Origin of the sequence: Jeotgalibacillus alimentarius, from assembly GCF_000829445.1 — a bacterium.
GTDB classification, from domain to species: Bacteria; Bacillota; Bacilli; order Bacillales; family Jeotgalibacillaceae; genus Jeotgalibacillus; species Jeotgalibacillus alimentarius.
The window spans coordinates 1-228196 of the sequence record NZ_JXRQ01000015.1 but is presented as its reverse complement, the minus strand read 5'-3'; the positions used below and the strand labels follow the sequence as shown (position 1 = coordinate 228196).

General features: G+C 43.8%; 260 protein-coding genes, 4 pseudogenes, 1 riboswitch and 1 other annotated feature (1 of these 266 cut by a window edge). Of the genes and pseudogenes, 186 read left to right on the top strand and 78 right to left on the bottom strand.

The genetic code is table 11. The annotated features are described in order from the left end of the window. On the bottom strand, positions 1 to 115 hold the 5' portion of the coding sequence (locus KP77_RS05000; RefSeq protein WP_041121598.1) for an NAD(P)H-dependent flavin oxidoreductase. It extends 971 nt beyond the left edge of the window; 115 of the gene's 1086 nt are visible here — the first part of the coding sequence; it begins with the start codon at positions 113 to 115; the stop codon falls past the left edge of the window. A 332-nt stretch (positions 116 to 447) separates the two neighbouring features. Here KP77_RS05000 and KP77_RS04995 point away from each other — a divergent pair, with 332 nt between their 5' ends. Both KP77_RS04995 and KP77_RS04990 read left to right on the top strand, forming a co-directional pair. Further along, complete coding sequence (locus KP77_RS04995) at positions 448 to 954, top strand: TVP38/TMEM64 family protein (protein WP_235420671.1); 507 nt, start codon at positions 448 to 450, stop codon at positions 952 to 954. A gap of 87 nt (positions 955 to 1041) precedes the next feature. Further along, positions 1042 to 1296 (top strand): hypothetical protein, encoded by a 255-nt coding sequence (locus KP77_RS04990; RefSeq protein ID WP_152614668.1) that lies wholly within the window; start codon positions 1042 to 1044, stop codon positions 1294 to 1296. 189 nt (positions 1297 to 1485) lie between these two features. On the opposite strand, the gene KP77_RS04985 is transcribed toward KP77_RS04990, so the two are convergent. The 5 genes from KP77_RS04985 to katG all read right to left on the bottom strand — a co-directional run bounded on the left by KP77_RS04985 (position 1486) and on the right by katG (position 7821). Further along, positions 1486 to 2175: a phosphatase PAP2 family protein gene (locus KP77_RS04985; RefSeq protein ID WP_041121595.1), complete on the bottom strand. Its 690-nt coding sequence runs from the start codon at positions 2173 to 2175 to the stop codon at positions 1486 to 1488. Between the two features lie 72 nt (positions 2176 to 2247). Further along, positions 2248 to 3738, bottom strand: coding sequence for a phytoene desaturase family protein (locus KP77_RS04980; RefSeq protein WP_041121594.1), 1491 nt, complete (start codon positions 3736 to 3738; stop codon positions 2248 to 2250). Positions 3739 to 3787: 49 nt separating this feature from the next. Further along, positions 3788 to 4504 carry a YwaF family protein gene (locus KP77_RS04975; protein WP_052473974.1) on the bottom strand — a complete coding sequence of 239 codons (717 nt, stop codon included), beginning with the start codon at positions 4502 to 4504 and terminating at the stop codon, positions 3788 to 3790. 90 nt (positions 4505 to 4594) lie between these two features. Next, on the bottom strand, positions 4595 to 5302 hold the full coding sequence (rluF, locus tag KP77_RS04970; protein ID WP_041121593.1) for a 23S rRNA pseudouridine(2604) synthase RluF: 708 nt from the start codon (positions 5300 to 5302) through the stop codon (positions 4595 to 4597). A gap of 308 nt (positions 5303 to 5610) precedes the next feature. Further along, positions 5611 to 7821 carry a catalase/peroxidase HPI gene (katG, locus tag KP77_RS04965; protein ID WP_041121592.1) on the bottom strand — a complete coding sequence of 737 codons (2211 nt, stop codon included), beginning with the start codon at positions 7819 to 7821 and terminating at the stop codon, positions 5611 to 5613. A gap of 248 nt (positions 7822 to 8069) precedes the next feature. Between katG and KP77_RS04960 the strand changes: the two genes are divergently transcribed. Next, the gene (locus tag KP77_RS04960) at positions 8070 to 8300 is read left to right on the top strand and encodes a hypothetical protein (protein WP_041121591.1); all 231 of its coding nucleotides are present in this window, start codon (positions 8070 to 8072) and stop codon (positions 8298 to 8300) included. 45 nt (positions 8301 to 8345) lie between these two features. Here KP77_RS04960 and trhO read toward each other — a convergent pair whose 3' ends face one another. Next, positions 8346 to 9308, bottom strand: a complete 963-nt coding sequence (gene trhO, locus KP77_RS04955; RefSeq protein WP_041121590.1) for an oxygen-dependent tRNA uridine(34) hydroxylase TrhO — start codon at positions 9306 to 9308, stop codon at positions 8346 to 8348. A gap of 214 nt (positions 9309 to 9522) precedes the next feature. Here trhO and KP77_RS04950 point away from each other — a divergent pair, with 214 nt between their 5' ends. Together KP77_RS04950 and tyrS are read left to right on the top strand one after the other, a co-directional pair. After that, positions 9523 to 10305 carry an MBL fold metallo-hydrolase gene (locus tag KP77_RS04950; protein WP_041121589.1) on the top strand — a complete coding sequence of 261 codons (783 nt, stop codon included), beginning with the start codon at positions 9523 to 9525 and terminating at the stop codon, positions 10303 to 10305. A 117-nt stretch (positions 10306 to 10422) separates the two neighbouring features. Further along, positions 10423 to 10672, top strand: a binding site (T-box leader). A gap of 80 nt (positions 10673 to 10752) precedes the next feature. Further along, complete coding sequence (gene tyrS, locus KP77_RS04945; RefSeq protein ID WP_041121588.1) at positions 10753 to 11967, top strand: tyrosine--tRNA ligase; 1215 nt, start codon at positions 10753 to 10755, stop codon at positions 11965 to 11967. A 44-nt stretch (positions 11968 to 12011) separates the two neighbouring features. Here tyrS and KP77_RS04940 read toward each other — a convergent pair whose 3' ends face one another. Continuing rightward, positions 12012 to 12731, bottom strand: a complete 720-nt coding sequence (locus KP77_RS04940) for a hypothetical protein (protein ID WP_041121587.1) — start codon at positions 12729 to 12731, stop codon at positions 12012 to 12014. Between the two features lie 131 nt (positions 12732 to 12862). On the opposite strand from KP77_RS04940, the gene KP77_RS04935 reads away from it, so the two are divergent. From KP77_RS04935 to KP77_RS04925, 3 genes are read left to right on the top strand one after another with little or no spacing between them, the layout of a single operon-like run. Then, entirely contained in the window at positions 12863 to 13459 is a 597-nt protein-coding gene (locus KP77_RS04935) for a class I SAM-dependent methyltransferase (protein WP_041121586.1), read from the top strand. Positions 13460 to 13490: 31 nt separating this feature from the next. After that, positions 13491 to 14150, top strand: coding sequence for an HAD family hydrolase (locus KP77_RS04930; protein ID WP_041121585.1), 660 nt, complete (start codon positions 13491 to 13493; stop codon positions 14148 to 14150). Between the two features lie 17 nt (positions 14151 to 14167). Next, a complete protein-coding gene (locus KP77_RS04925; RefSeq protein WP_041121584.1) occupies positions 14168 to 14641 on the top strand; it encodes a tetratricopeptide repeat protein in 474 nt (157 codons plus the stop codon). 60 nt (positions 14642 to 14701) lie between these two features. On the opposite strand, the gene lepB is transcribed toward KP77_RS04925, so the two are convergent. Further along, the gene (gene lepB / locus KP77_RS04920; RefSeq protein ID WP_041121583.1) at positions 14702 to 15520 is read right to left on the bottom strand and encodes a signal peptidase I; all 819 of its coding nucleotides are present in this window, start codon (positions 15518 to 15520) and stop codon (positions 14702 to 14704) included. Beyond that, a complete protein-coding gene (locus KP77_RS04915; protein WP_235420680.1) occupies positions 15521 to 16033 on the bottom strand; it encodes an RNA polymerase sigma factor in 513 nt (170 codons plus the stop codon). A 214-nt stretch (positions 16034 to 16247) separates the two neighbouring features. On the opposite strand from KP77_RS04915, the gene KP77_RS04910 reads away from it, so the two are divergent. From KP77_RS04910 to KP77_RS04900, 3 genes are read left to right on the top strand one after another with little or no spacing between them, the layout of a single operon-like run. Next, on the top strand, positions 16248 to 16700 hold the full coding sequence (locus KP77_RS04910; RefSeq protein WP_041121582.1) for a hypothetical protein: 453 nt from the start codon (positions 16248 to 16250) through the stop codon (positions 16698 to 16700). Positions 16701 to 16748: 48 nt separating this feature from the next. Continuing rightward, complete coding sequence (locus KP77_RS04905) at positions 16749 to 17267, top strand: DinB family protein (protein ID WP_041121581.1); 519 nt, start codon at positions 16749 to 16751, stop codon at positions 17265 to 17267. After that, positions 17264 to 17764: a hypothetical protein gene (locus tag KP77_RS04900; RefSeq protein WP_041121580.1), complete on the top strand. Its 501-nt coding sequence runs from the start codon at positions 17264 to 17266 to the stop codon at positions 17762 to 17764. Before KP77_RS04905 ends, KP77_RS04900 begins: the two co-directional genes overlap by 4 nt. Positions 17765 to 17771: 7 nt before the next feature. Here KP77_RS04900 and KP77_RS04895 read toward each other — a convergent pair whose 3' ends face one another. Together KP77_RS04895 and KP77_RS04890 are read right to left on the bottom strand one after the other, a co-directional pair. Continuing rightward, complete coding sequence (locus tag KP77_RS04895) at positions 17772 to 18278, bottom strand: hypothetical protein (protein WP_041121579.1); 507 nt, start codon at positions 18276 to 18278, stop codon at positions 17772 to 17774. After that, on the bottom strand, positions 18275 to 18460 hold the full coding sequence (locus KP77_RS04890) for a hypothetical protein (RefSeq protein WP_041121578.1): 186 nt from the start codon (positions 18458 to 18460) through the stop codon (positions 18275 to 18277). Before KP77_RS04890 ends, KP77_RS04895 begins: the two co-directional genes overlap by 4 nt. A gap of 133 nt (positions 18461 to 18593) precedes the next feature. Between KP77_RS04890 and KP77_RS04885 the strand changes: the two genes are divergently transcribed. From KP77_RS04885 to KP77_RS04865, 5 genes are all read left to right on the top strand, one after another. Then, positions 18594 to 19382: a putative hydro-lyase gene (locus KP77_RS04885; protein ID WP_041121577.1), complete on the top strand. Its 789-nt coding sequence runs from the start codon at positions 18594 to 18596 to the stop codon at positions 19380 to 19382. 112 nt (positions 19383 to 19494) lie between these two features. Continuing rightward, on the top strand, positions 19495 to 19959 hold the full coding sequence (locus tag KP77_RS04880; RefSeq protein ID WP_052474000.1) for a cupin domain-containing protein: 465 nt from the start codon (positions 19495 to 19497) through the stop codon (positions 19957 to 19959). A gap of 378 nt (positions 19960 to 20337) precedes the next feature. Next, positions 20338 to 20772: a MarR family winged helix-turn-helix transcriptional regulator gene (locus tag KP77_RS04875; RefSeq protein WP_041121576.1), complete on the top strand. Its 435-nt coding sequence runs from the start codon at positions 20338 to 20340 to the stop codon at positions 20770 to 20772. A 23-nt stretch (positions 20773 to 20795) separates the two neighbouring features. After that, on the top strand, positions 20796 to 21431 hold the full coding sequence (locus KP77_RS04870) for a nitroreductase family protein (RefSeq protein ID WP_041121575.1): 636 nt from the start codon (positions 20796 to 20798) through the stop codon (positions 21429 to 21431). A gap of 17 nt (positions 21432 to 21448) precedes the next feature. After that, complete coding sequence (locus KP77_RS04865; RefSeq protein WP_041121574.1) at positions 21449 to 21748, top strand: putative quinol monooxygenase; 300 nt, start codon at positions 21449 to 21451, stop codon at positions 21746 to 21748. Positions 21749 to 21764: 16 nt separating this feature from the next. Here KP77_RS04865 and KP77_RS04860 read toward each other — a convergent pair whose 3' ends face one another. Together KP77_RS04860 and KP77_RS04855 are read right to left on the bottom strand one after the other, a co-directional pair. Next, entirely contained in the window at positions 21765 to 22505 is a 741-nt protein-coding gene (locus tag KP77_RS04860) for a YqjF family protein (RefSeq protein WP_235420670.1), read from the bottom strand. Positions 22506 to 22577: 72 nt separating this feature from the next. Beyond that, positions 22578 to 23429 (bottom strand): MBL fold metallo-hydrolase, encoded by an 852-nt coding sequence (locus tag KP77_RS04855; protein WP_041121573.1) that lies wholly within the window; start codon positions 23427 to 23429, stop codon positions 22578 to 22580. A gap of 121 nt (positions 23430 to 23550) precedes the next feature. On the opposite strand from KP77_RS04855, the gene KP77_RS04850 reads away from it, so the two are divergent. From KP77_RS04850 to KP77_RS04830, 5 genes are all read left to right on the top strand, one after another. Beyond that, entirely contained in the window at positions 23551 to 24507 is a 957-nt protein-coding gene (locus tag KP77_RS04850) for an alpha/beta hydrolase (protein ID WP_041121572.1), read from the top strand. An 85-nt stretch (positions 24508 to 24592) separates the two neighbouring features. Continuing rightward, positions 24593 to 24799 carry a hypothetical protein gene (locus tag KP77_RS04845; protein ID WP_041121571.1) on the top strand — a complete coding sequence of 69 codons (207 nt, stop codon included), beginning with the start codon at positions 24593 to 24595 and terminating at the stop codon, positions 24797 to 24799. 344 nt (positions 24800 to 25143) lie between these two features. Beyond that, positions 25144 to 25650 carry a peroxiredoxin family protein gene (locus tag KP77_RS04840; protein ID WP_041121570.1) on the top strand — a complete coding sequence of 169 codons (507 nt, stop codon included), beginning with the start codon at positions 25144 to 25146 and terminating at the stop codon, positions 25648 to 25650. 81 nt (positions 25651 to 25731) lie between these two features. Beyond that, positions 25732 to 26382 (top strand): SDR family oxidoreductase, encoded by a 651-nt coding sequence (locus KP77_RS04835; protein ID WP_041121569.1) that lies wholly within the window; start codon positions 25732 to 25734, stop codon positions 26380 to 26382. A gap of 203 nt (positions 26383 to 26585) precedes the next feature. Continuing rightward, positions 26586 to 27530 carry a sensor domain-containing diguanylate cyclase gene (locus KP77_RS04830; RefSeq protein ID WP_084218589.1) on the top strand — a complete coding sequence of 315 codons (945 nt, stop codon included), beginning with the start codon at positions 26586 to 26588 and terminating at the stop codon, positions 27528 to 27530. Positions 27531 to 27581: 51 nt separating this feature from the next. Here KP77_RS04830 and KP77_RS04825 read toward each other — a convergent pair whose 3' ends face one another. Further along, positions 27582 to 27998 (bottom strand): VOC family protein, encoded by a 417-nt coding sequence (locus KP77_RS04825; protein WP_235420669.1) that lies wholly within the window; start codon positions 27996 to 27998, stop codon positions 27582 to 27584. A gap of 111 nt (positions 27999 to 28109) precedes the next feature. Here KP77_RS04825 and KP77_RS04820 point away from each other — a divergent pair, with 111 nt between their 5' ends. Then, positions 28110 to 29069, top strand: a complete 960-nt coding sequence (locus tag KP77_RS04820; RefSeq protein ID WP_235420668.1) for an NAD(P)/FAD-dependent oxidoreductase — start codon at positions 28110 to 28112, stop codon at positions 29067 to 29069. Here the strand turns inward: KP77_RS04820 and KP77_RS04815 are convergent. After that, a complete protein-coding gene (locus tag KP77_RS04815; RefSeq protein ID WP_052473973.1) occupies positions 29047 to 29640 on the bottom strand; it encodes an MEDS domain-containing protein in 594 nt (197 codons plus the stop codon). The genes KP77_RS04820 and KP77_RS04815 overlap by 23 nt on opposite strands. Before the next feature lie 216 nt (positions 29641 to 29856). Between KP77_RS04815 and KP77_RS04810 the strand changes: the two genes are divergently transcribed. The 5 genes from KP77_RS04810 to modB all read left to right on the top strand — a co-directional run bounded on the left by KP77_RS04810 (position 29857) and on the right by modB (position 32842). Continuing rightward, complete coding sequence (locus tag KP77_RS04810) at positions 29857 to 30063, top strand: hypothetical protein (RefSeq protein ID WP_041121565.1); 207 nt, start codon at positions 29857 to 29859, stop codon at positions 30061 to 30063. A 51-nt stretch (positions 30064 to 30114) separates the two neighbouring features. Further along, positions 30115 to 30636: a GrpB family protein gene (locus KP77_RS04805; RefSeq protein ID WP_041121564.1), complete on the top strand. Its 522-nt coding sequence runs from the start codon at positions 30115 to 30117 to the stop codon at positions 30634 to 30636. A 108-nt stretch (positions 30637 to 30744) separates the two neighbouring features. Further along, positions 30745 to 31215 (top strand): hypothetical protein, encoded by a 471-nt coding sequence (locus KP77_RS04800; RefSeq protein WP_041121563.1) that lies wholly within the window; start codon positions 30745 to 30747, stop codon positions 31213 to 31215. 211 nt (positions 31216 to 31426) lie between these two features. Continuing rightward, the gene (modA, locus tag KP77_RS04795; RefSeq protein WP_041121562.1) at positions 31427 to 32182 is read left to right on the top strand and encodes a molybdate ABC transporter substrate-binding protein; all 756 of its coding nucleotides are present in this window, start codon (positions 31427 to 31429) and stop codon (positions 32180 to 32182) included. Positions 32183 to 32185: 3 nt separating this feature from the next. After that, positions 32186 to 32842 (top strand): molybdate ABC transporter permease subunit, encoded by a 657-nt coding sequence (gene modB, locus KP77_RS04790; protein ID WP_041121561.1) that lies wholly within the window; start codon positions 32186 to 32188, stop codon positions 32840 to 32842. Between the two features lie 34 nt (positions 32843 to 32876). On the opposite strand, the gene KP77_RS04785 is transcribed toward modB, so the two are convergent. Beyond that, on the bottom strand, positions 32877 to 33341 hold the full coding sequence (locus KP77_RS04785) for a hypothetical protein (protein WP_041121560.1): 465 nt from the start codon (positions 33339 to 33341) through the stop codon (positions 32877 to 32879). A gap of 164 nt (positions 33342 to 33505) precedes the next feature. Between KP77_RS04785 and KP77_RS04780 the strand changes: the two genes are divergently transcribed. From KP77_RS04780 to KP77_RS04765, 5 genes are read left to right on the top strand one after another with little or no spacing between them, the layout of a single operon-like run. Next, positions 33506 to 33946: an NUDIX domain-containing protein gene (locus KP77_RS04780; protein WP_041121559.1), complete on the top strand. Its 441-nt coding sequence runs from the start codon at positions 33506 to 33508 to the stop codon at positions 33944 to 33946. 21 nt (positions 33947 to 33967) lie between these two features. Further along, positions 33968 to 34687, top strand: a complete 720-nt coding sequence (locus tag KP77_RS04775; protein WP_041121558.1) for an MOSC domain-containing protein — start codon at positions 33968 to 33970, stop codon at positions 34685 to 34687. Positions 34688 to 34694: 7 nt separating this feature from the next. Further along, positions 34695 to 34850, top strand: a complete 156-nt coding sequence (locus tag KP77_RS18085; RefSeq protein ID WP_160289501.1) for a hypothetical protein — start codon at positions 34695 to 34697, stop codon at positions 34848 to 34850. A gap of 14 nt (positions 34851 to 34864) precedes the next feature. Further along, the gene (locus KP77_RS04770) at positions 34865 to 35062 is read left to right on the top strand and encodes a DUF4083 domain-containing protein (RefSeq protein WP_041121557.1); all 198 of its coding nucleotides are present in this window, start codon (positions 34865 to 34867) and stop codon (positions 35060 to 35062) included. Beyond that, the gene (locus KP77_RS04765) at positions 35059 to 35925 is read left to right on the top strand and encodes an aminoglycoside 6-adenylyltransferase (protein WP_041121556.1); all 867 of its coding nucleotides are present in this window, start codon (positions 35059 to 35061) and stop codon (positions 35923 to 35925) included. Before KP77_RS04770 ends, KP77_RS04765 begins: the two co-directional genes overlap by 4 nt. Positions 35926 to 36032: 107 nt before the next feature. On the opposite strand, the gene KP77_RS04760 is transcribed toward KP77_RS04765, so the two are convergent. Beyond that, positions 36033 to 36995, bottom strand: coding sequence for a DMT family transporter (locus tag KP77_RS04760; RefSeq protein ID WP_041121555.1), 963 nt, complete (start codon positions 36993 to 36995; stop codon positions 36033 to 36035). Positions 36996 to 37095: 100 nt separating this feature from the next. On the opposite strand from KP77_RS04760, the gene KP77_RS04755 reads away from it, so the two are divergent. The 7 genes from KP77_RS04755 to KP77_RS04725 all read left to right on the top strand — a co-directional run bounded on the left by KP77_RS04755 (position 37096) and on the right by KP77_RS04725 (position 41410). Beyond that, positions 37096 to 37659: a helix-turn-helix domain-containing protein gene (locus tag KP77_RS04755; RefSeq protein ID WP_041121554.1), complete on the top strand. Its 564-nt coding sequence runs from the start codon at positions 37096 to 37098 to the stop codon at positions 37657 to 37659. Positions 37660 to 37741: 82 nt separating this feature from the next. Then, positions 37742 to 38116, top strand: coding sequence for a DnaJ family domain-containing protein (locus KP77_RS04750; protein ID WP_041121553.1), 375 nt, complete (start codon positions 37742 to 37744; stop codon positions 38114 to 38116). Between the two features lie 6 nt (positions 38117 to 38122). Beyond that, on the top strand, positions 38123 to 38698 hold the full coding sequence (locus KP77_RS04745; protein ID WP_041121552.1) for a hypothetical protein: 576 nt from the start codon (positions 38123 to 38125) through the stop codon (positions 38696 to 38698). Then, positions 38692 to 39171 (top strand): GNAT family N-acetyltransferase, encoded by a 480-nt coding sequence (locus KP77_RS04740; protein ID WP_052473972.1) that lies wholly within the window; start codon positions 38692 to 38694, stop codon positions 39169 to 39171. The genes KP77_RS04745 and KP77_RS04740 overlap by 7 nt, the downstream gene beginning before the upstream one ends. An 81-nt stretch (positions 39172 to 39252) precedes the next feature. Continuing rightward, positions 39253 to 40239 carry a glutathione S-transferase family protein gene (locus KP77_RS04735; RefSeq protein ID WP_200889049.1) on the top strand — a complete coding sequence of 329 codons (987 nt, stop codon included), beginning with the start codon at positions 39253 to 39255 and terminating at the stop codon, positions 40237 to 40239. A gap of 4 nt (positions 40240 to 40243) precedes the next feature. Next, on the top strand, positions 40244 to 40747 hold the full coding sequence (locus KP77_RS04730; RefSeq protein ID WP_041121550.1) for a GNAT family N-acetyltransferase: 504 nt from the start codon (positions 40244 to 40246) through the stop codon (positions 40745 to 40747). Positions 40748 to 40960: 213 nt separating this feature from the next. Further along, complete coding sequence (locus KP77_RS04725; RefSeq protein WP_041121549.1) at positions 40961 to 41410, top strand: effector binding domain-containing protein; 450 nt, start codon at positions 40961 to 40963, stop codon at positions 41408 to 41410. Positions 41411 to 41567: 157 nt separating this feature from the next. Here KP77_RS04725 and KP77_RS04720 read toward each other — a convergent pair whose 3' ends face one another. From KP77_RS04720 to KP77_RS04710, 3 genes are read right to left on the bottom strand one after another with little or no spacing between them, the layout of a single operon-like run. Then, positions 41568 to 42068: a DMT family transporter gene (locus KP77_RS04720; protein WP_041121548.1), complete on the bottom strand. Its 501-nt coding sequence runs from the start codon at positions 42066 to 42068 to the stop codon at positions 41568 to 41570. Further along, complete coding sequence (locus KP77_RS04715) at positions 42068 to 42745, bottom strand: Crp/Fnr family transcriptional regulator (protein ID WP_235420667.1); 678 nt, start codon at positions 42743 to 42745, stop codon at positions 42068 to 42070. The genes KP77_RS04720 and KP77_RS04715 overlap by 1 nt, the downstream gene beginning before the upstream one ends. 11 nt (positions 42746 to 42756) lie before the next feature. Continuing rightward, positions 42757 to 43182 (bottom strand): DMT family transporter, encoded by a 426-nt coding sequence (locus tag KP77_RS04710; protein WP_041121547.1) that lies wholly within the window; start codon positions 43180 to 43182, stop codon positions 42757 to 42759. 169 nt (positions 43183 to 43351) lie between these two features. On the opposite strand from KP77_RS04710, the gene KP77_RS04705 reads away from it, so the two are divergent. The 6 genes and pseudogenes from KP77_RS04705 to KP77_RS04680 all read left to right on the top strand — a co-directional run bounded on the left by KP77_RS04705 (position 43352) and on the right by KP77_RS04680 (position 47553). Beyond that, positions 43352 to 43885 carry a histidine phosphatase family protein gene (locus KP77_RS04705; protein ID WP_041121546.1) on the top strand — a complete coding sequence of 178 codons (534 nt, stop codon included), beginning with the start codon at positions 43352 to 43354 and terminating at the stop codon, positions 43883 to 43885. Next, positions 43878 to 44392 (top strand): annotated as a pseudogene (locus tag KP77_RS04700) (NUDIX hydrolase). The gene KP77_RS04705 and the pseudogene KP77_RS04700 overlap by 8 nt, the downstream one beginning before the upstream one ends. Next, on the top strand, positions 44374 to 44979 hold the full coding sequence (locus KP77_RS04695; RefSeq protein ID WP_041121545.1) for an NUDIX hydrolase: 606 nt from the start codon (positions 44374 to 44376) through the stop codon (positions 44977 to 44979). Before KP77_RS04700 ends, KP77_RS04695 begins: the two are co-directional and overlap by 19 nt. Before the next feature lie 138 nt (positions 44980 to 45117). Continuing rightward, on the top strand, positions 45118 to 46782 hold the full coding sequence (locus KP77_RS04690; protein WP_041121544.1) for a DUF2207 domain-containing protein: 1665 nt from the start codon (positions 45118 to 45120) through the stop codon (positions 46780 to 46782). A gap of 21 nt (positions 46783 to 46803) precedes the next feature. Beyond that, positions 46804 to 47094 (top strand): DUF5316 family protein, encoded by a 291-nt coding sequence (locus KP77_RS04685; protein ID WP_041121543.1) that lies wholly within the window; start codon positions 46804 to 46806, stop codon positions 47092 to 47094. Between the two features lie 111 nt (positions 47095 to 47205). Further along, entirely contained in the window at positions 47206 to 47553 is a 348-nt protein-coding gene (locus KP77_RS04680; RefSeq protein WP_041121542.1) for a carboxymuconolactone decarboxylase family protein, read from the top strand. A 41-nt stretch (positions 47554 to 47594) separates the two neighbouring features. On the opposite strand, the gene KP77_RS04675 is transcribed toward KP77_RS04680, so the two are convergent. The 4 genes from KP77_RS04675 to KP77_RS04660 are packed head-to-tail and all read right to left on the bottom strand — an operon-like array spanning position 47595 to position 51198. Then, on the bottom strand, positions 47595 to 48671 hold the full coding sequence (locus KP77_RS04675; protein ID WP_041121541.1) for an iron-containing alcohol dehydrogenase family protein: 1077 nt from the start codon (positions 48669 to 48671) through the stop codon (positions 47595 to 47597). A gap of 12 nt (positions 48672 to 48683) precedes the next feature. Next, positions 48684 to 49508, bottom strand: coding sequence for a MetQ/NlpA family ABC transporter substrate-binding protein (locus KP77_RS04670; protein ID WP_041121540.1), 825 nt, complete (start codon positions 49506 to 49508; stop codon positions 48684 to 48686). Between the two features lie 15 nt (positions 49509 to 49523). Next, positions 49524 to 50195, bottom strand: a complete 672-nt coding sequence (locus tag KP77_RS04665; RefSeq protein ID WP_041121539.1) for a methionine ABC transporter permease — start codon at positions 50193 to 50195, stop codon at positions 49524 to 49526. Further along, on the bottom strand, positions 50185 to 51198 hold the full coding sequence (locus KP77_RS04660) for a methionine ABC transporter ATP-binding protein (RefSeq protein WP_041121873.1): 1014 nt from the start codon (positions 51196 to 51198) through the stop codon (positions 50185 to 50187). Before KP77_RS04660 ends, KP77_RS04665 begins: the two co-directional genes overlap by 11 nt. A 70-nt stretch (positions 51199 to 51268) precedes the next feature. Beyond that, positions 51269 to 51376: riboswitch (SAM riboswitch) on the bottom strand. A gap of 262 nt (positions 51377 to 51638) precedes the next feature. Here KP77_RS04660 and KP77_RS04655 point away from each other — a divergent pair. Next, the gene (locus tag KP77_RS04655; RefSeq protein ID WP_041121538.1) at positions 51639 to 52256 is read left to right on the top strand and encodes an HAD family hydrolase; all 618 of its coding nucleotides are present in this window, start codon (positions 51639 to 51641) and stop codon (positions 52254 to 52256) included. Between the two features lie 81 nt (positions 52257 to 52337). Continuing rightward, on the top strand, positions 52338 to 53786 hold the full coding sequence (locus KP77_RS04650; RefSeq protein ID WP_041121537.1) for a protein adenylyltransferase SelO: 1449 nt from the start codon (positions 52338 to 52340) through the stop codon (positions 53784 to 53786). 196 nt (positions 53787 to 53982) lie between these two features. On the opposite strand, the gene KP77_RS17510 is transcribed toward KP77_RS04650, so the two are convergent. Beyond that, positions 53983 to 54522 carry a TetR/AcrR family transcriptional regulator gene (locus KP77_RS17510; RefSeq protein WP_052473971.1) on the bottom strand — a complete coding sequence of 180 codons (540 nt, stop codon included), beginning with the start codon at positions 54520 to 54522 and terminating at the stop codon, positions 53983 to 53985. 119 nt (positions 54523 to 54641) lie between these two features. Between KP77_RS17510 and KP77_RS04640 the strand changes: the two genes are divergently transcribed. Beyond that, complete coding sequence (locus KP77_RS04640) at positions 54642 to 56120, top strand: DHA2 family efflux MFS transporter permease subunit (RefSeq protein ID WP_041121536.1); 1479 nt, start codon at positions 54642 to 54644, stop codon at positions 56118 to 56120. Between the two features lie 242 nt (positions 56121 to 56362). Here KP77_RS04640 and ltaE read toward each other — a convergent pair whose 3' ends face one another. Further along, positions 56363 to 57388 carry a low-specificity L-threonine aldolase gene (gene ltaE / locus KP77_RS04635; protein ID WP_041121535.1) on the bottom strand — a complete coding sequence of 342 codons (1026 nt, stop codon included), beginning with the start codon at positions 57386 to 57388 and terminating at the stop codon, positions 56363 to 56365. A 152-nt stretch (positions 57389 to 57540) separates the two neighbouring features. On the opposite strand from ltaE, the gene KP77_RS04630 reads away from it, so the two are divergent. The 6 genes from KP77_RS04630 to KP77_RS04610 all read left to right on the top strand — a co-directional run bounded on the left by KP77_RS04630 (position 57541) and on the right by KP77_RS04610 (position 60696). Further along, a complete protein-coding gene (locus KP77_RS04630; protein ID WP_041121534.1) occupies positions 57541 to 58575 on the top strand; it encodes a DUF2332 domain-containing protein in 1035 nt (344 codons plus the stop codon). 47 nt (positions 58576 to 58622) lie between these two features. Continuing rightward, positions 58623 to 58790 (top strand): DUF4177 domain-containing protein, encoded by a 168-nt coding sequence (locus KP77_RS17940; RefSeq protein ID WP_152614665.1) that lies wholly within the window; start codon positions 58623 to 58625, stop codon positions 58788 to 58790. Next, positions 58790 to 59227: a DUF1801 domain-containing protein gene (locus KP77_RS04625; RefSeq protein ID WP_041121533.1), complete on the top strand. Its 438-nt coding sequence runs from the start codon at positions 58790 to 58792 to the stop codon at positions 59225 to 59227. Before KP77_RS17940 ends, KP77_RS04625 begins: the two co-directional genes overlap by 1 nt. Beyond that, entirely contained in the window at positions 59227 to 59616 is a 390-nt protein-coding gene (locus KP77_RS04620; protein ID WP_041121532.1) for an RDD family protein, read from the top strand. The genes KP77_RS04625 and KP77_RS04620 overlap by 1 nt, the downstream gene beginning before the upstream one ends. Positions 59617 to 59625: 9 nt before the next feature. After that, complete coding sequence (locus KP77_RS04615) at positions 59626 to 59904, top strand: hypothetical protein (RefSeq protein WP_041121531.1); 279 nt, start codon at positions 59626 to 59628, stop codon at positions 59902 to 59904. Between the two features lie 90 nt (positions 59905 to 59994). After that, the gene (locus KP77_RS04610) at positions 59995 to 60696 is read left to right on the top strand and encodes a GDSL-type esterase/lipase family protein (protein ID WP_041121530.1); all 702 of its coding nucleotides are present in this window, start codon (positions 59995 to 59997) and stop codon (positions 60694 to 60696) included. 18 nt (positions 60697 to 60714) lie between these two features. Here the strand turns inward: KP77_RS04610 and KP77_RS04605 are convergent, their stop codons facing one another. Beyond that, complete coding sequence (locus tag KP77_RS04605; RefSeq protein WP_041121529.1) at positions 60715 to 61272, bottom strand: hypothetical protein; 558 nt, start codon at positions 61270 to 61272, stop codon at positions 60715 to 60717. 39 nt (positions 61273 to 61311) lie between these two features. Between KP77_RS04605 and KP77_RS04600 the strand changes: the two genes are divergently transcribed. Further along, positions 61312 to 62265 (top strand): phosphatidate cytidylyltransferase, encoded by a 954-nt coding sequence (locus tag KP77_RS04600; protein WP_084218588.1) that lies wholly within the window; start codon positions 61312 to 61314, stop codon positions 62263 to 62265. 17 nt (positions 62266 to 62282) lie between these two features. Beyond that, a complete protein-coding gene (locus KP77_RS04595) occupies positions 62283 to 63056 on the top strand; it encodes an arylamine N-acetyltransferase (RefSeq protein WP_041121528.1) in 774 nt (257 codons plus the stop codon). A 32-nt stretch (positions 63057 to 63088) separates the two neighbouring features. Here the strand turns inward: KP77_RS04595 and KP77_RS04590 are convergent, their stop codons facing one another. Genes KP77_RS04590 through KP77_RS04580 form a run of 3 tightly spaced genes read right to left on the bottom strand, consistent with a single transcriptional unit; the run spans position 63089 to position 64207 of the window. Continuing rightward, entirely contained in the window at positions 63089 to 63322 is a 234-nt protein-coding gene (locus tag KP77_RS04590) for a hypothetical protein (RefSeq protein WP_041121527.1), read from the bottom strand. Beyond that, complete coding sequence (locus KP77_RS04585; protein WP_041121526.1) at positions 63319 to 63849, bottom strand: RNA polymerase sigma factor; 531 nt, start codon at positions 63847 to 63849, stop codon at positions 63319 to 63321. Before KP77_RS04585 ends, KP77_RS04590 begins: the two co-directional genes overlap by 4 nt. Continuing rightward, entirely contained in the window at positions 63830 to 64207 is a 378-nt protein-coding gene (locus tag KP77_RS04580; protein ID WP_041121525.1) for a hypothetical protein, read from the bottom strand. The genes KP77_RS04585 and KP77_RS04580 overlap by 20 nt, the downstream gene beginning before the upstream one ends. Before the next feature lie 161 nt (positions 64208 to 64368). Here KP77_RS04580 and KP77_RS04575 point away from each other — a divergent pair, with 161 nt between their 5' ends. Further along, positions 64369 to 64794, top strand: coding sequence for a DUF5392 family protein (locus KP77_RS04575; RefSeq protein ID WP_052473970.1), 426 nt, complete (start codon positions 64369 to 64371; stop codon positions 64792 to 64794). 154 nt (positions 64795 to 64948) lie between these two features. On the opposite strand, the gene KP77_RS04570 is transcribed toward KP77_RS04575, so the two are convergent. Then, a complete protein-coding gene (locus tag KP77_RS04570; RefSeq protein ID WP_041121869.1) occupies positions 64949 to 66082 on the bottom strand; it encodes a M14 family metallopeptidase in 1134 nt (377 codons plus the stop codon). Between the two features lie 82 nt (positions 66083 to 66164). Further along, the gene (locus KP77_RS04565; RefSeq protein ID WP_041121524.1) at positions 66165 to 66446 is read right to left on the bottom strand and encodes a hypothetical protein; all 282 of its coding nucleotides are present in this window, start codon (positions 66444 to 66446) and stop codon (positions 66165 to 66167) included. A gap of 126 nt (positions 66447 to 66572) precedes the next feature. On the opposite strand from KP77_RS04565, the gene KP77_RS04560 reads away from it, so the two are divergent. Both KP77_RS04560 and KP77_RS04555 read left to right on the top strand, forming a co-directional pair. Next, a complete protein-coding gene (locus KP77_RS04560; protein WP_041121523.1) occupies positions 66573 to 66785 on the top strand; it encodes a hypothetical protein in 213 nt (70 codons plus the stop codon). Further along, positions 66782 to 67402 (top strand): pyridoxamine 5'-phosphate oxidase family protein, encoded by a 621-nt coding sequence (locus KP77_RS04555; RefSeq protein ID WP_041121522.1) that lies wholly within the window; start codon positions 66782 to 66784, stop codon positions 67400 to 67402. Before KP77_RS04560 ends, KP77_RS04555 begins: the two co-directional genes overlap by 4 nt. 270 nt (positions 67403 to 67672) lie before the next feature. Here the strand turns inward: KP77_RS04555 and KP77_RS04550 are convergent, their stop codons facing one another. Then, positions 67673 to 68542, bottom strand: coding sequence for a LysR family transcriptional regulator (locus tag KP77_RS04550; RefSeq protein ID WP_041121521.1), 870 nt, complete (start codon positions 68540 to 68542; stop codon positions 67673 to 67675). Positions 68543 to 68644: 102 nt separating this feature from the next. Here KP77_RS04550 and KP77_RS04545 point away from each other — a divergent pair, with 102 nt between their 5' ends. The 6 genes from KP77_RS04545 (at position 68645) to KP77_RS04520 (ending at position 74061) form a co-directional block, all read left to right on the top strand. Continuing rightward, a complete protein-coding gene (locus KP77_RS04545) occupies positions 68645 to 69637 on the top strand; it encodes a YeiH family protein (RefSeq protein ID WP_041121520.1) in 993 nt (330 codons plus the stop codon). A gap of 71 nt (positions 69638 to 69708) precedes the next feature. Beyond that, entirely contained in the window at positions 69709 to 70446 is a 738-nt protein-coding gene (locus tag KP77_RS04540; protein ID WP_041121519.1) for a Fic family protein, read from the top strand. A gap of 76 nt (positions 70447 to 70522) precedes the next feature. Next, positions 70523 to 71308, top strand: coding sequence for a nucleotidyltransferase domain-containing protein (locus tag KP77_RS04535; RefSeq protein WP_041121518.1), 786 nt, complete (start codon positions 70523 to 70525; stop codon positions 71306 to 71308). Next, entirely contained in the window at positions 71305 to 71796 is a 492-nt protein-coding gene (locus KP77_RS04530) for a GNAT family N-acetyltransferase (protein WP_041121517.1), read from the top strand. The genes KP77_RS04535 and KP77_RS04530 overlap by 4 nt, the downstream gene beginning before the upstream one ends. Further along, complete coding sequence (locus tag KP77_RS17505; RefSeq protein ID WP_052473968.1) at positions 71793 to 72413, top strand: GNAT family N-acetyltransferase; 621 nt, start codon at positions 71793 to 71795, stop codon at positions 72411 to 72413. Before KP77_RS04530 ends, KP77_RS17505 begins: the two co-directional genes overlap by 4 nt. 94 nt (positions 72414 to 72507) lie before the next feature. Further along, the gene (locus tag KP77_RS04520; protein ID WP_052473967.1) at positions 72508 to 74061 is read left to right on the top strand and encodes a flotillin family protein; all 1554 of its coding nucleotides are present in this window, start codon (positions 72508 to 72510) and stop codon (positions 74059 to 74061) included. 41 nt (positions 74062 to 74102) lie between these two features. Here KP77_RS04520 and KP77_RS04515 read toward each other — a convergent pair whose 3' ends face one another. Beyond that, positions 74103 to 74393: a hypothetical protein gene (locus KP77_RS04515; protein ID WP_041121866.1), complete on the bottom strand. Its 291-nt coding sequence runs from the start codon at positions 74391 to 74393 to the stop codon at positions 74103 to 74105. 103 nt (positions 74394 to 74496) lie between these two features. After that, positions 74497 to 75096: a hypothetical protein gene (locus KP77_RS04510; protein ID WP_041121516.1), complete on the bottom strand. Its 600-nt coding sequence runs from the start codon at positions 75094 to 75096 to the stop codon at positions 74497 to 74499. Positions 75097 to 75195: 99 nt separating this feature from the next. Between KP77_RS04510 and KP77_RS04505 the strand changes: the two genes are divergently transcribed. From KP77_RS04505 to KP77_RS18500, 6 genes and pseudogenes are all read left to right on the top strand, one after another. Continuing rightward, the gene (locus KP77_RS04505) at positions 75196 to 75459 is read left to right on the top strand and encodes a TetR-like C-terminal domain-containing protein (protein ID WP_327063105.1); all 264 of its coding nucleotides are present in this window, start codon (positions 75196 to 75198) and stop codon (positions 75457 to 75459) included. 196 nt (positions 75460 to 75655) lie between these two features. Further along, a pseudogene (locus KP77_RS17790) lies at positions 75656 to 76688 on the top strand (SLC13 family permease). A gap of 82 nt (positions 76689 to 76770) precedes the next feature. Next, positions 76771 to 77310, top strand: a complete 540-nt coding sequence (locus KP77_RS04485; protein ID WP_052473966.1) for a GNAT family N-acetyltransferase — start codon at positions 76771 to 76773, stop codon at positions 77308 to 77310. 140 nt (positions 77311 to 77450) lie between these two features. Continuing rightward, positions 77451 to 77993, top strand: a complete 543-nt coding sequence (locus KP77_RS04480; RefSeq protein WP_041121511.1) for a glycerol-3-phosphate acyltransferase — start codon at positions 77451 to 77453, stop codon at positions 77991 to 77993. A 19-nt stretch (positions 77994 to 78012) separates the two neighbouring features. Next, entirely contained in the window at positions 78013 to 78270 is a 258-nt protein-coding gene (locus KP77_RS17500) for an AAA family ATPase (RefSeq protein ID WP_052473965.1), read from the top strand. A 135-nt stretch (positions 78271 to 78405) separates the two neighbouring features. Then, positions 78406 to 78528 (top strand): hypothetical protein, encoded by a 123-nt coding sequence (locus KP77_RS18500; protein ID WP_268747448.1) that lies wholly within the window; start codon positions 78406 to 78408, stop codon positions 78526 to 78528. 26 nt (positions 78529 to 78554) lie between these two features. Here KP77_RS18500 and KP77_RS04470 read toward each other — a convergent pair whose 3' ends face one another. Then, entirely contained in the window at positions 78555 to 78737 is a 183-nt protein-coding gene (locus KP77_RS04470; protein WP_041121510.1) for an STAS domain-containing protein, read from the bottom strand. Between the two features lie 227 nt (positions 78738 to 78964). Between KP77_RS04470 and KP77_RS04465 the strand changes: the two genes are divergently transcribed. The 5 genes from KP77_RS04465 (at position 78965) to KP77_RS04445 (ending at position 84509) form a co-directional block, all read left to right on the top strand. Further along, the gene (locus tag KP77_RS04465; RefSeq protein ID WP_200889048.1) at positions 78965 to 80416 is read left to right on the top strand and encodes a PTS mannitol transporter subunit IICB; all 1452 of its coding nucleotides are present in this window, start codon (positions 78965 to 78967) and stop codon (positions 80414 to 80416) included. Positions 80417 to 80444: 28 nt separating this feature from the next. After that, entirely contained in the window at positions 80445 to 82538 is a 2094-nt protein-coding gene (locus tag KP77_RS04460; protein WP_235420679.1) for a BglG family transcription antiterminator, read from the top strand. Then, positions 82535 to 82966 carry a PTS sugar transporter subunit IIA gene (locus tag KP77_RS04455; protein ID WP_041121508.1) on the top strand — a complete coding sequence of 144 codons (432 nt, stop codon included), beginning with the start codon at positions 82535 to 82537 and terminating at the stop codon, positions 82964 to 82966. Before KP77_RS04460 ends, KP77_RS04455 begins: the two co-directional genes overlap by 4 nt. Then, positions 82966 to 84105: a mannitol-1-phosphate 5-dehydrogenase gene (locus KP77_RS04450; protein ID WP_041121507.1), complete on the top strand. Its 1140-nt coding sequence runs from the start codon at positions 82966 to 82968 to the stop codon at positions 84103 to 84105. Before KP77_RS04455 ends, KP77_RS04450 begins: the two co-directional genes overlap by 1 nt. Before the next feature lie 170 nt (positions 84106 to 84275). Then, the gene (locus KP77_RS04445) at positions 84276 to 84509 is read left to right on the top strand and encodes a hypothetical protein (RefSeq protein WP_152614662.1); all 234 of its coding nucleotides are present in this window, start codon (positions 84276 to 84278) and stop codon (positions 84507 to 84509) included. A 62-nt stretch (positions 84510 to 84571) separates the two neighbouring features. On the opposite strand, the gene KP77_RS04440 is transcribed toward KP77_RS04445, so the two are convergent. Beyond that, complete coding sequence (locus KP77_RS04440) at positions 84572 to 85231, bottom strand: SDR family NAD(P)-dependent oxidoreductase (protein WP_041121505.1); 660 nt, start codon at positions 85229 to 85231, stop codon at positions 84572 to 84574. Between the two features lie 237 nt (positions 85232 to 85468). Here KP77_RS04440 and KP77_RS04435 point away from each other — a divergent pair, with 237 nt between their 5' ends. Further along, complete coding sequence (locus KP77_RS04435; RefSeq protein WP_327063103.1) at positions 85469 to 85825, top strand: DUF4870 domain-containing protein; 357 nt, start codon at positions 85469 to 85471, stop codon at positions 85823 to 85825. 46 nt (positions 85826 to 85871) lie between these two features. Here the strand turns inward: KP77_RS04435 and KP77_RS18495 are convergent, their stop codons facing one another. Further along, on the bottom strand, positions 85872 to 85994 hold the full coding sequence (locus KP77_RS18495; RefSeq protein WP_268747447.1) for a hypothetical protein: 123 nt from the start codon (positions 85992 to 85994) through the stop codon (positions 85872 to 85874). A 144-nt stretch (positions 85995 to 86138) separates the two neighbouring features. Here KP77_RS18495 and KP77_RS17495 point away from each other — a divergent pair, with 144 nt between their 5' ends. From KP77_RS17495 to KP77_RS04415, 4 genes are all read left to right on the top strand, one after another. Then, entirely contained in the window at positions 86139 to 87161 is a 1023-nt protein-coding gene (locus tag KP77_RS17495) for a glucosaminidase domain-containing protein (protein ID WP_052473964.1), read from the top strand. Positions 87162 to 87217: 56 nt separating this feature from the next. Next, a complete protein-coding gene (locus KP77_RS04425) occupies positions 87218 to 88027 on the top strand; it encodes an alpha/beta fold hydrolase (RefSeq protein WP_041121504.1) in 810 nt (269 codons plus the stop codon). Positions 88028 to 88043: 16 nt separating this feature from the next. Continuing rightward, a complete protein-coding gene (locus KP77_RS04420; RefSeq protein ID WP_041121503.1) occupies positions 88044 to 88994 on the top strand; it encodes a sensor domain-containing diguanylate cyclase in 951 nt (316 codons plus the stop codon). A 77-nt stretch (positions 88995 to 89071) separates the two neighbouring features. Further along, complete coding sequence (locus KP77_RS04415; protein WP_052473963.1) at positions 89072 to 89584, top strand: methylated-DNA--[protein]-cysteine S-methyltransferase; 513 nt, start codon at positions 89072 to 89074, stop codon at positions 89582 to 89584. 131 nt (positions 89585 to 89715) lie between these two features. Here KP77_RS04415 and KP77_RS04410 read toward each other — a convergent pair whose 3' ends face one another. Further along, complete coding sequence (locus tag KP77_RS04410; RefSeq protein ID WP_041121501.1) at positions 89716 to 89967, bottom strand: GlsB/YeaQ/YmgE family stress response membrane protein; 252 nt, start codon at positions 89965 to 89967, stop codon at positions 89716 to 89718. Between the two features lie 161 nt (positions 89968 to 90128). Between KP77_RS04410 and KP77_RS04405 the strand changes: the two genes are divergently transcribed. After that, complete coding sequence (locus KP77_RS04405) at positions 90129 to 90974, top strand: GNAT family N-acetyltransferase (RefSeq protein WP_052473962.1); 846 nt, start codon at positions 90129 to 90131, stop codon at positions 90972 to 90974. 83 nt (positions 90975 to 91057) lie between these two features. Here the strand turns inward: KP77_RS04405 and KP77_RS04400 are convergent, their stop codons facing one another. Together KP77_RS04400 and KP77_RS04395 are read right to left on the bottom strand one after the other, a co-directional pair. Next, positions 91058 to 91288, bottom strand: coding sequence for a hypothetical protein (locus KP77_RS04400; RefSeq protein WP_200889047.1), 231 nt, complete (start codon positions 91286 to 91288; stop codon positions 91058 to 91060). Between the two features lie 113 nt (positions 91289 to 91401). Then, complete coding sequence (locus KP77_RS04395) at positions 91402 to 91662, bottom strand: hypothetical protein (protein WP_041121500.1); 261 nt, start codon at positions 91660 to 91662, stop codon at positions 91402 to 91404. Between the two features lie 304 nt (positions 91663 to 91966). On the opposite strand from KP77_RS04395, the gene KP77_RS04390 reads away from it, so the two are divergent. Beyond that, on the top strand, positions 91967 to 92758 hold the full coding sequence (locus KP77_RS04390; RefSeq protein WP_160289500.1) for a nucleotidyltransferase domain-containing protein: 792 nt from the start codon (positions 91967 to 91969) through the stop codon (positions 92756 to 92758). A gap of 115 nt (positions 92759 to 92873) precedes the next feature. Continuing rightward, a complete protein-coding gene (locus KP77_RS04385) occupies positions 92874 to 94097 on the top strand; it encodes a Bcr/CflA family multidrug efflux MFS transporter (protein WP_041121498.1) in 1224 nt (407 codons plus the stop codon). A 14-nt stretch (positions 94098 to 94111) separates the two neighbouring features. Here KP77_RS04385 and KP77_RS04380 read toward each other — a convergent pair whose 3' ends face one another. Further along, positions 94112 to 94297: a hypothetical protein gene (locus KP77_RS04380; RefSeq protein WP_041121497.1), complete on the bottom strand. Its 186-nt coding sequence runs from the start codon at positions 94295 to 94297 to the stop codon at positions 94112 to 94114. Positions 94298 to 94448: 151 nt separating this feature from the next. Between KP77_RS04380 and KP77_RS04375 the strand changes: the two genes are divergently transcribed. Beyond that, positions 94449 to 94991 carry an isochorismatase family cysteine hydrolase gene (locus tag KP77_RS04375; RefSeq protein WP_041121496.1) on the top strand — a complete coding sequence of 181 codons (543 nt, stop codon included), beginning with the start codon at positions 94449 to 94451 and terminating at the stop codon, positions 94989 to 94991. Between the two features lie 6 nt (positions 94992 to 94997). Further along, entirely contained in the window at positions 94998 to 95201 is a 204-nt protein-coding gene (locus tag KP77_RS04370) for a DUF6366 family protein (protein WP_041121495.1), read from the top strand. A gap of 34 nt (positions 95202 to 95235) precedes the next feature. Here the strand turns inward: KP77_RS04370 and KP77_RS04365 are convergent, their stop codons facing one another. Further along, positions 95236 to 95892, bottom strand: a complete 657-nt coding sequence (locus KP77_RS04365) for a haloacid dehalogenase type II (RefSeq protein ID WP_041121494.1) — start codon at positions 95890 to 95892, stop codon at positions 95236 to 95238. Between the two features lie 125 nt (positions 95893 to 96017). Here KP77_RS04365 and KP77_RS04360 point away from each other — a divergent pair, with 125 nt between their 5' ends. Continuing rightward, positions 96018 to 96425: a hypothetical protein gene (locus tag KP77_RS04360; RefSeq protein ID WP_041121493.1), complete on the top strand. Its 408-nt coding sequence runs from the start codon at positions 96018 to 96020 to the stop codon at positions 96423 to 96425. Between the two features lie 2 nt (positions 96426 to 96427). Continuing rightward, positions 96428 to 96700: a hypothetical protein gene (locus KP77_RS04355; RefSeq protein WP_052473961.1), complete on the top strand. Its 273-nt coding sequence runs from the start codon at positions 96428 to 96430 to the stop codon at positions 96698 to 96700. Positions 96701 to 96828: 128 nt separating this feature from the next. Here the strand turns inward: KP77_RS04355 and KP77_RS04350 are convergent, their stop codons facing one another. After that, positions 96829 to 97017: a hypothetical protein gene (locus tag KP77_RS04350; protein WP_041121492.1), complete on the bottom strand. Its 189-nt coding sequence runs from the start codon at positions 97015 to 97017 to the stop codon at positions 96829 to 96831. 336 nt (positions 97018 to 97353) lie between these two features. Here KP77_RS04350 and KP77_RS04345 point away from each other — a divergent pair, with 336 nt between their 5' ends. The 16 genes from KP77_RS04345 to KP77_RS04270 all read left to right on the top strand — a co-directional run bounded on the left by KP77_RS04345 (position 97354) and on the right by KP77_RS04270 (position 111325). Then, a complete protein-coding gene (locus tag KP77_RS04345; protein WP_052473960.1) occupies positions 97354 to 98376 on the top strand; it encodes a hypothetical protein in 1023 nt (340 codons plus the stop codon). Positions 98377 to 98669: 293 nt separating this feature from the next. Beyond that, positions 98670 to 99692 (top strand): phosphotransferase enzyme family protein, encoded by a 1023-nt coding sequence (locus KP77_RS04340; protein WP_041121491.1) that lies wholly within the window; start codon positions 98670 to 98672, stop codon positions 99690 to 99692. A 129-nt stretch (positions 99693 to 99821) separates the two neighbouring features. Beyond that, a complete protein-coding gene (locus KP77_RS04335; protein WP_041121490.1) occupies positions 99822 to 100022 on the top strand; it encodes a helix-turn-helix transcriptional regulator in 201 nt (66 codons plus the stop codon). A gap of 1 nt (position 100023) precedes the next feature. Next, positions 100024 to 100449, top strand: a complete 426-nt coding sequence (locus tag KP77_RS17490) for a hypothetical protein (RefSeq protein WP_052473959.1) — start codon at positions 100024 to 100026, stop codon at positions 100447 to 100449. 16 nt (positions 100450 to 100465) lie between these two features. Continuing rightward, positions 100466 to 101965 carry a CPBP family glutamic-type intramembrane protease gene (locus KP77_RS04325; RefSeq protein WP_041121489.1) on the top strand — a complete coding sequence of 500 codons (1500 nt, stop codon included), beginning with the start codon at positions 100466 to 100468 and terminating at the stop codon, positions 101963 to 101965. Between the two features lie 72 nt (positions 101966 to 102037). Continuing rightward, positions 102038 to 102553: a divergent PAP2 family protein gene (locus tag KP77_RS04320; protein WP_052473958.1), complete on the top strand. Its 516-nt coding sequence runs from the start codon at positions 102038 to 102040 to the stop codon at positions 102551 to 102553. Between the two features lie 122 nt (positions 102554 to 102675). Beyond that, on the top strand, positions 102676 to 103125 hold the full coding sequence (locus tag KP77_RS04315) for a MarR family winged helix-turn-helix transcriptional regulator (protein ID WP_235420665.1): 450 nt from the start codon (positions 102676 to 102678) through the stop codon (positions 103123 to 103125). A 154-nt stretch (positions 103126 to 103279) separates the two neighbouring features. Next, on the top strand, positions 103280 to 104233 hold the full coding sequence (locus tag KP77_RS04310; protein WP_041121488.1) for an ABC transporter permease: 954 nt from the start codon (positions 103280 to 103282) through the stop codon (positions 104231 to 104233). Further along, positions 104223 to 105167 (top strand): iron chelate uptake ABC transporter family permease subunit, encoded by a 945-nt coding sequence (locus KP77_RS04305; protein ID WP_041121487.1) that lies wholly within the window; start codon positions 104223 to 104225, stop codon positions 105165 to 105167. The genes KP77_RS04310 and KP77_RS04305 overlap by 11 nt, the downstream gene beginning before the upstream one ends. Beyond that, positions 105168 to 105926 (top strand): iron ABC transporter ATP-binding protein, encoded by a 759-nt coding sequence (locus KP77_RS04300; protein ID WP_041121486.1) that lies wholly within the window; start codon positions 105168 to 105170, stop codon positions 105924 to 105926. An 18-nt stretch (positions 105927 to 105944) separates the two neighbouring features. Further along, the gene (locus KP77_RS04295) at positions 105945 to 106883 is read left to right on the top strand and encodes a siderophore ABC transporter substrate-binding protein (protein ID WP_041121485.1); all 939 of its coding nucleotides are present in this window, start codon (positions 105945 to 105947) and stop codon (positions 106881 to 106883) included. 93 nt (positions 106884 to 106976) lie between these two features. Then, on the top strand, positions 106977 to 107810 hold the full coding sequence (locus KP77_RS04290; protein WP_041121484.1) for an SDR family oxidoreductase: 834 nt from the start codon (positions 106977 to 106979) through the stop codon (positions 107808 to 107810). 293 nt (positions 107811 to 108103) lie between these two features. Continuing rightward, positions 108104 to 108781 carry a response regulator transcription factor gene (locus tag KP77_RS04285; protein WP_041121483.1) on the top strand — a complete coding sequence of 226 codons (678 nt, stop codon included), beginning with the start codon at positions 108104 to 108106 and terminating at the stop codon, positions 108779 to 108781. Next, a complete protein-coding gene (locus KP77_RS04280; protein WP_235420664.1) occupies positions 108778 to 110154 on the top strand; it encodes a sensor histidine kinase in 1377 nt (458 codons plus the stop codon). Before KP77_RS04285 ends, KP77_RS04280 begins: the two co-directional genes overlap by 4 nt. Next, a complete protein-coding gene (locus KP77_RS04275; protein ID WP_235420663.1) occupies positions 110151 to 110705 on the top strand; it encodes an SCO family protein in 555 nt (184 codons plus the stop codon). The genes KP77_RS04280 and KP77_RS04275 overlap by 4 nt, the downstream gene beginning before the upstream one ends. Positions 110706 to 110800: 95 nt before the next feature. Further along, entirely contained in the window at positions 110801 to 111325 is a 525-nt protein-coding gene (locus tag KP77_RS04270; protein WP_052473957.1) for a FixH family protein, read from the top strand. 242 nt (positions 111326 to 111567) lie between these two features. Here KP77_RS04270 and mbcS read toward each other — a convergent pair whose 3' ends face one another. Further along, positions 111568 to 113148: an acyl-CoA synthetase MbcS gene (gene mbcS / locus KP77_RS04265; RefSeq protein WP_041121481.1), complete on the bottom strand. Its 1581-nt coding sequence runs from the start codon at positions 113146 to 113148 to the stop codon at positions 111568 to 111570. Between the two features lie 212 nt (positions 113149 to 113360). Between mbcS and KP77_RS04260 the strand changes: the two genes are divergently transcribed. The 5 genes from KP77_RS04260 (at position 113361) to KP77_RS04240 (ending at position 119546) form a co-directional block, all read left to right on the top strand. Continuing rightward, the gene (locus KP77_RS04260) at positions 113361 to 113900 is read left to right on the top strand and encodes a sigma-70 family RNA polymerase sigma factor (protein ID WP_041121480.1); all 540 of its coding nucleotides are present in this window, start codon (positions 113361 to 113363) and stop codon (positions 113898 to 113900) included. After that, positions 113893 to 114999, top strand: coding sequence for a hypothetical protein (locus KP77_RS04255; RefSeq protein WP_041121479.1), 1107 nt, complete (start codon positions 113893 to 113895; stop codon positions 114997 to 114999). Before KP77_RS04260 ends, KP77_RS04255 begins: the two co-directional genes overlap by 8 nt. An 82-nt stretch (positions 115000 to 115081) precedes the next feature. Then, positions 115082 to 115711 carry a YczE/YyaS/YitT family protein gene (locus KP77_RS04250; RefSeq protein WP_041121478.1) on the top strand — a complete coding sequence of 210 codons (630 nt, stop codon included), beginning with the start codon at positions 115082 to 115084 and terminating at the stop codon, positions 115709 to 115711. Between the two features lie 300 nt (positions 115712 to 116011). Further along, the gene (locus KP77_RS04245; protein ID WP_041121477.1) at positions 116012 to 117112 is read left to right on the top strand and encodes an S-layer homology domain-containing protein; all 1101 of its coding nucleotides are present in this window, start codon (positions 116012 to 116014) and stop codon (positions 117110 to 117112) included. Positions 117113 to 117239: 127 nt separating this feature from the next. Then, positions 117240 to 119546, top strand: coding sequence for a bifunctional diguanylate cyclase/phosphodiesterase (locus tag KP77_RS04240; protein ID WP_041121476.1), 2307 nt, complete (start codon positions 117240 to 117242; stop codon positions 119544 to 119546). A gap of 58 nt (positions 119547 to 119604) precedes the next feature. Here the strand turns inward: KP77_RS04240 and KP77_RS04235 are convergent, their stop codons facing one another. The 6 genes from KP77_RS04235 to KP77_RS04210 form a co-directional block, all read right to left on the bottom strand. Beyond that, entirely contained in the window at positions 119605 to 120939 is a 1335-nt protein-coding gene (locus KP77_RS04235) for an ABC transporter permease (RefSeq protein WP_041121475.1), read from the bottom strand. After that, entirely contained in the window at positions 120936 to 121628 is a 693-nt protein-coding gene (locus KP77_RS04230; protein WP_041121474.1) for an ABC transporter ATP-binding protein, read from the bottom strand. Before KP77_RS04230 ends, KP77_RS04235 begins: the two co-directional genes overlap by 4 nt. 72 nt (positions 121629 to 121700) lie before the next feature. Beyond that, complete coding sequence (locus KP77_RS04225; RefSeq protein ID WP_041121473.1) at positions 121701 to 123686, bottom strand: DUF6449 domain-containing protein; 1986 nt, start codon at positions 123684 to 123686, stop codon at positions 121701 to 121703. Next, a complete protein-coding gene (locus tag KP77_RS04220; RefSeq protein ID WP_041121472.1) occupies positions 123658 to 124563 on the bottom strand; it encodes an ABC transporter ATP-binding protein in 906 nt (301 codons plus the stop codon). The genes KP77_RS04225 and KP77_RS04220 overlap by 29 nt, the downstream gene beginning before the upstream one ends. Further along, a complete protein-coding gene (locus KP77_RS04215; protein ID WP_041121471.1) occupies positions 124560 to 124943 on the bottom strand; it encodes a GntR family transcriptional regulator in 384 nt (127 codons plus the stop codon). The genes KP77_RS04220 and KP77_RS04215 overlap by 4 nt, the downstream gene beginning before the upstream one ends. 283 nt (positions 124944 to 125226) lie before the next feature. Continuing rightward, positions 125227 to 126207, bottom strand: coding sequence for a nuclease-related domain-containing protein (locus KP77_RS04210; RefSeq protein WP_041121470.1), 981 nt, complete (start codon positions 126205 to 126207; stop codon positions 125227 to 125229). Between the two features lie 303 nt (positions 126208 to 126510). On the opposite strand from KP77_RS04210, the gene KP77_RS04205 reads away from it, so the two are divergent. The 6 genes from KP77_RS04205 (at position 126511) to KP77_RS04180 (ending at position 132057) form a co-directional block, all read left to right on the top strand. Further along, positions 126511 to 127992: a glycoside hydrolase family 32 protein gene (locus KP77_RS04205; protein WP_041121469.1), complete on the top strand. Its 1482-nt coding sequence runs from the start codon at positions 126511 to 126513 to the stop codon at positions 127990 to 127992. Then, positions 127993 to 128604, top strand: coding sequence for a flavin reductase family protein (locus KP77_RS04200; RefSeq protein WP_041121468.1), 612 nt, complete (start codon positions 127993 to 127995; stop codon positions 128602 to 128604). It abuts the gene before it with no gap. 303 nt (positions 128605 to 128907) lie between these two features. Beyond that, positions 128908 to 129114 carry a helix-turn-helix transcriptional regulator gene (locus KP77_RS04195; RefSeq protein WP_041121467.1) on the top strand — a complete coding sequence of 69 codons (207 nt, stop codon included), beginning with the start codon at positions 128908 to 128910 and terminating at the stop codon, positions 129112 to 129114. Beyond that, the gene (locus KP77_RS17485) at positions 129111 to 129707 is read left to right on the top strand and encodes a hypothetical protein (RefSeq protein WP_052473956.1); all 597 of its coding nucleotides are present in this window, start codon (positions 129111 to 129113) and stop codon (positions 129705 to 129707) included. Before KP77_RS04195 ends, KP77_RS17485 begins: the two co-directional genes overlap by 4 nt. A gap of 97 nt (positions 129708 to 129804) precedes the next feature. Beyond that, positions 129805 to 130773, top strand: coding sequence for a phosphotransferase (locus tag KP77_RS04185; protein ID WP_041121466.1), 969 nt, complete (start codon positions 129805 to 129807; stop codon positions 130771 to 130773). A 243-nt stretch (positions 130774 to 131016) separates the two neighbouring features. Then, positions 131017 to 132057, top strand: a complete 1041-nt coding sequence (locus tag KP77_RS04180) for an NAD(P)/FAD-dependent oxidoreductase (RefSeq protein WP_041121465.1) — start codon at positions 131017 to 131019, stop codon at positions 132055 to 132057. A gap of 289 nt (positions 132058 to 132346) precedes the next feature. On the opposite strand, the gene KP77_RS04175 is transcribed toward KP77_RS04180, so the two are convergent. Then, a complete protein-coding gene (locus KP77_RS04175; protein WP_041121464.1) occupies positions 132347 to 132538 on the bottom strand; it encodes a hypothetical protein in 192 nt (63 codons plus the stop codon). A 133-nt stretch (positions 132539 to 132671) separates the two neighbouring features. Here KP77_RS04175 and KP77_RS04170 point away from each other — a divergent pair, with 133 nt between their 5' ends. The 3 genes from KP77_RS04170 to KP77_RS04160 all read left to right on the top strand — a co-directional run bounded on the left by KP77_RS04170 (position 132672) and on the right by KP77_RS04160 (position 136270). Continuing rightward, positions 132672 to 133514 (top strand): putative RNA methyltransferase, encoded by an 843-nt coding sequence (locus tag KP77_RS04170; RefSeq protein ID WP_052473955.1) that lies wholly within the window; start codon positions 132672 to 132674, stop codon positions 133512 to 133514. 106 nt (positions 133515 to 133620) lie between these two features. Further along, complete coding sequence (locus KP77_RS04165) at positions 133621 to 135990, top strand: putative bifunctional diguanylate cyclase/phosphodiesterase (RefSeq protein WP_041121463.1); 2370 nt, start codon at positions 133621 to 133623, stop codon at positions 135988 to 135990. Positions 135991 to 136081: 91 nt separating this feature from the next. Next, on the top strand, positions 136082 to 136270 hold the full coding sequence (locus KP77_RS04160) for a hypothetical protein (RefSeq protein ID WP_041121462.1): 189 nt from the start codon (positions 136082 to 136084) through the stop codon (positions 136268 to 136270). 38 nt (positions 136271 to 136308) lie between these two features. Here the strand turns inward: KP77_RS04160 and KP77_RS17785 are convergent, their stop codons facing one another. From KP77_RS17785 to hmpA, 4 genes are all read right to left on the bottom strand, one after another. Continuing rightward, the gene (locus KP77_RS17785; RefSeq protein ID WP_084218580.1) at positions 136309 to 136443 is read right to left on the bottom strand and encodes a YvrJ family protein; all 135 of its coding nucleotides are present in this window, start codon (positions 136441 to 136443) and stop codon (positions 136309 to 136311) included. A 64-nt stretch (positions 136444 to 136507) separates the two neighbouring features. Then, positions 136508 to 136729: a DUF2922 domain-containing protein gene (locus KP77_RS04155; RefSeq protein ID WP_041121461.1), complete on the bottom strand. Its 222-nt coding sequence runs from the start codon at positions 136727 to 136729 to the stop codon at positions 136508 to 136510. 32 nt (positions 136730 to 136761) lie between these two features. Beyond that, positions 136762 to 136980, bottom strand: a complete 219-nt coding sequence (locus KP77_RS04150) for a DUF1659 domain-containing protein (protein ID WP_041121460.1) — start codon at positions 136978 to 136980, stop codon at positions 136762 to 136764. Between the two features lie 298 nt (positions 136981 to 137278). Then, positions 137279 to 138484 carry an NO-inducible flavohemoprotein gene (gene hmpA / locus KP77_RS04145; protein ID WP_041121459.1) on the bottom strand — a complete coding sequence of 402 codons (1206 nt, stop codon included), beginning with the start codon at positions 138482 to 138484 and terminating at the stop codon, positions 137279 to 137281. Between the two features lie 178 nt (positions 138485 to 138662). Between hmpA and KP77_RS04140 the strand changes: the two genes are divergently transcribed. The 4 genes from KP77_RS04140 to KP77_RS04125 all read left to right on the top strand — a co-directional run bounded on the left by KP77_RS04140 (position 138663) and on the right by KP77_RS04125 (position 142387). Continuing rightward, positions 138663 to 139100, top strand: a complete 438-nt coding sequence (locus tag KP77_RS04140) for an Rrf2 family transcriptional regulator (RefSeq protein ID WP_041121458.1) — start codon at positions 138663 to 138665, stop codon at positions 139098 to 139100. Positions 139101 to 139326: 226 nt separating this feature from the next. Continuing rightward, positions 139327 to 140622, top strand: coding sequence for a globin-coupled sensor protein (locus KP77_RS18665; protein ID WP_041121457.1), 1296 nt, complete (start codon positions 139327 to 139329; stop codon positions 140620 to 140622). Positions 140623 to 140734: 112 nt separating this feature from the next. Next, positions 140735 to 142177 carry an NAD(P)H-binding protein gene (locus tag KP77_RS04130; protein WP_041121456.1) on the top strand — a complete coding sequence of 481 codons (1443 nt, stop codon included), beginning with the start codon at positions 140735 to 140737 and terminating at the stop codon, positions 142175 to 142177. Positions 142178 to 142189: 12 nt separating this feature from the next. Then, a complete protein-coding gene (locus tag KP77_RS04125) occupies positions 142190 to 142387 on the top strand; it encodes a hypothetical protein (protein ID WP_041121455.1) in 198 nt (65 codons plus the stop codon). A 35-nt stretch (positions 142388 to 142422) separates the two neighbouring features. On the opposite strand, the gene KP77_RS04120 is transcribed toward KP77_RS04125, so the two are convergent. The 4 genes from KP77_RS04120 to KP77_RS04105 all read right to left on the bottom strand — a co-directional run bounded on the left by KP77_RS04120 (position 142423) and on the right by KP77_RS04105 (position 145575). After that, positions 142423 to 142788 (bottom strand): YidH family protein, encoded by a 366-nt coding sequence (locus KP77_RS04120; protein WP_041121454.1) that lies wholly within the window; start codon positions 142786 to 142788, stop codon positions 142423 to 142425. Positions 142789 to 142881: 93 nt separating this feature from the next. Next, complete coding sequence (locus KP77_RS04115) at positions 142882 to 143262, bottom strand: hypothetical protein (RefSeq protein ID WP_041121453.1); 381 nt, start codon at positions 143260 to 143262, stop codon at positions 142882 to 142884. 135 nt (positions 143263 to 143397) lie between these two features. Then, complete coding sequence (locus KP77_RS04110) at positions 143398 to 144525, bottom strand: NADH-dependent flavin oxidoreductase (RefSeq protein WP_041121452.1); 1128 nt, start codon at positions 144523 to 144525, stop codon at positions 143398 to 143400. A gap of 105 nt (positions 144526 to 144630) precedes the next feature. Continuing rightward, positions 144631 to 145575, bottom strand: a complete 945-nt coding sequence (locus tag KP77_RS04105) for a M23 family metallopeptidase (RefSeq protein WP_041121451.1) — start codon at positions 145573 to 145575, stop codon at positions 144631 to 144633. Positions 145576 to 146155: 580 nt separating this feature from the next. Here KP77_RS04105 and KP77_RS04100 point away from each other — a divergent pair. The 3 genes from KP77_RS04100 to KP77_RS04090 all read left to right on the top strand — a co-directional run bounded on the left by KP77_RS04100 (position 146156) and on the right by KP77_RS04090 (position 149062). Then, positions 146156 to 147199, top strand: coding sequence for a fatty acid desaturase (locus KP77_RS04100; RefSeq protein ID WP_041121450.1), 1044 nt, complete (start codon positions 146156 to 146158; stop codon positions 147197 to 147199). Between the two features lie 133 nt (positions 147200 to 147332). Next, positions 147333 to 148466, top strand: coding sequence for a sensor histidine kinase (locus tag KP77_RS04095; RefSeq protein WP_041121449.1), 1134 nt, complete (start codon positions 147333 to 147335; stop codon positions 148464 to 148466). Next, positions 148463 to 149062, top strand: coding sequence for a response regulator transcription factor (locus tag KP77_RS04090; RefSeq protein WP_041121448.1), 600 nt, complete (start codon positions 148463 to 148465; stop codon positions 149060 to 149062). The genes KP77_RS04095 and KP77_RS04090 overlap by 4 nt, the downstream gene beginning before the upstream one ends. 28 nt (positions 149063 to 149090) lie before the next feature. On the opposite strand, the gene KP77_RS18080 is transcribed toward KP77_RS04090, so the two are convergent. After that, entirely contained in the window at positions 149091 to 149282 is a 192-nt protein-coding gene (locus tag KP77_RS18080) for a hypothetical protein (RefSeq protein ID WP_041121447.1), read from the bottom strand. Positions 149283 to 149437: 155 nt separating this feature from the next. Between KP77_RS18080 and cydD the strand changes: the two genes are divergently transcribed. From cydD to KP77_RS04065, 5 genes are all read left to right on the top strand, one after another. Then, positions 149438 to 151159: a thiol reductant ABC exporter subunit CydD gene (gene cydD, locus KP77_RS04080; RefSeq protein ID WP_041121446.1), complete on the top strand. Its 1722-nt coding sequence runs from the start codon at positions 149438 to 149440 to the stop codon at positions 151157 to 151159. Then, positions 151152 to 152864, top strand: coding sequence for a thiol reductant ABC exporter subunit CydC (cydC, locus tag KP77_RS04075; RefSeq protein ID WP_041121445.1), 1713 nt, complete (start codon positions 151152 to 151154; stop codon positions 152862 to 152864). The genes cydD and cydC overlap by 8 nt, the downstream gene beginning before the upstream one ends. A gap of 70 nt (positions 152865 to 152934) precedes the next feature. After that, positions 152935 to 155088, top strand: a complete 2154-nt coding sequence (locus KP77_RS04070; RefSeq protein ID WP_041121444.1) for an ATP-dependent helicase — start codon at positions 152935 to 152937, stop codon at positions 155086 to 155088. Between the two features lie 81 nt (positions 155089 to 155169). Further along, positions 155170 to 155307 carry a hypothetical protein gene (locus KP77_RS18300; protein WP_200889046.1) on the top strand — a complete coding sequence of 46 codons (138 nt, stop codon included), beginning with the start codon at positions 155170 to 155172 and terminating at the stop codon, positions 155305 to 155307. Further along, positions 155294 to 156106 carry a GNAT family N-acetyltransferase gene (locus KP77_RS04065; RefSeq protein ID WP_041121443.1) on the top strand — a complete coding sequence of 271 codons (813 nt, stop codon included), beginning with the start codon at positions 155294 to 155296 and terminating at the stop codon, positions 156104 to 156106. The genes KP77_RS18300 and KP77_RS04065 overlap by 14 nt, the downstream gene beginning before the upstream one ends. A gap of 43 nt (positions 156107 to 156149) precedes the next feature. Here the strand turns inward: KP77_RS04065 and KP77_RS04060 are convergent, their stop codons facing one another. Further along, a complete protein-coding gene (locus KP77_RS04060) occupies positions 156150 to 157574 on the bottom strand; it encodes an NAD-dependent succinate-semialdehyde dehydrogenase (RefSeq protein ID WP_041121442.1) in 1425 nt (474 codons plus the stop codon). A gap of 327 nt (positions 157575 to 157901) precedes the next feature. Between KP77_RS04060 and KP77_RS04055 the strand changes: the two genes are divergently transcribed. From KP77_RS04055 to KP77_RS04030, 6 genes are all read left to right on the top strand, one after another. Further along, entirely contained in the window at positions 157902 to 158546 is a 645-nt protein-coding gene (locus tag KP77_RS04055; RefSeq protein ID WP_041121441.1) for an MOSC domain-containing protein, read from the top strand. A gap of 15 nt (positions 158547 to 158561) precedes the next feature. Beyond that, on the top strand, positions 158562 to 159479 hold the full coding sequence (locus KP77_RS04050; RefSeq protein ID WP_041121440.1) for a DMT family transporter: 918 nt from the start codon (positions 158562 to 158564) through the stop codon (positions 159477 to 159479). 168 nt (positions 159480 to 159647) lie between these two features. After that, positions 159648 to 161351, top strand: a complete 1704-nt coding sequence (locus tag KP77_RS04045; protein WP_041121439.1) for a methyl-accepting chemotaxis protein — start codon at positions 159648 to 159650, stop codon at positions 161349 to 161351. A 147-nt stretch (positions 161352 to 161498) separates the two neighbouring features. Beyond that, the gene (locus KP77_RS04040) at positions 161499 to 163361 is read left to right on the top strand and encodes an LTA synthase family protein (RefSeq protein WP_052473954.1); all 1863 of its coding nucleotides are present in this window, start codon (positions 161499 to 161501) and stop codon (positions 163359 to 163361) included. 14 nt (positions 163362 to 163375) lie between these two features. Beyond that, positions 163376 to 164218 carry a DUF1206 domain-containing protein gene (locus KP77_RS04035; protein WP_041121438.1) on the top strand — a complete coding sequence of 281 codons (843 nt, stop codon included), beginning with the start codon at positions 163376 to 163378 and terminating at the stop codon, positions 164216 to 164218. A gap of 241 nt (positions 164219 to 164459) precedes the next feature. After that, positions 164460 to 165839, top strand: a complete 1380-nt coding sequence (locus KP77_RS04030) for a Glu/Leu/Phe/Val family dehydrogenase (RefSeq protein WP_041121437.1) — start codon at positions 164460 to 164462, stop codon at positions 165837 to 165839. A 102-nt stretch (positions 165840 to 165941) separates the two neighbouring features. Here the strand turns inward: KP77_RS04030 and KP77_RS04025 are convergent, their stop codons facing one another. Next, positions 165942 to 167207, bottom strand: a complete 1266-nt coding sequence (locus tag KP77_RS04025; RefSeq protein WP_041121436.1) for a S8 family peptidase — start codon at positions 167205 to 167207, stop codon at positions 165942 to 165944. A gap of 382 nt (positions 167208 to 167589) precedes the next feature. Here KP77_RS04025 and KP77_RS04020 point away from each other — a divergent pair, with 382 nt between their 5' ends. Further along, positions 167590 to 168090: a DUF1648 domain-containing protein gene (locus tag KP77_RS04020; RefSeq protein ID WP_052473953.1), complete on the top strand. Its 501-nt coding sequence runs from the start codon at positions 167590 to 167592 to the stop codon at positions 168088 to 168090. 167 nt (positions 168091 to 168257) lie between these two features. Here the strand turns inward: KP77_RS04020 and KP77_RS04015 are convergent, their stop codons facing one another. Further along, positions 168258 to 168692: a peptidylprolyl isomerase gene (locus KP77_RS04015; RefSeq protein ID WP_041121435.1), complete on the bottom strand. Its 435-nt coding sequence runs from the start codon at positions 168690 to 168692 to the stop codon at positions 168258 to 168260. 139 nt (positions 168693 to 168831) lie between these two features. Here KP77_RS04015 and KP77_RS04010 point away from each other — a divergent pair, with 139 nt between their 5' ends. From KP77_RS04010 to KP77_RS03985, 6 genes are all read left to right on the top strand, one after another. Next, entirely contained in the window at positions 168832 to 169755 is a 924-nt protein-coding gene (locus KP77_RS04010) for a proline dehydrogenase family protein (RefSeq protein ID WP_041121434.1), read from the top strand. A 56-nt stretch (positions 169756 to 169811) separates the two neighbouring features. Beyond that, a complete protein-coding gene (locus KP77_RS04005) occupies positions 169812 to 170360 on the top strand; it encodes a superoxide dismutase family protein (protein ID WP_041121433.1) in 549 nt (182 codons plus the stop codon). A gap of 50 nt (positions 170361 to 170410) precedes the next feature. Continuing rightward, positions 170411 to 171151, top strand: a complete 741-nt coding sequence (locus KP77_RS04000) for a glycoside hydrolase family 32 protein (RefSeq protein WP_052473952.1) — start codon at positions 170411 to 170413, stop codon at positions 171149 to 171151. A gap of 131 nt (positions 171152 to 171282) precedes the next feature. Continuing rightward, on the top strand, positions 171283 to 171759 hold the full coding sequence (locus KP77_RS03995) for a YjdJ family protein (RefSeq protein ID WP_052473951.1): 477 nt from the start codon (positions 171283 to 171285) through the stop codon (positions 171757 to 171759). Positions 171760 to 171878: 119 nt separating this feature from the next. Continuing rightward, positions 171879 to 172325, top strand: coding sequence for a DUF4385 domain-containing protein (locus KP77_RS03990; RefSeq protein ID WP_041121431.1), 447 nt, complete (start codon positions 171879 to 171881; stop codon positions 172323 to 172325). A gap of 125 nt (positions 172326 to 172450) precedes the next feature. Next, positions 172451 to 173332 carry an EAL domain-containing protein gene (locus tag KP77_RS03985; RefSeq protein WP_041121430.1) on the top strand — a complete coding sequence of 294 codons (882 nt, stop codon included), beginning with the start codon at positions 172451 to 172453 and terminating at the stop codon, positions 173330 to 173332. Positions 173333 to 173532: 200 nt separating this feature from the next. Here KP77_RS03985 and KP77_RS03980 read toward each other — a convergent pair whose 3' ends face one another. Further along, positions 173533 to 173877: a DUF3307 domain-containing protein gene (locus KP77_RS03980; protein WP_041121429.1), complete on the bottom strand. Its 345-nt coding sequence runs from the start codon at positions 173875 to 173877 to the stop codon at positions 173533 to 173535. A 108-nt stretch (positions 173878 to 173985) separates the two neighbouring features. On the opposite strand from KP77_RS03980, the gene KP77_RS03975 reads away from it, so the two are divergent. From KP77_RS03975 to KP77_RS03945, 7 genes are all read left to right on the top strand, one after another. Further along, complete coding sequence (locus KP77_RS03975) at positions 173986 to 175116, top strand: HD domain-containing phosphohydrolase (RefSeq protein WP_041121428.1); 1131 nt, start codon at positions 173986 to 173988, stop codon at positions 175114 to 175116. Positions 175117 to 175128: 12 nt separating this feature from the next. Next, positions 175129 to 176982, top strand: a complete 1854-nt coding sequence (locus KP77_RS03970; RefSeq protein ID WP_052473950.1) for an adenylate/guanylate cyclase domain-containing protein — start codon at positions 175129 to 175131, stop codon at positions 176980 to 176982. Continuing rightward, complete coding sequence (locus KP77_RS03965) at positions 176979 to 177350, top strand: response regulator transcription factor (protein WP_041121427.1); 372 nt, start codon at positions 176979 to 176981, stop codon at positions 177348 to 177350. Before KP77_RS03970 ends, KP77_RS03965 begins: the two co-directional genes overlap by 4 nt. 10 nt (positions 177351 to 177360) lie before the next feature. Continuing rightward, complete coding sequence (locus KP77_RS03960; RefSeq protein ID WP_160289499.1) at positions 177361 to 180108, top strand: ATP-binding response regulator; 2748 nt, start codon at positions 177361 to 177363, stop codon at positions 180106 to 180108. A 263-nt stretch (positions 180109 to 180371) separates the two neighbouring features. Further along, entirely contained in the window at positions 180372 to 181334 is a 963-nt protein-coding gene (locus KP77_RS03955; RefSeq protein WP_052473948.1) for an acetamidase/formamidase family protein, read from the top strand. Positions 181335 to 181360: 26 nt separating this feature from the next. After that, the gene (locus KP77_RS17480; RefSeq protein ID WP_052473947.1) at positions 181361 to 182167 is read left to right on the top strand and encodes a GNAT family N-acetyltransferase; all 807 of its coding nucleotides are present in this window, start codon (positions 181361 to 181363) and stop codon (positions 182165 to 182167) included. Then, positions 182168 to 183124, top strand: a complete 957-nt coding sequence (locus KP77_RS03945) for a Gfo/Idh/MocA family protein (RefSeq protein WP_041121426.1) — start codon at positions 182168 to 182170, stop codon at positions 183122 to 183124. A gap of 19 nt (positions 183125 to 183143) precedes the next feature. Here the strand turns inward: KP77_RS03945 and KP77_RS03940 are convergent, their stop codons facing one another. Further along, positions 183144 to 184013, bottom strand: a complete 870-nt coding sequence (locus KP77_RS03940) for an EamA family transporter (RefSeq protein WP_041121425.1) — start codon at positions 184011 to 184013, stop codon at positions 183144 to 183146. Between the two features lie 133 nt (positions 184014 to 184146). After that, positions 184147 to 184521, bottom strand: coding sequence for a hypothetical protein (locus tag KP77_RS03935; protein ID WP_041121424.1), 375 nt, complete (start codon positions 184519 to 184521; stop codon positions 184147 to 184149). Positions 184522 to 184651: 130 nt separating this feature from the next. Between KP77_RS03935 and KP77_RS03930 the strand changes: the two genes are divergently transcribed. Both KP77_RS03930 and KP77_RS03925 read left to right on the top strand, forming a co-directional pair. Continuing rightward, positions 184652 to 185023, top strand: coding sequence for a sulfurtransferase (locus tag KP77_RS03930; RefSeq protein WP_200889045.1), 372 nt, complete (start codon positions 184652 to 184654; stop codon positions 185021 to 185023). A 1-nt stretch (position 185024) separates the two neighbouring features. Further along, entirely contained in the window at positions 185025 to 185321 is a 297-nt protein-coding gene (locus KP77_RS03925; protein WP_041121423.1) for a rhodanese-like domain-containing protein, read from the top strand. A 258-nt stretch (positions 185322 to 185579) separates the two neighbouring features. On the opposite strand, the gene KP77_RS03920 is transcribed toward KP77_RS03925, so the two are convergent. Both KP77_RS03920 and KP77_RS03915 read right to left on the bottom strand, forming a co-directional pair. Next, positions 185580 to 186536: a D-2-hydroxyacid dehydrogenase gene (locus tag KP77_RS03920; RefSeq protein ID WP_041121422.1), complete on the bottom strand. Its 957-nt coding sequence runs from the start codon at positions 186534 to 186536 to the stop codon at positions 185580 to 185582. An 11-nt stretch (positions 186537 to 186547) separates the two neighbouring features. Continuing rightward, entirely contained in the window at positions 186548 to 187054 is a 507-nt protein-coding gene (locus KP77_RS03915; protein ID WP_327063102.1) for a metallophosphoesterase family protein, read from the bottom strand. Between the two features lie 73 nt (positions 187055 to 187127). On the opposite strand from KP77_RS03915, the gene KP77_RS03910 reads away from it, so the two are divergent. Together KP77_RS03910 and KP77_RS03905 are read left to right on the top strand one after the other, a co-directional pair. Next, complete coding sequence (locus KP77_RS03910; RefSeq protein WP_052473946.1) at positions 187128 to 187847, top strand: hypothetical protein; 720 nt, start codon at positions 187128 to 187130, stop codon at positions 187845 to 187847. A 67-nt stretch (positions 187848 to 187914) separates the two neighbouring features. Further along, complete coding sequence (locus KP77_RS03905) at positions 187915 to 188478, top strand: hypothetical protein (protein WP_052473945.1); 564 nt, start codon at positions 187915 to 187917, stop codon at positions 188476 to 188478. A 179-nt stretch (positions 188479 to 188657) separates the two neighbouring features. Here the strand turns inward: KP77_RS03905 and KP77_RS03900 are convergent, their stop codons facing one another. From KP77_RS03900 to KP77_RS03890, 3 genes are all read right to left on the bottom strand, one after another. Beyond that, a complete protein-coding gene (locus KP77_RS03900) occupies positions 188658 to 189827 on the bottom strand; it encodes a chromate transporter (protein ID WP_041121420.1) in 1170 nt (389 codons plus the stop codon). A 13-nt stretch (positions 189828 to 189840) separates the two neighbouring features. Beyond that, a complete protein-coding gene (locus KP77_RS03895; RefSeq protein WP_041121419.1) occupies positions 189841 to 190149 on the bottom strand; it encodes a PadR family transcriptional regulator in 309 nt (102 codons plus the stop codon). A gap of 170 nt (positions 190150 to 190319) precedes the next feature. Then, a complete protein-coding gene (locus KP77_RS03890; RefSeq protein ID WP_041121418.1) occupies positions 190320 to 190628 on the bottom strand; it encodes a DUF3243 domain-containing protein in 309 nt (102 codons plus the stop codon). Positions 190629 to 190750: 122 nt separating this feature from the next. Here KP77_RS03890 and KP77_RS03885 point away from each other — a divergent pair, with 122 nt between their 5' ends. Further along, the gene (locus KP77_RS03885) at positions 190751 to 191824 is read left to right on the top strand and encodes a MoeB/ThiF family adenylyltransferase (protein WP_052473944.1); all 1074 of its coding nucleotides are present in this window, start codon (positions 190751 to 190753) and stop codon (positions 191822 to 191824) included. A 57-nt stretch (positions 191825 to 191881) separates the two neighbouring features. On the opposite strand, the gene KP77_RS03880 is transcribed toward KP77_RS03885, so the two are convergent. After that, on the bottom strand, positions 191882 to 192607 hold the full coding sequence (locus KP77_RS03880; RefSeq protein WP_041121416.1) for a YwiC-like family protein: 726 nt from the start codon (positions 192605 to 192607) through the stop codon (positions 191882 to 191884). 22 nt (positions 192608 to 192629) lie between these two features. Next, the gene (locus KP77_RS03875; RefSeq protein ID WP_041121415.1) at positions 192630 to 193055 is read right to left on the bottom strand and encodes a hemerythrin domain-containing protein; all 426 of its coding nucleotides are present in this window, start codon (positions 193053 to 193055) and stop codon (positions 192630 to 192632) included. 234 nt (positions 193056 to 193289) lie between these two features. On the opposite strand from KP77_RS03875, the gene ric reads away from it, so the two are divergent. From ric to KP77_RS03820, 11 genes are all read left to right on the top strand, one after another. Beyond that, positions 193290 to 193988, top strand: coding sequence for an iron-sulfur cluster repair di-iron protein (ric, locus tag KP77_RS03870; RefSeq protein WP_041121414.1), 699 nt, complete (start codon positions 193290 to 193292; stop codon positions 193986 to 193988). 218 nt (positions 193989 to 194206) lie between these two features. Then, positions 194207 to 197863 (top strand): nitrate reductase subunit alpha, encoded by a 3657-nt coding sequence (locus KP77_RS03865; RefSeq protein WP_041121840.1) that lies wholly within the window; start codon positions 194207 to 194209, stop codon positions 197861 to 197863. After that, positions 197853 to 199388 (top strand): nitrate reductase subunit beta, encoded by a 1536-nt coding sequence (narH, locus tag KP77_RS03860; RefSeq protein ID WP_041121413.1) that lies wholly within the window; start codon positions 197853 to 197855, stop codon positions 199386 to 199388. Before KP77_RS03865 ends, narH begins: the two co-directional genes overlap by 11 nt. Then, a complete protein-coding gene (gene narJ, locus KP77_RS03855; RefSeq protein WP_041121412.1) occupies positions 199381 to 199950 on the top strand; it encodes a nitrate reductase molybdenum cofactor assembly chaperone in 570 nt (189 codons plus the stop codon). The genes narH and narJ overlap by 8 nt, the downstream gene beginning before the upstream one ends. Next, positions 199947 to 200639, top strand: coding sequence for a respiratory nitrate reductase subunit gamma (gene narI, locus KP77_RS03850; RefSeq protein ID WP_200889044.1), 693 nt, complete (start codon positions 199947 to 199949; stop codon positions 200637 to 200639). Before narJ ends, narI begins: the two co-directional genes overlap by 4 nt. A 54-nt stretch (positions 200640 to 200693) precedes the next feature. Then, entirely contained in the window at positions 200694 to 201146 is a 453-nt protein-coding gene (locus tag KP77_RS03845) for a GAF domain-containing protein (RefSeq protein WP_041121411.1), read from the top strand. Continuing rightward, positions 201143 to 202216 carry a sensor histidine kinase gene (locus KP77_RS03840; protein WP_235420662.1) on the top strand — a complete coding sequence of 358 codons (1074 nt, stop codon included), beginning with the start codon at positions 201143 to 201145 and terminating at the stop codon, positions 202214 to 202216. Before KP77_RS03845 ends, KP77_RS03840 begins: the two co-directional genes overlap by 4 nt. A gap of 2 nt (positions 202217 to 202218) precedes the next feature. Further along, a complete protein-coding gene (gene nreC / locus KP77_RS03835; RefSeq protein WP_041121837.1) occupies positions 202219 to 202866 on the top strand; it encodes a nitrate respiration regulation response regulator NreC in 648 nt (215 codons plus the stop codon). 12 nt (positions 202867 to 202878) lie between these two features. Beyond that, positions 202879 to 203406 carry a hemerythrin domain-containing protein gene (locus KP77_RS03830; RefSeq protein WP_041121410.1) on the top strand — a complete coding sequence of 176 codons (528 nt, stop codon included), beginning with the start codon at positions 202879 to 202881 and terminating at the stop codon, positions 203404 to 203406. 134 nt (positions 203407 to 203540) lie between these two features. Further along, positions 203541 to 205043: a nitrate/nitrite transporter gene (locus tag KP77_RS03825; RefSeq protein ID WP_041121409.1), complete on the top strand. Its 1503-nt coding sequence runs from the start codon at positions 203541 to 203543 to the stop codon at positions 205041 to 205043. 72 nt (positions 205044 to 205115) lie between these two features. Then, positions 205116 to 206243 (top strand): MFS transporter, encoded by a 1128-nt coding sequence (locus KP77_RS03820; RefSeq protein WP_041121408.1) that lies wholly within the window; start codon positions 205116 to 205118, stop codon positions 206241 to 206243. Here KP77_RS03820 and moaC read toward each other — a convergent pair. Continuing rightward, positions 206240 to 206740, bottom strand: a complete 501-nt coding sequence (gene moaC, locus KP77_RS03815) for a cyclic pyranopterin monophosphate synthase MoaC (RefSeq protein ID WP_041121407.1) — start codon at positions 206738 to 206740, stop codon at positions 206240 to 206242. The genes KP77_RS03820 and moaC overlap by 4 nt on opposite strands. A 60-nt stretch (positions 206741 to 206800) precedes the next feature. Here moaC and KP77_RS03810 point away from each other — a divergent pair, with 60 nt between their 5' ends. The 11 genes and pseudogenes from KP77_RS03810 to fdhD all read left to right on the top strand — a co-directional run bounded on the left by KP77_RS03810 (position 206801) and on the right by fdhD (position 217702). Beyond that, positions 206801 to 208057, top strand: a complete 1257-nt coding sequence (locus KP77_RS03810; protein ID WP_041121406.1) for a molybdopterin molybdotransferase MoeA — start codon at positions 206801 to 206803, stop codon at positions 208055 to 208057. After that, positions 208051 to 208554 (top strand): molybdopterin-guanine dinucleotide biosynthesis protein B, encoded by a 504-nt coding sequence (gene mobB / locus KP77_RS03805; RefSeq protein ID WP_041121405.1) that lies wholly within the window; start codon positions 208051 to 208053, stop codon positions 208552 to 208554. Before KP77_RS03810 ends, mobB begins: the two co-directional genes overlap by 7 nt. 3 nt (positions 208555 to 208557) lie before the next feature. Next, positions 208558 to 209007 (top strand): molybdenum cofactor biosynthesis protein MoaE, encoded by a 450-nt coding sequence (locus KP77_RS03800; protein ID WP_041121404.1) that lies wholly within the window; start codon positions 208558 to 208560, stop codon positions 209005 to 209007. Beyond that, complete coding sequence (locus KP77_RS03795; protein ID WP_041121403.1) at positions 209004 to 209234, top strand: MoaD/ThiS family protein; 231 nt, start codon at positions 209004 to 209006, stop codon at positions 209232 to 209234. Before KP77_RS03800 ends, KP77_RS03795 begins: the two co-directional genes overlap by 4 nt. Continuing rightward, on the top strand, positions 209231 to 209842 hold the full coding sequence (gene mobA, locus KP77_RS03790; RefSeq protein WP_052473943.1) for a molybdenum cofactor guanylyltransferase: 612 nt from the start codon (positions 209231 to 209233) through the stop codon (positions 209840 to 209842). The genes KP77_RS03795 and mobA overlap by 4 nt, the downstream gene beginning before the upstream one ends. Beyond that, positions 209829 to 210836 (top strand): GTP 3',8-cyclase MoaA, encoded by a 1008-nt coding sequence (gene moaA / locus KP77_RS03785; protein ID WP_041121402.1) that lies wholly within the window; start codon positions 209829 to 209831, stop codon positions 210834 to 210836. Before mobA ends, moaA begins: the two co-directional genes overlap by 14 nt. 9 nt (positions 210837 to 210845) lie before the next feature. Then, entirely contained in the window at positions 210846 to 211358 is a 513-nt protein-coding gene (locus tag KP77_RS03780) for a MogA/MoaB family molybdenum cofactor biosynthesis protein (RefSeq protein ID WP_041121401.1), read from the top strand. A 265-nt stretch (positions 211359 to 211623) separates the two neighbouring features. After that, positions 211624 to 214611: a formate dehydrogenase subunit alpha gene (gene fdhF, locus KP77_RS03775; protein ID WP_052473942.1), complete on the top strand. Its 2988-nt coding sequence runs from the start codon at positions 211624 to 211626 to the stop codon at positions 214609 to 214611. Then, positions 214604 to 215146, top strand: a pseudogene (locus tag KP77_RS03770) (DUF1641 domain-containing protein); the annotation flags it as partial. The gene fdhF and the pseudogene KP77_RS03770, both read left to right, overlap by 8 nt. 410 nt (positions 215147 to 215556) lie before the next feature. Continuing rightward, the gene (locus tag KP77_RS03765) at positions 215557 to 216831 is read left to right on the top strand and encodes an L-lactate MFS transporter (RefSeq protein WP_041121398.1); all 1275 of its coding nucleotides are present in this window, start codon (positions 215557 to 215559) and stop codon (positions 216829 to 216831) included. A gap of 58 nt (positions 216832 to 216889) precedes the next feature. Continuing rightward, entirely contained in the window at positions 216890 to 217702 is an 813-nt protein-coding gene (gene fdhD, locus KP77_RS03760) for a formate dehydrogenase accessory sulfurtransferase FdhD (RefSeq protein ID WP_041121397.1), read from the top strand. Between the two features lie 42 nt (positions 217703 to 217744). Here fdhD and KP77_RS03755 read toward each other — a convergent pair whose 3' ends face one another. Next, positions 217745 to 218134, bottom strand: a complete 390-nt coding sequence (locus KP77_RS03755) for a sporulation protein (RefSeq protein WP_052473941.1) — start codon at positions 218132 to 218134, stop codon at positions 217745 to 217747. Positions 218135 to 218181: 47 nt separating this feature from the next. Further along, positions 218182 to 219399, bottom strand: a complete 1218-nt coding sequence (locus tag KP77_RS03750) for an MFS transporter (RefSeq protein ID WP_041121396.1) — start codon at positions 219397 to 219399, stop codon at positions 218182 to 218184. A 147-nt stretch (positions 219400 to 219546) separates the two neighbouring features. Between KP77_RS03750 and KP77_RS03745 the strand changes: the two genes are divergently transcribed. The 9 genes and pseudogenes from KP77_RS03745 to asnB all read left to right on the top strand — a co-directional run bounded on the left by KP77_RS03745 (position 219547) and on the right by asnB (position 228086). After that, positions 219547 to 220359 carry an STAS domain-containing protein gene (locus KP77_RS03745; RefSeq protein ID WP_041121395.1) on the top strand — a complete coding sequence of 271 codons (813 nt, stop codon included), beginning with the start codon at positions 219547 to 219549 and terminating at the stop codon, positions 220357 to 220359. Positions 220360 to 220770: 411 nt separating this feature from the next. Then, positions 220771 to 221034: a metal-sensitive transcriptional regulator gene (locus KP77_RS03735; RefSeq protein WP_041121393.1), complete on the top strand. Its 264-nt coding sequence runs from the start codon at positions 220771 to 220773 to the stop codon at positions 221032 to 221034. 57 nt (positions 221035 to 221091) lie between these two features. After that, a complete protein-coding gene (locus KP77_RS03730) occupies positions 221092 to 221568 on the top strand; it encodes a DsrE/DsrF/DrsH-like family protein (protein ID WP_041121392.1) in 477 nt (158 codons plus the stop codon). A 33-nt stretch (positions 221569 to 221601) separates the two neighbouring features. Continuing rightward, positions 221602 to 222381, top strand: a complete 780-nt coding sequence (locus tag KP77_RS03725) for a sulfite exporter TauE/SafE family protein (RefSeq protein WP_041121391.1) — start codon at positions 221602 to 221604, stop codon at positions 222379 to 222381. A 498-nt stretch (positions 222382 to 222879) separates the two neighbouring features. After that, entirely contained in the window at positions 222880 to 224445 is a 1566-nt protein-coding gene (abc-f, locus tag KP77_RS03720; RefSeq protein ID WP_041121390.1) for a ribosomal protection-like ABC-F family protein, read from the top strand. A 57-nt stretch (positions 224446 to 224502) separates the two neighbouring features. Continuing rightward, positions 224503 to 224875, top strand: a pseudogene (locus KP77_RS03715) (DUF302 domain-containing protein). 57 nt (positions 224876 to 224932) lie between these two features. Beyond that, positions 224933 to 225784 carry a GNAT family N-acetyltransferase gene (locus KP77_RS03710; protein ID WP_041121389.1) on the top strand — a complete coding sequence of 284 codons (852 nt, stop codon included), beginning with the start codon at positions 224933 to 224935 and terminating at the stop codon, positions 225782 to 225784. Then, positions 225759 to 226202 carry a GNAT family N-acetyltransferase gene (locus tag KP77_RS03705; RefSeq protein ID WP_041121388.1) on the top strand — a complete coding sequence of 148 codons (444 nt, stop codon included), beginning with the start codon at positions 225759 to 225761 and terminating at the stop codon, positions 226200 to 226202. The genes KP77_RS03710 and KP77_RS03705 overlap by 26 nt, the downstream gene beginning before the upstream one ends. A 48-nt stretch (positions 226203 to 226250) precedes the next feature. Further along, on the top strand, positions 226251 to 228086 hold the full coding sequence (asnB, locus tag KP77_RS03700) for an asparagine synthase (glutamine-hydrolyzing) (RefSeq protein WP_041121387.1): 1836 nt from the start codon (positions 226251 to 226253) through the stop codon (positions 228084 to 228086). Positions 228087 to 228196: the final 110 nt, after the last annotated feature.

Below are 228196 nucleotides of genomic sequence, written 5' to 3'. Positions count from 1 at the left end.
ACCCTGATTTTGCTGCTTCAGTTACGAGTCGTGTTGTGGTCACACCGCCAGCCATTGGCGCCTGGATAATCGGCTGCCGAATTGCAAGTAGTTCTGTACAATCATTTTGAATCATGTCATCACTCCTGCCATTTTAATTCCAGTATACAGGTATCTAAATTGTTAGCACAGGGTAGCATTAGTGTGGTCAAAAAATTTGAATAGGAAGTTTTGGTGAAAAAACATTTCACAGCACCGGAAATATGACGTGAATATGATTTAACGGTACCATTGAATCAGCATGCAGAATGAGGTGATATAAATGAAAAGTGGGGCGGCTGGATACTGATTGCGGCCATTGTTGCAGGGTTAATCGTTTTAAACCAGACTGTACTCGATTTATCTCCGGACAGAATCCGGGGCTGGATCTTATCTGTCGGTATTCTTGCACCAGCCTTATATGTCGCATTGTATACAGTCAGACCATTCATTCTGTTTCCGGCCTCTGTTTTATCTCTTGCAGGCGGACTGGCTTTCGGACCTTTATATGGCACACTTTTAACAATGACAGGCGCTACAGCCGGGGCGGTTCTCGCATTTATATTTGCTAAAAAAGCAGGAGCGAAAAGGGTAGAAGAGAAGCTTGGTAATAGGGGCGAGAAGCTTCAGCATAAGCTTGAATACAACGGCTTTTTTATTGTGCTGCTGCTTAGGCTGGTGCCGCTTTTTAACTTTGATCTGATCAGCTATGCAGCGGGTGCATCCAAGTTGCGTCTATTACCGTTCGCGCTTGCTACACTGATCGGGATTATACCGGGCACGTTTGCTTATACGTTTTTGGGATTCAGTACCGGCTCAGACAGTACGCAGACCATCATTATTGCAGTCACTATTTTCGCTGTGATTTTTATTATCCCAATGTTATTCAGGGAGAGAATCAGATCTTATTTACAGGGGAGAACCAATGAAAGTTAACTATGTGGACTTGTTGCTTCAGATATTAGCTTCGTCCTGATAAACTGATCATGTATGAATGATTTTTATGAAGTCAGGCAGGGAGTAATGATGAAAAAAACTTTAATCGCTTTAGCAATTGTTATTGTAGTAGCCATAGGAGGAATCGTGATCTATAACAGTGTGACGCAGGAACCTAACCCACAGGTTATTCTTGATCATAGTGACAATACGTTCGTTTTTCCTGAGTGCTTTGAACAGGATGAACCGTCAAACTATATTGAGCAGTCTGACCTTGAACAGGCAAGATCACTGGATTATGAGCCTGGCGGTTCGTGTACAGAAAATATAGTGGAAGAATAATGGTGCCATACTCTACGATCCGGGATTATCTCTGTAATCACCAGCTGTAAAGTTTGAACTGTCCCCAGGCTTTGCATCAGGATGGATAGACGTCATGATCATGTGTCAGACTGACTAAAAAAGAAGGCTCATTTTTGAGCCTTCTTTTGCGTTGAATAACGTGAACCGGTCCGATCCAGGCGTTTCACATTATAATTCTTTTTTCTTTTTCAGACCGGATCTCCAGAGTGTGATCTCCAGAATGGCGATACAGGTAACAAGCCACGTCAGTCCAAGGGATAATCCACCAATTACATCAGTAAAATAATGAACACCCAGTGGAAGGCGGCTAAAGGCAATCAGGAGAATCAGGATTCCAAGGGCAACATTAATGATCCATTTCCCCAGCTTATTCATCCGGCTTCTGATAATCAGATACATAATAAATCCATAAAAGACAATGGGCCCGGTGGAGTGACCGCTTGGAAAGCTGTATCCGGTACCATCATATTGCTCTAAAATATTCGGACGATCTCTTCCGAAAGCTGCCTTGAGTCCTGTAATTAAAATGGTGATCCCACCCATCGCAATAATGAAGTAGATAATTCTCCATTTTTTCCGGTTATAAAAATACCACAAAACAGCAATCATAATCAGGGAACCGAGGCTCAGTGCCCAGACGGATCCAAGTTCGGTGACCCAGGCGAAAAATGTGGTCACACCAGGTGTGGCGATACTGTCAGCAAAGTCAGCTGCCTGCTGATCGATCATGAATTTCTCGTTTTCCAGTACATCTTCTCCAAGCTCAGTAAATATGTAAAAGCCGCCGCCAATTAAAACAAGCGCTGTCATGATTAATATGTATGTCCTCGCAGGGATCGCTTTCATGGTATTCAGCATACTGCACACGTCCTTTAAGTTTTACAGTATGCTTTCCCGAGTTTGTAGGTGGAGAAACTTACAAGGGCGCACTTATTGAATTAATCTGCGCCCTGTGATGGAGTGATAGCAGTGATATCCGCTGACAGATACCCCAATTGTTCCGCCGCCTGGAAAAACGGAGTCTCCGCAAAGCCAGAAATTCTTAAGTGACGTGCGGTGGGAGAGGCTGAGAAACAGTGAGTGTGACCTGGTCTGTGCAAAGCCGCCGACAACACCCCCGGGCCGGTGAGGGAAACGCTCCCAGGCTTTTGGTGCACCAGGGTACAGATCAACAATTGCCTGATCAATGGTTGGGTAATAGTGCCGGATTGTATTCAGCATCTTATCTATGAACGCTGCTTTATTGAAGTCGTATTGTGATTTCGTTTTCCAGTTGTCCAGGTTGATGTGGGTGCTGACTGTCAGTGTTCTGAATCCCTCAGGTGCCCGCTTTCTATCATCTTGAGCTGAGATCGATAAAAATAAATGATTTCCTTCATCATGACTGTGAGTGCCGGGGTTCATCAACTGCTGAAAGAGTGGGAAATCATCCGGTAAGTGTGTCTCGTCAAGTGAAATATATAGCGTCATCGTGCCCCAGGTATCCTCATTTGACCGCTTTTTCAATCCGGGAGAAAGCAACTCATAAAGATCCTGATGCATGATCTGAGGAAGTGCCTGAATAGGAGCATTACATATCACATGATCAGCCGTCCGGATATTCCCGCGGTGATCTTCCACCTCATAACGGTCCCCAGCTTTTCTCACTTCAGTCACACGCCTGCCGAGGATCGCTTTTGCACCATTGCGTTTTGCAGCTTCAACGAGCTCTTCAGCAAAACGGTACAGACCGCCCGGCACGTAATAAGCACCTTCATGATAAATATCAAGGGCAAGTACACCCATCAGCATGGCACAATCCTTCGTTGTCGTTTGCATACTGTCGATCAGCTGGCCGTCCAGAAAATGAACGAAATCTCTGCAGTCAAGCAGGTGATGTTTTTTGAGTAATGAGTGGACAGTTTTGAAAAAGCCCGGCGTTAATGTCACGTGAGCGGGCTGTAGTGAAGTTAATAATTCATAAGCTTCTTTGCCGGTTTTAACAGGCAGGATCGGGAGCTTCTTCATTAGTAAACGGATCTTCGCTGCCTGCTGATAGACCTCCTGATAAAAAGCAGCAATATTATCTGAGTGGGAAGGGAAGGCGTGCTGCATGGCCTGAACGTGTTTCCTCCGGTCAGCATAAAAGGTCAGGGTTCTGTCAGCCTGTTTGATTTTCATGACATTCTCGAGTCTGACTGCATCTGTTTTGATACCCAGATGGCGAAATATCCTTTCATGAATCCCGCCTTTTTCAAGTCCCATGCCGAGCGTTGCGCCTGAGGCATATAGAAATTTATGACGCTGGAATTTCCCTGCACAGCCGCCCCATTCTCTTGATGCTTCAAGGATTGTGACGCTCTTTCCTGATTGGGCAAGCATAGCACCCGCAGTCAATCCGCCGATCCCGCCGCCAATAACGATAATTTCTTCACGTGCCATCTTCATTCAACTCCTCTAATGAAAAGCTTAATAACAGAGATTCGTGTGATCAATTTTGAATGCGCGCGGGGCGGATCATTTTGTTTCCAAGCCACCAGGTTATGATAAAAACAACGAGTGCCGCCAGCTCAAGCCCAAGAATATAAAAAACACCCTCACCGAAAATGGATAGTGCGGTATCAGAAGCAGGGGGGCCATTTAAAAAGAAATAGTTGCCTCCGGTTAAAGTGTTCGCGCCCCAGATCCCGAGTGCACACAGATTCAGCAGTGCAAGTGCATAGATAATTGAGCTTTTTGGAAGTGTATAACCATCCCGTCTCAGCAGAAATACGGCTGAAAGCGGAATTGCCATATGCTGAATGAAGAATTTCCAGTAAAAATAGTGTGGAAATGCATACGCCAGATCAGGTGTAAGCAGTGCGAAAATTGGTGGAAAGATCGCAATGTAGAAATAAAAATAAAAAATTGGACGGTTCGGTTTGAATAATAAAAATAAGCCAAAAAAAGTGCTGAAAGAACAGAGCTGCAGCGGCAGGAAGTTAGATGATCTCCACACGCCGACTGAAAGTGCCCAGATCTGATAACTGAGTTCCGAAATAATAAATATGCCGGCAAAAAGCAGCGTCCAGAAGGGTGTGCTTTTGACAAAGTCATCTCTAAGGAAAAATTTTAATCCTGCAATGGTCAATACAATAAACAAAATCAGCATTACGATATGTTCTGTTGAGAAAAGGATAAACCGCTGCTGCACTTCGCCTGAAAACATGTGATCACCTCAGTCAATTATGAATGGTCCGATAGTAAAAGAATACCCGTACTGCTTCTTCTTTTAACATTGAAACAGTACGGGTATTGGTTACCATTCTTTCGGTTCGTAATCCAGTTCTTTAAACAGCTGCGTGCGCTCTTTCTTTGTCAGGTCACGCCACTGGCCGACAGGCATATTATTCAGTTGAATATTCATAATGCGTGTACGCTGCAGACGGTATACTTCATAGCCCAGTGCCTCACACATACGTCTGATCTGGCGGTTCATCCCCTGTGTTAGAGTGATCTGAAAATCAAACTTGGACAGTTCGACGACTTTGGCAGGCTTCGTTTTTGTGCCAAGAATTTTTACGCCTTCTGACATTTGCTTAATAAAGTCAGGTGTAATCGGTTTGTCGACTGACACAATGTATTCTTTCTCGTGTTCATTCTCAGGACGAAGGATCTCATTGATAATATCTCCGTCATTTGTCAGGAGAATGAGTCCTTCAGACTCTTTATCCAGACGGCCGACATGCGAGATGCGGAGCGGGTGATTCACAAGGTCAATGATGTTTCCTTTAACACCTTTTTCAGATGTGCATGTGATCCCGACCGGTTTATTGAGGGCAATGTAGACATTGTTCTTTGCGAGGCGGATCGTTTGTCCGTTTACGAGGACTTCGTCACCAGGCTCGATCTGCATGCCGATTTTCGCTTTATTGCCGTTCACCTTTACTTTGCCTTCCTCAATCAGGCGGTCAGCGCCGCGGCGTGAGGCTTTTCCTGAGTCACTGATAAATTTATTTAAACGCATAATGTCACTTCCTATTTCAGATTCGTTTATTTAGTATAACAGGTTTGGGTGGAGGGGAGAAAGGGTGGTGGGTGTGCTGGTTTTAATTTTGGTTCGACGTTCATGGTGCGGTGTTCGGTGGGAAATGATAGGTGTTCGACGGGAAATACCACGCGTTCGCTTTTCAAAATACATGTTCGGCGCAAAACCTGTGAACTTCGCCACTTCGGGTATATAGTCCCAGCCCTCAGCCCGCTATCCACCCACTTCCAAACCCCAAAACAAAAAACCGAAGAGCGCCTCAGCACTCTCCGGTCCATAACCAAATCTTATTTCAAATCAAATCGGTCTGCGTTCATCACTTTCACCCATGCTGCAGCAAAGTCACGTACGAATTTTTCTTTGTTATCTTCCTGTGCATACACTTCTGCATAAGCACGAAGGATTGAGTTAGAGCCGAATACAAGGTCAAAGCGTGTAGCTGTGCGTACCACTTCGCCGGTCTTGCGGTCACGGCCTTCATACAGGTTGAAGCCTACTTCTTTCCACTCAACGTTCATATCAAGCAGATTCACGAAGAAGTCGTTTGAAAGAACGCCGACGCGGTCTGTGAATACACCGTGTTTTGTATCGCCATGGTTCGCGCCTAGAACGCGCAGACCACCGGTTAGTGCAGTCAGTTCAGGACCAGTCAGGCCAAGAAGCTGTGCTTTATCTACAAGCATTTCTTCAGGGCTTAGCGTATATTCTTTCTTCTGGTAGTTACGGAAGCCGTCTGATTCCGGCTCAAGTACGTCAAAGCTTTCTGCATCTGTCTGCTCTGCTGTTGCGTCTCCGCGTCCAGGTGAGAAGAGTACGTTAGTGTGCACACCGGCATCTTTTGCAGCTTTCTCAACTGCAGCTGTACCACCAAGTACGATCAGGTCAGCAAGGCTGACTTTCTTATCAAGTCCGCTCTGGATGCCTTCGTATACTGATAATACTTTCTCAAGTTTTTCAGGCTCGTTTGCCTCCCAGTTCTTCTGTGGTTCAAGACGGATACGCGCTCCGTTTGCACCGCCGCGGAAGTCTGATCCACGATACGTGCTTGCTGAAGCCCATGCTGTTTTCACAAGCTCGCTTACAGTAAGACCTGAATCAAGGATTTTCGCTTTCAGGTCAGCAACTTCACTGTCAGAAAGTTCATAGTCCACTTTCGGTACTGGATCCTGCCAGATCAGTTCTTCCTGTGGTACTTCAGGTCCAAGGTAGCGCTCTTTTGGTCCCATATCACGGTGGAGAAGCTTGAACCATGCACGTGCAAATGCATCAGCGAACTCGTCCGGATTCTGGTGATAGCGGCGTGAGATCTTTTCATAATCAGGATCCACACGCAGCGCCATATCAGCTGTTGTCATAAATGTTTCAACTTTAATTGAAGCGTCCTCAGCATCTGGTGCAAGATCTTCATCTTTAGGGTTTACTGGTTTCCACTGATTAGCGCCTGAACGGCTCTTTGTCAGCTCCCACTCGTATCCGAACAGCAGGTCATAGTAACCGTTGTCCCACTGAGTCGGGTTAGCAGTCCATGCTCCGTCTACACCACTTGTAATGGTGTCGCGGCCTTTACCGCTCCCGTGAGAGCTCTTCCAGCCAAGACCCTGCTCTTCAACATTGGTTGCTTCCGGCGCAGGACCGACTTTTTCAGGATCTCCAGCACCGTGTGCTTTACCGAATGTGTGTCCACCTGCAATCAGTGCCACAGTTTCTTCGTCATTCATACCCATACGGCCGAATGTTTCGCGGATATCGCGTGCACTTGCAAGCGGATCCGGGTTACCGTTAGGACCTTCAGGGTTGACATAGATTAGACCCATTTGAACGGCAGCAAGCGGATTTTCAAGCTCACGGTCGCCTGAGTAACGATTGTCTTCAAGCCATTCTTTCTCATGGCCCCAATAAGTGTCTTCTTCAGGGTGCCATACATCTGCACGTCCACCGGCAAAGCCGAACGTTTTCAGACCCATTGATTCAAGTGCCACGTTACCTGCCAATACTAGTAAGTCAGCCCATGAAATCTTGTTACCGTATTTCTGCTTGATTGGCCATAGAAGACGGCGTGCTTTATCAAGGTTTGCATTATCCGGCCAGCTGTTCAGTGGCGCAAAACGCTGCTGTCCTGTAGAGCTTCCTCCGCGTCCGTCACCAGTACGGTATGTACCGGCTGCGTGCCATGACATACGGATGAATAGAGGACCATAGTGACCATAATCTGCCGGCCACCAATCCTGGCTGTCTGTCATCAGGTCATGAAGATCTTTTTTCAGTGCATCGTAGTCAAGCTTCTGGAATTCTTCTTTATAGTTGAAATCCTCACCAAGCGGATTTGTCTTCTTATCATGCTGGTGCAGGATATTGACATTTAATTGATTTGGCCACCAGTCTTTATTTGTGGTACCAACTTTTGCAGTGGTAATTGCGCTTTCCTCACTTGATTTCTGTCCAGTGAATGGGCACTGTTCAGCACCTGCTTTGCTGTGGTTCATTTCGTTATTATCCATTGATGTTATTCCCCTTTCTTTTTATGAAAAATAAGTAGTAAATAACTGTTTTGGGTACACCATAAAAACAAAGAATGATTTTGTAACCATTCTCAGATTATAATTATAATAAATTACTGACAAAAGTGAAAGCTAAAACACTCGAAAACTTTTAAAAGGAAATGATTTCTAATAAAACGCTTTCATATGTTACAATTGTATAGTAAATTCTGAAAATAAGCACGAATGAACCAGAAGGAGAGAGGGAGATGAGTAGAAAACAAAAGTATCTCATGAACCTGACACTTGGTCTGATGATTGGATTGTTCTTTATACCATGGTTGCTGGAATGGATGGGGTTTTCGCTTGCTGATTTTTATAATCGGACTTTTGGTGAGCCGAGTCCCGGAAAAATGCTCATAGCCATTATCTTATTAGTTGTCACCATTTACTTTGGAGGTAGATCATTTGTTAGGGGTTATCGATCAATTGGGGATTAAAAAAGCTGCAGACGAGATCATCTCATCTGCAGCTTTATCTAATAATTAGCCTTGTTTTGCAGTTAGTTCTTCTTCTAACACAGCAAGACGCTTTTCAACTTCTTCGCCAGTCAAGCCCATGCGGATGCTGTAACGGTTGCGAACGTTCTTCGCGCACTCAATTGAGCAGCCGCCAAGGTACTTCGCTTCGTTTTCTTCATGTGCAAGGATCTGCTTATTGCAATCCGGGTTTGAGCAGTTAATATAACGCTCACACGGTGTGCCGTCAAAGTGGTCACGGCCTACAACTACATGTTCAACCTGGTTAATAGGAACAGTCAGGCGCTCGTCAAATACGTACATTTGGCCATCCCACAGCTGTCCTTTTACTTCAGGGTCTTTTCCGTACGTTGCGATCCCGCCGTGAAGCTGGGCAGCATCTTCAAAGCCTTCTTTTACAAGCCAGCCTGAGAACTTCTCACAGCGGATGCCACCTGTGCAATACGTAAGCACGCGCTTGCCTTCAAGCATGTGACGGTTTTCTCTTACCCAGTTAGGCAGATCACGGAATGTCTCAACATCCGGACGGATCGCGCCGCGGAAGTGACCGACATCATATTCATATGTGTTACGCGCGTCAAGAACAATTGTGTCCTCGCGCTGCATTTCTTCATAAAATTCCTTCGGTGACAAATAACGGCCTGTTAATTCGTTCGGATTAATATCATCCTCAAGACTTAAATTCACAAGCTCAGGACGCGGGCGCACATGCATTTTTTTAAATGTGTGACCTTCAGCCTCATCAATCTTAAATACGATCCCTTCAAATAAAGGATTGTTCTTCATTGCCTCCATATAGGCATTAGTCTGCTCGATCGTACCTGAGCAAGTACCGTTAATGCCTTCATGCGCAACTAAAATCCGGCCCTTCAGACCAAGTTCCTTACAGAAATCGAGGTGCTCTGCAGCAACTGCTTCAGGGTCTTCGATCTTTGTATAGTGATAATAAAGTAATACTCTGTAATCCATTTTTTTCTTCCACCTATCATATTATTTTGCAGGAATAACCTGATGGCGCAGAGTTGTTCAAAACTCTCCATCAGATATTATAACAGAGGTATGCACATCAAAGGAAGAGGGAATGAATGTTTATTAGAGAGATGCCTCTAACTGTCTGACTAACTTGAATGTCTTAGTTCATAAAAATTCTTGGATCTAATATGAGAGGGGAGGAACGTTTACAATGCTGACTGATGACTGGTTTACGGTTGAGAGAATTGATGCAGTCACGTTTGCGATTAGTGAGTACGGACATTGGGAAAAGGTGCATTCTTTTTTGCTGATTGGTGAGAAAAAGGCAGTGCTGATTGATACAGGGCTGGGAATTGATGATATTACAAGAGTGACAGATCAGCTTACCACGTTACCGATTTATGTTATCACAACGCATGTTCATACAGACCACATTGGGGGGCATGGTTCCTTTGAACATATTTATGTTCATAGAGCTGATCAGAGATGGCTTACGAAGGGGATTGACGGATTATCGATTGAACAGGTCAGAAAAGGGATCAGCAAAGAGATTACCAAGCCTGTACCACCTTCATTTGACCCTGAAACGTATGAGCCGTTTACTGGTGAGCCTACAGGATTGCTTGAAGATGGGGACATGATAGATCTCGGAAACAGAAAGCTCCACATCATTCATACACCCGGGCATTCACCCGGACATATTTCAATTTTTGATGAGACGAATGGTTATTTGTTTACGGGAGACACCTTATATGATGAAACGCCGGTTTACGCTTTTTATCCGTCTACAGATCCAGGGGCGCTGATTGAGTCGTGGGAAAAGATTGCTGCGCTTAAGGGAGTGACAAAGGTATTTGGGTCACATAATTCTGTGGGGCTTGATCCGGAAATCCTGATGGAAGCGAAAAATGCGGCGATATTTTTACGGGAGCATGATCTGGCACGGTTCGGTACAGGTATTCATGAGTTTAATGGGTTTAGTGTGAAGTTTTAAGCAGTTGATAAAAAAGTTAATCTGAGCGATATACAGTTGACTTTTTTTCACAGTTACTTATAATTGCATATAATATCTGCATAACTAAGATTTGTTCAGACATATCGGAGTATAAGAGTAAAAGCGATGAACAGAACGAGTAACTTTGACGGAAACAGACAGAAAGCTGCCGGGAGATGAGAGGCGCATGTGGAGTCGGAGTGAATACATCTGGGAGCTGTGCGCTGAAATAACAGTAGGATGCACCGGGGTTGCGACCGTGATCAATGCAGCAGTATCGCTTATGTGAAGCCGTACTGACAGAGGAGTGCTGTGTGAACAGTGCTCGAACAAAGGTGGTAACACGTGTCCAATTCACGTCCTTTAGGGATTTTCCCTAAGGGGCGTTTTTGTTTGCTCTTATAGACCTTGCGATACAAATGAATAGGACAGGGAGATGAAGTGAAGATGTTATTACATCCGGAAGAACAAATGAAGATCATCCAAAAAGGTGCAGAAAGCATTGTAGATGAAAAAGAATTGATGATAAAACTCGAAAAATCATTTAAGGAACAGCGGCCGTTAACGATCAAATTGGGACTCGACCCTTCTGCTCCTGATATTCACATTGGTCACGCAGTGGTCCTCAGGAAAATTAAGCAAATGCAGGATCTTGGTCATCATGCAGTTATTCTGATCGGTGACTTCACCGGACGTATTGGCGATCCCACTGGAAAAGCGAAAGGAAGGATACCCCTTAGTGATGAACAGGTAAAAGAGAATGCACTCACATATACTGATCAGATCTTCAGGGTGCTTGATCAGGAAAAGACAACAGTGCGGTTTAACAGTGAGTGGTTAGCAAATATGACATTTGAAGAAGTAATCAGACTCGCTGCTTCAACCTCTGTTGCCAGAATATTAGAGAGAGATGATTTCCAGAAGCGATACCACAACCAGACGCCAATCGGGCTGCATGAGTTCTTTTACCCGTTAATGCAGGCCCAGGACTCTGTCGAACTGAAAGCTGACATTGAGCTTGGAGGTACAGATCAGACTTTTAACATTCTGATGGGGCGGACCTTACAAAAGCATGTAGGAATGGAGAAACAGATCGCCATTTTTATGCCATTGCTCGAGGGGCTTGATGGAATTGAGAAAATGAGCAAAAGCCTTGGTAATTATATTGGTGTGCAGGAGCCGCCTGAAGTGATGTTCAAAAAAGTGATGGAGGTACCGGATCAGCTGATTATTAAGTACTTTGAACTGGCAACTGATGTACATCCGGATGACGTGCAGAATATAAAGAACCGGCTTGATCATGATGAGAATCCCCGTGATATTAAGCTTGAGCTTGCACGTCATATTACTGCTCTTTATCACGGGGAAGAAGGTGCCACAGCTGGAAAGCATTACTTTGAAACTGCTTTTCAGCAGAATGATATTCCTGATGTCATTCCGGAAATCTTAGTTGATCTGGAGAAAGATCTGCTTGCAGATGTGATTCCTCAATTGGTTGAGAGAGGCTTTGTGAAAAGTAAAAGTGAGCTGGTCAGAATGATCAGGCAGAATGGCGTTTCTTTGAATCAGCAAAAAATCACGGCTGAAGAACTGGACAGGGTTGTAATGACTGATGACGTATTAAAGATCGGGAAGAAGCGGTTTGTGAAGTTCGTAAAATAAATGCTGTATGACGGGCGTCAGAGTTTAACACCAAGGCGCTCGTGCTAATCTTTCCATGGTTCTTCACCTGACAACGTATATTTTTCGACCAGCAGTAAAGACATAAACATCTGAAGCCAGACCATGTAGGGATCCTTTTCATCTTTGAGTTCGTTGTAATAGTGATGAATGTGGGGTGCGATTTCTTCCCGGGTGCTGTATTCGAATGGATAAACGGCAAGTGGCAGATGAAGATGTTCAGCGAATGGCAGAAGAATGCAGGAGACCACTGTACCTTTACGTGGAAAGGGAAGTGTGTTTGAAGGAAACATGACATGGATGACTTCTTTACTTTTAAGATCGACCAGTGTACAGCCGTTTGATCCAATATGACCTGCTGTAAAATAAAAACCAGGTGTAATTTTTTTCGCCTGATTGAGCCAGGAAAGAAAAATAGGGTGCTTTTTGAAGAAGGCAAAATGTTCTGCGTGGAATTCTGTGAAAATGTTAGAAGCGGGATTTTTATGCGTATCATCGAGGAGTCGCCACCAGTAGAAGAGGAATGCAGCATATTCTTCTTTTTCAGGTCTTGCTTCGCAGGTTCTTGCAAATTCAAGAAAATCGGGATATATCGAGACAATGTGATGCTTGAGGACGTAATTGTTCAGACCTGTGTAGACATTCTCGAAGAATACATCCTTCAGTTCTTCTGACAGGGAATAATCCTTTCTGAATATCTTACTATCTGCCCTGGACTGCTCAAATAACAATGTGTGTTTTTCCATTTAACAACCTCATTTACTTATATTCCTGACTACATGAATCAGGTAATTTAATAGATTCTCCAAAAAATGAGTGATTCCTGCCGAATCGTGAAATAATAAAACCATACTGAGAGAATAGGAGTGAATCACATATGGGGAAGTTATTTTCCGCGGTTTATGATGTAGTGATGGCACCTCTTGAGAAAGCAGGTATTGAACGGATTAGAAGAAATCTGTTGCGAGATATAGAAGGATACGTGCTTGAAATCGGTTTTGGCACAGGGGCGAATTTTCCCTTTTATCAGAAGGCCTCTTACGTGGAGGCGATTGAACCGAACCCTGACATGATTGAAAGGTCAGCAGAAAAAGTAAGGCGTGCAACGGTCCCGATTCAGACATATACAGCTAAAGCTGAAAAGCTGCCGTTTCCTGATCAGTCTTTCGATGCGATCACGGGAACGTTGGTGTTTTGCACGATTCCTGATCCCGTAAAGGCCCTGCAGGAAATGAAGCGGGTAAGCAGGCCTGGAGCGACTTTTCATTTTTTCGAACATGTGAAGCTTGAACATGAAAAAGCAGGAAAAGTGCAGGATGTTCTCACGCCGGCATGGAAAGTGGTATGTGACGGCTGCCACCTCAACCGTCCTACGATTCAACTGTTTGAGGAGGCAGGGCTACAGGTGAATAATGTAAAACGGTTTGGTAAAGGAATGTTTGTCGTTTTTGAAGGGAACGTGCACGGAGAATAGGTTGGAAATATAGTCGTGGAGTGATGGGTATATGCTAAAAGCAATCTTATTCGATTTAGATGGAACGCTGCTCGATCGTGATGCTTCATTGATCAAGTTACTCGAAGATCAATACGAAAGGTATGCAACAATCTTTCATGAAATTCCTAAGAATGAATACATCAAAAGGTTTGTTGAATTAGATGCGAAAGGGTATGTGTCGAAGGATCAAGTATACAGTCAGCTGATCGATGAGTTTGAACTGAATGGTACAGATCCGGAAGAGCTGCATCAGGATTATCTGGATCAGTTCAAATATCACTGTATTGGGTTTGAACAACTCCACATCACATTAAAAGCCCTGACTGACAGAGGGCTGAAACTTGGAATCATTTCAAACGGCCGCTGTCAGTTTCAAATGGATAATATTAAAGGGCTTGAGATTGAGTCATTTTTTGATACGATTTTGATCTCTGCATGCGAAAATCTAAGAAAGCCTGATCCCGAGATTTTCAACAAGGCTTTATCACAGCTGGAAGTAACAGCAGAAGAAGCAATCTTTGTTGGAGATCATCCGCTGAATGATATAAAGGCCGCACATAATGTCGGGATGAAAACCGTGTGGAAAAAGGACATGCATTGGGGGCCAGCTGAAGCAAGCGCGGTAATAGAGGACCTGGCGGAGCTGCTGGAGTTGGCTGATCGATTATAAAAAGGGGAACTGTTCCGATGCTTGAAACATTATTGAAAATGAGGGAAGAAAAACGATTTGAAGAAGCGAGAGATCTTATGGAGCATACGCTTGAAAGAGAACCGGATAATGCAGTGTACCAGTATCAGATGGCCTGGTGCTATGACAATCTGGGGCTTGAAAAAGAAGCAGTGCCGCATTATGAGCGGGCAATAGAAATCGGACTGCCTGACCGGGAGCTTGAAGGTGCATATCTGGGTCTGGGAAGTACTTATCGCGTGCTGGGAAGATATGGTGAGGCAGCTGCCACCTTTAAAGTAGCAATGGCTGCTTTTCCTGAGATGGAACATTTCAAAGTATTCTATTCTATGGTTCTATATAATCTTGGGAATTACCAGCAGGCGATGGAAGTATTGCTTCACGCTCTGGTTCATACGACAAATGATGAGTCGATTTTAACATATAAAAAAGCCATTCTGTTTTATAGCGACAAGCTTGATCAGGTATGGTAGGCAGGTTCATATCATGAAGGACAGTGCACACTTCATGATATGAGACTTCGTCTGCCAAACTCACTTCTCATATCCCATCACAACACCTGCTACATCTCCATGCTTTAGTAAGCCAAAATCCCGGCTGTCATAGCCGCGCCCCCAATTATCAGCGATCACAAATAAGGAATCTTCGTCCACTGTAATGGCGGGCATATCAACCGAAAAGAATTCATACCAATCTTCAGTGCTATAATCATTCGGGTTATCAGATCTGTCAATTTGCAATAATTCTTCATGAGTCATACCTCTTGTATGCACTTCTCCATAAAAGGTGTCCAGCCTTTGATCATCTATATATACCTTCCCATCTGAAATTTCTACAGTCTCACCAGGCACGCCAACAACTCTGGCGATCTGATAGGGTTCTGCCTGAGGATTTTGTTTGAGAAGTGACTTTGGTGTTTCAAAATAGATGACAGTCCCGCGTGTCAGGTGGTACCCGTCTGTTTCAACGACAAGCTGACGGTTTTGAATGTAAGTCATGTAGTGATGATCACCGCGATCCATACTATCCAGACCCCAATCAATCAGCAATGACGTTTCAGTAGGTTCTACTAAAGGCACGTCTTCTGAAGTTTCCGTGTCAGTGATGACGCTATCGAGCTGAGCAGGGGAAGTTTCTTCCTGACCGGGTCCGCTTGTATCATCTGAAAGCATTGTAAATGTCACAACACTCATCCCTGCAAAGACAATTGCAGCAGCAAGACCTGCTCTAATCCGGGGAGTAAATCGCCGGCTGCTTTTCTTTGACTGAGTAAGAATCCGGTCTGCCAATTCATCTGTAAAACGCGGGTCACTACCAATCATGTCATCAATCTCTTGTTTATACTCACCCACTCAGATCACCTCCATATCAGACTGATCCAGCTTTTTGCGCAGTGTAGCTCTTGCCCGTGAAAGACGGGTTTTTACTGTTCCTTCAGGACAATCTAAAATATGACTGATCTCGGTCACCGAAAATTCCTGATAATAATAAAGAAGAATGACTTCTCTATAATGAATAGGCAATTGCAGAATGGTCTGTGCAACATGATGTTTGAGCTGTTTACCCGTTAAAAGGGTTTCTGGTGTTTCACAATCAGAGGAACTGCTGAACGCATTTCCTGCAAATAGGCTGATTCTGTTTTTCCAGTTTTTTAAATGTGTGTGGCACAGATTCACTGTGATTTTTGCCAAATAGGTTTTGACAGAAGCCTGTTCTCTATACTGGTCAGATTTACGGTAAAAGATGACAAACACTTCCTGCACAATATCCTCTGCAGACTGCCAGCTCTTTACGTACATGTATGCCAGACGGATCAGATATTCGCCGTGTGCGGACATATGACCTTTCAACGTCTCCTCATTCATCTTCTCCAATGGCAAACCTCCTCTGCTATACCTTATAGACATCAGTTTTATCAAACAGGTTTCACTAAATTTTATGACTTTTTGACCTCGGGGTGTTTTTCAGACAATTCAATCATGTATACTTAAAATACCAGAAATTCCAATAAGTCATGTAACTTTGATCACAATGATCCGTAAATATGGCTTAGAAAAGTTTTACAAAGGAGGACGCGTTTTGAAGATACTTAAAACGATCGGATTTACAGTAATCGCTGTACTGTTATTCTTCGGAGGATATTTTACAAATCAGGTTCTTAATCCTGTAGAAGTATCCAGAGAAGTACGGATTGGCTATGCCAATGACTACGCTCAGGATCCTGGACAGATTGATATCAAAAAAGTTTATACCGATCTTGAAGAGCAGCATGTAGTCGATAATACAATGATGATTTTTATGAATAAGCAGCCAGTTGAAAGAGCAACAGACGCTGATCCTGCGGATATGTATATATGGATGCTGAACCCGAAAGATTCAACCGGTCTGATTGAAGCCAGAGTCTGGTTCGACGGAGAAGGTGCTGTCATTGGCCAGCGCGCAGGTGAAGGCTGGGATCAAGTGGAGTATTTTTCAATTAGCGAACAGGACGCAGCATATTTAAAGGAACAGGGGGAGTTTGAGGAAAGTTAAATGACTGATGTAAAAATCTGATTATTAACTAGAGCAGGGGGCTCATTTATGTCAAAAGAACAATTATCCATTCAAACATTACCAGGCTACTCACCGGATATTGGGCGGCAGATCTGGTGTCTGGAGGATGTGCGGCAGACGCTTGTTTCCAGGCTTCATGATCTGAGTCAGGATGAATTAGATGCTGACGATGATGGACTTCATTCGATTGGGACTCTGCTGTATCATATTGCGGCTGTGGAGGCAGGCTGGCTGTATGGAGAAGTTTTGTGCAGAGACTGGGACAGTGAGATTGAAGCTTTGTTTCCTGATGAGAGCTGGGATGATAGCAAGCTGCAGCCATTTAAAGGTGAATCAGTTGAACAGCATATACAAAGACTGCAAAAAGTCAGAGACACCTTATGCTTTCATTTTAAGCAGATGAATGACATTGACTGGCGGACCTCAAGAGAATTAGAGGAGTATGATGTAACGCCCGAGTGGGTCATTTATCATCTGATCGAGCATGAAGCACGACACAGCGGACAGATCTTTCAGAAGAAGCGGATCAGGAGGGAGCATCAGTGAACAAAAAAGTATTGAAAGCGATTATCTTTGGTGTATTTATTGTGACAATAATCAATATCACAGGCATTTTCCACAACAGTGCACTGACTGAGGAGCAGGTGGAAGGTTTCGTTAAGAAGCATGAACTCGATCCGATCGCTGTTAAAAACGGAGATGACATGACGTTTATTTTAGTGGAGGAAGGGTTATATGAGGTTTCACATCTCACTGCGAAATATGACAGTGACTTCACGCCCTATGCCTGGACAGAAAGTGATCGGGTTATGGTGAGAGTGATCAGCGGTGACATAGTGGCAGCGAGTGTGGTATTTAATGAGGAATTAAGCAGTCAGGCGAATGTTGTGACCGTTCAATATGCTGACGGGACTTCTGATAGCGCGATAACTGATGGAGACGGTGGTGCTTTCCTCCTGAATGAAAGTGACATGAAGGCGGAAGTTGCAGAAGTCATTGTGAGCGATGAGGCGGGGAACATTCTGTATCATCAGGAAGCATAAGTGATCTCTAAGATCTTGCTCCCTGTGATAACCGGAAAAAATAGTACTTTGCATCCTGCAGAGCAGTTTGATATTCCAAGGTGTTTGAAGCAAGGGTATACACCGCTATCCCAACCATCACACCTATAATCAGGATCAGCGGGCTGCTTCGCTCCTGCTTATTGCGGATAAAAAAGACCAGACTAACAATCAGAGAAATAAGAATATATGCACCAGCGATCATAGCGATTGAAAAAGTCCTGTCCATTCCATAAACAGCGTCTCTGTATCCCAGTAAATCATTTTCATTTACGTTTGTTTCATTCATTTTTAATTTCTGTTCTCCATTACTGACGGTCCACTGAAATGCCCTCTCCTGTTGATCCTGAATAATGGAAAGCTGGTACCCGCCTGCTTCAGCACTGTCAATTTGACCATCTTCGTGAGTAACCTGTGAGAAAATGAAAAAAAACGTGAATGCTATGACAGACAAGGCCACAATTATACTTGTAATAAAAGCAGGTAATATCTTCATTGCTTCATATCCTCTTTTCCCCCGTGACTACGACCTTTAAAAACCATGTACATCCCGCCCATCGCAATGACCAGCCCCGTGCCATGCATAATATCGTTTCCTAACACGCCAAACCCATCCACGGTCAGATTTATTAAAAATATACCGATGAATGCAATCAATAAGCCGGCTATGGATTTCATAGAATTCCTCCTGACTTTATACCTGTTTATATTGTAGTGGAAGGCCATAGGAAAAGAAATACCAATTATGGAAGTGTGATATGATCTGAAGCATAAAGTTGCTTAAAAATTCGATTCAGGAGGCATTCATAATATGAACATCTCAGAGCTGACTCCCACAAAAGCAAGAGAAATGATTAGAAACGGCGAATGGAAAAAGCCTACTTCCGGTATGACAAACAGTTATATTCAAACGAACCTTGCAGTCCTGCCAAAGGAGCTCGCTTTTGAATTCCTGCTTTTCTGTCAGCGGAACCCAAAGGCATGTCCGATCATTGATGTCATTGAAGAGGGTGCTCAGGCTGCAGCGATTGCGGCACCGTACAGCAATGTGAAGATGGATATTCCAAAATATCGTGTCTATCGCGACGGACAATTCACAGAAGAACGCGATGAGGTGTCTGACCTCTGGACAGATGATATGGTCGGCTTTTTAATTGGCTGCAGTTTTACTTTTGAAGAGGCTTTGATGAAGAATGGGATTCCGATCAGACACATAGAAGAAAACTGCAACGTACCAATGTATAAGACCTCCATTCAATGTACAAAAGCCGGCCGTTTTGAAGGTCCAACGGTTGTCAGTATGCGTCCGATGACTGAGCAGCAGGCGATCAGAGCGGTTCAGGTCACAAGCAGATTTCCATCTGTTCACGGAGCACCGATTCATATCGGAAATCCATCTAAAATTGGTATTCAGGATCTGAATCAGCCTGACTTTGGTGATGCTGTGACGATGAAGGACGGAGAAATTCCTGTGTTCTGGGCATGTGGTGTGACACCGCAGGCAGTTGCCATGGAGGTAAAGCCGAGCCTGATGATTACCCATGCTCCGGGACATATGCTGATCACTGATTTGAAGAATGATGAGTTTTCAATCCTGTAAATGACCGCTGTGATGAACACTCTGCAGATCCGGGCATAAAATAGGTTATCACGTGTGAAAGGATTTGAATGCGTTGCATATGCATAACGGATATCAACAAATGCCCGGTCAGATGGCTATGCCGGATCACCAGTGTTATTATCACTGCCAGGGACACGATTACAATCTGAGGGATCATGGACCTGAACCGTTTGTCACGAATATTCATGCCGACGCGATGCAAAACAATGCATTTCGCCGGTCACTATGGACAGGAGAGTATCTCCAGGTAACCCTTATGAACCTGATGCCGGGAGAGTGTATCGGGCTTGAAATGCATCCAAATGTGGATCAGTTCTTAAGAGTGGAGCATGGAGAAGGCCTGGTACAAATGGGTGCTAAAAAAGATGAAATGAATTATATGTGCCATGTATTTGAAGATTGTGCAATCGTCATTCCAGCAGGGACATGGCATAATCTGACCAATACCGGCTGTATGCCGCTGAAGCTGTATTCGATCTATGCTCCGCCAAATCACCCGTTTGGTACCGTTCATCAGACAAAAGCAGATGCAATGGCAGCTGAGGGAGATTATTAGTTTTTTAAAAGTTTGGCTATGTTAAAGCCCAATGCTGTTTATCACAGCTGTTGATTGAAGCGGAAGGGGGACGACTCCAGCAGGAGAAGCGTGACAGGTGAGACCCCGCAGGCGAAGCTGAGGAGGCTCACCGCACGCCCTGCGGAAAGCGTTCCCCCTGCAGCGGAAATCAACAGCCACCTTTAACAGAGCTAAAAATCTTCAAATGAATCAAAGCCTGTAAGATGTCTTAAGAAAAGGCATCCTACAGGCTTTTTCTTATGATGAAGCAAAACCTTTGACCCCTCAAATGATCAGGTGTTATAGTATCACAGTCGATTAATTAAACAGCTTTAAGTAATTATTTGACCCCTCAATGATCATCAGGAGGTGCATGCTTTGAGGAAGAATTGTTCAGAAAAAGGAAAGGTCATCTATCAACTAAACGATATTTATAGATTCATGAGTCCGAAATTTGAGAGGTGCACAGGTATGAGTCAGTCCCGGCTTGACTTGCTGAATGCACTTTTTGAAGTGGATGAAATTAATCAGTCAGCTTTGCAGAAGGAAGTCAGTATTGACAACGCTGCAGTAACGAGACATCTCAGGCAGCTTGAAGAAAAAGGTATGGTTTCACGCAGGAAAAATCCTGCTGATAACAGAGTCACCTTTGTCAGGCTGACAAAGCAGGGGAGAGACCAGATTGATTTCTTTAAAACTGAAAAAGACCGCTTTGTTGAGCACGTTCTGAAAGATTTCACTGATGAAGAAATCAATGATTTATCAGATAAGCTGGCAAGGATTCAGCAGAATGTAAATGATTTTAACGAGTAATTTAAATATAAGGAGTTTTTACAATGAATAAAACAATCACAAATGACTTTAAAGAAATTATCACAGGCAGACGTTCAATCCGTGAGTATGATCCATCGGTAAAAATCAGTAAAGAAGAAATGACAGAGATTCTGACAGAGGCAACACTTGCGCCATCATCTGTTAATCTTCAGCCTTGGCGCTTTCTTGTAATTGACAGCGCGGAAGGAAAAGAAACGCTTAAGCCGCTTGCGAAGTTCAACCAAAGACAGGTGGAAACGTCTTCTGCTGTGATCGCAGTATTTGTAGATATGAACAGCCTTGCATATATTGAAGATATTTATGATACAGCGGTTGAAAGAGGATTAATGCCTGCTGAAGTAAGAGACCGTCAAGTACCTGGAATTAAAGGCATGCTTAGTGCAGTTCCTGAACAGCAGATGAAAGAAATGAATCTGATCGATGCGGGTCTTGTGTCCATGCAGCTGATGCTTGCTGCGCGTGCTCATGGCTATGATACGAACCCGATCGGTGGCTATGAAAAAGATCAGATTGCTGAGGCGTATGGAATGGATAAAGAACGCTATCAGCCGGTTATGCTGATCTCCATTGGACAGGCAGCAGAAAAGGGTTATCAATCTGTCCGTCTGCCAATTGAAGAAATCGCTCAATGGAAGTAAGAAAAGGAGGAAAATAAATGATTATTACACTTGCACAATTACAGGTAAAGCCTTCAGAAGAACAGGCATTTCTTGATGCAGCGAAGCTTTTAACAAAAGCTTCCCAGCAGGAGGAAGGCAATGTTTCTTATACGTTAAAAAAAGATATTGAACAGGAGCACACATTTACCATGGTAGAGCTCTGGACAGGAATGGACGCTGCTCAGCGCCATAATGAAAGTGCTCACTTCAGAGCATTTGTAGAAAAGGCACCGGCGTTTCTTGCTGCGCCGCTTTCTGTGCAGATGTTTCAGGGTGAAGAACTGAAGCTATCTTAATGCAGAAGAGATCCGGTCATGTGCCGGATCTCTTTTCTTTATGAAAAATGCCAATCTGCTCAGGAGGCCAGACACGTACGTTCAGCTTCCGCACGAAATGGAGAAGCTGAGGCGTTTGTGGCAACTCAATACCTGCACTTTCAGCAACATTGTTCAGCGTAAATGAAGCTTTTGCGGATTGCAGCGTCCACGGTTCATGAAAAATGGAGCCTCTTAAAATCTTATTATTTTTTACTGTAAATAACGCATATCTTTCAGTCAGCCACCAAGCGAGCGTCCCGGATGTCGTTTGAAAAGGATCTCCATCAGGTGCATACCTTCCTTCAAAAGAGCCTGCTGGTTTTCGCTTATCGGTCCGGTTGCTTTTGAAATTAATTGTATCTCCATGCTTCTGAACATTCATATCCGCATGCAGATAAGGCAGGGCGTAAGATAAGTTTGCAAGTTGCACAGCGAGCGGGCTGTTGGCGTCCAGACTAAAAAAGTAGATGCCCGGTTTACCGTTAAAAGTGACATAAGTTCTGACATTCAGCTCACTGAACCGCTTCCGGTATTTCAATGCGGCTAATCCCCTGAAGTGGATATCGCTCATTTCAAACGGTACAACACTAACCCATGCCTGTCCCCCGTACGTATCTAACCTCAGACAGTCGGGAATCAGGCGGCGTAATTTCTCAGTTTCTACCGGGTAATGGGCAAATAGCAGGTCATTCCAGGTCTGGCCCATGATCCATTTACCGTTTTTCGGATCAGTCAATTCAATCACCACCTGAAAAAAGCATAATCAAGCGGCGTTTGATTTTCTAATATAGAGGTGCTGTGAATGTACTTATGCTACACCATTAGCAAAATAAACGAGGATCTCTATTTCATCTTCAGACAAAGGCCTGTCATAGTGTGATGAAAGCTCAGCCTTCATCTGCTCAAGGTCACCCTGATAGTCAGTCACCAAGGACGCAGCTTTTCTTAATAGTGCTGCTTCCTGTTGATATTCCGCTTTCGAAATTGGTTTGTAGTGGGAGATCACATATGTATCTGCGTCGAATTGATCTAACTGGTCAAGCAGCTTCAATGTCTCTTCTGCTGTAAAATGCCAGACTGGTGCATACATGAGCGGAGCGGTTACATCGCCAAGAAAGAGTAGTTTTTCCTCTTTTACATATACCACTGTGCTGTCTTTCGCATGATCGCTGCCGACCTGCTTTAACACACATGTCACCCCGCCCAGATCAACTGTCAGCTCATCTTCAAATGTAACAGAAGGTAAAACGACTTCAATGTCACGCTGCTCTTTAAATTCTTCACGAATCGCATCTGCACAAAACTGAATCTCCACACCAGTGGCAACCCGCTCATCCAGTGACTCATCATCCCATTTAAAATCAGTCAGCTCTTCCATTGCTTTTTTCGTGTCCTCAGATGCAATAGAAGGAACTGAAAGAGCGGCAAGTCCGAAAATATGGTCCCAGTGCCAGTGTGTAACTGCTGTCAGATCAGGCAGAGGTTTCCCTGTATCTTTCAATGTCTTCAAAAAAAGTTCAGCGTGGGCTTTAGAATTACCGCTGTCAATCATCAATGTATGTCTGTCTCCGGTTACTGACATTAAGATCGGCCGGTCAGTTGGCCCAACAGGTGTAAGGTAGGAAATGCGGTTTGATAATGTAATTAGTTGTTGAGTCATAAGGTTGCTCCTTTTCATTCATTGAGTAAAGAATAACGCGTTTTTTGAAGCAGTAAAAGAAGATTCTTTTGAGTCTTAAAGATATAATGAAAAGATAAGGAAATAATGGAAGGATGTCAAAATGAAAAAGAAATGGATTGTCATACCGGCAGTTTTCTTAGTCTTATTGGTAGTAATATATGGAGCAGTGGGAAATTACTTTTACAACTACGCACTCAGCGCCAAGGATGAAAAAGAGTTTCTTGAAGGGAACCCTAATCTCGCTGAGAGCGAGGCAGTCATGGCTGAGGTGGCGGAAGCGCTCGGTGCGGCTGATGAGGCGTTTGAACAGGAACACCAGCCTGACGACCTTTCGATTACATCAGATGATGGACTTAAGTTATCAGCTGATGTCTATGAGAACGACGAAGCCGGTAACAAATGGGCGATTGTGGCACACGGCTATATGATGGATGCTTCGGGTATGACAAGATATATTAGAAACTTTCATGAACAGGGATATAACGTACTTGCTCCTGACCTGCGTGGACATGGGGACAGTGAAGGTGAATATATCGGGATGGGATGGCATGACCGTCTGGATATGCTGAAATGGATTGACGAAGTGATTGGTATGAATGCTGATGCAGAAATTGCGCTGTTCGGTATTTCAATGGGTGGTGCGACCGTTATGATGACATCAGGCGAAGAACTCCCTGAGAATGTAAAAGTAATTGTAGAAGACTGCGGCTATTCTTCAGTGAGTGACGTCTTTACTTATCAGCTGGATGATCTGTTTGGCCTGCCGGAATTTCCGGTGCTGAATGCTGCCAATACTGTTACAAATATTCGTGCTGACTATGATTTATACGAGGCATCCGCTGTTGATCAGGTGGCCAAGAGTGAAACACCTACGTTATTTATTCACGGGGATGCGGATACATTTGTACCATTTGAGATGCTTGATGATGTATATGAAGCGGCTGATGTTGAAAAAGACCAGCTGATTATCGAAGGAGCGGGGCACGGTGAGGCTGAAAAGGTTGATCCAGAAACTTATTGGAATAAGGTATGGGAGTTTGTAGGCAGCTATATATGATCTAACAGAAGGAATTATCACTGTACGGCTCGAATTGTAACTGAAAGAGTGCTGATATTGTTCAGTCTGAAGAGGAGTGTTATCAATGAGCCCAAAGAGACTGGTGATTTTCTGGATCATCCCGAATATTCTGTTCTACCTTGCATTTATCGGAGCACTGATTTTTGTCTTTACACAATCAAAAGAAATCAGAGAAGCGGGCCAGATGGGTATCTGGGCACTTATGATTGTCACGCTGCTGATTATCGCTGTACTTGGAAGTGCGCGGATTAAATACTGGTTAAAACAATAAAGAGAAGCCGGCTGCAAACCGGCTTCTCTTTACGTTTATCTGCGTTATTTTTTAAATCATAAGCTTTGTTAAAGGTGGCTGTTGATTTCCGCTCCAGGGGGAACGCTTTCCGCAGGGCGTGCGGTGAGCCTCCTCAGCGCGGGGCGCTTGCGGGGTCTCACCTGTCACGCTTCTCCTGCTGGAGTCGTCCCCCTTCCGCTGCAATCAACAGCTGTGCTAAAACAACATTGGGCTTTAACATAGCCAAATCATAAAAAGATGAGGGAAATGCGTGGCACATCGAATTGCTTAAAATCATTTCGGCCGGGTAAACATGTCATATGCAGAATTTCAGGAGGGATAAAATGAGTGTTTTTAAATTGAATGATCAGGCGCCTGATTTCAAACTCACTGGTTTGGACAGGAAAGAATACCATTTAGCTGACATGCTTGAAAAAAACGATGAAAAATGGTTCCTATTAATATACTTCCGCGGCTCATGGTGCCCTGCATGTATGGAGGAATTAGATGAGCTTGAAGATACAGTGGGATATTTTGATAAGCACAACATTCAATTACTTACTATTACACATGATGAAAAAAGCAGTCTTGAAAAGATGATGAAAGATCATCAGTTCAGTTTCCCTGTACTGCTTGATGAAGAGTTCAGCTTTTTGAAGGCATATGACGTGTACTATCACGGGGAAGATGGACCGTATGAAGATCACGGCGAGCATGCTGAACCTGCCTACTTCCTGCTGAATGAGCACGGAAAAGTATTATATCAGCAGCGTCAGACAAACCCGTTTGGACGCCCGCATGCAAAAGAGCTGAGAAAAACGATCTCATATATCAGAAAGAATCTGAAATAGCAGATTGATTGGCCAGCTTACTTATTAAACAGCTTAAACAGAACTTATTAAATCGTAATTTATTCTAGGAGGATGTTATTGATGAAAGTATTAGTTATTGGAGCAAACGGACAGGTTGGTAAACACTTAACAAAGATGATTCAGGAAACAGATCATTTTGAAGCACGGGCGATGATCCGTAAAGAAGAGCAGAAATCTTATTTTGAGGATCTCGGTGCTGAAACTGTATTAGTAGACCTTGAAGGTGAAGTAGATGATATGGTAAAAGCTGCTAACGGAGTAGATGCGATTGTATTTACTGCCGGATCAGGCCCGAATACAGGTGATGACAAAACAGCTACCATTGATCTTGATGCTGCAGTTAAGACGATTCAAGCAGCTGAAAAAGCCGGCGTGAAGCGTTATGTTATGGTTAGCTCATATGATACAACACGTGAAGAAATTCAAAATGCACCGGATTCATTTAAACCATACGTGATTGCAAAGCATTATGCAGATGAATGGCTCCGCGGCACTGAACTGGACTTTACTATTGTTCATCCGGGCGGTCTGACAAATGATGATGGAACAGGCAAAGTAAAGGCGGCACAGTCAGTTGACCGCGGTGAGATTCCACGTGAGGATGTCGCGCGTGTTCTGCTTGCAGTTCTTGAAAATGATTCAACGATCAGAAAAGAATTTCAGGTGATCGGCGGAGATACAGACGTATCAGAAGCTGTGAAAGGACTATAATCAATAGAAGTAAAGTAAGAGGTGTCCAGCTGATAGCTGGGCACCTTTTTCAGTTTCCGGTACTAGTGAGTAAATGATTCGAAAGGGTAATTTTCACATATTGGATAATTCTTCATTTATATGACCAATCCTTTGTTGCCCCTGATGCTTTAGCAGAGTATAGTAAATAATAGGGAAAATTCTGAGAATGATTGGCGGTGAGGATGATGGGCGAAACTCAGGCTATGCTTTTAGTGATTGCAGTCGTGCTGTTTGCGGGTGCTCTAAACCTGTGGCTGTATATTCGTTTAAATAGAAAATATGTTAAACTCATTGACCATCACAGGCAGTTCATTCATCTAATCGAGACGCCAAACGATTTTATGTATTACGCTGAAGTCTATCCAGTCACGAAGTTTAAATATTTGAGCCCATCTGCTGAAAACTTTTTTGGTAAAGGCAGTAATGAAGATGCTTATGTGAATGCTGAGGTTGTTTTCAGGGATGTTCATCCGGATGATAAAGAACTGCTTTTAAAGAAAATTGCTGGAGATGTGGATTTTAATCAGCCGATTATTCAGCGCTGGAAAGATAAGAGTGGAGAATACCGCTGGTTTGAAGAGTATGCTACTCCGATCTATGAAAATGAAAGACTGGTTGCACTTCAGGGAATGCTCAGAAATATAGATGAACGTGTCATCATGCAGGAAAAACTTGAGTATCAACTGCATCATGACAGTCTGACTGATTTGTATAACCGTACATATTTTAAAGAAATCTTTGAAATGCTTGACGAAGAACAGTCAATGTCAGCAGGTTTACTGCTTTGTGATCTCGATCAGCTCAAGTATACGAATGATACATTCGGTCATACATCCGGGGATGAACTGATCAAAAAAGCGGCTGACCAGTTGAAAAGCTGTGTAGATGAACCCGCCATCGCAGCAAGAATTGGCGGAGATGAATTCGTCGTGCTGCTTCAGAACATTGATGCAGATCATTTAGAAGAACAGATGAAACGCGTAAGAGCATGCTGTAAAGAAGCAGGTATTTATCTTTCAATCGGCGCGGCATATACACCTTCATCAAAAGGACAAATGAAGGATTTATTTTCTACGGCAGATAAAAATATGTATAAAGATAAAGAATTGAATAAGCAGTACTCATAATAAGTAATCAAAAAAACATGTGACAGCAAGAGTGGTCACATGTTTTTTCGATTATTTTTTCTGAAGCTTTTTAATCTCATCAGAATGATAGGGTGACCCAGGAACTTCTTCAACAATACTAAGAATATTGCCATCTGGATCCTGACAATCGAAAAATTTCATTCCGCCAAAGTCACTGACCGGACTGACCTCTATCCCTTCATTTGTAAAATCAGCATGAACAGCTGCGATATCATTAGCAACAAAGTTAAAAGATGAATTTTTTTGTCCAAGATGATCTATGAAATGGGGATCTTGTGGAGATTCTGTTTTGATCAGTCCAAGTTGAACAGTACTGTCTGGAAAGTAAAATCCTGCCCCGCCCTCAAAATGTTCAATCAATCTGAGATGAAAATGCTTTTGATACCATTTGGCCGCATACTCAAGATCAGTTACGGGAATAAACACACTACCCACTTTAAACATCATGACACCCCTTTGTATATAACAGTAAATTCCATTAGAGTGTAGCATATTGATAACTGTCTGTGTAAAATATTTCCGTTACAATGATAAAGCGTAGGAGAGGGGAAGATCATATTGAAAATCGGTATTATCGGCGGCGGGATGTCGGGCTTAATCGCAGCAAGAGACTTACAGGCAGCAGGACACACGGTCGAAATTATTGAAAAAAGCAGAAGTGTTGGCGGGAGGATGGCGACTAGAAGAATCAATGACGGTCAGGCTGATCACGGGGCAGTCTATTTCACTGTCCGTTCAGATGAACTGAAAGAGGAAGTAAAAGAGTGGCAGACAGCAGGCGTCGTGCAGGAGTGGTTTGTTGCGGACCCTTACCCGCGTTACGTAGGCTTAAACGGAATGAACAAAATCGGTAAATATCTCGCAGAGGGATTAGACGTGCGTCTGAATGAAAAGGTTGAAACAATCACGGCCAAAGAAGGTAGTATCGTGCTTACAGCTTCTGAACAACTGCACTATGATGTTGTCATATTAACGGCTCCTATCCCTCAGGCATCAGAATTGCTTGGAGGTTCATCACTTAATCTGACACAGGCGGATCAAAAACTTAAAGAGTACATATTTGAACCTGCATTGGTAGGGTTAGTAGAGTTGAATGAAAACATCCAGGTCGGTGAATATGGTCTGCTGGATCAGGATCTGCCTGATGGCATCCTTAAAATTGTAAATAATGAGGATAAAGGAATTTCTAAAAACCCGATTTTAAGCATATATATGACTGGTGAGTGGAGTGAAGAATGGTTTGACCGTGAAGATAAAGCGCTGGAAGAGGTCGTTCGTCTGACAATAGAACAACTTGGCGATCTGTCTATTGCCTCAAAGCAGCTGAAGCGCTGGCGCTATGCCCAGGCAAAACAGGTGTTCAAAGCTCCTTACTATAAGCTCGAGCAGCATCCGGTCTGGCTATGCGGGGACGCTTTTCTCGAGCCGGATGATCCATCAGGACACACCCGGGTTGAAAGTGCCTATATTTCAGGTAAGAGATTAGCAGAACATATTATCCGTTTTGCTCAAAGTTAGTTGCACTGGCCTTTACAGTGAGTTGCTCAGGATCAGGACTTAACAGATTTTCTGAAAGTATGTACGGGTGTGATTGAATCAGGATGGAACGCAGATTTGAAGGCATATTAGTTTTTTTATAAGCGCAGATAAGTGGGAATTCAATCTGGTTCACTGCATCATCAATTCTGGATTCCAGATCGTGTATCAGATGATCAGGTGTATCAGTTGAGTTCCACTCAACGTGTGCCCATGAACGAAATGGTGTTTTATTTTTTAGATAAGGTTCTATTTCTTTTTCAAAATAATCAGTGATGGCCGGGGGATGATAATTACCGCTGGAAAAATAAAAATCAAAGCTGTTAATGAAGTGAAGATATTCCAATTGTTCAGCTGATACCAGTTTTTTCAGCCTGATCATAAGCTGGCGGAAATTCCGTTCGTTCTCGATCATAATGATTACTTCTTTCGCACTGATGCTGTCTAAGATATAGGTTAAAGCTGTTTGAAGATAAATTTCTCTTTCACCGTATGAGTAAAGCACATGGACATTTCTTTGTGCTTCTATAAGGTCTGGAAGAGAATGTTTCATGCGATCATCCTTCCTGAGATTGTCTTATCTTTTAGTATACTAAAGTTAAGTGACTAAAACAAAAAAATCCGCAATGCGAAATACCTGATATAAATGGTACTGACTATTTGGAGAGATATCCGTATTCAAGCCATTCATGACGTGAAATCTGATATAATATTCACCAATTAACATACTTTATTCCATTTAAAAGAGGTGAGAGATATCGGGTTTTTTATGATTTTTATTATTTGTGGTGCTGTTATGTGGGCCGCTCTGGCATTTCTCGGTCCGGCAGGGTTTATTCTGATTGGTGCAGCCTTAGCCGCGATGATCGTACACGGGTATTTATTGATTTCTACGATGCATAGTGAATTTGAGCGCAAATCTATTTCGCCGGAACAGCGTTTTAAAGAAGCCACTGAAAAATATAAGGTGAAATAATAGACTGCGTCTGCCAGTCTATTTTTCATGTAAATGAAAGAGGAAAATGACATGAAAGTAACTGTTCAAGCATATAACAGTAATTGGGCTAATCTTTTCAAAAAAGAAGCTGAAAAAATAAAAGTGATATTTGGAGATCAACTGATTGATATCTATCATATTGGAAGTACTTCTGTGCCAGGACTGCACGCGAAGCCAATTATTGATATGCTCCCTGTCCTCAAAGATATTAAAGTTGCAGATCAGCTGGCGCATCAAATGGAAAGGATAGGTTATGAAGCGCTTGGAGAATACGGTCTTCCAGGCAGACGGTACTTCAGAAAAGGTGCAGACAAACGCACGCACCATGTTCATATGTATGACCCGTTGAGCAGTGATGAAATAGAACGTCACTTAGCAGTACGTGATTATTTGCGGCAGCATCCTGAAGCAGCAGCGGAATATGGTGCTTTAAAAGTTAAACTCGCTGAAGCTTATCCAAATCATATAGAAAGCTATATTGACGGAAAAAATGACTTTGTTCAACAGCTTGAAAAAGAATCAGTACAATGGAAGCGTCAGCAAGAAAAATAACCATTTTGTAACAAATATTACAAATGGATTAAATGTATGAATAATCAGTTTAATGAATTTTCTGAAAGATGTAAAATAGGTCTAAATATGTAAGGAAAGGAAAATGATATGGGCGTAAATCAGAACTTTCATCCTCCTGTATTCAGTCTGTCTGTATTAGCTGAGAAGCTGCTGGAAAAGTTTCTGACCGAAAAGGAATATCGTTTTTATGCTTACAGTGAGAAAATTGAGGTATGGTTTTCCTACACAGTCTATCTGTTAAAAGCAACTGCATACCGCCGTTACAGCCTGAGTGTCAAAGAAGAACGTTACTTGTCTGCTTTAACCTCTCAAGTCGTTGTACTGGGCTGCTCCACTTCATATCTGACCTGCTTAATCTCACAACTTGGTAATGAAGCTGAATACTATCTGAAAAAGCATGCCCACCAGATTCATTATTCTCCTAAAGAAGTCCTTTCTATCATTGAGCTTGTCCGTCAATTCATTGCACGGTGTCATACCATTATTGAGCGCAAAGAAAATATCGTGCTGTTGCCGCCAGCTGAATATCGTCAAACAGTAAGCACTGTTGCCGATTGAAAGCTGTCTTCAAACCCCTCCTGTGCGAAGGATGGGTTTTTTAATTTGTAGGCACTGTTAAATCTGGCTGTTGATTTCCGCTGCAATCACCAGCTGTGCTAAAACACATTGGGCTTTAACAAAGCTAATTTGTAAAAGGTGAGTCTCAATCATCATGACTGGAATTCTGCTATACTGATAACAACTTATTTTCGGAGGGAAGACTTAGGACATGAAGAAATGGTTGTTAGGACTTAGTGCGCTGGTATTTGTCAGTGGATGCACCAGCATGCCGGAAGAAGGCAGCGAAGGGCTGACGGTATCAGCTGCTGCCAGCCTTCAGGATGCAATGTCAGAAATAGAAGAGCAATTTGAAGCTGAGACAGGTATAGAGGTGACTTTCAATTATGGGGGGTCCGGCAGCCTGAAACAGCAAATTTCACAGGGCGCACCAGTTGACCTGTTCATATCAGCTGCTGAAAATCATTTTGATGACCTTGTGTCTGATGGTGTGATTAACGAGTCGGACAGTGTGCGTCTGATTGCAAATGAACTTGTCTTGATAGTCCCGCGCGATGATTTTGATATTGCAACATTTGAAGATTTGACAGAAGCTGAAAGTCTGTCGATCGGAACACCGGAAACCGTTCCTGCAGGACAGTACAGTCAGGAAGTGTTTGAGGAGCTTGGAATCTGGGAGGAACTGCAGGAGCAGATTGTTTTTGCAAAAGATGTCCGCCAGGTGCTGACTTATGTAGAGTCCGGTAACGTGCAGGCAGGGGTTGTCTATCATTCTGATGCGCTTGCAGGTGATCAGTTAAAAATTGCCGCAACAGGAGACGAAGAATGGCACAGCCCGATTGTCTATCCGGCAGGTGTACTATCAGGTGCAGAGCACGCTGAAGATGCAGCAGCCTTCCTGGATTATCTCCAAAGTGATGAAGCGATGGCAGTTTTTGAAGAGCTTGGCTTCAAAAGGCTGAACTAGCAGATGCCTTCAGATTTCTGGTCGCCGCTCAGACTGTCACTTGAAATTGCCACTGCTGCGAGTCTGGTCGTTTTGATTCTCGGTCTCATTGCAGGGAGGATCATGACGAACCGGCAGTTCAGGGGTAAACCCATCATTGAAACAATTTTCCTCTTGCCACTGGTTCTTCCGCCAACAGTAGTCGGCTTTTTATTAATTGTGATTTTTGGCAGAAACAGTCCTGCCGGTCAGTTCATTGAATGGCTGTTTCAGCAGCCGATTATTTTTACATGGTGGGCTGCAATGATTGCGGCTGTTGTGGTGGCATTTCCACTTATGTATCAGTCAGCTAAAACCGGTTTTGAATCGATTGATGAGGATATCGAACGTGCAGCACGGGTAGATGGTGCAGGGGAATGGAAGCTTTTCCTGCTGGTCTCGATCCCGCTTGCCTGGAAAGCAATTATAGCAGGCTTTATTTTAAGCTTTGCAAGAGCACTCGGAGAATTCGGTGCAACCCTGATGTTTGCCGGTAATATCCCGGGTCGAACGCAAACTGCCTCAACGGCTATTTACCTTGCGATCGAATCCGGCAATATGCAGATGGCCTGGCTCTGGGTTGCGAGTATGGTTGGCATTTCGTTTGTGATGCTGGTGCTTGTGCAGGGATTAAGAAGATAAAACAGCATTCGTCAGTGGTGACGAATGCTGTTTTTTAAGCTTCAGGCGGAGAATGGTTTTCCTGCAAATAGTCAAAGTAAGACTGAAGATCTCCGCGCAGCTTCAGCATGTTCACGTGGTGCCATGTACGTTCTTCAAGTGTTGCTGCTTCTTGGAAATGATAAGCTTCAATGACAATATCCCGGTATGCTAAGCGATCCTTTGTCATTTCCGGATCATTCAGGTCGATATATATACTTGTTCCCCCACTATGTAATTCAAGCGCCTCAAACCTGGTGTCATACTCCTTTTGCTGCGCTGCTGTCCATTCTTCGTCAATTAAAGATTCCTGATAATCCAGGAACTGATCGAGATGTTTAAGATGATTCTGCGTCATTTGATGGGCCTGATAATAGATTTCCTGTTTCTGTGTGTAATACTGAAATCCAAAAAAGATGGCAGCTGCCAGTGAAAGAATCAGTAGAGGGATCGTCAGTTTTTTTAGGGTGATCTTTTTCATATTAGCTCCCTTAGAGTGGTTTCGGACGGAATTAATGCATCATGGTCTGAATAACCATTTGAACGAATCAGTCTGCTACTGACAATGGTAACATAATTGAAGAAAATAATGGCTGAGAATTGTGGTATGGTTGAACGTAGTAACTGACAAGGGAGAGAGCAGTCATGAGACATTCTACAAAGGCATTAATTATAAAAGGGAATTCAGTTCTATTAACAAAAAATGAAGACGAGCAGGGTGCATTTTATATTTTTCCCGGGGGCGGACAGGAAGACGGAGAAACGATGCATGAAGCATGCATAAGAGAATGTATGGAAGAAACAGGTTTGACTGTGAAACCTGGAGAATTGTTATACGTAAGAGAATACATAGGGAAAAACCATGAATATGCTGCATTTGATGCGCATGTCCATCAGATTGAGTCGTATTTTCAATGTAGCGTGACAGGAGAAGCGAAAGAGCCGGTTTTACTTGATGCAAACCAGACCGGTATTGAGTGGCTTCCGATTAAAGAACTTCATCAGTACAGAATTTATCCTAAGGCACTGATTCGTGTTATTCAGGAAACTGACAAGAACGCTGTCTATCTTGGAGATGTGAATTAAACTTTACAAGGAGGAACACGCATGAAGACAATCGGACAATTACATACGATTATCCGTCATCCTGTCAAATCGCTGAGTGGTGAAGAGGTATCTGAAACCAGGCTGATGTCATATGGTGTGTATGGAGATAGAAGTCATGCTTTTTTAGAAGGTGAACGCTATCACACAGCTACTCAGAATCCAAAAATGGTCGGGTATTTGGCTGCATTGGAAGGGGACGAATCAGATGACAGTTATCCGGCAGTAAAGATTACTGCACCGGATGGGCGGAGCTTTTACTGGCATGAAGACAGGTGTCTTGAAGAATTTCAGCAGCTTGCCGGCAAGGCTCTCTCAAAAGAAGTACATACACCACAGCACGTGCCGCTCGGGGCAATTGAGGAAGAGCATATTCTGATCGTCAATGAAGCATCTATTACAGCACTGGAAGGTGAAACCGGAAAGCAGATTGACTGGAGACGGTTCCGGCCCAACTTTGTTGTGTCACTGTCTGGTGACGTGGCATTTTCAGAAGAACATCTGGCAGGGAAGAAAGTGCAGATCGGCACAGCTGAAATTGAAATTGTCAGGCCTTGTGAGCGCTGCAGCATCATTAATATTGACCCAGCAACAACAGCGATTGATCCGCTTGTATTGAAAACAGTGTATCAAAAGCACGGGAACAATTTTGGTATGTATGCGACGATCAGGCAGACAGGTACTGTGTCTGTTGGCGATGAGATTGTGATGGTTGAGGAGTAGCTCTATCATGAATATCTTTATATTCTTTTTTGTACATATGACAGTTGGCCTGGCGCTTGTCTATTACCGTTCAAAACTGCCAGCCGTGTTGGTCACATTCAGTACGGTTTTTCTCGTGATGAGTGTATGGTACCGGGCTGGGGTCTTATGGAGTTTCTATTAGAGAGGAGAGATTTAATGGGGGACTTTAGTACAGGAGATATCATTTTTCAAATCATGATGATTGGTCTGCTTGTTTTGTTTGTAGTTTCATTCAGTTTATTTATTAGAAGGATGCTCATAACGAGAACTGTACAAAATAGAAAGTCAGAGGATACGAATGAGAAGCTTGACCGGATTATTGAGCTTCTTGAAGACAGGGAAGATAGAAAATGAGATCTGCACATGAAATAATGGAGCTGATCTTACATTTTGCGGAACATGATGAGCGGATCCGTGCTGTCTATATGAATGGTTCACGTACGAATCCAAATGCGCCGAAAGACATTTTTCAAGACTTCGATATTGTGTATGTGATGCGTGATATTAAGCCTTTTATAGAAGATCAGTCATGGATCAATCACTTCGGGACCCTTCTGATGATGCAGCAGCCGGACGCACTTGATGCAGGAAAGGGTCTTGAAACGGATTCAGGTCGATATGCTTTTCTCATGCTTTTTGATGACGGGAACCGGATTGATCTTTCTTATCAGACTATTGAGTATATGAAGAGAGCATATAAGGAAGATTCGCTGACGATTCCGATTTTGGATAAGGACGGTCTCTTACCGAAGATTCCTGAAGCTTCTGATGTGGATTATCATGTGAAAAGGCCTTCAAAAGGGGAGTTCAACAGTATAACAAATGATTTTTGGTGGTGCCTGCAGAATGTCGCGAAAGGATTATGGCGCGACGAACTGCCGTATGCGCGTCATATGTATGAACTGACGACGCGTGCTGCGCTTGATCAGGTCATTGAATGGTGGATTGGTGGAGAACACGATTACCGGGTATCCGCGGGTAAAATGGGGAAGTATTTCAAGCGATATTTACCGGAATCTTATTGGCGGCTGTATCAGCGGACATATGAAGAAGATACGTGGGAAGCCGTGGATGCAGCGGCTGAGCTGTTTGGCCTTCTTGGCAGAAAAGTAGCTGAACGGACAGGCTATCATTATCCTGTTGAAGATGAAAAAGCGATACTGCATTATGTGGGACGCGTGCGGACGCTTCCAAAGGATGCAGGGGAAATTTTTTGAACATGGGTGGGGCGGTTAGGTACATAGTCACGCTCTCCTGAACCACCCCGCAAATTTCATGAACCTGCCGTGAAATCTTCTGCACCACCCTGTAAATCTCCTGAACGTCACCTGTTATTTCCTGAACGCTCCGCTACAACAGCCACCCGGCGGCCAGCTATCCTCATATTTAACGTATGTATAATGATTCCAACGACAATCAGTCCGATCCCGGCAGAAGCTGTGCCTGTTGGCAGTGGACTCGATAAGATCAATGCTTCACCTGCAATCACAAAAAGCACCTGAGTCGCCTGTGTAGCTTCAACTGCCGCAAGTTTTCCCTGATCCTGGCGTACACTGTTCGTTGCGATAAAAAACAGAGTTGTCGCGATAATGCCGGAGCTGACTGCGACGATAAAAGTCTGCAGGACTTGACCTGATGATGGCGGACCAGTCTGAATAAGGCCGATCGTGCTTAAGATCAGCCAGACAGGAAGACTTGCGAGTGTCATGCCGAGTATCCGCTGAAATGTATCAAGGCGGTCTCCGCAGAGCTCCATCATTTTACGGTTGCCTAACGGATAACAAAATGCTGCCACAATCACAGGCAGTGCACCGATAAATAACGCACCTGCACTCAACTCATCAGCCTGCTGAACCTGTATCAGTATGACGCCGGTCAGAATGATACACGAAATAAGTAAAGCTCTCAGTTGAATTGCGTGCCTACTGCCGTCTACTCTCAAAAAAAGAGGTGCCAGTAAAAGTCCGGCTACAATTGTAAATTGCCACGTGCCCGCAACCAGCCAGCCGGGACCGTACGCTGCTACATAGGTAAGAGGTGCGTAAAATAAAACAAATCCAACGATGCTCCATGTGATCCATTCCAGCGGATTCTTCCTCATTTCGCTGAACAATTCTTTTAAGTTACCCCTCATCCATACAATTCCGACTAAAAACGGCGTCATAAAGATAAAGCGTAGTGATGCGCTCCACAGCCAGTTGCCGCCATCCATTTCCATAGAGCGGTTCAATACAAAGGTGACAACAAAAAACATACAGGACAGTACACCAATCAGCAGAGCCTTCATTGAAAACACCTCTTTCAGTATCCGATTAATGATATAATGTATACTATAATATACTTTTTGGTGATTAGTGCAAGCTTTTTTAGAAATAGGAGGAAAATCATTGGAACACATCAGTCCGGATCAATTCACAAAACAGGTCGGTAAAATATTGAGGAAACTGAGAAAAGAAAGAGAACTGACGCTGGAAAACCTGGCTGACCTGACAGGAGTCAGCAAATTAACACTCGGCAAAATTGAACGCGGAGAAGCGAACCCTTCACTGGCGATTATATGGAAGGTGGCAAATGGTCTTCGGATCCCGATCTCCTCATTGCTGGTCGAAAACCAGGAAGTCACTCTGCTTAAAAAAAGTGGAAACAGCGTACTGAGTGAAAATCAGTCACTTAAACTAGAACCGATTTTCACAACGCAGGTGCAGGGATCAATTGAGTCGCATAAAGGGTACCTGAATCCAGAAGCTGTGTATGAAGCGGATGCCCATCAGCCTGGTGTAAAGGAATATATTACGGTGATGGAGGGAGTGGTGACTGTCCGGGTGGGAGAAGAAGAGTATGAACTGGAGCGGTTTGATTCGATCAAATTCAACGCGGATCAAAAACACGCCTATATCAACCGGTCGAAAGAAATAGCAGTATTGCACTTTGTCATGATTTACACCATCTGAGTTATGGAGAATTAGTGAATAGTCAGATTATTTTAAAAGGGGTGTGTTATGCTAAAAAAGGAAAAATGAAAGGGTGTGTCAAATGAGTGATTTTGAACAGCAGCCTAAGAATGATCTGATTGGTGATATTTTAAAAGACTATTCAAAAACCGGCGGGATGGACAACCTGAAAGGGACAGGAGAAAAGATTCCGAAAGAATATTTCTCCGGAGATACGTTTCAGCATTTTCAAAAAATCGCAAAGGATGCAGGATATAAGCCGCAATGGCTGAAGCTCCAGCATGAGATCAGCGACAGGCTCCAGGGTCTTGAAAATCTGGAGACAGCTCATATGAAAAAAGAAGTGTCAAAGATTAACAAGAAAATTGCTGAACATAATAAATCCTGTCCGCCGTCACTTCAAAAGATGCCTGTGTCCGCAGACGATCTGGAGACTGCAAGACGGATCTGGGGGTAAGGGAAGTTGGAAAACTGGAAAGATTATTGTTCAGAAGAGAATTTTCTCGGTATCGGATCTACGAGAAAAGTGTATCGTGCAGGAGACAAAGTGATTAAAGTCCATCTCCATCCGATCGGCTATGAGCAGTCGATGCAGGAGAAGCTGATCTATCAGGTAATGGAGCGTCTTGGGTATCAGTCATTTTTTGCACAGATGATGGAAGTGTATGAGGAATATGCTGTTCAGGCATTTGCGAGTCCGCTTGCACTGAAGGATTTTCAAACATATGACCTTTCTAATGAGGATCAAAGGCTGACTTCTGAACATCTCAAACTGATTGAGCTGCTGGACTGTGAGTTTGACAGTTTTGATCTGAAGGACAGCGGGAACTTTGGTATGGATGATAACGGGCGTCTCATATTCATTGATTATGGCATGACGAAAAAGCGGTATGAACAGGAGTGGGTGCCTGAGGCTGATGCCGGCTTGATTCCACAGATTTATTTCGAAGCATGTCAAAGTTGCGGGATTGAAAAAGAGCTCAGAATCTACGGAGAGCATGATCAGGACCGGCGCTGTGTGGAGTGTGGGAAATGTTGAATAACAGTGATATTCATATACATAGAGTAAATCCTGCAGATCCTTTGCCGGATATCAGCAGCCTGATAGAAGAAAGCCTGTCGAAAGGTTTTCGTTTTCTGCAAAGGCTGAAGGATGATTATGATAGTGGACTTAACCGCTTTTCTTTAGAAGGGGATGGGCTTTGGTACATAACAAACCTGAACAGTGAAGTGATCGCGATCGGTGGGATCAATCGTCAGGAGTCAGCAGATGATGAAGCGATTGGCAGGCTCAGGCGTTTTTATGTCAGGGGTGCTGAGCGGGGGAAAAGTGTCGGAGCCATTCTTCTTGCGCGTATTCTTACTTTATCTGCTGATCATTTCGATAAAGTTGTGCTGTTCACTGACACTGTAAAAGCCGCACACTTCTATGAAAAGCATGGTTTCTTGAAGGCTGATAGCGATTGCCATTACTCGCATTTTAAGAAATTAAAGAGCCAGCGCATCCTTTAGTCCAACATTCTTGATTGTTTTACCCGGAAATGAGATAACAGTGACAGATCTGAAAATTCTGAAAAGGGAAGAGGGATTTGGATGTCAAAAAAGCCTGCTGAAATCAGTAAGGATGGTTCATTTAAAAGACAGATTAATCGTTTTGTTACGCCGTTTGGCAGCGGTGAAGGTGACTTGCCTGTTGAAAGCGGCCGTTACAGGTTACTATGGTCGGCGGCATGCCCGTGGGCGCATCGTCAGGTGATTGTGCGCAGGGTGCTTGGACTCGAAAATGCAATCAGCCTCGGTAAAGCGAGTCCGCTCCGCCCGAGAATTGGCCGTGTGGATTGGGCATTTACTCTAGACGATGGTGACCGTGACCCGGTGCTTGATGTTGAATATGTAAGCGACGTCTACTTCAACGCTGATCCTGATTATGATGGGCGGCCAACTGTACCGGTGATGGTCGATCTGCAGACGAAAAAGGCAGTGAACAATGATTATTTTAACATGACGAATTATTTTGAAACGGTCTGGCGTCCATTCCATAAAGAAAATGCGCCGAACCTTTATCCTGAGCACTTACGTGAAGAGATAGATGAATTGAATGACGTGGTTTTTCATGAAGTGAATAATGGAGTCTATAAATGTGGTTTTGCGCAGTCTCAGGAGGCTTATGAAGCTGCCTTTGATACACTTTTTGAACGGCTTGATGCCCTGGAAGTCCGTCTTGCCGACCGCCGTTTTCTTCATGGGGATTTTATTACGGATTCTGATGTGAGACTGTATACAACGCTGGCCCGATTTGATGCGGCGTATTATAACGGCTTTAATACAAACCGCAATCTGCTGCGTGAGTTTCCGAATCTGTGGGGGTATGCACGTGATCTTTATCAGACAGAAGGCTTTGGTGATACGACTGAATTTGATGCGATTAAAGAGCATTATCATGTATCAATCACCATAAATCCTGATCAGTCTGAAACACGTATTCTGCCAAAAGGACCTGATCTGACCGTCTGGAATGAGCCGCATGACCGGGAGAAACTCGGCACATCAGATAAGTTTCTGCGGTTTGAGGAGGAATAGGCATATGATAATTCGTGATGCGAGTAAAGAAGAGCTGTCATTCATTCGTGAGCAACGTGTAAAAGCTTATGAAGATCATATTGGAAAAATCCCGGCTGAGCATTGGGAAGCGCTGAAAAAAGCGATTTCATCCGATGCGGATCAGCAGGAAAATGTGGATCTGATCGTTGCAGAAGTAAATGACGTGATTTTTGGCAGTGTGGCACTGTTTCCTGCTAAAACGGATGCGTATGAAGGCTATGTAGACGAGATGGATTATCCCGAAATCAGAGTGCTCGCCGTTGATCGCAATGCACGCGGACAGGGTATTGCTTCAGCGCTGATCGATGAATGCATCAGTCGTGCAAAGGCAAAAGGGTACGATGCAATTGGACTGCATACAGGATCTTTCATGGATGGAGCGATCGCGCTTTATCAGGGGAAATATGGCTTTGAGCGGATGCCTGAATACGATTTTGAGCCGGCTGATGACGGGATTATAGTGAAGGCTTTCAGGAAGCTGATTTGACGCTTACGGATGTTAGGCGTTTGAACGGTGATGTTCAGAGAAATTTGTATGAGTTTCAAAGAATAATCAACCTTGTTCGTAGAATAGTGAAATATGACCTATATAACTTCAAACAAAAAAGTCGCGATCAACGGCTTTTTTGTTTGGGATAAAAAGGGGTTTCTGTTGTGGAAAACGAATCATTTAATGATGAATATTCGAGGGGGACCTGAAATGGAAGCTAAAGTAGAAAATAAAACATTTAAATTGATCGGTTTAAAAGGAAAAAGTAAGTTTAAAAATTTCAGTCTTGAAGTACCTTCACTTGCTTCAGTTCTTTTAAGAAAAATTGATGATACCCCTTATCATAAGGGGACAGAAGCAGGGGTATTTGAACCTTGCGCTGGTGATGTTGAAGCAGAGGGGGTTTTTTATGTAGGTGTGTTGACAGACGAACTACCAAGGGAAATTCCAGAGGAGCTTACTGTTATAAAGATTTCTGAAAAATATGCTGTAACTGAAGGGAACATAAATCATATCAGTGAGCTGCATCAAAAATTAAATGATTGGATCCGAGCAGAGGGACATACCAGAAAAGAAGAGGATTTCATCGTAGAAACCTATCATCCTCAGCCGGAAGGAGAAAACGTAAAGGTTTATCTGCCTTTAAAAAGAAACTCATAATAGTTGAGCTTTCACTACTGTCGCTTAAGGTTAGGAGAAACGAATTCAGCAGCGGAACGTCCCATAAAAAGGGGAATAGTAAAATTGTACCAGATTGATGTGAGGCAGTATTCTTTTTTGTGAGGCACAGAGGGACGGAGCTGTGCCCCCTGCTTAATCAACCATTCACCTTCACCGTACGACTTGCCCCAGTCTGCCTTTTTCGTCCGCGTACTTTTTCTTCCATTGCAGGTCCCAGCTGAAATAGCAGCACTCCGCCTGAGATCAGGAGTACGCCTAAAAATGATTGGAGTGTAAAGGGGACCTGTTCAAGTCCGAACCATCCGAGTGAATCCCACACGAGTCCAAAGAAGATCTGGGAGACCATAACGAGTGAGATCGCACGGCTGGGTCCGAGTGATTGAACCCCCTGTGTGACGCAGGCCACAACACCAACGCCAACGACTCCGCTGAACCAGAACCATGGCTCTGCATTGAAGCTGAATAAGGCAGTGCCTTCAAACGCGAGCCCGGCTGCAAATGAAGCAAGGAATCCGAGTGCAAGAACAAGCATCGTCGTCGACCAGACGCTGACCTGTTTTTTTACATTTGCGTTGAATGTATTTTGAAGGCATACAAGCGTGCCGCCTAACAGTGCAAGTAAAATACCGATAACCATCAGAACGCCTCCTTTTCATAAATGTTTTCGCCGGCAAGTTCAAGTAAGGCGCGGCGATTTTTAATTTCAATTGATCCACGCTTTTTATCAATCCATCCGTCCTGCTGAAATTGCTGCAGCACACGGTTTAGATGTCTATAACTCGTGCCGATCAGGTCTGCGATATCAATCAGGGATGCAGAGGTAATCACTGGCTGAACCGGTGTCATCGAAAGCAGGTAACTTGCGAGACGAACGTCAACCGGGTACAGCAGGTTGAAATTCATCGTATGTGACTTCATTTCAAATTTCTTTGTGACCGTATCAAGGAGAAATTGCAGCCATGGAGCATGATGAGCCATTTCTTTTCTGAGGATTGAATACGGAATTTCAATCACGGTTGTTTCCATGACGCTCTCTACTGTATTAATTAATGGGCAGTCCCGGACATATTCAATATCGCCGACGATATCAAGCGGCGTTTTAAATGCCAGGATCAGCCGTTTTCCTTCGGGGGTCAGCATAGATACTTTGAGTTTTCCTTCAACTAAAAGGTGCATTCTGTCTGACCGTTCACCCTGCGAAAATAGACGCTGCCCGGCTTGATAAGTCTGAAGCATCATCTCTTTACAGACCGGACCGGTAAAAAGCTGGTCGAGTTTATATTCGTTAAGATAATGTGAAAGCTGTTCCATCATATCCTCATCTCCTAGACTTTCAGCACGATCACACCTGCAATCATCAGGCCAACCCCGATAATCTGTGTGGTGCTGATATTCTTTTTCAACATGTCGAACCAGCCGAACCGGTCAATGATAATGGCTGCGACGAGCTGTGCGATGAGGAAAATACCGATCGTGAGTGTGACCCCCATCAGATGCACGGCTGTGATGTTACTGAAAAGAACAATCGCAGCAAGTGCGCCGCCTGAGGCATACAGCTTTGGCACCTGCCCGAGGTCTTTATATGTGCGGTCTCTTAATATAAGTACAATTATGATCGCAAGGACAAAGCCTGTGAGCTGTGTCATCGCAGCAGCCTGCCACGTTCCGATCTGATTACTGATTGTTGCATTCGCTACACTTTGAAAGGTCAGAAAAAATCCGCCTGCCAGTGCAAAGAGAACACCTTTCATTTGCTTCTCCACCTTTCTGTCAGGACAACTGTATAACGCAACACATGCCTTCAAAAGGACATATGTCCCAATCAGTGTGAAGGATTAATAAAATGAAGTAAAGGCTCATTTTAAATGTTGGAAAAAAATGCTGTATACTGAAAAGAAATGTGTGAAGAGGAGTGAGGTCATGTCAAAAGTATATCTGATCAGACACTGCCAGGCTGAAGGTCAGGAACCCGGAGCCCCTTTAACAGAAGAAGGAGGCAATCAGGCAGCGTCATTAATGCGCTTTTTTAAAGAGATGGAAGTGAGGCGTATCATTGCAAGTCCATTTAAAAGAGCGGTTGATTCTATTCAGCCATTAGCAGAAAGTAAAGGGTTGGACATACAGATTCATCCGCATCTCTCAGAAAGAGTATTGAGTGCTGACATTCTGCCGGACTGGCTTGAAAAGCTTGAGCAGTCATTTTCGGATACGGAGCTTGTGTTTGAAGGTGGGGAATCAGCAAGAGCGGCAGAAGAGAGATTATCTGAAGTGGTAGAGGCTGAAAGCAAAAAGAAAGGTACGACGCTGATTGTAACGCACGGTGGGATCCTGTCCCATTTCCTGAGTAAGTATGATGCCGGATTCGGGTTTGGTGGCTGGCAAAGACTGAGTAATCCGGATGTATATATGTTTGACAGCGAAAAGAAGACGGTGAAGCGGGTGTGGCATGAATAATTCCTGGCACAGAGCTTTTGGTGTATACGGGTTATATGTATCTAACGATAAACTGCTTGTGATCAGGAAAAGCCGCGGTCCTTACCGGAACAGATACGACCTGCCAGGTGGAAGTCCTGAAGAGGGAGAAGGTCTTACAGAGGCGCTGCAGCGTGAATTCGCTGAAGAGACTGGTTTGAAAGTGATTCGTAAAAACCAGATCGGCACAGCAGATTTTAAGCTTCCCTGGTCATGGAAACAGCACACTCACGTTCACCATATCGCGGTTTTCTATGAGGTGAGCAGGTTGAGGGTGAGCTTGCTGTGCCCATTCAGTTTGATGGGCAGGACGCGCTGGGCACAGCATGGATATCAGAAGAAGAGGCTGTACAGGACCAGGCATCACCTTTAGTGGTTGAAGCATTCAACTGGATCAAAAATAAACGATTCTCAGTGGAACCGGTCGTTTACAAGGACTGGCGGTTAATTGATCAGCTTGAGGAGGCCCCATGGAATCGGAGCGATTGAAAATATTTAATGAGCAGCACGAATACATAGGTGAAAAAACAAGATCAGAGGTTCATGAAAAAGGCTTCTGGCATGAAACGTTTCATTGCTGGCTGGTGGAAGAGGATTCACTCTATTTTCAGCTGCGGAGTGAAGAGAAAAAAGATTATCCCGGCCTTTTGGATATCACTGCTGCGGGTCACCTGCTTGCTAGTGAGACAGTGGAAGACGGGATCAGAGAGGTGGAAGAAGAGATTGGCATCAGGGTTCCTTTTGCACAGCTTCAGTCACTTGGTATTATTGAATGTGCAGCTGAAAGAAAAGGATTTATTGACCGCGAATTTGCCCATACATTTCTTTTGATAGGTGCTTTTACGGATGAGCATTTTACGCTTGAACAGGATGAAGTAGCCGGTATTGTCAGAATTGATTTTGAGGCATTTCGCAGTCTCTGTAAGGATGGATGTGATGAGGTCAGGATAGAGGGATTTAAGGTCAAGGATGGAGAAAAAGTGAAGGTAGACGAGATGGTCAGTCAGGCGTCTTTTGTTCCACATCAGGCAGAATTTTATCTGGCTGTGCTTGAGCGGATTGATCAATACAGATGAAATCAACTTTAAAACAAATAAACATATTCATTTTCATTAGAGATGAGTATGTTTATTTGTTTTTGGAATGATTGGTAAAGACAGAAAATTGAAACCTTTTCACTTCAATGTACGTATTTCATGTAAGAGGTGAACGAGATGAACGGATTAAAAATTATGATAACTGTCCTGCTCGGATTATTCCTAATCTTTCCGGGACAGGCGCTTGCAGTGGAATTTTCAATAGAAAACACGGATATTGATGCGCGTATTCAGGAGTCCGGAGATGTGACTGTGACAGAAACACATACTTATGAATTTGATGGAGAATTCAATGGCATTACCCGTGAATTGATTGCAAAAGATGGATCAGCGATTACTGATTTTCAGGCATCAGAAAACGGAGATTCGCTGAAGGTGGAGCAGGAGGGAAATCTTTACCGCATATACCGTGGTGGTGAGGATGAAACCATTTCTGTAACATTGTCCTACGTGATTGAAGATGGTGTAGAAGTATATGAAGACATGGGGGAATTTTACTGGCCGTTTTTCAGTGAAGAAAATGAGTCTGATTATGAAAACATGACCATTACATTGACACCGCCGTCACCGACGCAGGATGTGCTGGCGCTTGGTTATGACGAAGCTGAAGGTACAGCTGAAACCGCGTCTTCAGGTGTTGTCACATTCAATATGGGTTCTGTCTCAAGTGGTGAAAATGCAGATGTCCGTGCAGCATGGGGTGCAGAGATTTTTGCGGCAGCAGGGGCAGGTGGAGAGATCCGACCTGAACTGATCAGTGAAATCGATCGTCAGGCAGACGAAGCGGCAGCCTTTGCAGAAACTCGCGGCTGGGTCATGGATATAGGGATCATTCTGCTTTCTCTTCACGCGCTTCTCCTGGCAATCATGTGGATCAGGGCTGTAATCAGAGGTAAGAAGCTTGAACGTGAAGCAGATGCAGAGCTGCCGCTGAATGGAGCGCCTCGTGAAGTCATGTCTCTGATGGCAACGATCTCTTATAATTATCACCATATGTTTTCCGGGAATGCGCTTAGTGCAGCTCTGCTGGATCTTGTGCGAAAAGGGAAAGTGGTGCAGGTAACAGAAAGAGAGTTTCGGGTTGTCAGCCGGTATAGCCTTTTAGACCATGAATTGATTTTAATTCAGTGGCTTTTCGATGAGATTGGTAACGGTGAGACGTTCACAGTGGATGAACTGGAAATATACGCTGCTGAAGAATCCAATCAGCAGACTTACAGAAAGTACGAAGCAGATTGGCGTGCGGCAATTAAAGAAGAAGTGACATCACATGATTTGATGAAAAATGTGAAGAAACAGCGAGTGCTGATTCTTGCAGTCAGTTCACTGCTGACTCCATTTCTAATCCTATTCCCGCTGTTTGAATTACTGCCAGGGCTGTTCTTCACCATTTTGCTGTTGGGTGCAGCGGTGATGTTCGCGTTTTCCTATCATCCGCGGACTCTTGAAGGAATGATGGTCAAAAGAGAATGGCACCACATCAAGGAGAATCCTGTTCAGGAAACATGGACAAAGGATGAGCAGATGCGTGTCTATCTATACGGATTAGGTACACAGGATGAAAAAATCTCCGGTCCGGTTGAAAAGAAGTTTGCAGGTGCAACGCCTGCCTTCAGTCCAAACACCCTTGATATTGCAACAATTATGCTGCTGTCTACTGCGATTTCACCAGGCTTTAGTGCCGCTAATGTATCGGCAGCCGGGTCAGGTGCTGCTTCAGGCGTCTCGATCGGATCTGCAGGAGGCGTTGGTGGAGGCGGCGGTGGATCAGGCGCGTTTTAATCTTTTGTAAGGAGTGAGCTGGTGAAAATACTTGGTATTGGCTCCGGTCTTGCGCTGATGGGAATGATCTTGTCATGGCTGATCTGGGGAATTGGAGAAGTCTACACGATTCCGGCAGGACTGGGTATATTGTTTCTGGTCGTATCAATGGTTTCTTCAGGTGCGGTGGGGAGTAGCAGAGGGGTGAGAACATATTTTAACTCTGAAACAAAAGAAGGACGGCAGGACCGTATAAAAGTTATGAAAACTTCAACATTACTGGCTTTACCGAACCTGATGACTGCCGGGCTGTTATATTTTTCTATCCCTTAAAGTATACAGACAGCTTCTGAAGGTCATCCTATTTCCTGAACACATTCAATTGTTTAAGCATCTATTCAAGAAGGAATGGCATAATATTGAATTCAGTGAAGGAGTGGGATCATGACGTTAAATGGAGAGAAGATTTTAGACCGTTACAGAAAAGGAATTGAAGAGGTGCATGATGCTTTACCCGAGGCTGTCAGCGAATATAACCGTTTTACCGGAAAAGCATTTGAGAGCGGAGAGATTGACCGTGCACAAAAGCACCTGACTGCACTCGCCATTGCTGTGAAAGATGGAGATGAATCAAGCATCGCTTACCATATGGATCAATGCGTAGGACACGACTGCAGTGACCAGCAGATCCATGAGACGATGTTGGTTGCAGCAGCTTACGGCGGCGGGTCTGCGATGAGTCATGGTGTGACGATGGGGCTGGAATTGCTGAGTCAGTTCCGGAATCGATAAGAAAAAGCCTGGCAGCTTTTATGACTGCCAGGCTTTTGTATTCAGACGTTTAGTTTTTCAAGGTATTCAATAGCATCGGCAGTTTCTTTTGCTGTGATGGGGCGATCTTTCAGGACATGAATGGTTTCATTTGGATTCACAGAACGTGCAACAATATCATCAATTCTATGTGCAGGGATGTTTAGGTCATTTAAAGATGAAGGCAGACCGAGCTTTTGGTAGAAAGATTGTACGCGCAACATCTCTTCATGTTTCTCTTCAAGGATCAGCTGCACAAGAATGCCATAGGCAACTTTGTCCCCGTGTAAAGCGTGATGAGATTCGGGAGCGGAAGTTAAGCCGTTGTGAATAGCGTGAGCGCCTGCTACCCGGCCATATTGATCACCGAAACCTCCTACCATCCCGCCCAGCATCATAATTGCCTCCGTCACGCGGATAAAAGCCTCAGAGCTTACCTGGTTTTTTGCATCCGCAATCGCTTGTTCCCCATACTCAAACATGATATCCGCACACTTTTTAGCGGTAAAATGCGCAACTTCCAATGCAGGTAGCGGGTTCTGCATTCTGCCGATCTGTACATCTGCTTCATACCATTTCGCCAGTGTATCACCTATACCTGCACGAAGCAGTGCAACAGGGGCAGCAGTAAGCATGACCGGATCCACTAAAAGCAGATCTACACCAGCCGGATGAATATCATAATGCGTCATGGTACCGTCAGAGTCGTACATGACGCTTATAGGCGTCCACGGCGCACAATTAGAGGCAAGGGTAGGGATCAGAACCGTTTTAATATTAGAAGCAACAGCAGCAGCCTTTGTAATATCAAGCACTTTTCCACCGCCAAGCCCAATGATTGCCTCTGCACCAAATTCAGTGGCAAGTGATGACACGCGCTGAACTTCTTCTATTGTACATTCACCGTGATAATACTCATGGTGATACGTAATCTCATGAAAAGGTGAAAAATAGTCTTGTGAAGATTCCCATGACTTAACTCCTGAAAGCAAAAGGACACGGTTGATCCCTCTTATTTTCAGCTTTTCTTCTAATTCTCCCAAAGCATCTACCTTGATCACATATTCAGCAGGAGCGCCACGAACAATTACGTCAGTCATTTTACTCATGCCCTATCTGTTTTCCATCCATTCAGGCTTACCAAAACCTTCAAAATCTGAATCAATCGTTTCTTCAAATTCCGGTGATTCTACGATTTCGATCAGATCTGCCGCAAGTTCTGAATCTTCATTTTCAGCAGTTACAGCTACTACATTACGGTATTCATCAGGCATGTCTTCAAGTGCGAGTGCATCCAGAAGATTCATTTCCGCTGCTAAAGCAAAGTTACCGGGCACTGCTGCAAGGTCTGCACTCTCAACTGCACGTGGCAGCCCGCCAGCTTCAATCGGCTGGAACTCAAGGTTTTTCGGGTTCTCCTGAACATCGTTTTCTGATACAGTCAGTTCAGGTGCTTCCGGATCGAGTGTAATCAGACCGTGATCCTGAAGCACAAGAAATGTACGTGCTGCATTCACCGGATCATTCGGGATCGCAATCGTTGCGCCATCCTTAACTGCGTCAATAGAATCGTAAACATTAGAGTAGATGCCCATTGGTGCAGTCGGTACCATGATCAGTCCTGAAAGGTCCATATCGTTTTGTTCTTCAAAGTTTTCAAGGTAGATGGTGTGCTGGAACAGGTTAGCATCAATATCCCCATTATCAAGCGCATTATTTGGCTGGATATAGTCACTGAATTCAACAATTTCAACTTCATATCCCTTTTCTTCAAGGCCTGGCTTAATCGCTTTATTGAGCATATCGCTATATGGTCCTGCTGTACCGCCAAGCGTTACTGATTTTGCATCGCCTGCTTCGCTGTCACTGCCTCCACCACATGCAGCAAGTGCAGCTGCAGAAGTTAATACTAGTACCGATAATAAGCTCTTTTTCATGTTGAAATCTCTCCCTTATCTTTTATCAATTGCTTTAGATGTCCAGTCACCAATCTGTTGAATCAACTGGACGAGTATAATGAGAATCACGACAGTTACGATCATGATCGTATTATCATATCTGTAATAACCAAACCTGATGGCAAGGTCACCAATTCCACCGCCACCAACAACGCCAGCCATTGCGGAGTAGGCAACCAGGCTGATAATCGTCAATGTAACGCCCTGAACGATACTTGTTTTCGCTTCAGGTAATAACACATCTTTAATAATCATCCATGGTGTAGCACCTACTGCTACAGCGGCTTCAATCACACCTTTATCAATTTCTCTCAGCGCTGATTCCACAATCCGGGCAAAGAAAGGAATGGCTGCCACTGATAACGATACACTTGCAGCGGCCGGCCCAATCGTTCTGCCGACAATCAAATCTGTCAGTGGGATCAATGCAACGAGCAGGATAATAAAAGGGATAGAACGAACCATGTTAATTACAAAACCAAAACTGGATTGTATGATCCGGTTTTCAAGAAACAACCCCCTGTCAGTCACGAAAAGCAAAACGCCAAGCGGCAAGCCGAGGATAATGGCAACAGCGAGTGAGATACCAATCATATAAAGCGTCTGACCAAAAGCAACCCAGATCTCCGGCATTAATTCAATCATTCTGGAAAACTCAAAGCCCATTTCTGATCACCTCCACCTGAGCGCCGCGCTCTTCCATGTATGAAACAGCCTTGTTGATTGCCTTATGATTACCCTGTACTTCCATCAGGAAAATGCCAAGCGGACGTTCCTGTATATACTCAATTGAGCCGTGAAGAAAATTGCCTTTTATATTAAATTGCTGAATCGTATCTGTAATCACACCTTCGCCTGCAACGTGTCCTCTGAATAAAACTTTTAGAATTCGTCCTCTGCATTCATTAAGTATCGCTTCAGGAATATCAAAGGAAACAACGCTTTTGATAAACTCTTCAGCAAGCGGAGTCTGCGGGTTTGAAAAGATATCATAGACACTACCTTCTTCAATCACTTTTCCATCCTGCATAATCGCCATCCGGTCGCAAATTTCCTTCACCACATTCATTTCATGTGTGATGAGGACGATTGTGATATTCAGCTCGCGATTAATCTTTTTCAGCAGCCTGAGAATCGACAGTGTTGTATTCGGATCAAGTGCTGAAGTGGCCTCATCACACAACAGAACAGAAGGATTATTAGCCAGCGCCCGGGCAATGCCAACACGCTGCTTCTGTCCGCCGCTTAACTGTGCGGGAAATACATCCTTTTTATCTGCAAGAGATACCATTTCAAGCAGTTCAGTCACACGGTCTTCAATCTCATTGCGCGGCGTTCCGGCTGCACGTAAAGCAAAAGCGATATTTTCAGCAACTGTCTTCTGACTGATTAGGTGAAAATGTTGAAAAATCATCCCGATTTTGAGTCTGGCTTTTCTGAGTTGGGGACCTTTAAGCTTTGTCAGGTCAACCCCGTTTACCTCGATCTGCCCGCTTGTTGGTTTTTCAAGCAGATTCAGACATCTGATGAGTGAGCTTTTTCCTGCGCCGGAGTATCCGACAATGCCGAAAATATTCCCTTCAGCAATTGTCAGTGATACGCGATCAACGCCTGATACACTGCCCTTTTTCGTCTGATACACTTTTGATAAATCTTTGATTTCAATCATGGCAGTCTCCTTCTCAAAAAAATAAAAAAGTGCCTCTTTCACTCGGAAAGAGACACCTGAAAATGGAATCGGGTTATCTTTCAGAATGAAATCATTCTGTAGGAATTGGCACCTTCCCAGCTCAGCTGGGGGTTGCCGGACGTCATCGGGCCTGTCCCTCGGTCACTCTTGATAAGTTCAATATGAAGTTGTTTTAAGATAGGATTAATATTATCGGGTATTCCGGGCGTTGTAAAGGGATTTTGAAAAGTTTTTGTAATAAAGCGAAAAGTCTGTTTTTATGTAAGGGTTTTCATTACTGGTATATAAGCGTTAAGGTTACAATAGTTTCTTGAAATAATATTTTTTAGGGGATTGATATAGCCTGTACAAAGTAAAAAGACATATCTGAGCAGTTTTTCGGGTAAACCCAAACAAAAGCTCTTTTGGAGGAATGACAGATGGATAGTATTATTTTTGATCTTGACGGAACACTATGGGATCCGCGGGAAACCGTGTTGACGTCCTGGAACCGGGCGATTGATGAACATCCGGCAGTGGATAAGAAACTGACGCTTGAGGATCTGAAGCAGACGATGGGTAAGCAGATGCATGAGATCTCACAAATCTTTTTCCCTGAGCTGAGTGAAGAAGAACAGAAATCAGTCATGGATTATTTGACTGAGATTGAAATTCCTTATGTCGCAGAAAACGGTGGGGAGCTGTATCCGGGTCTTGAAGATACGCTTATTTATCTTTCAGGGAAGTACAAATTATTTATCGTCAGTAATTGCCAGGAAGGATATATAGAGGCATTTTATCAATACCACAAACTTGACCGGTTCTTTGATGATTTTGAAAATCCGGGGAGAACAGGACTATCGAAAGGTGAGAATATTAAGCTCGTGATTGAACGAAACGGGCTTGAGGATCCTGTGTATGTCGGTGATACACAGGGCGACAGGGATGCTGCGCGTAAGGCAGGCGTACCATTCGTTTATGCAAGGTATGGGTTTAGCGAAGTGGATGATTATGAGTACGAAATAGAAAATCTTGCTGAATTGAAAAGGCATTTTTAACGGCCAGTCCTCTAAAACGTAAAACGATCCCCGGCATGTTACACTGAAATCAGGAGATAATAGCCAGAGGAGGGATGCACGATGACACAGCGAACAAAAGCAGGGTGGAAGCTTGAACAGACGTATGTCACACTTCCGGAGATTTTTTATTCGGAGATGGAGCCAAACCCTGTCGCAAGCCCTGAGTTAATCGTTCTGAATGAATCGCTCGCAGCAGAACTTGGCCTGGATGCGGAAGTGCTTGAAGATGAAGAGGACATCCTTGCAGGTAATGAAATACCTGAAGGGTCCAAGCCGATCGCGCAGGCTTATGCAGGCCATCAGTTTGGCCAGTTCACGATGCTTGGCGATGGGCGTGCACTGTTATTTGGAGAGCAGGTTACACCAGATGGAGCGCGTAAGGATATTCAGCTGAAGGGATCAGGCCGTACGAAGTTTTCACGCGGGGGAGACGGGCGTGCAGCGCTTGGACCGATGCTGAGAGAATATATCATCAGTGAAGCAATGCATGGACTCGGGATACCAACAAGCCGGAGTCTTGCCGTGACGCTCACAGGCGAGACAGTGATGCGTGAGAGGATGCTGACAGGAGCTGTACTGACACGTGTTGCGTCTAGTCATCTGCGGGTTGGAACATTCGAGTATGCAGTCAGACTGACAGAAGCTGAGAATGTGAAGGCACTGGCAGATTATGCAATTGACCGTCATTTTCCACATGTGAAAGACTCGGAAAACCCATATGTGGGGCTGCTGCAGGAAGTGATGAAGAAGCAGGCCGAACTGATTGCGAAGTGGCAGCACGTCGGTTTTATTCATGGTGTCATGAACACGGATAACATGACGATCAGCGGTGAATCAATTGATTACGGTCCATGTGCATTTATGAATGAATATAATCCATCAACTGTCTTCAGTTCGATTGATGTGCAGGGCCGCTATGCATATGGCAATCAGCCGCATATCGGCGGATGGAATCTTGCGCGGTTCGCTGAAAGTCTGGTGCCTGTCCTGCATGATGACCAGGAAAAAGCGATCGAGCTTGCCCAGCATGAAATGAATCAGTATAAAGACCTTTATTTCAATGCCTGGCATAGTGGTATGCGTCAAAAGCTTGGTCTGATCAATGAAGAACCTGAGGATGAGCAGCTGGTTGAGCAGCTGTTGAACCTGATGCATAAAAATAAAGCAGACTTCACGAATACATTCAGAAAGCTGACGCTTGGTGAAGTGCCGATTCAGGGAGAGGCGTTCGCCGAATGGCTGGCGCGCTGGAATGAGCGACTTGAGCGACAGGATGCTTCACCTGAAGAGGTACGGAAGATCATGCAGTCACACAATCCAAACGTGATCCCGCGTAATCACCGCGTGGAAGAGGCGATCAGCGCAGCGGTTGAGCGTGATGATTTGAGTGTCATGCACAAATTGCTTGATGTGTTAAAGGATCCTTATGCATATCGTGATGACCAGACGCCTTACTGTGAGGGTCCTGATTCTGATGCAGGGCCGTACCGTACGTTTTGCGGGACATGAATATGGACAAAAAAGCTGCCTTTGAGGGGCAGCTTTTTGTGTGGATGCGGGGTGGGTCTTTTGGCATGAATTTGTGAATCATGGGAGGAATTTCATGAACGTCACTGGTAATTTCATGAACAACAGTGGAAATCTCCTGAACATCAAAGCTTATCTCCTGAACTACACTCAAAATCTCATGAACCCAACCCGGCAATCACCCCCGCATCAACCGTTCAAAATACCGATCCATCTCCTCAGCTGTAATCGACTTTTCCTGTCTGAGCCACCACATATGAAGCGTCGCAACGGTACTGCCGTGGTGTTCTGCATACAGTTCAAGCGGGACATCCAATTTGTCCGCTTTTTCTTTCAGCAGCGTCAGGTCCCGCTCGATGTTGTTCTTTAAAGACTGTTGCAGGCGGTTTCCAAGGTACGTATCATTCTGGTTCGCTAAGAATACGTGCTCAAGCTCCTCAAGATAATCAAGCTTCTGCATGATGCTGAAAGGCTTAGTCAGCCGTTCGATCCGCTCTATTTCATTTAGCGCATCATCGAGTCTGCCGAGTTCACGGACGAATAAATCATATTTATCCGTGTAATGTGAGTAAAATGTTGACCGGTGAACCATTGCTCCTTCACAAATCTGCTGAACAGTTACGTCTTCAAATGTCATTCCGGGTTTATTGAGCAGCCGGATCAGGGAATCAAACAGCAGTTTCCTCGTTCTCCTCACTCTCAAATCTTCTTTTTTCATAGACATATCTCCTACACTGTCGTTTATCTGTACATTATATAAAAATTGATCATTCAAAACCACTATTGAATCCTTTATGATAAAGCTTGTGATTTTTATCTATAGAAAGGGTGATTCGAATGACCGAATCTTTTCAGCATATACGTAAAGGCCCAATGGTAGCAGTCATGCTGATGGGTGCCTTTTTTGCTTTACTGAATGAGACACTTCTTGCAACTGCGCTTCCTGAGATCATGGTGCATTTTGATATTGGCGCGCATCAGGTACAGTGGCTCACAACCGCATTCCTACTGACAAACGGGATCATGATTCCGATCTCAGCATTCTTCATTGGTAAATTTACAACAAGACAGATTTTTATTACTGCCATTACGGTATTTGCTTTTGGAACCGGGGTAGCTGCTTTTTCAGATTCATTCGAGTTGCTGCTTGTGGCAAGAATTGTTCAGGCGATGGGTTCAGGTGTAATGATGCCGCTTATGATGACCGTACTACTGAATATTTTCCCGGTTGAAAAACGCGGAACTGCGCTTGGGCTTATGGGGCTTGTGATTTCATTTGCGCCGGCAATCGGTCCGACATTATCCGGATTTCTTGTAGAGTATTATAACTGGCGCATGCTGTTCTACGCAGTTCTGCCGATTGCCATTTTGACATGGATTATGGCATTTATTTTTATTAAAAACGTAACCGAGCAGACCAATCCGTCAGTGGATGTGATCTCGATTGTGATGTCTTCCCTTGGTTTTGGCGGACTGCTGTATGGGTTCAGTGCAGGGTCTGAGCGAGGCTGGGATGATGGCCTGGTGATCGCCTGTGTAGCAGGGGGCTTCGTTATTGTCGGGCTGTTTATTCTGAGACAGCTGCGTCTTAAAACGCCTCTTCTTGAATTCCGAGTATTTAAAAATAGAGACTTCTCTCTCGGTTTAACTGTTTCAGTATTCGTGATTATTGCGATGATCAGTGCGGAGACCATTCTGCCGATGTATATGCAGACAGCAAGAGGCATGACTGCACTTGATTCAGGGCTGATGCTGCTGCCTGGAGCCATTGTGATCGGAATTATGTCGCCGATCACAGGTATTCTCTTTGATAAGTTCGGTGTGAAAAAGCTTGCGATTCCGGGTATGCTGATCGTTGTCGTCACAACATTCTTCTTCACAACGCTTGATGCGACGACTTCAATTACGACGATTACAGTCGTGTATGCGATCCGGATGTTCGGCTTGTCATTTGGTATGATGCCTGTGATGACACACGCATTAAATCAAATTCCTGCTAAGCTGAATGCGCACGGTTCTGCGATGGCGAACACGATGCAGCAGGTAGGTGCTGCGATCGGAACAGCGATTCTGATCACGATTATGACTCAGGCTTCACTGAATTTTGAACCTGATATGTCTAATTATGCAGGGCTTGGAGCTGAACAGCTTGAAGCAGCTGTATCTGCTGATGCATTGTACTCAGGTTACGGTCTGACGTTCACAGTCGCAACAGGGATGGCACTCGTAGGATGGCTTCTGGTGCTGTTTTTGAAAGAAAGAAGGAAAGATGCTGTGGAAGCGGAGTCTGTTGAAGAGAAAAGAATGACTTCATAAATTAAAAAGGTGTCCGGCGCTTGAGTGCCGGACACCTTTTTTAATGCTGTATCAATAACTGGTTTCTGGTGAAAGCGGAGCAGTTGTGACTGACCGTCGATCTTGTTTTTAATACCATCCAGGGTCAGAATACGACCATGAATGGACGTGATGCGACCATTACCGGGCACGATACAACCATAAATGAACGTGATGGGACCATTACCGGGTACAACACGTCCATCGCCCGGCAACATCAACCCTTAACCGCGCACGATTTTCCCAACAACAGAAAGGGTCTCATCAATATCTTCCTCAGAAACGCCATTATTTGTGACGAATCTGACAATGCCAGGACCGAATGTGCCTGCAATGATGCCACTTTCTTTTAACTGCTCGAGAAACACTTCTGTTTCCATGCCTGAGTCAGATAAATTCATTAAGATAATATTTGTTTCCACTTCATTATCAATGACAACCCTATCAATATTCAGCAGGCCGTCTGCAAGTCTTTTTGCGTTGGCATTGTCGGTTTTCAGACGTTCAGCATTTTCACTGAGGGCAATGATGCCCGGTGCTGCAATGACACCGACCTGTCTGAGACCGCCGCCGAGGCGCTTGCGCCATTTGCGGGCCTGCTTGATAAAATCATGTGATCCTGCAATGATCGACCCGACAGGTGCACCGAGACCTTTTGATAAACAGAACTGAACTGTGTCTGTATACTGCGCGTATTCTTTTACTGAAATGCCGGTGGCTGCCTGTGCGTTGAAGAGTCTGGCTCCGTCGAGGTGGACGGGTATGTGATGCTTTTTGGCAATCTCGTGGATGTCTTTCATATTTTCAAGCGGGAGGACTGCACCGCCTGCTTTGTTATGGGTATTTTCAAGCGTGATCAGTCCGGTTTCCGGCTCGTGGATATCTGCACCGCGAATCGCTGCTTCGACCTCACCTGGATTCATCGCACCGCGCTCGCCTTTCAGCGTTTTAATCTGAACGCCTGCAAGCGCAGACATTGCAGCTGCTTCATATAAAAACAGGTGTGCCTGCGACTCCATGATTACTTCCTGACCCTGTCTGCAATGCACAAGTCCTGCGATCTGATTTCCCTGTGTGCCGCTTGTGACAAAGAGTGCAGCTTCTTTTCCGAGCAGATCAGCGGCCGTTTCTTCAAGCCGGTTAACTGTCGGATCTTCACCGTATACATCGTCACCAACTTCGGCCTCATACATGGCTTTTCTCATTCTTTCATCCGGTTTCGTTACCGTATCACTGCGCAAATCAATCATGTATACCCCTCCTGAGCGTAATCTCTGCTTTTTAGGATACGCTGTTACACCTATCCGGGCAAGCGATCAGAACGTGAATTTCCATATGCAGGATTTTGTGAGAGCCATATAGAAGTCAATCAGATAACAAGGGAAAATGGGAGGAATGAGATATGAAGAGTCAGCTTTCAAACGAATTTAAGCAATTTGCAAATGAACAGTGCGAGGGATCGAGCCCTTTATATAAAGCTTTATCGCTGCGTATTTCACAGGATGAGGAGGTGCTTGGTGTCTGTCTGGATGCAAATGAGGGTCAGCCGGTACCGAATCTTTTATTCGGTGCTGTTCAGTATATGCTGATGAAAGAACCGCATCACGTGCTGAGAGCATTCTATCCGAGTCTGACTGAACGTGCAGAAACGGGGCAGGATGCATTTCCGGCTTTTAAAGAATTCGTCCTGACGCATCATGAACCGATTCGTGAATTGTTAAAAACACGCCGCGTACAGACGAATGAAGTAAGAAGGTGCGCATATTTGTACCCTGTATTCGCTTCTTTATTTCAGGAGGTTAAAAAGCCGCTGTCATTGATTGAGATCGGGACAAGCGCAGGGCTTCAACTGCTGTGGGATCAGTATGGGTATGCCTACAATGGTCAGACTTATAGTAATCAGAACGCTGAATTGGTGCTTTCATCTGAAGTGAAGAGCGGCCGTCTGCCTTTGCTGCCGGAAAACATGCCTCCTGTTGCTGAGAGAGTTGGGGTAGATCTGAATGTCAGTGATTTGACAGATGAGGATGATCGTCTGTGGCTGAAGGCGTTGATCTGGCCTGAACATCATGAACGACGAAGCAATTTTGACCGCGCTTCAATGGTCGTGAGGGAAAATCCTCTGCGTCTGATAGAAGGAAATGGTGTCAGTCTGCTGCCTGACCTGGCAGAAAAGATGAATAGAGACAGCCTGCTCTGTATTTTTCACACTCATGTGGCGAACCAGATGCCTGCGCATGTCAGAGAAGACTTAATGGAAAAGGTTGAAGCGCTCGGTGAACAAAGAGATACTGCACACATTTTTAATAACATTACTGATGGTAAGCTCCGCATTGATCTCTTTGTGAATGGACGCCGGACCAGTCAGGTAATTGGTGAGACAGATGGACATGGCCGGTGGTTTGAGTGGCGTGCTGAAAAATGGCAGGGGGAGTGAATCTTTTTTAGGGCTTGCCCGTATATGAACAAAGGAGTGTTCAATCAATGAAGAAATTTGAATACCGCATCGAGTATATTGAGATCAGATCAAACGATAAAGATGAAATAGAACGACGGCTTCTGGACATGCTGAATCAAATTGGCAGTGAAGGCTGGGAGCTCTCAGGGATAAATGGACCAATGCTTTATTTCAAACGTGAGGTGATCAACTGATGGCGTATGAACAGAAAACGAAAGAGCATGATGGCAGTGTGATTGAATTCATTGAGGCTGTGGAATCTCCAAAAAAACGGGAAGATGCATACAGGCTGCTTGAGATCTTTGAAGAAACTTCAGGCTATCAGGCGAAGATGTGGGGGCCGAGCATCATCGGATTCGGCTCTTATCATTACCGGTATGCAACGGGCCATGAAGGCGATGCGCCGCTGGTCGGTTTTTCACCGAGAAAAGCAAAGATCAGTCTGTATTTTGCAACGGGAGATCCTGAGCGGGAAGCGCTGCTGAAGGATTTCGGTAAGCATACTTCGGGTAAAGCATGTGTGTATATCAATAAGCTCGATGATGTACATACTGATGTATTAAAGGATTTGATCAGACAATCAATTGAATTTTTACAAAAAACGTATCCGGCGGAAGGAGCAGATAACTGATGAAAGAAGTAACAAAAAGAAGATTTAAAGCGATTTTAATTGATTTGGCGGTATCGAGTGCAGTGACAGCGGGTGTTGAATACGTACTTAGAAAAAAAGTTAAAAACGAGGCGTTTCATGCGCTCGTGACCCCTACTGCAGTGATGTGGGGATTAGAACTCGCACAGCTTAAAAGCTGCGGCCAGACAGTAGGTTACAAGGCAATGGGACTGAAGCTTGAAAGTGAAGATGGCTTCCCTCTGACAACAGAACAGCTGTTAAAGCGAATGGCTTACCGTGATACAATTGGCGGATTTAAGTATATGAAAGATAAAGAAGCCTACGTGGGGACAGATGGCAGAAGCATGGCACATGACCGTTATGCAGCTGTTGTGGTAAACGAAAGGTAGGAGACTGACGTGAGAGATCAGAACCGGACATGGATGAGCGGGGTTTATCTGGGATTGAGTGTACTGGTCCCGGTATTTATGCTGTTGCTTGAGCCGGTCCGGACAATCAGTATGGACCTTGAGAGTGTGATGATGCTGGCCATTCTCGTGCTGACCCCTGCTTGTCTGGTATTTATGGTGATCACAGTGATTCGCGGGGAGGAGAGAAATCTTCTTACCACGATCGCAACGATTTTGACAGTCGTCAATGTGGCAGTGATTTTATATACCGTTATATTTGTATTTTGATACGATTAAATATCTTTTAGGTGACAAAGTGAAAACAGACGTTTGACTAAGGCCTCCCGGGGAATTCATATCCTTTAGGAGGTTTTTCTGATGAGTAAAATGAAATTGGCGTTTCTGGCACTTACTGTTCTAACAGCTGGAGCAGGCGGGTTATGGATCTATGATCACAATACGCCCGAACGCGGTCAGGAGCTTGTGGCGCTTGGTGATTCACTGACATATGGAATAGGGGATCAGTCAGGCGCAGGGTATGCTGAGAACCTTGAAGAAGTGATAAATGATATTCGTGAGGAACCGCTGACAGTCTATAATTATGGGATCCCCGGGCAGCAGACTGACGGGTTGCTGTCCCAGCTGCAGGATGAAGACGTGAAAGCAACGCTGAAAAATGCAGAGTACTTTACGATATTTATAGGTACAAATGATCTGATCAAAAAAAACGGCGGAGATCTGAACCCACTGTATGATGATCGGATTCAAGCAGGTAAAGCAGATTACGAAAAGAATCTGGAAAAGATACTCACGATCATTCGTGAGGAAAATCCTGAGGCACCGATTCTATTTCTCGGATTATTTAATCCCTACCCTGAAAACAATGAAATCCAGCAGGTTATTGATGACTGGAATGCCTTAAGCAAACAGATGCTTGAAGAGTATCCACGCGTAAAATTCATTGCGACAGACGGTATTTTAAAAGAAAAAAGCACTGAATATTTCAGTGATGCGCTCCACCCGAATAAAAGAGGCTATGAGTTAATCACAAAGAAAATGATAGAAGAATATGACTTTTAGAAAAAGCAAAGTGAGAGTTCACTTTGCTTTTTTGCGCATTAAAACGGGTTCATAGTCTGTCAGCAAACCTTCATAGATTAATGTAGTTTGATCTGATCTCCTGAAGTCATCAGGTTCCACCAGGGCAGGAAGCTTATCCCACAGTCTTACACCGGCTCTGTGAAGAATCTCTGCGACAAACTGTGAACAGAAGTATGACCCGTGCGGCTCAAAGGGCTCCTTGAAGGCAACACCCAGCACCCCAAGCAGATTATAAATCGTTTTTTGGTCTTTTTTTTGAAATAAACGAATCATTCTCCTGATCTTTTCGTATTGACGGGTAGTGATGGTCATTTCACAAACCGCACAAGTTGTATGAGGAAACTTTTTATAGGTTCCCTTAAGCACATCCTCCTGGACGAAACCGCCATTAAAGGGGTTATTAGGATTCTTGCGGCCGAAGCTATATAATTGAATCAGTTCTTGATCAAGAGACAAAGAAGAGTGATTATAAGGTGCTTTTGTATAACGCTTGATTGTTTTGGTAAAAGCAGTTCCTGTATCTGTCAGCAAAATGTAAATCTTTTTATCGTCCAAAAATGATGTCACTCCTTTCAGAAAAGCGAGGTGAATAGATTGAATAACTTAATAGAATACATATATTTTATTTTCTTGATTCTCATATCGGTCAGTCTTCTAGTATCTGTTATAACATATTTTCACAAAAGGAAAAATAAGGGTAGTGATAAATACGATGAATTGATGATCCGCACAAAACTATGGTGGGGGATGGCGATCATCTTTGTCCTGTCGATGGCTTTTCATCCGACAGTATCAATGGTCTCGCTGATGATTCTGTGTTTCCTGGCGCTGCGTGAATACTTTTCCATGCTTGAAACGAGGAAGCAGGACAGACGGATTTTTATCTGGGCTTACCTTGCGATTCCGATTAACTTTTACTGGATCTACATTGGCTGGTACGGCATGTTTATTGTATTTATTCCGATCTATGTGTTCTTATTCCTGCCACTGGTCAGAATTTTTAAAAATGGCAGCGCGGGTTTCCTGAAGTCAGTCAGCATGACGCAGTGGGGACTGATGCTGCTGGTGTTCGGTATCAGTCACCTGGCATTATTTGCGACGATGCCTGAGATTACCCGACATGACGTCAGCATTGCAGAGCAGTATGGAGCGCTGATGGTACTTTATCTGGTGCCGCTCACGCAGGCGAATGATGTCATTCATCTGCTGGTATCAAAAAAATTCGGTAAGAAAAAAGTGCTCGAATCTGCTAACCCGGATCTTACATGGGAAGGGTTCGCTGCAGGACTATTCGGAACTGTGCTGCTGTCAGTTGTGATTGCACCTTATATTACGCCAATGTCATTTGGCTTCAGCATCTTTACCGGACTGCTGATCGGCGTAACAGGTTTCTTTGGCACGGTGGTCATGTCTGTACTGAAGCGTAACTTCTTCCTGAGAGAAACGGTGAACGGGCGGATGATTGAAAGTAAGACGATTAATAAGGTGGAGAGCCTGACCTATACAGCGCCTGTATTTTTCCATTTGGTCTATTATTATATTTTTTAAAACAGGAGGCAGAGTCAATGTTTTCAGAACGGTTTTTAGCATTTCTAGACCTTGAAAAAGAAGCTCCCTCACTTCATTATCTGAACAGGCTGGTTGAGGCTCATCAGAGAAAAGTGAGATGGGAGACGATGACAAAATTCATTGACTACGCTGAAAGAAACGAAGAGGATGCCTATCTGCCGACTGCAGAAGAATGTCTCGACCGGATCATTCATAAGGGGGCAGGCGGTACCTGTTACACACTTGCAAGAGGGTTTCACAAGCTGCTTGCAGAGCTTGGTTTTGAAGTGCATTACCTTTTTATGAACCCGCGTCATCTCTGCCTCCGTGTAGACCTCGAAGGTGAACCCTATTATGTTGATACAGGTTACAGTGCACCGCTTTTTCAGGCGTATCCGCTACGTAAGTCCTTCGAGGTAAAGGCACCGGCGGAAACATTTACTTATAGTGTGAGTGACAGAGAAATCACTGTCACAAGAGAGCCGGGACCTGTGAAACAGTTGATCACGGAGCCTGTAAGCTGGGAGTGGGTGAAGGAACATGTCCGTGGCACCCATGACTGGCAGGATGGATTTGCCTTTCAGTCACTGAAATTGTTTGGTTATATAGATGGGGTTGCTGTATCGCTCAGAGATAACGGGCTGCGTATTTTCAGGGAAACGGGTTTTGAGGATCATATCCTTGATCAGTCAGGCGTGATGGAATGGGTGAGACGGTTCGGATTTGACGAGGGGACTTACCAGCAGGCAGTGGACATCTATACTGAGAAAAAAGGGAAAGCACCTTATTGATTCGATCATGAGGTGCTTTTTACATTCAAAAATCATGTGATGACCGCAATAACGAGTCCAAGCACAATTGGCAGTGTGCCTGCTAAAGAATAGCTGCGGACCGTTTCGACAAGAGGGTCCAGCGGGTTTTTGACCGGTGTTGCAAGCCATTGAATCAGTCGCTGCCATCTGCCGGGCTTTTCAACTGGAAATTCAGGCATTTCAACGTGGTACGAATCTAAAAAATGCTTTAACTGCTCTTCATATTTAAATGGATCCTGATTCACAGGTAATCGCCTCCCAGCATGTTTTTTAATGAAGATATCGCATGATGCAGTCTGGATTTTACTGTTCCAACAGGGATCTCAAGCATCTGTGCAATCTCTGTCTGGGAAAGGTCATGATAATAAGTCAGCAGAATTACGGCGCGCTGTTTTTCAGGAAGAGAGCTGAGGGCCTGCTGCACGGTTAATTTATCTTCAGTATTGGTAGGCTGAGGGTCTTCCGGTTTTAAAAAGGGCATCAGCCGGTACCACTTCTTTCGCCTGTTCAACTTATCAATCATGATGCGATAGGCAGTCTGAAACAAAAAATTCTTCAATGTTCCTTTTTCAGGGGTGAATGATTGTTTGTATTGCTGGACTTTAATAAATGTATCCTGCACAACGTCGATACTCAGCTGTTCATCCCGCGTATAACGGTAGATGAACAGATAGAGCGGCTGCTTCAACTGCTCGTAGATTCTTCCGAGCGCCTCGGCATCTCCGGCCTGATAGGCAGCCATCTCAATTTCTTCAGTCTGCCTCAAGCTCATCACCCCAATGTGCTTTAATGGATTTTAATGTGGCAGTAACTCTTGTAATCAGATAAGCGAATACAACAATGACCCACGCCTGCCCCTGATTTGTAAAGAATTGAACAAAGTGATTTTCGATTGTGAAGCCGCCTGAGAGCATCATGTTAAGTGCCTGAATACAAAGAATCGTATAAATAGCGAGAATCAGTGTCATCGTATCAAAACGGTTCCATCTTAGAAAAATTGTGGTTTTCTTATAATTGATCTTTCCATTTTCTTTTACAATGTGCTTTTTATGCATAGGAATCATAACCGCCATAATAATTGTAATCCAAACCGCCATAACTCCAAGTGAAACAATCCAGCCAGTATCCATTTTCTCCACCTCTTCACTTGTTATTTACATGTTATACCATTCAGAAGTTCAAAAGGTTCAAAAGGTTCAAAAGTTTTTTCCAAGACTGCTATTTTGACTGCGGCTGAATGGAAAAAGTATAATAAAAGGACAATGAAAATGTACGGGAGGAGGGTTTTACCATGATGGATAAAAAGCTTGAACAATACCCGCCTTATATCCGGCAGGAGCTCTCAAAACTCAATGACAAAATCGAACCGATTACCAAACAGTTTATGAAATACAGACTATGGGGCACGCCGCTTGTAGTTGTGTCTGTACTGAATCTGTTTTTAATTATTCTGCCATTTGGTGTATCAACTGAGATCATACCGGCACTCATTCTGTTTGCAGTACTCGGTGCGATTGGAATGGCTCTGTCTAAAGAAGCAAAATTGAAACGGACGGAAGTCGTTGTTCAGACACAGGATTATATGCTGAAAAGAATTGCTGAGAGCGACAGTGATTATAGAGACGAATACCTGAGACGTGTGAGAAATAATGCGCTGCAGGGCGTGGATTTGTTTATAGAATTTTTACAAAAAGAGAAGCGGGGGCGCTGGGGATAGACGCTGAGTGCTGTGGGCTTTCTAACCTGTAAAGTATTGGATGTGACCGGTAACTGATCCTATGTGACCCGATACCAGCTCTGACCCGGCACCCGCCAGTTATCATATTTCAACTAAAAAAAGGTTGTCCGGATTAAACCGGGCAACCTTTTTCTTAACCTCTGATCGTAAATAACCCTTCACTCTGCATCAGACTCTTCATCGCTTTTCGTCCTTCAGTCAGGACAGCAAGACGCCACTCCTGATCTTCCGGATAAAACATTGCTTTAAATTCATCTAAGATCGCCTGTCTGTCTTTTTCATGGATCGCCCCATCATGATGCAGCCTGTTTTCAAGAATGATCGTCATAAATTCACGCAGAGAAGCGCTCATACTCGTTCCGAATGTACCAAACTCAAATAATGCTGAAAACAAATACGTATCCGGGTAATGCCGGTTTTTCAGCGCATGAAAATGATGGGTGGAATCACCCTTTGTCTTTTCAGGTGTGAACTGCTGAATGTTTTTCAGCCCGTACGTATTTTTCAGTTCTTTTAACGTACGACCGTCATCCTCGCTCATCACCATTGTGACTTCATTGGTCGGTCCGAGCGCTGTATGCCAGTCCATGTGAATCACGCGTGGATACTCATAAAGCAGCTTTTCCTGAATTGCCTGGAGAAACTGTGCGTTCTCTTCTTTTTCTTTACCGCCGTAGTAAACCCCTGTCGGAAATTCGTACTGTCCCATACCTTTGGCTTTTGTTAATCCGCTGTAGCCCTCAGATACCAGCCCCTTTGCAAGCTTTGTCTGAAGGTCAATTCTTGCAAGGTGGTAGTTATCAATGACACCGTTCGGCAAAAACACTTTCATCACATTTTCATAATGCTCATTAACATCCACGGGAACATCTTCGGGATCAACGAGATAATTACGGTTCAAATCGATATTATTTTCAGTTACGCGCCTAAAGTTTCTCATGCCCCATGGGTTAACAGCGTGAATCAGGCAGATACCTGTTCTTTTTGGATCAATTTGATTCGCCATTTCCTGAACGAACACATCAAGCATAGCAGCCCCGGCATAGCCTTCGATGCCATGTTCACCAGCGGTCATGAACAGCACTCTTTCATTCGTTTCAGTACCGCCTGAAGAAATCATATCAATTGTATTGTCTTCTTCTTTCCCGATCTCGCGGGTAGTCAGTTCGGCGTCCGGCCAATACTGTTTAATTTGTTCAAGGTTAGCCCGAAACGTTTCTCTCGACTCTATATATGTATTTGGAAAATACTCCTCAATGGTTTTCATGATCTGCATCCTCTCCTGTATATGCTTATTATTTTCTGCTTTCCACTTTTCAGGATTTATAAACCACGCAGGGCCTGCCGTCTCAATAGGTCAGGGCAGGTATGAACAGGAAATAAACGATCACTGCTGCATAGAAGACGATTGGTAAAGTCGTCAGTATCATGCCAATCAGCTTTGTTTTTGAAAAGAACATCAGTATGGCGCCAATTAGCCAGATTACAATCAGTATGAGTAACTCGGGTATAAGAAAAAGTTCATCTTCATAGCTCTCACCAATAAACCCTGTCGCTGCATATAAAGTGAATGGAATGGTCGCGATACCGCTCAGGATAATGTGAATCCACCGGAATGTTGAATAGCTCATGTTTTTCTCCTTTCATGTTCGTCTTTCATTATTCTCCTGTTCCCTGTTATTGTAAACGATATGAATGCTTAGTCTATTGAAACTTAACCATCTTTCAATCGTAAAGTTAAATAAGAGGTGAGGAACATGAAGAAGTATTTCATTTTCATTGGCAGCTTCATTCTATTATTAGCTGCTTACCAGATCGGTACGGGACTCTGGCTGACAAGTACATATGAACCCGGCTCAAGTACACAGTCAATTGCTGAAAACATGACGCTTGTTAACAGTGTGGTATTGCTCGTTTCTGCAAGCATTGCATTTCTATTATCACAAATCGTTGGGAGAAGATCAGTATGATTGGCGATATCAAAACAGAAGAAGAGCTGAGGCGTTATTTGGGAGAGCCCGGTCAGCTTGTTCAAAATAAAGTGATCGATCATCTGGACGAACATTGCAGGGTATTCATCAGCAAATCTCCATTTATAACGATCTCAACGGCTGATAAAAACGGGCTTTGTGATGCTTCGCCAAGAGGGGACGCAGCCGGCTTTGTCATGATTCAGGACGATCATCATCTGCTCATTCCGGAACGGCCGGGCAATAAGCGTGCAGACTCACTGTCGAATCTGCTGCAGAATCCGCGTATCGGGTTATTGTTCATGATACCCGGCCTTGGAGAGACGCTCAGGATCAACGGCCGTGCCGTTCTTGTAACCGAGCCGTCTGTTCTTGAAGCAATGGCGGTGAACGGAAAAAGCCCGCTTCTTGCGATTAAAGTAAAAGTCGATGAATGCTTCATTCACTGCGCAAAAGCATTTATCAGATCCGGACTGTGGCAGCCTGAATCGTGGCTGGAAAAAGAAGAACTGCCAAAGCCGGCAAAAGCCATTCAGGCTCACGCAAAGCTGCCTAACCTGACAGAAGAAGGTATCGAGGAAAGGTTAAATAACAGCTATCAGAATAAGTTGTATTAAAAAGCAGGCACCAGGCCTGCTTTTTATAATGGCTTCAAAAGTGTGTTCGATCGGACTTAAGTGGCTGTTGCTATGGCCGGGAAGGGGATTTGCATCATCTTTTTGAATATATCTATCAGCTTGATGAGTTATTCAATCACCTTTTACACTAATTACAATGACAGTGCCTTAAGCGCCTGGAATTCCTACACCAATCTGATTAATTCTATCAACTCCGGGAGTAATACCATCACCGTTTCTTTCATTCTAACTCCGCAGCCGGACCCAAAACTAATTCTTCTCATACAACAACTTTAAAAATTCCTGCAGCGCTTTTGTCTGGAAAGTGGACGTAATAACTGTAGAAAAAGCGCGCTTATAAGGGAGACCATCCACTCGAATGACTTTCAGTGTGCCGGATTCGACTTCTTTTTGAATAGCAAGTGTTGATAAAAGCGTCAGTCCGAGACCGGACTCTACAGCCTGTTTGATCGCCTGGGTACTGCTGAATGTCATCATTTGCGCAGGCGCGATTCCAAGTTGAGTGAAGATTACTTCTGCTGCTTCCCGTGTGCCGGACCCCGGCTCTCTGCATACCCATAGTTGCCGGGCAAGTGTATCAGAATCTGATGTCAGTACATCAAAATCATGTGCGCCTACTATCACCATTTCATCCTTAGCAAATGCTTCAATCGTCAATGTGCGTCCTGCTTTCACCTGTCCCTCTACAATACCGATATCGAGCTGATTGCTTTTGACAAGCTCCACAATGTGAGCGGTGTTTCCAATTGTCACTTCCGGCTCAATATCAGGGTACAGCTGGTGAAGCCTTGCGATGAGAGGAGGAAGGGCATATTCTCCAAATGTATAGCTTGCCCCGATTTTAAGCGGGCCTGCTGCGTGATTTGTCAGATCATCAACCAGACGCTGCATTCTGCCGTACAGGCCGGTGATTTCAAGGGCATGCTGATATACGACCTTACCGGCCTGGTTGAGTCTGACGTATTTGTTCGTTCTCTCAAGAAGCGTTGCTCCGATTTGTATTTCGAAGTTTTTAATATGCTGACTAACAGCAGATTGTGTCATATGAAGCTGTGCAGCTGCCTGTGAGAAGCTCCTGCATTCCGCTACAGCAATAAATACAGTAAGCTGATGATCCATGTCATTCATCTCCTTTGTATCAGTATTACTTATAGTTAACATCATTATAATTAATTTTCCTAATTATATAATCAGGCGTATAGTGTAGTCTGGGGTGAGAGTATGAAGTTATCTTCTAAAACAGCCTGGCTATCAGGTGTTTTATTTACATTTTTAATTGCGGGGCTTGGTTATCTACTTGCCATGGTGCCCGGCTTTGACAGAGCAGGACAGCTAGCTGCTGCGATTGTCATTGCAGTGTTTTACAGACAGATCTTTGGTTATCCGGATCGTCTCAGAAGCGGAATTACATTTTCAACTAAACGGCTGCTCAGGGCAGCGATTGTATTGTACGGTCTGAAGTTAAATATAGAAATCGTGTTACAGGATGGCCCGGGTCTTTTGATCAGGGATGCAGCTGTCATTATTTTTGCGATCGCAGTTACAGTGTGGCTTGCAAAAGTATTTAAGGCTGATAAAGCGATCTCAATGCTTGTTGCTGTCGGAACTGGTGTCTGCGGGGCGGCCGCGATTGCTGCTGTGGCACCAATTTTGAAAGTGAAAGAAAAAGATACGGCGATGAGTGTCGGGATTATCGCTTTACTCGGAACGGTATTTGCTATTATTTATACGTTACTGCGTCCTGTACTGCCGCTGACTGATATTGAATATGGCATGTGGGCAGGACTCAGTCTGCATGAGGTTGCGCATGTCGCGCTTGCCGGAGAACCTGCGGGAGAAGACGGACTTGCAATGGCGCTGCTTGCTAAGCTTGGGAGAGTATTCTTACTGATTCCGTTATGCTTTATTCTGATGTTCTGGATGAACAAAAAGTCAGCGCAGTCTGCTGAAGCAAAAGTTAACTTTCCATGGTTTCTGATTGGATTTTTAGCGATGAGTATTGCTGGAACATATGTCATCGGTCCGGTGATTCCGGTTTCAGATGGTGTACTTGAATTTGTATCAGGCCTTACGACGTGGCTGTTAACGGCGGCGATGGTTGGACTTGGTCTAAATGTGAGCCTGCAGGATATCCGCAGCCAGGCGTTGAGACCATTTTTGATTATCTTAGGTGTTTCAGTTGTGCTTTCCGTATGGACGTTTTTTGTGGTTTAGTTAGAAAATTGAAGGTCACGAGCTTATAATAGAGCTAGTATGTTTATTATATAGCAGGAGGTGAACCATGGTTGTTCAGTTCAATTGATCATAAAAAAAGTTTATTGGATCAGCAGAGACCTTTACCAAAATATACGCTGAGGTCATTGCAGGAGAAGATCTTGCTTGAATGGACGTACCATTCAAATGCAATTGAGGGTAACACGCTAACGCTGAATGAAACTAAAGTGGTGCTTGAGGGGATTACTGTCGGTGGTAAAACAATGCGCGAACATCTTGAAGCCATCAATCATCAACATGCAATTTCTTATTTGGAGGATTGGATTGAAAAGGGATCAGAGCTCTCGGAATGGCAGATCAGAAATCTTCATCGCCTTGTTTTGAAAGGAATTGATGATGAATATGCAGGAGTATACCGCAATCAACAAGTCTTCATTTCCGGAGCTGAGCATGTTCCGCCTCCAGCATTTCGAGTGGAAGAAGAAATGAAGCAGTTGATCGCCTGGTATAATAGTGAGGCGACGGAACTTCATCCTGTGGAAAGAGCTGCAATTCTTCACGCAAAGTTTGTTGGTGTTCATCCTTTTGTAGACGGTAATGGACGTACATCAAGACTCTTGATGAATTTTGAACTCATGAAGAATGGTTATCCACCTGTAGTAATCAAAGTGGAAAACAGGTTAGCTTATTATGAAGCTCTTGACGCATCACATACTACAAATGACTACAGTCGTTTCACAGAACTTGTAGCAAAAGAGGCTGAAAGTTCACTTGATTTGTATTTAAGTGTATCTGATTTTAAGAAATAAAAGGTAGTAGTTGGAAACCCTGTTCGGTACAATGTACTGAACAGGGTTTTTTATTCAATGAAAGGCAGGATGTCAAATGAACATACAACTAGAAGCAACAGAAAAAATAACTGAATCTTTGAAAAATGATCCATTAGTTAAAGCGGTCGTGTTGAAAGGATCGCTTGGCAGAAATGAAGGAGATGAACACTCAGATCTTGATTTGTACTGTTTTGTGGATCCGGAAAAATCAGATGAGTTTTTAGCAAGAAGAGTTGACCATCTTGCTTCGTACAGGCCGATGCTGTTTCACGACAGTATTTTTATCATCGCCCCAAAGATTATTACGGTTTATGATAACCTGCTGCATGTGGATTTATTTACAGTGACTGAAAAGACGTTTAAAACGACTGATTATTTTACCGTGTTATACGATCCTGAGAATCTGCTGGATCAGTTCAAAGACAAACAGCATTTCACTATGTCACCTGAAGAGACCGAAGAGCAAGCTTTTGATATTGGCTGGTTTTTGTTCCAGTATAGAAAAGCCTGGAAAAGAGGCAATAACATTTGGGCAGTGGAGGCGCTGCATTTAATGATGAAGTTTTTGACGCGCGTGATGTTACACCGCTATGCACCTGAGCGTGCTCAGCTCGGGATGAAGGATGCCATGCGGTCTTTGCCTGAAGAGCCGCTGAATCAACTAATCAATATTCTGGAACTGATCACCCCCGAGCATCATGAACAGGCAATGAGAAAGACAGTTGAACTGTTGAAAGCTGAATCTTCATGGTTAGAAAAAACATTGGGTGATCAATCTGATGCATATACATTCATGCAAAAAATGATTGAAGTACTCGATGGAGAGCGTGTAACAAGTTGAATCAGGTCAAGCTTGTTCATTATTCAGAAGAATATCTGACAGCCCTCGAAAACTTTATCCTGCCAAAAGAACAGGAGCAATTTACAACGCTGCCTGCAGATCAGCTGATCAGATTAACCGGTGATCAGTTGCCTGTCGTGATCACAGCGGATGAGAAAGCTGTCGGCTTTTTTGTCTTAGAGCAGTCAGAGCGGCTGAATCATTACACTCAAAATGAATCTGCATACCTGCTTGCCTCGCTGTCGATTACAAAAGGACAGCAGGGGAAGGGGTTCGCAAAAGAGGCGATGAACCTGCTCCCGGAGTGGGTGCGACAGGAAATTCCGATGTGTGATGAGGTTGTGCTGTCAGTGAATTTGAAAAATAATGCGGCATTCAGACTTTATCTGGGTGCAGGTTTTGAAGATACGGGAAGAAGAATCACCGGACCGGTCGGGGAGCAGCGGGTGATGAGCAGGAAAATAACGAATGAGAGGGAACAAAGATGAAAATCGTAAACTATGATAAGCGATATGAAGACAGCTGGCTGAGGTGCAGACTGTTAGCTTACTTTTATTCTGCATTTTATGAAGATGTTGAAACAGAAAAACCTGTATCCAATCAGACTTCAATTGAACTGGTTGCACTGGAGGGTGACCAGGTAATTGGTCTGCTGGATATGATCGTAGACGATGAGAGTAATAAGTTAACGTTTTTAAGAAGTGAAAAAGGAGCCTTCATTCAGACGATTGCCGTACATCCGGATTATCAGAAGCAGGGGATTGCTCAGAAGCTTTATGATGAAGCGATGGAGCGGTTACGTACATATGAATATGTTCAATTTATTGAACTCTACACGAGGGATGACCAGGCAGCAAACACGTTCTATGAAAAACAGGGGTTTGAAAAAACTGTTTCCTATTTTGATGTGTTTGGTGTTGAAAAAGGAATCAGGAAGCCTGTGAGCGTAAAGCCGGGTAACGGAGAAGTGATCGCTGAATCTGGTGGTGAAAGAGTAGGGTTTGCTTTAGTAGACTCGGTTTACGAAGTGTTTGACGAGGAGAGTCTGGCAGAGATCGATCATGATCGTGCTGTGCCGGTATATGGGTATGTAAAGACGCTATAGAAAATTGGAAAAACATCAATTAAGATGAAACTTTTCTATCATTTGGACCGTAAATATAGTCAGAACAATCAAATTTTATCAGGGAGGCTACATAATGGAATTATTTGCAGCGTTATCAATTATCATTCCGATTCTGGTCGTGCTTGCGATCGCGGGAGTAGTTGTATTCATTTATTACAAAATCCGCTACCGTACAGCCCGTTCGAATCAGGCGCTGATTATTACAGGGCCGAAGCTTGGGGATCCTCAGAAGGAAACGAATATATTTACAGATAATGAAGGACGTTCGATGAAAATCATCCGTGGTGGAGGACACCTGCTGCGTATGCACCAGACAGCAACGCCGGTTGAACTGACATCATTTCAGCTTAAGCTGACAACACCGCGTGTCTACACAAATGGCGGTGTGCCAATTATTGCGGATGCAGTTGCAATGGTGAAAGTTGCTGATACGTTAAAGGGGATTGCAAACTATGCAGAGCAGTTCCTTGGTAAGAAATCTGCAGAACTTGAAGAAGAAATCGCAGAGGTACTGAGTGCGAATCTTCGTGCCATTTTATCTAAAATGACAGTTGAGCAGATTAATGAAGACCGTGAGTCATTTAACAAACAGGTAACAGAAGTAGCTCAGAAACAGCTTGATGATATGGGATTCCGTATCACTTCACTTGGACTGACTGATCTACGCGATGCAGACAGTGAGAATGGATACTTAGAAAACCTTGGGCGTCCGCGTATCGCAGAAGTCCGTAAGCTGGCTGAAATTGCTGAAGCCAACTCTGAAAAAGAAACGCGTATTCAGCGTGCCAACTCTGATAAGGAAGCGAAGGAAGAAGAGTACAAGCGCCAGACTGAGATTGCTGCAGCACAGAAGGATAAAGACCTGAAAGATGCTGCAATCAAAGAAGAAACAGAGCGTGCGCGTGCGAAATCTGAGCAGTCTTATACGCTTGAAAAAGCAAAGCTCGATAAAGAAGTTCAGCAGGAAGAGTTAATGCTGATCTCAAAACGTAAAGAAGAAGAACTGCGCATCCAGCAGGTTGAGCGTTCACGTCAGGTTGATATTGAAGAAGAAGAAAATAAAATCCGTAAGGCAAAAGCAGATGCTGACTACTATTCTGTTACACGTCAGGCGGAAGCCGATGCGCGTAAAGCTGAGATCGACGGGGAAGCGAAAGCACGAATTAAGCGTGAAGAAGGTCTTGCAGAAGCGCAGGTTATCTTAGAGCGAGGTAAAGCTGAGGCGGAATCAAGAAGACTTCTGACTGAAGCAATTGCTGAGCACGGTGAAGTCATCCTTGCTGAAAAACTGATTGAAATGCTGCCAGTCTTTGCTGAGAAAGTTGCGAAGCCGATGGAAAATATTGATTCTGTTAAGATTCTTGATACAGGCGGCGGTAATGGCGTTTCTTCATATGGCAAGAGCGTAACTCAGACGATGCTTGAGATCCAGGAGCCATTAAAGGAGCTGACAGGTATTGATGTATCCAAGCTTCTTTCAGATATGGTAAACCGAGGTAACACGCATACCGTTGTCACAAATCAGGACGGAAAGCAGGCGGTGGCAGAAGCTGCACCTGCAAAAGAACAGGCTCCAGCAGATCCGAAACCTTCAGGATCAGGAGAGTCAGGAACTTCTGAAGAATAGGTATGAGCAAAAGCAGTCTCTTCGTGAGGCTGCTTTTTTTATCATCCATCCGGCTCTCTTCGTACCTTCTTAAGATAAGCAAGAATCGTGGTTTTCAGTGAAGCGTAGGAACCGACTGCTGCATAACCGTAAAACCACCCCATAAAAATACCGGCTAGCAGGCTTTCTCGGTGACTGATAAAAATAGAAATACCTAACCCAAAGACCAGTGCAATAAAAGGAACAGAAGGCTTTGAAGGTCTAAAGATACTTTTGGTAATTTGTGTCAGGATCATAATGACCGGAACTGCAATGATCGCATTCCAGAAGTTTGTATGGATATCAGGAAACATTGGACGATTCACTGCCTTTTTGCTAATAGTATATGGCAGCAGATCGTATTCTAAACAAAAAAGCCGCACTGCAGAAAGATTGCAGGCGGCTTTAGCATCCTGATTATTGATCATCTTTCACAAAAAACAACACAAGCACTGGCCCTGCAATCGGAATCCATGCCAGCCCTTTATTTTTAACATCAGGATAAAATCTATTGATGGCCTCAACTGAAAGCCACCATAAAATAAACCAGTCTACTGTCATCACAGAAACGAGACTTGATTCCATAAAGGCATCACCGTAAGCTGCGGGCGAAAAACCCTGCAGCAGTGTCAGCAGGTTCCCGAAAATCATGACAAGCAAAAGAATCAGCCAGACCTTTGACTTCAGTATGCGCAGTAACCATCGGGGGGTTCTCAGACCCCGCTTGGCAGACCGGTCACCAAAAGCAAACCACGGTAAAAGCGCGAATGCACCACCTGCAAAGGCAGCCAGCGAAAACGGCCAAGCAGGCCATTTCTGGCGGTCATTACGTAATAAAATCGTAAGAAAAACCAATGGGAAAATACCTAATGAATTAAAGACGGTAAGTACCAGCGGATCAATTGCTGTCCAGTTTCCTGCCAATACACTTTCCATCACAGGGTCTGATCCTTCAGATCCCGGAGCAAAAAACAATGCATAAGACAGAAGCAACAGCCAGACTATGATAAATTTCATCTCATCACCTCTTTTCAATATCATACTTGAAAGAAGTGGAAGTAAGCGAATAATAGCTGGTGAAGAAAAAATCCGTCCGCATGAGCGAACGGATTTCCCATTATCCCGCGATCATTTCACCATCAATTAAATCAGGCGATCCAGCGTGTTATGCTGCCTGATTTGTCACAGTCGGGAAGTGTTGATCATGAACTGTTTGTCATTTATCACTCCACTGCAATCACAGCGCTTATCATTCACTGGATACAGAGTGGTTTTTCAAAAGCTTCTGATGAAATGGCAGAGCAGCTGTTGAATATAGTTCGCCATCAGACTGATCAGCGTATTAATGTGAAAACCATTTTTAAGTCCAGTGCTGCTTGAACTGTCCCCCAGGCCTGCCACTGAGCCTGATTTGACAGCAAAAAACTAATGCTGGATAAAAAGCAGGGTAATTATAATTGTTTATATGCTGGATATAAAGTCTGTTTTTAGAATAATCAGGCACATTTCCTTTCAGCTCCTAAATTCATGCTATAATGCATGACATGTAAGCGTTTAATTTCAAGGGGTGATTGGGATGGAATATGTTAAGCAATTATGGCAAAGATCCTGGAATAGTCATGACAGGATAAAAGAGCTGCTGCTTTTTAAACCGAATATGAATCAGGATGGTCCAGCCAGTGATGATCCTGACAGAATGGCAAAGGCTTCAGGGAGATTGACAGGCACCTACAGACAGCCTTCCCCTGAAAAGAGAGATTTCTCTGTAAAGCAAAAGGTTGGTCTTTTCTTAGGGCCATTGTTATTTATCATACTGATGATGTTCTTTAATCCAGACGGTCTGGCGCCTGAAGCAAAAGGCGTCCTCGCAGGCACTGTGTGGATCGCCACCTGGTGGATTACAGAAGCGATTCCGATCCCGGCAACTTCATTGTATTGTTACCGATTATCTTATTTCCGCTTGCAGCAGGCGTAGGGGATGTGACACCTAACTATGGAGATCCGCTTGTCTTCTTGTTCCTGGGTGGTTTCATCATTTCACTGGCACTTGAGAGGTGGAATCTGCATAAGCGCATTGCACTCGGAATCATTTTGTTTGTCGGGACAAGCACCAGCGGCATTATGCTGGGCTTCATGGCTGCGACAGGCTTTCTTTCCATGTGGATTTCCAATACTGCAACAGCAATGATGATGGTGCCGATTGGAACAGCGATCATTTTTCAGATGTCTTCACTGATCAGTGAAGGGTCAGTAAAAGATGCTGAAGGTGAAAAAGATAAGTTTGCAAAATCACAGAAATCACGTCTAATACTGCGTCTGCTACGATGCTGATGCCGATTATGGCTGCACTTGCAGTTGCAGTGGATGTTCATCCGTTTGCAGTCATGGTGCCGGCTGCTGTAGCAGCATCATGTGCATTCATGCTGCCGGTTGCGACACCTCCAAACGCAGTTGTATTTGGTTCAGGATATCTGAAAATGATCGATATGGTTCGGGCGGGTATCTGGATGAACATTGCTGCAACGATTGCACTTGTTGCATTCGTCATCCTTTTACTGCCGCTTGTTTTTGGAATTGATCTGACATCATTTCCGGATGCATTGAGATAATCATAACAGCTGTTCTGAGATTATTTTCAGACAGCTTTTTTGTATAATAGTAAGAAACATAACTTAAAGCAGGGTGAAAAGAATGAACATCAGAACATTACAGGAAAGCGACCTTCCATCCCTTGACGATATGATTCTGGAATGCCAGACGGCTTTGATTTCAAGTGAAAACGTAAATGACAAAGAATGGCTGATTGAAAAAGAAACAGAGCGGCTCTGTCAGGTAGCCAGAAGGATTCTGACATCTGAACAGGAAATCATGTTTGTCGCCGTGGAAGGTGAAAAAGTCATTGGCTCCATTGCTTGTATGACACCGGGAGAGCTGATCACCTGCGGATTGGAGCCTGAAGAGGGGGTATTTGAAGTGGGTAGTATCTACATACACCCTGATTATCAGCGGCAGGGAACAGGCCATGCTCTATTACAATACATCAGAGAATACCTGATAGAACGTAACCATTCAAAGTTTTATCTGGATGCAGGGTTTGTCAGTTCACAAACCTACTGGAAAAAGCGTCTGGGAGAGCCTGATCTCATACTTGAAGACTACTGGGGAGGCGGATTCGATCATATGATCTGGATCGGGAAGTTAAAAAATTCCTCGACTAGTATGAACAAGTGATTGCAAAATTTTCTGAAACATTATAGAATCATAGAAATGGCTGGTGCTCTGTTAAGGAGCAGTGGTCATTTTTTGTTTTGCAGGATTTTATCCGGCGGGCACCGAATATACAGAGAATCACACTTTTGGAGTACATTGATATGATGATCTTATTTTCTATAATTATTCCGTATTTATTGGGCAGCATCAATGGGGCCTATTATATAACGAAGCTTTTTAAAAAACAGGACATCCGTACACTCAAAAGCGGGAATGCAGGTGCCACAAATGCTGGCAGGGTGCTCGGGAAAAAGGGATTTCTTCTGACGGTTCTAATCGATGCGGCAAAAACATGGTTTGCATTATGGGTGTCAGTATTATGGTTTGGTAACACCGATTGGTCAGTATTGTCTGCGTTGATCTTTGTTTTTCTTGGACATTTGTATCCTGTTCATCTTCAATTCCGCGGAGGTAAAGGGGTCGTGGTGTATTTGGCGGGGGCATTATGGTTTGAGCCTCTAACTCTTGCTGCAGTGGCTGTTGTGATGGGGATCAGCTATAGCGTTTTACGCAGCTACACATTTTCCGGTTTCACGGCGATCTTGTCAGTGCCGATTACACTTTTCTGGTCGTATGGCTTAACCGTTGTCCCGATTGGCATGTCTGCAGCGTTTATTCTATTGCTTGTTGTACATAGAAGGTAAAGGTATAGGAGATGGTCGTTTGAAAATAAGGATATGCGGAGCAGTGGGTAGCGGTAAGACTACGTTGGCACGCAAGCTTTCGAAAAAATACCAGATTCCCTATTATGAGCTGGATCAGGTTGTAAGGGGGAGGCAGGGGCCAAAAGGTGAGCGGCTCCGGTCGGACAGTGAAAGAGCTGAACTGTTAAAAGAAATTCTTGAACAGCCGGATTGGGTAATTGAAGGCGTTCATAACGAAGAGTGGACACATGATACGTTTCAACATGCTGATGTATGATGTTTGCTGAATCCCTCAAAAAAAGTCATAAACTACAGAGTGACGAAGAGGTTTATCAGGCAGAAGTTAAAGTTAGAAGCGGTGCACTATACACCTACACTGTCTACCTACTTCAAGATGTTCAAGTGGGCAAAAATGTTTGATGAAAGAGGAAAGCCAAACGTGATGCGTCTTTCAAAGACTGTTCAGGCTGAACTGATTATTCTGGAGAATAACAGAGATGTAAGAGAATTTGTTCAAAACCCGGCTGGATCATGAAAGTGTTCGTCCGGGTTTTTTTACACTTATTTTTCTGCTGAAATCATACACTTCAGCCCTTCGTATACACTCTTAAAAATCAATATATCGCGATCGAGTCCCGTTATCTGAACTGCCAGTGCAGGTGGAATATCAACAATCATACATTCAGTGCCAATCAGACTCAGACAATCAATCAGCTTCTGAAATTGAAAAACGGTCTGATTCATTATATGGCAGACTGACCAATTCTCCTATACGAATCATCTTCTGTTAGATTATCCTCTCCATATAAAAGAAAAATCTCCTTCTTTTGTTTTAAGCTCTGTTAATTAAAAAATGTCCACTTCAGGTGTGACAAAGTTGAATTTTCTATTCATTGTTTTGCATAAGTAAGCGCTTTATTATTAAATTAACAACATTGCTTAAGTCAAAAAATATGAAGGAGGAAAAACAAATGGCGGAAAACAAGTCAGGTGTTAAAGCAAGAATTCAGAAGTTTGGTTCCTATTTAAGCGGAATGATTATGCCGAATATGGGTGCCTTCATCGCATGGGGGTTAATTACAGCATTATTTATTCCGACCGGTTGGACACCAAATGAAGATTTAGCGACTGTCGTCGGCCCGATGATTAATTATCTTCTTCCATTGCTGATCGGTTTTACCGGTGGACATATGATCTACGGTGTCCGCGGTGGTGTACTTGGTGCCACTGCAACAATCGGTGCCATTGTGGGTACAGATATCCCAATGTTCCTTGGTGCAATGATGCTTGGGCCACTTGGTGGTTACCTGATCAAACAGATAGATAAACTGTTTGAAGGAAAAATCAAACAGGGATTTGAAATGCTAATTAATAACTTCACAGCAGGTATTCTTGGAGCAGTTCTTACCTTGGTTGCGTTCATGGGAGTCGGTCCGGTAGTACAGGGGCTGAACGAGGTAATGGCTGCAGGTGTGCAGGTCATTGTTAATGCCAACCTGCTGCCGCTTGCAAGTGTGTTTGTAGAACCTGCAAAAGTATTATTCTTAAATAATGCGATTAACCACGGAATTCTTGGACCACTGGCGCTTGATCAGGCTGCAGATGCAGGGAAATCCATTCTCTTCATGGTTGAGTCCAATCCTGGACCTGGTCTTGGTATTCTATTAGCTTATATGGTTTTTGGGAAGGGTATGGCAAGAATGTCTGCTTCCGGAGCCGGAGTGATCCACTTCCTCGGAGGAATTCACGAAATTTATTTCCCTTATATTCTCATGAAGCCGATTTTAATTGTTGCAGCAATCCTTGGCGGTGCTACAGGTATTATGACATTCACATTGTTTGATGTAGGGCTTGTCGCAACACCATCACCAGGAAGTATTTTCGCTTACCTTGCAATGACGCCGCGTGGAGATTACCTTGGTATGCTGGCTGGTGTATTTGCAGCAACTGCAGTATCATTCGCATCAGCAGGTTTTCTGTTAAAGTTCACGAAGTCTACTGAAGAAGACGGCGCATTAACAGAAGCGACTGAACGTATGCAGGAGATGAAGGGTAAAAAGAGTCAGGCTGCTTCACACTTAACTGGACAGCAGGAGCCTGTAGCTGCTGAAGGCGGATCATTTGCCGGTCTGACTGATGTGAAAAAAGTCATCTTTGCCTGTGATGCCGGAATGGGTTCAAGTGCAATGGGTGCTTCACTGCTTCGGAATAAATTCAAAAAAGCGAATATTGATATTCCGGTTTCCAATACTGCGATTAATCAGATTCCGGATGATGCGGATATTATCATTACACATAAAGATCTGACCGACCGTGCAAGAGATAAGCGTCCTGATGCAAGACATATCTCAGTAGACAATTTCCTTGGCAGTCCAAAATACGATGAACTTGTAAACGAATTGAAAAAGAATGAATCAGCATAAATAAAACAGGAGGTGACTGAGCGTGTACATGACAGGAAGAGAACGGAAAATGCTTCATATACTGCTGACCGCTCAGCACCAGTACACAACTTTAGCTGAACTTGCAGACCATCTTCAGGTGAGTCAGCGGACCATCCAGCGGGAGCTTCAAAAAATCGAGGATATATGTGCCCATTTCAATGTAACGCTTGATAAACAGGCTGGCAGAGGAATGAGGCTGACAGGAGACAGCGCAGGTTTCGGGAAACTGGAATCTGCGCTGCTCCAGGTTCCTTCTTCAGAGCTCGATCCGGGAGAAAGAAAAATTTTGCTGCTTCACTACCTGATGAAGCAGGATACTGTGATCAAACAGATTGAACTTGCGAATGAATTTCAAATGACAAATGCATCACTCAGTCAACTGCTGGACGAACTGGAAGAGTTTCTAAAACCGTATGGCGTGAAGATTATAAGGAAAAGAGGATATGGCATCGAGCTGCTTGGCGAAGAAAAATCAAAGCGGCGTTCCCTTGCAAATCTGATGATGGAGGAACTTGAGAGTTCATCCATCTATTCAATTCACGAAGGCCAGCTGTTTAATCAGCGGACACTTGATCACAGAGTCTTTTCAATTGTCTCAAAAGAAGAATTTGACCAGGTCGACCGGTTAATCAAGGGGGATATCGCAGAGCTGCCTTACCCTTTAACAGATAGTGCGTATGTATCTTTGCTGCTGCATATCTGTTTGTCACTCGAACGTATCCGGGCAGGGGCAACGGTTGAGCATCATGAAGACTTGCTGAAGGATCTTCAGCATCTGCCTGAATATGATATCGCACAAACCATTACACATGTGATTGCAGAAGCGTTTGACCTTGAAATTGAGGAGCAGGAAGTCGGATATATTACGATTCATCTGAAAACGGCAAAACGCCGCTTTCAGGAACAGTTCGTTGATCAGCTGACTGATCCCGAACTTGCCGTGACGGTTCATCAGCTTGTACGTGCGATATCGGACAGACTGAATGTGAACCTGATTGATGATCCTGATCTGATAGAAGGGCTGATTGCCCATATTGAACCGGGTATACAGCGGGCAAAAGAAAAGAATTATACGTATAATCCACTGACAAAGCGGATCAAAAAGGAATATCCTGACCTATTTGAAGCAGTCAGGGCGGGCCTGACAGAAGTACTGCCCGTTTATGAATTTCCGGATGGAGAGATCGCATTTCTGGCACTTCACTTCGGTTCAGCGCTTGAAGGCATAACAGGTCCTGACTCTCTGAACGTTTTGGTCGTCTGTGCCAGCGGGATTGGGACGTCAAAAATGATCGGAAGCAGGCTGAATAAAGAGTTTGATGAGTTCAAATCAATTACGCTCTCAAGTATCAGTGAAGTTGAAAAACATCTGGAAGAAACGCATTACGATCTGATCGTATCAACAGTTGGGCTGAGTGGATTAACTGAAGATTACCTGCTGGTCAATCCACTGCTGCCACAGCAGGATGCAGACCGGATCAGGACAGCGATTCAGACGATTAAACCAATGAAAAAACCTTCAGCTATGAAGCAGAAACCGGATGACCCGGTACCGTTTTTACACAGGCTGAAGTTAATGAATCAATACGCTACAGCTGTCGAACAGATTCTGAAGCAATTCAGAATTGAATCACTTGACCATCACAAAAAAATTGAGAAAGTGCTGACGAAACTGGATTCCTCTCTTTATGAAGAGGGTATGATCAGTCAAAAAGGAGCAGTCGCGAAAAGTCTGGCTGCCCGTGAATCTCTTGGAGGAATGGCGATACCTGATACGGGGCTCGCACTTTACCATTGCAGGGATCAGTCTGTGAGGCAGCCGCTATTCAGGCTTTATGATCTGTCATCGCCATTTATGCTGCAAGGAATGGATGGACAGCAGACAGAAGTAAGCAGGTTGATTCTGATGATCTCGCCGGCTGATCCGGCTCATAAAGGAGCAGAAGTATTAAGTTCTATCAGCGGCAGTCTTGTAGAAGAAGCTTATACCATGCATTTGATCAGAAACGGTAATCAACAGGAAGTATTTCAATTCCTGCAAAAAACACTGAACCAATTTTACACAACAAAATCACAACAACTAATGGAGGGTTCATCATGAGTGAGATTTTTAAAAAAGAAAATATTTATCTTAATGAAAGTGCTTCATCTAAAAAGGAAGCGATTGAAAAAGCTGGTACAGTGCTTGCTGAAAAAGGATACGTGGATGCAGATTATATTACAAGCATGCTTGATCGTGAAGAAATTTCCACTACTTATATCGGTAATAAAATTGCGATACCACATGGCACGGAGGACTCTAAGAAGCTTGTGAAACAGTCGGGTATTTCTGTGCTTCAGCTCCCTGAAGGTGTCATGTTTGATGACAATGAAGTGAATATTGTGGTGGGTATTGCCGGCAAAGATGGAGAACATCTTGAGATCCTTTCAAAGATTGCGATTACATGCTCTGAGGAAGAAAATGTTGAACGCCTGATCCATGCGAAATCAGAAGAGGAGATTATCGCAATATTTGAGGAGGCAGAATAATGAAGGCCGTACACTTTGGAGCTGGTAACATTGGACGCGGCTTTATTGGCGCGATTCTTCAGCAGTCCGGATACGAAGTAACGTTTGTGGATGTGAACGCAGAGCTGATTGACCGCTTGAATCAGGACCGGTCCTATCAGGTTGTACTTGCTGATGAAACGAAAGAATCTTTTACGGTTGATGGTGTGAGCGGAATCAACAGTCAGGAAAATCCTGATAAAGCTGTATCTGCAATAGCAGAAGCAGATATTGTCACAGCCTCAGTTGGTCCCCATGTTCTTCCTTTTATTGCGCCTGTCATTGCAAAGGGACTAATGAAGAGAGCTGAAGGGTCTGCTGTCAATGTCATCGCATGTGAGAATATGATCGGCGGGAGTGACCAGCTGAAAGCCGAGGTTGCAAAACATCTGACTGAGGACGTGGCAAAGAAAGTATTTGAATTCAGCGGTTTTCCGAATTCAGCGGTTGACCGGATTGTACCGATTCAGCAGCATGAAAATCCACTGACGATTGAAGTAGAACGCTATTTTGAATGGGTGATTGAAACAGCTGGTCTAAAAGGTGAGCAGCCTTCATTAAAAGGAGCCCTTTTTGTAGAAGACCTTGTTCCATTTATCGAGAGAAAATTACTGACTGTGAACACAGGACATGCTTCAATTGCTTATAACGGCTTATTAAAAGGCTATCAGACAGTTAAAGAAGCGATGGATGACAGTGAAGTTGTTGCATTACTTGAAGGTGTGCTGACAGAAACGAGTTTATTCCTGACAGATAAGTTCGACCTGGATCAGAAGGATCATCAGACTTACGTCCAAAAAATCATTGAACGCTACAGAAACCCTTATATCTCTGACGGGCTTGATCGTGTGGGACGTGCACCACTGCGCAAGCTTTCTGCAGGAGACCGCCTGACTTATCCTGCTGTGGAGCTCGATCAGAAAGGCAATGAACCTGCTGCCCTCGAAAAAACGATCGCAGCAGCACTGAAGTTTGATGTCCCGGAGGATCCGGAAGCGGTTCAGCTGCAGGCGTGGATTGTACAGGATGGACCTGAAGCTGCTCTTGAAAAAGCGTCTGGAATTAAGGCAGGCAGCTCAATGAGTGAGCGTATTATTACCTATTATCATCAGTCCAATTGATCTTAGAAAGCAGCATCGATAGCACAATAGTGCATTTGAAAAGCCGGGATATTTGCTCCGGCTTTTTTCATGTCATCTTTTCCAGCACATCCAAATTCGAACAAAACAATTTTTTCCATTATAATCAGTTTGTATTATCTCGAATTCGAAGTAAATGCAGAGGAGAATGGATGATGAACGAAAACCATGTTCGGACATTGCTGGAAACAATGAGGCAGTATAATCAGAGTGGTATTACTCAGACAATCAGCAGCGGAAATGAGCAGAAACTGCTGGTGAACTACGAAAAAGAATCAGATGCATTTATCATCACAGACCATGAAAATAAGCTTAATCAGCAAATCAATGATATGAATGACGCTGTACACACTATTGTACAGCTATTAAAACGTTATCTTATATAAGAAAACAGCCGGCTCTCAGCAGCCGGCTGTTTCTGCATGAATGATGGTGGGAAGGCGAATTCTTAACTGACAGCCACCTTGTCAAACGTCCATTCAGCCTCCTTACGCTGTTCAGTCATCTCGTATAACCTCTCAGCGATCCGGTCCGGTGAAAATGGTGTGTTTTCCTTGACGAATCCATTTATTGTCAGTGTACCTGCATAGATATCCTGACTTTTTAATTCCTGATGAACAGCCAGTGCAAGTGCTCTGATTGCTGCTTTGCCAACAGAAACAGAAGTAAATTTCTTCATCGGTTTTAAGCCGAGTCCACCGCCTGTAAATAGAATTGAACTGCCTTTTTCCATATGAGAAGCTGCAGCCTGATAAGCCGTTAATGCACCGATTACATCGACTTGAAGATCACTTGCAAACTCAATCGGGTCCATTTCGGAAGGAAGCTGGTCACGGAAAGTAAAAGCATTGTACAGTAATACATCAATTCGGCCGAAGGTTTCCTTGATGGTTCGGATCGCTTTACGTACACTTTCGTTTGCCAAAGCAGTACCCTGAATGGCCAGCGCCTCAATTCCATGCTGATTCAGTTCTTCAACCATTGACTTCAGTCTGCTTTCATTACGAGATACCAGAGCAACCGAAAATCCCTGCTGACCAAACTTTTTCGCAGCACTCATTCCGATTCCAGGTCCTGCGCCAATAATACAAATAACCTTACTTGCCATGATGGTCCACTCCTTCAGATATAAAAACATTTTTTTCCTTATAATGAACTTAGCACCTCAACATAAAGAGAGCAATTTTAAGTATGCAGGCAAATGTAAACGGTAAGTACTTTCTTGCTTTAATACCTCACGTTCGCGTTGACGAACAGTGATTCATTTACTATACTTAAATGACATAATATTTTGTTAATTAAAGCAGCGTTCATTCTCATTCCAATTATGAAAGGGGAGAAAGTTGTGGTACAGGGCACGCCGGGAATGAAAAAATCATCTACAGGTCTGCAGGAGAATGTTGGCGGTTTACTCGCGTATTTGGTCGGTTTTATCAGTGGAATTGTATTACTGCTGGTGGAAAAGGAGAATCAGACAATCAGATTTCATGCGCTGCAGTCAACAATCGTTTTTGGTGCACTATTTATTTTGAGTATCGTGCTCAATTTTATTCCACTCATCGGTTTCATTATCAGTCTACTAATCGGGCCAATTGCACTGGTTCTGTGGCTGCTGCTGATGTTCAAGGCTTATCAGGGTGAACGTTATCACTTACCGATTGCAGGTAAAATGGCAGAAGATCAGCTGCGTAAAATGCATTAATCAAAAAAAGAATGAGGTCCGTAAAAGGATCTCATTCTTTTTTGTGCTAGTTGTCTTTGTTATTTGAATCGTTGTTTCCTTTAGCGTGTTTCCCCTGGCGTCCATACTCTTTATTCGTTTCTTCATTCCGGTTTTCACCGCTCTTACCCTGATTGTTATTTTCACTCATGGTCATGTCACCTCCGGAAGAAAATAATAGTAAACGCTTACACAATTGTATGTACCCGCCTAATTATGCTTCAAACTTGTATTCAGAAGCCTCTTTCTAATATGTTAAAATGTGATAAAAGGATTGGAACGGAGAAGTGTGGAAATGGATGGGGAAGAGCTTCTGAGACAGGACATCGTGCTATCAAAAGAAAAAATTGCAGGTGTTCAGAAATATTTACTAAAAAAATATCCGGAAGCGTCATCGAAAAAACGTGCTGCTCTTTTATCCCAGACGCTGCATCAGATGATTACCCGTTCTCTTCCTGACTTTAAAGAAGAAGAAGCGGTAAGGGTCAAGCTTTTTGAAAAGATGATTCAGGGAGGAAATATGCAACTGAGCAGATATGACCTCGCTGAAGCTGCTGTTCCTTATATTTCAAAAGCTCAGCTTGAAGCATGGTTACAGCATCACAATCTTGAAGAACAGGCTGCCGATTTATTTTACGCAGATGATCCTGAGATGGAAATAGAAGAAATAGAAGAAATAGAAGAAGAAATGACCGGAGAGAGAAAGCCGTTAAGGGTCAGACCCTACCTGCTGAGTACCGCACTGATTGCAGGGATATGCATCCTGTTTATTATGCTGTCTCCGGACACGGCGGTGGAGACAGAAAGTAGTCCGGCTGCTTCCCAATATCATCAGGTGGAACCAATCTATCAGGGACCTGTAAATGAGCTTCCTGAAGAGTTACAGTTTACGATGATTGATCAGGAAGGTTTAAAATCCTGGCTTCAGCAAAGAGATTCAATGCTCGCAGAAGAACCTTACTTCTCTGCTATTTATCAGGCTGCCCATGACTTTAATATTCATCCATATCTGCTATTTGCGATCACCGGACAGGAACAGGGCTTTGTATCTGTCAATCATCCTGAAGCAGAGGAAATTGCCAATAATCCATTTAACGTATTTCACAGCTGGAAAGACTTTAACACATCCATTGAGGAGTCCTCAGAAATTGCTGCAAGAACAGTGGTGAATCTGAGTAAGGAGAGGCCGGACGGAGCAAACCCGATCCAGTGGATTAATAGAAAATATGCTGAAGATCCGAACTGGTGGAAGGGTGTTACCTCTATTTTCGAAAAGATGATAAAAGATACAAAAAGTAATACTAATTTATCTAATTGAATAGTAAAATAGTATTACATATATAAGATGACAAATATAAGAGGAGTGTGTAGAGCATGGCGGTGGATATCCAAAAAAGAAATCACGTACAGGTAACAGGGAATGGCGAGCAGACAATCATGTTTGCCCATGGTTTTGGGAGCAGTCAGCAGGCCTGGAAGCAGGTAGTGCAGGCATTTGAAGAAGATTATAAGGTTGTCCTGTTTGACTATGTGGGATCGGGAAATTCTGCTAAGCACGCCTACTCCTCTGACCGCTATCAATCACTGGAAGGATATGCTGAAGATGTGATTGAAGTGTGTGATGATTTGAATCTGAAAAATATCATTTTTGTCGGACACTCTGTCAGTGGAATGATCGGAACAATTGCTGCAGGTAAAAGGCCGGAGCTGTTCAGACAAATCATGATGATCGCAGCTTCTCCCAGATATTTAAACGATGAAGGCTATCATGGAGGATTTGATGAAGAAAGTATAAGCGGCATGCTTGATATGATGGAAAAAAACTTTAATGAGTGGGCGAGGTATCTGGCACCAGTTGCCTCTAAAAATGAAGACCGTCCTGAACTTGCCGAAAACTTTGAGCAGCAGCTTTTATCAAATGATCAGCTAATCGCAAGGGAATTTGCAAAGGCGACATTTTTAGTTGATATGAGAGCGGATTTAAAACATGTGGAGACACCCATTGTCATTATGCAGCCAAGTGATGACACGATTGTTCCGCATGAAGCGGCACTTTATCTTGTAAAAGAATTTCCGGATAGTGAATTTGTGGTGCTTAAAGCAACAGGCCATAACCCGCATATCAGTCATCCGGAAGAAGTCACAAAATACATTAGAAAATATATAGCAGTTGAAGCGCTTTAGTGCAGGAGGGATGAGCATGGATACGCAGCTTTACTATGCCCCATGCGGATTTATCATAACAGAGCCGGATGGCAGAATTATTGAAGCAAATGAGATGATCAGTAAGATCCTGGGAGAAAAGAGCAGTGAATTGAAGCAGCGGCATATTACATCGCTGTTAACAGTACCTTCAAAATTGTATTTTCAAACCTATTTTTCTCCTGTTATATCTTTATATAAAAAAGTGGAGGAGATGTATCTGACACTTGAGACATCAGAGGGTCCTGTACCGGTACTGATGAATGCCCAGGAGCGGGACGAGCAGTTTGAGTATGTTTTCGTGAAAATGAAAACACGGGATGATTTTGAAAATGGCTTAATTACAGCGAAGCGTCAGGTGGAAAAAATTCTTGAAGACACAGATTATGCCAATGGGGAGTTACAAAAACTTCTCGCAGAACTTGAATCCAAGAGAGAAGAAATTACAGAAGCGAATTCGAGGCTTGAGAACCTGGCCATGATCGATCCGTTAACAAGTGTGAGAAACAGGCGCTATTATGAAGAAGTGCTGACGCAATTTTTGAAAAGAATGGAAGAAGAAAGCTTTGTCTTTTCATATCTGATTCTGGATATTGATCATTTTAAAAAGGTGAACGATGAATTTGGACACCCTGTAGGCGATCAGGTGCTTCAGGATCTGGCATGGAAGCTTGAAAGAGAGATTAGAAAAGACGATGTACTGATCCGCTTTGGAGGAGAAGAATTTGTCATTTTAATGTCAGGTATACAGGATAAGCTGGCAGTGAAAATTGCAGACAGGATCCGTGAAAACATTGAAATCAGTGAATGGCCACACAGTCCAATTACGATTTCGATCGGTGTATCAGGCGTTCAGAAGATGGATACGAAAGACTCAATTTTCAAACGCGCTGATGAGGCTTTATATTATTCCAAGAAGAATGGGCGCAACCAGGTAACATTACGGTAAAAAACAGGGGACGAACCCCTGTTTTTTCATTTGGCGCTTCGATGTATAATAGAAGAAAAGGTTAGATGGAGGTTTGTATGACATCAATCTACTGGGCAGAATTTAAATATAAGCAGGACTGTTATCAGCTTGCTGCTGTTGATGGGAAAGTGTGTTATATCGGTGGTCCGGAAGAGGGCTATGAGGCGCTTGAGAAATGGGCGGCTAGATATGTTCCAGGGGCAGTCATGATTGAAAGTCCTGAACAGATGCAGCCATTTATTAATGAATTTGAAGATTACTTTAGCGGACAAAAGAGAATATTTGATATGCCGATTGAGCCTAAAGGAACTGATTTTCAACAGGAGGTCTGGCAGGCATTGCTGGAGATTCCATATGGGGAAACACGTACCTACGCGGATATCGCAGCGCGTGTCGGCAGGCCAAAAGCGTTCCGTGCAGTTGGAACAGCGATCGGGGCAAATCCTCTGCTTGTTGTTGTGCCATGTCACAGAGTCATTGCAAAAGACGGTGGCCTGGGCGGGTTCAGTGCAGGCCTGGATGTGAAAAGAGCATTGCATGCGGTTGAGGGAATCAGTCTCAGGGCATAATAAAAAAGCTGGCAGCCGCCAGCTTTTTTATTTTTCACTTTGTTAAAGTTAAATGTTGTTTTAGCACAGCGGATGATTGTAGCGGAAAGCGTCCCCTGCAACGTAAATCAACAGCCAAATTCGACAAAGCTTTATTTTTTGTTAGCAGCCTTTAAAATAACACTTAAAAGGAATACAAAAATTACTGCACCAAGCAGAGCCGGGAAAATTGCGATTCCTGCAAGAGTCGGGCCGAAACTGCCGAGGAGTTCCCCACCAATCCATGAACCGATAATTCCTGCAACGATATTTCCGATACAGCCCATAGGAACATCCTTACCAAGAATCAGTCCCGCGAGCCAGCCGATTAATCCACCTACAATTAAGTATAAAATAAATCCCATCGTGACTCTCCTTTCTTTACTTATATAATTCTATGCATACCCTGAATAAGTAAGAATATGTATAGGGAAAGTGAGAACCTGCGAAAATGCTCTGAATATACTTTCCAAAATCGCATGTGTTAGGATAGATGAAATAAGAACTTTAAAAGAGGAGTATTGGGATGAAAGAATTAACTGAAGATCAGTTTTATCTGGCTGCGCCTCTTTTAACAGAGGATGGCTCTATTGAAGTCAGGGCTGTGATTGATGGAATTAATAAAGGCAGAGTTTTTGTAGATCAGGTAACAGAACCCGCTTCTGCAGTTGTATGGCTTGGCAATATGGACGGTATATTCGTACTCGGTGAAGAACGCAATCCGCTGTTTACGACAAAGCTCAGAGAGTGTATTGATCTGGTGATTGGACCTGCTTCTATTGCATCAGGTGTGCATGAGGCTGAAGTGCTGTCTTATCACCCTAACTGGGATTTAGTGCTTGATGATGTATTTGGCGACCGGACGAATGAAAAGTGGGAACAATTCATCTATCATTATCCTTCAAAAGAAAGCCAAAACCATGATTGTCCCGAAGGATACAGAGTCGTACCGATTGAAAAAGCACTTGCTCAGGCAAGCAGTTTCAGCAGATCCTTAATACACGAGAAGATTCATACTTTCTGGTCTTCGCCCGAAGATTTCTATGAGAATGGGATCGGGCTTTGCGTGATGAAGGATCAGGAAGTAGCAACGATCTGTATGACCGGTTTCAGAGCAGGAAGTGTTCATGCGATTGATATCGAGACATATAAAGCTTTCAAAAAAAGAGGTCTTGGTACAGTAGCTGCTAAAGCTTTTGTGAAAGAATGCATTGCTGAAGGCGGGGCCCCTTACTGGGACTGTGCCGCTGATAACGTGGCAGCAGTTAGAACAGCTGAGAAAGCAGGATTTTTACTGCAGGGAATCTATAGAGGAATTGCGTTTGAGTTCGATACGAAAAGAGTGTTTCAAGTGAATACGAGGCAACAATAGAAACAGGCTGAGACTATTCTCAGCCTGTTTTCTGTATAAGCGGGCATTGAACAGGTGACGGGCCACCGCGTTCAATACTATTGTTATCTAAACCAAGGCTGATAGTAGTAAGGATAATTTCCATAGTAACCATACTGAGGGAAGAGAGTGCTTGCAAGAAGTCCACCGGCTAACCCTCCAAGGAAAGGCACTCCCCAGTAAGGACGTGGCCGGTTATAATAATTCGGTCTTCCATACGGACGTGGTCTGTATACATTTCTTTCCTCATAGGCCATACGTTCAAATTCAGCAGGGTGAATAAAATGCGGGTTCATGATCTTCCTCCTTGTAATGAATTCTCTATATCATACGCGGAGGAATATAGAAGGAATAGGTGCGTATCACGTAACCCTCAAATAAAAAAACCGTGCAGGTGCACGGTTCTTGGTCATGAAGCAAGATATATGATGCTGAAACCAATAACGGACGTTACGAGAAAACTGAGATTACCGAGCCACAGCATACTCTTTGAAGCGCCGGCTTTCTGTATATGTGCTTTTACATAATCTGTGATGACCCAAAAGAAAAATAGAAACGATACCGCAAATATTCTCGGTTTAGGTGTTTCATTTAATATCAGATAGTAGCCAAGGACGCCAGCAAGCACAAGTCCGACATTGATCATAATAAAATGTTTTGTATTTTTCATGGCGCTTATCCTTTCCTCTGACTGTCATTCGAAATGAATAACTGAACTATTATTATACGCCTGTTTGTAAGAAGCGACAAGGTGCTTAGGTAATGAAAGAACTGTTTTGGAAGTATTCTGCTGAATTGTTCACGATTTAAAAGAGTGGCTGTTTAATAGGCTTATTTAAAGTTGGCTGGTGATTTCCGCTGCAGCTTAAATCATCAGCTGTATTAAAACAGTCCTGAACTTTATTACATCTGTTTAATTAGAGATTAGTATGCTAACATTTTACAAAAAGCACTTAATGGAAAGGGATGGAAAGATGAGTAGGAACTGTGTGCCTGACGCTTGTTCAAGTTTTTTAAATGAGCTGGTCGATGTGGCAGTTAAAGAACTCGGAGATTCACTTGAATCAATTTATTTGTATGGTTCGGCTGCTGATGGCGGGTTTGATCCGGCAAGAAGTGATCTTGATCTGATTATTTTTCTGAATAAAGATCTATCAGCTGAGAAGCTGGCAAAGTGGTTAGATCCGCTGCTTGAAACAGAGTGGGGAAAGAAAGTGGATGGAATGTTCCTGCAGAAGAAGGATGCAGGGAAAGGAAATCATGAAATAAAACCCTATCCATATCTGATTGAAGGTAGTCTTCATACAGGTCACTGGAATATCAATGCAATTACATGGTGGAGCCTTGATCATAAAGGTATTTTGTTATACGGAAAACCAGTAGAGACTGGTGTTACGTGGTCTCAGGTTGAACAGACGCTTATATATAATCTCGAAGTATACTGGCCTGGGCGGGCAAAGAGGCTGCATACATTTTTAAAGGATGAGGAAGTGGCTGATGCAGTAGCTACACTGTGCAGAATTCAGTTCTCATGGGAAAAGAAGAAGATCATTTCTAAGCTAGAAGCAGTCAGGTGGGCAGGGAATCATGAAAATGTGAAGGATATCAGGCAGCTGCGTGAGGCTGAGAGATTACTGAATGGAAAAGGATCCACTTATTTCAGTCGCCTTTACCGGGCGATTGCATGCCGGAAGTTTGTGCTTGAAATCATAGATCAAATGCAGGGAAAACCGCTTGAAGCCAGGCCTCGTTATATAACGAAATAATCTCAATCTTGTTAATTTGTAAAAACTGAATCTCTTGTATAGGTATGTTCACGCAAGAGGTGTATAATAGTCCTCATGTTTCGATTATCGAATAAATGAGAGGGCTTGGTTCATCATGAATACACTTTCCGGTTCAAAGCGGACCCGTCTTGCCCTGATGCTTGGTGCACTCGGTGCGATGGGTCCTTTAACGATTGATATGTATCTGCCTGCATTCCCAACGATTGCTGCAGATTTAATGACGAGCGCTTCTTCTGTGCAGCTCAGCCTGACAGCCTGTCTCCTTGGCCTTGGTCTTGGACAGCTGATCAATGGTCCATTAAGTGATGTACACGGAAGAAAAAAACCGCTTGTTATTGCATTGATGGCGTATGCCATTGCTTCACTTGCGATTGCTTTTTCGCCAAATATTTACGTGCTTGTCGCACTGCGCTTTCTACAGGGGTTTTCAGCTTCAGCAGGAATCGTAATTTCACGCGCGATTGTCAGGGATGCTTATAGTGGGAGGGAACTGACGAAATTCTTTGCGTTGCTCATGCTGATTAGTAACCTGGCACCGATTTTAGCGCCGATTGTCGGTAGTACGGTATTGATCTTTACTGACTGGAACGGCATTTTTATTGTGTTGAGTGTAGTGGGATTACTACTGTTCACATTGATTACATTACGTCTTGAGGAAACACTGCCTGAGACGTCAAGGGTGCCAAGTAATATTGGGACAACTGTTAAGAACTTTCAGTCGCTGATCACAAATCAGCAGTTTCTCGGCTACTCTCTGGCACAGGGCTTTATGATCGCAGGGGTATTTGCCTATGTATCCGGGACACCATTTGTCTATCAGAATATTTACGGATTTTCAGAGCAGGAATTCAGTTATCTGTTCGGGATTAATGGGATCGGGCTGATCATCGGGACTCAATCCGTCGGACGCCTGTCACACAGGATTTCAGAAAGACAGTTTTTACTCTATGGATTATCGCAGGCGGTCACTGCAGGTGCCGTTTTAACGATTACCGTTCTTATTAACGGCCCGTTTTTCTTTGTAGCACTGCCGTTATTTTTCTTTGTCATGTCTATCGGAATGGTCGCAACAGCGTCCTTTTCACTGGCTATGCAGACGCAGGGTCATATCGCAGGAAGCGCATCTGCTTTCCTTGGGATGCTGCCGCTTGTACTTGGTTCACTGACTGCGCCACTTGTTGGAATTGCCGGCGAATACTCTGCCGTACCAATGGGATTAATCATTTTAAGTGCCAGTCTGCTGGCGCTTACAGCCTATTTCGGACTTGCCCGCCGCGCTGAGAAGAAAGCGGATGAGCTGTTCAGGGATCAGTCATAAGAAAAAAGCAGCCTCTATGCAGGCTGCTTTTTTCTTTCTCGATTTTTTACTGTAGCAAATGTAATCATTGCCACTAAAAATAAAATCGTATTTGTCATTAAAATAATCCCTGTATATGCGCTATCAAAAATAGAGTGATTGATAATAAACGAGAAGTGCATCAGGGTGATGACAATGATCAGAAGATTAATTGGTTTCATGATGTAATTTCCTCTCTGTTATTCATATTTTAAGTGTAGCATTCATCCAGTTGTATTTGTCACAAAGTTGGGAAAGATTTAAATAGACGTCTTTCTGAATGTTTACTCATACCCGCTAAGTGAAATATTGGTAATACAAGGAGTGAGAGTTATGAAAAAGTCAGCTCTATTATTAATAGATATGATGAATCATATGGAGTTTGAAGGCGGTGATGACCTTCTGAAAAATACCATTCCGATGGTGGACCGTTTGAAAAAACTGAAGGATCGTGCCAAACGTGAGGGACTGCCTGTTATCTATGTAAATGATAATTTTGACCACTGGCAGGATAACACGGATGCAGTGATAGAAGAGTGTATGAATTCGAAAGGAAAGCCTGTGGTAGAGAAGATTGTGCCTGAAGATGATGATTACTTCATCATCAAGCCAAAGCATTCAGGATTTTACGGCACCCAGCTTGATATTCTGTTGAAGCAATTAGACGTGGAGCGCGTCATCATTGCAGGCGTTGCAACAGATATTTGTGTACTCTTCACAGCAAATGATGCCCATATGCGTGAATACGACATCTGTGTGCCCGAAGACTGCTCAGCAGCTGAATCACAGGAAGCACACGACAGTGCAATGCGCATTATCAAACAGTCATTAAACGCGGATATTCAGTCAGGTGAAAAACTGGCATTAGGAGAGTGAATTCATATGAAAAACGAGTCAGAAACACCTAAAGAAAAGAGAGAGCAGCTCCAGCGGGAGGAATTAAATCCGAAAACCAATACCATGAAAACAACAGTTGAGGAACCTTCAGAGACACCCGGCAGGACTGGAATTGGATGGAAGGGATACATGGTGATGCTCGCTGTAGTCATAGTGGCAGCTGTTATATATTTGTTAGTATTAACCTGAAAGATCCGCTTAACGTTGTGCTAAGCGGATCTTTTTACCAATGTAATATTCCACTCAGATCTTCATACACTGCATCAGGCTCTAAATGTAATTCTTCAGTTGGCAGACCGTTTCTGTTAATCCAGGCAGTATTAAACCCAAAGCTCTTCGCCCCGGAAATATCCCATCCGTTAGATGACATAAACAATACCTCTTCACGCTTCACACCGGCCTTTTCAAGGGCATAGGCATAAGCGGCAGGAGACGGTTTGTACTGTTTGATTTCATCAGCACTGATTGTTTTGGTGAATAATGAATTCAGTCCGGAAAACTCCATAAGGGGGTGAATCATATTTTCAGAGCCATTGGAAAATACGATCAATTCCTTTCCCTCCAATTGCTTTAAGACTTCTTCAACCTCATCATAATGCTTCAGCTGACGATAACGTTCAAGCATATGATCAAGCATACTTTCATCAGCAGACTGTCCGCTTTCATTTATAGCATATAGAAGTGAATCCTTCGTCACCTGATCAAATGGTTTGTAGCGTCCCATGACCTGTCTCAGAAAAAAGTATTCCACCTGCTTCCTGCGCCAGGTCTGACTGATGGCTTCCCCTTTTTCCGGGAAAAGTATCTCTAATTCCTCCATAACAGAATGAACATCAAATAATGTTCCATACGCATCAAATATGTAGGCTCTAATTGTCATAAATTTCTCAACTCCTTCTCCATTATTTTCCCGAAAAGATGTTAAAATAACCAAAAAGTCCTGTAACTTTTGAAGAATTTAGCCGTCTGTTCATATAAGAAAACATTTCAGGGAGAACGTACATCATGAGAAAACCGGTTATCATCGCATTTATTTTATTTTTTGGTCTTGCAGGGATTATTTTTGCATCTAATCAATTTGAAAAAAGCCGTGTTGCGACTGTTCAGTTTTGGGACCAGGAGATGCAGGTGTATGAAGATATTTCCATCGTATTAAATGATGAAGAACAAAAAGAGTTAAGAACTGTATTAAACCAATCAGATTATAAAGCGCGTCAATCAGAAATGGCAGTAATTGCTGATGTAAAGCTGACAATTACATACGACCATAACCGGCAGGAAACGATCTATCTGTGGAAAGAAAGCGGGCAGTATTCACGTTTTACAAGTTCTGAAAAAGAGGGAACGTTCATTTTGAAAAATTCTGAGGCGAAAAGAACAATTGAGGAAATTCTATCACGCAAGGAGTGGTAAGAGTGACGATCTATCAAAAAGGAATGACAGCCATTGCACTGACTGTCTTGTCCGGCTTATTCGCATTAAAAGGATTTGACTTACTTCAGACACTCGAAAATAGAGATGGGGCAGGCACAGGCGTATATTTTCTTATATTTGAAATAAATGATCAGGTACAATGGCAGCACGTACCGGACTATGCCTACAGTTTTTTTGTCATCAGCCTGATTACCTTTGTATCAGCAGGGCTCATGCTTAAAGGAATACAACCGAAAAAAATTACTGTGCAATAAAAAATCCTGAATCATTCCGATTCAGGATTTTCTTCTTTATGTCTGCGGTGCCAGAAGTTCATGGCAATTGCTGAAAACAAATCCCCTAATATGGAAAATAGTGCAGCCACTAAAAAACCTCCATTAATTCAGATTGTACTTTCTTCATCGTCATCAGACTGCTTTTCTGCATACTGCCAGAGAAAATAAATGATCCATGCTGCAATGACTGGTGACATCGCAAGCAGACTTCTGCTTTCAGGCAATATGTAGAGCAGTACAATGCTCAGAATAAACGTCGGGAGTACGAGCATCAGATATTTCACTCTGGGATCCATCGTCATGTTCCTCCTCTTGTGTGAAATTATTATAACATTTTGACAATGGAATTGCGAATGAAAGCGGTTTCTTTTTTGTGGTGGTCGTGCGGGGGGCGGAGGAAGCAGGGAGCGAGTTCGGCGTTTGAGAGTGGATGTTCGGAGAAAAACAACTCATGTTCGGCGTTTGAAAGCGCATGTTCGAAGAAAAACAGTTCATGTTCGACGTTCAGCATGTGATGTTCACAGAATAGTGTAATTTGACCTATCTGATTTCACGTTTATCCAAAAGTTAAATTCCTTTTTTAAACAGTTAGTGGTTAAATAGAATTATAACACCGTAAAGGGGTGTTCGTTGTGGTCCTGCGTCAAACCCGATTTTCAAAACCTGCATGTATCCTTTTATTTTTGTTATTGCTCACGAACGTTCTTCTTTATCAGCCTGCTGTGCAACGGAGTCTGTCAATTTCACTTGACCCGGGTGTCATAGCCGGATCAATGCTGGACCTGCTGATTGTGATGCCGCTTCTTGTCCTGGCAGCATTCAGGTTAAAGAAAAGATATATGGTGGCTGTATTGTTTTTTGGCATCTTGCTTGTGAATTTGCTTGTTCCTTCTGCTTATCATGCTATGGTGCGTCCAGTTTTTTATACGGGGCTCGCTGTTGAAGGCCTGCTGTTTATTGCTGAACTCAGTCTTCTTGGGCTTGCAATATGGAAGATACCAAAGATCAGAAGACATATACGTGAGTCAGAATCACCTTTATTATTTTCAGCAGTCCCGGCAGTAACAAAGAATATAAATCATGCACTCATTTTACGTATTTTCACTCATGAATTTCTGATGTTTTACTATGCGATCACAGGTTTTTGGAAAAAGCCGATCGAGCATGCAGGTACTGTCACGATGCATAAAAAGACCAGTGTGATAGCGATCCAGCTCATGCTGATCCACGCAATCGTTCTTGAGACGATAGGACTTCACTGGTGGCTGCACGGGAAGTGGCCTGTCATTTCAATCATCTTACTTATACTGAATATCTATTCTATCCTGCTGTTTCTCGCAGAACTGCAAATTGCCCGTTTAATCCCGCTTGAAATTAAAAACGGTAAACTCTATGTGGCACAGGGAATCAGACAGCAGATGACTGTTGAGTTATCAAACATTGAGCGCGTCGAATGGTCAGATGAAATTTATCCTGACACAACGCTGTTTGCTTATCAGGACTTTGAACAGCCCCTGCCGCAGTTAACGATCTACTTTAAAGAACCGGTTGAATTGACACTCTTTTATGGAAAAACGAAGCCTATAAACCATGCTTCATTCTGCGTGGATGAACCTGAAAAATTAAGACGTCTATTGGAGCAGGACAATGTTTGATTTAAAAAAATCTTCTCCCCGTCCATAGACGGAGGCCGCATAGCGTTCTGTACACTATGCTTTAAAGCTCTGTTAAAGGCGGCTGTTGATTTCCGCTGCAGGGGGAACGCTTTCCGCATGAGCCGTCTTTTTGGCTCCGGTTCAATCGGCCCTCCTCAACGCTTCGCGTCTGCGGGGTCTCACCTGTCACGCTTCTCCTGCCGGAGTCGTCCCCCTGCAGCGAGAATCACCAGCTGTGCTAAAACAATATTGGGCTTTAACATAGCCTATTTTATTAAAAACTGGAGGATCTTATGGAACAGTCAGTCGAACGATTATTTTCACATGAACTGCTTACAGAGGCAGCGTCACGTTTTGGAACGGATGCTGCTCAGGCTAAAAACCTGAATGGTTTCGAGAATTATGTCTATGAAGTATCTAAAAACGGAGTGCCGTATGTGCTCAGACTTACACACTCATCACATCGTACAAAAACTGAAGTGGAGAGCGAGCTGCTATGGATCAATGATCTGCACAGTCGGGGAATCAATGTATCACTGGTGAACGAATCTGTTGATGGTGATCTCGTTGTTGAGATTCCGGCGGAGGATACGTACTTTTATGCATGCCTTTTTAACAAAGCGCCTGGCTCACTCATTAAAATGGATGATCCGGCATTCGATGTCCCGCTTTTTGAAAAGTGGGGAGAGATCACGGGGGAACTGCATACTGCAGCAAAGGATTTTGATACAGCCAGGATCGACCGGCCGCACTGGTATGAGGATGATCTGATTGAGCTTGCAAAATATTTATCTGAAGATGATCAGCACATCATCGAAGGCAACCGTGATCTGGTTGGGCGTATCAGGCAGCTGCCAACTGATCAGCAGGTGTATGGATTAATTCACTCTGACATTCATATGGGGAATTTCTTTGTTGACGAAGGGGAGCTTCACCTGTTTGATTTTGATGATACGATGTATTTTCACTACGTCAGTGATATCGCGATTCCGCTGTACTATACGATTTTGTGGAAACATAATCACCTTTCTCTTGAAGAACGGTCTGAGCAGGGGGAGAAGTTTCTGAAGGCTTTTCTGTCCGGGTATATGAGAAAAAGCAATATCGATCAGGAATGGATTGAGCGGCTGCCGCTGTTTTTGAAAATGAGAGATTACACGTTATATGGTGTGTTTCATAAACAGGTTGATCTTGAGCAGGCAAGCGAACGGGAACAGGCACTGGTCAGTAGTCTCCGTGAACGGCTGTTGAAGGAAGAGCCGATTGTGGAGATGGATTTTGCCCGCATATACGATGAAGTAAAAGGAGTCCGATAATGGGCTTCTTTTTTTATATTGTGTTTGAGTAATGTGTGACATATTTCTTACATAATGACAAGGATCGTTTACATTATGCAAATGATCCTTTACATTTACAATAAGTAGCAATAGAGGGGGTTGAATTCTGTGCTGACAAATAAAGTGAAAGAATGGAGGGCCAGGCATGGGATGACACAGCAGGAGCTTGCAGATCGGATGGGGATTACCCGTCAGACGATCGGACTGATTGAAAAAGGAGATTACGCTCCTTCTGTGTTACTTGCGCTGAAAATGGCTGATGTTTTTGGAATTAAGGTAGAAGATCTTTTTGGAGTAAAGGAGGACTGACATGTTAAAGAAAATATTTCATTCACCTGTTTTTAATATCGTACTTGTCATTGGACTGGGACTAATTATGCTGAGTGAGAAATACAGCAGTGTGATGCCTGCATGGTACAAAATCGATTCAATGGTGCTGGGTATTCCAATTCTGATATTGCTTGGGAGTATACCAATCTATAACCGGATTAATCCGCAAAATAAAATCAAGCCTCAGATTATTCCTATGGAGTTAAGAGAAGAAGATGAAGGGATGCAGTGGCTGACGTTTAAGGCAACAAGAAGTGTTTACGTGTTTTTTGCACTCATCATTCCACCGGCAATTGCACTGACAGCTTATTTTAATCACGTTATTTATCTGCCGGTTCTGATATTAACTGCAATGGGCGTCATTCAATATGCCATTTACTGGGTGCATATGAGACGTCATATCTGACGAGGGGGACATGGGGATGGACCGTGATTTAATGATTTCTCTTATTATTTTTGCAGTATTACTTGAAGCCGCGTTAGTCGTATGGGTGGTTTTGCACAGGCAGGGAAAGTTGAGAGGGAATCCACTCATCACGCTATTCAAAAAAGAATGGCTGATCCTGTTCTATGCATTCTTTAAATGGAATAAACCAAAATATAGAGCGAATGAATTTACTTATCATAAACAGTCAGCTTACTTCTGGTTTTTTCTCGCACTTGTTCATGAACAGTTACTTGAAATGTTTATTTTTCACTACTATTTGAAAATTCTTTACCCTGAAACAGTCTGGATCATGACAGGTCTCCATATTTATTCGGTCTTTTATCTGATGGGAGATTATAATGTGTTACGGCACAGGCCGGTAACAGTGAAAAATGGAAACGTACATATGCGAATCGGTCTGAGAAGGGAACTGTCTTTTGGTGTACATCAGGTTGCTTCCTTTGAGCCCACTGGAATTCAATATAATAAACAGGGTGGCATCATTCACCCATCTAATGTGTTTCACGCTACTGCTTTTCCAAGGGTTCTGACAAGGGTTTTTGGAGCGGGAGATGACCCATCATATGCGGTGAAGTTTAAAACGCCGTTGGTCGCGACAGGCTATTTTGGCAGGAAGTTTGAGGTGTCAGAGGCCTGGCTATATCTTGATGAACCTGAACGGTTTATTGAGACAGTTCAAAGAGAGCAGGTATTGCCAGTTCAGCATGAAAGTGCTGTGAAAAAGACTCCGATTGTAAATTGGAAGCTGTATTGGATTTTGATGTTGATCAATATAGCAGGGGCGCTTGCCATTATTCCGTATGCGATGGAAAGAGAAGGTCTGCATACACAACTTGGACTATCACCTGTTGCGTTTGGAGCATTCTATTTATTTCAGGTAGTGATTGAGACGGGTGTTTTAGTATTTTTGGCACTGTTGATACTTAAAAAGCTTGCGTTGTATGACCCTGCATTTAAAAAACTCACTGAAGTCCCTGTGATTTGTAAAGGTTGGTGGCTAAATGCTGCTAAAACGATCGGAGGGGGTCTGGTAGTCGGTTCTCTGATTCTTGCAGTCAGCCTGGTCATTTCAAAGCCGCTCGGGATTGATAATTCAACGATTCAGGAGCCTGTCTGGTGGCTGAGTATATTGGGTGCGGGCGGTGCTGCTATTAACGAAGAATCGATTTTCAGAATGTTTTTAGTCAGCCTGATCATGATTTTGCTGGTTAAGATCGGCAAGCGTAAAGTGAGCAGATGGAAAAGTTCGTTTGCGATTGTATTTGCAGCACTCGTATTTGGAATTATGCACTACGGGGTAGCAATGGATCACTTTGAACTGACACCCGGTCTATTTTTTGGGATGGTGCTTATCAATGGTATTGGAGGACTCTTCTTCGGCTTTCTATTTCTGACACTGGGCATTGAATTTGCTATGATTGCCCATTTTTCAGCTAATATTGCGATTCATGTGGTAGCCCCATTTTTCATCTAGCTAGAATAATTCTCCTCAGGAAGGGTATGGTTACTAACAGAATATATACATATCCGACAGGAGGAGATTTGAGTGAATAGAGGCGTTTTAACGTCATTATCTGCTATTGGGATTGCCCAGGCATTAAAAATTGTGACACATAAAAAACTGACTGGGAAATGGGAGCTGAAACCGCTCGTCCAGACTGGCGGTATGCCGAGTTCACACTCAGCAGGCGTTGCATCTCTTGCAGCTTATGTAGCGGCAAACAGAGGGACACGCCATATTGAAACGGCACTTGCCATTGTATTTGGTTCAATCGTAATGTATGACGCTCAGGGTGTCCGCAGACATACAGGGGAAATCGCCCGTCTGGTAAACGACCTTGAGGATCATTTTGAAATTATTTCAGATGATTATCCGAGCCTGCAGTTTGAAAAACGTGATAAAGAATTAAAAGAACTGCTGGGGCACCAGCCGCTTGAAGTGCTTGCAGGAGGCATTTTCGGCATCATTTATGGTGTCGCTTCAGCAAAGCTTGAAGACCGTAAACTCGACAGAGAACAGCCGCAGCCGCTGATTGCCAGAGATTTTAAAAATGGTGAGTGAAACGGAATTGTAAGTCTTAGGAGGCTGAGATAATCTCAGCCTCTTAAATTTTGAATAAATTTCATTTCCCCCTTGCACTGAGAACGATTTTCAATTAATATCAGTTATGGGAAGACAAAAGGATGGATCAAATGAATGATAAGCAGTATTTCCTGAATGATTCACTGGGCTATAAGCTTTTCCATGCGTCAAGGCTGATGAACAGCCGGTTAAATCGTAATTTTAAAGAAAATGGTTTTAATCTTTCGTATGAACAGTGGCAAATTCTGAGCCGGTTGTATGAACGCGACGCTCAGACTCAAAATGACCTTGCTGTTCAAAATGAAAGAGATCAAGCCAGTGTATCGAGACTGATTGATAACCTGATCAAGCGCGGATATGTCAAAAGAGAAGTTGATCAGAAGGATCGCCGCGTGAATAAGATTTTGCTCACTGATGAAGCAAAGCGAATCAGACACGACCTCGAACACCTTGCGCAGAAAACCATCGCCCAGGCGTCAGAAGACCTGTCAGAAGAAGAATTGGCATTGACGTTAGACGCCCTCGATAAAATTAGAGGCAATCTTGAATAATCTTTTTTGCGTCAAACACTTGTTGTGACAAGTATATTTTTTAGCATATTAGTTGTTGGAACAAGTGTTTGACGGAGAGAAGAAGCTTCTCTTTTTTTTAGAATACAGTGAGAATAATTATCATTTTCGCTTAATAGAAAGTCGGGTTCCAAATATGAAAAAACGATATCTGGCCAGTGCACTCGTTCTTTTCGCTGTAGGATCTCTGTTTGTCGGTGTATCTTCTATTTCACCGATGGATCTGCTGGATTTATCAGAGGAACAGTTTCACGTTTTATGGAACAGCAGACTGCCGCGGTTAATGAGTATTTTGCTTGCGGGAGCGGGGATGAGTGTGTGCGGGCTGATCATGCAGCAGCTCTCACGAAATAAGTTTGTCTCGCCAACGACTGCGGGGACCATGGACTCTGCAAGGCTTGGCGTACTGGTATCACTGATGCTTTTCACAAGCGCTTCACCACTTGTGAAAATGAGTATTGCTTTTTTATTTGCTTTACTCGGAACGTTTATTTTTATGAAAATTTTAGACCGGATTAAATTCAAAGATGTAATCTTTGTACCCCTTGTCGGCCTGATGTTTGGAAACATTATCAGTTCCATCACAACCTTCTTTGCCTATGAGCGTGATCTCATTCAGAACATGTCCGCCTGGATGCAGGGCGATTTTTCCCTGATTGTGACCGGACGCTATGAACTGATGTTTTTAAGTATTCCATTCATGATCGCAGCATACATATTTGCCAACAAGTTCACGATCGCAGGAATGGGTGAGGATTTTGCAGTCAGTCTTGGTCTGAAGTATAGAACTGTTGTCAACACAGGGCTGATACTTGTCGCCTTTGTTGCATCTTCTGTTCTGCTGACTGTCGGTATGATTCCGTTTCTTGGACTGATTATTCCGAATATCGTCAGCATTTATCAGGGCGACAATCTGAAAAAGAATCTGCCTCATACAGCAATGCTGGGTGCACTCTTTGTTCTTGTATGTGACATTCTCGGACGGGTGATCATTTATCCATATGAACTGCCGATTAACTTAACAGTTGGCGTGCTTGGTAGTGGAATATTTGCGTGGCTGCTGATCAGGAGGCGATCACGTGAAGCATAAGGCAATATTAACTGTACTTGTCATTGGAGCTGTAGGGCTGATTGCGCTCTATATGACGATTGCTTCAGGCGGGAATTGGGATTACATTCTGCCGCGTCGCGGAATGAAAGTGCTTGCGATGGTGATTACAGCAAGTACAATCGGCATCTCAACGATTATCTTTCAGACGATGACGAATAACAGAATTCTTACCCCAAGCATTATGGGGATGGATTCACTTTATATGCTGCTTCAAACAGCACTGATCTTTATTGTTGGCTCAGGCAGTGCATTCATCATGAACCGCAATCTGAATTTTGTCGTGTCAGTTTTACTGATGATGGTTTTTGCAATGCTGCTGTACAAATTGTTATTCAGAAAAGAAGGTGCCAATCTCTTTTTCCTTCTGCTGCTCGGTTTAATATTCGGTACGTTTTTCTCAAGTATCTCAACTTTTATGCAGGTACTGATTGATCCGAATGAATTTCTGATGATACAGGACAGGATGTTTGCAAGCTTTAATAATGTCAGCTCGGATCTTGTATGGGTCGCACTCGGCTGTATCGCACTGACAATTCTTTGGATGTGGAAAGATCTGAAGTATCTTGATGTGCTGGCACTCGGCCGTGATCAGGCTGTCAACCTGGGTGTGGATTATGAACGGGTTGTCAGGAAGCTGTTTCTTGTGACTGCTGTTTTTGTTGCGATCTCAACTGCACTTGTCGGACCGATCCTTTTTCTCGGGCTGCTTGTAGCAAATGTCACCTATGAAGTCATGAAAACATACCGTCATTCCTATCTGATGGCAGCATCCGCTTTGATCGGAATCATCGCAGTGGTCGGTGGCCAGCTGCTTGTAGAAAGAGTGTTCAGCTTTACAACGACATTGAGCGTTATTGTTAACTTCATCGGTGGGGTGTACTTTTTATACTTACTATTAAGGGAGCGATCATAAATGGTTTCAGCCAGTAACGTGGTTAAATTTTTCGGTAAAAAGAAAGTCGTACAGGACGTATCGATTCAGGTTGAAAAAGGGAAAATCACTTCTTTGATCGGACCGAATGGTGCAGGGAAGAGTACATTACTGTCGATCGTCAGCAGACTGATCACATCCGATGAAGGAGAGGTCAGAATAGACGAGCTTGATGTAGCAAAATGCCGCGGCAGTGAGCTTGCGAAGAAAGTGTCTATTCTGAAACAGGCGAACCATATGACACTCAAGCTGACAGTCAGAGAACTCGTTTCATTCGGACGGTTTCCTTATTCACAGGGGAAGCTGACAGCTGAGGATGAACGCTATGTGGATGAAGCCATCGATTACATGCAGCTTACTGACCTGCAGCACACCTATCTGGATGAGCTGAGCGGCGGGCAAAAGCAGCGCGCATTTCTCGCCATGGTAATCGCTCAGGATACTGAATACATCCTGCTTGATGAACCGCTCAATAACCTTGATATGAAACATGCTGTTCAAATGATGAAGGTACTTCGCCGTCTCGTGGATGAGCTCGGAAAAACAGTAGTCATTGTGATTCATGACATCAACTTTGCGTCATGCTACTCAGACAATATCATCGCCATGAAAAATGGCCGCGTCATCCGTGAAGGTACTGTAAACGACATCATTAAACCATCAGTTTTAAAAGAAATCTATGATATGGATATCAACATTGAAGACGTAAATGAAAATAAAATCTGCGTGTACTACGCTTAAAAAAAGGATGGATCAGATATGAAGAAATTATTATTCCCGGTTATTGCAGGTGCGCTTGTACTTGGCGCATGCGGATCAGAAGAAAGTGCTGAAACAACGACCGGATCAGCCGCAGAAAAAGAAGAAATGACCATCACACACGAACTAGGTGAAACAACGCTCGAAAAGAATCCTCAATCAGTTGTCGTGTTTGATTTCGGTACGCTTGATACACTCGATGCACTTGGCATTGAAGCTGCAGGGGTCCCGCAAATGAATATTCCCTCTTACCTGTCTAAATACGAAGGGGATGATTATAAAAACGTCGGCGGATTAAAAGAGCCTGACTTTGAAGCGATTAATGCAATGGACCCTGATCTCATTATCATTTCAGGGCGCCAGGCAGATCTTTACGAAGAATTTGAGGCCATCGCTCCAACGATTCACATGGGTGTTGATACACAAAATTACATGGAATCATTTGAACAAAACGTAACAACGCTTGCTGAGCTTTTTGAGAAAGAAGAAGAAGCTGCTGAACAGCTTGAGACAATCAACGCTTCGATCGATGAATTAAATGAAGAAGTAACTTCTCAGGACTTAGAAGCACTGGTGACGCTTGCGAACGACGGTAAAATCAGTGCATACGGCGCAGGATCACGCTTCGGCATCATTCATGACGTATTCGGCTTCACACCGGCAGACGATACAATTGAAGTATCAACACATGGCCAAAGCATCTCTTATGAATATATTGTAGAAGAAGATCCACAATATATCTTTGTCGTAGACCGCGGCGCAGCAGTAGGGGGAGAATCTTCAGCAAAACAGGTGGTTGAAAATGAATTCATCGCAGGCACACAGGCGTATGAAAATGGCAACATCATCTACCTTGACCCGGACTACTGGTACCTCTCAGGCGGCGGACTGGTATCTGTTCAGGAAATGGTCAATGAAATTCATACAGGTATTCAATAAGCTTTACTGCTCCTCTGCACCCAGCAGGGGAGCTTTTTTCAATTGATCTGTTATAATAGACAAAATCTTTCTCATCTAAAGGAGTGCGTACATATGAAAACAGCATTAGTCACAGGCGCAAACTCAGGTATGGGACTGACCACTACCATTGAACTCGTAAAGCAGGGCTACCACGTTGTCATGATGTGCAGAAATACCCGTCGCGGAAAAGTCGCATGGATCTCTGCTAAAGAACAGACGCGTTCTGAGGAACTGACACTGATGCAGTGTGACCTCGGCTCATTAGAAAGCATCAGAAACTTTGCTGAAGAATTCAAAAGTAAGTTTTCAAAGCTTGATGTGCTGGTTAATAATGCCGGTGTCGTGTCTGTGAAACGCAGGCTGACAGATGACCGTTTTGAATCACACCTAGGCGTGAATCATCTCGGACACTTTCTGCTGACCAATCTGCTGCTTGATGAACTGAAGGCAGCAGACCAGGGCAGGGTTGTCACAGTCAGCTCCGGTGCACATAAATGGGGCAAAATCGACTTCGATGATCCTCACTTTGAAAAAGGATATAACGTAGCAAAGGCTTACGGACGGTCAAAGCTTGCCAATATCCTTTTCACAAAAGCGCTCGCTAAGCGACTTGAAGGTACAAACGTAACAGCAAATGCCGTCCATCCCGGTGCCGTAGCGACCAATCTTGGCGTGGATCGTAAAACAGAATTCGGAAAAGGCGTTCATAAAATCCTGAAACCATTTTTCCAATCGCCTGAAGAAGGCGGTGCGACAGCCGTTTATCTGGCAACAGCACCTGAACTGAAGGACGTAACCGGTAAATATTTTTATCAGATGCAGGAAATTGATGTGTCCGAGGATGCAGCAAATGAATGGCTCGCGGAAGAACTCTGGGGGTGGAGTGAAGAGCGGGTCGGGATATAATATAATTAGGTTAACCCCCATCTGGCTGGTGCAGGTGGGGGTTTTTGTGTGTGAATGGAGTGGGTAAAAAGGCCCTAAGTGTCGAACAGTGAGAGTTTTGTGTCGAACCATACATGTTAAACGCCGAACCCACCGGTGTAAGTGCCGAACCACGGGTATTTCCCGCCGAACCCACCAAATTTCCCGTCGAACACCTATCACACACTACCACCCAAACCCCCAACTTCACTCAAACTTCACACAAAACTGATACAATAGCGGTATCATTTTAATAAAAGCAGGTGAATCAACTGATGTCAGGCTATAAAGTGCTGATTGTAGAGGATGAACAGCCGATGAGAGAGCTGATTGCCTCTTTTTTAATAGAAGAACAATTTGAAGTGTCAGAAGCGGCAAACGGTGTGGAGGCGCTGCAGCTTTTTAAGCGCGACCAGCCGGATGTGATGGTCGTGGATATTATGATGCCGTTTATGGACGGTTTTGAACTGCTTGAGGAAATCAGGAAGCACTCTGACATTCCTTTTATTTTTCTCTCTGCAAGAGGGGAAGAGCTCGATAAGGTGAAGGGGCTGCGTCTTGGAGCGGATGATTATATGGTGAAGCCGTTTCATTCAGGAGAGCTGATCGCGCGAATTGAGACGGTGATCAGACGTGCAGGATTACGCCAGCCTTCACAGGTAATCAGTTCAGGGAAACTGTCACTTGATCTTGAATATATAGAGGCAAAGTCTGACGGCAGGCTTGTGCCTTTAACGAAAAAGGAATTTGACATGCTCGCACTGCTTATGAAGCATGAAGGGCATACAGTTACAAGATCAAGGATCATGGAGCTTATCTGGGGGCCGGATTATCCAGGGTCTGAGCGAACGGTGGATACGCATATGAAGACACTCCGGATGAAGCTTCCTGAAGAGAGTGACCGGATCAAAACGGTGCGCGGAGTCGGATACAGACTGGAGGCATCGTTGTGACGTTCAGCCGGAAGATTCTTCTTTTACTAGTAGGAAGCATTGGTGTGACGTTGCTTGCGGCATTTATTTTCCTGCATTTCACCTATAGAGATCTTTATTTAACAACGGTCAGGGAATCAGTCGAATCACAGGGCCAGCGTACAGCTGCGCATTATCATTCAGGTGAGTTGACTGAAGAGATTATTGAAAAGATTCACTGGTATAACGTGGTCTCTGAATATGAAGTACTTGTCGCAGACGATATTGATGAACTGAACCGTCTGTTTCCATATGAAATTGACGGTGAGATGCTCGTGGAGGAGTCTGATCGTGCCGGATTGCTCGAAGGACGGTCGATACTCAAGGAAGGATTCGTCGATCATTATGGCCGTGAAGTGATTGGCGGTGTGTATCCGATCACAGATGGCACATCGACTGCAGGGTATGTGTATATTTTCGTGCCGCTTGAAGGGCTTGCGCAGGTATTTGGCAGCAGTATTCCACTGTTAATTGGTGCCGGTATGCTGTTTTTCATCGTGCTCAGCCTGTTTGTCAGCAGAATCAGGGAGTCATTATTCAGGCCGCTTGCTTCGATTGAATCCTTTTCAAAAAAGGTGTCAGCCGGGGATTATCAGAACAGGCTTGAAGTGAAGCAGATGGATGAGATTGGGCAGGTATCCGCTGCGCTTAACAGAATGAGTGAGGCATTGCAGCATCAGGAAGAGAGGCAGCAGGAGTTCCTCGCTGATATTATGCATGAAGTCAGAACGCCGCTTACTTATATTCAGGGATATACAGAGCGTCTTAAAAAGAGTGATCAGGATAAAGAACTGATTCTTTCTGTGATTGAAAGTGAAGTACAGCGGATGAACACGCTTTTGTCAGATCTGACAGAGCTGAACCGCCTGCAGGAAGGCTATGCTGAATTTAACAGAGAGCCGATTGCAGCTGCAGATCTGCTGTATGAAACCGTTCAGACCTTTTCACTTTCAATAAAAGAGAAGTCATTGGTTTTTAAGCTTGATGCGGATGAAGAACTGATTATCGTGCAGGACGCAAAAAGGCTGCAGCAGATCTTTTATAACCTGATTGAAAATGCAGTGAAATATGCACCGTCAGCTTCAGCTGTAACGATTCATCTAAAAGAGGATCAGCATATGATGAAGCTGACGATGGTCAATGACTCAGAACTTACGGCAACAGATAAACACCGGCTTGGTGAGCGTTTTTACAGAGCTGACCGCGACCGGAACCGTCAGTCGGGCGGGACAGGGCTTGGCCTTGCGATCGTCAAAGAAATTGTCCGACTGATGGATGGGACATTCAGGATAGATCCTGAGACAGAAGCATTTGAGATTCATATTACAATTCCGAAAGAAGGACAGTCAGAATGAAGAAATTGATGATGATCATCATATTTACGATGCTGCTGACAGCTTGCAGCAGTGGACCGGATACTCCGCCGGTCAGCAGCTTTGAATATACAGACCAGCACGGGGAAGCCTTTGGCAGCAGTGAGCTTGAGGGAAAGGTATGGATTGCGGACTTTATTTTTACAAACTGTGATACGGTCTGTCCGCCAATGACGTTTAAGATGGCTGATATTCAGGCATCACTGAAAGAAGAAGGACTTGAAGCTGAGATTGTCTCATTCAGCGTAGACCCTGAAGTGGATACGCCTGAAAAGCTGTCTGAGTTTCTCGGTCAGTTCACAGAGGACGACAGTAACTGGCACATGCTGACCGGTTACAGCCAGCAGGAAATCGAGGAGTTTGCGAGAGAAGAATTCCAGTCACTTGTCAATAAGCCGGATGACGCGGATCAGGTGCTTCATGGTGTCACATTTTATGTGATCGATCAGGAAGGCAGGATTTTCAGCGAGTATAATTTTACAGAAGAAAACACAGTCGGGAAGATTGTTGATGATGTGAAACAACTGCAGTAGTTTTGAATAAAATGTGAATGTTAAAAGGACTTCACGTTCATTTCACATTGACGGGCTATAATGAGTGTATTGTTGTTGAAAAGGAGAAACTGACTATGAAGAAATGGATGATAGGGTTAATGGCAGTATTGCTGCTTGCGGCCTGCTCTCAGGAGGAAGAGGCTGCAAACGAATTACCTGAAATGGTAGAAGTGGAGATCATGGTTCCGGAAGATGCTGTGCCAGGTGAAGAGACAATGCTGCAGGCGGAAGTCATGCAGGGCGGAGAAGCTGTTGATGACGCCAATGAAGTGCTGTTTGAGATCTGGAATGATGCTGCAGGTACGGAAAGTGAACGCGTAGAAGCGTCACATGCTGAAAACGGCATCTATGAGATTTCCTATACATTTGAAGAAAGTGTCTATACGGTTCAGGCACACACAACTGCACGCGATATGCACGTGATGCCAAAAACGCAGTTCCATATAGGCGAGCCGACTGATGAGCAGATTGCTGCGGCTGAAGAAAATGCGGGCAATCAGGAAAGCAGTCATATGGGCGGTCATGGAGAAGGTGAGCAGGGTGAAGATGAAGGCTCAAATGATGGCCACGAAGATGAAGAAGGTCATGACGAACATTAAAAGCCGGAACAAAAAGATATTACTAGATGAATGAAACGAATTTTTAAATAGTATCTAAGTGCAGCGGAGCGGAAGGTGGCGACTCCGGGACGATAAGTGGGAAGCTGAGACCCCGCAGCCGAAGGCGAGGAGGCTATATCGGACCACAAAACGGTCCACCGTCCGGAAAGCGTCCGCCTGAAGCGCAGTGAAACGTTTATAAAAGAAAAGCCTGAGACAATTTTTTTGTCCCAGGCTTTTTCTCATTTCTGCTGTTCTTTCTGTCTCAACTCAATCCGTCGAATTTTACCCGAAGTGGTTTTTGGCAGCTCGCTGATAAATTCAATCTGTCTTGGATACTTATAGGGAGCTGTCATTTCCTTCGTGTGATTCTGCAGCTCTTTTACAAGGGAGTCATCGCCCGTTGCATTGTCATCGCGCAGCACAACGTAAGCTTTTACGATGCTGCCGCGGATCTCATCAGGTGCAGCCACAACTGCACATTCACGGACAGCAGGATGCTTCAGCAGTGCATCTTCTACTTCAAATGGTCCGATCGTGTACCCTGAGCTGATGATAATATCATCGCTGCGTCCTTCAAACCAGAAGTAGCCGTCTTCATCACGCGTGGCCTGATCCCCGGTTAAATACCAGTCACCTCTGTAGGCCGCTTGCGTGCGTTCATGATCATTGTAGTATTCAGTAAAGAGTGCAGGGCAGTCTTTATGAACGGCGATATCACCGACTTCACCTGTCTTGGCAGGCTGGCCGTGCTCATCAATGATTTCTACATTGTTACCAGGTGTAGGCTTGCCCATTGAACCCGGCTTTACTTCCATTCCCTGCAATGTACCAACGAGCAGCGTATTCTCTGTCTGACCATATCCGTCACGTACAATAACATCGAAAGCGTTTTTGAATGCTTCGATCACTGGACGATTCAGCGGCTCACCGGCAGATACTGCACTGCGCAGCTCAGGAAGCTTATAAGATGAAAGGTTTTCAAGCTTTGCCATCAGACGATATTCAGTTGGTGTGCAGCAAAGTACATTGATTTTTTCTTTTTCAAGATATTCCATATAGGTTTCAGCGTTAAAGCCGCCGTGGTAGACGAATGCAGTCGCGCCGAGTGTAATCGTTGAAAGGAATGGACTCCAGATCCATTTCTGCCAGCCTGGTGCTGCTGTTGCCCATACGAGGTCACCTTCCTGAACGCCAAGCCACTCTTTTGCAGCGGTTCTGACGTGTGCGTAACCCCAGGCATGTGTATGAATAACCCCTTTAGGATTGCCTGTTGTTCCTGATGTATAAGGAAGAAAAGCTGTATCGTGTCGGGAAGTCGGTTCTCCGTCGTATTCAGCAGACTGTTGATTGGCAAGTGCTTCAAGTGAATTCCAGCCATCTTCAGTTCCACCGACAATCAGTTTATTATGTAATGCCTGCAGTTCTTCATCAATGGCGTTCACTTCAGCTGTGGTCTCGTGGAATGCAATGACCCCTTTTGCATTGGCATGCTTCATCCGGTAGGCCAGGTCTTTTTTGCGCAGCATTTCAGAACATGGAATCGCAATAATACCGGCTTTCAGACAGGCAAGATAGCTCATATAAGCTTCCGGAATCCGCGGCAGGATAATCAGTACTTTATCGCCTTTAGAGATTCCTTTACTCTTCAAAGCAAGTGCGAACTGATTCGTCCGTTCAACAAGCTCTTTATAGGAAACGTCACGTCTGTTCTGTTTGTCATCGAGCCATCTGATCGCAATCCTCTGATCATCCGATGCAAACTGGTCCAGTTCTTTTGCGATATTGTACTGTTCAGGTGCAATTAAGTTTTCAGCATTCATACCCATTCCCCCGTTTGATATTCTATGTTGTACATGTCGATTGAACGCTCGCTCAGCGCCCATGCCTACTCTGATTATTGTAAACGTTTACAAAAAGATCCGTCAAGATTGTTTTGGGAATTTTCAAACAAATAGCGTGCTGTAAAATAAATGAATCGATGATAAAATATCGTTCGTCTACATAGTAACAATCTGAAAGAGGAAGTGAGTGAATGCAATCTTCTGCAGGGAAACGTGAAGGACTCGAAGCTGTGATGAATGAATACGGTACAGCGATTAAACATTTAATATATACATACGTGAAAAATTGGGAAACAGCAGGTGACCTCTCCCAGGATGTGTTCGTGACAGTCTATGAAAAGTGGGACACGTTTGAAGGAAGAGCTTCTATTAAAACATGGATCTATAAAATAGCGGCAAATAAAGCAAAAGATCATCTGAAAAGCTGGAATCACCGGAAAGTGAATCTATTTGAACATTCCTTTGAAAGTGAAAAAGCAGAGCGGCTGACACTTGAAGATCAGGCAGTGCTCCGTGAAGAAAAAGAACAGGTATTATCACTGATGATGGCGATGCCTGTGAAATATCGTGAGCTGCTGCTTTTACATTTTGAACAGGAACTGACCTATCAGGAAATTGCAGATATATTAAATCTGCCGTTGTCCACAGTCAAAACGCGTATCAGGCGCGGAAGTGAGAAGTTGAAAACATCCTATATTTATCAGGAAAGAAGGGGGACTGGTCATGAGTAAGGAAAAGCTTCCGGAGCGTATCAACTGGCCTGTTCAATCGGAATTTTCAAGTGGGGACAGAAATGCTGTATGGGAGAAGATTAATAAAAAGAAAAAACGGACAAATAAATGGCTGCCGATCAGTCTTTCAGGTGTAGCAGCAGCTGCAGCTCTGATTCTGGTGATCCAGCTGACAGGGGTGGAGGAACAGGATAGCGTGCCGCTCGATCAGCCGGAGAAGCAGGAGGAAATTGAGGAAACGGTCGAGACTGAAACTGAAGATACGTTTGAACAGACAGAAGAAATTGACTTAAGGACTATTCAAGTGGGAGATACACTTAATGGCTGGACAGCCACCTATATCGTTGCCCCTGAAAATAATAAGGGAGGCTCATTTATTCTCTTTGAAAAGCAAATTGAGCTGACAGGAGAGATATCCTTTCCTGAAGGCAGTATCCAGCCTGTTTTTGAACCGAAAAATATAGCAGAGGATACTTTTCCGGTTCAGCTGAATTCAAATAAAATGCAGCTTATAGGATACGGACTACTCTATGAGAAAATATATGGGATAGAGGATCAGAACAGTGCTGAGGTGACAATGGTTACTGGCAGAGTATTTATCGGATTTGACCCGGCTGATGGCAGTCCGGAAAGTGGAGCCATGTTAGAACCGGACTTCGGACCTCCATTTACTCAATTCGATCCGGCTTCAGTGGATGAAAGGTTATATGCTGGAAGTGTATTGCCGTTTGATGGTTACGACTATCAAGGTATAAGTGAGGTGATTCAGAGTATCTCTGAAAATCCTGATGATCAGGAATTAAGAGATCTTTCACCAGTTAATATCATTCGGGTATTTAATTCAACCCACAATGAGGCACGGGGAATTCTATTTAGTGAGGAAGCGGATTATGGTCAATATGCAGGGTATGAAGAATTATCACTTGCTTTAACCAATGGCCCTATGTACGAGTTTTTAACTTTTCAGTTGGTTGAAGTTCATCTTTCTGAGACGGAGAGCTACGTGGCGGCGATTAACCGTGATGGAGAAACTATGCTTCGAGTGTATTTTAAGTTTGAAAATGATGTTTGGAAAATCACATCCGTTCAGGAAGTATAATCATTGACAATTATTTTAGTGGTACGGACCTCTTCTCCATGTTAAGATATTCTGGTAGATCTTAAAAAGAAGAGGTGCCATCTTGAAAAAAGGTTTAATTATAGGAATGTTTTATCTGCTTGGGTTACTGCTGCTGTCATTTGGAATCAGTATGATGATCGTTGCGGATCTTGGCGTTGGACCATGGGATGCTTTATATGTTGGCTTATCAGAAACAATCGGCTTTACGGTTGGGACATGGGTGTTTATACTCGGAATCATTTTGATTCTGTTAAATGGATATTTAATGAAAAAGATGCCTGATTTTCTGGCGATTATTACGATTTTTCTCATTGGTGTGTTTATGGATTTCTGGCTGCTTGTTGCTTTTGCCGGAATTGAGTCGCTCGCAATGCCTGTCAGAGCGATGATGCTTGCTGCAGGGGTAATTATTATTGCAGTCGGTATCACATTCTATCTGCAGGCAAACTTTGCGAGAAATCCGATTGACAGTCTGATGATTGCGATTCAGACGCGCACAGGTAAGAGTCTTGCATTCTCAAAAACTGTGATGGAAGTAAGTGTGCTTGTAATCGCGTTTCTATTCGGCGGACCGATCGGGCTTGGAACGGTGATTGTAGCATTTGGAATCGGCACGCTGATTCAGCTGTTTATCACACCGGTTACGAATACGCGGAAGCGTCTGACGAATGAAACTGAGGTTGTGCTTTAAAAAGTAATCTTTCAATAAGGTGGCTGTTGATTTCCGTTTCAGGCGGAAGCTTTCCGCGGCCGGGCGGTGAGCCATCAGGCTTCGCCATGATCGTCACACCTGTCCCTTCCTGCCGCAGGAGTCACCGCCTTACACTCCAATCATCAGCTGTGCATTCACTCCGTTTTACTTTAATAAGCATACAAAAAAGGCCTGTTCAACTGCGAACGGGTCTTTTTTAATGCGAAAATAAAATTTCTGAACATTCAAATTTTATACATGTTAAATGTTATAATAAAAAGCAAAAGGAGGCGTTTTCCCATGAAAAAGTTCGGGATCTTAGCAGCGGCTTCTATTCTATTGTTTTTACTGTTTCCGAATCAGGCAAAAGGTGTTGTGTCATTCGACGATGTACCGATGGATCACCCATTTGTATGGGAAATCATTTATCTTCATGAACAGGTGATTATTGATGGGTATGATGATGGAACGTTCAGGCCTTATAACAGAGTAACAAGATCACAGGCGATGAAAATGATTGGTGAAGGAATCTTTCTTTATAAAGAGCAGCGGCCAACTCCGTTCAGTGATGTGCCGGAAAGTGCGTATTATTCAGGTTATGTGATGACAGCGTATGAGAATGGGTATATCAGTGGTTACAGTGATGGAACATTCAGGCCACATCAGGACCTGACAAGAGGGCAGGCGGCTTTAATTTTTGCAAGAGCATTCAAATGGGCAGATGCTGAACCTGCAGGATTCAGTGATGTGACAGGTGATGGTGAGATGGCTAGAGCGGTAGCTAAGCTGAAGGAACACGGCGTTACAACCGGTTATCCTGATGGAACGTTCAAACCTTATGAGAAAATTACAAGAGGTCAGTTTGCAGCCTTCCTTGCACGGGCAATTGAACCAACGTTTGTCCCGCAGTATCAATCTCTTTTAGAAACTGCAAATGACATTCTTGGTCATTTACAAAATGAAGAATTCGGAGATCTTGCAGCGTATATGGGTGAAGAACCGCTGACGTTCTGTCCTTATGCCGGCAACTGTATTGATCATGGCGGGGTACAGTTCAGTGCTTTGGAGCTTGATGGTTTCATGAGCGATCCTGATATTTATTACTGGGGAGATCAGGATGGCTCCGGATTTCCGATTGAACTGACACCGGCAGCCTATTACGATGAGTGGCTGATGGATGCTGAATATGAATCCAAAACGCGTTACGACCGCTCAAAGCATATGTCTACAGGAGAATTAATCAGACAGAAATATCCTGAAGGAAGAGTAGTAGAGTATGCATATGAAGGAACAGAAGAATTTGGTTATATGGACTGGCAAAGCCTGAATCTTGTATTTGAAAAGAATAACAGCGGTGAATGGGTATTGATCGCCATTATTAATGACCGCTGGACAATCTGAGGTGGATCCGGTCTCAGAAGTGAGACCGGATTTTTCCATTTAATTGTTATTGACTAAATATCCACATCCCGTAAAATAAATACAAAGAACTATTTCGAAAGACCTGATGAATGGGGGGGTGAGGGATATGAAGCTGCAAAAACAGACATTATGGGTAATCGGGGGGAGCATGTTTCTTTTTTTGATACTGCTGACCACTTTTATCAGGCCAATGCTGCTGGCTGATGCTCTGGCAATGGATGAAGAAAGTATGTTAAGAGATATGGATAGGATCAGTAATGCGATCCGTCTTGAGCAGGAGCTGCTGACGAGTCTGAATCAGGACTGGGCGCAATGGGATGAGACGTATGATTTTGTGCGCGGTGAAAACCCTGAATTTACACCTGCCAATATTGATGAAAATACTTTTATGAATAATAGAATCTGGCGGATGATGGCGATTAATAATGAGGGGGAGCTTCTGCTGGACCGCAGTTATGGACTGACAAAAGAAGCTGCATTGCTTACAGAGCAATTTTCGGGTCTCGCTCCCTCGCTGAATAATTATTTAATCGGTATGAATGATTCATTTTTTATTGTATCTGTACAAAGAGTGCTGCCGACTTCAGGTGTCGGACAGTCTGCCGGAAAACTGATTATTGCAAGGGATATTAGCAGTAATTATGTCAAGCGTCTTGGATACGACCTATCACTGGAACTTGACGCCACAGTAATAAACGGATCAATCGAACAAAACAGAGCGGTCAGAACTGTCAGTGAGGATCGTCTCGAGGGACAAATGGCTGTCAGAGGCTCTGAAAGAAATGTAAACATGCTCCTGACGATCGATAAACCGCGCAGTTATTATCTTTCTAAAAGAGATGTGATTACTAAGTTTGTTATGTCCTTAGTTGTGTTAATGACGGTAATCGCTGTTGTCCTCTTTATCATGCTTGACCGGCTGATGATTTCAAGAGTGACTTCACTATCAAAACAGTTAAATCAGATTCGCAGCAAGCGTGATATCAGTGCGAGAGTGCAATGGAAGAATCATAATGGGGATGAAATTCATGCACTGGGGAAATCCATTAACGGCATGCTGGATTCAGCTGAACAATCACACAGCGAGATCTCAAATATGGCCAGACATGATCAGTTAACGGGTATGCTGAACCGCTATGGAATTATCGATGAATTCCAGCGCTTAAAAGATTCAGCTGATACGAATATTGCTTTTCTGTTTTTTGATCTGGATGGATTTAAAAGGATTAATGATTCCCTTGGACATAAAATGGGTGATGCCCTGTTGAAAAAAGTCGCAGATAGATTAAGTCATTTTAAAAGCTCAGAAAGCGAAGTCATTGCGAGAATGGGCGGAGATGAATTTTTGATGCTGATGCAGACCTCAGGTCCGGATTACCTTGAAGAACGCGCCAATGAAATGATCAGAGAATTAAAGCAGAATTATATCCTGAATGAAATTAAAACATTTGTAACTTCAAGTGTAGGCGTTGCCAATTATCCGGAGGACGGTGCTACATTCGATGAAGTGCTTCAGGCAGCTGATATCGCGATGTATGAAGCAAAACGAAAAGGGAAAAACCAGCTGGTCCACTACCATGACCTTGCAGGTGATCTGGATTATAAAAACATCCTGATGCTTGAAAACGATCTGAAGTTTGCACTTAAAAATAATGAGCTGTACCTGGATTACCAGCCGGTTTATACAGGATCAAAAAACCGCATGATTGGTGTTGAAGCGCTAATCAGGTGGGATCATCCTGTAAAAGGAAGAATTCCGCCTAACATTTTTATTCCAATCGCTGAGAACGGAAACTTCATCAGTGACATTGGTGAATGGGTACTCGAACAGAGCATTGATCAGACAGCAAAGTGGCATAGAAGTGGGCACACACACGTTGGGGTAGCTGTAAATGTCTCTAAAATGCAGATGAAAAACAAGGAGCGTTTCCTGAAAAAGCTTGATGACCTGCTCGAAAAATATCAATTTCCGCCTGAGCAGCTGCAAATTGAAATTACAGAGAGTGATATTTTCTTTTTCGATGGAGAGATTGTGGAATTTGCAGCAGAACTGAGAAAGAAGAACGTCAGAGTGGCGCTTGATGATTTTGGCGTAGGGACGTCTACACTGTTTAATCTGAGAAATATGCCGGTTAATGTTGTGAAAATTGACCGCTCATTTATCACACACGTACCATCAGAAGAATTTGATTCGAAGCTGCTGAAAGGACTCTATCAAGTTCTCGAGGGAATTGGTATGCATATCATTACAGAAGGTGTGGAAACGGCTGAGCAGGCTGCTTTTATTAAGGGCAACAGTTCTTCAGATATTCAGGGATTTTATTTCGGCAGACCCATGAAGCCTGAGCAGGTTGCACTTTTACTTGAACAGGAAGCCGCCTGGCGTGAGGCAGCAGCTGACTTCAGAGGGTAGATGGATTAATAAGAAAAACAGAGCCGCGGATGATGATCCCGGCTCTGTTTTTAATAGGTTAAACTTCTCTGCGCATAGCCTTCAGTACATCAATCTCAGTCGCACGCTTTGCAGGTCTTAAACCTGACAGCATCGTCACACCGAGACAGATCACAACAGCGATCAGCACTAAGGTGAACGGAATAGAGGAGAACTGTAATCCGGCAGGCAGCTCTTCCTCAAACACTGTTTCAAGAATCATTGGCAGTGCCAGGTTCACACCAATACTGATTATATAAGATACCGCAATTCCAATGATTGCCCCGATCAGTCCGATATACGTACTCTCAAGCAGGAAAATCCGTTTGATCACTTTCGGGCTTGCCCCAATTGCTTTCATAATTCCAATATCCGGTGCGCGTTCTGTAACTGCCATTGTCATTGTATTAAAGATTCCGATCGATGCGATCAGTATTGCAATGGTTCCAATGAAAATCAGTCCGGCCTTTGCAATATTGAACAGTGTATTGATCTGACCCATTTCGCTTACGATAGAATACACATAATATCCTTGATCTTCAAGGGAGGTCATCACGCTTTTAACCGCTTCAAGATCATCTGCATAGACAGTGGCAGTGTCGTATCCGGTATCCTCTTCAGCTTCTCCCGGGTCAGTCAGCATCGCTTTTGATGTTCCGGTGATGCCTTCGAGCTCAGCCAGTTTTTCATCTGTGATATAGACGTTCTGATCCCAGTACCATTCCCGGCCCGGCTGTTCAAGTACTCCTGTCACCGTCACAGGTACTGTTTCTGTTATTTCTTCACCGTCTTCCATTCTTTTAAATTCAAGATCGAAAGTCTGACCGATGATATCACCTGTAAAGCGATACTCTGGTAAAAGCTGACCGTCCTCGCCATATTCAACTTCTTCAGGATCCACATCATCCTTCATCAGATTCAGCGCAAAATGATAACCTACCGCTACTTCATCTTTTGTTTCAGGGAAAGAACCTTCTTTTAACTCAATTCCTGCATTTTTCATTGAAGGGAAGTGGCTCTGGAACGTCTGAGAGTAAATTTCATAACCATCAGTCACGTAGCGCGTTTCCTGTTTAACTTGCTTAGCGCGGGTGACTGCATTGACACCTTCAAGCGCTTCAATCTCAGTTATATTCTGGTTGGTCAGGCTCTCCGCATTGCCATTCCCGGCGTCTTTTCCGGCTACTTCAATCTGTGTTACCTCCGGGGATTCAATGGTATCTTTAATGACTGTATCGTGAAGGCCGAATGCAACCGACGCAAGAACGATCAGGAATGCAACACTCATCGCAGAAGCGAGAATCGTCATAAATACGCGCATTTTATTTTTCTTCATATTCTGCCTGATAAAACGAAACTGGTCTTTCAGCTTCATGCGAACACCCCGTTTCGGACAAGTTCTCCATCAGCAATTTCAATGGTCCGGTCACCAATTTTCGCTACTTCATCATCGTGGGTGATAATGACGAACGTGATCCCGCGTTCTTTATTCAGCTTCTTTATAAAAGCTAGCAGATCCGCTTCCGTTTCACTGTCCAGACTTCCTGTCGGCTCATCCGCTAATATGAGAGGCGGCTCAAGCACAAGTGCCCTCGCAATACTGACGCGCTGCTGCTGTCCGCCTGAAAGCTCACTTGGATAATGATCCTTAAAGTTTTCAAGGCCTACTGTTTTCATCATTTCAAGTGTCATCTGCTTTCTGGCCTGTTCAGACATCCCTTTTAAAATCAGCGGAAGCTCAATGTTTTCATACGCCGTCATACTTGGGATCAACTGGAAGCTCTGAAAGATAAAGCCCATATTCTTAAGACGGAATTCAGCAAATTCCTCTTCTGTAAACTCGCTGACCTTTTCATCAAGAATGACAATTTCTCCTTCAGTAGGGCGGATAAAGCCGCTGATCAGATTCAATAATGTTGATTTCCCTGATCCGCTTCGGCCGACAATTGATACGATTCCTCCTTGAGCTACATGCAGTGAGATATTCTTCAGTACATCAAGACGGGACTGCTGGCCCTTTTTACCGAGCACGAACTGATGGCTCAACTGGTTAATTTCGATCATATTAACACTCCTTTTTCTTATTTTTGGCAAAAAGAAAGAAGGGACCCTAAAAAACAGATCCCTTGCATTCAATTAGTCGAACTGGCTTGTGATGAAGTCTGGGGCATCAGCCTCATCAAAGCTGACGAAACTGTAGCCGTCGCTCATACGGAAGAACACGATATAATCTCCGTATCGCTGGCCGGAATTGATCTCGAACAGCTCCTGAATTTGTTCAGAATCAGTAATCTCAATCGTTGGCACATTCAGATCTTCAGGTGTCATCCGTTGTTCATATACGATCGCATCTGTCGTCATATTGAACTCGTCACCATCAGACTTTGCAACGGTTACAGATTCGATATTTTCAGAGAGGAACAGTGCATCTTCGTAGCCTTGCTCCTTGAACCATTCAATCGTGTTTGTGTGTTCAGTCGTAATCCCTATATATAAGTCATAAGGCAGCTGCATAGAGAACTGGACCTCACCTGCAGTCTGTTGCTGCCAATTCACTGCGAGCTCTTCTGAAGGCATTGTTTCAAGGTCAGCCTTCATTGCATTGATCAGACTCTCCATCTCATCCGGATCAGCAATTCTCACAGGTTCACTGTTATGATTCGAGTAAAACATCATATAGTTTAGCTTATCGCTTCTTGAAGCAATATAGACAGGATCATACGTTTCTTTAAAGTCCTGCGTGCTTCTGAGATCAGCCGTCACGTCCTTAAGGTAGGCATGATTGACATCATATTCCCGAGACAGTGTACTGCCATCCTCAAGCGTATAGTTAATCATCACCGGGCTCCAGTCATCACGCATATTGTATTCATGATCAATCATATCGCGGTGAATGGATGTTACCATTTCAATCGCTTCAGGGTCTGTTAAAGAAGGGTCTGCAGTTTCTTCTAAGTCCCACCAGATACTGTTGCGTGAGTTAGGACTATGAATCTCAACTGACGCCACTTCACCTGCTGAAGGCACTTTATCTTCATAAAAACCTGCCACAAGATTGATCGGCACAAGCAGTAAAGTCACCACCACACCGTATACAACAAATCCTTTCCATGGCCAAGACAGGCGCAATGTTTTCTGCAGGATCATCTGCAAAATCGTGTAGGCGATAAACGCACCAAGCACATAACCAACGATCGTCCACACCATATTGCCCTGTTGAATCTCGGTAAAATAAAAGCCGAAGATCAGCATCACAAACAGTGTCAGACTGTATAAGAATACGTATCTCACGAAAGAGAATACAATCGTCTGGTCTGTCGCCTCAGAAGGCCGCTTCGCATAAGCCAGATAAGACAGCGCCACCAGCACTGCAGCGATCAGCGTGTATACAAGGTACTCCGTCAAAGTGAATGGAGTCTGTGTCAGTTCAATCAGACGTCCAAAGAAAATACCGTTTGTCAGCAGCGTTTCTGTATAAGCACTTAGCGCAAGTCCCGTAACATAGTACTGAAGGTTTGTCAGAATCAGCAGAATGATCAGAGCAGGAACCACAATGACTGTATATGTCAGTGCCCCGTGCAGCAGTGCATTCCCGACAAACACCCCGATCGTAACCGTCAGAATGAACATAAACAGCATAATCAGGTAAGATAATCCGATCCAGCTGAAAATATCAGTGATCGCATAAAACTGATCAGTCAGGAAGGGATACAGAATGGCAATGAGTATGCCTGTAATGACGAGTGGAACAAATAATGTCACAGCACCCGTTACATACACATTTGTTAAGATCGTTCCTCTTTTAAATGGGAGACTGTGAAAGAAATCGGTTGCTGATTTATTCGTCATAAAGTTCAGCAGGATAATCCCAATCAGGACAGGGAATGAACAAAATGCGATCAATTGGAACGCAATTGAAAATTCCGTCAGCGGATTGAGAATGCCTTCGTAATCGGCGAACCCGGCGTAATACTGATCATTGCGAAGTGTCATCTCCCGGATAAACATACTGAGCGGCAGCATAACTGCCAGTGCAATGGCTAAAAATACGCCAATCCACGTAACCGATCTCAGCTGCTGTCTGAACAGCCCCTTATTCCACAATAAGATTCCGGATTTCATAGCCTACACCTCCCAGCTCATAAATAAAGATTTCTTCAAGTGTTAACGGCAGTAAATCAAAGATCGCCGGATTAAAACTCTGAACATAAGGAAGAATCTCTTCCTCGCGTCCTTTTACGATAATCAGCAGCACACTGCCGCGCTTTTCATAATGCAGCACATCAAGTCCGCTCAGGAATGCATCCTTTTCGGGCAGCTGCTTAAATGCGATCTGAAGCTTATGAATATCAGTTTTCAGTTCATCCAGATCCCGTTCAAATAAAAGTCCGCCGTTATGCATAATCCCAACGTAATCACAGAAGTCTTCCATCTCGCGCAGGTTGTGTGAAGACACAATCAGCGTCAGCCCGCGATCAGCTACATCCTGCAATATCGCATTTTTCATCTGCTGGCGCACCACCGGATCCAATCCGTCAAACGGCTCATCCAAAATCAGCACATCCGGCATTGCAGAGAGCGTCAGTATAAATGAAGCCTGCCGCTGCATCCCTTTTGACATACGCGTCAGCTTCTTATCCGGATTCATTCTGAAATGCTTTGTCAGCTGCTGAAATCTTTTTTCGTTCCAGCGTGTATACACTTCTTTATAAAAACCGGCCATATCATTCAGAGAAGTCTGGTGCAAAAAGTGCGGCTGATCAGGTATAAACAACACGTGCTGTTTCGTATCAGGTGTCTCAAACACCGGTTTGTCAGCGATTTTCACTTCACCGCTGTCATATCTGTAGATACCAGCAAGGATCTTGAGCAGTGTCGTTTTACCGGCGCCATTCGAACCAAGAAGTCCATAGATCGAACCTTTTTTCACATGGAGTGTGAGATCTTCAACAGCCTGCAGATCGTCAAACCGTTTATTAACTGCGGACGCCTGTATCATTTTTCACCCTCCTTTTCACCAACTTCAATTTTTTGAATCAGACTGATCAGATCATCCTTCGACCCGCCAAGAAACAAAAATTCGCTCACAATTTTTTCTAAATCCTGTCTCAGCATCTCCAATCTCTCCCCATTTCCATCATTCTGCAATGGCGCCACAAAGCTGCCTTTTCCAGGAACGGAATAAATGAATCCTTCGCGCTCAAGCTCGCGGTAAGCCTTCTGTATCGTATTCGGATTAATCGTCAATTCCTGCGCCAGATTCCTGACCGAAGGCAACTGCTCATCCTGCTGCAGCAAATCCTTGATCATCAGTGTCTTCAACTGATCCATCAGCTGCTCATAAATCGGCACCCGGCTGCGCGTATCCAACGTAAACATCCGCACCCTCCTCCAAATATTAGTGTATTACCTGTACTACTAATTGTAATACGGTTGGTACGGATGGTCAATACTATTTTTTGTAATTATTTTTTGCGGTTGATGCAGTTGGGAAACTGGGGGTTTGGTTACGGGGGTTCGGCGTAAAACTGGTGGTGTTCGAGAGTAAGTCTCTGGTGTTCGACGTTTGAGATGTCATATTCGGCGTTTAATCCATCCGGTTCGACACTCAGTGGTAAAGGTTCGCCACTTCGGGTATATAGACTCATCAAAAAAGCGCCAATTAATTGGCGCGAAATGGCTTGTTCATTCGGTAAAACCTCTTGCTTGTTTTATAAAATGGTTCCAGTCCGGCTCTAAGCATCAATATTCTGGCGGTGCCCGGGCGCGCTAGTTTTAACATCATTCGAGCCTGTTTATTCGCAATAGAATCAGACACAAAAGTAAGGTAGACAAACAGTGTATCCTGATAAGTCTCATCGTTAGGCTCTCTGCAAACCAAACATCTAAAACGCCGTCCGGTCCAGATGCATGACAGTTCAGCGCATTGGTGGCACCAGACACCAGGGATCAACTGGCTATAAGACAGATTGAGTCGCTCGAGTGTATTATAAATCTTTTCGTTTACCGTATAGGTCTTCAGGGTTTGAGACACGTGGAGTAACTGATCAGGAGTCATTTTCGGGGGCAGGTCTGATTCGCATAGTTCTCTCAATTTCATGGTTAATCTTTCAATCCGGCATATTTCTTTGGGAAGAACGGTATGAGTACCGACCGCCTCTAAATGAACGTTTTGATGTGTAAATGTAATTAATGAGTAGATAGGAAGGTCGATGTTCATTTTTTTGAAGAGCTGCAGTAAACCTTTGCGGTGGCGTTCTGTCTGAAGGGATGGGTGAGTAGAGGTGAAAATGGAGCCATCAGGTTCGTGGCGGTACATCTGTTCGTTTTCAAGATCTAGCAGGATGTGTCCTTTTAAATGTTTTGTTTCAATTGTCAATGCAAAAGAGGGAGTTAAGAGTAGATGATCAATTTGAATTGTCTCACCATCAAACGGAAAAATGAGATTGAAACCAATCAGGCATTCATCAGATGCAAAAGGAGAGAGTAGTTGGTCGACTCGTTTTTCGCCAAATTCACCTGCTCGGATGATAGAGGCGTCTTTGAGAAGGGTTGTTCTGGCAGGTAGGTTCTCGGGCAAATGTCTTGAGAGGAGTTCGTAGGCATGTGCACGGATTGAGGGTTTTCTGTCATAAAAGATCAATGATATTTCCTCCAAATCTATTTAGTTTTAACTATCATATACGAATAAGAATGCAATTACACGAGATTTTTTGAAAAAAACGAGGCTGGCTGGGTAGGTCAATATACCCTGAGTGTTGAAGTTTTGTTTTGAACGTCGAACCCCGTGTGGTGAGTGGCGAAGAAACTATGCTAAGCGTCGAACCCCGTGTGTTATATGCCGAACATCCGATGTTGAAGAGCGAACCCCCCACAACCCCCAATTTCCCACCACCATCCCACTAAATGCTAAAATACACTTAACAATCCGAAAGCAGGTGACGAGATGGAGAAGGAGATTCAGGTTGCGGAGGCGTCGATTCAGGAGATGGAGCCACGGGTGCAGGCGCACAAGTGGTATCCGCGGTTTCACGTGGCGCCGCGGGCGTATTGGATGAATGACCCGAATGGTTTTTCGTATTTTAATGGGGAATATCACTTGTTTTATCAGCACCATCCATTTTCGCCGGAGTGGGGACCGATGCATTGGGGTCATACGGTGAGCCGTGATCTGGTGCACTGGGAGCATCTGCCTGTGGCGCTTGCGCCGAGTACGGAAGATGATGCGGATGGTTGTTTTTCGGGCAGTGCGATTGAGGTGAACGGGAAGCTGGTCGCGATGTATACGGGGAATGTATGGACAGGGCCGGATCATGATACTGATCTTAAGCAGGTACAGATGATTGCTGAGAGCAGTGACGGCATTCATTTTACAAAACGCAAGGAGCCTGTGATTCAGGAAGCACCCCAGGGGGATATTCATCCTTACCATTTCAGGGATCCAAAGGTGTGGGAGCATAATGGTACATATTATTGTGTGCTGGGATCGCGGACGAAGGATCACCAGGGGCAGGTGCTGCTGTATAAGTCGGATGATTTACTGAACTGGACGTTTATGGCGGTATCTGCGAAAAAGGATGAGAACGGCGGCTTCATGTGGGAATGTCCCGACTTCTTTCATTTAGGGGATCATGACGTGCTTGTCATGTCGCCACAGGGCGTGAAGCCTGAGGGGGAGAAGTTTCATAACCTGCATCAGGCGGTGTATGTGCTGGGTAAGCTGGATTATGAGACGGGTACGTTTGCACACGGAGATTTCCAGATGCTTGATGCCGGCTTTGACTTTTATGCGCCTCAGACGCTTGAAGATCCTGAGGGCAGGCGTGTGATGATCGGCTGGATGGATATGTGGGAGAGTCAGATGCCGACGCAGGAGCATGGCTTTAGCGGGGCGATGACGATTCCAAGAGTTCTTTTGCCGGACGGGGACAGGCTGCTTGTCCAGCCGCTGCCGGAGCTTGCTGAACTGAGGAAAGAAGCAGTACAGTATGAAAATGAAGCCGTTTCAGCTAAACGAACGTTTGATTCAATTAATGGAACATGTCTTGAAATGAAAGTTGAAGTGAATATACAGAATGCAAATGCTTTTCATATAAAATTCAGATGTGGAAACGGAGAGAGAACGGTTCTGTCATGGGTGAAGCAGGACGGAGCAGTCACATTGGACCGGACAAAGTCAGGCGCCGGCGTGAGCGGGACGAGAACAGTAAAGGTGAAGGCAGACAATGATCTTTTAACATTCCACCTGTTCCTTGATCAGTCCTCGGCAGAGATTTTTATAAATGATGGTGAAGCTGTGATGACGGCACGTATTTATCCTGGAGAAAAGTCAGATGACATTGAGTTTGAAGCGGATGGTGAGGCTGTAATTGAGCGTCTTGAGAAGTGGGAGCTTCATTCAGCTTTTTCACCAAAAGGAGGAATGTAGATGCGATCTATTAATCCCGATAACCAATCCGAACGCGACAACTACAAGCTGTTAACAGGCGGGATCATCCCGCGTCCAATTGCATTTGTAACGACTGAATCTGAATCGGGTGTGCTCAATGCAGCCCCGTTTAGTTATTTTAATATTGTATCCGCCGACCCGCCGCTGATCTCAGTGTCTGTTCAGCGAAAAGCAGGCGAGCAGAAGGATACGGCGCGGAACGCAGTGTTTAAAGGGGAATTTGTTGTCCACATTGTGGATGAAAGCAATGTGGATAAGGTAAATATGACGTCAGCGAGTCTGCCGGCTGATGAAAGTGAAGTTGATCTGGCTGGGCTGACGCCTGTGAAAAGTGATGTGATCAGCGTACCCGGGCTTGAAGAGTCCAGGTTCAGAATGGAATGCGTCCTGGAGCAGCATATTCCGCTTGGCGGTCAGGATGGAGTTCCGTCGACGGATCTTTTGATCGGCAGAATTGTGCGGTTTCATATTGCTGAATCGATCTATGAGAAGGGACGCATTGATCCTGAAGGACTTGGCGCTGTGAGCAGGTTGGCCGGGAGTTATTATGCGAAGCTTGGTGAGATGTTTTCATTGGAGAGACCTAAATAGTGTTTGAGTGAGGCCGGGGAGCGTGATGCTGTCCGGTTTTTTGTGTTGCAGATGAGTCGACGTGTGGGGATGGGTCTATATACCCGAAGTGGCGAACATAACAGTTATTACGTTGAACATCTGAATTTAGAAGTCGAACATGACTGGTTTTGTGTCGAACCACAGCTGTTATACGTCGAACACCACGCGTTATACGTCGAACCACCTCATCACAATTCATAGTCCTTTAAAAAAAGTAAAACCAACTTTACAAAAAGACAAGTCTACTTTACAATCTAACTAACATATATTGGAGGAGATCAAATGGCCATCAAAAATCGGGTGAAGGAACTCCGGGCACGCCACGGCCTCACACAGGGGGACCTCGCTAAAAAAATCGGTGTCACTAGGCAGACAATTGTATCACTTGAAAAAGGCAGCTATACGCCGTCGCTGCTGCTGGCGCTGAACATTGCAGAAGTATTCGGGGAAGCAGTGGAATCCATTTTTATGAAGGAGGAAGAGCAGTGAGAAAAGTATTAATTGAAACGATATGCAGTGTAATTTTTTATGTGCTGTTAGCAGTCACAGTTGGAAGTACGGTGCATGCCATGCAGGAGTTGACTGAAGGATATGAAGCACGTGAGCTGGATGATGTGCTTGGCAAAACGGTCAGCTGGTCAAATGAAATCAATATTGGGTCTGAGGGGATTACGATTGAAGATGTGCGGGAGGTGACTGATAATGAGACCGGTCAGACCGAAGCAGATGTGATCAGCGTCACAGTGAATTCTCTTCCATGGCTGCTGTTATTTCTCTTTACGATTCCATGGATGATCTACAGCTTTATCACGCGTGACCGTTCAGTATCGTTTAATGTATTTGCGACAAAGATGACTGAGTTTCAGGAGACAGATGAAAGAGAAGTACAGATTACCCGCGATGCGACAAAAGCATCTTACAAATCAATCGGAATCCTAGTGCCACTGCTTCTCGTACTGAGCATGTTTTATCCCCTGATCTACGGTTTCCTGCCAGCATATCCGGTATATCTCCTTGCAAGTACCATTATTATCCCCACCCTTGTATATGGTATTGTATGGATAAAAGAATACAGGAAATAAGCGTCCATCATACAACTAGTATAACTTTGAAAAAGGGAGGATTTTTTTCTTTTACAGAGAAATAAACAAGTATTACGAATGAAAGGATTGAGTCTATATGATCCACATTAAACATTCACTGATCGGGGAAAAAACAATACAAGACCTGTCTCATGATTACGATCTGCCTGAAGTGACAGAATGCCTGTTTTTAGCACGCGGCCTGAACGATACGTACGTGCTGAAAACAGTAGAAGACAATTATATCTTCCGTGTCTACCGTAAAGGGTGGCGGGAAGAGGATGCGATTTTATTTGAGCTTGAGGCCATTGAATTTGCTCAGCATGAGGGCATTCACTCATCTATCCCGGTAAAACGTAAGGACGGGCAGCATCTGACAAAAATTGAAGCGCCTGAAGGAACACGTTTTGGCGTGATGTTCACCTATTCAAAAGGAGAGCGCCCTGAGATTACGGAAGAAAACAGCGGCAGAATCGGCCGTGCTCTTGCGAATCTGCACAATGCGACTGACAAATTCAAGCCGTCAACCAGCAGAGGTTACGAACTGAATGTGAATCATCTGTTAAAAGCACCTGCTGCGATCATTATGAAGCGGCTCGGTCATGCATTGACTGAAGAACAGGAGACGCTGCTCCATGAAGCTGTCAGTAAGGTAAAGGAAGTGGCTGAAAATAAAGAGCTTTCCTATGGGTTCTGTCATGGGGACTTTCACAACTTCAACTTCCATTTACACGATGGCAATTTAGAAGCATTTGACTACGACTGCTGTGGTATTGGGTATCGTGCCTATGATATCGCAGTCTTCTGGTGGAATCTGAAAAACAATTATCCGCAGCAGGAAAAAACGTGCTGGCGTTCATTTTTAAACGGGTATGAAAGTGTCCGGAAAATTAATGAGCACGATAAAAAAGCACTGCCTTATTTTGTAGCTGCACGCCGGATCTGGTTCATGGGCATTCTTGCAGCGAATGAAGATGTCTGGGGACGCGCATGGATTAACGGACAGAATATGAATCACTTTTTCGGTCAGCTTGCATCCGATGTTAAATATTTTGAGGAACAGTAAAACTGCCGGGCTTCCCGGCAGTTTTACTGTTTTTCAAGGACATTTCATCAGTAATAAAAATGTCCCGGCAGACATAATATGTGTCAGTGTTTTCTGTTAATTGGCTGATTTTCAGCGAATTTTTAATGCAATTCCTTAGAGAGGTGTGATAGAATGAAAAAGAATTTAAATGAGAATGAGAATCATTTGCTTATAAATCAATGTTCACGGAAGATTTCAAGTTGAAAATCAGGAGTGAAAATCATGGAGAAAAATTTATTTGACGTTACGATTATCGGCGGAGGCCCTGCCGGATTATATTCAGCTTTCTATAGCGGTCTGCGCGGAATGAAAACGAAAATTCTTGAATACCAGCCTTATTTAGGCGGGAAAGTTAACGTATATCCGGAAAAAATGATCTGGGATGCAGGCGGTATGCCACCTGTGACCGGTGCTAAAATGGTTGAACAGATGATCGAGCAGGGACTGACTTTTAACCCTTCTGTCTACCTGAATGAAAAGGTTGAAACAATCTCAAAAAATGAAAACGGTCACTTTGAAATTAAAGCGGCAAATGGCAATTTACATACTTCAAAAACTGTTATTGTAGCAGTTGGAAGTGGAATTTTGAATCCGCAGAAGCTTCAGATCGAAGGCGCGGAACGTTTTGAAGTTACGAACCTTCACTATACAGTTCAGTCACTGAAGAAATTCAAGAATAAGACCGTTCTGATCTCAGGCGGAGGCAATACTGCGATCGACTGGGCAAATGAACTTGAGCCGATTGCAAAAAAGGTATATATCACGCACCGAAGCTGTAACTTCAAAGGACATGAATCCCAGATCGGCCAGCTGATGGGCAGTACGGCGGAGTGCCTGTTGAACACTCAGATTACCAGGCTGCACGCAAATGAAGCGCATGATGCAATTGACCGCGTTGAACTGACACACAGTATTACAAACGAACAAAGCTCGTTGGAAGTGGATGATGTCATCATTAATCATGGCTATGAAATCGATGCATCACTGATCAAAAATAGTGAACTTCCTATCAATATGGTGGATGAATATTTTATTAAAACAAAGTCCGGCGGCGAATCGAGCGTGCCGGGACTATATGCAGCAGGAGATATCTCCAAGCATGACGGTAAGCTGAACCTGTTGATGGGAGCATTCCATGATGCTGCAATTGCAGTGAATCAGGCGAAGCGCTATATTACACCGGATGCGGGGTCTGCTGCAATGGTATCTTCACATAATGATGTATTCAAAGAAAAGAACCGTGAACTTGCTAAGCAGATATAATGAAAAAGTCGGGGCTGCAATGTCCCGGCTTTTTATTATTCAAAAATGAGGAGTACTGAGTATCATAGAACCAAGCTAAACACAGTTATCCACACTAAACCCCTGCAGACACGAACATTCCATTCATCCACATGTGGATAATAAGTAACCTTTTTCCATCATATTCTGTATTTAATAGTGGATATGTGTATAAAGTATGTGAATAACTATTGCGGTTGTGGGCGAAATTATTCGTCTGAAGACTGTTTGCAACAAAAAACTGCCTGAGTATGACTCAGACAGTGCGGGGTTAAATACTATTGTTTTTTGAAATACCTGAATCGTCTCTGACAAGACCTTTGGTTTTAGCTTCATGAAGCTGATGTTTCAGTAGCGGATCATCATGTTCATGATTGTTATAATTGTCTGGATCATCTTTGCCGGTCATCTTATTCAATACACCCTTGACCTTATCACCGAAATCCTGATGCTTGTTTTCCATTGTAAAACACTCCTTAGGATTTTGTTTTTCATTTACCCGTTTACGATGAAGACAAACATTTGTCACATTTTGACGGAATGCAGCGGGATGTGACTTTGTTATGATTAAGAAAAATTGATCGGAGCGTTTTGGAATGAAATTAAAGAAGAGAGAGACAGCTGCAATAAAAGTAAGGGAGACATTCCCGCATTTGCTCTGTCCGGTATGCGGTGAACAGCTTACAGAACAGTCTTTGTCTATGATATGTGTGAACAGCCATCGATTCGATTTCGCAAAGAATGGTTCGCTCCACCTGTTAACAAAACCAATAAAAACAAAATATACAAAAGAGTTGTTTGAAGCCAGACATACTTTAATGAACAAAGCTGGATTTTTCAAGCCTGTGATGAATGAAGTGATGTCGCATTTAAGCAGCCGTCATTCTGGCGTCATTCTTGATGCTGGCTGTGGAGAAGGGACTCACTTGGCGCAGCTGATAGAAGGGCTGAATGATTTTACCGGGATTGGAATTGACCTTGCAAAAGACGGTATTCAGACAGCAGCACGTTATTACGATGAACCGATCTGGATGACTGCGGATCTGGCAAAAACGCCAGTAGAGAGCGGGTCTGTGGATATCGTTCTGAATATCCTGTCTCCTGCGAATTACCGTGAATTTACCCGGTTGTTAAAAGAAGATGGGGAAGTGGTTAAGGTTGTGCCCGGATCCGATTACCTGAAAGAGCTGCGCAAGCAGTATGTTGGGGATCAGTATAAGAATGATGAGACAGTTTCAGCTTTTTACGAGCATTTTAACGTGGAGAAAAAAATACCCGTTTATGTCACGCAGGTACTCGATCAAAAGGCCATCAGTGCACTTGTTGATATGACACCGCTCAGCTGGCACGCAGCACCTGAAAAAACAGCTTCTTTTAAAGCATTGAGCCAGACGGAGATGACACTGGATATAGAAATATTAATAGGCAGAAAAAAATGATTTTGTCTAACCTTCCATTATGATAGTCACCCTTGTATAATAACTATATTGGGTCTTTAGTATTATCAAATGATAGATATATGGAATAGATGGAGGGCGTAAGATCATGGATCAGCTGGCTTTTTATCATTTTAAGATTGAGTATGTACTGCTAACAATTATCTTTTCAATCATCAGCAGTACTTTAGCTATACAGTTCAGCAGGCGTGTAAAGTTCACCAGTGATAAACATAAAGAGATGATTCTGATCAGAAATGCTATGCTGCTGGGACTTACATTCTGGCTGACTCATTTTTTTGTCTCAATTTCAATTGATTTACCGCATGATGTAGCTTCATATGTTACCTATTCGATCATCAACTATACCATGTGTGTGATTGGCTCTTATGGTGCACTTAAGGCAGCCCAGTCAGTCGTAAAAAAGAACACGCTGAGATATTTTCTGATGAGTGGTGTGATTGCACTGAGTGTGATATTCGCTAATTCAGCAGGCTTTGCCGTTTTGTTCAGTGAATATATTGACGTGAAGCCGGTTCTGCTGATGATGTCTTTGTTTATGATTTACGGCATGTCTTTATCAATTTACCGTTTCTTACTGCAGATTACACATGAGAATTATGACCGTGCGCTGAGGAAATGGAAGGTGGCTGGTAGCATTTTGACGGGGGCAGCACTCGCAGGTGCTCCTTATATTATGCTGACCTCACTTCTCGATTTTTCAACGATAGCGTCTGCCAGCACTCCGCTCGCACTTGTGCCATTTTTATATGTAATTGCTGCAAATCTGGTATTAAAAGTCGTACCTGATCTTTACAGTGATCAACTCTATCTAAGAAGCACTGAAGTTTATACCTCACTATTCAATCATAATCCCGCAGCCGTTTTTTCAACGGATATCAACGGGAGAATTATTGATGTGAATAATGAAGCGATAAAATTGAGCGGGTATTCTTATGAAGAATTGCGTGGGATGAATATAGAAGAACTGTTTGAAACGAAAAGAAAGCATAATGTTGTCCGCTATTTTAAAAAGGTGTTAAGCGGATCGATGCCAAGACTTCAGTCAAGAATGATGAGAAAAGACCGCGGGTTTTCTGAAGTATCTATTACCGCAATCCGGACGATCACCAATGGCCAGGTGATTGGTGCATTTGGCATTGTAGAAGACATTACAGATAAGAAACGGACTGAGTCCCGTGTGGAATTTCTGGCGTATCATGATGAACTGACGCGTCTGCCTAACCGCAGGAAGTTAAATAAAGTGTCAGAGCAGCTGATAGAATCTAATGTTCCATTCAGTTATATTCTGATGGATTTTGACCGGTTTAAGAGAATCAATGATACATACGGTCATTCGTTTGGTGATCAGCTGTTAAAAGTAACGGGAAGACAAATACGTCAGATTGCCCGTAAGTATAATGCTACAGCAGTCAGGCTCGGCGGAGATGAATTTCTCATTGTATGTGAATCTGAACTTGCAGAAAAGGCTGCCCGTGATGTGCTGTCGGATTTTAATAAACCCTTATCTGTTGAAGGCACAGAAGTCATGATGACAGCAAGTATCGGGTCCGCGAGATTTGGTGAACATACATCGGACGCTGAAGAGTTACTGCAATATGCTGACCTTGCCATGTACAAAGCGAAGGAAGCGGGCGGTAATCAGCTCGTTGAATTTGATCAGTCCTACTCTGAAGACGCCGGAATGCTCCTTGGTATGGAGACAGAGCTCAGAAATGCGATTGGTGAAAAGGAACTCATGGTCTATTACCAGCCGAAAGTAGATTCGAGAACCGGCAGAATCGAGGGTGCTGAAGCACTTGCGCGATGGGATAATAAAGAAAGAGGGATGGTTCCTCCTGGAATTTTTATCCCTTTAGCTGAAGAAAGCGGGCTGATTGTACCGCTTGAACAGCACATTATCTATACAGTGTGTGAACAGGTCGGCGAATGGAACAGGAATGGCACTTTCACAGGCAGGGTGTCTATTAACATTTCATTGAATACCCTGCTGCAGGAAGAATTCCTGGGGTATGTGACCAGTCTGATGAAAACATTTGAAGTACCGGCAGAGTTACTGGAATTTGAAATTACCGAAAGACTTGTCATGAAGCAGGAGGAGTATGTGAACCGTGTGCTGCAAAAGCTGAGAACGCTTGGTGTGACAGTAAGTATTGATGATTTCGGTACCGGATACAGCTCCTTAAGCTATCTGCATAAACTGCATGTAGACAGTCTGAAAATGGACAGATCCTTCACACTGCAGCTCGAAACTGATCCGGGTGTTGCCGCGGCTATTATGTCAATGGCTGAAAATCTTGGACTGAGTATTATTGCTGAAGGTGTGGAGACAATCGAACAGGTCCATCATTTGCAAAAGCTTGGCTGTCACTCCATCCAGGGGTATTATTATTCAAGACCGCTTAACCCTGTTGATTTTGAAGGATATATGTCAACAAGAGAAGTCATTGAAGCGTAACAGGCCAATCCGAAATGAAAGACGCATTTTTCACTCAGATATGTCATACTAATACTATCTTATGTATGTAACTCGAAAAGGAGCGTCAATTGTGGCAATCGTCATTCGTTTTGTAATTTATACCGTTATTTATTTTGTGTTCTCGATGCTGTGGGATCTTGCGTTAGCAGATCAGATTAACTGGGGACCAAATGCTGTGCAATCCGTTCTATTCGGATTCTTCTTCACAATGCTGATGTGGTATTTTGAATTAAGAAGAAGAAAAAGAGAAGAAAAGTAAAAAAACTGAGACACTCACTTTACGAGTGCCTCAGTTTTTTATTTTGCTGCTTCAGTCAGTCCATGGATGGACTCAATGACTGCTTCGAGCTTGGCTTCAATTCTGTGAAGCAGATAGAGCGTCACAATAATTGGAAAGCCGACATCACTGATAAAAGAAATCCACTGTTCCATTCCCTCATTCCTTTCTGTGCCGGATTTTAAAAAGCGGTCAGCCTGAGCTGACCGCCTCTATTATTTACACTGCAAAATCTACTGCTTCAACGCCCCGTGATACGATTCGTGCGCTTTTAATCCCAGTCAGCGCGCCGGATGTGGAAAGAAAAAGGTTTTCATCAATGACCGTCTGCATAGCTGCCTGAACAGCGGCAGGATCAACAGGTTCAATAGGCGAGTCAACTGTCAGGGTCGTATTCCCGCCCTCAGATGTGATGAAGATCAGTTCTAGTGTTTTATCCATGTGTGTATCTCCTTTCTGATTTTAGTTGGTGATTAAAGCGTTACTCTGCCGGACTCGACACTTTCGATCTCAATAAGCTGATAGCTTGAGAGAACAGCAAGTGCTGCTGATGTGTTATACATTTGTTCAGGTGTTGCGTTCAGACGGATGCGGCTGTATGTCTTGCGTTTTGTTACTGCTTTCCCTTCACCGTTCAGACCTGCGTCAAACAGTAGTCGGATGCTGACATTTTTCACTGATACGTTTGCCATGTTGATCACCTCCTTTCACTCACTAGATCGTAAGTGTGGGAGGAAAGGGATACCCTGGGGTGAAGTTTTTTCTGTGGGGATGGGGTTCAGGAGATAATCGTGTGTGTTCAGGAGATTACGGGTGTGGTTCAGAAGATTTCTGCTGGTGATCATAAAATGACACGTGACGTTCAGAAAATTTTAGCGGTGGTTCCGGAGATTGCGTCATTGTACCCATCCGAAAGCACGTCCCCCTCACAATAAAACGCGCAATCCATACACAAAAAGCCCGGACATCCTTGTCCGGGCTTTCAATCTATCAAGCATTCTGTTCAGTTTTAATAGCTATAGCCGGACCGAAGAATTCAAAATTGATCTTTTCAGCCGGAATGCCGATTGCTGTCAGTGACTGGATCACAGCTTCCATGAAGGGTACCGGACCACAGACGAAGAATTCGCCATCGAGGTTGGCTGCCTGCTTCAGTACATCAGCGTTAATGAAACCTGTAAAGTCACCATCAAGGCCTTCCTGTTCGTAGACAATATAGCTCTTCCCGTTTGAAAGTCTGGCTACGGTTTCCTGTACATCATTGCCGAATGCGCGGACGTCCTGGTTACGCGCTGCATGAATGAATGTCACAGGACGATCGGGGTTTTTATCAGCGATTGACTTCAGCATGCTGTACATTGGCGTGATTCCTACGCCACCACTGATGAGTGTCAGTGGATGCTCATCATGAATATTACAGAAGAAATCTCCGGCCGGAACGCTTAGTTCAAGTGTATCGCCTTCGTTTAACTCATCATGCAGGAAAGTTGAAACACGTCCGTTCGGATCCTGTTCAGCTTCTTTTTTAACAGAAATTCTGTAGTAATCCGGTGTGTAAGAAGTCGACAGGCTGTATTGGCGGTTCAGCATATACTCATCACCAGGAATTTTTGTGCGCACTGTTACGTACTGTCCAGGCATAAATTCAGGAAGTTTTTCTCCGTCAGCAGGCTTCAGATAGAAAGAAGTAATGAGTGAACTCTCTTCTTCTTTTTTAGCGATTGTGAAGTTTTTAAAGCCTTCCCAGCCGCCTTCAACTGAAGCTGCATCGTCGTACATATCTTTTTCAATAGAAATAAATGCATCAGCAATGACGCCATACGCTTCGCCCCATGCAGTTAAAATGTCGTCTGTGGCAGCATCGCCTAACACATCTTTGATCGCCTTCAGCAGATATTCTCCTACAATTGGGTAGTGCTCAGGCAGTACGCCGAGGCTGCGGTGCTTATGTGCAATTTTTTTAACAGCCGGAATAATCGCTTCAAGCTGATCGATATGCACTGCGGCAGCGTATACGGTATTAGCAAGTGCTGTCTGCTGGCGGCCCTGTTTCTGATTCGCATGGTTAAAAATATTTAGTAATTCAGGGTGCGCTTCAAATAGCATTGAGTAAAAACGCGTCGTGATTTCAGTTCCTTTTACCTCAAGAACAGGTACTGTGGCTTTAACTGTATCGATTGTCTGTTGAGAAAGCATGTAATCAATCACTCCATTTAAAGGTGTATTTTGAATATATCTTAATGATAACCGAGTAAAATTTAAAAGCAATATATAAAATACATCTTTAATAAAATTGACACAACTGCGCTTTGTTTTGGCAGGGAGATGTCTTTACATGTATAATTGAGTCTCAATAAGAAATAGGGTGAGGTTAATGAAGTTAACTTTATATACAGACTACTCTTTGCGCGTACTGATCTATCTTGGCGCAAAGCCTGAAGGAGAGCTTTCTAATATTCAGGAAATTGCAGACGCTTATCAGATCTCTAAAAACCATCTGATGAAAGTTACGCATGAATTAGGAAAGCTTGAACTGATTGAGACAATCCGGGGCAGAAAAGGCGGGATCAGACTTGCCAAAAAGCCTGAAGAGATTAACGTCGGCCGTGTAGTCAGAAAAACTGAAGATCATTTTGAACTGGTGGAATGTTTTCAGCCGGGCGGGGGACACTGTGTGATTTCTCCTGTATGCGGCTTGAAACATGCGCTGGCAAAAGCATTGCAGGCTTATCTCCAGGTGCTTGACGATTACACGCTTGCCGACCTGGTACACAACCCGCTTGAGCTTCGCAGCCTCTTTCAAAACGATTAAAGACAAAGTCTTCTAGAGGCTTTGTCTTTTTTTATGGCTTTGTTAATGACCAATGTGGTTATAGCACAGCTGTTGATTGCAGCGGAAATCACCAGCCGGATTTAACAAAACCTTTTTTACATATTAACTAAAGACAATTCGTCATGGGTTGTTTACAATAGAATAGTAGGAATAAAGAATTAATCACTTCTTCAAGGACTATTATCATAATAAGTGAGGTTATCAAATGTTAACATTCAAGAAAAAAGAGTCTTCTCTCTACACTGCCCTTATGTCCTATCCGCCAAAAGAAGAAATTGCAAAATCCAAAACCGAATTGAATGACAGATTATATTATATGGGATTCAAGCAGGAGCATTTGCAGACGCTTCAGGAGCTTCAGCCAGTGATTACCTCTATTTTGGATGAAATATTAGAAACCGTACTCGATCATCTGATGAAAAGTCCCGAAATGGCTGTGATTGCCCGGGAAAAGACAACACGTGACAGGTTAAAAAAAGTATTTGCTGATTATTTCAGAAGCCTGCTGAGCGGCAATCTGGATGAACAATATTTTGCGATGCGTAAAAGAATGGGAGAAACGCATAACCGCTCCGGTGTTCCGGTTACATGGTTTCTGGCGACTTATTCCGCGTTCCAGACACTCTTGATTCCAAAAGTTGTTGAACAGCTACAAAAAAATCCGGCAGATCTTCAAAAAGCCCTGCTGGCAGTAACGCACGCAATGAACCTGGATGCGCAGCTTGTGACGGAGCATTATATGAAACTCCGGATGAATGCGATTGAAGAAGCGAACCAGCGCAATGAACAGCTGCAGACTGAAATTGCATCTGTCAGCCAAGAGGTTGCTGCTTCAGTTACCCAGGCAGAGCATACAATTGCAAAAACCAGTGAAAGTGCAGCACAGATTCTTGAAGAAACAGGCCAGACGGAAAAATCCAGCAAAAACCTGGCAGGGATCGCAAAAGAAAATGAAATGCTCATGAACGAAATGGAAAAACAGTTTGAGCAATCTGCTGAAAAAGTGGGACTTTCAGTAAAAGGTATGAATGAACTGAAGCACACTTCTGAAGAAATCATTAAAATGACTCATGGCATAGAAGATATTGCCGATCAGACAAATCTGCTGGCGCTGAATGCATCAATTGAAGCTGCTCGGGCAGGAGAGCATGGTAAAGGGTTTGCTGTTGTGGCAAGTGAAGTTAGAAACCTTGCAGAAAATGCGAAAGCACTGAGCGGGCAGATTAATGGTCTGATTGCACAGAATAACAATGGAATACAGGCCCTTGTTACGCAGTTGAAGGAGTTAAACGAAGAAAATAATGCTTCTCAGGATAATGTGAAGAAGGTGAAAACAGGCCTGTCCACATTCCAGATGGAGATGGAGAATTATCTTGAGATGTTCAGCAGAAATAAGCAGGATCTTGAAATGATTGTGTCATCGATTCAGGAAATTAATGATACAACTCACGGACTCTCAATCGCGACAGAACAGCTTGTTAGAAAAGCAGAACAAAAGTAAGCCGGCTACTCAGCCGGTTTTTTCTATGCATGCGTTTGCGGCTTCATTTGTTACTTACTGTATATTTCAGGGTATAGGGTAAGACTTGAAAGAATAAAGGAGCGGGTTGGAAATGGGAAACAATAGACCGGTTGTTGCACTGACTGGAGCGACAGGTTACATAGGTGGTAATCTGCTTGAACAGATTAAAGAAAAGGCAGACGTGATTGCATTGTCCAGAAGCGGTGATGAAAAGGAAAATACAGAACAGGTCACATGGCGTTCTGCAGATTTCTTTTCGATGCCTGACGCAGAAAAAGCACTTGAGGGAGCAGACTACGCGATCTATCTGATCCACTCCATGAAGCCAGCGGCAAAGTTAACGCAGGCTAAATTTGAAGATATGGATCTGATTCTTGCAGATAACTTTGCCCGTGCAGCAAAAAAGCAGGGAGTGAAGCAGATCATTTATCTGAGCGGTATCGTGCCTCAAAATGAAGAGCGCAATAAATTAAGCCGCCATCTGCGCAGCAGACTTGAAGTCGAAAAGGTTCTCAGAGCTTACGGCACACCGGTTACTACGATTCGTGCCGGGCTGATTGTCGGACCAAAGGGCTCCTCTTTCCCGATTCTGTCAAAGCTTGCGAAGAGGCTGCCTTTCATGCTGCTGCCAAAATGGACACGTACAAAAACACATCCGATTGCCCTTAAAGATGTTGTCGGATCACTGAATAAGAGCGTAGGCAATGAAGAAGTAAAAGACCGGTCAATTGATGTCGGCGGACCTGAAGTGATGACGTATAAGGAAATGATGATCCAGACAGCTGAAGTGCTGGGTAAAAAACCAAGAGTCATTGACGTCCCATTCATGACCGTCAACCTGTCGCGTCTATGGGTGATGCTGATTACGGGTGCTTCAAAAGAAATGGTCTATCCGCTAGTGGAAAGCCTCCAGCATCCGATGGTAGCGAAAAATAAAGCTGACGGCATCAGTGAGGGAACCATCACTTTTAAAGAAGCTGCTAAAACCGCACTCCAGGAAGAAGAGGAGGATTCAGGTGCGCCGGATTATCTGAAGCCGAATCCAAAAGGTAAAGACGTGCGCTCTGTTCAGCGTGTGATGCTCCCTGACGGAAAGAACGCAGAGTGGGCTGGTGAAGAATATATGGACTGGCTTGCAACGCTTGCAAAACCGCTTTTATGGACAGAAGTGGATGATGCCAAAAAAGGACAGGTGTTTTTAATCAGTAAAAAGAAACCGCTGCTGGAATTATCATTCGCACCTGATGAAAGTGATCAGCACAGAGTCCTTTATAAAATCACCGGCGGCCGTTTTGCTTCTGTTCGGGATGACAGCCGCGGAAGAATTGAATTCAGGCAAATTCCTGACACGCAGGAATGTATTATCGCGATACATGAATATGAACCGGCGATGCCCTGGTTTATTTACCGGTACACCCAGGCGAATGTACATTTAATTGTCATGTATTTATTTAAAAAACATTTGGAAAGATTAATGAAGAGTGAGCGGCACCATGAAGATGAAGGTGCTGAAAAACAGATAGTGGAAGCTTAGGAGGGATTCAATATGTTCAGGCAGAGGTGGAAATTGATCCTGCTTTTCTTTTCAATCTTCTTCTTTTTCCTGACAGTAGTCAGTCTGCTGGTGACCAGCGCTGGAGGAGCCCCGATCAGTGGCAGTATTTATGAAACCAATCTGCTGTTGAGTATGGCATTGCTGTTTATGGTTTTATATATTGCTGCCAGGTTTAGAAGAAAAGAATAGTGCACAAAAAGAAGGCTGGATACACAGCCTTCTTTTTATATACTGATGACGAAATAAATAGCAAAAAGAACGGCCACAATCAATACAAAAACACCCAGCAGAATCACTGTGTAGCGTGAAGAATGAAAGGTCTGATTATTGATGGATTTTGCATTTTTAAAGTAAGAAATCATTGATAAAATAATCGTTAATATGCCAAGAAACACTGAAAAAAAGCCGATGAAATTAATAAATGAATCCGTATTTAAAGATCCGGACGTTTCAATTGTATAATGAAGGTTAGTTACCAAAAACCCGATTCCGATCAAAGCAATCGCTGTTCTGATCCACGCGAGCATTGTTCTTTCATTAGCCAGGTGCTGCTGAATCAGTGTCTTTTCCACATCAGGATCCTTTTTCATAGAGAAGCTCCTTTACATACCCTTTTAGCTTATATTTTCCCGTATTACTGTTATAAAATCAAAAACTCCTGCCTTTCCAGACAGGAGTTTTTGTCAGTCTTCGTGTTTCATAAATGCAAGCAGTGCAAACAGGATGAAGCTGACGAGCAGTGTCACACCGCCACCGATATAGACAATAAAATAAAACGGCTGAGGAACTGAAAATATATCCATGATCATTCCTGATGTTAAGCCGACTGTACCAATGATTGCTGTATATACATGGGCAGTGGCAAGTTTTGTGGATACCGGTTTGAATACGCGGTAATAGACTGCCCATGAAAATAAAGAAAGCCATCCTACAACAAGAATATGTGCGTGGGCTGCTCTGAAGGCATAGTCATAGGAGCCGGCCATATGACCGCCGATCCCTGCACCAATCATGCCGAAGATCGCTGCAGTTTTTAATAATAAGTTGCTGTGCTTTTTATGCATCACGAACTCTCTCCTTCATTAAATTGCTCACCATTCCATTTTAGCGGGAAATAGGGATGGTTACCAGCCATCATTATGACAATTAGAAGAAGTCATTCAATCAAAAGGCCCGGACGTAAAAGTCCGGGCCTGTTCTTATGCATTCTGATGTTCTCTTACAGGGAACCAGCCCTTCGTGTTCACGATTGCCTGCCATAGCGGCTCCGGAACAGTCAGTGTTTCGCGGTCATCTACTGACAGCGTAGTTCTGATATCATTTTCACGGCCGGCTTCAACCTTTTGAATCCAATCAGGTTCAACAATGATTTCGCGACCAAGCGCCATTAACGGCACGCCGCCTTCCATTGCCTTTTCAACGTCATCAGGCGTATGAAGTGAACCTACACCAATAATCGGCAGCTGATTACCGACACGGTCTTGAATCAGTTGAACGCGTGATGCAGTGTCTGATTCATCTCGCATTGATCCCTGATGGAAGTCCTGTACTGAAACGTGAAGATAGTGAAGGTCCTCTTTTGCAAGACGATCTGTAAATGTCAGCGTATCTTCCATTGTAATACCAGGTTCTTCACGTTCTTCCGGTGACAGACGGTATCCAACGATAAATGAATCGCTGCCAAATTCTTTCACCGTTTTGTTCACTTCATCAATAACAGCAAGCGGGAACGCCATTCGTTTCTCAACAGAACCGCCCCATTTGTCATCACGTCTGTTTGAGTGAGGAGAGAAGAACTGCTGAATCAGGTACGTATTGGCGCCATGAATCTCAACACCGTCAAACCCTGCTTCAATCGCACGGCGCGTAGCATCACCGAAAGCTTTGATAATCTGTTCAATTTCATCATTAGTCAATTCGCGCGGTGTCATTGCGCCTTCACGGACGGGTGCAACTGCACTGGCACTGACTGTCTGATTATCCGGTAGCAGCTCAGGAGGTGACATTCTGCCTGCGTGGAAAATCTGCAGAATTGCTTTTGCGCCTTCACCTTTAATCGTATCAGCCAGCTTTTTCAGACTTGGTACCAGGTCATCGCGATGTGCACCGATCTCCCCATGGAATCCTTTACCGTCGTCAGTTACGTTTGCTACAGCTGTTAAAACAGCACCTACACCACCTGAACGTACACGGTAGTATTCAAGTTCTTCCTCTGTGACTTCACCGTTATCCTGTGAAGAAAAATTCGTCATAGGCGCCATCAGCACTCTATTTTTAAGTGTTACACCATTTTTAAATGTAAATGAATCTAAAAATTTTCTAGTCATATCATTAGCCTCCTCTTTAATGTGGCAAAGTGTAATTACAACACGAGGATTATTATAAGGGGAATTTCGTGTAACTAAAAGAAACCTGCTCATCGAATGTGCAGGTCAGCTTGATTCCCACCTTTTAAGTGAGGGGTAAGGGTCATAAGCCCACTGGTTCTTACCATTATCAATATACATTCCATAATGAAGATGTGGAGGGAACTTTCCGCTCGTTCCTTCTTTTCCGTACCCGGAGCTGCCGACATACCCGAGCAGGTCACCGGCTTTCACGATATCGCCCTGTTTCAGTCCTTTTTTGAAGCCTGAGAGATGGGCATAGTAATGATAGACGTTATGAATATCTCTTAACCCGACGCGCCATCCGCCATAGTCATTCCAACCAAGCGCTTCAATCTTACCGAAAGTTGTGGCTAGCACCGGTGTACCATAGCCTGCAAAAAGATCCGTCCCTTCATGCATGCGTCGGCCTCCCCAGCCCCGTTTTCCTCCCCAGGTACTTCTGTAACTGTATAAGTAATCTTTATGAAGTGGAAATACGTGTTTGTAAAGGTCGAGCGTATTAAAGTTTTGATACAGTTCAGCAATCGTCAGAATCTGACTGACAGATTCTTTACGTTCATAGTAGGCTTTAAGCGCTTCCTTAAAAGAACTGTAGCTGTTGATATAGTCCGCCATTGAACCGAATATGTCTTCCGGATCAGTCGGGTCCGCTTTCCCGTCCCCATTCATGTCCTGACCGATGCCCCCGAAAAATTTGATGAAATACGGTGACAGGTTTGACGTGTCAGGATGAAGGGGGCCGAACCAGCGTTCATCTGGAATCGTAAGTGCAAGGGGGCTTTCTTTTTTCTCAATATCCTGACGAAGCGGCTGGATATTCCGTTCAAACTGGTCAACAGCAGCCAGGTAATACCATGGCACACCCTGATGGTGATAAGCACTATAATAAATCAAACGTTCGTTTAGAAGCGTTGCGCGCTGATCTTGAGCAGATGCCGCTGAATAAAATAGCAGAAAGCTGATTGTCGCCGCTAATATTGTTTTCATTTGATCACCTCGGGAGTAGTATGTGCAGGTGAGTGGGAGAAGATGTAGTGATTGTTGTGGAGGACGTAGTGATCAGGGCTCAGGATGTAGTGATACAACCGGGAACTTGTAGCTTTCATCGGCTGATGTGTGGCAATCAGACAACTTTGATGTTATATCCACAAAGTTAGTTGCAGCAAGACCCCGCTTGGTGGTTCTGAGAAACTGAACGCCTGCTTCCGCTTTTCTTTGGATCTAGCTCCAGGCGCTAGCTCCTCGGGACATAAGCCACGCATCGGTAAACGGGAAAGTTCACCCGTTTTCCGCTCCGCATCTTATGCCTGTCGGAGCTGACCAAGCGCCTTCCGCTTTTCGATGGTGTCCAGCTCTAGCAGGCAGGTCTTCGAGTCATAAGCCACAATGAGAAAATGGGGAAGAACGCCCATTTCTCTCATTGCGTCTTATGCTTGTCGGACCTAAACGCCTGCTTTCGCTTTTCGATATATGACACTTGTCATATATCATTCCTTACACTCATGACTTATTTTGTTTCGGGGAAAGCTTTATGATGAGGTCATAAGAGTTACAGGAGGAGGAAAACATGAGTAAACAAAAAACAGCAGAGTTGCGAAAAAGTGTCTCTCCTTATGAAAAAGCAGATATGAAAGCAAGCATCAGACAAATGATTAACACGATACCGCCGTTCTTTATATTATGGTTTTTGGCCTACCAGAGTCTTGAGGTTTCTTATTTCTTAACGTTAGGTCTTGGGATCATTGCTGCAGGGTTTGTAGTAAGGATCTTTATTATCTTCCATGATTGCTGTCACGGTTCTTTCTTTAAAAATAAAAAGCTGAATAATCTGGTTGGAACGATCACCGGAATTGTCACGATGTTCCCTTATGAAAAGTGGAAGCGTGAACACTCTATTCACCATGCGACAAGTGGTAATCTTGATAAGCGCGGCACAGGTGATATCTGGATTATGACAGTGGAAGAGTACAAAAAGGCATCATGGAAAGAGCGTCTTTCTTATAGAATGTACCGTAATCCGCTTGTGATGTTCGGGCTTGGACCGCTTTATTTGTTCCTTGTGACTAACCGCATGAACAGAAAAGATGCGCGTAAAAAAGAGCGTAAGAATACGTACATTACAAATGCTTCTATCGTTGTTCTGTATACTGGAATGGTTTTATGGCTTGGCTGGGAAGCATTCCTGCTTGTTCACGGGCCGATCATGTTTATCTCAGGATTCCTTGGGATCTGGCTGTTTTATGTACAGCATCAGTTTGAGGATTCGTATTTCGAGGATGAATCTGAATGGGATTATGTTAAAGCAGCTGTTGATGGGAGTTCATTTTATAAGCTTCCGAAAGTGCTGCAGTGGGTAACAGGTAATATCGGGTATCACCACGTGCACCATTTAAGCCCGAGAGTGCCAAACTATCATCTTGAAAAAGCACATGAATCAACACCGCCACTTCATCAGGCAACGACCATTACGATGAAATCAAGTCTGGAATCAATTAAATTCCGTCTGTACGATGAATCACGTAAAACGTTTGTCAGCTTTAATGAAGTAAAAAGGCAGATCAAAAAAGAAAAAATGTCACTCGAACTGCGCCGCATGCAGACGAGGTCTTAACAATAGAAGCGCCCGCCGGTTCCTGTAAACCTGGCGGGCGTTTTCTGTTACAACTGTGCCGGTGAAGCCATTCAGCCTTCTGATCAGCCTTTCACCCGTGCTATACTGATAACAGGAGAAAGGCGGAGTTTACATGCAAAAATGGTATAATATTTTTCCGAAAAATACAGGTCTTAACATATATATATGGATCATCTTTTGTATGCTGCCATTTTATTTTATTTTCAGATCATCCGGCTGGGTAGAGATTATTACCGGTGTTGCGATGATTCTGGTGTTTTTTGCAGCATACAGACTGACGTACTTAACAAAGGGGTGGGTGAACTATGTCTGGGTTGGTATTGCGATTGCCATCAGTATCGCGATGACAATCCTGTTCGGCTTTGTGTACTTTGCGATCTTTCTATCGTTTATGATTGCGAGCGTGCAGCATAAGGTCGGATTTTTCACCCTTTATGGCATACTGGTCGGCTCGACGATTATTACCGTCAACATTGCGTTCTTTACGCAGGATCAATTGTTTTTCACACAGTTCCCGTTTGTACTGGTCAGTATTATCGGCGTGATTTTACTGCCGCTTAATTCATATAACCGGATTAAGAGGGAAAAGCTTGAAGGACAGCTTGAGTATGCCCAGAAGCGGATCTCTGATCTGATGGTGATGGAGGAGCGTCAGCGTATTGCGAGAGACCTTCATGACACGCTCGGGCAAAAACTTTCGCTGATCGGATTGAAAAGTGACCTGGCTGCAAAGCTGCTTGTTGCTAATCCGGACGGGGCTAAGAGTGAGCTGAACGATATCAATCAGACGGCCCGTACTGCGTTAAAGGAAGTGCGTGAACTCGTATCTGATATGCGCGGAACAAAACTTGATGAAGAGATGACTCATATCCGTGAGCTCTTACACGCAGCACAGATCAAGCCTGAAATCACAGGGAATCCACTGCTTGAGAATGTACCGCTTTTAGTAGAGAATGTGGTCAGTATGTGTGTAAAAGAAGCGATAACAAATGTAGTGAAACACAGCAGTGCCACGCATTGCAGAGTAGACGTTACACAGTTGCCGAAGGAACTCAAAGTAACAGTTGAAGATAACGGACAAGGGTTTTCAGGAGATCGCTCAGCTGAAGGGAACGGTCTGAGGGGCATGCGCGAACGCTTGGAATTTGTCAATGGAACACTTGATGTTGAAAGCGGACTTGGCACGGTGATTACTATTCATGTGCCGACTGTGCTGAGACAGGTGTCAAAGGAGGAAGCGCTATGATAAAGATTGTGTTAGCCGAAGATCAGACGATGCTGCTCGGTGCGCTTGGCTCCCTGCTGGATCTTGAAGAGGATATGGAGGTAATAGGCAAGGCTAAAAATGGTGAAGAAGCAGTTGAGATAGTGAAATCACTGAAGCCTGATATCTGCATTATGGATATCGAAATGCCGCTGAAAACTGGACTCGATGCCGCTGAAGAATTAAAAGATGAGCCATGCAGAATCATCATTTTGACTACCTTTGCACGTCCAGGCTATTTTGAAAGGGCCAGAAATGCAGGGGTGAGCGGATATTTACTGAAAGACAGCCCGAGTGAGGAACTGGCGCGTTCAATCCGGACGATCATGGAAGGACGCAGAATTTATGCGCCTGAACTTGTGGATATGGCGCTGACAGAAGCAAACCCGCTGACAGAACGTGAACGCGAAGTGATGGAACTGATCGCAGAAGGCAAAACAACAAAAGAAATTGCCGGCACACTCTTTATTACAAACGGAACAGTCCGGAATTATATATCAGTCATCCTTGATAAACTCGAAGTGTCTAACAGAATTGAAGCGATTTCCCGTTTCAGGGAGAAAGGCTGGTTTAAATAAAAAGGCTTTGTTAAAGTCCAATGTTGTCTTAGCACAGCTGTTGATTGGAGCGGAAGGGGGACGACTCCAGCAGGAGCAGCGTGACAGGTGAGACCCCGCAGGCGAAGCCGAGGAGGCTCACCGCACGCCCTGCGGAAAGCGTTCCCCCTGCAGCGGAAATCAACAGCCACCCTTTTACATAGCTAAATAAAATCAGACGCGGAGGTGCAGCATCTGCCATTTGGAAGACCTCCGCTCGGTATCTATACATATGAATGTGTTCAAATAAACCTATGACATGAAAAATCACGTATAATCGTATATAATAGAGAATATTAGAATATGTGAATTTATTCACAATATCGTCAATAATCAATGATCGGAGAGATTTGATCTATGAATCAACTTTCGCAATATGCGAAGCAATATAAAGGAACACAGCTGTTAATGACAGTCATTGCGATATTGACGGGCACAAGTATCATCGCCCAGGCATACTTTATCGTCAAAATTGTTGATGAAGTATTTTTGAATGGTTCATCATTTAGCAGTGTACTCCCACTGTTTGGATGGCTTGCAGTTGCACTGATTGCAAGAGCGATGCTGACTTTTGCTAATGGCCGGTCAGGTGCGTGGATGGCAGCGAAAGTGAAGAAGCAAATCAGAGAGCAGCTGCTTGAAAAATATGCGCGTAACCCTGTGCAGGCTTCACTTCAGGGGCAGTCAGGGCGTAAAGTCAGTGTATTGATGGATGCAGTTGATGAAGTGGACAGTTATTTCAGTAAATATATTCCTCAGTTGATTCTGACTGCTATTATCCCGCTGATGATCATAATCACGGCGTTCTGGTTTGACTGGATCTCTGGAACTGTGCTGTTGATTTCTGCACCGTTTATTCCGCTGTTCTTTATCATTATCGGAATTAAGACACAGAAAAAGTCTGAAGAGCAGCTTGAACAGCTATCTGCTTTTTCCGGAACATTTCTGGATACGCTTCAGGGACTGACCACACTTAAGCTGTTCGGTCAGGCGAAGAAACAGCGCGACACGATTGAAGACAGCAGCCTGAAATTCCGTGATGCCACGCTTGAAGTGTTGAAGATTGCGTTTATTTCATCGCTGGCGCTTGAATATATTTCGATGCTTGGTGTCGGGCTGATCGCACTCGAGCTTGGACTCAGATTAATTTATTTTGAAAGTGTTACGTTTTTCACAGCTTTCTTCGTCCTTGTCCTTGCACCTGAATTTTATGTGGCAATCCGTGAACTCGGTAATGCTTTCCACACGGGCCGTGGAAGTATCGGGGCTGTAAAGCTGATTGAAGAAGAACTGACTAAAGACGAAGATCGTGTGGTGTGGGGGAAGGAAAAGCTTGAAGCTGGTAAGCCTCCGCATATGACACTGAATCAGACCGCATTTCAGTATGGAGAGGACGGTTTTATGATCGGCCCGCTGGATGCTGAGTTCAAGCCATATGAAAATATTGCCTTGATCGGGAAAAGCGGATCGGGTAAATCGACTGCGCTTAACCTGCTGAGCGGTCTGATTGCGCCTTCTTCGGGCCAGATCATGTTAAATAGAAAAGCACTCTCTGAGTATGAGGAGAAGAGCTGGTTTGATCAGCTCAGCTATATTTCCCAGCAGCCGTTTATTTTCTCAGGAACGCTTGCTGACAATATTGCGATTGGCAGTAAACAGCAGGCAACCCGTGAAGAGATAGAATCTGCAGCTGAAAAGGCTGGGCTATCGCCTTTAATCAAAGACTTACAAAAAGGGCTTGATACACCAGTTGGAGAAGGCGGGAGAGGATTATCAGGAGGAGAAAAGCAGCGTCTTGCACTGGCACGTGCATTTTTGAAGCAGCCTTCAGTGATTCTTTTTGATGAGCCGACAACCGGTCTTGATCTGAAGACAGAACAGATTTTAACCGCCTCGATGGAAGAGTTATCGAAGCGGGCAACTGTGATCACAGTTGCTCACAGACTTTATACAATCAGACAGGCCGATCAGATTCTGATGCTTGAAGACGGGAAGCTGAAAACCCGGGGCGACCACACAGGTCTGTTAAAAGAGCCTGCTTATCAGCAGATGGTTCAGGGAGGTGCTGGTCATGAATGAACTCGGAATCGTCTTAAGACAGATTGCTGCTGAGAAAAAGAATGTCTGGTATTCAGTATTATTCGGTTATATTGGCGGAGTGACAGCAGCAGGGCTCTTTGCAGCAAGCGGTTATTTAATCTCTAAAGCTGCACTTCTGCCGCCTGTCTATACGCTGACACTGCTGATCGCATTTATCAAGGTCTTCGGATTAGTAAAAGCCGGGTCTAAGTATGGCGAGCGTATGGTGTCACACCGTGCAACGTTTAATATTCTGGCTGGTATACGTGTACGGTTCTTTGAGAAGCTTGAACCGCTTGCACCCGGTATTTTTCAGAAATTCAGAAGCGGAGATTTGCTTGCGCGAATAACAGGGGATGTTGAAAGTCTTCAGAACTTCTTCCTGCGCGTCTATTATCCACCGCTTGTATTAATATTAGTGTTCTTAAGTTCAATGATCTTTACTGCTTTTTATTCATTCTGGTTTCCGCTTATTTTTGCGGCAGGTCTTTTATTAACAGGGCTTGTCATACCGGCTGCATTCGCACTGCGCAGACAGAAAATAGAAGAGCAGGTGAGAGAGTCACGTGCTGCACTATCTACGTATACAGCTGAAGTGCTATACGGCTTCAGGGATCTGAAAATATATCAGCAGCTTGAGTCAAAAGAAGCCTCACTTCATCAGTCCGCTGCTGACTATATTGCCAATCAGGAACGCAGCAGCAGCCAGGGTATGTTCAACCAGTCTGTTAATCAGGCAGCGGGATTATTAATTTCCTGGGGTGTTCTTGCTGCAGGAGTTTACCTTGTTGGTGAAGGACAGCTGGATGGTGTGTTCCTCGCTATGCTTGTGATGCTGTCACTGAGCGTATTTGAAAATGCGGCACCAATGGCAGTTCTGCCACCGCACTTAGAAGACAGCAGGAAGGCATCATCCCGTCTGAATGAAGTGACGGATATGAAGCCGGTTAAAGCAGAGGAACCTTATGAGAGTCTGTCAGATGAAGCACCTGCTATTCGCTTTGATACCGTTTCCTACACGCATGAAGGAGAAGAGCGGCCGGCGGTGAAAGAGGCTTCGTTTTACATTCCGGCAGGATCCAAAACCGCAATTGTCGGCGCGAGCGGATCAGGTAAGTCGACGATCTTTCAGCTGTTACTGGGTGTGCTCAGAACGTCTGAAGGTGATATCAGTCTCCAGAATAAAACAATCAGGCATATTGAGTCTGAAGATATCTGGGAAAAATCAAATGTGGTGATGCAGGAAAATCATTTCTTCTTCGGGACCATCAGAGACAATCTTCAGATTGCAAGAGAAGGTCTGACAGACGAAGAAATGCTGTGGATGCTTGAAAAGGTAAGTCTGACGAAATTCTCACTTGATGATCCGGTACTTGAAAAAGGTGAAAACCTTTCAGGCGGAGAGCGTCAGCGTCTGGCGATTAGCAGAGCACTGCTCAGAAAGCGAAGCTTATGGCTGCTTGATGAGCCGCTGAGTTCCATTGACAATGTCACATCAGCAGAAATTATGCGCTACTTTGAAGAACGTACAGAGGATGCGACGGTATGCCTGATCAGTCATCAGCTGAGCGGACTTGAGAAAATGGACCAGATTCTGGTGATGGACGACGGACAGGTTGCTGAGCAGGGAACGTATGATGAACTGATGACTGCACGCGGAATGTTTTATGAAATGAAACAGATTGAACAGGAGATTTTAGTGTAAAACCGCCGATGAGGCGGTTTTTATTTTATGGTACGATAACCATACAATAGATTACAGGAGTCGAACGGACATGGCAGATTATTTTACAAGAAAAAAACGTGAGATTGGCGTGGAACTGAATGAGGTCCAAAAGCAGGCGGTCCTGCATGGGAACGGGCCTCTGCTCCTGCTGGCTTCACCGGGTTCCGGGAAAACCACAACGATTATGATGCGGATTGGCCATCTGATTGAAGAGCGTGGTGCAGATCCTGCCAGAATTAAAGGTGTGACCTTCAGTAAAGCTGCTGCTAACGATATGAAGCAGCGTTATAAAAGGATGTTCCCATCCCTTCCCGAAGTTGATTTTTCAACGATACACAGCCTTGCTTTTGCAGTGGTCAGAGATTATCTGAAAAAAGAGCAGAAATCATGGCAGTTGATTGAAGGTCCGATTGAAGACCCGGCAGATTACAAGGCGAATAAAAAACTGCTGCTCAGGACACTTTTCCAGCGTTTTAACAATGAAGCAATGACAGATGATCAGCTTGAGGAGATGTCAAACTATATCAGTCTGATTAAAAATAAGCTGCTTCCGCGTAAAAAATGGAGCACAGTTCAATGCGAAGTGGCGAATGCTGAGGCGATTGCAGCAGAATATGAAGCAGTGAAACGTCAGGAGCCTGACAAGCTGCTGCTTGATTATGATGATATGCTGACACTCGCGCTTGAAGCCTTTCAGTCAGATCAAAAGCTGCTCAGAAAATACCAGCAGCGCTACGATCATTTACTGACAGATGAAAGTCAGGATACATCACTTGTGCAGCATGCGATTGTTGAAAAGCTGGTAGAGCCACACCAGAACCTGTGTGTCGTTGCGGATGATGATCAGTCAATCTATACTTGGCGGGCTGCTGAGCCTCAGTATCTGCTTGATTTTAAAAAGGTGTATCCAAAAGCGGTTATTTTGATGATGGAGCAGAATTACCGCTCCACCCCTGAAATTGTGAACGCAGCGAATGAATTTATTAAGCGCAATAAAAACCGCTATGAAAAGAATATGTTTACAGAAAATGCAGAGGGAGAAGCTGTCCGGATTAAAGTATTTCCGGATTATGAGGATCAGGCTGCCTACCTTGCGCAGGAGCTGTCAAAGCTTGATGATTACCGGGATGCAGCAGTACTCTACAGAACGAATAGTTCTTCGATTCTGATTATGAATGAGCTTGAGCGTGCGGGGATTCCCTTTTATATGAAGGATTCAGATGTACGGTTTTTCAGCCACTGGATTGTAGAGGACATTCTGAACTTTATGCGGTTGACCTTTAACAATGGGCGGGTGGATCTGTTTGAAAAAATTTCAATGAAGTGTCTGGGATACGTAACGCGACAGCAGCTCTTTGAACTCAGAAAGCAGCCGGAAGAAGGATCAGTGTTTGACCGTCTGCTCCAGTTGAATTCCCTGAAAGATTACCAGAAGAAGCAGATTAACGGACTGAAACGGGCTTTTGTCAGAATGGAGGGCGGGGAGCCTTATCATGTGATCCGTCTGATCAGAGAGCAGGCAGGATATGACCGTGCGCTTGAAAAAATGAGTGAGAACCTTGGATTTTCGCTTGAATACCTGCACGATGTCCTGTCAACGCTTGAGCAGATTGCACGGAAGGAAACCGGTATGGTCGCATTCGCAAACCGGCTGAAGCAGCTGGAATCACTGCTTAAAACATCAAAGTTCAATAAGCATGAAAACGCCGTAACGCTCTCAACACTTCACAGTTCAAAAGGGCTTGAGTTCAAAAAAGTGTACATGCTCGATTTGATCGCTGATATTATTCCATCTAAGAATGATAAAACGGAACAGGATAAAGGTAATAGAGATCCGATGGAGGAAGCAGCAAGGCTCTTTTATGTCGGCATGACACGCGCTGAAAAAGAACTTGAACTGCTGTCCTACCGAAACCGTGCAGGCAGTAAAACGAATCCTTCTCCATTCCTGCTGAGAGTCAACAAAATCATTCAGCCGCCTGAATCAGAGCAGGTGGATGAGGGCAGAGTCCCTCAAAATCCGAATGCATTGCGGAAAGTATCTGACCTTGAAGTCGGCCGTAAAGTAAAGCACCGCGTATTCGGAACAGGACGCATTGAAGGATTTTCAGAAGACGGCCTTGAGATCAGGTTTTCTAAAGGAACAAAAAGACTCGCGATTGACCTGTGCCTGACCATGGGCCTGCTTGAACCGGCTGAATAATAAAACCGTCTGAGAAATCAGGCGGTTTTTTGTAAAACAAAAATGAAAGGTGTAATATGGAAATTGAAAAGGGGTGGTAAGATGCGTGAAGAAGTGGGGCAATGTATCAGATGCGGTAAAACAGTATATTGTGCAGATGGTTTCCTCGATGGCATCTATCAGGACAAGGATCTTTACTGTCATGAATGCTGGGAGGAAATGAACGATGAAGACAATTGAAGATGCGGCAGCATTAATTGCACGTGCCAATCAGGACGCAACTCAATACGTCGGTTATTGCGGAACTGATCAGGATGAAATTGCTAACACAATCCGTGAAGAATCGATGGATGATCACATGTACTGGATCGGAGATGATCTCTTAATGCTTGATTACGAAGAGGGCTCAGCTGAAATGTGGGGACCCTTTATTCAAAGTGACACAGACTGGTCAGAACGGGCGAATGAACTTCTAAAAATGGCTCCTGAAAACACAGACCTATACGGCTTTTACGGCAGCAAAAACCGCCGTGCCATTGAATGGATGAAGAGTATCGGTGCTGATAAAAAAGGGGAAGAAACCATTTTAAAAGCAGATCGTTTTTTTGATGAAGAATCAGCTTTACATATAAACATCCAGCCGTTTGAGACACAACAATTCGGTGCTTTTAAAAAATTGCACAATGACACTTTTCCTGATACATACTATAATGCCGAAACAGTGATTGAACGGTCAAATAAGGACCGTCCATTGCTGGTTGCATCAACTGATGAGAACTTAATCGGTTATATATATGCGGAATCTGACCCGGCATTTAAAGAAGCGTCAGTGGAGTATTTGGCAGTTACTGAACAGGCCAGAGGGAAGGGGACAGGCTATGCACTCCTTAGAGAAGTAATGAAGAAACTGTTCACTGATGAACAAACCCGGACAGTAACCCTTTGCGTCAGTAAATCCAACCAAACCGCAATCAGACTATACCAGCGCGCAGGTTTCAAAATTGATAAAGAGCTGGTTTACTTCAAAAAGCATATTTAATTACAGAAAAAGGGTGAGGCCATATGTCCCACCCTTTTGCATACTATTCGTCCATCCCAACTGAAACAAACTTCGTCTCAAGGAACTCCTCAATCCCCTGGTGACCGCCTTCACGGCCAAGACCGCTCTGCTTAAATCCGCCAAACGGTGCTTCAGGGGCAGATGGTAAGCCATCATTTAACCCGACAATCCCGTATTCGAGCTGTTCGCTGATACGGATCCCTTTTGAAATGTTTTCAGTGAATACATAAGCTGCAAGGCCATAGATGGAATCATTGGCACGTTCAAGCACTTCTTCTTCTGTCTTAAACGTGGTGATCGGTGCCACCGGGCCAAACGTTTCTTCATTCATACACAGCATATCATCTGTCACGCCGGAAAGAACTGTCTGCTTAAAGAACAGACCGTCACGTAGCTCGCCGCCTGTTTCAACAGTTGCGCCTTTTTCTTTTGCATCAGCAATATGCTTCTGAACTTTTTCGATTGCATCTTCATCGATAAGCGGTCCAAGATCAACGCCTTCTTCAAGACCATCGCCCAGTCTCAGTTCTTCAACCTTTTCAGTGAATCGTTTTGTGAATGCCTCAGCAATGTCCTCATGTACATAGATGCGGTTTGCACATACGCATGTCTGACCTGCATTTCTGAATTTAGTTGCGATCACTCCGTCTACTGCTTTTTCAAGGTCCGCATCATCCATCACAATCGCTGGTGCATGACCGCCAAGCTCCAGTGAGATTTTCTTCATTGTATCTGCTGCGCCTTTCATCAGTGATTTTCCAACTTCAGTTGAACCTGTGAAAGTCAGCTTTCTGACACGTGCATCTTCAAGCCATGCTTTACTGATATCAGAGGATTTTCCGGTTACGACATTTAATACGCCGTCCGGAATGCCTGCTTCTTTTGCCAGTTGAACAAGTCGGAATGCTGTAAGCGGAGTAGCTGTTGCCGGCTTAATGACTGCTGTACAGCCGGTTGCAAGAGCCGGTGCCACTTTTCTGGTAATCATTGCTGCCGGGAAATTCCATGGTGTGATGACTGCTGTCACCCCAACCGGCTGCTTGTGAACAAATAATCGTCTGTTCCCTTTTGAAGAAGGGATTGTTTCACCATAGACGCGTTTACCTTCTTCGGCAAACCATTTAATAAATCCGTTCGCATATGAAATCTCGCCGGCTGCTTCTTGTAGCGGCTTGCCCTGTTCGATGGTCATAAGGCGTGCAAGTTCGTCTGTATGCTCATCAATTAAGTCCGCCCATTTCATCAGCAGGGCGCTGCGTTCATATGTGTTGCGCTGAGACCAGTCTTTAAAAGCATGATGTGCTGCATCCACTGCTTGTACAGCTTCATCAGTCCCGCCTTTAGGAACTGTCGCAATCGTTTCTGTTGTAGCAGGATTAATCACATCAATTTTTTCGAGATCCTGTCCAGTCTCCTGCCCGTTAATAATATGAAGATATGTATCCAATGTAATCACTCCTGATTTTATGATTTACTCTATCTCTACCCTGTTCAATTTCAGTTCAATCTTAAAGTGCGGTATACTATGGATGTTTGATTATACAAAGGACTGGCTTTGTTAAAGGTGGCTGTTGATTTCCGCTCCAGGGGAACGCTTTCCGCATGGGTGCGCCGTTTTGTGGCGCCATCCCCGCCTCCTCGACGCTTCGCGTCTGCGGGGTCTCACCTGTCCGACTTCTCCTGCTGGAGTCGTCCCCTTCCGCTACAATCACCATCTGTGCTAAAACAACGTTGGGCTTTAACAAAGTCAAAGGATTAAAGTGAGGGATTAACCATGACAACTTATCATGTTCGTGCAATACATACAGCTAAAATTACTGAACTTACTTTTGGTAAAAAGACTTTTCCGAGTGCACTGCTGAAGCAGCCGATCGGGCGTGAGATGTTTTTATCGTATACAGGACTTGCTGAAGATGAACAGACACCTGAACACCATGGTGGTACAGAAAAAGCGCTATGTCTGTATCCATATGATCACTACGGTTTTTGGGATGGGTGGATGGAGATGCAGGATGGCAGTGCGCTGTTTGGTGAAAATATTACGACTGTGGGTCTCAATGAGCGCAATACACATATCGGCGACCGCTTTGAGTTTGGCGGGGCAGTAATTGAGGTTACAGAGCCCAGACAGCCATGTTTTAAAATCGCTGCGAAGTACAATAAACCTGAACTGATTATCAGGATGAGAGAGTCCGGCTTTACCGGGTTTTACTTTAGAGTGCTGCAGGAAGGAATGGTCAAACCCGGCGATCACCTGAAGCTGATCAGGAGGGATCCTGCAGGTGTGTCTGTGCAGGAAGTAAATGAACTCCTGTTTTCAAAATCTCCAACAGCGGCCGAGTATGACCGCGTGCTCGAAGCTGTAGCATTATCTAAAACGTTAAAGCCAAAATTAATGGAAAAACGTAATCAACTATAGAAATCAGGTGAAGAAATGACGCAATCAAATGCATATATATGGCTGATCTCTATTATGGTGGCATGGGGGCTGAATGTTGTTGCTTTAAAAGTACTGGTGGAGGAATTTTCTCCTGTCGCCATGACATCACTCAGAATTCTCACAGCAGGTCTTGTGGTACTGACTGTGCTGGCACTCCAGAAAAAATGGACTGTTCCCGGGGTAAAAGACTTTGGGGTGATTCTGTTAATCAGTCTGTTCAATATTGTCGGTCACCATTACTTTCTGTCGATCGGTTTGAAAGGGACTACTGCAGTCAACACGGGGCTGATTCTTGGATTGATTCCAATTTTGACGGCGATTGCGGCTGTCATTTTTCTTAAAGCACGCCTTACCCTGTTGAAAGCTGCAGGTATTCTAGTTGGCTTTGGCGGCGTGTTTCTTGTTATGGCCGCTGGAAGCAGTGGCAATATTCAAATCGCTGCAGGTGACTGGTATATCCTGCTGGCAGCTGTTACACAGGCGATCAGCTTTGTATTAATTAAAAAGATCTCAGTAGATTTGAACGTGTTTGTCTTAACAGGGTGGATGATGATCACAGGTGCTATCTTGCTGGGGGGTATCAGCCTTCTGACAGAGCCTGGGGGTTATCAGACACTGGTGCAGGGGGAAGGGTATCATTACGCAATATTCTTCAGCTCAGCATTTATCGCAACAGGTATTGGGCATATGATCTACAATAATGCAATCCGCCTGATCGGGCCGAGTGAATCAGCGGTGTTTACAAACTTAAATCTACTGTTTTCAATTACAGGTGCTGCTCTGCTTCTGGGAGAGCCGGTGTATATAGGACAAATCGCAGGCTTTGCACTGATTGTAGCGGGGGTTTTAGGTGGCAGCGGAGCGGTGGATCACTGGTTTCAGCGGAGTAAACGATCTGTACATGGACATTGATAAAAGACGATTAGCATTAACTGCTAATCGTTTTTTTAATATAGTTTGTAAGTCGAAAGGACTATAAATTTCCGTGGAATTGTTTGTTTATTCTTGTTGAGGGTAGTACAAGACTATTACATAATGATTCCTTTATACTAAAAACGTTAAACGAAAAGGGGATAGTAAATGAGCGTATTTCGTAATTTATCGGTGGGAATGAAGTATTTCACCGCTGTATTAGCATCAATTATCATGTTTATTGTGACAGCAGTTGTCCTGCTGTTTGTCTTTCAGGGGATTCAGGAAGATGTAGATGCAATGGATAGAAGAGGAGACAGAGCTGTCACTGTGAATAATCTGGCTGCAATTTTCAGGGGTATGGATATCCGGGTTGCTGATTTTGTCAGTGAGGGACAGGACGTATATGTGGATGAGTATAATGAAATGAGCGGCCGGTTTGATACAGCCGTAGCAGAATTGATCGATGGGATGACAGACTCCGGGCAAATTGACATCATGAATAGAATTCAGCAGGCAAAGTCAGACATGGATGCCGCATTTGTTAATAATGTCATACCGAATTATTCAGAAGAAGGGAATGCTGCACTTGATGCGGCACGGGATGAGACTCAAGAGATCCGATCAACAACGGTTGATGAAATTCTCGTTTTAACGGACTTGATTCAGGAAGACAGTAACCAGGCAACTGACGATGCCGCTGCTTCTGCTGCAGCGGGTATCGTTACGATGTTTGCTGCCGTAGGGATCTCTATTCTGATCAGTGTTATCATTACACTGCTTGTAAACCGGGTTGTCCGCAGGAATATTAACAACGTAGTCGCTTTAGCAGATGAAGTCGCCAGTGGGAACCTGACAGTTGAAGATATGGATTACAACAGTAAAGACGAAATTGGTCAGTTGAGCACTTCATTTAACATAATGAAAGGGAATCTGAGAGAACTGCTCACTCAGGTATCAGCCGTATCAGATACGGTTCATTCCCAGAGCGATGTGCTGAGTCAATATGCAGATGAGGTGCAGGAAGGCAGTCATCAGATCGCTTCAACTATGCAGGAGCTTTCGAGCGGATCTGAAGAGCAGGCTCACGCTTCATCTGATCTTTCTGAGAAAATGAATGATTTCACTGCTGTTATGAGTAGTGTGGAGGTAAAGCAGAATCAGGTAAAATCCGATTCAGCATCCATGAGATCCGTTACAAATGAAGGAAGCAAGGCGATGATAGAGTCGGTTGATACGATGTCAGCCATTGATGAGAAAGTGAAAGGGTCACTTGAAATGGTGAAGGGACTTGATGAACAGACGAATGATATTGCCAAGCTGACGGATGTGATTCAGGAAATTGCTGATCAGACAAATCTGCTTGCGCTGAATGCTGCGATTGAGGCTGCACGTGCAGGCGAGCATGGAAAAGGATTTGCTGTCGTGGCAGATGAAGTCAGAAAGCTTGCTGAAGGTGTAACAAAATCCGTCTCAGATATTACAAATATCATCAGCGGCATCCAGCAGGAGGCTAAGAAAGTCGTCAGCTATCTTGAGGATGGTTATAGTATGGTGGAAGATGGAACATCAAAGATTTCACATGCAGGTGCCCTTTTTGGAGAGCTGAAGTCAACGATCTCAAATGTAACAGAGCAGGTTGAAAGCATAAGCACTTCTATTAATGAAGTGATTCAATCAACTCAGGTTATGAATTCGTCCATTGAAAGTATTGCATCTGTTTCTGAAGAATCAGCTGCAGGGATCGAAGAAGTATCAGCGACTTCCCAGCAGTCAAGTGCTTCAATGGAGGAAGTGAACCGCAGTGCACGCTCACTGAAAGAAGAAGCAGTTCAGCTTAATACATTATTAAAGCAGTTTAAATTATCTTAATGTGCATATGAAATCTTAATCGTGAACCGGTTATAAATGGAAGCTGAGGCATAAATGTCTCAGCTTTTTTAAATGAATTTTCCTTATTGCATTCAGGTTACGACGCGGTTACAGAGGGTAAAGGTTAACACGGAAGGAGGTTAACAATTGAAAAAAATATGGTTGATGTATGGAGACTACTTATTATTTATACTTATACTTCTTATTAAATTAATTGTAGTGGGTCCCGCTACGAATACTTATTTCGGCGTTAATTTATTTTTTGTCAGTTTAGGTGCACTTATACTGATTTCATTCTGGTCTCTGTGGATCTCACCACGCGTCAGAAGGTGGATATTATTTTATCTGAGTATATTACTGACGATTCTGATTGCGTCTAATATCTGGTACTACCGATATTTTACTGATTTCTTATCAGTTGCGCTTCTCATCCAGATCCCGCAGATGGGTGCTGTAGGAGGCGGGCTTAAAGATCTGATTTATCCGGCCGATTTTCTGCTTTTTGCAGATACATTTATCTGGGGAGCGCTTTTGCTGAAAGACCGTAAGCGCCGTTTTTCAGATTATCCGGCTAAAAAACGTTCTAAATCAGCGTTTGTTGCACTTGCTGCAGGAGCTCTGCTGTTTTTTACACCGCTTGTTATTAATGCAGCAGATAGAGATGAATGGCTTGTACAGGATTCACTCTCTAATATGAGAAATTATTTCAAGGCGGGTATGCTTGGGCATCACGCGCTTGATATTGGCAGGGAGCTGGATGATCAGTTCTTTGAAGAAAAGTCTCTGACATCACTTCAATTAAGGGAGATGCAGCAGTTTTTTGATAGTAACAGAGGTTCGTCTGAAGAAGCGGAGATTGACGGACAGCCAAATGTGATTGTAATTCAGCTGGAATCTTTTCAGACATCAGTATTGGATCAGGAAATAGACGGGCAGGAGCTGACTCCGTTTTTAAATGATTATAAAGAAGAAGTGATGTATTTTCCTAACTTTTATCATCAGACACATCAGGGCAGAACGTCAGATGCTGAATTCATGTTGAATACGTCTTTTTATCCGATGAAAGCAGGGTCTGTTTATACTAGATATCCGGACCATTCATATGATTCTCTCCCTGAGAAAATGGAGGCTGCGGGGTATGAAACAGCTGCCTTTCATGCATTTGAAAGAACATTTTGGAACCGGGATGATGTTTATGAAAACTTTGGCTTTGATCACTTTTACAGTATAAAAGATTTTCCGGACGGTGATGTCATTGGTCTGACGTTGAACGATGAAGACTTCTTTTTATCATCAGTGGATCGCATGGTGGAGATGAGTGATCCGTTTTATGCGTTCATGGTCGCTTTGACAAGTCATACGCCATATGATTTTCCGGATGAGAAAAAAGAGCTGAACCTGGACAGCATTGATGAAGAGATCATTCAAAATTACTACCACAATATTCATTTTGTAGACCAGGCCTTTGGATCGCTGATTAACAGGCTCAAGGATGAAGGGATATGGGATGATGCACTGATTGTAGCTTATGGTGATCATGACAGTGGATTACAGGAGCCGGAAAGAGAAATGGCTGAAATGGCGGAAGCTGAATCTACAGTTGATTATCTTAATCTGGACAGAAAAGTACCTTTGTTTATGAAGCTGCCAAATATGAGCGAAGGGGAAGTGATGGAACAGACTGGTGGTCAGGTCGATATCGCGCCTACAATCCTTTCTTTACTTGGACTTGATAAAGGATACATGATGGGTAAGTCTCTATTAAGTGATGATCCAAGACTGACAGTATTCAGAGATGGATCTTACATTTATGACGGTTACTATTATGAAGCGGATCTGACGAGTGAACGTGAAAACGGAAACTGCTATAGTCTTGAAAGTGAAGAAATGACTGACAAAGAAAATTGTGCACCAATGCTGTATGAAGCTGCTTCTCACTTAAGGATGTCAGATACGATTATTAAAAAGAATGCGGTTGGACAGTTAAAAGGTGAATCAATAGAAGAATAAAGGATGTGAAAAGCATGAGTCAGATGACGATGAAATCGAATGATACAAAGGAAGATGTAAAGCCCTGGGTTCGACGGATGGGACGTTTTGGTTACATGTCAAAAGGTGCTGTATATGGGATCGTGGGGGTTCTTGCCCTGCTTGCAGCGCTTGGCGTAGGCGGTGGTGAGACGACTGACACATCAGGTGCAATGCAACAGGTTGCCACACTCCCTTTTGGTGAAATACTTTTATGGATTGTGGGAATTGGTCTGATTTTTTATGTTATGTGGGAATTTGTGCGCGCGATATTTGATCCGCAGCACAAAGGAAATGATGCAAAGGGAATTGGATCGAGACTTGCTTATGCAATTAGCGGTGTCATTTATGGAGGATTGGCAATTTCTGCGATCCAGATTGCTATGCATGCAGGCGGTGGCGGAGGAAACTCAGAGCAGACGATTTCTGCAATGCTACTCGGACAGCCGTTTGGTCAATTTCTGGTCGGCCTGTTAGGAGCTGGCGTCATTGTGTATGGACTTTATAATCTCTACAGTGGGTATAAAGAGAAATTTATGAGCAAGTTTATTATTAATGACATGAACGAACACGAAAAGAAGATTGCAAGAAAAGCCGGTAAGATCGGTCTGATTGCCCGGGGTATTGTGCTTGCAATGGTTGGTTTTTTCTTTATCCAAACAGCCATCACAGCAAACCCTGATCAGTCAAAAGGTCTTGATGGAGCACTCGGAGAAATCGCCTCACAGCCATATGGCCAGGTACTGCTGGGACTTGCAGCTGTCGGCTTAATTCTCTACGCCATCTACGAAATCATTCGTGGAAGATATGCCCGGATGAATTTTGGGAAAGATGAATAATAAAGAAAAGCGGAGGGCGCTTGCTCAGCTCCGACAGGCATAAGACGCGAAGCGGAAAACGGGTGACCTTTCCCGTTTACCGATGCGTGGCTTATGACCCGAGGAGCTAGCGTCTGAAGCTGGACAATAGAAAAGCGGAGTGAGCAGGGACAAAATCCCTGCTCACATTCCTTTACACAACTGGGTCAATTAGGGTACGGTCTTTATAAGCACTTTTAAATCATATTAAGGGGGAATAAACATGCAATATCAGACCAGATCAATTGTACAGGAATCACTCGATGCACTGATGGACGACGAAATGTTTTTATCTGACCTTAAAGATGCACCAAGAAAGAAAGCGTTCTCATCTTTGGGAGCAGTTTTATCAACACCTAACAAAATACATAAGTCTTTTTTAAGAATTGTTCTTGAAAAAGGGGAAATCGTACGGATTCCAGCTTTCAGGGTTCAGCATAATAATGCGATGGGGCCTTACAAAGGCGGTATTCGTTTTCATGAATCGGTCAATGAAGAAGAAGTCATTAATCTTGCTTTCCTGATGACACTGAAAAATTCGCTGCATGATGTTCCATTTGGCGGAGGCAAGGGAGGTGTGGTTGTTAACCCGCGTGAGTTCACTCCTAAGGAACTCAACCTGATCTCTAAAAAATATGTTCAGTATTTCGCAGATGTGATCGGTCCTGATAAAGATATACCTGCTCCTGACATGGGGAGCGGTGAACGTGAGATGGACTGGATGATGGGTGAATATAAAAATATTAAGCCGGGTCAGCCATACAGAGGGAGTTTTACAGGGAAAAGCGTTATTAATGGCGGCTCTCTCGGAAGACGTGAAGCGACAGGAAAAGGGGTTTACTTTACCTTCCGCTATACCATGTCGGATTTTATTCAGAAACAGAAGTCATGGCTCGAAAAAACAGGAAGTCCTTACGCGAAAACAGCACTGGACCTCTATGAAAAGCCTCTTAAAGTTGCTGTGCAGGGATTTGGTAATGTTGGTTCAGTAACTGCATTGGAAGCTTATCAATGCAAGCATCTTCAGAACAAAGTTGTATCGGTCAGTGACCGTCATTGTACGTTATATAACGAAGATGGACTGGATATTCCAACGCTGGTCAAATATACTGCATCGAATCAGGGGGATCTGCCACATACGGATGACATGTTGAAAGAAAGCGGCATCCAGGCAGATATTCTGCATAGAGATGAAGTTCTGACGATGGATGTAGACGTTCTGTTTCTTGCTGCACTTGAAGAGCAGATTCATAACGGAAATAAAGAAGAAATTAAAGCAAGCGTGATTGTAGAAGGTGCCAATGCGCCGGTTACTGCAGACGCTGATGACTATCTGAATGAGAAGGGCGTCATCATTATTCCGGACATTCTCGCAAATGCCGGTGGTGTAATCGTGTCGTACTTTGAATGGCTGCAGGGCAGAGAAACACAATTTTACTCTGAAGAGCAGATCTACAAAAAGCTTTACGATAAAATGCAGGGAACAATGGAAACCATTTTACCCAAGTATTTTGGAGACCCGCACTCCCTGCGTCAAAACTGCTATATTCACTCAGTCATGAAACTCTCAACCGTCCTGTATAAACAGGGTAAATTATTTTAAAAAAAGGGCTGTCCTGTAAGCAAATTGCTTACGGGACAGCCTTAAAATTATGTGTAAAAGGGGGTAAATTAGAGTGATGCTATTACTGATACAGATTAATCATTAGTTTACTTTTGCAAAACCAAATCCTGAAGCATAATCATCGCCATATCCTGCACCATATCCACCAAGGATATCATTTGATGCAGCACGGTTTTGAAGCTCTGCACGAAGCTGAGTATGAGAGAAGTATGGGTTTTCTGCCCAGACCTTCGCTGCAAGTCCTGCTACGTGAGGTGTTGCCATTGATGTACCGCTGATCGTGTTATAACCGCCACCAGGCCATGTTGAATAAATGGAAGCACCTGGAGCTGAGATTTCAACGTCACCCTGTTGAATCACATAGTCACCATCAGTCTGGCTATATCCGCGTGAAGAAAAGTCAGCTACACGATATGTACCATTTTGCTGACGGTTCTCAAGTGCTGCTACTGCAATGGCATTAGTCAAAGCGCCAGGATATCCGATTGAACCCTGGTTAGGGCCTGAGTTACCCGATGCTGCTACAACAAGTACACCTTTACTGTAAGCATAGTTAACAGCGTTAGAAATCAGTGGATCCTGTCCAGCTGAACCAAGTGACATGTTAATCACTGTTTTAGTTCTTGTAGCTGAAGCCTGATCAGCTGCGTGACGGATGGCTGCAGCGATATCATCTGAGTAACCTGACCCGTTGTCACCAAGGACTTTATATGCCCAAAGGTCAGCATCAGGAGCTACACCATAAATTCCTGCGCCGTCACTGCCACCATCAGCAAGAGCAGATCCTGCTACGTGCGTCCCGTGACCATTAGCATCATTACATGAACCATTCACCAGTGGATTCGACTGTGTGAAATCCTTACACTGCTCAACTGTATTTTCAAGGTCATAGTGACTTGTGTAAACGCCAGTATCAAGTACAGCAATATTTATACCTGAACCACCGGAAGTTGTTGTCTGATTCGCATTATTATAGATTGCTTTAATTCCCCATGGTGTCTGATGAGTCGGATACTCACCAGCCATTGTTTCATATTCAGTTGCACGGACATCTGTCTCAATTTCTACTTCCTGAACCTTTGTGACCTTTAGATTCTTATTTTTCTGGAGTGCATTGAACTGCTTTTCGTTCATTTCTGTAGAAAAGCCGTTCTCAGTCAGCTCCCATCGAGGCTCGTATTGCTTTTTCAGAGACTGATTCGTACTCTTAGCAGAGAATCCTGTTGTCTCTACATATACGCGAAATGTTTCCTGACCTCTTTCCTGATCCGGTGCTGCACTTGCAACAGTAGGAACAGTAAGACTGGCTGCGAGCAGTAAGCTCATCATCATACTTCTTTTCTTCATTTTCCCGACTCCCTTTTTCGAAATATTTTGTGAACAACTTCATCCTATCAAAGGATACCGGGTTTGGTTATCGGGAAAATTTTCTGAGATTCATATACTGATAGAGGGTATAATAACATTAGAATATGATCATATGAACCTTTTTATATGTATTTTTATCCAAAAATGAATGGTGCGGCAACATTAAATCACCTGAATCCTGGTAAATAGATATAAATTTCTTGGGAAAATGGGACGTATTAATGAATAAAAGAATGATTTGACTGTAAAAAAATTTGATAATCGAAGTGTTTTTTAAGTCGTAGGGTGTTCTGTTGTAAACGGGGAACATTCAGGTAGTTCATTCGTATATAAGGAAAGAGCTTTCTTGGGAGGAATACATATGCTTCATTCTGACAGACCGGTTATAAAAGTACATGTACCTTTGTGGGCGAAATGTCTGAGTTTGATTTCATTGATTCTGCTGATTGCAGCTTCTGTGTATCTGGCAATGTCGTGGGGAGATCTCGCAGATACGATACCAATTCATTTTAATGCTTCCGGTGAGGCTGATGGGTTCGGCGGGAAATGGACAGCCATTCTGCTTCCGGTCATAGGTTTTATCATGTGGGGCGGGATGACTGCACTTGAGAGAATCCCGCACACCTATAACTATCTGGCAAAAATTACTGAAGAAAACGCAGAAAAACAATATTTAAATGGTGTATTGATGATGAATGTGATTAAAAACCTCTGCGTGTTATTATTTGCTTATATCACATATGAATTGACATTGATCGGAAGTGAGGAAAGCGTTAATTTGACACCCGGTGTGATGACGGCATTTCTTATCCTGTTATTTGGGGCAATGGGATGGTTTGTTTTTAAGTCATTCAGGAATTAAGGAGTGATCATTTGTTATTCAGCTTTTTTGGCGGAGAATACGTGCCTGACGGTTTCTATATTGTGGCTGGTATTTTAATGATTCTATTTATGATTCTGGTCTATTGGTTGACCAATACAGATTGAATCAAAAAACAGCTTTGGGTGCGCCCCAAAGCTGTTTTTTGATTAGCCGTTAATACGGATTTCGTTAATGCCAGCGCCCTGTTCCATGCCTTGTGCATGCTCAAGACCTTCTGTTACTTTACCGAACACTGTGTGTACGCCGTCTAGGTGAGGCTGTGCTTCGTGTACGATGAAGAATTGGCTGCCGCCAGTGTCTTTACCAGCGTGAGCCATTGATAATGAACCTGGCTGATGACGGTGAGGGTTGCCTTCTGTTTCACATTTGATTGTGTAACCAGGGCCGCCTGTACCGTTTTTGTTCGGGCATCCGCCCTGACTTACGAAACCTGGGATGACACGGTGGAAGTTAAGACCATCGTAGAATCCTTCGTTTGCAAGCTTTTCAAAGTTTTCAACTGTGCCCGGCGCTTCTTCCGGATAAAGTTCAAAAGAAATTTTATGTCCATTTGTTAAATCGATATAACCAGTTTTAGCCATGAGTAGCACTCCTTTAGTGTTTTGTCCAAACCCTATTTTAACATGCGGTGCCGGCAAAGGAAAATTTCTTAGCCTGTTGTTTTTAAAAGTTGGATTGGGGAATTAGTAAGGAACTGGATCAACTAAAGGAGGATTTATCATGATTGTTGCAAATGCATTGAATAAGTTTTTCTTAACGCTGGCTTATAATCAGTTGCTTATAAATATATCGAGAAGTGTAGGGATGGAGCTTGGCGGCTCCCATTTTGTTGGTGGCGAGAAGACAAAGGATATGGTGAAGCAGATGAAGAAGCTCAATCAGAATGGGATTGGCGCAACGATCGATTGCCTGGGTGAATTTGTGGGAAATGAAGAGGATACAAAGAAATACGTGGATAACTGCTATAAAGCAATTCACGCCATCAGAGACGAACAATTAAATGCTCAAATTTCACTGAAGCTTTTCAGCGTCGGACTTGAAACAGGTAAAGAAACAGCTATTCAGAATATGAATGATATTTTAACTGAAGCAAAAAAATACGATGTCTTCGTGACGATCAATATGGAGGAATATAAAAATTGTGAAGATATTATCTCTGTCTTTGAGATCCTGCGTGAAAATCACGATAACATAGGGATCGCGCTCCAGGCTAATCTGTATAGAACAGAGACAGATGTGAGAAGGCTGGACCGTTTCTCACCTGTCATCCGCTTTGTGAAGGGTGCTTATATTGAAAACAAAGATGTAGATATTAATAACAAAAAAAGAGTAGATGAAAATTACAAAGAACTTGTGAAAACGAATCTTTTAAAAGGAAATTACACACAGGTAGCTACTCATGATAACGATATGATTGATTTCGTAAAGGACCTTGTGAAAAAGCATCAGCTATCAAAAGATCAATTTGAATTCCAGATGCTTCAGGGCATGAGGGAGGAAAAGCAGAAAGAGCTGGCTGATGAGGGCTGGAATATGGTTGTGTATGTACCATTCGGTAAAGACTGGTATACCTATTTTATGAAGCGGTTAGCTGAAAGACCTGCGAATATTGGATTTACGTTAATGTCAATGGCAAGAAGGTAGTTTAATTTTACTGAAATCAGGACAGCCTATTGAATAGAATAGGAGGTTCTGACTGGATGAAATTTTATACGATTGGTCTGATCATCAGTATAGCTGCTGCGGGACTTGGCGGCTGTCAGCTGCTGAATGAAAGCAGTATTCCGGCAAGCGCTTTGCCGGTTATCGAATCTGAGGTCATACATGCAAATGGTGAAAACATTGGCTCAGCCACTTTCAGGGAAAAAGATGATGGAGTGCTGATCCAGCTGTCCTTAAAGGGGCTGGAACCTGGTGAAAAAGCGGTTCATATTCATGAAACCGGCAAGTGCACACCGCCAGATTTTGAATCGGCGGGCAGTCATTTTAACCCTGAACATAAGCAGCATGGCTTCGAGAATCCAAAAGGTTATCATGCAGGCGATTTGCCAAATCTGATGGTGGACGAAGATGGGACAATCAATCTGGAACTGACAGTCGAAAAAGTGACGCTTCAAAAAGGCAGCGCGAAATCTTTGCTTGATGAAGACGGTAGTGCGATTGTGATTCACGAACAGGCTGACGATTATCAGACAGACCCGGCTGGAAATGCCGGAGCGCGTATTGCCTGTGGTGAAATGAAAGGATAGAAAAACCTCTTCAGCTGAGAAAGCTGAAGAGGTTTTTTAACGGGAAAGCTTTGTTAAAGGTCAATGTTGTTTTAGCGTTCCATAATGTATTTAATACAACCTATGTGGCGGGGGTGCTTAATACAGACAGCCTCACTTTCCAGGTAGATGAGTACCATGAGCTTGATAAAGGGTTTGATTTCTATGCACCGCAAAGCTTTGAAGCTGGAGGAAAGCGTCTCTTATATGGCTGGGCAGGCGTAGGAGAAGTGGACTTTCCGACAGATGAAAATAAATGGGCACACTGCCTGACATTGCCGCGCGAGCTTGTTCGGAAAGGCAACAGGCTCCTGCAGCGTCCTGACTGTTCACTCGATCTGCTGAATGGCTCAAAGATAGCTGCAGGAGACATGTCATCTAGTAAATCTGAGATTGATCTGAGCACGATAAAAGCATGGCGAGGGGAACTTGATTTAGCGGGTTCAGCTGATACAAAACTAAAGCTGTTCCATTCTGCAGAAGAATCCCTTAATCTTACTTTTGATCATGCTTCAAAGAAAGTAAGCATAGATCGCTCACGCATGCACCACGTAACTGAACCACAGTTCGGTACATCAAGAGAAGTCACACTTAATGAAGGTTTAAGAAAAATCGAAGTCATCGTTGATCATAGTATTGCAGAAATTTTTATTAATGACGGAGAAGCAGTTTTCACATGCAGAGTTTTTCCACTGTCTGAAGAAAAAGAATTAGCGATAGAAGCAGATGTTGATCTGACCTATCGCATCACTGCTATGAATCGGGGGAATTGAATAACGGCTATTAAGCAGAATTAAAAATCCGGGGATGAAAGTCGTTCCCGGATTTTTTTGGTTTTACTGAAACTACCAGTCATCTTATGCTAAAGTTAAAATAATGATATTCTCGAAAGGCGGTGACATTATTGCGCTGGTTTTCTATACAATTCGGAGCAGTTTTTACATTATTCATGATAGCAGCTTTAGGCAGCTGGTATGAAGGAAGCGGTATCTTGAATGATCCGTGGGAATGGAAATACTCAGCCCCTCTATCAACATTGATTCATGGAGATATCACCTCTGAGAGTCAGATTCTGCAGCTCGATCATTTTGTGTATGCTGCAAAGTTTCAGCCTTTACTGCCATTGATCATGGTATTCAGCGGGCTTTACTTACTGCTGCTGATTGCTTACCGGCTGTTCCGTCAGCGTATCAGGTTATTTGCAGGACTTCTGGTCACGACAGCTGTACTGTTATTTGCTTTAAGCTATGCAGTTTATCCTTCGCCGACTGCGGGAGGACACATGTTTTTCTATTCCGGACTTTCAGCAGGTCTGCTGACACTCAGTTGTGCAGCACTTTATTACAGGGGTCAAAAGCCCGGTCAGGAACAGCAGGTTTAATCGTATTGAAAGAGTCACATAAAGAAACTGAAGCATATTTGTTTCAGTTTCTTTTTCATTTGTGAATACGTTACATACACATCCATACGGGTATGGTCTACAAAGGAGGATGATGGTATATGGCTTTTGATTATGATTTAGATTTTGATGAGATAGATTTCCGGGAACAGCCTGAACTGTACAGAGTAGGACGCGGTGAACAGGGTGTTCTCCTTGTAGAACCCTATAAAAGTGAAATCCTTCCTCACTGGCGATTTAAAACGCCTGAAATAGCGAAAGAATCCTCAGAAAAAATCTATCAATTATATCTCGATTATAAAGAAAAAGAAGATTTTGTCGGTATGGATATGGCGAGAAAGTTTCTGCAGATGGGCTACACGCGTGCGAGAAGGTATGCAAATTATAAAGGTGGAAAAAAATATAATAAAAGCGGAGAAATCAATGATCGTGATATAGATGATGAAAAAGCGGAATCTGCTGCGATCTTTGAGAAAAAGTGGATTACAGTCCGTGAAGATGAAGAATATCTGGCGATGAAAAAAGAACATCAAAACAAATTTGGCTGATGAAATTGAGCAGGTATAAAAGACCTGTTTAATATTATTTAAAAATTCAGATAAAATAGTATGAAATAATCGGAAAGTGCGTTATAATGAATTCAATTAAATGGTATTTGAAGGGGTGCTGTAAATTGAATGTTGCTCAATTTTCACAAGGATTGACAGCAGTGAAGGGGTTTAAAAATACTCAGGAACAATCGGGTAAGAAAAAGAATCCTTTTCAGCGTGCTACTGTTTCCAGTATGAAGCTTTCATTCAGTGAAGAGGTTAAAAGAGCCATGCGGGCGGATGAATTCAAGCTCTATTACCAGCCCCAAATCAATGTAAATACCGGTGAACTGTGTGGTGCTGAAGCGTTAATCAGGTGGGAGCATCCGGAGAGAGGACTGCTTTATCCTGACAGCTTTATACCACAGGCAGAATACTCAGGCCAGATTATTGATATTGAAAGATGGACGCTGCATCACTTGTTCAAGCAGCAGGCAGGATGGCAAAAGAAAGGGAATCAGCTGACGAATATTGCTTTAAATATTTCAGGGAATCATTTCGTTCAGGGTTCACTTGTTACTGAAGTTGCACATCTGGCACATTCGTACAGCATTAATCCTGATGACATCACAATCGAATTAACGGAAAGAATTGCGACAGATCTGGAAGTCTGGGTATCCCAGACATCGATGCTGAAAGATATTGGTGTGAGGGTATCGATCGATGATTTTGGTACAGGTTATAATACACTCGCTCATTTAATGGAAGTGAGTGTGGACTTTTTGAAAATTGACAGGTCTTTTATTACAAAAATGACACCGTATAATAATGCTTTCAAGATTGTACAGTCACTTGTCACGATGGCTGAGAAGATCGGTGCTGTGCCAATTGCTGAAGGCGTCGATTCAAATGAACTGCTCCGGCTTTTTATCCAGGCGGGCGGCAAGGTCATTCAGGGACATCATTATAGTAAAGCCATCCCTGCTGAAGAATTCTCAATTAAATATTTATCATCAAAAACATAACGTTTCTGTCTTCGTGACAGAAACGTTTTTTATGTTTGTTTCTATTAAAACTTATGGCTATGTGAAAGACCAATATTGTTTTAGCACAGCTGGTGATTGGAGCGGAAGGGGGACGACTCCAGCAGGAGACTCACCGCACGCCCTGCGGAAAGCGTTCCCCCTGGAGCGGAAATCAACAGCCATTATTAACAGAGCCAAACTTATAAAAACAACGCAATTGCAAGAATAATTAAATGAAAAGTCTGGTCTGCCATGATCGTCAGCCACTTCGTTTCACTTTGAGGCGGCTTCATCACATGTTTAATCCACCATTGAACGATAAAAAACTTGTCAATGATGACATGGGTAACAAATACAAAAATAACTGCGATAACTGAAAGACCTCCAAATGTAAAAAAGGCAGCAGCTGCAACGGTTAACGTATAGACCGTGCAGTGAACAAGTAACGCTGTCCAGTTATGCTTTTTCTGTGCAGCCATCCAGCTTGTCTGAAATAAATAATCACCAACAAGATGGGAAAGGAATAGAAAGGAAAATGGTGTCATTGTTCACCTCTTATAGTTCTATGGTTCTATGATCGAATTTGATATACTTAATATATCATAGAACTGAAGAAGCGAATGATAAATTATCAGATAAAAGGGGATTTACTTATGGACAGTCAACATCAAGCAGCTTTTGACATCCCTGCAGAAGAGTTGTTGAAAATTATATTCGAATTTGCATCAAAACTTGCCCACGAAAATGATTTGGATCAGCTTCATCTATTAATGGCTGAAATGGGAAGAAGACTAACATTAGCTGACCGGTGTACACTCTGGATTGCTGATCCTGAAGATAAGATACTCTGGACGAAAATTGCACATGGTATGGACAGAATTAAAATCCCAATAGAGTCAGGACTTGTTGGAGCTGCTTATCGTTCAGGAGAAGTGGTTTCAATACATGATGCGTATAAAGACAGCCGTTTTAACCCGGCTGTAGATCAGAAAACGGGTTATCGCACACAATCTATTCTGTGCATCCCAATCAGGAACGCTGATCAGGAGATGATTGGCGTATATCAGGCCGTCAACAAACAAACTTCGCCTCCAGTATTCACTGAAAAAGATATCACGTACCTTTCCCTCGCCGCCACTTACACAGGCCAATCAATGGAGAAAGCCATTTTATATTCAGAACTGATCGAATCCCAGAAAGAAATAATCTTAACGATGGGAAACATTGGAGAGAGCCGCTCGCGTGAAACGGGGCAGCATGTAAAAAGGGTGGCTGCGTATTCATACATTATTGCCAGGGGCAGCGGACTTTCTGAGGAAGAAGCCAGGCTAATTGAACTTGCAAGTCCGATGCATGATATCGGGAAGGTTGCAGTCCCTGATGCGATATTAAATAAACCTGGAAAATTGACCGATATAGAATTTAATCAAATGAAAAAGCATGCAGAAACAGGATACAGCATTTTTAAAAATTCAAAGAGAAAAATACTTCAGGCAGCAGCACTGATCGCCAGGGATCATCATGAAAAATGGGATGGTTCCGGTTATCCCAATGGCCGCAGTGGAGAAAGTATACATCTGTATGGAAGAATCGTTGCCCTCGCCGATGTATTTGATGCTTTGGGTTCAAAAAGACCTTATAAAGATGCATGGCCGCTTGAAAAGATATTGAATCTGATACGATTTGAAAAAGGAAAACATTTTGACCCTGAACTCACGGATGTTTTTTTCGACCATCTTGAAGCGATTGAAAAAGTTAGGGATGATTATAGAGATGAAAGCTGAGGGCGGTGCTGTATGAAAGAGAAGCAGTACGTTTTTAAAAAGATATATCCGGTTTCAAGACAGAAAGCCTGGGAATTGCTGGCGAACACTGAACATCTGAATCGTGTGTCAGGGCTGTTCCCCGTAGATTTTTCTGACACCGCTTTTGATGACAAGAAAATCTTCAGATATGCGAACGCAAAAGCAATGGGTCTTATCCCGCTCAAGTGGAGAGAGTATCCGTTTGAGTGGGTGAAAGAAGAAGTGTATGCGGTAGAACGAAAATATGAAAGCGGGCCGATCAAACGGCTTTTATGGGAAGTAGCTTTTAAGGATTCGGCAGAACTGCTTGATGATGGTACGTTCGGAACTGAAATAACAGGCACCGCAGTATTCACACCTGCTAATCTGCTCGGTCTTGCGGCAATTCCGTCAGTGGGACTGTCGTCTATCAAAGAGATCATGAAATATCTTGATAAGTATATTGAAGCGAATGTGGACAGCCGTTATGAAAAACTGCCGGCAGCTTCATCACCAAAAGTTGAGGATAAAAGACTTAAAACATTATGTGAACAAATTTCAGCTATCTATCAGAAAACTGAACACGTTGAGCGGTTAAGGGAGCATCTTACAACGGCTGGTGATGATGAAGTGCTGCACATGAAGCCTTATACACTTGCAGATCAATGGGGATATCCGCGTAAAGACATCCTGACATTATTTCTGACAGCTGTAAAAGAAGGGCTGCTCACACAGGAATGGCATTTAATGTGTCCTAACTGCCGCGTATCTAAAACAACTGCTTCTTCGATGAAAGAAATAAAAGATCAGGTTCACTGCGATCTTTGCGGAATTGATTACGAGGTGAGTTTTGACAGGTATATAGAAATGCAGTTCTCTGTTCATCCTTCTATACGTAAAGCAATGGACGAGACATATTGCCTGACAGGCCCTGCTAAATCCCCGCATGTACTGGCGCAGCTCAGAATTCCGGCAGGTCAGCAGGCAGTCCTGCGTTATCCGCCCGCAGCAGGGAAAACGAGAATTCGTCTGCTAAAGCATAATGCGAGTATGGACGGGTCGGGGGTATCTGAAAACCGTACGTATCGTTTTGATGGAGAGACCTGGAGTAATAAATATGCAACGATTGATCCGTCAGGTGGAGAATTAACGCTGATGAATGATGCGGAAGAAGAGATCATAGCAGTCTATGAAACAGTGGACTGGAACAGTGAGTCCGTCACAGCTGCTGAGATCACTTCATTACAGTTATACAGAGATCTTTTTTCAGCAGAAGTGCTGGCTCCGGATCAGCAGATAGGCATTCAGTCGATGACAGTTCTTTTCAGTGACCTGAAAGCCTCAACGGCTTTGTATGAAACACAAGGGGACGCTAAAGCTTATTTTCAGGTAAGTGAGCACTTCAGGTATTTAAAAGCGCATATTTCTGAAGCCGGTGGCACAATTGTCAAAACAATTGGTGATGCTGTAATGGCCGTATTTTTCCGGGAAGAAGATGCTTTACGTGCCGCACTGAATATCCAGTCCGGTGTTGAAAAATTCAATGAGGAACAACAGATACAACTGGCTGTAAAACTTGGCCTGCATACTGGACCGGTTATCGCAGTAAATGCGAATGATCTGCTTGATTACTTCGGCAGGACAGTCAATATTGCAGCAAGAATTCAACAGCAAAGTACTGGTGACGACGTTGTAATTACGCAACAGGCTTTTGAAAGACTGAAGGCCGAGCTGTCAGATTATCATTTCGACATAAGCAGAAACTCTGCAATGCTTGCAGGGAGTGAAGCTTTATACCCGCTTGTTAACATACATGGAATCAGCCGGCGGACAATATTGAAAGAAACAGAGGAGGCGGTCAGATGAATAAATTACTGATTGCAGATGATGAAGATATTTTGAGAATGCTCATTGAGGATACGCTCGAAGATCTTGAAGTTGAGATTGATACAGCTTCTGACGGCCTTGAAGCATTCCAAAAGTTGAGCAGTGGGGAGTATTCCTATGTCATTCTTGACTATATGATGCCGGGTCTGTCAGGGCGAGAGGTGCTTGAAAAGCTCACGCCTGAACTGAAAAGCAGGATACAAATCTTAATGCTGACTGCCAAAACGCAAAAAGAAGATCAGGAAATTCTGAAGGCAGCCGGTGCGGACCATTTTATGCCAAAGCCTTTCAGTCCTGTTGAACTCAGCAATTTTGTTGAGAATATGATACAGGAAAAAGACCATTAAGATGAGAACGATGCGCAGTAAATATCTAATGATCGCAGCGGGGGCATCTTTGATTGTGGTCTTGACCTATCTCTTCATCACCCTGTATATGAATGATTATCAAAAGGACCTTCTGGCTGAACAGGATGAAATTTTTGAGAAACAGGAAGCAGCTTCTAATTTAGCTGATTCATTGAATGAAGTATTTTTCAGAGCGCGGGGTGTCTACGCTTTTCAGTCTGAATTTGAGCGTGAACGCCTGAGTGAGGCGCTCTTAGAGTATGATCAAGCAGTTAGAGAGTATGAAGTGCTCGAGTTAACCGGCGGCGAACAGCTAATGGTGAGTGAACTAAGAGGTTTCATGCAGGAGTATGAAACAGTCACTTTGCCAGCTGCACTCAATCTTGCAGAACAGGGAGACTATGAATCGTTAATAACGTTGTCTCAAACCGGAGTGAACCTGGCTGTGAATGACTTTGTGAGCTATACAAAACAGACTGAGTCAGCACTTGAAAACAGAATGAGTGAAGTAACTGAGCAATCTATTAATAGTATGACATCAGCCTTTACACTATCACTTGTGATTACAGGTCTATTAGTTTTATTGATTATTCTTTTTTTATGGAGAACCATTCATTCCATTGTCAAACCAATTGAAAAGCTGCATAAAGCAGCACTTGATGTACAGCATGGAGGGAAACCGATCATCGAAACATCCAGTCGTAATGATGAGCTCGGATCATTAACAGACAGTTTTATCGATATGACTGCTTATCTTCAGCAGAACGAAGAGGAGCTTCAGGCGCAAAATGAAGAGTTGATTGCGCAACAGGAAGCGATGCATGAGCAGCAGGATCAGCTGGCTGTAACACTGGCTGAAACGCAGGAGACAAAGGGACGTCTGGAGATTTTTAATGATTTGAATCATGTGCTGTCAAATACGTCTAACCGTTATAAGTTCCTTGACGAAATGGTCCGCCATATGGAAAGGCTGTATGCGTTTGATCAGGTGATGATGTATATGGCTGACCGGTCAGCATATTCTGCTATCAATGTTCCGGCAGAAAAAATCAATCAGATTCTGCAGGCTCCTCTATATTCTGACGAGAGAGGCATGAGAGTGCGCAAACGGCTTGCAAAATCAGAGGAGGACAGCCTCCATACAGTCAAAAGTTATGTCTATGATCTGACGGCAGAAATTACAAATGCCACTGGTGAGACAATCGGGGTCTTCCGGGCGAACCGGTACGGCCGGCCATTCGGTGAGGACGAGTGTGAAGAGATTGAAGGACTTGTTAAGCGTATGTCTATTGCGTTTGAACGTCTGCTGGCTTTTGATGAAATTAAATATGCCAGAGAGCTGACGCAGGATATGCTTGATAATATGACTGAAGGGCTGCAGTTGATTAATAAAGACAGATGCATGGTTCAGCATAATCAGGCATTATGCAGGCTGCTGAACATAGATCCCACAGAAGAGGAAAAAAATGAGTGTGATGAATGGCTTGGGAGGATCGCTTCAAGTGTAAATGAAGAAGACGAATTGAAAGACTTCTTTGAATCCTCTATCCAATCCTCATTCAACGGTACAAGGTCAATCAGGTATACATTAAAAACCAGTGATGAGTCACTAAGAGTATTTGAAGTATACGGGATGTCAGTCTACAGAGATAGAGAATGGACAGGGACAATCTTTGTTCACCGTGATATCACAAAAGATTATGAAGTAGACCAGATGAAATCTGAGCTGGTCAGCACAGTGAGTCACGAACTGAGGACCCCTCTTTCAAGTGTACTTGGATTTGCTGAACTTCTTCTAACAAAAGAAATGAAGCCTGAGAAGCAGAAGCGCTACATTGAAACCATTCATAAAGAAGCGAAGAGACTGACAAACCTGATTAATGATTTCCTTGATCTGCAGCGGATGGAGTCAGGCAGGCAGGAATATCATATGAATGAAGTCAGGCTTGATGAATTAGTGGTGGACATTCTTGAAAAGGTGAATATTCCTGCGACTCATGCACTGATCCTGAAGGATCAAATGGACAACAATGTGATTCTTGGAGACAGGGAAAGATTGACGCAGGTCATGACGAACCTTCTAAACAATGCAGTAAAATTCTCACCGCAGGGCGGGGATATTATTGTGCTGTTATGTAATCGAAGTGGCAGGGCATGTGTGAGCGTGGAAGATCAGGGGATCGGGATACCTGAAGGTGAAATGAACCATTTGTTCCAGAAGTTCAGACGTGTTGATAACAGTGAAACGCGCAAAATTGGTGGAACTGGACTTGGCCTTGCGATCTGTAAGGAGATCGTGCAGCGCCATGATGGGGATATTTATGCCACGAGTGAACCTGGCCATGGATCAGCTTTTCATATAGAGCTGCCACTTTTGCGGGAAAATCGGAGTCACTCCATTTCAGGAAATGAAAAAATTCTTCTCCTTGAAGATGATCCGAGCCTTGCGCTATTAATCGCTGATGAATTAAAATCAAACGGCTTTTCCGTTATTCACCATTATCAGCCTGAAAGAGCGATCGAAGCTGCTGCAACCGGGACTTTTTCAGGCATTGTTGTTGACCTGATGCTTGGAGATGGTCTGAACGGATGGGATGTGATCAGACAAATCCGGGAGCAGGAAGAAAACGAAGCACTGCCAATCGTAGTGTCCTCTGCATTAGATGAAGACACTGAAAAAGTAAGGCAATATCACATTACAGCTTACTTAACAAAGCCATACCCGCCTGAAGCACTTTCAGCAGCTTTTAGAAAATAATTCTCTAAAAGTATTACAGGTCACATCATCCGATTTACCGGTCACAAGCGCTGATCACGGCAAGAAAGGTTATCAGCTTTTAACACATTCCAAAGAATATAAATAGAGAATCAACCCCGGACATTCTTACTCAGGATGTCCGGGGTTTTTAATTGATCAAAAAATGGGTTTCTATCTCTTTTTAAAGAATATTCAGTATACCTTTTTCAATTCATAATCGTTTAACGTACAATAGAAGAAATAGACAGCAGGAGGAAATCATCATGGCGACACATCACATAGAAGCATCCGATAAGGTATTGCATGGCTCATTCAGCCCGGAACATAAACCGGTTCTGACAATCAGCACCGGGGACAGCGTTACGCTGAATACAATTGGTCTTGAATGGGGTCTGAAGCATAAAGATGGAAGCACGGTTTCTTTTCGCTCAAGCACAAAAGAAAAGAAACCGGGTCACCCGCTGATCGGTCCAATCAAAGTAAAAGGAGCCAGGCCCGGGATGATGCTTGCAGTCAGGATAAACAAAATCGTTCCAGGCTGGTACGGCTGGAATGCAGGGGGCGGTTCAGATGCCTGGCAGAATGAGCAGGCTGATATTTCAAGTGAAGATAAGACGGTTCTTAACTGGGAACTTGACGTTGAAAATATGATTGGAAAAACAATCATAGGAACGAGGGAATTTCAGGTTCCACTGTCGCCATTTATGGGTGTCCTTGCGAATGCGCCGGCTGAAAAAGGTACACACTCCACGATTCCACCACGCTATTGCGGTGGAAATATTGATTGTAAGGAACTCGTTGAAGGAAGCACGATCTACCTGCCGGTTGCAGCAGATGGTGCACTGTTTTCTGTAGGTGATGGACATGCCGCTCAGGGGGACGGGGAGATCTCCGGTACAGCGATCGAATGTCCGATGGATGAAGTCAGTATGACATTTACACTGTTTGAAAATCAGACGATCAGTTTGCCGCGTGCTGACACGCCGTCCGGATGGCTGACATTCGGCTTTCATGAAGATCTGGATCAGGCGGCAGGGATCGCGCTGAAGGAAATGATTGATTTCATGCAGGAACGCTTTCAGGTAAGCAGGGAGGAAGCCATGGCGCTTGGCAGTACGGTAGTAGATCTGCGGATCACGCAGATTGTGAATCAGGTAAAAGGTGTACATGCTGTCCTGCCGCACGGTGTGTTAGAAGTAAAAACAAGTGATGATGCGATCAGATAGCATTTTAGAAAGGGGGAGATAATTTAATGCAGGTCAGACAAATGAAAGAGGAAGAGTACGATTTCTTTTTAGATATGCTGTATGAATCAATCTATATGACTGAAACTAAGCCGCCAAGAGAAGCACTGCTGGAATCTGAAGGATTGAAAAAATATCACGAGAATTGGGGACGTCCGGGAGATGAGGTGCTGGTTGCTGAAAAGGAAGGAGAGCTGGTTGGTGCAGTCTGGTACCGGCAGTTCACTGAGGAACATCAGGGATATGGATTCGTCAGTCCGGATATACCGGAGATCGGCATGGCAGTAAAAGCTTCAGAAAGAGGGAAAGGAATCGGCAGAAGGCTGCTTGAGGAAATCGTCGCTTTCGCTATGAGCCAAGGGCATGAAGCGTTGTCCCTGAGTGTGGATCCGTTTAACCATCATGCTTTTAAGCTGTATAAAAGTGTAGGGTTTTATAAGGTGGGGACGTCCGGAACATCTGTAACGATGCAGGCATCACTTGTGGAAGCAGACCGGAAAATCAGGGGAATCACTAAAGTGAAAGACCTCAGCCGCAGCATGTCAAAAGAACAGCGGCAGACCCGGATCAGTAAAGTGGCGATCGGAGCAATTTGTCTATTGTCAGGTGTCATCCTCATGGCGGGTTCATGGATTGCATCCGCCATATACGCTTCAGCGATGACTTCGTGGGATGGAAGATTCGGCTTGTTTTACTCAGCCATGCTTGAGACAAGTGTGATTCCGCTTATTCTCAGTGCAGCGCTGGTCATCTGCGGTCTTATATTAATTTTAAACGAAAGAGAAATATGGCATTCACATAAAGGAGAGATGTAAATGATTAACGTAGCAATGTTAAGCCGGTGGCATGTTCACGCGGATGATTACATAAAAGAGGCACTAAACCATCCCGAAATTAACGTAACAGCGATCTGGGATGAAGATCGTGTGAGAGGTGAAAAATGGGCAAGTGAGCAGGGAATCCCATTTACAGAAAATCTGGAGGATGTCCTGAGTGATCCGGACATTCATGCTGTGATTGTTGATACACCTACTGTGATGCATAGAGATGTAATCATAAAAGCTGCGCAGCACGGGAAGCATATTTTCTCTGAAAAGGTACTCGGCCTTACTGAACAGGAATGTGAAGACATGTTTGCAGCAGTGGACGTGGCAGGCGTTCATCTGATGCTATCGCTGCCAAGATTGTCTGCAGATTACTATGTATATGGACAGCAGTTAGCGGATGAAGGGAAGCTTGGAAAAGTGTCTGCAATCAGATGCCGGGTTGCCCATAATGGTGCTGTTCCCGGTGAAAACGGTCAGGGATGGCTACCGCCGCATTTCCTCAAAAAAGACGGAACGGCCGGCGGTTCATTGATTGACCTCGGCGCACATCCGATCTACCTTGCGAACCGGTTATGTGGTGAGCCTGTGGAAGTAAAAGCAATGTTTCAGCATGTCTATGGCCATGAGGTGGATGACCAGTCAGCTGTGCTGGTCAAATATGAAGGCGGTCAGGTAGCCGTCCTTGAAACGGGCTTTGTCACGAGTGGATTATTCCAGCTTGAAATTCACGGATCTGAAGGCGTGTATCTAGTGGAAGATCGTCATGCCCGCTATAAAAATGCTGAAACGGACGGAAAATGGATAGAAGCTGAACTGCCTGAAAACCTTCCGAGTGCAATGTCCCAGTGGGTTAGACAGATTGAGGAGGGGCAGGTTCCTTTTATCACGAGACAAGATATGCGCAGACTGACAAAAGTAAATGAGCTGGCTTATCAGCAGTCATAATCATACAGAAGCAGGGACGTCAAATCCCTGCTTCCGTTTTTCTTTGAATAGAAAGAATTACAATCGACATCATCAGCAGACATACGCCTGTCCACGAAAGCAGTGACAATGTTTCACCTACAATTGCAACGCCTAACAGTGCAGCAGTCATCGGCTCAGCAAGAGACAGGGTTACAGCAGTGGACGGTTTTATGCCCTGCAAACCTCTTGCGAATAAAAGATAAGCAAAGGCTGTGGCGATGACCCCGATATAGAGTCCTGTCCCAAGTCCTTCAGGGGTTGCGATCCAGTCCAGGTCAAAGAAAAACAAGACTGGGGAAAGCAGTACAGCGGCAAGTGTGAACACGACTGCAGTGACCGTATCAGGCGGATGGCTGTTCAGCAGTTCTTTGCTGACAATCGTATATGTCGCAAATGCTGTTCCGGCACCAAGTGCAAGCAGCATCCCAACCGGATCAACCGTAATCGCCTGTGGATTGGCAAATAGAAACACACAGCCGGTGATGGCAGTGAAGGTAGCGGCCCACCACTTTCTGTCAGGGATTCTTTTATATAATAGCCATTCCAATAGCCCTGCAATGACCGGCGCTGAGCCGATTGCAGTGACTGTGCCGACTGCAACTCCTGTCATCAGAACAGCTGAAAAAAAGAAAGGCTGATAAAATGCCATACAGCATGCAGCTGCAATGAGTGTTGGCAGAGGCCAACCTGACAGTGAAAAGTTCTTTTGCAGGATTGAAAATAGCAGCAGTGCACCACCGCCTATACATAATCTGAAAGCGCCGAATGCGACAGGATGGGTGCCATCAGGCGCGAATGACTGGGCAGTACCCGTCGTCCCCCACAGCATGGCAGCAAATAATACAAATAAAGTAGAAGCAGATCTCAACGTACTCACCCGGATTTCGTTTTCTTCCAGTATACGGGTAATATTGCAAATCTGTAAGAGGTGAATGAAGTTGGAGAACGGAAAGTGGACAGACCATCTGATCTATTCGATTTATGCAGACGAATAAAAGCGCCTATACGGCGCTTTTTTCTCTGTCTTTTTTATTCTTACGCGTTCTTTTAATATCGAGCCAGATCCCAAGTGCGATCGCAATCCATAAAAACGGCTGATCTATACTGAGCGGTGTATCTGTTTCTCCACCAATAAGCTGAAGAAAAACGACCAGTACTGAAAAGTAAATTGTTACCGGCAGACCGACCAGTTCGTCACGCTTTGATGCTTTTGGATCAAACGTTACAATAGATACGGCTATAAAGACAAAAAACAGAATAAACAACAGACCCGTTGTCAGAAAAGGTGTGACCTCCGGAAAGAAAAACCGCACGAAAACCATTGTAAGAGCGGCGAGTGCGAGAAGAGAGCTAACCCGGTTTAACCATAATTTCATTGTATGTCCTCCTGATATTTCTCTTATCAGTATAGAAGAAAAAAGGGTCAGGAAGCAAAAACTTTTCTCTTGACTATATGCCCCTGGGGGTATAATATAATCAATGTAAACTTTACAAGGTGGTGTTGAAGTGGAATTTGTTCTTGCAGCAGCAGTTATTGTACTCATTATTTCATTCTATAAGCGCTATGCGCCGGTCAGCGGTGTGGAATGTATTCCGGAAGACCAGCTGAATCATTCAGATATGATTGTAGACTTAAGACCATATAACGATCCGACTGTTAACCATCACTCACCGTTTCAGCATGTTCCATATGCTTATCTGAAACGCTTTTATAAAGAATTACCTATAGAAAAGATTCATATTATTGCTTCAGATCAGGTTGACTTGAAGCTGGGTATCCGTTTTTTAAAACGCAAAGGATATCGGGTGGAGAAGATGACACTGCTTCAGCAGTCGCAGCCTGGAATGATTAAATTTAAAAAATGCGGAGGTTATTAAAATGAAATCAATGATGCCAACAGAAGTAGAACAGAAATTAAATGCTAATGAAGAGATTCATATTATTGATGTAAGAGAAGCTGAAGAAGTGCAGGGCGGTAAGGTTCCTGGCGCTGTAAATATTCCGCTTGGGCTGCTTGAATTCCGTAAGCAGGAGCTTGATAAATCAAAGGAATATATTGTGGTATGTGCTTCAGGAGGCCGCAGTACGATGGGCACGCAGTATCTTGAAGGACAGGGCTTTAACGTAACGAATATGTCAGGCGGTATGATGAACTGGCAGGGTAAAACTGAATAAGCGGATATGAAAAGAGAGCGGGACGCATTGGTCCTGCTCTCTTTTTTCATGAATTTACTCTGTTGAAATTGGCTGGTGATTTCCGCTGCAGGGGGACGTTTTCCGCATGAGCCGTCTTTTGGCTCCGATTCAATCGGCATCCTCGCCGCTTTGCGCCTGCGGGGTCTCACCTGTCCGGCTTCTCCTGCTGGAGTCGCCCCTTCCGCTCCAATCATCAGCTGTATTAAAACAAAAATAGACTTTAATATGGCTAATAAATCAATATCCTCTATCATAATCCACAAGGTTTTTGTGTAACTTCTCGTCTTTAATGAACGATTGCAGATTAGGAACAAGGATGTCCTTGATTACCCGGTCATTATAGTATTCTGTTGACCCTGCTGTATGCGGCGTGATAATGACGTTTTCCATTTCCCAAAGCGGGCTGTCTTCCGGCAGTGGCTCTGTTGCGAATACATCAAGACCGGCTCCGGCGATTTTTCCTTTCTGAAGCGCTGAGGTCATTGCCTGCTCATCAATAATTTCCCCGCGTCCGATATTAACAATAAAGCTGCCGTCTTTCATTGCTGCAAAGGTCTGTTTCTTAAAAAGACCTTCAGTTTCACGCGTAAGTGGTAACGTGATCACTGTATAATCACAATCCGGTAAAATGTCTTCGAGCTGATCCAGCTTATACATATGATCAAAATACTCTTCCTCTTCACCACTTCTGCGGAACCCGGCAACTTCCATGCCAAATGCTTTCGCGATTTTAGCCGTTTCCTTACCAATGGCTCCTGCACCTAAAAGAGCCAGCTTTTTACCGTGTAGTTCAAGCTTCAGCCCTGCATGATGCCACTTCTTTTCCTGCTGCTGTCTTGTGTATGTATGAATCTTACGGGTCCAGCCTAGCAGCATGGCAAAAATCGTTTCAGCAATCGGAAATGCATGTACGCCGTTTGCGCTTGTCAGGTGAATACCGTGCTTCTCGAATTCGTCAAGCGGGTGGCTATCGATTCCTGCACTCCAGGACTGTACCCATTTAAGATTTTCAGCCTGTTCAAGGTATGGGGTCATCGCGTTTTTCCAGCCTGCAACAACTGCTGCATCAGACATGTGAGGTCCCCACTTTTCTTCATCTTTCCCTGTCACAACAGTCCACCCCGGCACTGCCTCTTTTACTTCGCTTATCAAATGTTCTTCAAGGTCATGAGCAATAATGATTTTTTTCTCCATTTTATGTCCTCCTAAATTTTACTGTCATAATAGATAAATTCCACATTTATCTCCTTTTCAACCGTCAATCTCACAAAAGAAAACTGTTTCTGTCTTCTTTTATCAGTCGGAGAACCGGGATTCAGCACCTGAACACCGTCAATCGTTTTGAAGGAAGGGATATGGGAATGACCATATATGATCATATCAAGATCGTCCTTCATAAACGCATCAAGCGCTCTCTTTTCAGTCGTTTTCCCTTTACCATGACCGTGTACAAGCCCGATCCTGAAACCACCGGCCTGTATAATCTCCTTTTCCGGAAAACGCTTTGTTAGTTCCTGATCATCTGCATTTCCGTACACTCCTTCAACAGGAGCGAAACGTCCAAGTTCCTGAACTGTATCAAGTGTGTTAAAGTCCCCTGTATGAATAATCAGATCTGCCGACTGGCATTCTGTCTTCAGGCGGGGCGGAAGTGCCTTTGCCATCCGTGGCATATGAGTGTCTGATACAACAATGATTTTCAAATCTTTCACACCTTTGTTTTCAACGTGTTAAACTAACATTAATTATCAATCAATTCTGAAGGAACGTAAAGGAGATCAATATATGGAGTTATATCAGGGAGAAGTTGTCAGAAAATCTGACAACGCTAAAATCCAGTATGTCATCAGGCAGATGACAGAAGATCATTTTGATGAATTTAAATCTTTTCAGCAAAAAGTGGTATCAGGCATTGAAGATGCTTCTTCACTTCAACCATTAACAGATGAAGAAATTTTATATGTATCAGGAGAAGGCGGGATCCTGCTTGGTGTCTATGCAGAAGATAAGTTGATTGCTGTGCGTGCACTTCTTTTCCCGGGAGATGATGAAGAAAACCTTGGCCGTGATCTCGGTCTCTCATATGATGAGCAAATGAGAGTGGTCCATCAGGAAATTTCTCTTGTAGATCCTGATTACCGCGGGAACGGGCTTCAACAGGTTATGGCCAAAGTGATTATGCAGGAACTGAAATTCACCCACACTTATTTTGAACATCTCTGCTGTACCGTTTCACCAACTAATATTCCAAGTATGAGGGATAAATTCAAACAGGAAATGATTGTGGTGGATGTGAAGGTGAAATACGGAAATATGCCCCGGTATATTTTCTATAAACCGCTTAAACAGAAACTTTTCATTGATAAAGATTCATATATTTTTGTCAGAACTGATAAAGCAAAAAGACAAAAAGACTTCCTGGCTGCAGGCTATGTAGGAGTAGGGATCAGCCGGACAAAACTCGGCACATGGCTTGCAATGGCAAGGTTAAAAGAATCAGTATAAATGTTTAAATGGAAAATGGAAGGGTAGACTCCTATATATACAAAACATCAACAGGAGGCTACTTACCATGGCGCAAAATTATAATACGAAAAATGACAACAGCAGTAAATTATTAATGGGTGTACTTGTAGGAGCAGCAGTAGGCGCTGCAATTGCACTGCTTGACAGCAACACCAGAGAACAGGTGAAGACAGGAAGCAGAAACGTCGGTTCATCAACAAGCGGATTTGTACGCAATGTAAAAGATAATCCGGGCGAGTTCAAAAACGACCTTTCAAGCCGTTTCCAGTCAGCTGTCTCTACGCTGAAAAATGCAATGAATGAAGCTCAGTCATTATATGAAAAAGTAAATGAAGACGTAGTTCCTCAGGTAGAAGCAATCCGTGAGAGTGCTTCAGACATCGTTGATACAGCGAAAGAAGCGACAGAAGATGCGAAAGATATCGGCGGACAGGTTGCCGATGCAGGATCTGAAGTGAAAGAAGGCGTTTCGTCTTCAGCAGGAACAACAGGTTCTACAGGATCTTCAAACTCAAATGACTCAGTTGTACAACTGAACAAAAAGAGCCAAAACACAGTAGATGCATCACCACAAGGGGATATCCCGGGTGACGTTGGCCGTGATAAATAATGAATAGTAAAAAGGAATCGCCGGTGGCGATTCCTTTTTTGGTGGCACAGCAGGGACGGAGCTTACTGTGCTAAAATTGTAGTTATTATAAAAATGGCACACTAAGGGACGGAGTGAAGTGTGCCACAATTAGAATGATTATTAAAATGACTCACTCAGCTCCGTCCCTCCTGTGCCCCCTATAAAAATAACAACCCTGCCACAGCCCCACTCAATACAACGACCCATGGCGGCAGCTTCCAGAACACAAGCATGCTGAATAAAAATGCTGCCAGGACAAAGTGAATCGGCTCTAAAATAGAGCTTGTCCAGATTGGGAAATAGAAGGCTGAGATCAAAATGCCGACTACTGCTGCGTTCACACCCATGAATACAGCTTTCATTTTAGGGTTAGTTCTAAGTGCATTCCAGAATGGCAGGGCACCAAGAATAAGCAGAAATGCCGGCAGAAAGATTGCGGCTGTAGCCAGCAGGCCGCCCTGCCATCCGCCGATTACAGCTCCGATATAAGCAGCAAAGGTAAAGAGCGGACCTGGAACTGCCTGTGCAGCACCATACCCTGCAAGGAATTGTTCTTCAGTCAGCCATCCTGTTGGTACAAATTCACGCTCCAGTAAAGGGAGTACGACGTGACCGCCGCCAAATACAAGTGAACCTGAGCGGTAGAAACTGTCGAACATTGCAATCCAGTTAGCCGAAGTTATTTCCCGGGCAATCGGGAGGACTGCAAGTAATATAAAGAACAATGCCAGAAAAACAGCGCCGAGTTTTTTAGAAACCGGAAATTTGAATTCCGGGTTTTTTTCTGTGGTATCACCTTTGAACAAAAAGAAACCGGCAATACCTGCGATGATAATCACCACAACCTGACTGACTGTTGTCTGCCAGAGCAGTGTGACAGAGAGCGCAAGAAGTGCCATCGCTTTGCGCTGAAGGTCAGGGGTCAGATTTTTAGCCATACCCATGATCGCGTGCGCAACAACTGCTACTGCGACAATCTTAAGTCCTTGAAGCCACCCTGCATCTGATACGTCAAAGTTTGATACGATCATGGCAAAAATAATTAAAACGATCACTGATGGCATCGTGAATCCAATAAATGAAACGACGCCTCCAAGCAGGCCGCCGCGCATGACACCTATCCCAATCCCGACCTGTGAGCTTGCAGGACCCGGCAGAAACTGACTGAGTGCGACAAGGTCAGCATACGTTTTATCAGTCATCCATTTACGTCTTTCAATATATTCATCTCTGAAATATCCGAGATGGGCGATCGGTCCGCCAAATGAAGTCAGACCGAGCCTCAGCGATACGAGTAAAATTTCGAGTAATGATCCCTGTTTCTTCATATGAATCTCCCTTCTAGTCTTTAATTTCCTTAAATAGTTCATAAGCTTTACTTCTTGCTTCAGCTAATACCTCTATGCCACGCGTTGTGGCGGTATAGTATTTTCTGATATGACCGTCAACTTTCCGTTCTTTTTTTAACAGAAGCCCGTCTGCTTCCATTGAATGAAGAATCGGATAAAGTGTGCCTGCACTGATTTCATATCCGTGCTCATGCAATTCTTCTGTCATCCATGCGCCGTATACAGGGTGCTCTGAAGCGTGATGAAGAATATGAATCTGAATAAAGCCAAGAAATAGTTTTCGCAGTATTTTATCATCCATATGCAGCCCTCCAATGTAGAATCGGTATTCGATATCGAAAATCGATATTAGAAGTTTAACAGGGAGATGAAGTATTGTGAAGGAGTTAGTGTGCATCTTTATATAACGTTTATAATTGAACTTTGCTCATATAAAAAACCTTCGCAATGCTTGCGAAGGTTTTGGATAGATTAATTTGTAGATTGTGCAAGACGAACGAGCAGGTGTGCCAGCTGGTGGCGCTGATCTTTATCGCCAAGCTTCCATAGTTCCTGAAGAAGCTTTTCCTCACGATTGCGGGGTTCTTCATTTTTAGCCAGGTAATCGCCGACTCTTTCAGCACCTTTTGCAAGTGCTTCTTCACCAAGACCCAGCTTTTCACCTTTAGATACCTGATCACCTAAGTAGTCTTTAAAGCGGTCAAAGCTCTGCAGAATTTCTTCTTTCTTTTCAGGCTCGGTCTGACGTGCTTCCTTTTCAACCTTGTTTTCGATATCCATGATAAAACCTCCTGTAAATTATTACTGTATGTTCTAGTAGATGGTTTCCCGGCTCACAATCTTTCAAACATCGAAATAAATAAGAATTATATGAAATATCAAGCGATTACCTTGTAGTAGCAATGAATAACTGCTATCTTAGTAAAAAACTATTTGTATTGGGGGCGGATCAGTTGCATCAAGAACGATACTCACGTCAGGAGCTTTTTAAGCCGATTGGAACTAACGGTCAGCAGGAACTCGGTGAAAAGCACGTGTTGATTATTGGTGCTGGTGCGCTCGGAACAGGGGCTTCAGAATCACTGGTCAGAGCGGGTGTAGGAAAGATCACGATCATCGACAGGGACTATGTTGAATGGAGTAACCTGCAGCGCCAGTCTTTATACAGCGAAGAGGATGCACGCAAAAAAATGCCAAAAGCGATCGCGGCGAAATACCGTCTTGAACAGGTAAACAGCTACGTGGAAATACAGGCGATTGTCGCAGATATCACGTATGAAGATCTGCTGAAATATGCTGAGAATAGTGATTTGATCATAGATGCGACTGATAATTTTGAAACGAGGTTCGTGATCAACGATGTAGCGCAAAAATTAGAACTTCCTTGGATATACGGGGCATGCGTGGGCAGTACGGGGATGAGTTTTACCGTTATCCCGGGTGTGACACCATGCTTTAACTGCTTATGGGAGACGACACCGCCTACCGGCCAGACTTGTGATACGGCAGGGATCATCAGTCCAGCTGTCATGATGGTAACTGCACACCAGACAGCTGATGCACTGAAGATTCTGTCTGGAAACACAGATGCACTCAGTGGCAGGCTCGTCACATTTGATGTATGGCAAAATGATTACCAGTCAATTGGTGTCTCAAGAATGAAAAAGGCGGATTGTCCTTCATGCGGGGAGGAACCGACATATCCTTACCTGACAATGGAGTCAGCGATGAAAACGGCTGTGTTATGCGGAAGAGATACAGTTCAGATCAGACCTGCTGAGAAGAAAGCAGTAGACCTTGGTGATTTACATACAATCTTTTCAACGCAGGGGCTGCCTGTTCAGTATAATCAGTTTCTGATCAGTATCACCTTTGATCCATATAGAATGATCATTTTTAAAGATGGCCGTGTACTCATTCACGGTACGAGTGATAAAACAGAAGCGAAGAAAGTGTATCATAGAGTGTTTAATTAAACCTTTTTACAACTAAAAGAAAGATGGCGCTTGAGAAAAAGAGCGCCATCTTTCTTTTTAAATGGAATAAACACTTACAACATAAACAATATAGGCAATCAGCACAATTGTGGAATTGGCGATCTCAAAGATACCGATCTGTTTCGGTGTATAAGATTTTCCCCAGAACCAGATTGCTCTGCCGAGACTGATGAGCAGAACGGCTCCCAGTATAGGATGCCATAAAAACATAAGACCTGTAATCAGTAAGTGATAACCAAAAGACAGGTTTCTGTAGAAAGTGCTTTTCTTTTCCCGAATCATCGTTTTTACAAAAAAGGCGGATCCTGAAAAAAATAAAAACGGTAGAATAAAAGCACTGAAATGGTATGCTTCGCTCCCGATATAAGCTGAAATCATGCCCGCGAGTGAGAATATTGCAATACCGGATAAGTCATTTAATATATGTCTTTCCTTCTTCAATTTTACAAAAGTCAGAGAAACGAGCAGAAGAGGGAGCATAGCTGAAAACAATAAAATCACGCCTGGGTTATAGAGCGTTGGAATGATAAAAAACAAACCGGCAGTAAACCCCATCAGAATGGTTGTGTTGCGATATTCTTTCCTCTTTGCGGGGCGTTTATACCAGAACAAAAGCTGCTCACTCATAAAAAAGATGATCAGCCAGCCGGTAAAGAAAAATAAATGCTGCCAGGTAAAGGTGCTATAAAATAATCCAAGCACGGGAGGAAAGGTTAACATGGCCCAGGTTCCGTGCTGGGAAGGTTTATTGAAAGCAAACATGGCTTTGTGCCTCCATCTTCATTTATCCGCCAAGGAGAAATTTTTCTTCGTCCCGGCTGTGGTGTTCATTAATCACAGTCAGTGCCTCAAATTGTGTCAGCACCTCCAGGGTATCAAAATCCCCCTCAAGCGCAGGTTCGATATCTGCTGCGATTTGTCGCATCAGATCGTGGTCCCGCGTCAGCTTAATCACTGCATCTTTTAAGTCCGGATTCTTTTCCACACATTCAGCATAAAAACCATGATCTTCTTCTTCAGCATCTGCATGGCTGATAATCCGGTTTTTCCAATAATCAAGCAGTGCCTTCATCTGGCTGCGGATTTCTTCTTTCGGTGCCTGATCTGAGATCGCTTCTTTTAATCCCATCGTCATCTGAACTGCTCCGGCAAGTCCTCCTGAGTGAATAGCATGATGAGCATGAAGCTGTTTGAGTGATGGTCCTGTCATTGTATGTCCTCCTCTGCTATATACTTCTTTTGAAATTAGCTTATCACAGTTTAATTGAATAAAAGATAAGGGGAATCCCTACATTTCCAGAGTGAAAACCGGAGTAGGCAGATTCTCAATTCAAAATAGGAAGCCCCCTTCTGCATTTAAAGGGAACCTCCCGATGTGCCTGAATACAGGCTAAAGTACGATAGAGACAGATATACAAAAGATCCGTTAAGGAGGAGTACGAGAATGCAACCTATTTCAGCACAGACAAATGTATCTGATATTGTATCTGCCTTACCACAGTCAAGTGACCTTTTTCGTGAGTTAAGAATCGATTTCTGCTGCGGAGGGAAAGTGCCATTAAGTGAAGCAGCTGCAAAGAGAGGTCTGGATCCTGAACTTGTGCTAAAAGAATTGAAGGCCATAGAAACATCCAGACAGCATTATGCCGGGATCCGCCCAGGCACATTGTCTGAGGAAGAATTAATTCACTACATTCAACTCAAGCATCACCGTTATCTGAAAGAAGAACTCCCGGCATTAAAACCGTATTTGACTAAAGTATCAAGAGTTCACGGAGAGGCACATCCTCATTTAAATATGATTAATGATTTGTTTGATGAATTAAAAAGAGAATTAATCGACCATACGGCTGACGAGGATGAGCGGGTTTTTCCAGCGGTCATCTCTTACTTGAAAGAACCTTCAGTTGAAGCTAAGGCCATTATAGAACTGCAATTGTCAGAGCTTGAGAGCGAACATGAGGCTGCGGGTGGTGTTCTTCAGGAAATCAGAATGCTGACGAATGATTTTACTCCGCCACCGGGTGCGTGTGGGACATACCGGCTTGTTTATCAGCGGCTTGCAGAATTGGAAAGAGATACGCATGAACACATACATTTAGAGAATAATATTTTATTTGAGAGAGTGAAAGCAGCACTTTAAATCCGGACAGGACCATTGGGAAGATCATCTATTCTCAGTGGTCCTGTTTTTTTACAAATCAAGGGATTAACCGTGTCCATATAGGACTTTCCCTAATAGTTTCATATACGTATTTTCCTCATACTGAACTTATTCATACATGTAATTGTTTTTCCTGCAAGTGATGCAATCAGATAAGGAGTGATTGAACAGTGGTCAAACGAAAGTTCGGACTCGGGATGAAGTTTTTTAAACCGACAGAAAGATATTCAGGTAACTGGTCGATTTTAGAAGAAAAAAATAGAGAATGGGAGAATATGTACCGTCAGAGATGGTCACACGACAAAGTAGTCAGAACAACGCACGGAGTAAACTGCACGGGATCTTGCAGCTGGAAAGTGTTTGTGAAGAACGGGATTATTACCTGGGAAAACCAGCAGATCGATTATCCTTCATGCGGTCCGGATATGCCTGAATTTGAACCGAGAGGCTGTCCGCGTGGTGCCTCGTTCTCCTGGTATGAGTACAGCCCGCTCCGCGTGAAATACCCTTATATGCGCGGCAAGCTCTGGAAGCTGTGGCAGGAAGCAAAAGAAGTACACAAAGATCCGGTCAAAGCATGGGCGAGTATTACTGAGGATAAAGAGAAATCAATGCTCTATAAAAAAGCACGCGGAAAAGGCGGTCATGTCCGGGTTGCGTGGGAAGCAGCACTAGAACTGATTTCAGCTCAACTGATCTACACGATTAAAAATCAGGGTCCGGACAGAATCGCAGGCTTCACACCAATTCCTGCCATGTCAATGATCAGCTATGCTTCAGGCGCACGATTTATTAACCTGCTTGGAGGTGAAATGCTGAGTTTTTATGACTGGTACGCTGACCTTCCACCATCTTCACCTCAGATTTGGGGAGAGCAGACGGATGTGCCTGAGTCATCTGACTGGTATAACGCGGGTTATCTGATTATGTGGGGATCAAACGTCCCGTTAACACGTACGCCGGACGCGCACTTTATGACTGAAGTCCGTTATAAAGGAGCAAAAGTGGTTTCAGTCGCACCTGATTACGCTGAAAACGTTAAGTTTGCAGATAACTGGCTGGCACCGAATCCGGGAACAGATGCCGCAGTCGCACAGGCAATGACACATGTGATTCTTGATGAATTTTACGAAAAGAAAAAAGAACCATTATTTATCAACTACGCTAAGCAATACACAGATATGCCGTTTATGATCATGCTTGAAAAAGAAGGAGATGCGTTAAAAGCAGGAAGGTTTCTGCGTGCAGCAGATCTGGGTCAGGATGTGGAACATGCTGACTGGAAGCCGGTTCTGTTTGATGAATCCGTGAATGAACTGATCGTGCCAAATGGGACGATGGGTCAGCGCTGGGAAGAAGAAAAGGATTGGAACCTGATTCTTGAAAAAGAAGATGGGTCATTTGTACAGCCGGCACTCACAATGAGTGAGCATGGCGGAGAATGGAAAGAGATTTTATTCCCATACTTTGATCAGGCCGGCAATGGTACGTTCAGGCGCTCGATCCCGGTTAAAGAAGTAACGCTGGCTGACGGAACAACAGCAAAAGTAGCAACAGTCTATGACCTGATGATCAGTCAATACGGTGTGCAGAAAGCAGGAAGTCAGCACACAGCAGCAGATTATGAAGATGCTGCTTCACACTATACACCTGCATGGCAGGAAAAAATCACTGGCGTGAAAGCTTCTGTTGTTACACAGGTGGCACGGGAGTTTGCTCAGAATGCTATTGATACTGATGGCAGATCGATGATTATTATGGGCGCCGGAATTAATCACTGGTTCAACAGTGACACCATCTACCGCGCAATTCTGAATCTGGTGATCTTAACGGCTTCGCAGGGTAAAAATGGCGGCGGCTGGGCTCACTATGTCGGGCAGGAGAAATGCCGTCCGATTGAAGGATGGTCATCCATTGCATTTGCGAAAGACTGGCAGGGACCACCGCGCCTGCAGAACGCAACTTCTTATTATTACTTTGCAACCGATCAGTGGAAGTATGAAGAGATGGGAACTGACTCATTGAAATCGCCACTTGGAGATAAGGTGCGCTATCAGCATCCTGCAGATTATAACGTTCTTGCTGCAAGACTTGGCTGGCTGCCTTCCTATCCGCAGTTCAATCAGAACAGCCTGAAGCTTGCTGAAGAAGCAAGAAAAGCGGGTGCGAAATCAAAAGAAGAGATGATCAGGCATACAGTCGACAAACTTGTAAACGGTGATATGAACTTTGCAATTGAAGATCCGGATGCTGAAGAAAACTTCCCGCGTACACTGTTTGTCTGGCGCTCAAATCTGATTTCAAGCTCCGCAAAAGGTCAGGAATATTTTATGAAGCATTTACTTGGGGCTTCAGACAGCATCCTTGCTGAGCCGAATGAAGATGAGAAGCCTGAAGAAGTGAAATGGCGCGAGGATGTAGAAGGGAAGCTGGATCTGCTTGTTGCACTTGATTTTCGAATGACTTCGACACCGATGTATGCAGATATCGTGCTGCCTGCAGCGACCTGGTATGAGAAAACAGATTTATCATCAACAGATATGCACCCATTCGTTCATCCATTTAACCCGGCTGTAGATCCGCTTTGGGAATCAAGATCAGACTGGGATATTTACCGGACGCTTGCAAAGAAATTCTCAGAAATGGCAGAAATGCATTTGCCGGGAGTATATGAGGATATTGTAACGGCACCGCTTGGACACGATTCTCCAAATGAAATTGCTCAGCCAAACGGAATCGTAAAAGACTGGAAAAAAGGTGAGATTGAAGCGATTCCAGGTAAGACCATGCCTAATATTCAGATTGTGGAGCGGGATTATACGAAAGTTCATGATAAATACATTACGCTTGGCCCGAATATCAGCACAGGTAAAGTAGGGGCGCACGGCGTGAACTTCCCTGTAGCAGAAGAATATGAAGAATTGAAACTGATCAATGGTGTACATCATGATGAAACGATGAAAAACGGAATGCCGAAGCTGATCACTGCCAGACATGTCGCAAATGCCATGTTGCATATTTCTTCAGCTACAAACGGTGCGGTTGCTGAAAAGGCATGGGAAGCACAGGAAAAAGATACAGGTGTTGCACTGAAAGACATATCAGCAGACAGAAAAGCAGAGAAAATTACCTTTGAACAGATTACAGCACAGCCGAGAGAAGTGATTCCAACACCTGTGTTCAGCGGATCTAACAAAGGTTCAAAGCGTTACTCACCATTTACAACCAATATAGAAAGACATGTGCCATTCCGTACATTAACAGGCAGGCAGCATTTTTATATTGATCATGAAATTTTCCTGCAGTTCGGTGAATCACTGCCAATCTATAAGCCGACACTGCCTCCGATGGTTTTTGGACACAGGGATAAGAAGATTTCAGGAGAAGAAAGCACACTGATTCTGCGTTATCTGACACCGCACGGTAAATGGAATATTCACAGTACGTATCAGGATAACCTTCATATGCTGACATTGTTCCGCGGGGGACCTGTGGTATGGATTAACAATATAGACGCAGAGAAACATGATATTCAGGATAACGAATGGCTTGAAGTGTATAACCGTAATGGCGTTGTCACAGCACGTGCAGTTGTCAGCCACAGAATGCCTGAGGGAACGATGTTTATGTATCATGCGCAGGATAAGCACATTAACGTTCCGGGTTCATCCATTACCGGAGAACGCGGCGGCAGTCATAATGCACCAACCAAAATCCATGTGAAACCCACACAGATGGTGGGCGGTTATGCGCAGCTGAGTTACGGGTTCAACTATTATGGGCCAATCGGAAATCAGCGTGACGTGTATGTAGCTGTCCGTAAACTGAAGGAGGTAGACTGGCTTGAAGATTAAAGCACAAGTAGCAATGGTAATGAATCTTGATAAATGTATCGGTTGTCATACATGCAGTGTGACGTGTAAGAGCACCTGGACGAATCGTCCAGGTGCAGAGTATATGTGGTTTAACAATGTGGAAACGAAGCCCGGGATCGGTTATCCGAAGCAGTGGGAAGACCAGGAGAAATATAAGGGCGGCTGGCAGATGCGAAAAGGAAAGCTTGAGCTGAAAGCCGGTACTAAACTTTCAAAAATGGCACTCGGCAAAATCTTTTATAATCCTGATATGCCTGAAATGAAAGATTACTATGAGCCATGGACTTATAACTATGAGCATCTGACAAATGCAAAAGAACAGAAGTATCAGCCGGTTGCACGTCCACACTCAGCAATTACGGGAGAAAAAATGGACGTGGAATGGGGACCTAACTGGGAAGATGACCTTGCAGGCGGTCACATTACCGGTCCTGAAGATCCGAATATCAAAAAAATTGAAGAAGAAATTAAATTCAACTTTGAAAATGCATTTATGATGTATCTTCCGCGTCTGTGTGAACACTGTCTGAACCCGAGCTGCGTGGCATCATGTCCTTCAGGTGCAATGTATAAGCGTGATGAGGATGGGATTGTGCTTGTGGACCAGGAAGCATGCAGAGGCTGGCGTTATTGCATGACGGGCTGCCCGTACAAAAAAGTGTACTTCAACTGGAAGACAAATAAAGCTGAAAAGTGTACATTCTGCTTCCCGAGAATTGAATCAGGACTGCCGACTGTATGCTCTGAGACTTGTACAGGAAGAATCCGTTATCTTGGTGTGCTGCTGTATGATGCAGACCGCGTGCTTGAAGTTGCGTCTACCCCTGATGAAAAGGATCTATATGAAGCACAGCTTGGTCTGTTCCTGGATCCGAATGATCCTGAAGTCATTGAACAGGCGAAAAAAGATGGCATTAACCAGGACTGGATTGAAGCTGCACAGAATTCACCAGTGTACAAACTTGCAATTGATTACAAGCTTGCTTTCCCGCTTCATCCGGAATACCGTACGCTGCCAATGGTATGGTATGTACCGCCGCTCAGTCCGATTATGAGTTACTTTGAAGGGAAAGATTCAATTAAGAATCCTGACGCTATCTTCCCGGCAATCGAAGAAATGAGAACGCCGATTCAGTATCTGGCAAATATGCTGACAGCGGGTGACACAGAGTCAGTGAAAGGGGCACTTCAGCGTATGGCAATGATGAGATCATATATGCGTGCATTATCAAGCGGAAAAGAGTTCGATGAAGAGAGACTTGAGCGTGTAGGGCTGTCTGCATATGGAACGCAGCAAATGTACAGACTCCTTTCAATCGCTAAATATGAAGATCGCTTTGTGATTCCGACTTCACACAGAGAAGGATACATGGACCCTTACCGTGCCCAGGGTTCAGAGGGCTATGACATGGGCTGTGATGGATGTGGACCTGCTATGCCAGCTGGAAAATCAGGCAAAGAAATTTACGAGGAAAACTTCTATGGAGGGATCTGGCGTGATTAACCTGGAGAAGCTTGAATCATTTAAAGAAGCCTTTCATTTCTTTGCTCATCAGCTATCCTACCCTGAGAAGCTGACCTTCCATCCTGAATTTTTTGAAGCATCTGTTTCCCCGGATCTGCCGGGGAGTGAGCATATAAAAAGGTATTGGGATCAGGTCCATCGTATGAGTCTGGATGAACTGCGTGAAGCTTATACGACTGTTTTTGATTTTGAAAAAAGCTCTACGTTATATATGACATATTTTAAATTCGAGGATGGCAAGGAAAGAGGGCAGATGCTTGCGAAGCTGAAGGTTCTTTATGAAATGTTTGGTCTCGATATGCCTGGCAATGAACTGTCTGACTTTCTGCCGCTCATGTGTGAGTTTATTTATGCGGCAGACTGGAGCGGTGATGACCGTGCGCAAAGAAGCTTTCAAATCATGTTTGCAGTCCTTGAAGACGGCACATATAACCTGCTCAAATCATTAGAAAAAAGCAACGAGGCATATTACTTTCTAATTAAAGGGTTACGTGAATGCTTAAAGGCATGCGTCATCCCTCAGGAGGTCTCACCATCATGATTGACCAGTTTTTATGGGTTGTCATTCCATACATCTGTATTGCATCCTTCATTTTTGGCCATATATTCAGATTTAGACATGACCAATTCAGCTGGACAGCCAAATCCAGTGAATTTATTGAAAAGAAGCAGCTGATGATCGGCAGTCTGCTCTTTCATATCGGAATTATCCCCGTCATTTTTGGTCACGTGGCAGGGCTTGGTATTCCAAAAGAATGGATGCATGCAATTGGTGTGAATGATCATTTATATCATATAGGGGCAGTTTACATTGGAGGATTATTCGGAGTTATCACACTAGCCGGAATGCTGATACTGACCCTGCGTAGAATTACCAGAAAATCTGTCAGAAAACTGAGTACAAACTCTGATATTTTAGTTAATGTTTTGCTTTTATTCATTGTATTTATGGGTGTATATGCTACGCTAGTTACAAATAATATCCAGCACGACTTTGACTATCGTGAAACGATTTCTGTCTGGTTCAGAGGTCTTCTGATCTTTAACCCTGAGGCCGCTTATATGAGTGCTGTGCCGCTCTCATTCAAAATGCATGTGATGACAGGCTTTCTGATTTTCGGACTCTGGCCATATACAAGACTGGTTCATGTATGGAGTGTACCGGTTCATTATGTAGGCAGAAGTTATATTTTATACAGAAAACACCGTTCTCCTAAAAGAGCTTCTTAACCTTGAATGAAGCTCTTTGCAGGAGCGGTAACAAAGTGAGAAAGAAGGATTAAGATGGAACATTTTCACTACGAATCATTTTTAGAACAACTGAGGAACGAATTTGAACTCGACGTTGCTGCATTAGCAGTCTGTTTGCCTGAAGAAAACCATGCGATTAGATGGAAGTATATTTCAGGTAATATCAGTGAGAATTACCGCCGTATTGTTCTTTATTCCGGAAAGGGAACTGCAGGGCTCGTAGTGAAAACTGGAAAAGCGAGAATAATTGAAAATGTAAAAGAGTATTATTCAGCAGGAAATCTTTATGAACATCCGATTCTCGTATCTGAAAAGATCGAAAGCTTTGCTGCCATTCCATTTTTTAAAAACCAGCGTGTCTGTGCAGTTCTGCTGGTGGGTTCAAGAACTGCAGGGAAAATGAATCAGGTATTATTTCAGGAAATCTTCAGTCATTTACCTGAAAAAGTAGGAAGCTATGATACCGGGGAGTTGATTGGAAATTGATTCAGATCACGAATGAGAAAATGATGGCATTTCTGATAAAAATGTATGAAAACAGTTCAGAGGCAATCTTTTTTCTTGATGGCGAAGGTGAAATTCTGGCACTGAACCCCTCTGCAGAACAGATTATTAACCCATCCGTCTTAGAAGCCATTCAACAGGGAACAATCAGCTCTCTCTGTTCATTTTGCAGAGGATATACAAGTGATGAAGAACTGATGTCCTGTACAAATTGCTACTTGAAAAATCCTGAAGGAGATTTTTCCTCTTTTCAAGTCTATCTCGAAACAAGGAATAAAGGCGTTATTCCTTATGCTGCAAGTTATTATCAGATTGATCCTGAACAGGAGATCTTTGTTTTTATGCTCAGGGATCTGACACTTCAATTCAAGACGCAGGAAAATCTGTACAAAAATCAGATGGTGAAGCAGACGATAGAAGCGCAGGAGCTTGAGCGTAAGCGGATTTCACGTGAGCTTCATGACAGTGTAGTGCAGGATCTTGTCAGTACACTTGTTGATCTGCGTGTCAGTAAATATCTGAAAGAGGATGAATTGAGGGAGCGTATTTCTGAGACAGAAGGAACGCTGAACCGTCTGATTGAAGATGTGCGTAATATCTCTGTTTTCCTTAGACCAGCTTCACTCGATGACCTGGGACTTGAAGCTGCTTTCCGCACGCATTTTAAATGGATTGAAAAAACTTATGGCATCAGAGTAAATCTGAAGTCAATGATTTCACAGATGAGATACAGACATGATATTGAAACAGCGGTATACCGGATTTGTCAGGAAGCAGTACTGAATGCGGTTAAATATGCAGGAATTTCAGAAATTGACGTGTATATTGCAGAATCCAACCGTCATCTTGAATTGTTTGTGAGGGATGAAGGGGAGGGATTCAATACAGAGTCACCAACCATTAAAGGAACCGGATTAGGTGTATTCGGTATGACAGAAAGAGCTGAGTTGATTGGCGGAAAGCTGAGGCTTTATTCAGAGCAGGGAAAAGGCACTACCGTCTATCTCTCTGTACCGATTCAACTGCAACCAAAGGAAAGGGTTGAGACGTGATGATTAAAATTGTGATTGCTGATGATCATTCAGTCGTAAGAAGCGGTTTTTCAATGATCTTGAATTTTCAACCTGATATGGAAGTGGTTGCGACAGCTGCAGATGGTGTAGAAGCTTACCAGTTAACCGCTCAGCACAAACCGGATGTTCTCTTGCTTGATCTGAGTATGCCACCGGGAGAAAGCGGATTGATCGCGACTGGGAAGATTCATGATGATCTGCCGGATACAAAAATTTTGATTCTTACCATGCATGATGATGAAGAATACCTTTTTCATGTGCTGCGTAACGGTGCATCCGGTTATATTCTGAAAAACGCACCGGATGAAGAACTCCTTCAGGCTGTGAGGACAGTTTATTCAGGTGGAACCTATATATCACCTAAAATGACTAATTCATTAGTAAAAGAATTTGTGAAACATGAAGGGCAGGGGGATAAAACAGACCCTTTATCAATTTTGACTAAAAGAGAACTCGAAATCCTTCCGCTTGCTGCGAAAGGATATGGGAATAAAGAGATTGCAGAAAAGCTTTTTGTCTCAGTGAAAACGGTAGAAGCACATAAAGCAAAAATCATGGAAAAACTGGAGCTGAAAAGCAAGCCGGAACTGGTTGAGTTTGCTTTGAAAAAAAAGCTGCTGGATTTCTAAAAGGATGATTTGATGAACAATCAGGGGTTTCAATCGAAAAACAAGGCGATGAACATTCTTGAGAATGAACACAGATATTTACGTTATCTTATGGATGAGTGGCATGCAATTGTACTGAATTTTGAAAAAGAAAGCTATTCAGATCAACAGGAAGCACTGGCTGATTTTCGTAATCTCCGCAAATTACTGATCGGATTTCTGGATCCGCTGAAAAACCATACAGACAAAGAAGAAAGATTCTTCTTTCCAATGCTGGGTACATACATCGGACTAGAACAGGGGCCAATTTTGTCGATCGAAGAAGAGCATCAGGAAATTGATGCCTATATCGGACACTTTCTGCATCATACTTTAGGAGATCTTGAGGATCTTTCAATTAAAGAAATGAAAGTCAGAACGAGAGATGCAGCTGAAGCGTTTGAAGTGCTGATGGTGCACTTTGTAAAAGAAGAAAGTGTGCTATTCCCAATGGTTGATAGAGTGATGAAAACGGTCGATGTAGACCAGCTGACTGAAGAGCTGAATACGCTGATCACATAACGTCTGAAAGATTTAGGGAGTTTCCTTTACTGCAAAGGGGACTCCCTAATTTTTATTATGCAGCAAAAAATTATAATTAAATCAGGAAAACAATTACATGAAGAAAATCCTTTTTAGAAGAAAGGTGTTATCCAATGACAAAAAAATTGCAGCTGCCGCTTCAAACTATGAACCTGGTTGTCGGTTTTATGGTGTGGGTCATCATTTCATCCTTATTACCTTTTATACAAGAGGACATTACGATTCCGCCTGAGCGAATTGCACTGCTAACCGCAATACCGGTGATTCTGGGATCGGTACTGAGAATTCCGCTTGGCTATTTTGCCAATCTGATCGGTGCACGACTCGTCTTTTTAGTGAGTTTTATTCTGCTTTTATTCCCCGTATATTTCATCAGTGAGGCTTCAAGCTATACTGAACTGGTAATTGGAGGGTTGTTCCTCGGGATAGGCGGGGCAGTGTTTTCAGTGGGTGTAACGTCTTTGCCGAAGTATTATCCTAAAGAAAGACACGGTTTTGTAAATGGGATTTATGGGGCTGGAAATATTGGAACGGCTGTCTCAACGTTTGCAGCACCTGTCATTGCGACACAGATTGGCTGGGAAGCAACAGTAAAGCTTTATCTGGTTTTACTGCTGGTTTTTGCAGCATTAAACTTTTTATTCGGTGACAGAAAAGAAACGCGTGTGAAAACACCGATTATCAGTCAGATTAAAGGTGTATATAAAAATGAAAAGCTGTGGCTCTTCTCACTCTTTTATTTTATTACGTTTGGTTCTTTTGTGGCTTTTACTGTCTATCTTCCAAACTTTCTGGTTACGGAATTTAACTTGAGCAGTGTGGATGCAGGAATGCGGACGGCGGGATTCATTGCGGTGGCGACGTTCATGAGACCGGTGGGAGGATTCCTCGCAGATAAATTTGATTCTTTTAAGCTGTTAATCGGTGTATTTACCGTCTATACGGCAGCGGCAGTTCTGCTGGCATTCTCACCTTCAATTGTTTTATATACAGTCGGCACGCTTACCATTGCATTAAGTGCCGGGGTTGGAAATGGTGTGGTATTCAAGCTGGTCCCAATGTATTTTCAAAAGCAGGCCGGCATTGTGAATGGAATTGTATCGATGATGGGTGGTCTTGGGGGGTTTTTCCCACCGTTGATTCTGTCAATGGTATACGGGCTGACAGGTCAATATGCAATTGGGTTTATGCTGTTATCTCAGGTGGCTCTCGCAAGTCTGGTACTTGTTGTCTGGATGTTTTATCAGAATAAAATTCAGCTTCAGGCTGATGTATTCAGATCAACTGCCCAGGGGGTCATGGTAACAAAAACCGATGGGAGCATCATTGCAGTCAATAAAGCTTTCACTGATCTGACAGGTTTTGAAGAAAATGAAATTCTCGGCAAAACGCCGGCTGAGCTGAAATCAGGAAAGCAGCCACCTGAATTCTACAGCACTATGTGGCAGCACATTCATGAAAAAGGATCATGGGAAGGGGAGATCTGGAATAAACGAAAGGATGGTGAATTGTATCTGCAGTGGCTGACAATAAGTGCTGTTCAAAATGATGCCGGTGAACAGGAAAGGTATGTGGCGTCATTTTCGGATATTACAGAATATCGTTCTGTTCAGTAACTGTGTTTTCACAAATCAAATCAGGGAATGGTAAGATTAAAACACAGTATACGCAGAAAGAAGTTATAGCCGATGACGAAGATCATTTACTTTATTATTATCGTAACTTTTATCGATACATTCATTCAGCTTCCCGTCATGACTCCTTACGCAATCAGTCTTGGGGCTACAGAAACGATGGCAGGATTGATTATTGCTGTATATTCCGCGCTGAATGTAGCTGGTAATATTGCAGGCGGTTATGCGGTGGACCGATATGGCAGAAAGCCGGTTCTTGTGATCGGAACCGTGCTTTCTGCAGCGGTTCTTTTATTTTATCCACTCGCTCAGGATGCAGAGCAGCTGCTGATCGTCAGAGCGATTCATGGTATTGTCAGCGGCCTGTTAATCCCCTGTGTGTTTGCGATTGCAGGAGACCATGCAGCGAAGAAAAGTACAAAACCAATGGCTTACATTGGTGCAGGGATAGGAAGCGCAGCGATTTTAGGGCCTGCAGCAGGCGGTATACTGGCATCAAGAGGACTGACAGATGCAGTGTTTTATTCAGTGGCTGTACTATTTGCGATATGTATCTGGCTCACGGTGAAGTATGTATCTGAATCATTCAAAGAAAGAGAAAGAGATGATGTGGCAGGAGCACCGATCATCGAATTACTGAAGCACAAAAAGCTTCAGCAGGCATCACTTGCTGCTTTTGCTTTAATGGTGAGTAATGGCACGCTTGCATTTGCCATGCCTTTAAAGGCGCAGGATCTTGGGTTAACCCAGGCATCTGCAGGAATCTGGTTAAGCATATTTGGTGTCACCGCAGTCATTATTTTTATAACAAAGCTGAATAAAATTTATGACGTATTCACATCTGAAAAGCTGACAGGTACGGGACTGATTACGATCGGACTAATTCTTGGACTGATCCAGTGGATTTCACTTCCTGGTATCATCCCGGTGTTGATGTTTATGTACGGGATTGGATTTGCTTTTATCTTCCCATCAATGAATCAGATGGTGACAGATATGTCTAATAAAGCAACGCGGGGGAAAGCATTTGGTATCTTTTATTCCTTTTTTTCAGCAGGTGTGGTTGCGGGGTCAAGCCTGGCAGGGTTTGTCAGTGAAAAAGCAGGCCTGCCATTTACCGGAGGCGCTGCTTTAATTCTGACAGTCAGTCTGCTATTCATTTTCATTGGGAAGCTGCGTTAAAGCTTCATCTCAGGGCTTCTGTCACGCTGGTAATCGCCATTTTTACCGCCTGTTTTTTCCGCGAGAAAGGTTGGACCGATGACCATTCCTTTATCAGAAGCCTTGCACATATCATAGATCGTCAGTGCACATACTGATGCAGCTGTGAGTGCTTCCATCTCCACTCCGGTACTGCCTTTTGTCTTCACGGAAGCTGAGATTTTCAGTTCGTAACGTGACGTCACGTCCCATTCGAAAGACAAATCGATCCCGCTTAAAGACAGCGGATGGCACATCGGGATGATCACAGACGTCTGTTTGGCAGCCATAATACCTGCCACCTGTGCAACGGCGAGTACATCACCTTTTTTGGATGTGCCGTTTTGAATATGCTGGTAAATTTCTTCATTCACTACAATACTTGAATGCGCGACAGCCACTCTGACAGACTCCTGTTTATCAGAAATATCAACCATTCTGGCACGTCCCTGCTCATTAAAATGCGTTAAATCAGACACACATATCACCTCATTTTATTAATACAACCATTGTAGCACGACAAGAAAGGAGTGTAAGACATGCTTGAACAAAGAAAACCAATCCCTGTTGCTGAAGCCGTTCAGCGCGTCATGTCAAAAGAAATTACATCAAAAACTGAACACATACATATAGAGGATGCTCTTGGCAGAACGCTGGCAGAAGATCTGACTGCCACTCATCCCGTACCGCCATTCGACCGCTCACCATACGACGGTTTTGCAGTCCGCTCAGCAGATACTGTACACGCTTCAAGGGAGAATCCGCTCGACCTTCGCGTAACAGAAACGATTGGCGCAGGAGCAGTTCAGTCTGTTCCTGTCCTTGAAAATGAAGCGGCACGTATCATGACTGGTGCGATGATGCCCGCTGAGTGCGACGCAGTCGTTATGCTTGAGCTTACTTCCGAGCCTGAACCCGGTGTGATGAGGATTAAGCGTTCATTCAACAAGGGAGACAACATCTCATTTAAAGGTGAGGATGCGCAAGAAGGGACAGTCCTCGTAGAAAAAGGGTCTGTGATTAATCCGGGAACTGTGGCACTGCTTGCTACGTTTGGCTACGAGACTGTTCGTGTAGCATCAAAGCCGGTTGTCGGCGTGCTTGCAACAGGCTCTGAATTACTCGAAGTCAATGAACCGCTTGAACCTGGTAAAATCAGAAACAGCAATGCCCTGATGGCTGCTGCACAGATTAAAAGAGCGGGAGCAGAAGTCAAAATGCTTGGCAAGCTCACAGATGACCTTGAAGCATGCTATCAATCTGTTAAAGAGGCGCTTAATGAAGTTGATATTCTGATCACAACAGGCGGGGTATCTGTTGGAGACTTCGATTTTCTTCCGGAAGTATACAGCCGTCTCGGTGCTGAAGTGCTATTTAATAAGGTGGCGATGCGCCCTGGAAGTGTTACGACTGTGGCGCATTTAAACGGGCAGTTCCTATTCGGACTCTCAGGAAATCCGTCTGCCTGTTATGTCGGATTCGAACTGTTTACAAGGCCTGTGATTCAACGGATGCTTGGCAATGAAAAACCTCATCTGCCGGTAGAGGATGCAGTGCTTGGTGCAGACTTCACAAAGCCGAATCCATTTACGCGCTTTGTCAGAGGAACGGCTTCAATTAAACATGGCAGACTTGAAGCAAGTCCATCGGGTTTTAACAAATCGAGCGCTGTCAGTTCGCTGGCTGCAACGAATTGCCTGATTATCCTGCCTGGCGGAACGAGAGGTTTTACTGCAGGGGATCAGGTGAAGGTTGCGCTGCTTGAGACAGCTGAAAGCAGCGGGATGCCGTGGTAGCAAAGATCCTGCAGGTAGTCGGTTATCAAAACAGCGGCAAAACAACTGTAATGAATCAGCTGGTGAAGGCTGTTTCAGTTCATGGTTTGAAAGCCGGAACGATAAAACATCACGGGCACGGAGGATCACCTGACTATGCTGATTCCACAAAAGACAGCAGCCGTCACTTCCAGGCTGGCGCTGCAATCAGTGCAGTTGAAGGAGAAGGCGCAATTATCATTGAGTCGGAATCGGGATTGGCAGATTTAGAGAAACTGCTCACTTTTTACAGGACCCTCCCCCTTCATGTTATCCTTGTAGAAGGATATAAAAAAGAACCGTTCAGCAAGATTGTCATTATAAAAGACGATCAGGATAAAAAGCTTTTAAAAGAGTGTGAAAATATTCAGGCGGTCATTACTGATCTGCCTCTTTCTGATATAAGTGTACCGGTATTTCGCCGGGCTGATCAGAAAGCGTATACAGCATGGATGATCAAGTGGCTAAAGGAGGCGTAAAGCATGTTTTCAGTAACATCAGAACCACTGTCAATTGAAGAAATCTCAAATAAAGTTGTGCGTCCTGAAGCAGGTGCAGTCGTGACATTTACAGGCACCGTAAGAGAGTTCACAAAAGGAAAACGCACGCTTTACTTAACATATGAAGCATATGCCTCGATGGCTGAAAAGCAGTTAAAGAGAATCGGAGACGAGATCAAAGAGCGCTGGCCGGATGCGATGACAGCGATTTCCCACAGAACAGGGAAACTGGGTATATCAGATATTGCCGTAGTGATCGCCGTATCCACGCCTCACAGAAAAGATGCATATGAGGCAAATGAATATGCGATTGAACGGATTAAGGAAATCGTCCCGATCTGGAAAAAAGAAAAGTGGGAAGACGGCGAAGAGTGGATTGGGGATCAGCTTGAAAAGAGTGCCGGTATTCCTGAAAAGGAGGAAATCAGATGATTAAAGTGAACTGCTTTGCCCACCTGAAAGAACTTGCAGGAGGCAATCATATTCATATTGATAAAAAAGAGTTGACAGTCAAAGAACTGCTTGAAGAGGTTCAGCGTCAGTATCATATTCAGACTGACTCAGTGCTTGTGGCGATTAATGAGGAGTATGCATTCCCGGATGATCAGATTACTGAGTATGACACGGTTGCACTGATCCCGCCGGTGAGCGGAGGGTGATTGGCGCTGTACTGGCTGGTGGGGAGTCTAGGCGTTTCGGGCGCCCGAAAGCTTTCGCTGACTGGGATGGCACCCCGTTTTATGAAAGAGCAGTTGACGCTTTAAATCCGGTATGTGATGAAGTGGTGCTGTCAGTCAGAAAAGATCAGCTTGGAGATTTCAGTGAGTTCAAAGGTAAACGCATCACTGATCTGGCGCCATATGAATCATGCGGACCGCTCGGAGGCCTGTACGCATTGATGGAGCAGACAGGTGGAGATACTGTCCTGACCCTGCCCTGTGATATGCCGCTTTTTACTGCATGCGATGCACAGAAGCTGAAGGCTTATTTTGAACAAAGCGATTTGCAGGCACTCATCCCCTCAGTCAACGGACGACTGCAGCCGCTTTCAGCTATCTATGCAGCAAGCTGTATGCCAGTCATTACAGCGCAGCTTGAGCACGGAAATTTCCGTATGAAAAGTTTTTTTGATCAGGTGAAGTGGAAGGAAATACCCCATACGGAGCTTGGCATCGCAGAAGAAGCTTTCAGTAATATTAACGATCAGCAGACGTATGAACATTTAAAACGTACCGCACAGAGGAGGAGAACGGATGGAACCGATTAAAGATTTTTATCAGCGGCCGCTGCACGATATTCGCATTTCCGTTACCGACAAATGTAACTTCCGGTGCGGATACTGTATGCCGGCAGAAATATTTGGCCCTGATTTTGCATTCATGCCAAAAGAGCAGTACCTGACTTTTGATGAGATCGAGAAGCTTGTTACTGCCATGAGTGAAATTGGCGTGGAAAAGGTCCGATTGACTGGCGGGGAACCGCTGCTCAGAAAAGATCTTCACGAGCTGATTGCGAAACTATCACGTATTCCCGGCATTAAAGATATCGCACTCACGACTAATGCGATGATGCTGCCAAAGCTTGCAGGTAAATTGAAAGCGGCAGGACTGCAGCGTGTCAATATCAGTATGGATGCGATTAAAGAAGACGTCTTTAAAAAAATGAATGGACGTAATGTCAGTACAAAGCCTGTGATTAAGGGAATAGATGCTGCGATTGAAGCTGGCCTTGAAGTGAAGATTAATATGGTTGTGCAAAAAGGGGTCAATGACGATCAGATCCTTCCGATGGCTCGCTTCTTTAAAGAGCGCGGTGTGATGCTGAGATTTATTGAGTTCATGGATGTTGGCAGTACGAACGGCTGGAAAATGTCCTCTGTCGTAACGAAAAAAGAAATTATTACAATGCTGAGTGAAGAATTCGAAGTGGAGCCTGCTGACCCTCATTATTACGGTGAAGTGGCTGACCGCTATATTTATAAAGGCACAGACACTGAAGTCGGGGTGATCTCTTCTGTATCAGATTCGTTCTGTTCAACCTGTACACGTGCGAGACTGTCAGCAGACGGGAAAATGTATACGTGTCTCTTTGCAACAGAAGGCTTCGATCTGAAAGAAGCAGTTCAGACGAAGGATCATGCCGGTCTTACAGAGGCTGTAGCGTCAATCTGGCGTGTAAGAAAAGACCGCTATTCCGATGAAAGAACAGAAGAAACGGCTAAAAACCGTCCGAAAATTGAAATGTCTTATATCGGCGGGTAAAGGAGCTGAATGCAATTGCATGAAGAACATAAAAAAGAGGCGCCGGATTCAGTTGCCTGCAAAGTCATCACAGTCAGTGATACAAGGAATGAAGAAACAGATAAGAGCGGCAGGCGGATGATCGATATGCTTGAAGCGTCAGGTCATCAGGTCACGTCATACGAAATCGTCACTGATGAAATCATTTTAATCCAGCGTGCAGTCAGGGACGGGCTGATAGATGACACTATCCAGGCAGTGCTGATCAATGGCGGTACAGGACTTGCACCGCGTGACGTCACGATCGAAGCCGTTACACCACTTTTTGAAAAAGAGATTCCAGGCTTTGGCGAGCTTTTCCGTTATTTAAGTTATGCAGAAGATATCGGCTCAGCAGCTATGATGTCCCGTGCTGCTGCAGGAATCGCTGAGAAGACAGCTGTCTTTTCGACGCCGGGCTCGACCGGTGCAGTGAAGCTTGCAATGGAGAAGCTGATTTTACCTGAGCTTGGTCATGTCGTACGTGAAATGAATAAAGAGTAGTTGAGTAAAACCGCGGCCGGAGCTGCGGTTTTTTAATTTGAAAAAGAGGGCATGACTAAGGGGAGAGGAGGTATCAACCCATCCCAGGCAGCTTTAGACCGGTTGTGAGGTCGCGTCCGTTTAATCTCCTGCTGCCAATGCCTTCAAAAAATTTGTCGAAAATATGTCTTTTTTCAGAGATTCTAGTTTTACGAAACATTCTTTAGGGTATTTATGACCAGGTGCGAAAACTGAATATTTATAAAAAAGCTGTCAGCTCAGCAAAATTTATTACGGGGGAGAGATCAATGTGTCAGGTCAAATTAATGTAACGATTAACGGCAAACCGGCTGTGATTAGTGAACATCTGTCTGCAATGCAGGCACTTGAAGATCACCAGACTGAAGTACCATCCGTTTGTTATCACCCGAGTCTCGGAGCAATTGAGACGTGTGATACGTGTATTGTAAAGGTGAATGGAGAGTTTGTCCGTTCATGTTCAACGCAGTTGAAAGAAGGAGACGCTATTGATGGCGTATCTGCTGATGTAAAAGAAGCGCAGGTCGTCGGAATGGACCGGATCTTAAGAAATCACGAGCTCTATTGTACAGTATGTGATTACAACAATGGCACGTGCGAAATACATAACACCGTCAAGGACATGAAAGTCAACCATCAGAGCATGCCATTCGAAGAAAAGCCTTATGAAGTGGATGATTCCAATCCATTCTACCGATATGATCCGGACCAGTGTATTTTATGCGGACGCTGTGTGGAAGCGTGTCAGGATGTACAGGTCACTGAAACACTGACCATTGACTGGACACTGAAAAAGCCCCGTGTCATCTGGGATAAGAATTCTAAAATCAATGAATCATCATGTGTATCATGCGGACACTGTTCAACTGTCTGTCCATGTAATGCCATGATGGAAAAAGGGATGGAAGGGGAGGCTGGATTCCTGACAGGCCTTGCGAAAAATACACTTCGCCCGATGATTGAAATTACGAAGAACGTTGAAACAGGCTATGGCTCAATCCTTGCCATTTCAGATGCAGAATCTGCTATGCGTGAAGACCGTATCAAAAAGACAAAGACTGTCTGCACATATTGTGGTGTCGGCTGCAGCTTTGATATCTGGACGAAGGACCGCAAAATCCTCAAAGTCGAACCTTCAGTGGACGCACCTGCAAACGGCATTTCCACTTGCGTTAAAGGTAAATTCGGCTGGGACTTTGTTAACAGTGATGCAAGAATCACGAAGCCTCTGATCCGTGAAGGAGATGCTTTCAGAGAAGCTGAGTGGGACGAAGCACTGAACCTTGTTGCTTCTAAAATGAAAGAACATAAAGAAAAGAGCGGTGCCGATTCAATGGCATTTATCAGTTCTTCTAAGTGTACAAATGAAGAATCATACGTGATGCAGAAACTGGCACGAGGTGTAATTGGAACAAACAATGTGGATAACTGCTCACGTTACTGCCAGACGCCTGCAACGATGGGTCTTTTCAGAACGGTAGGGCACGGCGGTGACTCCGGCTCCATTACTGATATCGCACAGGCAGGACTTGTCCTGATTGTCGGATCCAACACTTCTGAGTCTCATCCGGTACTGGCAACACGCGTGAAGCGTGCACACAAACTGCACGGTCAGCGCTTACTGGTGTCAGACATCAGAAAGCACGAAATGGCAGAAAGAGCGGATCTGTTCTTCCAGCCAAAACCAGGGTCTGACCTTGTCTGGCTGTCAGCTGTAACGAAATATATCATTGATCAGGGCTGGGCAGATGAAGAATTCCTGAATAACCGCGTGAACGGTCTTCAGGAATATGTAGCCAACCTTGAAAAGTTCACATTGGATTATGCGTCTGAAGCAACTGGTCTTTCAAAAGAAACGCTGATTCAGATTGCTGAAGAAGTCCACAATGCAAAAACGACTTCAGTTCTGTGGGCAATGGGTGTTACGCAGCACTCAGGAGGCAGTGATACAAGTACGGCGATCTCAAACCTTCTGCTGATCACAGGTAACTATGGTAAGCCTGGTGCAGGAAGCTATCCGCTGCGCGGTCACAACAACGTACAGGGTGCAAGTGACTTCGGCAGTATGCCTGACCGTTTCCCGGGTTATGAAAAAGTATCTGATGATGAAGTCAGAGCGAAGTATGAAAAAGCATGGAATGCCAAGATTCCTGGAGAAAATGGATTAAACAACCATGAAATGATTGATGCCATTCATGAGGGCAACCTGAAGATGATGTATCTGAAGGGTGAAGACATGGGGATTGTGGATTCTAATATCAACTATGTGCATGAAGCATTTGAAAAACTGGACTTCTTTGTTGTTCAGGATATCTTCCTTTCGAAGACTGCGGAATTCGCTGATGTTGTTCTTCCGGCAAGCCCGAGTCTTGAGAAAGATGGCACATTCACAAACACTGAAAGACGTGTACAGCGTCTGTATCAGGCACTTGAGCCGCTTGGTGATTCAAGACCTGACTGGGAAATTATTCAGGACCTTGCAAATCGTGTGGGTGCAGACTGGAACTACACGCATCCAAGTGAAATCATGGAAGAAGCAGCTTCACTTGCACCGCTATATGCAGGTGTGACATATGAAAGACTGGAAGGCTATAAGAGTCTTCAGTGGCCTGTAGCTGCTGATGGAACTGACTCGCCGCTTCTGTTCCTTGAAGATTTCCCATTCCCGGATGGCAAAGCACGTCTGTTCCCGGTTGACTGGACAAAACCGCTTGAGTTTGACGAGGAATATGATATTCACGTCAATAATGGCCGTCTGCTTGAGCATTTCCATGAAGGGAACATGACCTATAAATCTAAAGGAATCTCATCGAAAACGCCTAATGTATTCCTTGAAGTATCGGAAGAGCTTGCAAAAGAAAGAGGGCTTGAAGACGGCACGTTAGTCAGACTGACATCTCCATATGGTGCAGTAAAAGTAGAGTGTCTGATCACTGACCGCGTAAAAGGAAAAGAAGTGTATCTGCCAATGAACGATAACAGTGAAGGTGCAATCAACTTCCTGACGAGTTCACAGGCTGACAAAGATACAGATACGCCTGCCTACAAAGAAATCAGTGCAAAAATGGAAGTGCTGAAGCCAAAAGGTGAGAGACCGATTCCAAGAACCAATCACAGAAACGGAAACCCTCAGCCACAGCTTGGTGTCAGAGTAGATAAAAAGTGGGCACGTAAAGACTATGTATTCCCAGGTGACCTTGTGAAACTCAGAAAGGAGGCGTCTAAGCGTGGCTAAAGCGACTAAAGTGATTCACCGCATGGAATTCAGTGAAGAAGAGATTCGTCAGCGTGATCTTGAGGAGCTTAAAACCAGGCTGCTTAATAACAAAGAAGCGATTCATGAGATTTTTGACATGATCGAGCACATGCAAAAACGCGGTGTGCTTGATATGGGTACTTCACTTTTCGCTGAAGGGGATAAAGTACTTGATGTCATTGTCAAAACACTGGATTCAAAAGAAACAACAAACAGTATTAAAAACCTCCTGCTGATGGTCGGTACACTCGGCACATTGAACGTTCAGCAGCTGGAGCCGTTGATCCTGAAGGTGAATAAAGGAATTGCTCGTGTCGCAGAACTGGATGAAAAGAACGAGCAGGGAGGGTACTTTACCCTTCTCCGTTCTTTAAATGACCCGGAAGTAAAGCGCGCCATGGCAGTAGGCGCAGCTTTTCTGAAGGGACTTGGATTCAAACAGGACGAGCATGAAAGAACGACGCAAAAACCGGAAAGTCAGAAAATAAGAGACGATGAAAATGAAGAAAAAGAAGAATCAGATTGGAACGGTGATATCTTCACAACTGAATATCATGAGCTGAATAATCACTCGGCTCCTGTTAAAAGCGATTCAGGTTCCTCTACGAAAAACAGCTGGCTCCTGCCGGCCGGACTTGCACTGGCAGCCATACCGTTATCGTATTGGCTGAAGAAAAAATAATATTAAAATCAAATTGGGCAGAAGTTGAGGGTTTGATAACCATATTTCTATTAAGCACTACCTGAGGTGAGCGGAGCGGAAGACGGCGACTCCAGCAGGATAAGACGGACAGGTGAGACCCCGCAGGCGCAGCCGAGGAGGCTCAGCGCCGTCCCTGCGGAAAGCGCCGCCTGCAGCGAAGTGAACCGGTTAAAAAACCGAAACGTTTTTGTCCCAGTCTCAAATCCTAAGGGGGAACAACAATGGCCGAAAAAAAGCTTAAAAACCGCTGGCTGATTGCAGCAGCAGCGGTAGGTATTCACATATCAATCGGATCAGTATACTCATGGAGTGTATTTTCAAATCCTCTAAATGAGAAACACGGATGGGCAGCAAGTGACATTGCATTAATCTTTAGTATCGCCATCTTATTTTTAGGTCTTTCAGCCGCTTTTATGGGTCACTTTGTTGAAAAGCACGGTCCAAGAAAATCCGGCATGGTCGCAGCAGTCAGTTTTGGTCTCGGTATGATTGGATCTGGTTTTGCTGATGGTATCGGAAACTTGTACTTATTGTATTTCTTTTATGGTGTATTAGGCGGAATCGGACTTGGAATTGGTTACATTACACCGGTTTCCACACTTGTAAAATGGTTCCCTGATAGACGTGGGCTTGCTACAGGACTTGCGATCATGGGATTTGGATTCGCTTCAATGATTGCCAGTCCCGTGATGGAAGCACTCATTAATAATATCGGGATTTCAGGCACATTCTATTTACTCGGAGCGATCTATTTTGTGCTAATGTTCAGCTCTTCTCTGTATCTTGAGAAGCCGCCTGCTGATTATGTACCTAAAGGGATGACGCAGGAAGAAAAGAAAGAAAAACAGGAAAACAAAGATACTGGAGACCTTGCCCAACTGACAGCAAATGAAGCAGTCAAAACAGTCCGCTTCTGGGCGCTTTGGGCGATGCTCTTTATCAACGTAACGTGCGGAATTGCGATTATTTCCGTTGCTTCACCAATGGCGCAGTCAGTAGCCGGCATGTCTGCAGGAGCTGCTGCAGTGATGGTTGGTATTATGGGTGTATTTAACGGAGCAGGGCGTCTTGGATGGGCATCTGTTTCGGATTATATTGGCCGCCCTAATACGTATACAGCATTCTTTGTTATACAAATCGCAGCATTTGTCCTTCTGCCAAATGTAACGAATGCACTGATTTTCCAAATTTTAATTTTCGTTATTCTTTCATGCTATGGCGGAGGTTTTGCTTCTATTCCGGCATTCATTGGAGATCTGTTCGGAACAAAACAGCTTGGTGCGATTCATGGCTATATCCTGACAGCATGGGCAGCAGCAGGACTTGTAGGACCGAGCGTTGTAACACGTATCGAAGAAGCAACAAACAGTTATGCGCTGACAATGTACATTTTTACCGGTGCCTTCGTCGTTGCGCTTATCGTTTCACTATTAATCCGTGTTAATATTAAGAAAATCCGTGAAGAAAATCGTGTACCGGCTGAAGCAACGAGCTGATGCCTGAAAGTCCGGGCGAATGTGCCCGGACTTTTTTACACAAAAAGGAGGACAGTAAATGAGCGCAGAATCCATTAAACGAAGAAGCATACTGAAAATACGTAATGGTGTGGCAGAGCGGACTGAGGATACAGTCGTCACTGAAGAGGTTTTGACAATCAAACTGAACGGCGAAGAGTTTGTAACCGTCGTCTGTTCTCCTGAACATATGGAAGATCTGGCAGTCGGCTATTTGGCATCAGAAGGTGTCATCCGAAATCCTGATGCGATTACCTCTATCCGTCTGGATCAGAAAAATGGCTTCGTTCATGTGACAGCTGACCAGCTTAATCCACTCTATGATGCGCTGCAGAACAAACGGTATATCACATCCTGCTGCGGGGGCAGCCGCCAGGGGTTTGTTTTTGCAAATGATGCGATGACTGCCAAAAAAATGACAGGGCAGCAAGTGAAGCTGAAGCCGGAACAGTGTTTTCATCTGATGGAGCAGCTTCAGGAGTCTGCGGATACTTTCAGGGAAACCGGCGGTGTTCATAACGCAGCCCTTTGTACGGAAGACGAGGTCGTTCTGTCCCGGATGGACATTGGCAGACATAATGCGCTTGATAAGATTTACGGGTATTGTCTGCGTAATCAGGTATCTGTGAAAGGGAAAGTCATTGTATTCAGCGGAAGATTATCCTCGGAAATTCTGCTGAAGGTGGCGAAGATCGGCTGTGAAGTCGTGATCTCAAAGTCAGCACCAACAGAACGTGCGCTCGAACTTGCTGAGGAATTACAAATGACGACAGTCGGTTTTGTCAGAGAGGATTCCTTGAACGTCTATACCTGTCCTGAACGTATTCAGCTGAAGGAAGCACCAGTATACTGAAAAGACCGGGAACAGCCTATGCCGTTTCCCGGTCTTCATGCGTTATGAACCTGTTTTCAGTTCATCGTGATCAATATATTGAATCTGATCTTCAAAGATTAATTTCGTTCTGAAACGGTATCTGCACTGATCACTTTTATCTTTTAGGTGCTCAGGTATAGTATAGGAGAAAGGGATTTCCCTTGAGAACGAAGCATCAATCTCCTTAGACATATAAATGGTTGTTGCAATTTCAACAGGTTTTTCATTCAAGTGTTTTGGATCAAATGCCATCAAATCACATTCAAGCCGAGATACCTTTTTCTTCTTTTTTGGACCCTGTAAATAGAAAGTTCCGGTAATTTGAGATCCCGGTATTAAAACGTTTTGATCTAAGACTAAATCAACTTTTCCTTTACCGTTTGAAAAAATATTTGTCAGTTTGTTAAACATGTCATCCCGTCCTTTAATCACTATACGAAAGAAATGCCTGATTGGTTTCACTTAATCATACCGCCGGGTGTTGAAGCAAGTTTTTCACTGTTTTGAAGCCGCACAAACCTCATATAAAATACCCCTGTCATCAGAAGAGAAAACACGCCGAAAATAATGACCATATAGACAAGACCAATCAGATCAAGAAACAGTCCTGTCATTAAGAGGACAACCTGAAACACGATCCGGTCAAGCATGTTTCTGAATGAAAAAAACCTGCCGTGAAACTTTTTTGGAATTCTCGTCTGAAAAATCGTAGCAGCTGTCGGAAAAAAGCAGCCGACGGCAAAGCCGAAGATAATAAATGATAAAATTGATAAAAACGGTATAGCAGCGAAATATAAAATCAGCTGCGAGAACCCAATGACAAAAGAAAAAGTAAATAATATCGTGTAAGGCGAAAATGTCTCCCCAAGTCTTTTAATTGCAAACGCTCCAACCATAAATGCTACACCTTCAGCCGTATAAATCCACCCTTTAATAGCTGAGCTGTCCTGAATTTCACTGATATTAATCACAACAAGGTTGAACCCGCCAATAAACAGAAGCGGTACCAGTGTCAGAATCAGTGTCATCATGACAATGGGCAGCCCTTTGATGATAGGGAATACTTCTTTAAAACCTGCAGACCGTTTGCCTTCAGAAGGCAGAGGTTCCGGTTTATGCTCCTCAAATGAAAGCAGCCAGGTGAGCCCGAATAATACGAGGTACGACACCAGTGAAAGAATATATACCTGGGAAAGCGGCAGCTGCACGACTAATACACCTGCGACGGCAGTCCCAAGTACCCTTGATAAGGTAGCCACGTTCATATGTATTCCATTTAACTGCAGCAGATCTTTTTCAGCAACAACAAGCGGAAGCGCCGCCTGAAGTGCAGGAAAGTAGAAGGCTGCTGAAACCTGAATAAAAATCAGGAAAACAATCATCCATAAAATTGAGTCCTGCTGAATAGCGATTAACATAAAAATAACACTGGCTGCTCTGACAAAGCCTGAGCCCAGCATCACCGTTTTTTTATGCAGCTGATCTGTCAGTCTGCCTGCTAGCGGTCCAATCAGAATACTCGCCAGAAGCCCTGCTCCAAGAATCAGTGATTTTACAAAGTCTGAAGGGACCTTTTCCTGCATAAATTCCAGATTCCCAATAATTCCAAGCCATAAACCCACTCCTGCAATAAACTCTCCGCAGAGCAGTATCCAAACATTACGATTGTGCAGCATTCAATGAACCTTCTTTCTCTCATGTTTCTACTGAAAAAGTATGCGGTAAACTATTTCGTTTGTCTACATGATATTTAACATTTACTTTTGACGAAAAATAGGAGAACATATGAATAGAGATTCGACAACATTAGGGGGGATTTGTGAATGAAAGCATATGAACAATTGGGTGCATACATAATTGAAAAAAGAAATGAACTGGCCTTGGAGCTCGATGGTGGCAGCCCTGACTTAATGCTGTCGAAGAATGACGAAAAAAAACTGACTGATCTGCAGAGTGATCTGATTTTTTATATAGGTACAGCGATTAAAGAAAATAATCCTTTGACTGTAGAAGAGCAGGTAATCGAATGGGCACACAAAACGGGAGAGTCCGCTGTCCAGAGAGGAATCGAGCTCGACGATGGTCTCAGTCTTCTTTCACAGCTCAGAATGATGATCTGGAATCTGATTCTTGAAAAGCAGGAGAACCTGAACTTCACCGCACAGGAAGTCACAGAGATCAACTTTAATATCGAACCGATTATTAATAAAGCCGGTCGTGAATTTACAATGACTTATGTTGAAGATTACCGGCGCTATTTGAAAAAAGCACAAAGCAGTGTCATGGAGTATTCAGTTCCGGTAGTGGGATTGAATGATGATGTAGCGATTCTGCCATTAATCGGCGAACTTGATGATGACCGTGCAAAAATTTTAAAAGAAGTTGCGCTTCATAAATGTATTGAACTGCGCAATTCAACCCTGATCCTTGACCTTTCAGGTGTACCGACTGTCGATACAATGGTGGCAAATGAACTGTCCCAGGTCATTGATTCACTGAAACTGATCGGCGTGAAAACAATCTTAACCGGTCTGCGTCCTGAAATTGCACAAGCCGTTGTAGAAATCGGTATTAAATTCGAAGGGATGACGATCCGCAAAAATTTAAAATCAGCGATAGAAGGGTTATCGATCTAATATAAAGGCTGCTGATGCGGCCTTTTTATTTTTGGCTTTGTTAAATCTGGCTGCTGATTTCCGCTTCAGGGGGAACGCTTTCCGCATGAGCCGTCTTTTGGCTCCGGTTCAATCGGCCCTCCTCAGCGCGGGGCGCTTGCGGGGTCTCACCTGTCACGCTTCTCCTGCTGGAGTCGTTCCCCTTCCGCTCCAACCATCAGCTGTGAAAACATCATTGGTCTTTAACAAAGCCTTTATTTTTGAAATGACTGATTTTAATTCAGTGGAGCAGCTACTGCAACCGGATCGGCGGTCACTACCATCTAATTGCCGGATAGGAAGATAAAAAGAATAAACACCTTGACAATATACCATGTGGGGTATATTATAAATCGTGTAATAAACATTGAACAAGCAAGGGAGGTTCACTTAATGGATTATTCAAAGCAGTCTATTCACCGTCTAAAGCGGGTGGAAGGTCAGCTTCGCGGTGTACTTGCAATGATGGAAGAAGAAAAAGATTGTAAGGATGTTGTGACTCAACTGTCAGCAATCCGTACTGCGATCGACCGGACAATTGGATTAGTCGTGAGTGAAAATCTGGTCTCATGCGTCAGAGAAGCAAACGAAGACGAAAATCTTGAGCCGGACGATGTAATCAAAGAAGCGGTGAACCTGCTTGTGAAAAGCAGGTAATTTTTTTGAAAAAAAATATACCCCATAGGGTAAATTAATTTAGGAGGATTTACATTTATGCAAAAGAAACGAACGACAATTGTATTATTCAGCGGTGACTACGACAAGGCGATGGCTGCCTATATTATTGCAAACGGTGCAGCAGCTTACGATCATGAAGTAACGATTTTCCATACATTCTGGGGATTGAATGCACTTCGTAAAGATGGAGATGTGGAAGTTCAAAAGAGCGGTATGGAAAAGATGTTCGGAAAAATGATGCCTAAGGGTGCAGATAAAATGGGACTGTCAAAAATGAATTTCGGTGGTCTAGGACAAAAAATGATTAAAGGTGTTATGAAAAAGCATAATGCCATGGAACTTCCGAATCTGATTGAAATGGCTCAGGAACAGGATGTAAAGCTTGTGGCATGTACAATGACAATGGATCTTCTGGGGCTTCACAAAGAAGAACTGCTTGAAGAGATTGAATATGCAGGCGTTGCAGCATACCTGGCAGATGCAGAAGACGGGAATGTGAATCTGTTTATCTAAGTCCAAAAGAGAATGCCAGGAGGTGGCTGAGTTTTGAGTATTGAACTGTTTATTGTATTATTTTTAATTGGATTTGTAGGCTCTTATATTTCCGGAATGCTTGGGATCGGCGGCTCAATTATAAAATACCCGATGCTGCTTTATATCCCGCCGTTATTTGGTCTTGCCGCATTCTCGGCTCATGAAGTTGCCGGAATTTCAGCTGTACAGGTATTCTTTGCAACCATTGGCGGAGTGTGGGCTTATCGTAAGGGCGGATATCTGAATAAAACGCTGATTATCTATATGGGCGTCAGTGTGCTGATCGGAAGTCTGATTGGCGGTGTAGGCTCACAGGCGATGTCTGAAGCGACAATCAATACAGTGTACGGCGTACTGGCACTCATTGCAGCTGTTATGATGTTTGTGCCTAAAAAGGGTCGGGAGGATATTCCTTTTGATCAGATTACATTTAATAAATGGCTTGCTGCAATTTTAGCGTTCATTGTAGGATTCAGTGCCGGTATTGTCGGAGCAGCGGGTGCATTTTTACTCGTACCGATTATGCTGGTCGTTCTGAAGATTCCAACAAGGGTAACGATTGCTTCATCACTTGCGATTACTTTCATCGCTTCGATTGGCACAACAATTGGTAAAGTCACAACAGGGCAGGTCGAATATTTGCCTGCACTCGTGATGGTGGTTGCGAGCTTAATCGCTGCGCCGCTTGGTGCCAAATTGGGTAAAAAAATGAACACGAAAATTCTGCAGATCTTACTGGCACTGATTATTTTAGCAACTGCCATTAAAATCTGGCTGGATATTCTGATGTAAAACGATCTGGTGACCCTGGAATGAACTTTTCTGGGGGGAGCCAGATTTTTTTGCAGAAAATATCATGGAAGTTGTGTAGGTCCAATGGAATGATTTCATGAACCATCTTGTTAATTTCATGGCCTACCGTCGAAATCTCCTGAACACTAGCGTTAATCTTCTGAACCACCCCATCCGTTCGCCACTATCCCTCAAAAGTCCTTGACAGAAAATAACTGTTTGCCATAAGATGATGATAACAAACAACGAAAGGGTGACCCGGGCGAATGTGGAACTAATCCTCTTTTTGAAAACACAGATGAATGAAGTGCTGAATGACACACGCAACCAGTCTGTCTTCACACGCATCATCCGTTTTCCAGATAGGATTGATCCACTCCGGGTTTGCGCTCACGACAGCTGTCGTGGTTTATTTGCGTATACCCAAAGTGCCCCCTGTCTGTGAAAACGGACAGGGGGCTTTTTTGTCCCTATAAAGAAAAAATAGGGGATGAGAACATGACTGTCATTTGTTCAATAAAGAATATTCATTATGCAGTGAGAGAACGGGTACTTTTTGATATTGAAGACCTGGAAATCAGAAAAGGAGACCGGATTGGACTTGTTGGTAAAAACGGTTCCGGGAAATCCACGCTTCTTCATCTGATCAGTGGAAAGATTCAGCAGGAGGAAGAGGAGATCTTCAGAAATGGACGGATCACCCTTCTTCCGCAGCTGAAGCGCACGGATACTGTACAAAGCGGCGGCGAAGTTACGCAGGATTATATTAACCAGGCATTTGCAGAGAATCCTGACCTGCTGCTTGCTGATGAACCGACGACAAATCTCGATGTGGAGCGCGTAAAAACGCTTGAGCAGCACCTGTCCAGGTTTCAGGGTTCAATGATTCTTGTCTCGCATGACCGGACATTTCTGGATCTGCTTTGTACAAAAATATGGGAGATTGAAGATGGCCGTCTAAAAGAGTACAAGGGCAATTATCAGGACTATGCTGACCACAAACAGCTTGAATTCCGTCAGCAGGAAGCAGCACATGAACAATATTTACGGAAGAAAAAGCAGCTCGAAGCAGCCATTGAAGAAAAAGAAAAGCGGGCAAAACGCGCAACAGTAAAGCCGACAGATGGAACAGCCTCATCAGCTAAAAACGCAAAACCTTATTTTGCAAAGAAACAAAAGAAGCTAAGACAGACTGCAAAAGCGCTTGAAACAAGACTGGATCAGATGGAAAAGATTGAGCGGCCGAAAGAAGCGGCTCCTATTAAAATGACGCTGCCGAATGAATCAGATATGAAAGGCCGCCCGATTATCCGGTTTGAAGAACAGATCTTGAGGGTCGGAGATAAAGAGTTGTTTGCACTTAAGCCTTTTTATCTGAAAGGCGGGCAGAAAACAGCTTTAATTGGTGGTAACGGTACTGGTAAAACGACGCTGATCAAGGCAATCCTTGCCGCCCATGAAGGAATAAAAGTGTCACCATCAGTCAGGTTTGGCTACTTCAGTCAGAACCTTGATATTTTGAAACAGGATAAAACCATTTTAGAAAATGTAATGAAAGATGCAATTCAGACAGAGGATATTGTCAGAACCATCTTGGCACGTCTGCATTTTTACCGTGACGATGTATTCAAGCCGGTTCATGTACTCTCAGGAGGAGAAAGGGTCAAGGTGGCTTTTGCTAAAATATTTGTCAGCAATCTGAACGTGCTGATCATGGATGAACCGACGAACTTCCTTGATATTCAGGCAGTCGAGGCGCTTGAGGGGTTATTGAAAGAATACAGGGGAACAGTGCTTTTTATCACGCATGACCGGAAAATGGTCACTAAAATCGCAGACAGAGTACTTGAAATTAAGAACGGAAAGCTGACAGTGTTTGATGGGGATTTCAAATCGTATCGTGAGCATAAGCCAAAAGAACATGATGAAACAGCGGATGAACTGCTAAAGGTAGAGACGAAAATAACTGAAGTATTAAGCCGTCTCAGCATAACGCCGAGTGAGGAACTGGACCTGGAATTCAAACAGCTTCTCAAAAGAAAACAGATCCTGCTTTCTGATTAATTAATACTCATCAGGGTATTGTAATGATGTAACCTTAATTCAGAAAGGGGCATCATCATGTTTCATTACACAGTGGAAACAAAACAGTCAGTTGAAGAAGCAATGACAACACTTGAGAACAACCTGAAAGAAGAACAGTTCGGCGTCCTGTGGCAGTTCGATATCAAAAATAAGCTGCAGGAAAAAGGGCTGGACTTTGATCAGACTTATCATGTGCTTGAAGTATGTAACCCTAAAGAAGCGAAAAATGTACTGGAGAAAAACCTGTTAGCAGGTTACTTCCTGCCTTGTAAGATGGTTGTGTACGATGAAAATGGAACGACAAAAATAGGTATGCCTAAACCGACGTCGCTCATCCAGATGGTAGATTAAAACACTTGCTGCTGACATTGAGCAGCGTCTGATTGGGTGTATGGATAAGAGTATATAGAAAACAAAGGAACGGCAGCGCTCTTTTGCGCTGCCTTTATTTATGGGGGAATCAGGTATGCAAAGTGAAATGAAACTAATCAAAGCAGATAACTCAATGATCAAGGAGCTCACAGCTTTATCAGCGGCAGTTTTCAGTCATGAGGCGTCTGTCTGGCTTGCTGAAGGGGAGAATGACGCTAATATTCAGCCGCCCGGTTATGATTCTGAAGATATGATGTCTTATATGATCATGCATCTTCATACTTATGGGATATATAAAGGTGATACGTTAATTGGCGGAGTCATTTTAACAATACCTGCCTCTCATTACGCAAGGATTGACCGGATATTTATTGATCAAAAACAGCAGGGGAAAGGCTATGGAAAAGAGGCTATTCAATTAATTGAAAAAATCTATCCCGACGTCACACGCTGGAAGCTTGAAACCTCCGCAAAACAGATAAACAACCGCCATTTTTACGAGGCAGTGGGGTATACGTGTGTGTGGGAAACAGAGGAGTTAATGTTTGAAAAGAAGCTTGATGGCCATGAGGATTCAAAAAATGATTTTAACCAGAGGCAGGATCAGGACTACTCTCAGGCAGAATTGATTTCTGTTAACGCACAGTCAGTGAAAATAACAGATGCAAATATAAGATCATTACATATTTCAAATGCAGCGATGCAACAGGCTAGATTTCAAAACGTGAATTTATCTGAAAGCCTTATCGCTGATGCGACAGTTCAACACACAACATTCTGGTTCACTGATTTGAGCGGTTCTGTTTTCAGGACAGCTGACATGTCGGGAGTAGCGCTTGAAAACTGCAATATATCAGGAATGACAATAGACGGCATTCCGGTTGCAGACTTGATCAAAGCTTATAAAAAGGAGAATAAACATGGTCCATCTCAAACAAATCAATAAAGACAACTGGCTAAAAGCCATCAGCCTGAAAGTGAGGGAGGATCAGGAATATTTTGTTGCCTCCAATGCTGTTTCACTGGCACAGCTGAATTTTCTGCCTGAATTTGTTGCTCAGGGAATTTATGCTGGAGATGAAATGGTGGGCTTCACGTTATATGGCATAGATGAAGATGATGGTGAATACTGGATGTACAGAATGATGATTGATGAAAAACATCAGGGAAAAGGGTACGGGAGAGCAGCAATTGAATGTGTGATAGAGGATATCAGACAGCGTAAAGAAGATCGCCATACAACGATTACGCTCTCTTATGAACCGGAGAATACATTTGCCAAAGACCTATATACCAAAATGGGTTTTAAGGAACAGGAAGGGTTTATGGTGGATGGTGAGCAGGTCGCCCGCTATACGTTCTAATCCGCGTTATCTGCACATATAATGCCTGATGAAAGGCGGTGGCAGAGTATGTGTGGAATAACTGGCTGGATCAGCTGGAAACGCCCGCTGACTAGCGAATGGCAAACCATAGAGAAGATGGTCAGTACACTTGGTAAAAGAGGGCCTGACGCATTTGGTATCAAAGCAATGCATCATGCGCTGTTTGGGCATACACGTCTGACGGTCATAGATCCTGCCGGCGGTGCACAGCCAATGAATATCAAAACAGCGGCTGGCGAATATACGCTGATCTATAATGGTGAATTATATAATACAGATGAACTCAGAAACGAATTAAAAAAGAGAGGGCATTCGTTTATCTCCAGATCTGATACAGAGGTTGTGCTCAGGGCTTATATCGAATGGAGAGAGGAATGTCCTGTTCATTTTAACGGCATATTTGCATTTGCGGTTTGGGATCACAAGCGGGAAGAGTGCTTTGGGGCACGTGATAGACTTGGGGTAAAGCCGTTTTTTTATGCAGAAAAAGAGGGTGAATTGATCTTTGGCTCTGAGTTAAAAGCGATTCTTGCACATCCGCATCAGAGAGCACTGATCACAAGGGAGGGTCTGCAGGAGTTACTGAGCATCGGACCGGCAAGAAAACCTGGCAGCGGTGTTTTTAAAGGAATTAATGAATTGAGACCTGCTCATGCCTTTAAATACACCAGAACGGGTTTGAAAAAGTGGCGTTACTGGAATGTGAAAAGTGAGAATCACACACACAATGAAGAGGAAACAGCTGTGTACCTGAGAGAGCTTTTTGAGGACACTGTCAGCAGACAGCTGGTATCTGATAAGCCGATCTGCACCTTTTTATCAGGCGGTGTGGATTCAAGTGCAATCAGCGCTGCAGCAGTGGCTCACCTGAATGAAAAACTTCATACGTGCTCGATCAGTTATGAAGAAAACGATCTGCATTATAAGCCGGATCAATTTAAACCGAGTGATGACGGGCCATGGATCAGTCAAATGTCTGCTCATCTCTCGACAGTCCATCATGATAAAGTGATCTCGCAGTCAGAGCTTGCAGAGCGCTTGAAGGATGCTGTACGCGCACATGATCTCCCCGGTATGGCTGATATTGATTCATCTCTGTTATGGTTTTGCGAACAGGTGAAAAAAGACTTCACAGTAGCGTTGAGCGGGGAATGTGCAGATGAGATTTTTGGGGGATACCCATGGTTTCAGCGTGAAGAACTCCTGATGCGGGAAGGGTTTCCGTGGATTACGTCTGTGCAGGAAAGAGAGACATTGCTGCAGCCTGAGTGGAGAGGAAAACTGCTGCTGGCAGACAGTATGATCGAACAAAGCCGCATGATCAGAGCAGAAACACCTGAGTTTGATGGGGAAGATGAGCTGACTCAAAAGCGTCGTGAAATGGCCTACTTAAATATGACTAGCTTTATGACCACACTGCTCGACCGGAAAGACCGGATGAGTATGGCTGCAGGCCTGGAAGTGCGCGTGCCATTTGCCGATCACAGGATTGTGGAATACGCCTGGAATATCCCATGGGAGATGAAACAGCTCGGCGGCCGGGAAAAGGGTATCCTTCGTAAAGCACTTGAAGGTCTGCTTCCTGACGAAGTTCTGTACCGGAAGAAGAGTCCCTACCCTAAAACGTACCACCCGGCATATACAGCAGCAGTCAAGCACATGCTCAGTGAAGCCTTATCAAAAAGCCAGTCAGTATTACCTGAACTGTTCGAACGTGCCAATCTTGAAGAATTAATACAGACTGACGGTGCCTCATTCAAAGTGCCCTGGTTCGGTCAGTTAATGAAAGGCCCACAGCTGATCGCCTATCTGGTTCAGCTGGATGCCTGGTTTGATATGTATGGGGTGAAGTTTGACGTGTAAGTATATAGAAAGAGGCTGGGACAAAAACTAGCCAAAGACTAAAATAAAAGGCGCTGATCATCTAAAAAGATGGTCGGCGCCTTTTATTACCAAATATTTGTGCTGGTTTA

Coding starts and splice junctions, on each gene's coding strand:
- KP77_RS04990 (WP_152614668.1), top strand. CDS start 1,042: ATGATGAAAAAAACTTTAATCGCTTTAGCAATTGTTATTGTAGTAGCC.
- KP77_RS04985 (WP_041121595.1), bottom strand. CDS start 2,175: ATGCTGAATACCATGAAAGCGATCCCTGCGAGGACATACATATTAATC.
- KP77_RS04980 (WP_041121594.1), bottom strand. CDS start 3,738: ATGGCACGTGAAGAAATTATCGTTATTGGCGGCGGGATCGGCGGATTG.
- KP77_RS04975 (WP_052473974.1), bottom strand. CDS start 4,504: ATGTTTTCAGGCGAAGTGCAGCAGCGGTTTATCCTTTTCTCAACAGAA.
- rluF (WP_041121593.1), bottom strand. CDS start 5,302: ATGCGTTTAAATAAATTTATCAGTGACTCAGGAAAAGCCTCACGCCGC.
- katG (WP_041121592.1), bottom strand. CDS start 7,821: ATGGATAATAACGAAATGAACCACAGCAAAGCAGGTGCTGAACAGTGC.
- KP77_RS04960 (WP_041121591.1), top strand. CDS start 8,070: ATGAGTAGAAAACAAAAGTATCTCATGAACCTGACACTTGGTCTGATG.
- trhO (WP_041121590.1), bottom strand. CDS start 9,308: ATGGATTACAGAGTATTACTTTATTATCACTATACAAAGATCGAAGAC.
- KP77_RS04950 (WP_041121589.1), top strand. CDS start 9,523: ATGCTGACTGATGACTGGTTTACGGTTGAGAGAATTGATGCAGTCACG.
- tyrS (WP_041121588.1), top strand. CDS start 10,753: ATGTTATTACATCCGGAAGAACAAATGAAGATCATCCAAAAAGGTGCA.
- KP77_RS04940 (WP_041121587.1), bottom strand. CDS start 12,731: ATGGAAAAACACACATTGTTATTTGAGCAGTCCAGGGCAGATAGTAAG.
- KP77_RS04935 (WP_041121586.1), top strand. CDS start 12,863: ATGGGGAAGTTATTTTCCGCGGTTTATGATGTAGTGATGGCACCTCTT.
- KP77_RS04930 (WP_041121585.1), top strand. CDS start 13,491: ATGCTAAAAGCAATCTTATTCGATTTAGATGGAACGCTGCTCGATCGT.
- KP77_RS04925 (WP_041121584.1), top strand. CDS start 14,168: ATGCTTGAAACATTATTGAAAATGAGGGAAGAAAAACGATTTGAAGAA.
- KP77_RS04915 (WP_235420680.1), bottom strand. CDS start 16,033: ATGAATGAGGAGACGTTGAAAGGTCATATGTCCGCACACGGCGAATAT.
- KP77_RS04905 (WP_041121581.1), top strand. CDS start 16,749: ATGTCAAAAGAACAATTATCCATTCAAACATTACCAGGCTACTCACCG.
- KP77_RS04895 (WP_041121579.1), bottom strand. CDS start 18,278: ATGAAGATATTACCTGCTTTTATTACAAGTATAATTGTGGCCTTGTCT.
- KP77_RS04890 (WP_041121578.1), bottom strand. CDS start 18,460: ATGAAATCCATAGCCGGCTTATTGATTGCATTCATCGGTATATTTTTA.
- KP77_RS04885 (WP_041121577.1), top strand. CDS start 18,594: ATGAACATCTCAGAGCTGACTCCCACAAAAGCAAGAGAAATGATTAGA.
- KP77_RS04880 (WP_052474000.1), top strand. CDS start 19,495: ATGGCTATGCCGGATCACCAGTGTTATTATCACTGCCAGGGACACGAT.
- KP77_RS04870 (WP_041121575.1), top strand. CDS start 20,796: ATGAATAAAACAATCACAAATGACTTTAAAGAAATTATCACAGGCAGA.
- KP77_RS04865 (WP_041121574.1), top strand. CDS start 21,449: ATGATTATTACACTTGCACAATTACAGGTAAAGCCTTCAGAAGAACAG.
- KP77_RS04855 (WP_041121573.1), bottom strand. CDS start 23,429: ATGACTCAACAACTAATTACATTATCAAACCGCATTTCCTACCTTACA.
- KP77_RS04850 (WP_041121572.1), top strand. CDS start 23,551: ATGAAAAAGAAATGGATTGTCATACCGGCAGTTTTCTTAGTCTTATTG.
- KP77_RS04845 (WP_041121571.1), top strand. CDS start 24,593: ATGAGCCCAAAGAGACTGGTGATTTTCTGGATCATCCCGAATATTCTG.
- KP77_RS04840 (WP_041121570.1), top strand. CDS start 25,144: ATGAGTGTTTTTAAATTGAATGATCAGGCGCCTGATTTCAAACTCACT.
- KP77_RS04835 (WP_041121569.1), top strand. CDS start 25,732: ATGAAAGTATTAGTTATTGGAGCAAACGGACAGGTTGGTAAACACTTA.
- KP77_RS04830 (WP_084218589.1), top strand. CDS start 26,586: ATGATGGGCGAAACTCAGGCTATGCTTTTAGTGATTGCAGTCGTGCTG.
- KP77_RS04825 (WP_235420669.1), bottom strand. CDS start 27,998: ATGATGTTTAAAGTGGGTAGTGTGTTTATTCCCGTAACTGATCTTGAG.
- KP77_RS04815 (WP_052473973.1), bottom strand. CDS start 29,640: ATGAAACATTCTCTTCCAGACCTTATAGAAGCACAAAGAAATGTCCAT.
- KP77_RS04810 (WP_041121565.1), top strand. CDS start 29,857: ATGATTTTTATTATTTGTGGTGCTGTTATGTGGGCCGCTCTGGCATTT.
- KP77_RS04805 (WP_041121564.1), top strand. CDS start 30,115: ATGAAAGTAACTGTTCAAGCATATAACAGTAATTGGGCTAATCTTTTC.
- KP77_RS04800 (WP_041121563.1), top strand. CDS start 30,745: ATGGGCGTAAATCAGAACTTTCATCCTCCTGTATTCAGTCTGTCTGTA.
- modA (WP_041121562.1), top strand. CDS start 31,427: ATGAAGAAATGGTTGTTAGGACTTAGTGCGCTGGTATTTGTCAGTGGA.
- modB (WP_041121561.1), top strand. CDS start 32,186: ATGCCTTCAGATTTCTGGTCGCCGCTCAGACTGTCACTTGAAATTGCC.
- KP77_RS04785 (WP_041121560.1), bottom strand. CDS start 33,341: ATGAAAAAGATCACCCTAAAAAAACTGACGATCCCTCTACTGATTCTT.
- KP77_RS04780 (WP_041121559.1), top strand. CDS start 33,506: ATGAGACATTCTACAAAGGCATTAATTATAAAAGGGAATTCAGTTCTA.
- KP77_RS04775 (WP_041121558.1), top strand. CDS start 33,968: ATGAAGACAATCGGACAATTACATACGATTATCCGTCATCCTGTCAAA.
- KP77_RS18085 (WP_160289501.1), top strand. CDS start 34,695: ATGAATATCTTTATATTCTTTTTTGTACATATGACAGTTGGCCTGGCG.
- KP77_RS04770 (WP_041121557.1), top strand. CDS start 34,865: ATGGGGGACTTTAGTACAGGAGATATCATTTTTCAAATCATGATGATT.
- KP77_RS04765 (WP_041121556.1), top strand. CDS start 35,059: ATGAGATCTGCACATGAAATAATGGAGCTGATCTTACATTTTGCGGAA.
- KP77_RS04760 (WP_041121555.1), bottom strand. CDS start 36,995: ATGAAGGCTCTGCTGATTGGTGTACTGTCCTGTATGTTTTTTGTTGTC.
- KP77_RS04750 (WP_041121553.1), top strand. CDS start 37,742: ATGAGTGATTTTGAACAGCAGCCTAAGAATGATCTGATTGGTGATATT.
- KP77_RS04740 (WP_052473972.1), top strand. CDS start 38,692: ATGTTGAATAACAGTGATATTCATATACATAGAGTAAATCCTGCAGAT.
- KP77_RS04735 (WP_200889049.1), top strand. CDS start 39,253: ATGTCAAAAAAGCCTGCTGAAATCAGTAAGGATGGTTCATTTAAAAGA.
- KP77_RS04730 (WP_041121550.1), top strand. CDS start 40,244: ATGATAATTCGTGATGCGAGTAAAGAAGAGCTGTCATTCATTCGTGAG.
- KP77_RS04725 (WP_041121549.1), top strand. CDS start 40,961: ATGGAAGCTAAAGTAGAAAATAAAACATTTAAATTGATCGGTTTAAAA.
- KP77_RS04720 (WP_041121548.1), bottom strand. CDS start 42,068: ATGGTTATCGGTATTTTACTTGCACTGTTAGGCGGCACGCTTGTATGC.
- KP77_RS04715 (WP_235420667.1), bottom strand. CDS start 42,745: ATGATGGAACAGCTTTCACATTATCTTAACGAATATAAACTCGACCAG.
- KP77_RS04710 (WP_041121547.1), bottom strand. CDS start 43,182: ATGAAAGGTGTTCTCTTTGCACTGGCAGGCGGATTTTTTCTGACCTTT.
- KP77_RS04705 (WP_041121546.1), top strand. CDS start 43,352: ATGTCAAAAGTATATCTGATCAGACACTGCCAGGCTGAAGGTCAGGAA.
- KP77_RS04695 (WP_041121545.1), top strand. CDS start 44,374: ATGGAATCGGAGCGATTGAAAATATTTAATGAGCAGCACGAATACATA.
- KP77_RS04690 (WP_041121544.1), top strand. CDS start 45,118: ATGAACGGATTAAAAATTATGATAACTGTCCTGCTCGGATTATTCCTA.
- KP77_RS04680 (WP_041121542.1), top strand. CDS start 47,206: ATGACGTTAAATGGAGAGAAGATTTTAGACCGTTACAGAAAAGGAATT.
- KP77_RS04675 (WP_041121541.1), bottom strand. CDS start 48,671: ATGACTGACGTAATTGTTCGTGGCGCTCCTGCTGAATATGTGATCAAG.
- KP77_RS04670 (WP_041121540.1), bottom strand. CDS start 49,508: ATGAAAAAGAGCTTATTATCGGTACTAGTATTAACTTCTGCAGCTGCA.
- KP77_RS04665 (WP_041121539.1), bottom strand. CDS start 50,195: ATGGGCTTTGAGTTTTCCAGAATGATTGAATTAATGCCGGAGATCTGG.
- KP77_RS04660 (WP_041121873.1), bottom strand. CDS start 51,198: ATGATTGAAATCAAAGATTTATCAAAAGTGTATCAGACGAAAAAGGGC.
- KP77_RS04655 (WP_041121538.1), top strand. CDS start 51,639: ATGGATAGTATTATTTTTGATCTTGACGGAACACTATGGGATCCGCGG.
- KP77_RS04650 (WP_041121537.1), top strand. CDS start 52,338: ATGACACAGCGAACAAAAGCAGGGTGGAAGCTTGAACAGACGTATGTC.
- KP77_RS17510 (WP_052473971.1), bottom strand. CDS start 54,522: ATGAAAAAAGAAGATTTGAGAGTGAGGAGAACGAGGAAACTGCTGTTT.
- KP77_RS04640 (WP_041121536.1), top strand. CDS start 54,642: ATGACCGAATCTTTTCAGCATATACGTAAAGGCCCAATGGTAGCAGTC.
- ltaE (WP_041121535.1), bottom strand. CDS start 57,388: ATGATTGATTTGCGCAGTGATACGGTAACGAAACCGGATGAAAGAATG.
- KP77_RS04630 (WP_041121534.1), top strand. CDS start 57,541: ATGAAGAGTCAGCTTTCAAACGAATTTAAGCAATTTGCAAATGAACAG.
- KP77_RS17940 (WP_152614665.1), top strand. CDS start 58,623: ATGAAGAAATTTGAATACCGCATCGAGTATATTGAGATCAGATCAAAC.
- KP77_RS04625 (WP_041121533.1), top strand. CDS start 58,790: ATGGCGTATGAACAGAAAACGAAAGAGCATGATGGCAGTGTGATTGAA.
- KP77_RS04620 (WP_041121532.1), top strand. CDS start 59,227: ATGAAAGAAGTAACAAAAAGAAGATTTAAAGCGATTTTAATTGATTTG.
- KP77_RS04610 (WP_041121530.1), top strand. CDS start 59,995: ATGAGTAAAATGAAATTGGCGTTTCTGGCACTTACTGTTCTAACAGCT.
- KP77_RS04595 (WP_041121528.1), top strand. CDS start 62,283: ATGTTTTCAGAACGGTTTTTAGCATTTCTAGACCTTGAAAAAGAAGCT.
- KP77_RS04585 (WP_041121526.1), bottom strand. CDS start 63,849: ATGAGCTTGAGGCAGACTGAAGAAATTGAGATGGCTGCCTATCAGGCC.
- KP77_RS04580 (WP_041121525.1), bottom strand. CDS start 64,207: ATGGATACTGGCTGGATTGTTTCACTTGGAGTTATGGCGGTTTGGATT.
- KP77_RS04575 (WP_052473970.1), top strand. CDS start 64,369: ATGATGGATAAAAAGCTTGAACAATACCCGCCTTATATCCGGCAGGAG.
- KP77_RS04570 (WP_041121869.1), bottom strand. CDS start 66,082: ATGAAAACCATTGAGGAGTATTTTCCAAATACATATATAGAGTCGAGA.
- KP77_RS04565 (WP_041121524.1), bottom strand. CDS start 66,446: ATGAGCTATTCAACATTCCGGTGGATTCACATTATCCTGAGCGGTATC.
- KP77_RS04560 (WP_041121523.1), top strand. CDS start 66,573: ATGAAGAAGTATTTCATTTTCATTGGCAGCTTCATTCTATTATTAGCT.
- KP77_RS04555 (WP_041121522.1), top strand. CDS start 66,782: ATGATTGGCGATATCAAAACAGAAGAAGAGCTGAGGCGTTATTTGGGA.
- KP77_RS04550 (WP_041121521.1), bottom strand. CDS start 68,542: ATGGATCATCAGCTTACTGTATTTATTGCTGTAGCGGAATGCAGGAGC.
- KP77_RS04545 (WP_041121520.1), top strand. CDS start 68,645: ATGAAGTTATCTTCTAAAACAGCCTGGCTATCAGGTGTTTTATTTACA.
- KP77_RS04535 (WP_041121518.1), top strand. CDS start 70,523: ATGAACATACAACTAGAAGCAACAGAAAAAATAACTGAATCTTTGAAA.
- KP77_RS17505 (WP_052473968.1), top strand. CDS start 71,793: ATGAAAATCGTAAACTATGATAAGCGATATGAAGACAGCTGGCTGAGG.
- KP77_RS04520 (WP_052473967.1), top strand. CDS start 72,508: ATGGAATTATTTGCAGCGTTATCAATTATCATTCCGATTCTGGTCGTG.
- KP77_RS04515 (WP_041121866.1), bottom strand. CDS start 74,393: ATGTTTCCTGATATCCATACAAACTTCTGGAATGCGATCATTGCAGTT.
- KP77_RS04510 (WP_041121516.1), bottom strand. CDS start 75,096: ATGAAATTTATCATAGTCTGGCTGTTGCTTCTGTCTTATGCATTGTTT.
- KP77_RS04485 (WP_052473966.1), top strand. CDS start 76,771: ATGAACATCAGAACATTACAGGAAAGCGACCTTCCATCCCTTGACGAT.
- KP77_RS04480 (WP_041121511.1), top strand. CDS start 77,451: ATGATGATCTTATTTTCTATAATTATTCCGTATTTATTGGGCAGCATC.
- KP77_RS18500 (WP_268747448.1), top strand. CDS start 78,406: ATGTTTGATGAAAGAGGAAAGCCAAACGTGATGCGTCTTTCAAAGACT.
- KP77_RS04470 (WP_041121510.1), bottom strand. CDS start 78,737: ATGAATCAGACCGTTTTTCAATTTCAGAAGCTGATTGATTGTCTGAGT.
- KP77_RS04465 (WP_200889048.1), top strand. CDS start 78,965: ATGGCGGAAAACAAGTCAGGTGTTAAAGCAAGAATTCAGAAGTTTGGT.
- KP77_RS04460 (WP_235420679.1), top strand. CDS start 80,445: ATGACAGGAAGAGAACGGAAAATGCTTCATATACTGCTGACCGCTCAG.
- KP77_RS04455 (WP_041121508.1), top strand. CDS start 82,535: ATGAGTGAGATTTTTAAAAAAGAAAATATTTATCTTAATGAAAGTGCT.
- KP77_RS04450 (WP_041121507.1), top strand. CDS start 82,966: ATGAAGGCCGTACACTTTGGAGCTGGTAACATTGGACGCGGCTTTATT.
- KP77_RS04445 (WP_152614662.1), top strand. CDS start 84,276: ATGATGAACGAAAACCATGTTCGGACATTGCTGGAAACAATGAGGCAG.
- KP77_RS04440 (WP_041121505.1), bottom strand. CDS start 85,231: ATGGCAAGTAAGGTTATTTGTATTATTGGCGCAGGACCTGGAATCGGA.
- KP77_RS18495 (WP_268747447.1), bottom strand. CDS start 85,994: ATGAGTGAAAATAACAATCAGGGTAAGAGCGGTGAAAACCGGAATGAA.
- KP77_RS17495 (WP_052473964.1), top strand. CDS start 86,139: ATGGATGGGGAAGAGCTTCTGAGACAGGACATCGTGCTATCAAAAGAA.
- KP77_RS04425 (WP_041121504.1), top strand. CDS start 87,218: ATGGCGGTGGATATCCAAAAAAGAAATCACGTACAGGTAACAGGGAAT.
- KP77_RS04420 (WP_041121503.1), top strand. CDS start 88,044: ATGGATACGCAGCTTTACTATGCCCCATGCGGATTTATCATAACAGAG.
- KP77_RS04415 (WP_052473963.1), top strand. CDS start 89,072: ATGACATCAATCTACTGGGCAGAATTTAAATATAAGCAGGACTGTTAT.
- KP77_RS04410 (WP_041121501.1), bottom strand. CDS start 89,967: ATGGGATTTATTTTATACTTAATTGTAGGTGGATTAATCGGCTGGCTC.
- KP77_RS04405 (WP_052473962.1), top strand. CDS start 90,129: ATGAAAGAATTAACTGAAGATCAGTTTTATCTGGCTGCGCCTCTTTTA.
- KP77_RS04400 (WP_200889047.1), bottom strand. CDS start 91,288: ATGAACCCGCATTTTATTCACCCTGCTGAATTTGAACGTATGGCCTAT.
- KP77_RS04395 (WP_041121500.1), bottom strand. CDS start 91,662: ATGAAAAATACAAAACATTTTATTATGATCAATGTCGGACTTGTGCTT.
- KP77_RS04390 (WP_160289500.1), top strand. CDS start 91,967: ATGAGTAGGAACTGTGTGCCTGACGCTTGTTCAAGTTTTTTAAATGAG.
- KP77_RS04385 (WP_041121498.1), top strand. CDS start 92,874: ATGAATACACTTTCCGGTTCAAAGCGGACCCGTCTTGCCCTGATGCTT.
- KP77_RS04380 (WP_041121497.1), bottom strand. CDS start 94,297: ATGAAACCAATTAATCTTCTGATCATTGTCATCACCCTGATGCACTTC.
- KP77_RS04375 (WP_041121496.1), top strand. CDS start 94,449: ATGAAAAAGTCAGCTCTATTATTAATAGATATGATGAATCATATGGAG.
- KP77_RS04370 (WP_041121495.1), top strand. CDS start 94,998: ATGAAAAACGAGTCAGAAACACCTAAAGAAAAGAGAGAGCAGCTCCAG.
- KP77_RS04365 (WP_041121494.1), bottom strand. CDS start 95,892: ATGACAATTAGAGCCTACATATTTGATGCGTATGGAACATTATTTGAT.
- KP77_RS04360 (WP_041121493.1), top strand. CDS start 96,018: ATGAGAAAACCGGTTATCATCGCATTTATTTTATTTTTTGGTCTTGCA.
- KP77_RS04350 (WP_041121492.1), bottom strand. CDS start 97,017: ATGGATCCCAGAGTGAAATATCTGATGCTCGTACTCCCGACGTTTATT.
- KP77_RS04340 (WP_041121491.1), top strand. CDS start 98,670: ATGGAACAGTCAGTCGAACGATTATTTTCACATGAACTGCTTACAGAG.
- KP77_RS17490 (WP_052473959.1), top strand. CDS start 100,024: ATGTTAAAGAAAATATTTCATTCACCTGTTTTTAATATCGTACTTGTC.
- KP77_RS04325 (WP_041121489.1), top strand. CDS start 100,466: ATGGACCGTGATTTAATGATTTCTCTTATTATTTTTGCAGTATTACTT.
- KP77_RS04315 (WP_235420665.1), top strand. CDS start 102,676: ATGGATCAAATGAATGATAAGCAGTATTTCCTGAATGATTCACTGGGC.
- KP77_RS04310 (WP_041121488.1), top strand. CDS start 103,280: ATGAAAAAACGATATCTGGCCAGTGCACTCGTTCTTTTCGCTGTAGGA.
- KP77_RS04300 (WP_041121486.1), top strand. CDS start 105,168: ATGGTTTCAGCCAGTAACGTGGTTAAATTTTTCGGTAAAAAGAAAGTC.
- KP77_RS04295 (WP_041121485.1), top strand. CDS start 105,945: ATGAAGAAATTATTATTCCCGGTTATTGCAGGTGCGCTTGTACTTGGC.
- KP77_RS04290 (WP_041121484.1), top strand. CDS start 106,977: ATGAAAACAGCATTAGTCACAGGCGCAAACTCAGGTATGGGACTGACC.
- KP77_RS04285 (WP_041121483.1), top strand. CDS start 108,104: ATGTCAGGCTATAAAGTGCTGATTGTAGAGGATGAACAGCCGATGAGA.
- KP77_RS04275 (WP_235420663.1), top strand. CDS start 110,151: ATGAAGAAATTGATGATGATCATCATATTTACGATGCTGCTGACAGCT.
- KP77_RS04270 (WP_052473957.1), top strand. CDS start 110,801: ATGAAGAAATGGATGATAGGGTTAATGGCAGTATTGCTGCTTGCGGCC.
- mbcS (WP_041121481.1), bottom strand. CDS start 113,148: ATGAATGCTGAAAACTTAATTGCACCTGAACAGTACAATATCGCAAAA.
- KP77_RS04260 (WP_041121480.1), top strand. CDS start 113,361: ATGCAATCTTCTGCAGGGAAACGTGAAGGACTCGAAGCTGTGATGAAT.
- KP77_RS04255 (WP_041121479.1), top strand. CDS start 113,893: ATGAGTAAGGAAAAGCTTCCGGAGCGTATCAACTGGCCTGTTCAATCG.
- KP77_RS04245 (WP_041121477.1), top strand. CDS start 116,012: ATGAAAAAGTTCGGGATCTTAGCAGCGGCTTCTATTCTATTGTTTTTA.
- KP77_RS04240 (WP_041121476.1), top strand. CDS start 117,240: ATGAAGCTGCAAAAACAGACATTATGGGTAATCGGGGGGAGCATGTTT.
- KP77_RS04235 (WP_041121475.1), bottom strand. CDS start 120,939: ATGAAGCTGAAAGACCAGTTTCGTTTTATCAGGCAGAATATGAAGAAA.
- KP77_RS04230 (WP_041121474.1), bottom strand. CDS start 121,628: ATGATCGAAATTAACCAGTTGAGCCATCAGTTCGTGCTCGGTAAAAAG.
- KP77_RS04225 (WP_041121473.1), bottom strand. CDS start 123,686: ATGAAATCCGGAATCTTATTGTGGAATAAGGGGCTGTTCAGACAGCAG.
- KP77_RS04220 (WP_041121472.1), bottom strand. CDS start 124,563: ATGATACAGGCGTCCGCAGTTAATAAACGGTTTGACGATCTGCAGGCT.
- KP77_RS04215 (WP_041121471.1), bottom strand. CDS start 124,943: ATGTTTACGTTGGATACGCGCAGCCGGGTGCCGATTTATGAGCAGCTG.
- KP77_RS04205 (WP_041121469.1), top strand. CDS start 126,511: ATGGAGAAGGAGATTCAGGTTGCGGAGGCGTCGATTCAGGAGATGGAG.
- KP77_RS04200 (WP_041121468.1), top strand. CDS start 127,993: ATGCGATCTATTAATCCCGATAACCAATCCGAACGCGACAACTACAAG.
- KP77_RS04195 (WP_041121467.1), top strand. CDS start 128,908: ATGGCCATCAAAAATCGGGTGAAGGAACTCCGGGCACGCCACGGCCTC.
- KP77_RS04185 (WP_041121466.1), top strand. CDS start 129,805: ATGATCCACATTAAACATTCACTGATCGGGGAAAAAACAATACAAGAC.
- KP77_RS04180 (WP_041121465.1), top strand. CDS start 131,017: ATGGAGAAAAATTTATTTGACGTTACGATTATCGGCGGAGGCCCTGCC.
- KP77_RS04175 (WP_041121464.1), bottom strand. CDS start 132,538: ATGGAAAACAAGCATCAGGATTTCGGTGATAAGGTCAAGGGTGTATTG.
- KP77_RS04170 (WP_052473955.1), top strand. CDS start 132,672: ATGAAATTAAAGAAGAGAGAGACAGCTGCAATAAAAGTAAGGGAGACA.
- KP77_RS04165 (WP_041121463.1), top strand. CDS start 133,621: ATGGATCAGCTGGCTTTTTATCATTTTAAGATTGAGTATGTACTGCTA.
- KP77_RS17785 (WP_084218580.1), bottom strand. CDS start 136,443: ATGGAACAGTGGATTTCTTTTATCAGTGATGTCGGCTTTCCAATTATT.
- KP77_RS04155 (WP_041121461.1), bottom strand. CDS start 136,729: ATGGATAAAACACTAGAACTGATCTTCATCACATCTGAGGGCGGGAAT.
- KP77_RS04150 (WP_041121460.1), bottom strand. CDS start 136,980: ATGGCAAACGTATCAGTGAAAAATGTCAGCATCCGACTACTGTTTGAC.
- hmpA (WP_041121459.1), bottom strand. CDS start 138,484: ATGCTTTCTCAACAGACAATCGATACAGTTAAAGCCACAGTACCTGTT.
- KP77_RS04140 (WP_041121458.1), top strand. CDS start 138,663: ATGAAGTTAACTTTATATACAGACTACTCTTTGCGCGTACTGATCTAT.
- KP77_RS18665 (WP_041121457.1), top strand. CDS start 139,327: ATGTTAACATTCAAGAAAAAAGAGTCTTCTCTCTACACTGCCCTTATG.
- KP77_RS04130 (WP_041121456.1), top strand. CDS start 140,735: ATGGGAAACAATAGACCGGTTGTTGCACTGACTGGAGCGACAGGTTAC.
- KP77_RS04125 (WP_041121455.1), top strand. CDS start 142,190: ATGTTCAGGCAGAGGTGGAAATTGATCCTGCTTTTCTTTTCAATCTTC.
- KP77_RS04120 (WP_041121454.1), bottom strand. CDS start 142,788: ATGAAAAAGGATCCTGATGTGGAAAAGACACTGATTCAGCAGCACCTG.
- KP77_RS04115 (WP_041121453.1), bottom strand. CDS start 143,262: ATGCATAAAAAGCACAGCAACTTATTATTAAAAACTGCAGCGATCTTC.
- KP77_RS04110 (WP_041121452.1), bottom strand. CDS start 144,525: ATGACTAGAAAATTTTTAGATTCATTTACATTTAAAAATGGTGTAACA.
- KP77_RS04105 (WP_041121451.1), bottom strand. CDS start 145,575: ATGAAAACAATATTAGCGGCGACAATCAGCTTTCTGCTATTTTATTCA.
- KP77_RS04100 (WP_041121450.1), top strand. CDS start 146,156: ATGAGTAAACAAAAAACAGCAGAGTTGCGAAAAAGTGTCTCTCCTTAT.
- KP77_RS04095 (WP_041121449.1), top strand. CDS start 147,333: ATGCAAAAATGGTATAATATTTTTCCGAAAAATACAGGTCTTAACATA.
- KP77_RS04090 (WP_041121448.1), top strand. CDS start 148,463: ATGATAAAGATTGTGTTAGCCGAAGATCAGACGATGCTGCTCGGTGCG.
- KP77_RS18080 (WP_041121447.1), bottom strand. CDS start 149,282: ATGGCAGATGCTGCACCTCCGCGTCTGATTTTATTTAGCTATGTAAAA.
- cydD (WP_041121446.1), top strand. CDS start 149,438: ATGAATCAACTTTCGCAATATGCGAAGCAATATAAAGGAACACAGCTG.
- cydC (WP_041121445.1), top strand. CDS start 151,152: ATGAATGAACTCGGAATCGTCTTAAGACAGATTGCTGCTGAGAAAAAG.
- KP77_RS04070 (WP_041121444.1), top strand. CDS start 152,935: ATGGCAGATTATTTTACAAGAAAAAAACGTGAGATTGGCGTGGAACTG.
- KP77_RS18300 (WP_200889046.1), top strand. CDS start 155,170: ATGCGTGAAGAAGTGGGGCAATGTATCAGATGCGGTAAAACAGTATAT.
- KP77_RS04065 (WP_041121443.1), top strand. CDS start 155,294: ATGAAGACAATTGAAGATGCGGCAGCATTAATTGCACGTGCCAATCAG.
- KP77_RS04055 (WP_041121441.1), top strand. CDS start 157,902: ATGACAACTTATCATGTTCGTGCAATACATACAGCTAAAATTACTGAA.
- KP77_RS04050 (WP_041121440.1), top strand. CDS start 158,562: ATGACGCAATCAAATGCATATATATGGCTGATCTCTATTATGGTGGCA.
- KP77_RS04045 (WP_041121439.1), top strand. CDS start 159,648: ATGAGCGTATTTCGTAATTTATCGGTGGGAATGAAGTATTTCACCGCT.
- KP77_RS04035 (WP_041121438.1), top strand. CDS start 163,376: ATGAGTCAGATGACGATGAAATCGAATGATACAAAGGAAGATGTAAAG.
- KP77_RS04030 (WP_041121437.1), top strand. CDS start 164,460: ATGCAATATCAGACCAGATCAATTGTACAGGAATCACTCGATGCACTG.
- KP77_RS04025 (WP_041121436.1), bottom strand. CDS start 167,207: ATGAAGAAAAGAAGTATGATGATGAGCTTACTGCTCGCAGCCAGTCTT.
- KP77_RS04020 (WP_052473953.1), top strand. CDS start 167,590: ATGCTTCATTCTGACAGACCGGTTATAAAAGTACATGTACCTTTGTGG.
- KP77_RS04015 (WP_041121435.1), bottom strand. CDS start 168,692: ATGGCTAAAACTGGTTATATCGATTTAACAAATGGACATAAAATTTCT.
- KP77_RS04010 (WP_041121434.1), top strand. CDS start 168,832: ATGATTGTTGCAAATGCATTGAATAAGTTTTTCTTAACGCTGGCTTAT.
- KP77_RS04005 (WP_041121433.1), top strand. CDS start 169,812: ATGAAATTTTATACGATTGGTCTGATCATCAGTATAGCTGCTGCGGGA.
- KP77_RS03990 (WP_041121431.1), top strand. CDS start 171,879: ATGGCTTTTGATTATGATTTAGATTTTGATGAGATAGATTTCCGGGAA.
- KP77_RS03980 (WP_041121429.1), bottom strand. CDS start 173,877: ATGACACCATTTTCCTTTCTATTCCTTTCCCATCTTGTTGGTGATTAT.
- KP77_RS03975 (WP_041121428.1), top strand. CDS start 173,986: ATGGACAGTCAACATCAAGCAGCTTTTGACATCCCTGCAGAAGAGTTG.
- KP77_RS03970 (WP_052473950.1), top strand. CDS start 175,129: ATGAAAGAGAAGCAGTACGTTTTTAAAAAGATATATCCGGTTTCAAGA.
- KP77_RS03965 (WP_041121427.1), top strand. CDS start 176,979: ATGAATAAATTACTGATTGCAGATGATGAAGATATTTTGAGAATGCTC.
- KP77_RS03960 (WP_160289499.1), top strand. CDS start 177,361: ATGCGCAGTAAATATCTAATGATCGCAGCGGGGGCATCTTTGATTGTG.
- KP77_RS03955 (WP_052473948.1), top strand. CDS start 180,372: ATGGCGACACATCACATAGAAGCATCCGATAAGGTATTGCATGGCTCA.
- KP77_RS17480 (WP_052473947.1), top strand. CDS start 181,361: ATGCAGGTCAGACAAATGAAAGAGGAAGAGTACGATTTCTTTTTAGAT.
- KP77_RS03945 (WP_041121426.1), top strand. CDS start 182,168: ATGATTAACGTAGCAATGTTAAGCCGGTGGCATGTTCACGCGGATGAT.
- KP77_RS03935 (WP_041121424.1), bottom strand. CDS start 184,521: ATGAAATTATGGTTAAACCGGGTTAGCTCTCTTCTCGCACTCGCCGCT.
- KP77_RS03925 (WP_041121423.1), top strand. CDS start 185,025: ATGAAATCAATGATGCCAACAGAAGTAGAACAGAAATTAAATGCTAAT.
- KP77_RS03920 (WP_041121422.1), bottom strand. CDS start 186,536: ATGGAGAAAAAAATCATTATTGCTCATGACCTTGAAGAACATTTGATA.
- KP77_RS03910 (WP_052473946.1), top strand. CDS start 187,128: ATGGAGTTATATCAGGGAGAAGTTGTCAGAAAATCTGACAACGCTAAA.
- KP77_RS03905 (WP_052473945.1), top strand. CDS start 187,915: ATGGCGCAAAATTATAATACGAAAAATGACAACAGCAGTAAATTATTA.
- KP77_RS03900 (WP_041121420.1), bottom strand. CDS start 189,827: ATGAAGAAACAGGGATCATTACTCGAAATTTTACTCGTATCGCTGAGG.
- KP77_RS03895 (WP_041121419.1), bottom strand. CDS start 190,149: ATGGATGATAAAATACTGCGAAAACTATTTCTTGGCTTTATTCAGATT.
- KP77_RS03890 (WP_041121418.1), bottom strand. CDS start 190,628: ATGGATATCGAAAACAAGGTTGAAAAGGAAGCACGTCAGACCGAGCCT.
- KP77_RS03885 (WP_052473944.1), top strand. CDS start 190,751: ATGAATAACTGCTATCTTAGTAAAAAACTATTTGTATTGGGGGCGGAT.
- KP77_RS03880 (WP_041121416.1), bottom strand. CDS start 192,607: ATGTTTGCTTTCAATAAACCTTCCCAGCACGGAACCTGGGCCATGTTA.
- KP77_RS03875 (WP_041121415.1), bottom strand. CDS start 193,055: ATGACAGGACCATCACTCAAACAGCTTCATGCTCATCATGCTATTCAC.
- ric (WP_041121414.1), top strand. CDS start 193,290: ATGCAACCTATTTCAGCACAGACAAATGTATCTGATATTGTATCTGCC.
- KP77_RS03865 (WP_041121840.1), top strand. CDS start 194,207: ATGAAGTTTTTTAAACCGACAGAAAGATATTCAGGTAACTGGTCGATT.
- narI (WP_200889044.1), top strand. CDS start 199,947: ATGATTGACCAGTTTTTATGGGTTGTCATTCCATACATCTGTATTGCA.
- KP77_RS03845 (WP_041121411.1), top strand. CDS start 200,694: ATGGAACATTTTCACTACGAATCATTTTTAGAACAACTGAGGAACGAA.
- KP77_RS03830 (WP_041121410.1), top strand. CDS start 202,879: ATGAACAATCAGGGGTTTCAATCGAAAAACAAGGCGATGAACATTCTT.
- KP77_RS03825 (WP_041121409.1), top strand. CDS start 203,541: ATGACAAAAAAATTGCAGCTGCCGCTTCAAACTATGAACCTGGTTGTC.
- KP77_RS03820 (WP_041121408.1), top strand. CDS start 205,116: ATGACGAAGATCATTTACTTTATTATTATCGTAACTTTTATCGATACA.
- KP77_RS03810 (WP_041121406.1), top strand. CDS start 206,801: ATGCTTGAACAAAGAAAACCAATCCCTGTTGCTGAAGCCGTTCAGCGC.
- KP77_RS03800 (WP_041121404.1), top strand. CDS start 208,558: ATGTTTTCAGTAACATCAGAACCACTGTCAATTGAAGAAATCTCAAAT.
- KP77_RS03795 (WP_041121403.1), top strand. CDS start 209,004: ATGATTAAAGTGAACTGCTTTGCCCACCTGAAAGAACTTGCAGGAGGC.
- moaA (WP_041121402.1), top strand. CDS start 209,829: ATGGAACCGATTAAAGATTTTTATCAGCGGCCGCTGCACGATATTCGC.
- KP77_RS03780 (WP_041121401.1), top strand. CDS start 210,846: ATGCAATTGCATGAAGAACATAAAAAAGAGGCGCCGGATTCAGTTGCC.
- KP77_RS03765 (WP_041121398.1), top strand. CDS start 215,557: ATGGCCGAAAAAAAGCTTAAAAACCGCTGGCTGATTGCAGCAGCAGCG.
- fdhD (WP_041121397.1), top strand. CDS start 216,890: ATGAGCGCAGAATCCATTAAACGAAGAAGCATACTGAAAATACGTAAT.
- KP77_RS03755 (WP_052473941.1), bottom strand. CDS start 218,134: ATGTTTAACAAACTGACAAATATTTTTTCAAACGGTAAAGGAAAAGTT.
- KP77_RS03750 (WP_041121396.1), bottom strand. CDS start 219,399: ATGCTGCACAATCGTAATGTTTGGATACTGCTCTGCGGAGAGTTTATT.
- KP77_RS03745 (WP_041121395.1), top strand. CDS start 219,547: ATGAAAGCATATGAACAATTGGGTGCATACATAATTGAAAAAAGAAAT.
- KP77_RS03735 (WP_041121393.1), top strand. CDS start 220,771: ATGGATTATTCAAAGCAGTCTATTCACCGTCTAAAGCGGGTGGAAGGT.
- KP77_RS03730 (WP_041121392.1), top strand. CDS start 221,092: ATGCAAAAGAAACGAACGACAATTGTATTATTCAGCGGTGACTACGAC.
- abc-f (WP_041121390.1), top strand. CDS start 222,880: ATGACTGTCATTTGTTCAATAAAGAATATTCATTATGCAGTGAGAGAA.
- KP77_RS03710 (WP_041121389.1), top strand. CDS start 224,933: ATGCAAAGTGAAATGAAACTAATCAAAGCAGATAACTCAATGATCAAG.
- KP77_RS03705 (WP_041121388.1), top strand. CDS start 225,759: ATGGTCCATCTCAAACAAATCAATAAAGACAACTGGCTAAAAGCCATC.
- asnB (WP_041121387.1), top strand. CDS start 226,251: ATGTGTGGAATAACTGGCTGGATCAGCTGGAAACGCCCGCTGACTAGC.